This is a genomic window from Glycomyces sp. NPDC048151 (genome assembly GCF_043202775.1).
Classification (GTDB): Bacteria; Actinomycetota; Actinomycetes; order Mycobacteriales; family Micromonosporaceae; genus Glycomyces.
Map to the genome: position 1 here is coordinate 243082 of NZ_JBIDBB010000002.1, position 225825 is coordinate 468906.

General features: G+C 69.4%; 218 protein-coding genes, 3 tRNA genes, 1 pseudogene and 1 riboswitch (2 of these 223 cut by a window edge). Of the genes and pseudogenes, 81 read left to right on the top strand and 141 right to left on the bottom strand.

Translation table 11 applies throughout. The annotated features are described in order from the left end of the window. A protein-coding gene (locus ACGGCP_RS04540) for an SDR family oxidoreductase (RefSeq protein WP_392960974.1) crosses the window boundary here: on the top strand, positions 1 to 666 show its 3' portion. It extends 93 nt beyond the left edge of the window; 666 of the gene's 759 nt are visible here — the last part of the coding sequence; the start codon falls outside the window, past its left edge; it ends in the stop codon at positions 664 to 666. 51 nt (positions 667 to 717) lie between these two features. Here ACGGCP_RS04540 and ACGGCP_RS04545 read toward each other — a convergent pair whose 3' ends face one another. After that, positions 718 to 915, bottom strand: coding sequence for a DUF397 domain-containing protein (locus tag ACGGCP_RS04545; protein WP_392960976.1), 198 nt, complete (start codon positions 913 to 915; stop codon positions 718 to 720). After that, positions 912 to 1763: a helix-turn-helix domain-containing protein gene (locus ACGGCP_RS04550; RefSeq protein WP_392960979.1), complete on the bottom strand. Its 852-nt coding sequence runs from the start codon at positions 1761 to 1763 to the stop codon at positions 912 to 914. The genes ACGGCP_RS04545 and ACGGCP_RS04550 overlap by 4 nt, the downstream gene beginning before the upstream one ends. Before the next feature lie 114 nt (positions 1764 to 1877). Between ACGGCP_RS04550 and ACGGCP_RS04555 the strand changes: the two genes are divergently transcribed. Next, on the top strand, positions 1878 to 2207 hold the full coding sequence (locus ACGGCP_RS04555) for a hypothetical protein (RefSeq protein WP_392960982.1): 330 nt from the start codon (positions 1878 to 1880) through the stop codon (positions 2205 to 2207). A 66-nt stretch (positions 2208 to 2273) separates the two neighbouring features. Here ACGGCP_RS04555 and ACGGCP_RS04560 read toward each other — a convergent pair. Next, positions 2274 to 2347: transfer RNA gene (locus ACGGCP_RS04560), tRNA-Ile, on the bottom strand. A gap of 362 nt (positions 2348 to 2709) precedes the next feature. Here ACGGCP_RS04560 and ACGGCP_RS04565 point away from each other — a divergent pair. From ACGGCP_RS04565 to ACGGCP_RS04580, 4 genes are read left to right on the top strand one after another with little or no spacing between them, the layout of a single operon-like run. Beyond that, entirely contained in the window at positions 2710 to 4029 is a 1320-nt protein-coding gene (locus tag ACGGCP_RS04565) for a SpaA isopeptide-forming pilin-related protein (RefSeq protein WP_392960984.1), read from the top strand. Between the two features lie 9 nt (positions 4030 to 4038). After that, positions 4039 to 5082: a branched-chain amino acid ABC transporter permease gene (locus tag ACGGCP_RS04570; RefSeq protein ID WP_392960987.1), complete on the top strand. Its 1044-nt coding sequence runs from the start codon at positions 4039 to 4041 to the stop codon at positions 5080 to 5082. Beyond that, positions 5072 to 5953, top strand: coding sequence for an ABC transporter ATP-binding protein (locus ACGGCP_RS04575; protein WP_392960989.1), 882 nt, complete (start codon positions 5072 to 5074; stop codon positions 5951 to 5953). The genes ACGGCP_RS04570 and ACGGCP_RS04575 overlap by 11 nt, the downstream gene beginning before the upstream one ends. A gap of 8 nt (positions 5954 to 5961) precedes the next feature. Next, the gene (locus ACGGCP_RS04580; protein ID WP_392960991.1) at positions 5962 to 6798 is read left to right on the top strand and encodes an ABC transporter ATP-binding protein; all 837 of its coding nucleotides are present in this window, start codon (positions 5962 to 5964) and stop codon (positions 6796 to 6798) included. Between the two features lie 69 nt (positions 6799 to 6867). Here the strand turns inward: ACGGCP_RS04580 and ACGGCP_RS04585 are convergent, their stop codons facing one another. Further along, positions 6868 to 8109 (bottom strand): ABC transporter substrate-binding protein, encoded by a 1242-nt coding sequence (locus ACGGCP_RS04585; protein WP_392960994.1) that lies wholly within the window; start codon positions 8107 to 8109, stop codon positions 6868 to 6870. Positions 8110 to 8403: 294 nt separating this feature from the next. Here ACGGCP_RS04585 and ACGGCP_RS04590 point away from each other — a divergent pair, with 294 nt between their 5' ends. Both ACGGCP_RS04590 and ACGGCP_RS04595 read left to right on the top strand, forming a co-directional pair. Further along, the gene (locus tag ACGGCP_RS04590; RefSeq protein WP_392960997.1) at positions 8404 to 9513 is read left to right on the top strand and encodes a hypothetical protein; all 1110 of its coding nucleotides are present in this window, start codon (positions 8404 to 8406) and stop codon (positions 9511 to 9513) included. Between the two features lie 96 nt (positions 9514 to 9609). Then, the gene (locus tag ACGGCP_RS04595) at positions 9610 to 10542 is read left to right on the top strand and encodes a carbohydrate kinase family protein (RefSeq protein WP_392961000.1); all 933 of its coding nucleotides are present in this window, start codon (positions 9610 to 9612) and stop codon (positions 10540 to 10542) included. A gap of 35 nt (positions 10543 to 10577) precedes the next feature. Here ACGGCP_RS04595 and ACGGCP_RS04600 read toward each other — a convergent pair whose 3' ends face one another. From ACGGCP_RS04600 to ACGGCP_RS04620, 5 genes are all read right to left on the bottom strand, one after another. Continuing rightward, positions 10578 to 11741 (bottom strand): hypothetical protein, encoded by a 1164-nt coding sequence (locus tag ACGGCP_RS04600; RefSeq protein ID WP_392961003.1) that lies wholly within the window; start codon positions 11739 to 11741, stop codon positions 10578 to 10580. 87 nt (positions 11742 to 11828) lie between these two features. Then, complete coding sequence (locus ACGGCP_RS04605; protein ID WP_392961006.1) at positions 11829 to 12338, bottom strand: GNAT family N-acetyltransferase; 510 nt, start codon at positions 12336 to 12338, stop codon at positions 11829 to 11831. A gap of 42 nt (positions 12339 to 12380) precedes the next feature. Further along, on the bottom strand, positions 12381 to 13217 hold the full coding sequence (locus ACGGCP_RS04610) for a glutaminyl-peptide cyclotransferase (protein ID WP_392961008.1): 837 nt from the start codon (positions 13215 to 13217) through the stop codon (positions 12381 to 12383). Positions 13218 to 13350: 133 nt separating this feature from the next. Continuing rightward, on the bottom strand, positions 13351 to 14223 hold the full coding sequence (locus tag ACGGCP_RS04615; protein WP_392961011.1) for a putative RNA methyltransferase: 873 nt from the start codon (positions 14221 to 14223) through the stop codon (positions 13351 to 13353). Beyond that, positions 14220 to 14807, bottom strand: a complete 588-nt coding sequence (locus ACGGCP_RS04620) for a TetR/AcrR family transcriptional regulator (protein ID WP_392961014.1) — start codon at positions 14805 to 14807, stop codon at positions 14220 to 14222. The genes ACGGCP_RS04615 and ACGGCP_RS04620 overlap by 4 nt, the downstream gene beginning before the upstream one ends. A 126-nt stretch (positions 14808 to 14933) precedes the next feature. Here ACGGCP_RS04620 and ACGGCP_RS04625 point away from each other — a divergent pair, with 126 nt between their 5' ends. Both ACGGCP_RS04625 and ACGGCP_RS04630 read left to right on the top strand, forming a co-directional pair. Beyond that, positions 14934 to 16181, top strand: a complete 1248-nt coding sequence (locus ACGGCP_RS04625; RefSeq protein WP_392961017.1) for an MFS transporter — start codon at positions 14934 to 14936, stop codon at positions 16179 to 16181. A 51-nt stretch (positions 16182 to 16232) separates the two neighbouring features. After that, positions 16233 to 18704: a glycoside hydrolase family 3 protein gene (locus ACGGCP_RS04630; RefSeq protein ID WP_392961020.1), complete on the top strand. Its 2472-nt coding sequence runs from the start codon at positions 16233 to 16235 to the stop codon at positions 18702 to 18704. A gap of 57 nt (positions 18705 to 18761) precedes the next feature. Here the strand turns inward: ACGGCP_RS04630 and ACGGCP_RS04635 are convergent, their stop codons facing one another. After that, positions 18762 to 19094, bottom strand: a complete 333-nt coding sequence (locus ACGGCP_RS04635) for a hypothetical protein (protein WP_392961023.1) — start codon at positions 19092 to 19094, stop codon at positions 18762 to 18764. Positions 19095 to 19357: 263 nt separating this feature from the next. Here ACGGCP_RS04635 and ACGGCP_RS04640 point away from each other — a divergent pair. Together ACGGCP_RS04640 and ACGGCP_RS04645 are read left to right on the top strand one after the other, a co-directional pair. Further along, positions 19358 to 19433, top strand: a tRNA-Asn gene (locus ACGGCP_RS04640). A gap of 95 nt (positions 19434 to 19528) precedes the next feature. After that, on the top strand, positions 19529 to 20545 hold the full coding sequence (locus ACGGCP_RS04645) for a hypothetical protein (RefSeq protein ID WP_392961025.1): 1017 nt from the start codon (positions 19529 to 19531) through the stop codon (positions 20543 to 20545). Between the two features lie 460 nt (positions 20546 to 21005). Here the strand turns inward: ACGGCP_RS04645 and ACGGCP_RS04650 are convergent, their stop codons facing one another. The 3 genes from ACGGCP_RS04650 to ACGGCP_RS04660 form a co-directional block, all read right to left on the bottom strand. Then, positions 21006 to 22754: a LamG domain-containing protein gene (locus ACGGCP_RS04650; RefSeq protein WP_392961028.1), complete on the bottom strand. Its 1749-nt coding sequence runs from the start codon at positions 22752 to 22754 to the stop codon at positions 21006 to 21008. A 319-nt stretch (positions 22755 to 23073) separates the two neighbouring features. Further along, the gene (locus tag ACGGCP_RS04655; protein ID WP_392961031.1) at positions 23074 to 23916 is read right to left on the bottom strand and encodes an O-methyltransferase; all 843 of its coding nucleotides are present in this window, start codon (positions 23914 to 23916) and stop codon (positions 23074 to 23076) included. 107 nt (positions 23917 to 24023) lie between these two features. Beyond that, positions 24024 to 24590, bottom strand: coding sequence for an NADAR family protein (locus ACGGCP_RS04660; protein ID WP_392961034.1), 567 nt, complete (start codon positions 24588 to 24590; stop codon positions 24024 to 24026). Between the two features lie 68 nt (positions 24591 to 24658). On the opposite strand from ACGGCP_RS04660, the gene ACGGCP_RS04665 reads away from it, so the two are divergent. From ACGGCP_RS04665 to ACGGCP_RS04695, 7 genes are all read left to right on the top strand, one after another. After that, positions 24659 to 26335 (top strand): DUF885 domain-containing protein, encoded by a 1677-nt coding sequence (locus ACGGCP_RS04665; RefSeq protein WP_392961036.1) that lies wholly within the window; start codon positions 24659 to 24661, stop codon positions 26333 to 26335. A gap of 449 nt (positions 26336 to 26784) precedes the next feature. Beyond that, complete coding sequence (locus ACGGCP_RS04670) at positions 26785 to 28188, top strand: pyridoxal phosphate-dependent decarboxylase family protein (RefSeq protein WP_392962029.1); 1404 nt, start codon at positions 26785 to 26787, stop codon at positions 28186 to 28188. Beyond that, positions 28185 to 29483 carry a lysine N(6)-hydroxylase/L-ornithine N(5)-oxygenase family protein gene (locus ACGGCP_RS04675; protein ID WP_392961039.1) on the top strand — a complete coding sequence of 433 codons (1299 nt, stop codon included), beginning with the start codon at positions 28185 to 28187 and terminating at the stop codon, positions 29481 to 29483. The genes ACGGCP_RS04670 and ACGGCP_RS04675 overlap by 4 nt, the downstream gene beginning before the upstream one ends. Then, a complete protein-coding gene (locus tag ACGGCP_RS04680; RefSeq protein WP_392961042.1) occupies positions 29480 to 30064 on the top strand; it encodes a GNAT family N-acetyltransferase in 585 nt (194 codons plus the stop codon). The genes ACGGCP_RS04675 and ACGGCP_RS04680 overlap by 4 nt, the downstream gene beginning before the upstream one ends. Continuing rightward, complete coding sequence (locus ACGGCP_RS04685; RefSeq protein WP_392961044.1) at positions 30061 to 31812, top strand: IucA/IucC family protein; 1752 nt, start codon at positions 30061 to 30063, stop codon at positions 31810 to 31812. Before ACGGCP_RS04680 ends, ACGGCP_RS04685 begins: the two co-directional genes overlap by 4 nt. Before the next feature lie 89 nt (positions 31813 to 31901). Further along, complete coding sequence (locus ACGGCP_RS04690; protein WP_392961047.1) at positions 31902 to 32708, top strand: alpha/beta hydrolase family esterase; 807 nt, start codon at positions 31902 to 31904, stop codon at positions 32706 to 32708. 55 nt (positions 32709 to 32763) lie between these two features. Further along, positions 32764 to 33531 (top strand): SDR family NAD(P)-dependent oxidoreductase, encoded by a 768-nt coding sequence (locus tag ACGGCP_RS04695; protein ID WP_392961049.1) that lies wholly within the window; start codon positions 32764 to 32766, stop codon positions 33529 to 33531. Here ACGGCP_RS04695 and ACGGCP_RS04700 read toward each other — a convergent pair. Together ACGGCP_RS04700 and ACGGCP_RS04705 are read right to left on the bottom strand one after the other, a co-directional pair. Further along, positions 33528 to 34796, bottom strand: a complete 1269-nt coding sequence (locus ACGGCP_RS04700; RefSeq protein ID WP_392961051.1) for an MFS transporter — start codon at positions 34794 to 34796, stop codon at positions 33528 to 33530. The two genes, ACGGCP_RS04695 and ACGGCP_RS04700, sit on opposite strands and share 4 nt — an antisense overlap. A 76-nt stretch (positions 34797 to 34872) precedes the next feature. Further along, on the bottom strand, positions 34873 to 36183 hold the full coding sequence (locus ACGGCP_RS04705) for an aminotransferase class I/II-fold pyridoxal phosphate-dependent enzyme (RefSeq protein WP_392961054.1): 1311 nt from the start codon (positions 36181 to 36183) through the stop codon (positions 34873 to 34875). 49 nt (positions 36184 to 36232) lie between these two features. Here ACGGCP_RS04705 and ACGGCP_RS04710 point away from each other — a divergent pair, with 49 nt between their 5' ends. Then, the gene (locus tag ACGGCP_RS04710) at positions 36233 to 36850 is read left to right on the top strand and encodes a pyridoxamine 5'-phosphate oxidase family protein (RefSeq protein ID WP_392961056.1); all 618 of its coding nucleotides are present in this window, start codon (positions 36233 to 36235) and stop codon (positions 36848 to 36850) included. Positions 36851 to 37034: 184 nt separating this feature from the next. Here ACGGCP_RS04710 and ACGGCP_RS04715 read toward each other — a convergent pair whose 3' ends face one another. The 4 genes from ACGGCP_RS04715 to ACGGCP_RS04730 all read right to left on the bottom strand — a co-directional run bounded on the left by ACGGCP_RS04715 (position 37035) and on the right by ACGGCP_RS04730 (position 40540). Further along, the gene (locus ACGGCP_RS04715) at positions 37035 to 37883 is read right to left on the bottom strand and encodes a ThuA domain-containing protein (protein ID WP_392961059.1); all 849 of its coding nucleotides are present in this window, start codon (positions 37881 to 37883) and stop codon (positions 37035 to 37037) included. A gap of 91 nt (positions 37884 to 37974) precedes the next feature. Next, positions 37975 to 38772, bottom strand: a complete 798-nt coding sequence (locus tag ACGGCP_RS04720) for an ABC transporter permease (protein WP_392961062.1) — start codon at positions 38770 to 38772, stop codon at positions 37975 to 37977. A gap of 11 nt (positions 38773 to 38783) precedes the next feature. Continuing rightward, entirely contained in the window at positions 38784 to 39590 is an 807-nt protein-coding gene (locus tag ACGGCP_RS04725; RefSeq protein WP_392961064.1) for an ABC transporter permease, read from the bottom strand. Continuing rightward, entirely contained in the window at positions 39587 to 40540 is a 954-nt protein-coding gene (locus ACGGCP_RS04730; protein WP_392961067.1) for an ABC transporter ATP-binding protein, read from the bottom strand. Before ACGGCP_RS04730 ends, ACGGCP_RS04725 begins: the two co-directional genes overlap by 4 nt. Before the next feature lie 182 nt (positions 40541 to 40722). On the opposite strand from ACGGCP_RS04730, the gene ACGGCP_RS04735 reads away from it, so the two are divergent. Further along, positions 40723 to 41772 (top strand): fatty acid desaturase family protein, encoded by a 1050-nt coding sequence (locus tag ACGGCP_RS04735; protein ID WP_392961070.1) that lies wholly within the window; start codon positions 40723 to 40725, stop codon positions 41770 to 41772. Between the two features lie 52 nt (positions 41773 to 41824). Here ACGGCP_RS04735 and ACGGCP_RS04740 read toward each other — a convergent pair whose 3' ends face one another. The 3 genes from ACGGCP_RS04740 to dnaG form a co-directional block, all read right to left on the bottom strand. Next, entirely contained in the window at positions 41825 to 42658 is an 834-nt protein-coding gene (locus tag ACGGCP_RS04740; protein ID WP_392961073.1) for a hypothetical protein, read from the bottom strand. A gap of 190 nt (positions 42659 to 42848) precedes the next feature. Further along, positions 42849 to 43745: a hypothetical protein gene (locus ACGGCP_RS04745; RefSeq protein WP_392961076.1), complete on the bottom strand. Its 897-nt coding sequence runs from the start codon at positions 43743 to 43745 to the stop codon at positions 42849 to 42851. 100 nt (positions 43746 to 43845) lie between these two features. After that, positions 43846 to 45708 (bottom strand): DNA primase, encoded by a 1863-nt coding sequence (gene dnaG / locus ACGGCP_RS04750; protein ID WP_392961078.1) that lies wholly within the window; start codon positions 45706 to 45708, stop codon positions 43846 to 43848. A 407-nt stretch (positions 45709 to 46115) separates the two neighbouring features. On the opposite strand from dnaG, the gene ACGGCP_RS04755 reads away from it, so the two are divergent. From ACGGCP_RS04755 to dusB, 3 genes are all read left to right on the top strand, one after another. Further along, positions 46116 to 48776: a hypothetical protein gene (locus ACGGCP_RS04755; RefSeq protein ID WP_392961081.1), complete on the top strand. Its 2661-nt coding sequence runs from the start codon at positions 46116 to 46118 to the stop codon at positions 48774 to 48776. 97 nt (positions 48777 to 48873) lie between these two features. Further along, positions 48874 to 50148, top strand: a complete 1275-nt coding sequence (locus ACGGCP_RS04760; protein ID WP_392961084.1) for a hemolysin family protein — start codon at positions 48874 to 48876, stop codon at positions 50146 to 50148. A gap of 56 nt (positions 50149 to 50204) precedes the next feature. Continuing rightward, positions 50205 to 51362, top strand: a complete 1158-nt coding sequence (dusB, locus tag ACGGCP_RS04765) for a tRNA dihydrouridine synthase DusB (RefSeq protein ID WP_392961087.1) — start codon at positions 50205 to 50207, stop codon at positions 51360 to 51362. 59 nt (positions 51363 to 51421) lie between these two features. On the opposite strand, the gene ACGGCP_RS04770 is transcribed toward dusB, so the two are convergent. Both ACGGCP_RS04770 and ACGGCP_RS04775 read right to left on the bottom strand, forming a co-directional pair. Beyond that, positions 51422 to 51679: a type B 50S ribosomal protein L31 gene (locus tag ACGGCP_RS04770; protein WP_392961090.1), complete on the bottom strand. Its 258-nt coding sequence runs from the start codon at positions 51677 to 51679 to the stop codon at positions 51422 to 51424. Continuing rightward, complete coding sequence (locus tag ACGGCP_RS04775; protein WP_392961093.1) at positions 51676 to 52932, bottom strand: CobW family GTP-binding protein; 1257 nt, start codon at positions 52930 to 52932, stop codon at positions 51676 to 51678. Before ACGGCP_RS04775 ends, ACGGCP_RS04770 begins: the two co-directional genes overlap by 4 nt. 63 nt (positions 52933 to 52995) lie before the next feature. Between ACGGCP_RS04775 and rpmB the strand changes: the two genes are divergently transcribed. The 4 genes from rpmB to ACGGCP_RS04795 all read left to right on the top strand — a co-directional run bounded on the left by rpmB (position 52996) and on the right by ACGGCP_RS04795 (position 54133). Next, positions 52996 to 53232 (top strand): 50S ribosomal protein L28, encoded by a 237-nt coding sequence (gene rpmB / locus ACGGCP_RS04780; protein WP_392961095.1) that lies wholly within the window; start codon positions 52996 to 52998, stop codon positions 53230 to 53232. Beyond that, a complete protein-coding gene (gene rpmG / locus ACGGCP_RS04785; protein ID WP_392961098.1) occupies positions 53232 to 53402 on the top strand; it encodes a 50S ribosomal protein L33 in 171 nt (56 codons plus the stop codon). The genes rpmB and rpmG overlap by 1 nt, the downstream gene beginning before the upstream one ends. Next, entirely contained in the window at positions 53402 to 53707 is a 306-nt protein-coding gene (rpsN, locus tag ACGGCP_RS04790) for a 30S ribosomal protein S14 (RefSeq protein ID WP_392961101.1), read from the top strand. The genes rpmG and rpsN overlap by 1 nt, the downstream gene beginning before the upstream one ends. Before the next feature lie 195 nt (positions 53708 to 53902). Further along, positions 53903 to 54133 (top strand): hypothetical protein, encoded by a 231-nt coding sequence (locus ACGGCP_RS04795; RefSeq protein WP_392961103.1) that lies wholly within the window; start codon positions 53903 to 53905, stop codon positions 54131 to 54133. Between the two features lie 3 nt (positions 54134 to 54136). Here the strand turns inward: ACGGCP_RS04795 and ACGGCP_RS04800 are convergent, their stop codons facing one another. After that, positions 54137 to 55303, bottom strand: coding sequence for a hypothetical protein (locus ACGGCP_RS04800; RefSeq protein ID WP_392961106.1), 1167 nt, complete (start codon positions 55301 to 55303; stop codon positions 54137 to 54139). Positions 55304 to 55369: 66 nt separating this feature from the next. Here ACGGCP_RS04800 and ACGGCP_RS04805 point away from each other — a divergent pair, with 66 nt between their 5' ends. Beyond that, positions 55370 to 56251 carry a hypothetical protein gene (locus tag ACGGCP_RS04805; RefSeq protein ID WP_392961109.1) on the top strand — a complete coding sequence of 294 codons (882 nt, stop codon included), beginning with the start codon at positions 55370 to 55372 and terminating at the stop codon, positions 56249 to 56251. 14 nt (positions 56252 to 56265) lie between these two features. On the opposite strand, the gene ACGGCP_RS04810 is transcribed toward ACGGCP_RS04805, so the two are convergent. From ACGGCP_RS04810 to ACGGCP_RS04820, 3 genes are all read right to left on the bottom strand, one after another. Beyond that, positions 56266 to 57642: a glycine--tRNA ligase gene (locus ACGGCP_RS04810; RefSeq protein ID WP_392961111.1), complete on the bottom strand. Its 1377-nt coding sequence runs from the start codon at positions 57640 to 57642 to the stop codon at positions 56266 to 56268. Positions 57643 to 57852: 210 nt separating this feature from the next. Then, positions 57853 to 60756 carry a hypothetical protein gene (locus tag ACGGCP_RS04815; RefSeq protein WP_392961114.1) on the bottom strand — a complete coding sequence of 968 codons (2904 nt, stop codon included), beginning with the start codon at positions 60754 to 60756 and terminating at the stop codon, positions 57853 to 57855. Between the two features lie 52 nt (positions 60757 to 60808). Further along, positions 60809 to 62620, bottom strand: coding sequence for an HSP90 family protein (locus tag ACGGCP_RS04820; protein ID WP_392961117.1), 1812 nt, complete (start codon positions 62618 to 62620; stop codon positions 60809 to 60811). 239 nt (positions 62621 to 62859) lie between these two features. Here ACGGCP_RS04820 and ACGGCP_RS04825 point away from each other — a divergent pair, with 239 nt between their 5' ends. Both ACGGCP_RS04825 and ACGGCP_RS04830 read left to right on the top strand, forming a co-directional pair. Then, positions 62860 to 64119: a hypothetical protein gene (locus ACGGCP_RS04825; RefSeq protein ID WP_392961120.1), complete on the top strand. Its 1260-nt coding sequence runs from the start codon at positions 62860 to 62862 to the stop codon at positions 64117 to 64119. Positions 64120 to 64135: 16 nt separating this feature from the next. Continuing rightward, positions 64136 to 64990, top strand: a complete 855-nt coding sequence (locus tag ACGGCP_RS04830) for a hypothetical protein (RefSeq protein WP_392961122.1) — start codon at positions 64136 to 64138, stop codon at positions 64988 to 64990. Here ACGGCP_RS04830 and ACGGCP_RS04835 read toward each other — a convergent pair. The 9 genes from ACGGCP_RS04835 to ACGGCP_RS04875 form a co-directional block, all read right to left on the bottom strand. Further along, entirely contained in the window at positions 64987 to 65880 is an 894-nt protein-coding gene (locus ACGGCP_RS04835) for a hypothetical protein (RefSeq protein WP_392961125.1), read from the bottom strand. The two genes, ACGGCP_RS04830 and ACGGCP_RS04835, sit on opposite strands and share 4 nt — an antisense overlap. After that, positions 65877 to 66251, bottom strand: coding sequence for an antibiotic biosynthesis monooxygenase (locus tag ACGGCP_RS04840; RefSeq protein ID WP_392961127.1), 375 nt, complete (start codon positions 66249 to 66251; stop codon positions 65877 to 65879). Before ACGGCP_RS04840 ends, ACGGCP_RS04835 begins: the two co-directional genes overlap by 4 nt. A gap of 9 nt (positions 66252 to 66260) precedes the next feature. Then, the gene (locus ACGGCP_RS04845) at positions 66261 to 66659 is read right to left on the bottom strand and encodes a Fur family transcriptional regulator (protein ID WP_392962030.1); all 399 of its coding nucleotides are present in this window, start codon (positions 66657 to 66659) and stop codon (positions 66261 to 66263) included. Between the two features lie 26 nt (positions 66660 to 66685). After that, on the bottom strand, positions 66686 to 67000 hold the full coding sequence (locus tag ACGGCP_RS04850; protein ID WP_392961130.1) for an ArsR/SmtB family transcription factor: 315 nt from the start codon (positions 66998 to 67000) through the stop codon (positions 66686 to 66688). 62 nt (positions 67001 to 67062) lie between these two features. Beyond that, entirely contained in the window at positions 67063 to 67944 is an 882-nt protein-coding gene (locus ACGGCP_RS04855; RefSeq protein ID WP_392962033.1) for a metal ABC transporter permease, read from the bottom strand. 17 nt (positions 67945 to 67961) lie between these two features. Next, positions 67962 to 68726 (bottom strand): metal ABC transporter ATP-binding protein, encoded by a 765-nt coding sequence (locus tag ACGGCP_RS04860; protein ID WP_392961132.1) that lies wholly within the window; start codon positions 68724 to 68726, stop codon positions 67962 to 67964. A 15-nt stretch (positions 68727 to 68741) separates the two neighbouring features. Then, complete coding sequence (locus tag ACGGCP_RS04865; RefSeq protein ID WP_392961135.1) at positions 68742 to 69767, bottom strand: metal ABC transporter solute-binding protein, Zn/Mn family; 1026 nt, start codon at positions 69765 to 69767, stop codon at positions 68742 to 68744. Between the two features lie 131 nt (positions 69768 to 69898). After that, on the bottom strand, positions 69899 to 70606 hold the full coding sequence (locus ACGGCP_RS04870) for a TIGR03943 family putative permease subunit (protein WP_392961137.1): 708 nt from the start codon (positions 70604 to 70606) through the stop codon (positions 69899 to 69901). Continuing rightward, complete coding sequence (locus ACGGCP_RS04875; protein WP_392961140.1) at positions 70603 to 71634, bottom strand: permease; 1032 nt, start codon at positions 71632 to 71634, stop codon at positions 70603 to 70605. The genes ACGGCP_RS04870 and ACGGCP_RS04875 overlap by 4 nt, the downstream gene beginning before the upstream one ends. Positions 71635 to 71708: 74 nt before the next feature. Between ACGGCP_RS04875 and ACGGCP_RS04880 the strand changes: the two genes are divergently transcribed. Next, entirely contained in the window at positions 71709 to 72560 is an 852-nt protein-coding gene (locus tag ACGGCP_RS04880; RefSeq protein WP_392961143.1) for an ion transporter, read from the top strand. A 47-nt stretch (positions 72561 to 72607) separates the two neighbouring features. Here the strand turns inward: ACGGCP_RS04880 and ACGGCP_RS04885 are convergent, their stop codons facing one another. Next, positions 72608 to 73393 (bottom strand): isoprenyl transferase, encoded by a 786-nt coding sequence (locus ACGGCP_RS04885; RefSeq protein WP_392961145.1) that lies wholly within the window; start codon positions 73391 to 73393, stop codon positions 72608 to 72610. A gap of 219 nt (positions 73394 to 73612) precedes the next feature. On the opposite strand from ACGGCP_RS04885, the gene ACGGCP_RS04890 reads away from it, so the two are divergent. Then, positions 73613 to 74368 (top strand): alpha/beta hydrolase family protein, encoded by a 756-nt coding sequence (locus ACGGCP_RS04890; protein WP_392961147.1) that lies wholly within the window; start codon positions 73613 to 73615, stop codon positions 74366 to 74368. Positions 74369 to 74449: 81 nt separating this feature from the next. Here the strand turns inward: ACGGCP_RS04890 and recO are convergent. Continuing rightward, positions 74450 to 75118, bottom strand: a pseudogene (gene recO, locus ACGGCP_RS04895) (DNA repair protein RecO); the annotation flags it as partial. 92 nt (positions 75119 to 75210) lie between these two features. On the opposite strand from recO, the gene ACGGCP_RS04900 reads away from it, so the two are divergent. Continuing rightward, positions 75211 to 75858, top strand: coding sequence for an MOSC domain-containing protein (locus ACGGCP_RS04900; RefSeq protein WP_392961150.1), 648 nt, complete (start codon positions 75211 to 75213; stop codon positions 75856 to 75858). Positions 75859 to 75900: 42 nt separating this feature from the next. Here the strand turns inward: ACGGCP_RS04900 and ACGGCP_RS04905 are convergent, their stop codons facing one another. The 3 genes from ACGGCP_RS04905 to ACGGCP_RS04915 form a co-directional block, all read right to left on the bottom strand. Then, a complete protein-coding gene (locus ACGGCP_RS04905; RefSeq protein WP_392961153.1) occupies positions 75901 to 76350 on the bottom strand; it encodes a hypothetical protein in 450 nt (149 codons plus the stop codon). An 82-nt stretch (positions 76351 to 76432) separates the two neighbouring features. Further along, a complete protein-coding gene (locus tag ACGGCP_RS04910) occupies positions 76433 to 77122 on the bottom strand; it encodes an endonuclease V (RefSeq protein ID WP_392961156.1) in 690 nt (229 codons plus the stop codon). A 53-nt stretch (positions 77123 to 77175) separates the two neighbouring features. After that, entirely contained in the window at positions 77176 to 77487 is a 312-nt protein-coding gene (locus tag ACGGCP_RS04915; protein ID WP_392961158.1) for a hypothetical protein, read from the bottom strand. A 138-nt stretch (positions 77488 to 77625) separates the two neighbouring features. On the opposite strand from ACGGCP_RS04915, the gene ACGGCP_RS04920 reads away from it, so the two are divergent. Continuing rightward, positions 77626 to 78708 (top strand): NAD-dependent epimerase/dehydratase family protein, encoded by a 1083-nt coding sequence (locus tag ACGGCP_RS04920; RefSeq protein ID WP_392961161.1) that lies wholly within the window; start codon positions 77626 to 77628, stop codon positions 78706 to 78708. Between the two features lie 44 nt (positions 78709 to 78752). Here ACGGCP_RS04920 and ACGGCP_RS04925 read toward each other — a convergent pair whose 3' ends face one another. The 5 genes from ACGGCP_RS04925 to ACGGCP_RS04945 all read right to left on the bottom strand — a co-directional run bounded on the left by ACGGCP_RS04925 (position 78753) and on the right by ACGGCP_RS04945 (position 85031). After that, complete coding sequence (locus ACGGCP_RS04925) at positions 78753 to 79460, bottom strand: hypothetical protein (RefSeq protein ID WP_392961163.1); 708 nt, start codon at positions 79458 to 79460, stop codon at positions 78753 to 78755. Positions 79461 to 79634: 174 nt separating this feature from the next. Continuing rightward, the gene (locus tag ACGGCP_RS04930; RefSeq protein ID WP_392961166.1) at positions 79635 to 80789 is read right to left on the bottom strand and encodes a uroporphyrinogen-III synthase; all 1155 of its coding nucleotides are present in this window, start codon (positions 80787 to 80789) and stop codon (positions 79635 to 79637) included. Continuing rightward, a complete protein-coding gene (gene nirD / locus ACGGCP_RS04935; protein ID WP_392961169.1) occupies positions 80789 to 81130 on the bottom strand; it encodes a nitrite reductase small subunit NirD in 342 nt (113 codons plus the stop codon). The genes ACGGCP_RS04930 and nirD overlap by 1 nt, the downstream gene beginning before the upstream one ends. A gap of 5 nt (positions 81131 to 81135) precedes the next feature. Then, on the bottom strand, positions 81136 to 83613 hold the full coding sequence (nirB, locus tag ACGGCP_RS04940) for a nitrite reductase large subunit NirB (RefSeq protein ID WP_392961171.1): 2478 nt from the start codon (positions 83611 to 83613) through the stop codon (positions 81136 to 81138). Next, positions 83610 to 85031, bottom strand: coding sequence for an FAD-dependent oxidoreductase (locus tag ACGGCP_RS04945; RefSeq protein ID WP_392961174.1), 1422 nt, complete (start codon positions 85029 to 85031; stop codon positions 83610 to 83612). The genes nirB and ACGGCP_RS04945 overlap by 4 nt, the downstream gene beginning before the upstream one ends. Positions 85032 to 85414: 383 nt before the next feature. Between ACGGCP_RS04945 and ACGGCP_RS04950 the strand changes: the two genes are divergently transcribed. The 5 genes from ACGGCP_RS04950 to ACGGCP_RS04970 are packed head-to-tail and all read left to right on the top strand — an operon-like array spanning position 85415 to position 87704. Continuing rightward, entirely contained in the window at positions 85415 to 85795 is a 381-nt protein-coding gene (locus tag ACGGCP_RS04950; RefSeq protein WP_392961176.1) for a YbaB/EbfC family nucleoid-associated protein, read from the top strand. Continuing rightward, positions 85792 to 86106: a type VII secretion target gene (locus ACGGCP_RS04955; protein WP_392961179.1), complete on the top strand. Its 315-nt coding sequence runs from the start codon at positions 85792 to 85794 to the stop codon at positions 86104 to 86106. The genes ACGGCP_RS04950 and ACGGCP_RS04955 overlap by 4 nt, the downstream gene beginning before the upstream one ends. After that, positions 86107 to 86817 carry a WXG100 family type VII secretion target gene (locus tag ACGGCP_RS04960; protein WP_392961182.1) on the top strand — a complete coding sequence of 237 codons (711 nt, stop codon included), beginning with the start codon at positions 86107 to 86109 and terminating at the stop codon, positions 86815 to 86817. A gap of 8 nt (positions 86818 to 86825) precedes the next feature. Beyond that, complete coding sequence (locus ACGGCP_RS04965; protein ID WP_392961185.1) at positions 86826 to 87425, top strand: EndoU domain-containing protein; 600 nt, start codon at positions 86826 to 86828, stop codon at positions 87423 to 87425. 15 nt (positions 87426 to 87440) lie between these two features. Continuing rightward, a complete protein-coding gene (locus ACGGCP_RS04970) occupies positions 87441 to 87704 on the top strand; it encodes a hypothetical protein (RefSeq protein WP_392961187.1) in 264 nt (87 codons plus the stop codon). 75 nt (positions 87705 to 87779) lie between these two features. On the opposite strand, the gene ACGGCP_RS04975 is transcribed toward ACGGCP_RS04970, so the two are convergent. The 3 genes from ACGGCP_RS04975 to ACGGCP_RS04985 all read right to left on the bottom strand — a co-directional run bounded on the left by ACGGCP_RS04975 (position 87780) and on the right by ACGGCP_RS04985 (position 89427). Then, entirely contained in the window at positions 87780 to 87992 is a 213-nt protein-coding gene (locus ACGGCP_RS04975) for a DUF397 domain-containing protein (RefSeq protein WP_392961189.1), read from the bottom strand. Between the two features lie 149 nt (positions 87993 to 88141). Next, positions 88142 to 88375 carry a DUF397 domain-containing protein gene (locus ACGGCP_RS04980; protein ID WP_392961191.1) on the bottom strand — a complete coding sequence of 78 codons (234 nt, stop codon included), beginning with the start codon at positions 88373 to 88375 and terminating at the stop codon, positions 88142 to 88144. Then, entirely contained in the window at positions 88372 to 89427 is a 1056-nt protein-coding gene (locus tag ACGGCP_RS04985) for a helix-turn-helix domain-containing protein (RefSeq protein ID WP_392961194.1), read from the bottom strand. Before ACGGCP_RS04985 ends, ACGGCP_RS04980 begins: the two co-directional genes overlap by 4 nt. Positions 89428 to 89522: 95 nt before the next feature. Here ACGGCP_RS04985 and ACGGCP_RS04990 point away from each other — a divergent pair, with 95 nt between their 5' ends. The 4 genes from ACGGCP_RS04990 to ACGGCP_RS05005 all read left to right on the top strand — a co-directional run bounded on the left by ACGGCP_RS04990 (position 89523) and on the right by ACGGCP_RS05005 (position 91088). Continuing rightward, complete coding sequence (locus ACGGCP_RS04990; protein WP_392961195.1) at positions 89523 to 89933, top strand: hypothetical protein; 411 nt, start codon at positions 89523 to 89525, stop codon at positions 89931 to 89933. After that, positions 89930 to 90280 (top strand): hypothetical protein, encoded by a 351-nt coding sequence (locus tag ACGGCP_RS04995; protein ID WP_392961197.1) that lies wholly within the window; start codon positions 89930 to 89932, stop codon positions 90278 to 90280. Before ACGGCP_RS04990 ends, ACGGCP_RS04995 begins: the two co-directional genes overlap by 4 nt. Beyond that, the gene (locus ACGGCP_RS05000; protein ID WP_392961199.1) at positions 90280 to 90579 is read left to right on the top strand and encodes a hypothetical protein; all 300 of its coding nucleotides are present in this window, start codon (positions 90280 to 90282) and stop codon (positions 90577 to 90579) included. The genes ACGGCP_RS04995 and ACGGCP_RS05000 overlap by 1 nt, the downstream gene beginning before the upstream one ends. A 155-nt stretch (positions 90580 to 90734) precedes the next feature. After that, entirely contained in the window at positions 90735 to 91088 is a 354-nt protein-coding gene (locus ACGGCP_RS05005) for a DoxX family protein (protein WP_392961201.1), read from the top strand. Positions 91089 to 91093: 5 nt separating this feature from the next. On the opposite strand, the gene ACGGCP_RS05010 is transcribed toward ACGGCP_RS05005, so the two are convergent. Beyond that, positions 91094 to 91618, bottom strand: a complete 525-nt coding sequence (locus ACGGCP_RS05010) for a MarR family winged helix-turn-helix transcriptional regulator (RefSeq protein ID WP_392961203.1) — start codon at positions 91616 to 91618, stop codon at positions 91094 to 91096. A gap of 151 nt (positions 91619 to 91769) precedes the next feature. Here ACGGCP_RS05010 and ACGGCP_RS05015 point away from each other — a divergent pair, with 151 nt between their 5' ends. Beyond that, positions 91770 to 92702: an NADP-dependent oxidoreductase gene (locus tag ACGGCP_RS05015; protein WP_392961206.1), complete on the top strand. Its 933-nt coding sequence runs from the start codon at positions 91770 to 91772 to the stop codon at positions 92700 to 92702. A 92-nt stretch (positions 92703 to 92794) separates the two neighbouring features. Here ACGGCP_RS05015 and ACGGCP_RS05020 read toward each other — a convergent pair whose 3' ends face one another. Then, the gene (locus tag ACGGCP_RS05020) at positions 92795 to 94072 is read right to left on the bottom strand and encodes a SpoIIE family protein phosphatase (protein WP_392961209.1); all 1278 of its coding nucleotides are present in this window, start codon (positions 94070 to 94072) and stop codon (positions 92795 to 92797) included. 217 nt (positions 94073 to 94289) lie between these two features. Between ACGGCP_RS05020 and ACGGCP_RS05025 the strand changes: the two genes are divergently transcribed. Next, positions 94290 to 96623, top strand: a complete 2334-nt coding sequence (locus tag ACGGCP_RS05025) for a germacradienol/geosmin synthase (RefSeq protein WP_392961211.1) — start codon at positions 94290 to 94292, stop codon at positions 96621 to 96623. On the opposite strand, the gene ACGGCP_RS05030 is transcribed toward ACGGCP_RS05025, so the two are convergent. After that, positions 96545 to 97168 (bottom strand): hypothetical protein, encoded by a 624-nt coding sequence (locus ACGGCP_RS05030; protein ID WP_392961213.1) that lies wholly within the window; start codon positions 97166 to 97168, stop codon positions 96545 to 96547. The genes ACGGCP_RS05025 and ACGGCP_RS05030 overlap by 79 nt on opposite strands. Before the next feature lie 97 nt (positions 97169 to 97265). Between ACGGCP_RS05030 and ACGGCP_RS05035 the strand changes: the two genes are divergently transcribed. The 5 genes from ACGGCP_RS05035 to ACGGCP_RS05055 all read left to right on the top strand — a co-directional run bounded on the left by ACGGCP_RS05035 (position 97266) and on the right by ACGGCP_RS05055 (position 102391). Continuing rightward, positions 97266 to 98027: a hypothetical protein gene (locus ACGGCP_RS05035; RefSeq protein ID WP_392961216.1), complete on the top strand. Its 762-nt coding sequence runs from the start codon at positions 97266 to 97268 to the stop codon at positions 98025 to 98027. Positions 98028 to 98120: 93 nt separating this feature from the next. Next, positions 98121 to 99545 (top strand): family 2B encapsulin nanocompartment shell protein, encoded by a 1425-nt coding sequence (locus ACGGCP_RS05040; protein WP_392961218.1) that lies wholly within the window; start codon positions 98121 to 98123, stop codon positions 99543 to 99545. A gap of 109 nt (positions 99546 to 99654) precedes the next feature. Then, positions 99655 to 100671 carry a polyprenyl synthetase family protein gene (locus ACGGCP_RS05045; protein WP_392961221.1) on the top strand — a complete coding sequence of 339 codons (1017 nt, stop codon included), beginning with the start codon at positions 99655 to 99657 and terminating at the stop codon, positions 100669 to 100671. Between the two features lie 32 nt (positions 100672 to 100703). Further along, positions 100704 to 101681 carry a 4-hydroxy-3-methylbut-2-enyl diphosphate reductase gene (ispH, locus tag ACGGCP_RS05050; RefSeq protein WP_392961224.1) on the top strand — a complete coding sequence of 326 codons (978 nt, stop codon included), beginning with the start codon at positions 100704 to 100706 and terminating at the stop codon, positions 101679 to 101681. Between the two features lie 98 nt (positions 101682 to 101779). Further along, positions 101780 to 102391 carry a DUF1349 domain-containing protein gene (locus ACGGCP_RS05055; protein WP_392961227.1) on the top strand — a complete coding sequence of 204 codons (612 nt, stop codon included), beginning with the start codon at positions 101780 to 101782 and terminating at the stop codon, positions 102389 to 102391. Between the two features lie 142 nt (positions 102392 to 102533). On the opposite strand, the gene ACGGCP_RS05060 is transcribed toward ACGGCP_RS05055, so the two are convergent. The 3 genes from ACGGCP_RS05060 to ACGGCP_RS05070 form a co-directional block, all read right to left on the bottom strand. After that, complete coding sequence (locus tag ACGGCP_RS05060; protein ID WP_392961229.1) at positions 102534 to 103673, bottom strand: alpha/beta hydrolase family protein; 1140 nt, start codon at positions 103671 to 103673, stop codon at positions 102534 to 102536. Positions 103674 to 103845: 172 nt separating this feature from the next. Next, on the bottom strand, positions 103846 to 105909 hold the full coding sequence (locus tag ACGGCP_RS05065) for a molybdopterin oxidoreductase family protein (protein WP_392961231.1): 2064 nt from the start codon (positions 105907 to 105909) through the stop codon (positions 103846 to 103848). A gap of 135 nt (positions 105910 to 106044) precedes the next feature. Beyond that, positions 106045 to 107448 carry an MFS transporter gene (locus ACGGCP_RS05070; RefSeq protein WP_392961234.1) on the bottom strand — a complete coding sequence of 468 codons (1404 nt, stop codon included), beginning with the start codon at positions 107446 to 107448 and terminating at the stop codon, positions 106045 to 106047. A 180-nt stretch (positions 107449 to 107628) separates the two neighbouring features. Between ACGGCP_RS05070 and ACGGCP_RS05075 the strand changes: the two genes are divergently transcribed. After that, positions 107629 to 108546: an ABC transporter ATP-binding protein gene (locus ACGGCP_RS05075; protein WP_392961237.1), complete on the top strand. Its 918-nt coding sequence runs from the start codon at positions 107629 to 107631 to the stop codon at positions 108544 to 108546. Beyond that, positions 108543 to 109646 carry an ABC transporter permease gene (locus ACGGCP_RS05080; RefSeq protein WP_392961240.1) on the top strand — a complete coding sequence of 368 codons (1104 nt, stop codon included), beginning with the start codon at positions 108543 to 108545 and terminating at the stop codon, positions 109644 to 109646. Before ACGGCP_RS05075 ends, ACGGCP_RS05080 begins: the two co-directional genes overlap by 4 nt. Here the strand turns inward: ACGGCP_RS05080 and rsmI are convergent. After that, on the bottom strand, positions 109627 to 110484 hold the full coding sequence (gene rsmI / locus ACGGCP_RS05085) for a 16S rRNA (cytidine(1402)-2'-O)-methyltransferase (RefSeq protein ID WP_392961243.1): 858 nt from the start codon (positions 110482 to 110484) through the stop codon (positions 109627 to 109629). The genes ACGGCP_RS05080 and rsmI overlap by 20 nt on opposite strands. Positions 110485 to 110691: 207 nt before the next feature. Here rsmI and ACGGCP_RS05090 point away from each other — a divergent pair, with 207 nt between their 5' ends. Further along, a complete protein-coding gene (locus ACGGCP_RS05090) occupies positions 110692 to 111345 on the top strand; it encodes a restriction endonuclease (RefSeq protein ID WP_392962035.1) in 654 nt (217 codons plus the stop codon). 100 nt (positions 111346 to 111445) lie between these two features. Here ACGGCP_RS05090 and ACGGCP_RS05095 read toward each other — a convergent pair whose 3' ends face one another. The 3 genes from ACGGCP_RS05095 to ACGGCP_RS05105 form a co-directional block, all read right to left on the bottom strand. Next, positions 111446 to 112852, bottom strand: a complete 1407-nt coding sequence (locus ACGGCP_RS05095; RefSeq protein ID WP_392961246.1) for a trypsin-like peptidase domain-containing protein — start codon at positions 112850 to 112852, stop codon at positions 111446 to 111448. A 174-nt stretch (positions 112853 to 113026) separates the two neighbouring features. Next, complete coding sequence (locus ACGGCP_RS05100) at positions 113027 to 114529, bottom strand: sensor histidine kinase (protein WP_392961249.1); 1503 nt, start codon at positions 114527 to 114529, stop codon at positions 113027 to 113029. Continuing rightward, positions 114526 to 115245 carry a response regulator transcription factor gene (locus ACGGCP_RS05105; protein WP_289955040.1) on the bottom strand — a complete coding sequence of 240 codons (720 nt, stop codon included), beginning with the start codon at positions 115243 to 115245 and terminating at the stop codon, positions 114526 to 114528. Before ACGGCP_RS05105 ends, ACGGCP_RS05100 begins: the two co-directional genes overlap by 4 nt. Before the next feature lie 276 nt (positions 115246 to 115521). Between ACGGCP_RS05105 and ACGGCP_RS05110 the strand changes: the two genes are divergently transcribed. From ACGGCP_RS05110 to ACGGCP_RS05130, 5 genes are all read left to right on the top strand, one after another. Next, complete coding sequence (locus ACGGCP_RS05110) at positions 115522 to 115872, top strand: STAS domain-containing protein (RefSeq protein WP_392961252.1); 351 nt, start codon at positions 115522 to 115524, stop codon at positions 115870 to 115872. Between the two features lie 283 nt (positions 115873 to 116155). Further along, complete coding sequence (locus tag ACGGCP_RS05115; RefSeq protein ID WP_392961255.1) at positions 116156 to 119857, top strand: multifunctional oxoglutarate decarboxylase/oxoglutarate dehydrogenase thiamine pyrophosphate-binding subunit/dihydrolipoyllysine-residue succinyltransferase subunit; 3702 nt, start codon at positions 116156 to 116158, stop codon at positions 119855 to 119857. Between the two features lie 228 nt (positions 119858 to 120085). Beyond that, on the top strand, positions 120086 to 121426 hold the full coding sequence (locus ACGGCP_RS05120) for an extracellular solute-binding protein (RefSeq protein ID WP_392961258.1): 1341 nt from the start codon (positions 120086 to 120088) through the stop codon (positions 121424 to 121426). 20 nt (positions 121427 to 121446) lie between these two features. Continuing rightward, the gene (locus tag ACGGCP_RS05125; protein ID WP_392961261.1) at positions 121447 to 122391 is read left to right on the top strand and encodes a carbohydrate ABC transporter permease; all 945 of its coding nucleotides are present in this window, start codon (positions 121447 to 121449) and stop codon (positions 122389 to 122391) included. Between the two features lies 1 nt (position 122392). Then, entirely contained in the window at positions 122393 to 123283 is an 891-nt protein-coding gene (locus tag ACGGCP_RS05130; protein ID WP_392961264.1) for a carbohydrate ABC transporter permease, read from the top strand. Positions 123284 to 123359: 76 nt separating this feature from the next. On the opposite strand, the gene ACGGCP_RS05135 is transcribed toward ACGGCP_RS05130, so the two are convergent. Together ACGGCP_RS05135 and ACGGCP_RS05140 are read right to left on the bottom strand one after the other, a co-directional pair. Then, positions 123360 to 123857 (bottom strand): hypothetical protein, encoded by a 498-nt coding sequence (locus ACGGCP_RS05135; protein ID WP_392961267.1) that lies wholly within the window; start codon positions 123855 to 123857, stop codon positions 123360 to 123362. Between the two features lie 133 nt (positions 123858 to 123990). Continuing rightward, on the bottom strand, positions 123991 to 124953 hold the full coding sequence (locus tag ACGGCP_RS05140; RefSeq protein WP_392961270.1) for a zinc-binding dehydrogenase: 963 nt from the start codon (positions 124951 to 124953) through the stop codon (positions 123991 to 123993). A gap of 191 nt (positions 124954 to 125144) precedes the next feature. Between ACGGCP_RS05140 and sodN the strand changes: the two genes are divergently transcribed. Further along, positions 125145 to 125555 carry a superoxide dismutase, Ni gene (gene sodN, locus ACGGCP_RS05145; protein ID WP_270122265.1) on the top strand — a complete coding sequence of 137 codons (411 nt, stop codon included), beginning with the start codon at positions 125145 to 125147 and terminating at the stop codon, positions 125553 to 125555. Between the two features lie 226 nt (positions 125556 to 125781). Beyond that, a complete protein-coding gene (locus ACGGCP_RS05150) occupies positions 125782 to 126234 on the top strand; it encodes an anti-sigma regulatory factor (protein ID WP_392961274.1) in 453 nt (150 codons plus the stop codon). A 214-nt stretch (positions 126235 to 126448) separates the two neighbouring features. Here the strand turns inward: ACGGCP_RS05150 and ACGGCP_RS05155 are convergent, their stop codons facing one another. Together ACGGCP_RS05155 and ACGGCP_RS05160 are read right to left on the bottom strand one after the other, a co-directional pair. Next, a complete protein-coding gene (locus ACGGCP_RS05155) occupies positions 126449 to 126712 on the bottom strand; it encodes a WhiB family transcriptional regulator (protein ID WP_208496337.1) in 264 nt (87 codons plus the stop codon). 810 nt (positions 126713 to 127522) lie between these two features. Then, positions 127523 to 128476 (bottom strand): diacylglycerol/lipid kinase family protein, encoded by a 954-nt coding sequence (locus ACGGCP_RS05160; RefSeq protein WP_392961277.1) that lies wholly within the window; start codon positions 128474 to 128476, stop codon positions 127523 to 127525. Positions 128477 to 128508: 32 nt separating this feature from the next. Between ACGGCP_RS05160 and ACGGCP_RS05165 the strand changes: the two genes are divergently transcribed. After that, a complete protein-coding gene (locus tag ACGGCP_RS05165) occupies positions 128509 to 128958 on the top strand; it encodes a hypothetical protein (RefSeq protein WP_392961279.1) in 450 nt (149 codons plus the stop codon). A gap of 129 nt (positions 128959 to 129087) precedes the next feature. On the opposite strand, the gene ACGGCP_RS05170 is transcribed toward ACGGCP_RS05165, so the two are convergent. The 18 genes from ACGGCP_RS05170 to proS all read right to left on the bottom strand — a co-directional run bounded on the left by ACGGCP_RS05170 (position 129088) and on the right by proS (position 146012). Further along, a complete protein-coding gene (locus tag ACGGCP_RS05170) occupies positions 129088 to 129822 on the bottom strand; it encodes a sirohydrochlorin chelatase (protein ID WP_392961282.1) in 735 nt (244 codons plus the stop codon). Next, the gene (locus ACGGCP_RS05175; protein ID WP_392961285.1) at positions 129815 to 130525 is read right to left on the bottom strand and encodes a phosphoadenylyl-sulfate reductase; all 711 of its coding nucleotides are present in this window, start codon (positions 130523 to 130525) and stop codon (positions 129815 to 129817) included. The genes ACGGCP_RS05170 and ACGGCP_RS05175 overlap by 8 nt, the downstream gene beginning before the upstream one ends. Positions 130526 to 130552: 27 nt before the next feature. After that, positions 130553 to 130780, bottom strand: a complete 228-nt coding sequence (locus ACGGCP_RS05180; protein ID WP_392961287.1) for a hypothetical protein — start codon at positions 130778 to 130780, stop codon at positions 130553 to 130555. Continuing rightward, on the bottom strand, positions 130777 to 132453 hold the full coding sequence (locus ACGGCP_RS05185; RefSeq protein ID WP_392961290.1) for a nitrite/sulfite reductase: 1677 nt from the start codon (positions 132451 to 132453) through the stop codon (positions 130777 to 130779). Before ACGGCP_RS05185 ends, ACGGCP_RS05180 begins: the two co-directional genes overlap by 4 nt. Positions 132454 to 132764: 311 nt before the next feature. Further along, positions 132765 to 134066: an MFS transporter gene (locus ACGGCP_RS05190; protein ID WP_392961292.1), complete on the bottom strand. Its 1302-nt coding sequence runs from the start codon at positions 134064 to 134066 to the stop codon at positions 132765 to 132767. A 167-nt stretch (positions 134067 to 134233) separates the two neighbouring features. Next, entirely contained in the window at positions 134234 to 135769 is a 1536-nt protein-coding gene (locus ACGGCP_RS05195) for a PucR family transcriptional regulator (RefSeq protein ID WP_392961295.1), read from the bottom strand. A 65-nt stretch (positions 135770 to 135834) separates the two neighbouring features. Beyond that, complete coding sequence (locus tag ACGGCP_RS05200; protein ID WP_392961298.1) at positions 135835 to 137235, bottom strand: choice-of-anchor A family protein; 1401 nt, start codon at positions 137233 to 137235, stop codon at positions 135835 to 135837. A gap of 84 nt (positions 137236 to 137319) precedes the next feature. Beyond that, positions 137320 to 138798: a sensor histidine kinase gene (locus ACGGCP_RS05205; protein ID WP_392961300.1), complete on the bottom strand. Its 1479-nt coding sequence runs from the start codon at positions 138796 to 138798 to the stop codon at positions 137320 to 137322. Between the two features lie 117 nt (positions 138799 to 138915). Then, entirely contained in the window at positions 138916 to 139218 is a 303-nt protein-coding gene (locus tag ACGGCP_RS05210) for a DUF2469 domain-containing protein (RefSeq protein ID WP_106361934.1), read from the bottom strand. A gap of 110 nt (positions 139219 to 139328) precedes the next feature. Then, positions 139329 to 139979 carry a ribonuclease HII gene (locus tag ACGGCP_RS05215; RefSeq protein ID WP_392961304.1) on the bottom strand — a complete coding sequence of 217 codons (651 nt, stop codon included), beginning with the start codon at positions 139977 to 139979 and terminating at the stop codon, positions 139329 to 139331. 4 nt (positions 139980 to 139983) lie between these two features. Next, positions 139984 to 140679 (bottom strand): signal peptidase I, encoded by a 696-nt coding sequence (lepB, locus tag ACGGCP_RS05220; RefSeq protein WP_392961307.1) that lies wholly within the window; start codon positions 140677 to 140679, stop codon positions 139984 to 139986. Continuing rightward, positions 140676 to 141857, bottom strand: coding sequence for a signal peptidase I (gene lepB, locus ACGGCP_RS05225; protein ID WP_392961308.1), 1182 nt, complete (start codon positions 141855 to 141857; stop codon positions 140676 to 140678). Before lepB (ACGGCP_RS05225) ends, lepB (ACGGCP_RS05220) begins: the two co-directional genes overlap by 4 nt. A 79-nt stretch (positions 141858 to 141936) precedes the next feature. Continuing rightward, positions 141937 to 142284 carry a 50S ribosomal protein L19 gene (gene rplS, locus ACGGCP_RS05230; protein ID WP_392961311.1) on the bottom strand — a complete coding sequence of 116 codons (348 nt, stop codon included), beginning with the start codon at positions 142282 to 142284 and terminating at the stop codon, positions 141937 to 141939. Positions 142285 to 142386: 102 nt separating this feature from the next. Then, entirely contained in the window at positions 142387 to 143142 is a 756-nt protein-coding gene (gene trmD / locus ACGGCP_RS05235) for a tRNA (guanosine(37)-N1)-methyltransferase TrmD (protein WP_392961314.1), read from the bottom strand. Beyond that, positions 143142 to 143660, bottom strand: a complete 519-nt coding sequence (gene rimM / locus ACGGCP_RS05240) for a ribosome maturation factor RimM (RefSeq protein WP_392961316.1) — start codon at positions 143658 to 143660, stop codon at positions 143142 to 143144. The genes trmD and rimM overlap by 1 nt, the downstream gene beginning before the upstream one ends. A gap of 65 nt (positions 143661 to 143725) precedes the next feature. Continuing rightward, positions 143726 to 143959 carry an RNA-binding protein gene (locus ACGGCP_RS05245; RefSeq protein WP_344473217.1) on the bottom strand — a complete coding sequence of 78 codons (234 nt, stop codon included), beginning with the start codon at positions 143957 to 143959 and terminating at the stop codon, positions 143726 to 143728. Continuing rightward, a complete protein-coding gene (gene rpsP / locus ACGGCP_RS05250; protein ID WP_392961319.1) occupies positions 143959 to 144444 on the bottom strand; it encodes a 30S ribosomal protein S16 in 486 nt (161 codons plus the stop codon). The genes ACGGCP_RS05245 and rpsP overlap by 1 nt, the downstream gene beginning before the upstream one ends. Before the next feature lie 161 nt (positions 144445 to 144605). Further along, the gene (proS, locus tag ACGGCP_RS05255; RefSeq protein WP_392961322.1) at positions 144606 to 146012 is read right to left on the bottom strand and encodes a proline--tRNA ligase; all 1407 of its coding nucleotides are present in this window, start codon (positions 146010 to 146012) and stop codon (positions 144606 to 144608) included. A 198-nt stretch (positions 146013 to 146210) separates the two neighbouring features. Here proS and ACGGCP_RS05260 point away from each other — a divergent pair, with 198 nt between their 5' ends. The 3 genes from ACGGCP_RS05260 to ACGGCP_RS05270 all read left to right on the top strand — a co-directional run bounded on the left by ACGGCP_RS05260 (position 146211) and on the right by ACGGCP_RS05270 (position 150557). After that, positions 146211 to 148613: an HAD-IC family P-type ATPase gene (locus ACGGCP_RS05260; protein ID WP_392961325.1), complete on the top strand. Its 2403-nt coding sequence runs from the start codon at positions 146211 to 146213 to the stop codon at positions 148611 to 148613. A 97-nt stretch (positions 148614 to 148710) separates the two neighbouring features. After that, entirely contained in the window at positions 148711 to 149670 is a 960-nt protein-coding gene (locus tag ACGGCP_RS05265; RefSeq protein WP_392961328.1) for an ATP-binding cassette domain-containing protein, read from the top strand. 29 nt (positions 149671 to 149699) lie between these two features. Next, positions 149700 to 150557, top strand: a complete 858-nt coding sequence (locus ACGGCP_RS05270) for an ABC transporter permease (protein ID WP_392961330.1) — start codon at positions 149700 to 149702, stop codon at positions 150555 to 150557. A gap of 61 nt (positions 150558 to 150618) precedes the next feature. Here ACGGCP_RS05270 and ACGGCP_RS05275 read toward each other — a convergent pair whose 3' ends face one another. Then, a complete protein-coding gene (locus ACGGCP_RS05275) occupies positions 150619 to 153618 on the bottom strand; it encodes an ATP-binding protein (RefSeq protein ID WP_392961332.1) in 3000 nt (999 codons plus the stop codon). 308 nt (positions 153619 to 153926) lie between these two features. Here ACGGCP_RS05275 and ACGGCP_RS05280 point away from each other — a divergent pair, with 308 nt between their 5' ends. Next, a complete protein-coding gene (locus tag ACGGCP_RS05280; protein WP_392961335.1) occupies positions 153927 to 154337 on the top strand; it encodes a hypothetical protein in 411 nt (136 codons plus the stop codon). 83 nt (positions 154338 to 154420) lie between these two features. Here ACGGCP_RS05280 and dapC read toward each other — a convergent pair whose 3' ends face one another. Beyond that, complete coding sequence (gene dapC, locus ACGGCP_RS05285; RefSeq protein ID WP_392961337.1) at positions 154421 to 155536, bottom strand: succinyldiaminopimelate transaminase; 1116 nt, start codon at positions 155534 to 155536, stop codon at positions 154421 to 154423. 5 nt (positions 155537 to 155541) lie between these two features. After that, positions 155542 to 155862 carry a ferredoxin gene (gene fdxA / locus ACGGCP_RS05290; RefSeq protein WP_392961339.1) on the bottom strand — a complete coding sequence of 107 codons (321 nt, stop codon included), beginning with the start codon at positions 155860 to 155862 and terminating at the stop codon, positions 155542 to 155544. 145 nt (positions 155863 to 156007) lie between these two features. On the opposite strand from fdxA, the gene ACGGCP_RS05295 reads away from it, so the two are divergent. Further along, positions 156008 to 156886 carry a GNAT family N-acetyltransferase gene (locus ACGGCP_RS05295; protein ID WP_392961342.1) on the top strand — a complete coding sequence of 293 codons (879 nt, stop codon included), beginning with the start codon at positions 156008 to 156010 and terminating at the stop codon, positions 156884 to 156886. On the opposite strand, the gene ACGGCP_RS05300 is transcribed toward ACGGCP_RS05295, so the two are convergent. Both ACGGCP_RS05300 and ACGGCP_RS05305 read right to left on the bottom strand, forming a co-directional pair. After that, positions 156883 to 157356, bottom strand: a complete 474-nt coding sequence (locus ACGGCP_RS05300) for a hypothetical protein (protein WP_392961345.1) — start codon at positions 157354 to 157356, stop codon at positions 156883 to 156885. The genes ACGGCP_RS05295 and ACGGCP_RS05300 overlap by 4 nt on opposite strands. Further along, positions 157353 to 157805 carry a hypothetical protein gene (locus ACGGCP_RS05305; protein ID WP_392961347.1) on the bottom strand — a complete coding sequence of 151 codons (453 nt, stop codon included), beginning with the start codon at positions 157803 to 157805 and terminating at the stop codon, positions 157353 to 157355. Before ACGGCP_RS05305 ends, ACGGCP_RS05300 begins: the two co-directional genes overlap by 4 nt. Before the next feature lie 215 nt (positions 157806 to 158020). Between ACGGCP_RS05305 and ACGGCP_RS05310 the strand changes: the two genes are divergently transcribed. Beyond that, a complete protein-coding gene (locus ACGGCP_RS05310; RefSeq protein WP_392961350.1) occupies positions 158021 to 159745 on the top strand; it encodes a SulP family inorganic anion transporter in 1725 nt (574 codons plus the stop codon). On the opposite strand, the gene ACGGCP_RS05315 is transcribed toward ACGGCP_RS05310, so the two are convergent. Next, positions 159692 to 161233: a heparinase II/III family protein gene (locus ACGGCP_RS05315; RefSeq protein ID WP_392961353.1), complete on the bottom strand. Its 1542-nt coding sequence runs from the start codon at positions 161231 to 161233 to the stop codon at positions 159692 to 159694. The genes ACGGCP_RS05310 and ACGGCP_RS05315 overlap by 54 nt on opposite strands. Positions 161234 to 161452: 219 nt before the next feature. On the opposite strand from ACGGCP_RS05315, the gene ACGGCP_RS05320 reads away from it, so the two are divergent. From ACGGCP_RS05320 to ACGGCP_RS05330, 3 genes are all read left to right on the top strand, one after another. Next, positions 161453 to 162115: a MerR family transcriptional regulator gene (locus tag ACGGCP_RS05320; protein WP_392961355.1), complete on the top strand. Its 663-nt coding sequence runs from the start codon at positions 161453 to 161455 to the stop codon at positions 162113 to 162115. Continuing rightward, entirely contained in the window at positions 162112 to 162933 is an 822-nt protein-coding gene (locus tag ACGGCP_RS05325) for a spermidine synthase (RefSeq protein WP_392961358.1), read from the top strand. The genes ACGGCP_RS05320 and ACGGCP_RS05325 overlap by 4 nt, the downstream gene beginning before the upstream one ends. A gap of 426 nt (positions 162934 to 163359) precedes the next feature. Next, a riboswitch (cyclic di-AMP (ydaO/yuaA leader) is annotated at positions 163360 to 163525 on the top strand. A gap of 7 nt (positions 163526 to 163532) precedes the next feature. After that, the gene (locus tag ACGGCP_RS05330) at positions 163533 to 164525 is read left to right on the top strand and encodes a C40 family peptidase (protein ID WP_392961361.1); all 993 of its coding nucleotides are present in this window, start codon (positions 163533 to 163535) and stop codon (positions 164523 to 164525) included. Between the two features lie 338 nt (positions 164526 to 164863). On the opposite strand, the gene ACGGCP_RS05335 is transcribed toward ACGGCP_RS05330, so the two are convergent. Further along, positions 164864 to 165820, bottom strand: coding sequence for a sigma-70 family RNA polymerase sigma factor (locus tag ACGGCP_RS05335; protein WP_205328644.1), 957 nt, complete (start codon positions 165818 to 165820; stop codon positions 164864 to 164866). A gap of 624 nt (positions 165821 to 166444) precedes the next feature. Between ACGGCP_RS05335 and orn the strand changes: the two genes are divergently transcribed. Continuing rightward, positions 166445 to 167056: an oligoribonuclease gene (gene orn / locus ACGGCP_RS05340; protein WP_392961364.1), complete on the top strand. Its 612-nt coding sequence runs from the start codon at positions 166445 to 166447 to the stop codon at positions 167054 to 167056. 90 nt (positions 167057 to 167146) lie between these two features. Further along, a tRNA-His gene (locus ACGGCP_RS05345) sits at positions 167147 to 167222 on the top strand. Between the two features lie 68 nt (positions 167223 to 167290). Here ACGGCP_RS05345 and ACGGCP_RS05350 read toward each other — a convergent pair. The 9 genes from ACGGCP_RS05350 to ACGGCP_RS05390 all read right to left on the bottom strand — a co-directional run bounded on the left by ACGGCP_RS05350 (position 167291) and on the right by ACGGCP_RS05390 (position 174443). Then, the gene (locus ACGGCP_RS05350) at positions 167291 to 167779 is read right to left on the bottom strand and encodes a DUF1707 domain-containing protein (RefSeq protein ID WP_392961367.1); all 489 of its coding nucleotides are present in this window, start codon (positions 167777 to 167779) and stop codon (positions 167291 to 167293) included. Between the two features lie 34 nt (positions 167780 to 167813). Continuing rightward, positions 167814 to 168314 (bottom strand): DUF1707 domain-containing protein, encoded by a 501-nt coding sequence (locus tag ACGGCP_RS05355; protein WP_392961370.1) that lies wholly within the window; start codon positions 168312 to 168314, stop codon positions 167814 to 167816. 24 nt (positions 168315 to 168338) lie between these two features. Continuing rightward, positions 168339 to 169175 (bottom strand): type I methionyl aminopeptidase, encoded by an 837-nt coding sequence (gene map, locus ACGGCP_RS05360; protein WP_392961372.1) that lies wholly within the window; start codon positions 169173 to 169175, stop codon positions 168339 to 168341. 4 nt (positions 169176 to 169179) lie between these two features. After that, positions 169180 to 169815, bottom strand: coding sequence for an adenylate kinase (locus ACGGCP_RS05365; RefSeq protein WP_392961375.1), 636 nt, complete (start codon positions 169813 to 169815; stop codon positions 169180 to 169182). Positions 169816 to 169856: 41 nt separating this feature from the next. After that, a complete protein-coding gene (secY, locus tag ACGGCP_RS05370; RefSeq protein WP_392961378.1) occupies positions 169857 to 171194 on the bottom strand; it encodes a preprotein translocase subunit SecY in 1338 nt (445 codons plus the stop codon). 251 nt (positions 171195 to 171445) lie between these two features. Beyond that, positions 171446 to 171919, bottom strand: coding sequence for a 50S ribosomal protein L15 (gene rplO / locus ACGGCP_RS05375; protein ID WP_392961381.1), 474 nt, complete (start codon positions 171917 to 171919; stop codon positions 171446 to 171448). Between the two features lie 2 nt (positions 171920 to 171921). Continuing rightward, positions 171922 to 172104, bottom strand: coding sequence for a 50S ribosomal protein L30 (gene rpmD / locus ACGGCP_RS05380; protein ID WP_106361906.1), 183 nt, complete (start codon positions 172102 to 172104; stop codon positions 171922 to 171924). 12 nt (positions 172105 to 172116) lie between these two features. Beyond that, the gene (gene rpsE, locus ACGGCP_RS05385) at positions 172117 to 172758 is read right to left on the bottom strand and encodes a 30S ribosomal protein S5 (protein ID WP_392961384.1); all 642 of its coding nucleotides are present in this window, start codon (positions 172756 to 172758) and stop codon (positions 172117 to 172119) included. Between the two features lie 227 nt (positions 172759 to 172985). Then, positions 172986 to 174443 (bottom strand): RICIN domain-containing protein, encoded by a 1458-nt coding sequence (locus ACGGCP_RS05390; protein ID WP_392961387.1) that lies wholly within the window; start codon positions 174441 to 174443, stop codon positions 172986 to 172988. Between the two features lie 573 nt (positions 174444 to 175016). Between ACGGCP_RS05390 and ACGGCP_RS05395 the strand changes: the two genes are divergently transcribed. The 5 genes from ACGGCP_RS05395 (at position 175017) to ACGGCP_RS05415 (ending at position 184279) form a co-directional block, all read left to right on the top strand. Then, positions 175017 to 175469, top strand: a complete 453-nt coding sequence (locus tag ACGGCP_RS05395) for a GtrA family protein (protein WP_392961390.1) — start codon at positions 175017 to 175019, stop codon at positions 175467 to 175469. Then, positions 175405 to 177738 carry a glycosyltransferase gene (locus tag ACGGCP_RS05400; protein ID WP_392961392.1) on the top strand — a complete coding sequence of 778 codons (2334 nt, stop codon included), beginning with the start codon at positions 175405 to 175407 and terminating at the stop codon, positions 177736 to 177738. Before ACGGCP_RS05395 ends, ACGGCP_RS05400 begins: the two co-directional genes overlap by 65 nt. Next, on the top strand, positions 177735 to 179174 hold the full coding sequence (locus tag ACGGCP_RS05405; protein WP_392961394.1) for a glycosyltransferase family 2 protein: 1440 nt from the start codon (positions 177735 to 177737) through the stop codon (positions 179172 to 179174). Before ACGGCP_RS05400 ends, ACGGCP_RS05405 begins: the two co-directional genes overlap by 4 nt. Next, positions 179164 to 182691 (top strand): PQQ-dependent sugar dehydrogenase, encoded by a 3528-nt coding sequence (locus ACGGCP_RS05410; RefSeq protein ID WP_392961397.1) that lies wholly within the window; start codon positions 179164 to 179166, stop codon positions 182689 to 182691. The genes ACGGCP_RS05405 and ACGGCP_RS05410 overlap by 11 nt, the downstream gene beginning before the upstream one ends. 181 nt (positions 182692 to 182872) lie before the next feature. Further along, entirely contained in the window at positions 182873 to 184279 is a 1407-nt protein-coding gene (locus ACGGCP_RS05415) for an ATP-binding protein (RefSeq protein ID WP_392961400.1), read from the top strand. Positions 184280 to 184337: 58 nt separating this feature from the next. Here ACGGCP_RS05415 and ACGGCP_RS05420 read toward each other — a convergent pair whose 3' ends face one another. From ACGGCP_RS05420 to ACGGCP_RS05435, 4 genes are read right to left on the bottom strand one after another with little or no spacing between them, the layout of a single operon-like run. Beyond that, positions 184338 to 185234, bottom strand: a complete 897-nt coding sequence (locus ACGGCP_RS05420; protein ID WP_392961402.1) for a carbohydrate ABC transporter permease — start codon at positions 185232 to 185234, stop codon at positions 184338 to 184340. Between the two features lie 8 nt (positions 185235 to 185242). Next, a complete protein-coding gene (locus tag ACGGCP_RS05425) occupies positions 185243 to 186166 on the bottom strand; it encodes a carbohydrate ABC transporter permease (protein WP_392961404.1) in 924 nt (307 codons plus the stop codon). Positions 186167 to 186196: 30 nt separating this feature from the next. After that, positions 186197 to 187603 carry an N-acetylglucosamine/diacetylchitobiose ABC transporter substrate-binding protein gene (gene ngcE / locus ACGGCP_RS05430; protein ID WP_392961407.1) on the bottom strand — a complete coding sequence of 469 codons (1407 nt, stop codon included), beginning with the start codon at positions 187601 to 187603 and terminating at the stop codon, positions 186197 to 186199. A gap of 56 nt (positions 187604 to 187659) precedes the next feature. Beyond that, positions 187660 to 188595 (bottom strand): MurR/RpiR family transcriptional regulator, encoded by a 936-nt coding sequence (locus tag ACGGCP_RS05435; protein ID WP_392961410.1) that lies wholly within the window; start codon positions 188593 to 188595, stop codon positions 187660 to 187662. Positions 188596 to 188731: 136 nt separating this feature from the next. Here ACGGCP_RS05435 and ACGGCP_RS05440 point away from each other — a divergent pair, with 136 nt between their 5' ends. Continuing rightward, on the top strand, positions 188732 to 189685 hold the full coding sequence (locus ACGGCP_RS05440; RefSeq protein WP_392961413.1) for an N-acetylglucosamine kinase: 954 nt from the start codon (positions 188732 to 188734) through the stop codon (positions 189683 to 189685). Positions 189686 to 189780: 95 nt separating this feature from the next. On the opposite strand, the gene murQ is transcribed toward ACGGCP_RS05440, so the two are convergent. Beyond that, positions 189781 to 190710, bottom strand: coding sequence for an N-acetylmuramic acid 6-phosphate etherase (murQ, locus tag ACGGCP_RS05445; RefSeq protein WP_392961415.1), 930 nt, complete (start codon positions 190708 to 190710; stop codon positions 189781 to 189783). A 102-nt stretch (positions 190711 to 190812) separates the two neighbouring features. On the opposite strand from murQ, the gene ACGGCP_RS05450 reads away from it, so the two are divergent. Continuing rightward, positions 190813 to 191694, top strand: a complete 882-nt coding sequence (locus tag ACGGCP_RS05450; RefSeq protein ID WP_392961418.1) for a MurR/RpiR family transcriptional regulator — start codon at positions 190813 to 190815, stop codon at positions 191692 to 191694. Between the two features lie 56 nt (positions 191695 to 191750). Here the strand turns inward: ACGGCP_RS05450 and ACGGCP_RS05455 are convergent, their stop codons facing one another. The 38 genes from ACGGCP_RS05455 to ACGGCP_RS05640 all read right to left on the bottom strand — a co-directional run bounded on the left by ACGGCP_RS05455 (position 191751) and on the right by ACGGCP_RS05640 (position 225030). Beyond that, complete coding sequence (locus tag ACGGCP_RS05455; protein ID WP_392961421.1) at positions 191751 to 192509, bottom strand: lysozyme; 759 nt, start codon at positions 192507 to 192509, stop codon at positions 191751 to 191753. A 135-nt stretch (positions 192510 to 192644) separates the two neighbouring features. Then, a complete protein-coding gene (locus ACGGCP_RS05460) occupies positions 192645 to 194444 on the bottom strand; it encodes a glycoside hydrolase family 3 protein (RefSeq protein ID WP_392961424.1) in 1800 nt (599 codons plus the stop codon). A gap of 147 nt (positions 194445 to 194591) precedes the next feature. Beyond that, positions 194592 to 195011, bottom strand: coding sequence for a type II toxin-antitoxin system VapC family toxin (locus tag ACGGCP_RS05465; RefSeq protein WP_392961426.1), 420 nt, complete (start codon positions 195009 to 195011; stop codon positions 194592 to 194594). Beyond that, a complete protein-coding gene (locus ACGGCP_RS05470; RefSeq protein ID WP_392961429.1) occupies positions 195001 to 195234 on the bottom strand; it encodes an AbrB/MazE/SpoVT family DNA-binding domain-containing protein in 234 nt (77 codons plus the stop codon). The genes ACGGCP_RS05465 and ACGGCP_RS05470 overlap by 11 nt, the downstream gene beginning before the upstream one ends. A gap of 150 nt (positions 195235 to 195384) precedes the next feature. Then, positions 195385 to 195780, bottom strand: a complete 396-nt coding sequence (gene rplR, locus ACGGCP_RS05475; protein WP_392961431.1) for a 50S ribosomal protein L18 — start codon at positions 195778 to 195780, stop codon at positions 195385 to 195387. Continuing rightward, the gene (gene rplF, locus ACGGCP_RS05480) at positions 195780 to 196319 is read right to left on the bottom strand and encodes a 50S ribosomal protein L6 (RefSeq protein WP_270124209.1); all 540 of its coding nucleotides are present in this window, start codon (positions 196317 to 196319) and stop codon (positions 195780 to 195782) included. Before rplF ends, rplR begins: the two co-directional genes overlap by 1 nt. Before the next feature lie 15 nt (positions 196320 to 196334). After that, entirely contained in the window at positions 196335 to 196742 is a 408-nt protein-coding gene (gene rpsH, locus ACGGCP_RS05485) for a 30S ribosomal protein S8 (RefSeq protein ID WP_392961435.1), read from the bottom strand. Between the two features lie 84 nt (positions 196743 to 196826). Beyond that, a complete protein-coding gene (locus ACGGCP_RS05490; RefSeq protein WP_030155111.1) occupies positions 196827 to 197012 on the bottom strand; it encodes a type Z 30S ribosomal protein S14 in 186 nt (61 codons plus the stop codon). Beyond that, complete coding sequence (rplE, locus tag ACGGCP_RS05495; RefSeq protein ID WP_136528405.1) at positions 197012 to 197581, bottom strand: 50S ribosomal protein L5; 570 nt, start codon at positions 197579 to 197581, stop codon at positions 197012 to 197014. The genes ACGGCP_RS05490 and rplE overlap by 1 nt, the downstream gene beginning before the upstream one ends. After that, entirely contained in the window at positions 197581 to 197895 is a 315-nt protein-coding gene (rplX, locus tag ACGGCP_RS05500; protein WP_270124212.1) for a 50S ribosomal protein L24, read from the bottom strand. Before rplX ends, rplE begins: the two co-directional genes overlap by 1 nt. A 3-nt stretch (positions 197896 to 197898) precedes the next feature. Continuing rightward, a complete protein-coding gene (gene rplN, locus ACGGCP_RS05505) occupies positions 197899 to 198264 on the bottom strand; it encodes a 50S ribosomal protein L14 (protein WP_387971890.1) in 366 nt (121 codons plus the stop codon). A gap of 12 nt (positions 198265 to 198276) precedes the next feature. Then, complete coding sequence (rpsQ, locus tag ACGGCP_RS05510) at positions 198277 to 198546, bottom strand: 30S ribosomal protein S17 (protein WP_392961440.1); 270 nt, start codon at positions 198544 to 198546, stop codon at positions 198277 to 198279. Continuing rightward, positions 198543 to 198776, bottom strand: a complete 234-nt coding sequence (gene rpmC, locus ACGGCP_RS05515; RefSeq protein WP_392961443.1) for a 50S ribosomal protein L29 — start codon at positions 198774 to 198776, stop codon at positions 198543 to 198545. The genes rpsQ and rpmC overlap by 4 nt, the downstream gene beginning before the upstream one ends. A gap of 2 nt (positions 198777 to 198778) precedes the next feature. Then, entirely contained in the window at positions 198779 to 199204 is a 426-nt protein-coding gene (gene rplP / locus ACGGCP_RS05520; protein WP_136528409.1) for a 50S ribosomal protein L16, read from the bottom strand. A gap of 5 nt (positions 199205 to 199209) precedes the next feature. Next, a complete protein-coding gene (rpsC, locus tag ACGGCP_RS05525; RefSeq protein ID WP_205326517.1) occupies positions 199210 to 200016 on the bottom strand; it encodes a 30S ribosomal protein S3 in 807 nt (268 codons plus the stop codon). Beyond that, the gene (gene rplV / locus ACGGCP_RS05530) at positions 200016 to 200483 is read right to left on the bottom strand and encodes a 50S ribosomal protein L22 (RefSeq protein ID WP_392961447.1); all 468 of its coding nucleotides are present in this window, start codon (positions 200481 to 200483) and stop codon (positions 200016 to 200018) included. Before rplV ends, rpsC begins: the two co-directional genes overlap by 1 nt. A 38-nt stretch (positions 200484 to 200521) precedes the next feature. Continuing rightward, on the bottom strand, positions 200522 to 200803 hold the full coding sequence (gene rpsS, locus ACGGCP_RS05535; protein WP_208496280.1) for a 30S ribosomal protein S19: 282 nt from the start codon (positions 200801 to 200803) through the stop codon (positions 200522 to 200524). Between the two features lie 3 nt (positions 200804 to 200806). After that, a complete protein-coding gene (rplB, locus tag ACGGCP_RS05540) occupies positions 200807 to 201649 on the bottom strand; it encodes a 50S ribosomal protein L2 (RefSeq protein ID WP_228094838.1) in 843 nt (280 codons plus the stop codon). Between the two features lie 12 nt (positions 201650 to 201661). Next, positions 201662 to 201976, bottom strand: a complete 315-nt coding sequence (rplW, locus tag ACGGCP_RS05545; protein WP_208496278.1) for a 50S ribosomal protein L23 — start codon at positions 201974 to 201976, stop codon at positions 201662 to 201664. Then, on the bottom strand, positions 201973 to 202623 hold the full coding sequence (gene rplD, locus ACGGCP_RS05550; protein WP_392961452.1) for a 50S ribosomal protein L4: 651 nt from the start codon (positions 202621 to 202623) through the stop codon (positions 201973 to 201975). Before rplD ends, rplW begins: the two co-directional genes overlap by 4 nt. A 2-nt stretch (positions 202624 to 202625) precedes the next feature. Next, complete coding sequence (rplC, locus tag ACGGCP_RS05555; RefSeq protein ID WP_392961455.1) at positions 202626 to 203273, bottom strand: 50S ribosomal protein L3; 648 nt, start codon at positions 203271 to 203273, stop codon at positions 202626 to 202628. A gap of 7 nt (positions 203274 to 203280) precedes the next feature. Next, a complete protein-coding gene (gene rpsJ, locus ACGGCP_RS05560; protein WP_026922761.1) occupies positions 203281 to 203589 on the bottom strand; it encodes a 30S ribosomal protein S10 in 309 nt (102 codons plus the stop codon). 428 nt (positions 203590 to 204017) lie between these two features. After that, entirely contained in the window at positions 204018 to 205211 is a 1194-nt protein-coding gene (tuf, locus tag ACGGCP_RS05565; protein WP_392961458.1) for an elongation factor Tu, read from the bottom strand. A 132-nt stretch (positions 205212 to 205343) separates the two neighbouring features. Continuing rightward, the gene (fusA, locus tag ACGGCP_RS05570) at positions 205344 to 207449 is read right to left on the bottom strand and encodes an elongation factor G (protein WP_392961461.1); all 2106 of its coding nucleotides are present in this window, start codon (positions 207447 to 207449) and stop codon (positions 205344 to 205346) included. Positions 207450 to 207470: 21 nt separating this feature from the next. Next, the gene (rpsG, locus tag ACGGCP_RS05575) at positions 207471 to 207941 is read right to left on the bottom strand and encodes a 30S ribosomal protein S7 (protein WP_030155149.1); all 471 of its coding nucleotides are present in this window, start codon (positions 207939 to 207941) and stop codon (positions 207471 to 207473) included. Positions 207942 to 207943: 2 nt separating this feature from the next. Continuing rightward, the gene (gene rpsL / locus ACGGCP_RS05580) at positions 207944 to 208315 is read right to left on the bottom strand and encodes a 30S ribosomal protein S12 (RefSeq protein WP_270114993.1); all 372 of its coding nucleotides are present in this window, start codon (positions 208313 to 208315) and stop codon (positions 207944 to 207946) included. 621 nt (positions 208316 to 208936) lie between these two features. Continuing rightward, positions 208937 to 209299, bottom strand: a complete 363-nt coding sequence (locus ACGGCP_RS05585) for a hypothetical protein (protein WP_392961466.1) — start codon at positions 209297 to 209299, stop codon at positions 208937 to 208939. Positions 209300 to 209503: 204 nt separating this feature from the next. Further along, positions 209504 to 213391, bottom strand: coding sequence for a DNA-directed RNA polymerase subunit beta' (locus ACGGCP_RS05590; RefSeq protein ID WP_392961469.1), 3888 nt, complete (start codon positions 213389 to 213391; stop codon positions 209504 to 209506). 83 nt (positions 213392 to 213474) lie between these two features. Then, on the bottom strand, positions 213475 to 216906 hold the full coding sequence (locus ACGGCP_RS05595; protein ID WP_392961472.1) for a DNA-directed RNA polymerase subunit beta: 3432 nt from the start codon (positions 216904 to 216906) through the stop codon (positions 213475 to 213477). Between the two features lie 838 nt (positions 216907 to 217744). Then, positions 217745 to 218920, bottom strand: coding sequence for a hypothetical protein (locus ACGGCP_RS05600; RefSeq protein ID WP_392961474.1), 1176 nt, complete (start codon positions 218918 to 218920; stop codon positions 217745 to 217747). Positions 218921 to 219029: 109 nt separating this feature from the next. Further along, positions 219030 to 220328, bottom strand: coding sequence for a hypothetical protein (locus ACGGCP_RS05605; RefSeq protein ID WP_392961476.1), 1299 nt, complete (start codon positions 220326 to 220328; stop codon positions 219030 to 219032). A gap of 199 nt (positions 220329 to 220527) precedes the next feature. After that, positions 220528 to 220911, bottom strand: a complete 384-nt coding sequence (gene rplL, locus ACGGCP_RS05610; protein ID WP_392961479.1) for a 50S ribosomal protein L7/L12 — start codon at positions 220909 to 220911, stop codon at positions 220528 to 220530. Between the two features lie 38 nt (positions 220912 to 220949). After that, positions 220950 to 221486: a 50S ribosomal protein L10 gene (gene rplJ, locus ACGGCP_RS05615; RefSeq protein WP_392961482.1), complete on the bottom strand. Its 537-nt coding sequence runs from the start codon at positions 221484 to 221486 to the stop codon at positions 220950 to 220952. 274 nt (positions 221487 to 221760) lie between these two features. Beyond that, entirely contained in the window at positions 221761 to 222456 is a 696-nt protein-coding gene (rplA, locus tag ACGGCP_RS05620; protein WP_392961484.1) for a 50S ribosomal protein L1, read from the bottom strand. An 84-nt stretch (positions 222457 to 222540) separates the two neighbouring features. Next, positions 222541 to 222972 carry a 50S ribosomal protein L11 gene (gene rplK, locus ACGGCP_RS05625; RefSeq protein WP_112138175.1) on the bottom strand — a complete coding sequence of 144 codons (432 nt, stop codon included), beginning with the start codon at positions 222970 to 222972 and terminating at the stop codon, positions 222541 to 222543. 179 nt (positions 222973 to 223151) lie between these two features. Next, positions 223152 to 223880, bottom strand: a complete 729-nt coding sequence (nusG, locus tag ACGGCP_RS05630; RefSeq protein WP_392961489.1) for a transcription termination/antitermination protein NusG — start codon at positions 223878 to 223880, stop codon at positions 223152 to 223154. 271 nt (positions 223881 to 224151) lie between these two features. Further along, positions 224152 to 224439: a preprotein translocase subunit SecE gene (gene secE, locus ACGGCP_RS05635; protein ID WP_392961492.1), complete on the bottom strand. Its 288-nt coding sequence runs from the start codon at positions 224437 to 224439 to the stop codon at positions 224152 to 224154. 72 nt (positions 224440 to 224511) lie between these two features. Then, positions 224512 to 225030 carry a GbsR/MarR family transcriptional regulator gene (locus tag ACGGCP_RS05640; protein WP_392961495.1) on the bottom strand — a complete coding sequence of 173 codons (519 nt, stop codon included), beginning with the start codon at positions 225028 to 225030 and terminating at the stop codon, positions 224512 to 224514. A gap of 92 nt (positions 225031 to 225122) precedes the next feature. Here ACGGCP_RS05640 and ACGGCP_RS05645 point away from each other — a divergent pair, with 92 nt between their 5' ends. Beyond that, positions 225123 to 225825, top strand: partial view of an ATP-binding cassette domain-containing protein gene (locus ACGGCP_RS05645; RefSeq protein ID WP_392961497.1) — the 5' portion only. 218 nt of this gene lie beyond the right edge of the window; the window shows 703 of its 921 coding nt (coding positions 1–703); its start codon is at positions 225123 to 225125; its stop codon lies off the right edge, out of view.

Below are 225825 nucleotides of genomic sequence, written 5' to 3' on the forward strand. Positions count from 1 at the left end.
TACACCGTCTTCGTGGGCGCCCGCTCCGAGGAGCGCGGCGAGCAGGCCGCCACCCAGCTCCGCGAAGAAGGCCTCGACGCCCGCTTCCTCCACCTCGACGTCACCGACCCGGCCGTGGTCAACGCGGCCGCCAAGCACGTCAAGGACGAGTTCGGCAGCCTCGACGCCCTCGTGAACAACGCGGGCATCGCCCTCGCGGACGGCGGCTGGAACACCAGCGAACTGACCGTCGAGACCACCCGAAAGGTCTTCGAGACCAACGTGATCGGCGTCGTCTCAGTGACGAACGCGTTCCTCCCGCTGATCCGCGAGTCGGCGGCGGGCCGGATCGTGAACGTCTCCAGCGAGGTCGGCTCCTTCGGCTTCACCACCGACCCGAACCAGCCGTTCGCAGGCATGCAGGTCGGCGCTTACGGAGCTTCGAAGGCCGCGCTGAACATGCTCACGACCTCGTACGCGATCGAGCTGAAGGAGACGCCGATCAAGATCAACGCGATGACCCCCGGTTTCACCAAGACCGACCTGAACGAGAACAAGGGCTGGCGAGCCCCCGAGATCTCCGCCAAGGTCGCAGTCGACCTCGCCACCCTCAACGAAGACGGCCCGCACGGCGGCTTCTTCCAAGAAGGCCTCGACTACCACGCGGACACCACAGTCCCCTGGTAGCCACAAAAAACGGGCGGCCCGAAACGGGCCGCCCTTTCGCATTTCGGGCGATCAGCGTGTCAGGTAGGCGCTGAGCGCCGCCCAGTCGGCGGTGTCGATCCAGATCGCGGGGCCGGTCGGGCCTTCCTTGGAGTCGCGGATACCTGCCTGGTCGCCATCGGCGGCCACGCAGACGCAGTCGCCACCTTGGTTCGCCGAGCGATCGGCCTTTCGCCAAGTGCGCTGGTCCCCGAACTCCACGACCGTCATGAATACAGCTCCCGCGATAGCTTGTTGATGAACGCCAAGCTGGCCTTTTCCGACAAGGCCATCTTGATCAGGTGCAGATAGGCGTCATCATACTGCGCGACCTCCTCGGGTTCATCGAGGTAAAGCGCCCCGGTCAGGTAGTCGTGGTAGACGAGCCCGTACTCCGGCGCGATTGTGAACCGCAGGATTGTGAACGACCCGGCCACCGCCGGATGTTCACCCGCACTGTCGGGGAGAACCTGCACAGTCACATTGCGGCGCTTGGCCATCTCGCAGAGGTGGTCGAGCTGGGCTTGCATGACCGCTTTGCCGCCGACCGCGCATCGAAGCGCGGCCTCATGCACCACGACCCAGTACCGAAGGTCCTCGCGATCGAAGATCGTCGCTCGGCCGAGGCGTGCCTGAACATGGTCTTCGACGACATCAGCGCCGAGCGCTCCGTGACTGAGCATGGCGCGGGCATAAGCCTCGGTTTGCAGAACCCCCGGTACCGCCTGGAGGACTACGGCCTGAATCGTCGCCGCGTCACGCTCTAGGGAGATCAGATCCTCGACCGGTTCCCAGACAACAGTCCGCTCATACCCTCGGGGCCGTCGCTTGCGAGACCGCTTTACCAGATCCAGAAGCTCGGCCTGGCGTTCCGCATCGACGCCGTAGATGGTGAGCAGCTTCTCCGCCACCGGATTCGACATCGAGGAGATGCCGCCTTCATATCGCGGCAAGGAAGTCTGTTCGATGCCGGCCTGATCGGCGACCTCCCGCTGGGTCAGTCCGCGTGCGGTTCGGAGGCGTCGCATCTCGGCTCCGATGATGCGGCGCAATGCAGTCGGTCCACCAAGTGCGGTCATTGAGAGCTCCGTCCGGAAAAATTCTCTGTAGCCTAATTTACATTACCTAAGTTATGAGCTATCGTCTAGGTCACGTGAAACTCAGTCTACGTCCGGCGAACAAAGGGGACCGCGATGGACACGACCGAACCGACCGGGGACTTCTACGAGACCGATCTCGAATTCAGTGCGCAGCAACTGGGTGAGATCTGGGAGCACGAGAGCTACATGCTCCGCTTCAATCTCCCTGCGGGCCTAAGCCACCGCGAGGCGGATACCCTCGCCCACCAGATCGTCTCGGAGATCGCCGATCGGCACTGCGGCGCGGCCTCCTACGCCAATCTCGGGCGGGCGTTCGACAGCTCCGCCTTCGCGCTCCTCAGCCGGAAGCCCGGTTCGACCGTCAGTGGCGCGACCAGCTTTGCCGAGCTTGAGGCCGTTCGGGCCCGGATTGGGCGCGGGTAGCGCATTTCCGCTGCGGGACAAGGGAAAAGGGGAAGGCCCCGCCTGCGGCGGGGCCTTCTGGCCCTGTAGGGCAGGCAGGACTTGAACCCGCGACCCAGGGATTATGAGTCCCCTGCTCTAACCAGCTGAGCTACTGCCCCGAGCGGGCAATATCCTCTCACACCTTGTGGCCGGGTGGTGTCCGGAGGGGATGGCGGCGGGGCGGGAGATCTTCCCGGGAACGTCATCGTTCGCGAATGCGGCCGCAACGGACGTAGGGAACAACCGGTTGGTACGAAGCTGCCCGCCGGTAACATCTGGGCCACAATTGCAACGGTTCGATAACGACCGATGCGGTTGTTGCGCAGGTCTCCATACGATCTGACTCACTCCTGTCGCGTCGTGTTTCTCGAACAATCCACGACGCGCGGGTTCCGACGCCCAAACCTCCCGAGGGGGCCCATTGAGACGTGCAGTGTTGTTGCTGTCGGCTGCGTTCGCCGGCCTGTTGCTGGGGTTGGGGGTGAACAGCAGCGCCACCGCCCAGGACGCCTTCGGCGTCCACGGCACGCTGGAGAACCAGCAAGACGAACCGGTCGCCGGGGTCTCGATCACCGTGACCGACGCGGCCGGGACCGAGATCGCCACGGTCCAGAGCGCCGAGGACGGCACCTGGGCCGTCCCGGTCGAAGCGGCCGGGGACTACGTCGTCACCCTCGACGAGTCCACCCTCCCCGACGGGCTGGTCGTGCGCAACGGCAAGCCCGAGCTGGAAGTCACCATCAACTCCGACAGGACCGTCCTGTTCCCGCTCGACGTGCAGGTCGTCGGCGGCGACCCCGGCGGGGACGAGCCGTCCTCCGGCGGCGACGCGAGTGAGGAGCCCGAAGGCGACGAGTCGAGCACCGGCGCCGATACGGCCGAGAACGGCGAGAACCTCGGCGAGATCGAGGACGAGGGCGGCGCGACCCGCGCGGTCAGCCTCCTCGTCTCAGGCCTCCACTTCGGACTCATGATCGCCCTCGCGGCCGTCGGCCTCTCGATGGTGTTCGGCACGACCGGACTCACCAACTTCGCCCACGGCGACCTCGTCACCTTCGGCGGGGTCATGGCCCTCCTGTTCAACATCACCTTCGGCCTGCCAGTGTGGATCGCGGCCATCGCCGCCGTCATCCTCGGCGCCGCCTTCGGCTGGGTCCAGGACTGGGGCCTGTGGTCGCGGCTGCGCAAGCGCGGCACCGGCCTCGTCTCGATGATGATCATCTCCATCGGCGTGGCCCTGCTCATCCGCAACGCGATCCTCTTCTTCGTCGGCGGCGAACGCCAGCGCTACAACGAGTACGTGGGCCAGCAGCCCTGGGACTTCGGCTGGCTCGTGGTCACCCCCAAGGAGGTCATCACCGGCTCGATCGCGCTCGTCGTCTGCATCGCGGTGGGCATCGGCCTGGTGTACACGCGGCTCGGCAAGGCCACCAGGGCCGTCGCCGACAACCCCTCGCTGGCCTCTTCCACTGGCATCGACGTGAACCAGGTCGTGCGCCTGGTGTGGACGATCGGCGGCGGGCTCGCGGCCATGTCGGGCGTGTTCCTGTCGATCAGCGACGGCGTCAAGTTCGACATGGGCCAGCACCTGCTGCTCCTGGTGTTCGCCGCGGTGGTCCTCGGCGGGCTCGGCACGGCGTTCGGCGCGTTCGTCGGCGCGATGCTCATCGGCGTGTTCGTGCAGATGTCGACCCTCGTGGTCGCGCCCGAGCTGAAGTACGTCGGCGCGCTGGCGGTCCTCATCATCATCATGCTCACCCGGCCCCAGGGCATCCTGGGCCGCCGCGAGCGAATCGGCTAGGAGAGCGAAATGGATTGGCACTTCGTCTTCAGCCAGGCGCTCACGCAGGCCATCGGCCCGACCATGGTCGTGTACGCGCTCGGCGCGATCGGCCTCAACCTGCAGTTCGGGTACACGGGCCTGCTCAACTTCGGTCAGGCGGCGTTCGCGGCGGTCGGGGCGTACGGCCTCGCGCTGTCGGTGGCGTCGTTCGGCCTGCCGTTCTGGTGGGGCATCGTCATCGGCCTCGGTGCGGCTGTGGTGTTGGCGCTCTTGATGGGTATTCCGACGCTGCGCCTCAGGGCGGACTATCTGGCGATCGTCACGATCGCGGCGGCCGAGATCGTGCGGCGGCTGTTCCGGGCCACGGTGTGGTCGGACACGACGGGCGGCTCGGACGGTCTGCGGGAGTTCTCGGACCCGTTCTTCGCGATGAGCCCGTTCCCGCCCGATGCGACGTGGACGTTCGGCTTCGTCTCGATGGAGAGCGGCCGCCTGTACGTCGACTTCGGACTGTTCGACCTCCAGTACTCGAGCCGCGACCTGTGGGTCATGACGGTGGGCTGGGCGCTCATCGCGGTGTTCCTGGTGATCCTCGGCCTGCTCGTGCACAGCCCGTGGGGGCGTGTGCTCAAGGGCATCCGCGAGGACGAGGAAGCGGTGCGGAGCCTGGGCAAGAACGTGTTCTCGTACAAGATGCAGGCGCTGGTCATCGGCGGTCTCATCGGTGCGGTGGCGGGTTTCGTGTTCGCGTTCAGCCGCGCGAACGTCCAGCCGGACACGTTCTCGACGGACTTCACGTTCTACTTCTACGTGGTCCTCATCCTCGGCGGCGCGGCCCGGCTGTTCGGGCCCGTGCTCGGCGCGGCGCTGTTCTGGTTCCTGTACAACGTCTTGGCGCAGGGCCTGAGCCAGGCGATCACGTCCGGGGCGATCTCGGCCGAGACGCTCAGCCAGACGCAGGTGGGGCCGCTCGTGTTCTTCCTGCTGGGCCTCGGCATGGTCCTGCTGCTGATCTTCCGGCCGCAGGGCATCCTCGGCAACCGAAGGGAGCTGATGCTCGATGTCCGATAACGACAACGGCGAGCAGCCGGAGCAGACCAGGGCCGGGATCGCGGCGGCGCGCGCGTCACTCGCGGACGTGCCGCCCGAGCCGGGTGCGCCGAAGCAGGACGCGATCCTGAACGCGACGGGCGTACGCCGGGCGTTCGGCGGCCTCGTGGCCGTGGATGTGGCGCACCTGGAGGTCCAGCGGGGCACGATCACGGCGCTCATCGGGCCGAACGGCGCGGGCAAGACGACGTTCTTCAACCTGCTCACCGGTTTCGACCGGCCGAGCAAGGGCGAGTGGGTGTTCGACGGCCGCCGCGCGGACCGGATGCGCTCGTACCAGGTGGCGCGGGCGGGCATGGTCCGCACGTTCCAGCTGACGAAGGCGCTCACCCGCATGACCGTCATGGACAACATGCTCATCGGCGCGGGCGAGCAGCTCGGCGAGAAGTTCTGGGCCGGTCTCATTCCGCCGCTGTGGAAGTCGCAGGAGGCGGCGAACCGCGCCAAGGCCATGGAGCTGCTGGAGCGGTTCAAGCTCGTCGACAAGCGCGACGACTACGCCGGGGAGCTCTCGGGCGGCCAGCGCAAGCTGCTGGAGATGGCGCGGGCGCTCATGCTGGATCCGAAGATGGTGATGCTCGACGAGCCGATGGCCGGTGTGAACCCGGCGTTGAAGCAGTCGCTGCTGGAGCACATCAAGGACCTGCGCGAGGACGGGATGACGGTCCTGTTCGTGGAGCACGACATGGACATGGTGCACGAGATCGCGGACTGGGTGGCGGTGATGGCGGCCGGTCAGCTGATCACGGAGGGCACGCCGGACCAGATCTCGGCGGACCGGCGGGTCATCGACGCGTACCTGGGCGCCCACCACGACGCGGCTCAGCGTTAGGAGACGACATGAGCGACAACGAGACCGGGGCCGGTATCGGCCCGACCGGCGTGCCGCTTGAGGACACGCCGGAGTCGGACACGGAGGTGTGCTCCCGGGAGGGGCACCTGGCGGCTTCGGGGGACGCGCTGCTGCGCGTCGACGAGGTCCAGGCCGGGTACCTGCCGGGCGTGTCGATCCTGAACGGCACCGACCTGTACGCGAAGGAAGGCGAGCTGGTCGGCATCATCGGTCCGAACGGGGCCGGGAAGTCGACGCTGCTGAAGGCGATGTTCGGGCTCGTGGGGATCACCTCGGGCACGGTGACGCTGCGGGGGAAGGAGATCACGAACCGGAAGGCGCACCAGCTGGTGCCGCTGGGCGTGGGCTTCGTGCCGCAGACGAACAACGTCTTCCCGACCCTCACCGTGGAGGAGAACCTCGAGATGGGGGTATTCTTGCGGCCCAGGGCCTTCAGGGAGCGGTTCGCGTTCGTGACGGACCTGTTCCCGATCCTCGGGGAGCGGCGCTCGCAGCGAGCGGGTTCGCTCTCGGGCGGGGAGCGGCAGATGGTGGCGATGGGCCGGGCGCTCATGATGGAGCCGTCGGTGCTGCTGCTCGACGAGCCGTCGGCGGGGCTGTCCCCGGCGATGCAGGACGAGGTGTTCTTCAATACCAAGCAGATCAACCAGACGGGTGTCACGGTGGTCATGGTCGAGCAGAACGCTCGGCGGTGCCTCCAGATCTGCGACCGGGGTTACGTCCTGGACCAGGGCCGCAGTGCCTACACGGGTCCGGGTGCGAGCCTCATCGACGATCCGAAGGTGGTCGAGCTGTACCTGGGCACGCTGGGGAAGGCTCGCTAGAACACGGATAAGGCGATGCCCCTCGGGTCCTGTGGTCCCGAGGGGCATCGCCGTTTCTACTGGTGGTGCTTATTCTTCGAGGTCGCCGAAGGTGTAGGTGAGGTTCTCGAAGGTGTTGTCGGCCTTGTACTGGAAGACGCCGATGGTCGCGGCGGACACGTCGCCTTCAGGGGAGAACTCGATGGGCCCGGAGTAGCCCTCGTAGTCGATGTCCTCGCCGTCTTCGAGGAGCGCGGCGCACTCGGTGAAGCCGCTGCACTTGGTGCCCTCGCGGCTGACGTCGATCAGGTTGTCCTTGATGGTCTCGGAGTCGACCTTGCCGCCCTGGACGGCGGCGAGGGCCGCGAGCACGGTGGCGTCGTAGGACTCGGGGCCGTAGGTGAAGTCGGTCAGCTCGGGGTCGACCTCGAGGAGGCGCTCCTGGATGCCGGCGGTGTCGGCGCCCGGGTAGGTGCCCTTGGCGCCCTCCAGGAAGCCGGCGGGGAACTGGTCGCCGTAGTTGGAGAGGTTGCCGTCGACGAAGTACCAGCCGAGGTCCTGCGCGCCCATGCCTTCTTCGGCGAGGGCCGGGGCGAGGTTCACGATCTCGTTGAAGGTGATGAGGACGACGGCGTCGGCGCCGGAGTCGGCGACCTGGCCGGCTTCGGCGGAGAACTCGGTCGCGGCCGGGTCGTAGATGATCGTGTCGATCACTTCGCCGCCGAACTCGGTGAAGTTCTCCTCGACGGCGGTGGCGAGGCCGGTGCCGTAGGAGTCCTGGAGCGCCAGGATGACGATCTTCTCGTGGCCGTCCTGGATGATCGTGTCGGCGAGGACGCGGCCCTGCAGGACGTCCGAGGGCGCGGTGCGGAAGTAGTAGTCGCCGTTGGCGTAGGTGGTGAACTCGGGCGAGGTGTTCGCCGGGGAGATCTGGACGATCCCCTCCTGGTAGAGCTTGTCGATGAAGCTGAGCGACACGCTGGAGGAGGCGGCGCCGATGACGGTGTGGACGCCCTGGCGGATGAGCGCGTCGGCCGATTCGCTGGCGATCGGCGAGGTGGTGTCGCCGGAGTCCTGGTGGATGACCGAGGCGTCGCAGCCGAGGACGCCGCCCGCCTCGTTGATCTCCTTGATGGCCAGGTCGACGCCGGCGAACTCGGGCGGGCCGAGGAACGCGAGCGAGCCGGTCTGCGGCAGGATCGTGCCGATCTTCAACGCGTCGCTTTCGCAGTCGGTGCTGCCGGATCCGGAATCGTCGCCGCAAGCGGTGAGCGAGAGCGCTGTGATACCCGCTGTGGCGGCTGCCAGCAGTGCTCGGGGAAAGCGAGACATGGTTGCTCCTAGGTTTTGTTCGAGAGGACACGCGGCAAAGACTTGGAGGTTTGCGTGATCCGAGTTACACACTATGGCAGTCAGAGTGGCGATGGCAGAGGTCGTGACCACACCCCATCCTGTTTGTGATGAGTCCGTGACCTTCTCGTACAGGTATTGCAATCGCAGGTCTGCGGTGTTGCGGCCAGACGACATCCGCTCCCCCGCCCGGGGGAGCGCGAACGCCCCCGCCAGGGGAGCCCGCTCGCCCGCTCGCGGGAGGGATTCGGCCCGCGAAACCGCGAATCTGTAAGCATGACAACGACAACGCCGCAGATGCGGCCCACCCGACTCGTCAGGGCGACCGTGCTCGCCGCCTTCCTCTGGTCGCTCATGGCCCTCCCGATCGGGCTGTGGCAGCTGCTGGACCCTGAAGGGGGTCCGTACTCGCACGACCTGCACGACCCGACGATCCCGCTCCCCGCTTCGGTTCCCGACTGGATCGCGCCCGCCGCGCTCCTCGCGGCCGGGCTCGGCGGGCTCCTCATCGCCCGCGCCAAGCCGCGGCTGTGGCCGCTGACGGCGCTCTACGCCGTGGTCTTCGGGATGCTGCTGACGACCATCTCGCCGATCTCGTTCGCCGGGTACCTGGCGGCGTTCCTGATCCCGATCGGGGCCGTCACCGTGCCGGTCCTGCTCGCGCGCGGCGCGGCCGCCAGGATCGCCACCGCATTCGTGATCGCGGCGGTCCTCATCGGACTCGGCGTCACCGGCACCGTCGACTACGCGGCAGTCGGCGGGTTCGCGAAAGAGCTGGGCGGCACCATGGCCGGGCTCAGCGGCTACCTCTTCACGCAGGTCTGGACGTTCGCCGGCGGCGCGATCTGGGCGGCGCTGACCCTACAGCTGGTCCTGACACGCCGCGAGGGCGAGCCCGCGCCCGCCTGCCTCGCACCGGAGAACGCCGCCAAGTGGGGCCGGGCCGCCGCCTGGACCGCGTTCGCGTGCGCGCTCCCCTACGGCCTGGTCCGGATGACCTGGCTGACCCCGTGGCCGTGGGTGGGCGGCCCGATCGACGACGACGCGGCGTTCCCGCTCGAGATCCGGGTCTGGGGCCTGCTGCTCGGCTTCGCCGCGCTCGGCGGCGGCGTGCTGTGCCTGGGCCTGACCCAGAAGTGGGGCGAGCGCTGGCCGTTCTGGATGTTCGCGGTCAAGGGCCGCCCGGTGCCGCCGATGGTCGCGATCGTCCCCGCCTCGATCATGGCCGCGATGTTCACGTTCATGGCGGTGCCCACAGTGGCGCTGGGCATCCGGCAGGACGCGCTCGACATCGTCTGGGGCTTCCCGTTCTACATCTGGGGCCCGGCGCTCGGCGCGGCGACCCTCGCCTACGCGATCCGGCGCGGGAAGGTCGCGATCCGGTAGAGGATCGGACTTGACCGATTGCGGGACCCGGCCTAAGGTCGAGTCCTGCAATCATTTCCGTTCCATTCTGCAATTTCTTGCAAAGGAAGCAAACATATGCTCGACATCCTGGTCGTCGGCGGCGTCGGCGTCGACACCATCGTGCGCGTCCCCGAGATCGCGATCGGCGAAGGCGACTCCCTCGGCGTGGAACCGATCTACGACTACGTGGCGCACACCGGGAACGGCGTCGCGCTCGGCTGCCTCCACCTCGGGCTCGCCACCCGCTTCATCGACTACATCGGCGACGACGAGCAGGGCCGCCTCGTCCTGCGCCACTACGAGGAGCACGGCCTCGACTTCCGGCACCTCGTCTCCCCCAACGGCACCTCGCGGTCGGTGAACCTCGTCGACGCGGGCGGGCGCCGCTACTCCTTCTACGACTACCGACACGACGGCGACCTGCGGATGCCCGCCGAGTTCTTCGGACCCCATGTGGCCGAGGCGAAGCACGTCCACGTCTCGATCCCCAACCACACCCGCGACGTGCTCACCGCCATCCCCGAAGGCGTCACCGTCTCGACCGACCTGCACGCCTGGGACGGCGAGGCCGAGCACCAGAAGGAGTTCGCCCTTCGCGCCGACCTCGTGACCCTGTCCGCCACGAAGCTCGGCGGGGACCCCGAAAAGGCCATGCGCTGGATCCTCGACAACGGCCGCGCCTCGGTCGTCATCGCCACCGACGGCGAGCACGGCGGGTACGTCCTCGAACGCGGCGGCTCCCTCGAGCGCTACGACGCGATCGACCCGGTCGCCGAGCTCGCCCCGACAGTCCCGGCCTGGGCCGACTGGGCGCCGGTCGACTCCAACGGCGCGGGCGACGCGTTCGTCTCGGGCCTCCTGTGGGCGCGGGCCAAGGGCGGCGACCTCGCCGCCGCGATCGACGCGGGCCGCGTCTCGGGCGCGTACGCGTGCCGCACGAAGGGCACGAGCACCGCGCTCATCGACGAGGCGCTGATGACCGCCAGCCTCGCGGCGCTGCAGCAGTAGAACGATCGGCCCCGGCTCCGCGCCGGGGCCGTCCGCTATTCGGCGGGCTTGTTGGCGGTCATGGCCTTCGCGCGGGCGATCACGTCGTCGAACGGCGACGGCTCGACCGGGACCGGCGGCACGTAGTCACGCCGCTCGGGCTGGACCACGAGCATGAACAGCCCGCCGACCACGGCCGCGACGACAGGCGCGCCCAGCCCGATCTCGGCGGCGGGCCAGACCCCGGTCGCCGCTCCAGTACTGATGAGGAACGCGGCCCAGATCGGCACCGCCCAGGCCCCGGCGAGCACGAGCAGGTCGCGGCGGCGGCGCAGTTCGGGCCGTACCAGCCAGATCAGGAAGTCCAGCCACGCGCCCGAGAGCAGGAAGATCCAGACGTACCCGCCGTACTCGAAGCCCGTGTAGGCCCCGGCCATGACCGCCGGGTACGCGAACGCGACGGTGAAGAACCCCAGCGGGAGCCGGAACCGGCCGGTCATGAGCACCGCCAGCGCGAGCACGAGCACCGTCGTGAACACGATGCCCGCCACCGGGAAGCCCTCGAAGACGTTCGGGCCCTGCAGGGCGGCGGCGACCGCGGCGGGCGGGTTCGTGTGGGGCACGAGGTAGGCGAGGAAGAGCACGAGCGCGGTCGTGATGTAGCCGAGGGAGAGCGCGGGCGCGGCCATGCGGGCTTCCAGCGGGATCGGCTCGGGTTCGGCGTTGAGCGCGGCCCGCCGCCAGGCCGAGAGCAGGGGCGCGGCGACGATGAGCACGCCGCCCGCCGCGAGCGTCAGATGCGAAGGGCTGAAGAGGATCGCGAGGCTGGTCTCGACGCCGAGCACCTCGTGCCAGATCATGTCGGCGATGCCGGAGACGAGGAAGAGCGGCACGCCGACGACGGCGGGGCCGTAGCCGTGCGGGACGGCGGCCATGCCGGTGCGGCCGTCGGCTCGGTGGGCGCGGAGGAACATCCAGGCGATCCAGGCGGCGGTGGCGAAGAAGCCGGTGTAGAACGCCAGGTGCCACCAGGTGAAGAACGACTCGGCCCAGCCGCGGGCGTGGGCGTTGACGTCGAGGATGAGGCCGCCGAAGAACCACGCGGAGAAGGCCGCGGTGGTGAGGTCCTGCCACCAGGTGGCGTAGGCGCGGGGCTGCCGGGAGTCGGTCAAGAGGTGCATCTTGTACTCCAGCAATCGGTCCAGGGGTGTGATGGCCATGACCTCATCATGGCCTACCCGAACCCTCCGCGCAATTCCCGCATTCGCCCCGGATCTGTTCACTCAGGACGGTGCGTGCGCGGTCCCCTACGCGCCGGGGCGCTTCAGCACCATGTGTTTGGTGGTGCTGCCGTCTGCTTCGGGAATGTCGCGGAGGTGCGCGAATCCGAGTTTCTCCATGACCGCGATCGAGGCGGTGTTCGGTTCGGCGATGGTGGCGTGGACTTCGGCGAGTCCGAGCGCGTCGAAGCCGTAGTCGATGATCCCTTGGGCGAGTTCGGTGCCGAGGCCGCGGCCCCAGGCGTCCGCGGCGAGGGCGTAGATGAGCTCGTGGCCGCCGGCGTCCTCGGTGTGCTTGATCTCGGCGTGGCCGACGTAGAGGCCGTTCTCGCGCACGGCCCACACGTCGAAGGCGTTCGTGGCGTAGACCTTGGTGAAGACGCGGCCGAACAGGGCGCGGTCGTTCTCCTCGGTGTCGGGGCCCTCGCCCATCCACTGCGAGACGCGGGTGTCCTGGAAGAGGGCGACGAAGTCCGCTTCGTCCTCGCGGACATAGGGTTCGAGGACGAGTCGTTCGGTGCGGAGTACGGGAGTCACGGCCGGGACGCTACCGCAGTCCCGGCCGGTCGCGAAACTGTTTTATGCGGGTGTGAAGCGCACCAGGAAGAGCTTGGGCCAGTGCTTGCCGGTGAGGTAGAAGGCGCCTTCCTCCTCGGCGGCGGCGATGCCGTTGAGGACGTCGGCTCCGGCCGAGTCCTCTTCGGGGAGGAGCCCCGCGGCGTCGACGACCGCGACGACCTCGCCCGTGGCGGGGTCGATGCGGACGATCTGGTCGGTCTGCCAGAGGTTCGCCCAGACCTGGCCGTCGACGCATTCGAGCTCGTTGATCTGGGCGACCGGCTCGCCGTCGAGGGTGACGTCGACGGTGCCGGTGGGCGCGAAGGTCTTCGGGTCGCGGAAGGTCAGGGTCGAGGAGCCGTCGCTCATGACGAGCTGGGCGCCGTCGTAGCAGATCCCCCAGCCTTCGCCTTCGTACGAGACGGATTCGACGATGTCGAGCGTGACGGGGTCGCGCCGGTGGGCCGTGTGCTCCTGCCAGGTGATCTGCCACAGGTCGGTGTCGGTGAGGGTGAGGCCTTCGGCGAACTGCTCGGCCGGGAGGTCCTGGGTCGCGAGCACGTCGCCGGTGCCGGGGTCGGTGATGCGCACGTCGGATTCGCCGTAGAGGCCGGCGCTCTCGTAGAGGACGCTGCCGTAGGTCGGGTGCTCGGCGAGCTGGAGGCCCTGCGTGAAGGAGCCCGCGTCGTGGTCGTAGGTCTCGACGACCTCGACCTTCAGCGACTCGACGCCCGCGGCGTCGGTCGCGTCGACCTCGTCCACCGCTTCGGCCTCGCCGGTGCCGCACCCGGCGAGGGCCAGGAGCCCGGCCGCGCCGAGCGCCAGGCCGCGCCGCGTCGCGCGTTTCTCATCGAACACTGATCTCATCTCCAGCCGGTTCAGGGGTGACAGTTCGTACCGTACTGGTCAACACAAACGAGGACAAGTGCTCGCATCGGGCACGGGTTCAGCCGGGGGGCTCCCGGTGGCGCACAGGGGAGATCGAATTCCGTCAGTGCTTCCTGCGCCACCGGGTCACTTCGGCCGAGACGGTGACCTCGACCTTCTCGGGCAGCGCGGCGACGGCCGCGGCGAGCCCGGCGGCGTCGAGGTGGCGGGCGCTCGGGCCCATCCCGACGAGCCGCAGGACCTCGTTGTGTCCCAGACCGATCGCATACGTGATCTCGTCGGTCCGCTCGGCCTCGAAGAGGGTCCCGAGCTGGTCGGCGGTCCGCTGCGGTTTCGCGGGGTCGACGCTCAGCATGTCCAAGGCGTCGACGAGTTCGCGCAGGTGGTCCTGCCGGGGGGTGAGGACCACGAGTGCTCCTCGTGGGTGGAGTACGCGCGCGATCTCGTCGGCGTTGCGGGGGGCGAAGACGTTGAGGACCGCGGCGGCCGCGCCGTCGCGAATCGGCAGCCGCTGCCACGCGTCGGCGAGCACCGCGGCGAGACGCCCTTGAGTTCCGGCGTCTCGCCGCGGTTCGTCTCCCGCGATGACGCGCTTGGCGCAGCGGCGCAGCGCATACTTCGAGGTGTCGAGCCCGATGCCGTCCCGGGACGGGTCGGCCGCGAGCGCGGCGGCGAGGTAATGGCCCGTGCCGCAGCCGGGTTCGATGACCACGCCGGGGGCGTCGGTCACCGAGGCGCTGGCGACGGCGGCCATGAGCCGGTCGTAGACGCCGGAGTCGAGGAAGTCCTCGCGGTTGGCGATCTGCTCGGCCGTGTCGCCGGTCGTGGTGTTCGACCCGGGGGCGAGGAGCGGCGCGTAGCCCTGCTTGGCGAGGTCGAACGAGTGGCCTTCGGGGCAGGAGAGCCGCCGGTCGGCCTGGGCGAGCGGCTGCGCGCAGTTCGGGCAGGCCAGCGCGTCGAGGGCAGGGAGAGTCATTCGGCCGCTTTCGGATCGAGTAGCCGGACGAAGGCCCTGAACGCTGCGGGCATGTCGAACGACTCGGGCTCGTGGAGCCACTGGAACTGGAGACCGTCCATGATCGCGATGAGGAGCGGCGCGGCTTCCTCCGGGGTGAGTCCGGACGGGAGCCGGTCACCCCATTCCTGGCGCAGGCTCGCGGTGTAGGCCTCGCGGACGCGCCGGTAGCGGTGCTTGAAGAACTCGGCGGCGGGGTGGTCCTCGGTGACGGACTCGCCGAGGAGCGCCGAGAAGGTGCGCACGATCGCCTCGCGGTGGGCGTTGGCCTCGACGACGCCCTGGTGGGCAGCCATGGTCATGGGCTCGGCGATGACGTCCCGGCCGCCGGAGTCCCAGCGTTCGCGCATGAGGAGCACGCCGATGAGCAGCGCTTCCTTGCTCGGGAAGTAGTGGAGGAGGCCCTGCTGGGTGAGGCCGACCTTCTCGGCGACGGCGGCGAGGCTCGCGCCCCGGTAGCCGCGTTCGGCGATGACCTCGATCGCGGCCCGCACGATCTCGTCGCGGCGGGCCTGGCCGCGGGTGCTGTGCTGCGTGCTCGGCATCGGGTGCTTCCTGGGTCGGGTGCTCCAGCATAGAGTGTCACAGTTCGGTAACCAAATCTACCGATCACTCGGTAGTTGTGGCAGACTCCGAAGCGTGAACACCCCTCAGCGCAGAGGAGCGGCCCGATGGCGCTCGACGTGACCCCAACGCCCGCAAGGCCTTTGGCCGCCCCGCGCGGGTTCGTCGTGCGCGCCGCCCTGTCGAACTGGGGGCTGTGGACCGCGCTCATGACGCCCTCGATCGTCACGCTCGCCATCCGCGTCGAAGCGGTCGCCGGGGACGATTACGAGGCCGTCTACGCGATGGTCCTCAGCGTCGGCGCCGCCGTCGGGATGTTCGGCGGGCCGCTGTGGGGGCGGCTCTCGGACCTGACGCGCTCGCGCTTCGGCCGCCGCAGGCCCTGGATCGCCGGGGGCATCGCCGTCGGCACGGCCGGGATCGCGGTCGTCGCGCTCGTCCCCGAGGTGTGGGCGCTGGTCTTCGGGTGGGCACTCGCGCAGGCCGGATTCAACGCGGCCCTCGCCGGGACGATGGCGTCGATCCCGGACCAGGTGCCCGCGAAGGACCAGGGCCGCGTCTCGGGCGCGTTCGGCGCGGCCGTCACCGGCGGCATCCTCGCCGGATCCGGGCTGGCGGCGGTCACCCAGGACACGCTGCTCATGTTCATGGTCCCGTGCGCGCTCGCGATCGCGCTGGCCGCGCAGTTCGTGCTCGCGTTCAAGGACCCGCGAGTCGAGGCACCGCGAGAGCGCTTCTCGCTCAAGGCGATCGGGTCGACATTCTGGTTCAACCCGCGCCGCCACCCGGACTTCGGGTGGGTCTGGCTGGCGAAGTTCCTGCTCGTCTTCGGCGGGTCCGCGCCGATGATCTACATGGTGTACTTCACCGCCGCGCGGCTCGACCTGAGCGCGGCCGAGGCGGGCGGCGTCGTGGGCGTGCTCTTCCTCGTGAGCTACGCGCTGCAGACCGCGGTGGCCCTGTTCGGCGGCTGGCTCTCGGACCGGATCGGGCGGCGCAGGCCCCTCTTCATCGCCTCCGGGCTCATCACCGCGACCGGGCTGGTGCTGCTCGCGTCCGCGCCGAGCCTGCCGATGATCTGGGCCGCGCAGCTCGTGCTCGCCGTCTCGGGCGGGCTGTTCGCCGCCGTCGACGCCGTGCTCGTCTTCCAGACCCTCCCGAACCCGGCCGAACCCGCGAAGGACCTCGGCGTCGCGAACCTCGCGAACGGGTTCCCGCAGGTCATCCTGCCCGTCGTCGCGACCGCCGTCCTCGCCGTGGGCGGCGGCGCGAACTACACGCTGCTGTTCGCGGCCGCCGCATGCGTCGCCGTGTGCGGGTCGCTGAGCGTGCTCCGCGTCAAGCGGGTGCGGTGACCGATGAATCCTGATACGAACCGATATGACACACCACAGAAAGGCGAAGGCATGAGCGACTGGACCATCCCGGCCGACCGACCCGAGTACGCCGAGGCCGTCGAGGCGGCCCTGGCGAAGATGGACCTGGAGACGAAGGCCGACCTGCTGGCCGGGCTCGACATGTGGCGCACCATCCCCGTGCCCGAAGCGGGGCTGCGGTCGATGACCGTCTCCGACGGGCCGATCGGCGTGCGCGGCCGCTTCTGGACCGTCGCGGACCCGTCCCTGGCACTGCCGAGCCCGACCGCGCAGGCGGCCTCGTGGGACCCGGAGCTGGTGCGCCGCATCGGGAACCTCCTCGCGGCCGAGTCCCGCCGCAAGGACGTGGACGTCCTGCTCGCGCCGACCATCAACCTGCACCGCTCCCCGCTGGGCGGCCGCCACTTCGAGGCGTTCAGCGAGGACCCGTACCTGACCGGACGCATCGCCCAGGCCTACGTGGCCGGGGTCCAGGAGTGCGGCGTCGGCACCACCATGAAGCACTACGTGGGCAACGACGCCGAGACCGACCGGTTCACCGTGGACAACGTCATCGGCGAGCGGGCGCTGCGCGAACTGTACTTGCGTCCCTTCGAGATGATCACCGCCGCCGTGCGCCCGTGGGGCGTCATGACCGCCTACAACTCCGTCAACGGCCACACCATGACCGCGCACAAGGAGCTCATGGCGGTCCTGCGCGACGAGTTCGGGTTCGACGGCTTCAACGTCTCCGACTGGGGCGCGGCCCGCCACACCGTCGAGGGCATCGAAGCCGGGCTCGACCTCGCCATGCCCGGACCGTTCACCGTGTACGGCGCCGAACTCGTCGCGGCCGTCCGCGACGGCCGCACCAGCGAGCGCCACGTCGACGACGCGGTGCGCCGCATGCTCACCCTCGCCGCCCGCGTCGGCGCCCTCGAAGGCGTCCGCGCGGCGGTCGACGAGCGGCTCGACGCGATCGCCGATCCCGAAGCGCTGCTTCGCGAGATCGCCCAGCGCTCCTTCGTGCTCGCGCAGAACGACGCGCCCGAGGGCGGCGAAGCGCCGGTCCTCCCCCTGAGCGCCGACGCGATCGGGCGGCTCGCCCTCATCGGCCCCGCTGCCGAGGAGGCCCGCGTCCTCGGCGGCGGCTCCGCCACCGTCTTCCCGACCCGCGTCGTCTCCCCGCTCGAAGGCCTGCGCGAGGCCCTCGGCGACCGCGTCCAGTACGCGCAGGGCGTCGACCTCTTCGAGCAGATCCAGGCCGCGAGCAAGGGCTTCGACCTCGACGTGCGGCCCGTGCGGAAGGACGGCACCGCGCTCGCGCCGGACCCGCTCGCCAACGGCGACGTCAAGTGGATGGGGTACCTGCCCGGCGACCTCCCGCAGGACGAGTTCAGCCACGCCGTCCTCGAAGGCGTCTTCACCGTGACCGAGACCGGCGCGCACGTCTTCGGCACGCGCGGCCTCGGGCACCACAAGCTCGTCATCGGCGGCGACACGGTCTTCGACGGCGACCAGGACTACGCGACCGACGACCCGTTCGAGGCGTTCTTCGGGCCCGGCATCGAGCGCGCGACCCTCGAACTCGAAGCGGGCCAGGAGATCCCGGTCCGGCTCGAGTTCACGCCGTTCGCGTTCCCGCCCGGCTTCCCGCCCTCGGTCCTGTTCGGGCTCATGCACACCGGGCCCCGCCCCGACGAGGACCGGCTCATCGCCGAGGCCGTCGAAGCCGCCCGCGCCGCCGAAGTCGCCGTCGTCGTGGTCTCCACGACCGCGCTCACCGAATCCGAGGGCTTCGACCGGCGCTCCCTGCGCCTGCCGGGCCGCCAGGACGAACTCGTCGCGGCCGTCGCCGAAGCCAACCCGAACACGGTCGTCGTCGTCAACACCGGCTCCCCCGTCGAGATGCCCTGGTCCGACGACGTCGCCGCAATCCTCCTGACCTGGTTCCCCGGGCAGGAGGGCGGCCACGCGCTCGCCGACGTCCTCCTCGGCGCCGAACCGGGCGGCCGCCTCACCACGACCTGGCCGCGGCGGCTCGAGGACGCGCCGGTCGTCCAGGTCGTGCCCACTGACGGCGAACTCCACTACGACGAGGGGATCTTCATCGGCTACCGCGCCTGGGAGCAGCGCGACGGCTACGAGCCCGCGTACTGGTTCGGGCACGGGCTCTCCTACACCTCGTGGGAGTACGAGGCGATCGAGACCGACGCGAACCAGGTCAAGGTCCGGGTCCGCAACAGCGGCGGCGTCAAGGGACGCGAAGTCGTCCAGGTCTACCTGACCCCCGAGACGGGCGTCGCGATCGAAGGCGGCGTGGAGACCCACCGCCTGGCGGGCTTCCAGGCCGTCGAAGCCGAGCCGGGCGAGACCGTCGAAGTGGTGATCGAGCTCGAAGAGCGCTCGTTCCAGTACTGGGACGAGACGAAGGGCTCCTGGAGGACGATCCCGGGCACGTGGGGCGTGGCCGCGGGCCGGAACGTCGCCGACCTGCGGGTGAAGACCGAGGTCAAGGCCTAGAAACAGCGCGGCGGGCGGGACCGGAGTCCCGCCCGCCGCGCTATGCGCTCAAGGAATTCAGAATCCGGGAGCGTCCTCGCGCAGTGCCCTGTCGCTGCGGGCCGGCGTGGTCACCCCGGCGGAGTCCCAGGGCTCAGCTTTTGGGGGCTCGTCCGCGTTCGTGGTGAAGTTCTCGACGATCTCGCCGAACTTGGTGCCCTTGATCTTGTCCTGCGCCGCGTCCACGGCCTTGTTCGCCTGCGTGCGCACCGTCGACGCGACCTGCTGGACCTTGTCGTTCCCGGTCACGCGCCTGGTGTAGTCGACGATCTGGTCGTAGCGTTCCCGCCCGGCCTTCGCCCCCAGGATGTAGCCGACCGCGAACCCTGCTACGAGATACCACTTCCGCATATTTGCCTCCTCGGCCGACCCGCGGGCCGAACGCCGCTCTGGTTTCACTGTGTTCCGGAGTTCACTGTGCGTCGCCGCATATAGCGGCCATTCTGCCCCATCTCGGGGTGCCCAGGCGGCCCATGACGGAAACGCGTCGCCCCGATCCGGCCCGTTCCCCGCCCGGATCGGACCCACACCACACCCACCCCGGTGGCACCCGCCCGCGCCGGTCCTGTACTGTCATATCCGGTTCGCACGGCGAAAGCCAAGCCAGAACCCCTTCCCCAATAGCTCAATTGGCAGAGCAGCCGACTGTTAATCGGCAGGTTCTTGGTTCGAGTCCAAGTTGGGGAGCCAAACGCAAAGGCCGGTCTTCTGACCGGCCTTTCGTCGTCTTGTCGTATGGCGTTGATAGTTTCCAGCGGTACACGCCTCTAACCCTTGGATTCTCGATGCCCTTCACCACGCCTGACCGCTCCTACGATCTCGCCGCCATGTGGCCCGAGCTCGCCACGCTGGCCCGCACCGCTGTGCGACTGCATCCGAGGTGTGGCAAACCGACCGCAGAGCAGTCCTCGATCGGCGGACCCTTGCTCTGGCCGATCGTGGACCCGTGGCCCACCTGCTCAGGCCCTCACGAGTGGGTCTCGTTGGCGAGGATCGACGAGGTCGTCGAATACCGGCGAATCATGGAGCTGGCGTGGAGCAGAACCGGTGTGGGATCAGCCGATCGGTTCACAGCAGAGGAACGAGCCTTCCTGGACCGGCTCGATGAGCACGAGCGGAGTAATCCGTGGCGGGTTGAATTCCGCACCAAGGAGGCGTCGCTCATCCCTGTGGCGCAGTTGTTCACGAGGGACGTGCCCGGCTTGCCCTTCAGCAACCGATTCGACCTTCTCCAAGTCCTTTGGTGCCCCTATAACCATCCTGAGACCGAGGCATATTGGCCCGCTACACAGCTACGGTGGCGAGACACCAACCAGTCCACGCTCAGACCCTTCTACCCGCCGAAGGATACGCTGATCGGCTGTGCCGACTATGTACCGAACCCGTGCGTGCTGGCCCCTGAGGAGGTCACCGAGTACCCAGACATGGATCTGCTTTCCCCCGATCTCAGAGAGAACATCAAGGCGACCGCCAACCGGATGGAATCCTTCTACTACAGCGACCACGCGCTGGCACCGGGTTGGAAAGCGAACGGGCACGGGACCTCGTGGTCGCTCTTCAACGCCTTCGCAGTCCGCTGCGAATGCGGCGCGGAAGCGAAACCGCTGTTGAACGCCGCCACCGGCGAATGGGATCCCTCGACTTCTCACTGGATGCCGATCGAGGATCTCGACCATGCGGATGCCGAGAAGCTCAAGAACGGATTCGATCCGGTCGAGATCGTCATCGGCCGTGGCTACGACCTCCAGATCTTCCATTGCGGTCTCGATCCGGAGCATCCGCCAGTCTCGGTGATGGTCTGACCCGATCCGAGCCTCGAACTTCGGCTATCGCGGAGTCGGGTTCGGGGGCTTATGGGGCCGTTAGGCGGGTTCTCAGGGTTGCTACCTGCGGGGCCGCTTCCCGCCCCCGCCGCCCTGCCGGCCCGGGTCGAGACGCAGACGGTCCCTGCGGGGGGCCACTTCAGGAAAGGCCGGTCCGCGGACCGCCCTTTTCTGCTTCCCCTGCCCTGTGGGTCCCCGCCGAGGAGTTGGCGGAATTCGACGGGCACATCGTCGGCCTGATCGAAGTCGTCGCCGAGTTCCGCGCGGAGCCCGCCTATGGAGCAGAGCCTAGCGGTGCCAAGGCAATCACTCGACTTGATCCGCGCGGGTCAGACCGCGGTAGCCGAGACGCTGCGAAGCGATGCGATGCGATGCGACGACAGTGCTCGTCATCGGGCGACCGGCGTGGCCCTTGGCGCTCGCCAAGGGCCACAAGTGGTCAGATGTTCGGAAGTTCGATGGACGTCGTCGAACCGAGGAACGTGATGGTTCTCGCGTCAAGGGCGCCGGAGTACACGCGGACATCGTCGATGGCTCCTGCGAAGTAAGAGCCGTACTCGCCGTCAGAGAGCGACCTTCCGATCTGGATTCCGCCCGTCGCGGTCCATGCTTCGACGGTGGTGTCGTCGATCGAGGCGCTCTCTACGCCATTGACGTACAGCGTCCACTCACCGAGTGCCCCGTTGAAGACCACCGTGAGCGACTGCCCGGCGGTGTCGCCTTCCCAGGGGGCGAACCGGGATGCGGCCACCTTCTCAGCGCCCTCGGCATCGGCCGTGGCGAGGACGAGCTCCCACAGCTTCGTGGTCGCGTTGAACCGGACTTCGACCAGGGACTGGTGCTGTCCCGAAATCGAGAGCACGACCATGTCGTTTGCGACTGTCGTGGAGTCCAGTCGCGCCCGCACCGACAGTGAGAACGAGCCCGAGGTGTCGACGACGGGCGTCGCCACGGTCGCGCAGTCGCCGTCGCCGTCGAGGAACAGGTCGCCGTCGCCAACCAGCGGGAACGGTGCGTCACCGACGGGGAGGCCGTCTTCATCGTATTCGGGGCCAGTGTTGATCCGCGCGTCGCCGAGCAACTGCGCGGCCTCGCCCCCGGTGTACTCAGGGCTGAGGCCGTCGGATGCGGTGGTGAAGGTCCAGTAGCCTTCACGCCCGAAGGTCTTGTAGACGCCAAGGCCTGCGACCTCGTCAGGGGACACGACGCGGTCGAAGACCTGGACTTCCGCGATGTCACCGTTCCACTGGTACGCCCACGCGTTCGCGGCACGGGCCCGTCCGATCTGGACGTCTCCGGCGGCGTTCCAGGTCGTCCCGCGGGTGGTGGACGCGGCTTCGACTCCGTTGACGTACAGCTTCATCGAACGGCCGATGGAGTTGTACACGCCGGTGAGGTGAACCCATTCGTCCGCGGTGCCAGTCCTGACCGAACCGCCAGAGGCCTTCCATTCGCTGGTCGGGGAGAGTTTCGCATCTGGGATCCAGAATGCCCACTCGCCCGAGGTCGCTGAGAGCGAGTCGTATCCGAGCACGAATCCGGATTCCTCCGCGCTCTTCACGCTGACGGCGGCCTGGTCGCGGGAGAGGTCGTCGACCCGGACCCAGGCGGACACGGCGAATCCCTCGTTGGTCCGGAGGAGGCCCGCGTCGGTGGTGTTGACGAATGCTCCCGCGCGGCCGTTGAAGGAGGCCGCCGTGGCGGCACCCGGGCCGTCGACCCCGAGATCGACTCCGCCCCCCACCGTGCCGAGGTTGGCGCCGTTCGCGTCGGCGACCTGGAGCGATCCAGCGGGTTCGGCGAGCGTCCAGCTGCCAACCGGGTCCTTCGCGGTGACGCTGAAGATGTAGTCAGTCTCGACGGAGTATCCCGCGGTGTTGTGGGCGCGGACGGTGAGGACTTTGGAGCCGGTGTTCGTCGGCATGTACTTGAAGGAGACGGTCTCGCTGATCGGGTCGAGGGTGATCTCCCGGTACAGGGATCCGGGGATCTCAAGCGTGTACTTCTCGATGTCGGGATCGGCGGCGGTGATCGTGAAGGTGCCGATTTCGCCGACCATCGGAACATCGGCGTCGATGCCTTCGGGGAAATCGGTGCTGGTGATGACCGGGGCGTTGGGGGTGTTCGCGAGCACGGGCGAGGCGATCCCGGCCGCAGTTAGGGCTCCCGCCAGCACGGCGAGAGCCATTCTTCGAATGAGGGGTTTCGAGGCTATGGACATCCTGTTGTCTTTCCAGTTGGCGCCCATGGGGATCGTGGACGTGAGTTGAACAGGTTCAATTTTTTTGAGCCTAGCTCATGTGGATCTTCGCACGGAACGCGGTCCAATAGGGGTACTTGCGGTTCGTCTTCGCAGTCTCCCAGAGCCCCGGAATCCCCTCCTGCGATACGAGGGGCACCAGCCCCGCTAGACGGTCGCGCGGGCCGTGACCTAGGGGATAGTCCCGCATAGGCCCTGAGGGGGAGCAGACACAGAAAGGCCGGTCGTTTTCGACCGGCCTTTTTCGTTATGCGCGGTTCGGCGTGTCGCGGCGGAGGAGGAGGGTGCCGTGGTCGTGGTCGAGCCATTCGAGGGTGAAGCCGGTGAACTCGGCGGCCCAGCGTTCGCCGATCGCGCGTTCGTCGGTGCGGCGGGCGTCGTCGAGGACGACGAGGGCGTCCGGGGCGAGGCGGTCGATGAGGAGCGGGACGGCCGGGTAGCGGGCCGCCGGGCCGGTGGCGCCGGGAGGGCCGTCGACGAGGGCGAGGTCGAAGGGGCCGTCCGTCAGGGCCGCGGGGTCGTACCAGCGCCAGGTCGACTCGCCTACGGGCACTTCGGTAAGCGGGGCGTCGCGGACTTCGGCCCACTTCGCGAGGCCGCGCTCGTCGAGCATCCTCCTGGTGGCGGCGGCGAACTTGGCGTCGTGTTCGAGCGCGACGACTCGGCCTGTGCCGATCGCGCGGCACGCGTACGCGAGGATCACCGTGGTGCTGCCCGAACCGCATTCCAGCACTGAGGAACGGCCGTGCTCGACGACCTGCCGGTAGAGGAACCGGGCGAGGTCCGGACCGGCCGCCCACCCGTGCATGGGCGGCAGTGCCTGCTCCGGGCCGATGTCCTTGTACAGGGCCATGAGGTCTTCCACTTCGCCGTAGACGACGCGGCCCCACTCGCGCACGAGGCGTCTGGTCGACCGGGGCATCGTCTCGAGTTCCTCACGGGCCGCCTCCTGGGCCGCCTGGAACCGCGCGAAACGCTCGGTCAGCTCGGAGACCTCGGCCCCCCGCCGCCGCTGCGCCCGCCACAGTGCGCCGATCGCGATGGTCGCGGCGCCGACGACGATGGTGCGGTACGGGACTCTCATGCTCATCGGCTGCCTCCGGAAGAGGGAACGACCTGCGGTCGCGGGCGACTGCCGAAGCTATCAGCCGTCGACGGTCGGAGGGTGAACGTCGATGGTCCTGGCGCTGAACCCTGCTAGCCCAGGAGTTCGGCGCGAGCCCGCATGAGGGCGAAGCCGAGGAGGTTGAGGCCCTTCCAGGTCGCGGGGGACGCGGCGAGGGGGTCGGTCGCGCCCAGGCCGATGCCCCAGATGCGGTCCCGGGGGCTCGCCTCGACCAGGACGCGGTCCCTCGTGCCGACGAGGTAGGCGAGCAGATCCGGGTGCTGGCCGAACTTGGCGAGGCTGCCGCGCACGACGATCCCGAAACGCTCGGCCTCCCAGGTCGCCTGGTCGAAGCCGCGGACCTTGCGGCCCAAGGCCTGCGCCTCGCCCGGGTGGCCCGCGGCGAGGATCTTCTTGGCCGCCGCGGCGTCGCCGAAGAGCCAGGCCTTGTGCGCCATCATGTAGTGCTCGGCCGAGGCGAAGCGGTGCGAGTCCTCGGTGAACGCCGCCGGCCACCACTGGCTCAGGCAGCCGCGCCCGGCGCTGCCGTCCGCCTCGGGCGAGTGCCCCCAGAAGTGGATGAACTTGAGGACGCGGCCGGACGACGCCAGCGCGACCGCCTCGTCGACGTCAAGCGGCAGGACGAGTGCATCGGACATGCGCCCCACCTTGCCATACCGACGCTCACCTCACCCGGCGGTAACGGCGTCCCAGTAGGGTCGGGTCCATGGGCGATCCTCAGCTCGCTGCGCTGGCGCAGCGGTACTTCGATTTTCATCTGGCCGACAACCCCACGGCGGCAAGCTTCTACGGCATCCCCGGTCACGACGACCGGCTGCCCGACCCGAGCAGGGAGGGGGACGCCGTCCGGCGCGCCCACCACGCCGAGATCGGCGAGGGTCTGCAAGGGATCGACGCGGACGCCCTCGAGGGGCAGGACCGCATCACGTACTCCATGCTCGCGCGGCTCGTCGCCGACCAGACCGCGAGCATCGACGCGGCCCTCGGCGAGGTCGGACTCTCCAACACGATCACCGGGCCGGTCTCCACGATGCTCTCCTCGCTGCCGCGCATGAGCCTGAACACCGAGCAGCGCAGCCGGGACTACCTGGTGCGGCTCGGCGCGCTCGGCGGCTACTTCGACGCGGTCCTGGAGCGGTACCGGCAGGCCGCCTCGGAGGGGCGGAACCAGACCAAGCGCGGCGTGCGCGCCGTCATCGAGCAGATCGACGACTATCTGGGGACGGACGTGGCGGCCGATCCGCTGGTCTCGCCTACACCTTCCGAAGTAGACGTCGAGGAGTGGAAGGCCGCTGCGACAGTGCTGGTGGCGGAGCGGGTCCGGCCTTCGCTCGCCCGCTGGCGCACCGCGCTCGAGGAGGAGTTCCTGCCGAACTCGCGTCTCGACGACTACGTCGGGGTCTGCTACACCCCCGGCGGGTCGGACGGGTACGCGGCGTCGTTGCGGCAGTTCACCACCACCGACCTGACGCCCGAGGAGATCCACCGGATCGGGCTCGAGGAGGTCGAGCGGGTGCGCGGCGAGTTCGCCGAGATCGGGGCCAGGGCGCTGGGGACCTCGGACGTCGCGGAGGTCGTCGAGCGGCTCCGCGGCGACCTCTCGCTGCGGTACGAGTCGGCGGAGGAGATCCTCGCCGACGTGACGGAGGCGCTGCGCAGGGCCGAGGAGGCGCTGCCGAAGGCGTTCCTGGACTACGACATCGCGCCGTGCTCGATCGAGGTGATCCCCGAGGCGGCCGCCAAGGGCGCGACCCTCGCCTACTACACGGTGCCCGCCTCGGACGGGACCCGGCCGGGCACGCACTGGGTGAACACGTACGAGCCCGCGAGCCGGGCCCGGTTCGAGTACGAGGCGCTCGCGTTCCACGAGTCCGTCCCGGGGCACCACCTGCAGTTCGCGCTGGGCCAGACCCTGGACGGGCTGCCGCAGTTCCGGCGGTTCGCGTACGTGACGGCGTTCGGCGAGGGCTGGGGCCTGTACACCGAGCGGCTGTGCGACGAGATCGGGCTCTACAGCGGGGACCTGCAGCGGCTCGGCATGGTCTCGTTCGACGCGTGGCGGGCGTGCCGCCTGGTGGTGGACACCGGGATGCACATCCTCGGGTGGTCGCGGGAGCGCGCGGTCGCGTACATGCGTGAGAACACCGCGCTCTCGCTGGTGAACATCGACAACGAGATCGACCGGTACATCGCGTGGCCGGGCCAGGCGCTGGCGTACATGATCGGGCGCAGGCACATCGGGGCGCTGCGGGACCGGGCGCGGGAGGCGCTGGGCGAGGCGTTCGACCTGCGGCACTTCCACGACCGGATCCTCTCGAACGGGTCGATCCCGCTGGAGACGATGACGGGGGTCGTGGAGGACTGGATCGCGGAGGCGCGCTAGGGATTCCGGGGCTTGACGGGCTGTTGTCGGATTGGTGACAGACAGTTCGGGCCGCGTATTGCACGATATGAGTCGCGGCGGTGGCTCCCCCCGGGCGCCGCCGCAACTCAGTCTTTCACCTGCTGTGGACGTGCGGATTCGTTGCGGCGCAGTAGGTTTCTATAGTCCACATAGGACTTATCGGCGCCGGACTGTCGCGCGCAAATGCCTTACGGATGATCATTCCGCAAGAATTCGTGGAGAACGTCACCATTCGGGATGAGCCCTTCTGCGCACTCATGATTTAGGTTAGCCTAACCTACACGTTCCCCGGCATCCCGAGAGACCGTCCCTCACTGAAAGGACCCTCCGTGCTGACAAGCGCCGACCTCCGTCCGGCTCCCGCGCCGCTCGCCAGTTCCGAGCCGCCGGCCCTCCTGGGCCGCGACTCGGCCGCCGCCTACCGCGGCATGATCAACGATGTCGCTGGCCGCCTTGCCGAACGGTTCGCCGAAGTCGAGCGGCCGTGGACCGGCGCCGCCCCAGCCGACCTCGGCCCGGCCATCGCCGCGGTCGACCTCGACCGGCCCCTGGAGTCCTTCGAGGACGCGTTCGACGAGATCGGCGAGCTCTACCTCAAGGACGCGGTCTGGTTCCACCACCCGCGCTACCTCGCCCACCTGAACTGCCCCGTCGCGCTCCCGGCCGTGGCCGCCGAGACCGTGCTCGCCGCCGTCAACACCTCGGTCGACACCTGGGACCAGAGCGCGGGCGGCACCTTCATCGAGCAGCGCCTCATCGACTGGACCGCGCGGCGCATCGGGCTCGGCCCCGACGCCGACGGCGTCTTCACCTCCGGCGGCACGCAGTCGAACCTGCAGGCGCTCCTGCTCGCCCGCGACGAGGCCGTCGAGAACGTGCTGCTCAAGCACCGGGTCGAGGTCGGCACTCCGCTGCGCGGCGTCGAAGTGCTCCCCCGCCTGCGGCTCTTCGCCTCGCCGCACTCGCACTTCTCGGTCGTCAAGGCCGCCCGGCTGCTCGGCCTCGGGGAGGAGGCCGTGATCACGGTGCCCGCCGACGACTGGTTCCGCATGAACCCCGCCGCCCTGGACGCGGCTATCGAGACCTGCCGGGAGCAGGGCCTCGTCCCCGCGGCGGTCGTGGCGACCGCCGGGACCACCGACTTCGGGTCCGTCGACCCGCTCGGGCCGATCGCCGAGATCACTGCGGCGCACCGGGTCTGGTTCCACGTCGACGCCGCCTACGGGTGCGGCATCCTCGTCTCGCAGAAGCACCGCGGTCTGCTCGGCGGCATCGAGTACGCCGACTCGGTCACTGTGGACTACCACAAGTCGTTCTTCCAGCCGGTCAGCTCCTCGGCGCTCATCGTGCGCGACCGGGCCTCGCTGCGGCACGTCACGCACCACGCCGACTACCTCAACCCGGCCGAGGCCGTGTTCCCCAACCAGGTCGACAAGAGCCTCCAGACGACGCGCCGGTTCGACGCGCTCAAGCTGTGGATGACCCTGCGCACGCTCGGCCCGGACGCCTTGGGCGCCATGTTCGACCAGGTCTGCGCGCTCGCCGACCAGACCTGGGACTGGCTCGCGAACGACCCGCGCTTCGAGGTCGCCGCGCCGCCCTCGCAGCTCTCGACGGTGCTGTTCCGGCTCGCCGGGGCCGACGACGACACGCACCGCAAGGCCCGCGAGGCGCTCGCGGCCTCCGGCGAGGGCATGGTCGCGGCCACGAAGGTCGAAGGCCGGACCGCCCTGAAGCTGACGCTCCTGAACCCGGAGACCTCGCTCGCCGACATCGTCCCCGTCCTCGAAGCGCTCGCGCGCCACGGCAAGAAGGCGCAGGAGGCGGCATGAGCGCCAGCGAGACAGGCGGCACAGTGGTGCACGACTTCATCGGGATCGGCCTCGGGCCGTTCAACCTCGGGCTCGCGGCGCTCACCGCGCCCATCGACGACCTCGACGGGATCTTCCTGGAGCGCAAGCCGAACGTGGACTGGCACCCCGGGATGCTCATCGAGGGCACCACGATGCAGGTGCCGTTCATGGCCGACCTCGTGACCCTCGCCGACCCGACCTCCGAGTACTCGTTCCTGAACTACCTCAAGGAGAGCGGGCGGATCTACCCGTTCTACATCCGCGAGTCGTTCTTCCAGCTCCGCACCGAGTTCCAGGACTACCTGCGCTGGGCCGCCGAGAAGCTCGACAACCTCCGGTTCGAGCGCACGGTCACCGAGGTGACCTGGGAGGACGGCGTGTACGCGGTCCGGTCCGAGGGCCCGGCCGGGACCGCCACGGACTACGCGCGGCGGCTCGTGCTCGGCACCGGCACGCCCCCGTGGATCCCGCCGTCGTGCCGGGAGCTGGAGAGCCCCACGGTCTGCCACGCGTCGTCCTATCTGGAGCACCGGGACCGGCTTCGCGAGTGCGGCTCGATCACCGTGGTCGGCAGCGGCCAGAGCGCCGCCGAGATCTACCGGGACCTCTTGGGCGACATCGAAAGCGGCGGGTACGAGCTGAACTGGGTGACGCGCTCGCCCCGGTTCTTCCCGCTCGAGTACACCAAGCTCACGCTGGAGATGACCAGCCCGGAGTACGTGGACTACTTCCACGGGCTGCCGTCCGCGAAGCGGGACGAGCTCAACGCGGCGCACAAGAACCTCTACAAGGGCATCAACGCCGAGCTCATCAACGAGATCTTCGACCTCTTGTACCAGAAGCGGTTCGAGCGCGGCTCCGTGCCGACGCGGCTGTTCACGAACTGCACCGTGGAGAAGGCCGCCGGGTGCGGCAGCGTCAGGCTCTCGGTGCGCCAGCACGAGCAGGACCGCTCGTTCGAGCTCCAGACCGAGGGGCTCGTCCTGGCGACCGGCTACAGTTACCGCGTTCCCGAGTTCATGAACGAGGTTCGCGACCGGCTGCGCTTCGACGCCACCGGACGCCTGGAGGCCCGCCGCGACTACAGCGTCGACGCCGCCGGTGCAGGCGAGATCTTCGTGCAGAACGCCGAACTCGCCACCCACGGCTTCGTCTCCCCCGACCTCGGCATGGCCGCCTACCGCAACTCCTGGATCATCCGGTCGCTGACCGGCCGGGAGGTCTACCCGATCGAGCGCCGCATCGGCTTCCAGGATTTCGGAGCACCAGAGTGACCTTGAAGGCCCCCAACAGCTTCTACCACCTGCACGAGTCCCTCGGCGACTTCGGCCTGCGCCCGGTCGACCCGCCCACCGACTCGCCGCTCTTGCACGAGTGGGTGACGCACCCGAAGGCGAAGTACTGGATGATGCAGGACGCCTCCGTGGCCGACGTGCTCGCCGAGCACGAGGACATCGAGGCGAACCCGCACCACTTCGCGTTCATGGGGCTGTACCACTACCGGGCCCGGTTCCTCGTCGAGGTCTACGACCCGGCGCACTCCGAGCTCGCGGGCGTCTACGACCCCGCCCCCGGCGACATCGGCATGCACGTCCTCACCGCGCCGACCGACACGCCGATCCCCGGGTTCACCAAGGGCGTCATGGCCACCGTGATGCATCTGCTCTTCGACGGCTTCGCCGCGAAGCGGGTCGTCGTGGAGCCGGACGCGGGAAACGAGGCCATCCACCGCCTCAACGAGTTCGTCGGGTTCAAACCCGAACGGGCCGTTCAGCTCAAGGACAAGCAGGCGCTGCTGAGCTTCTGCACCCGAATCGATTTCGAGCGGTCCGCCGCGAGAGGAGTGCACGCGTGAGCGCCATCGACCACCTCACCCCGGAGCTGTGGCAGCGGGCCACGAGAAACCTGCTGGCCAAGGCCATCGGCGAGTTCGCCCACGAGCGGCTGCTCGTCCCCGTGAAGGACGGCGAGGCCTACACGCTCGCCGCCGGGCCCGAGAAGTACCGGTTCGCCGCGCGCCGCTTCAAGCTCGACCACTGGGTCGTCGACCCCGCCACGATCGAGCGCAGCGGCGAAGGCGGCGCGCTGGAGCTGGACGCGGCCGCGTTCTTCCTGGCGTTCAAGGGCGAACTGGGCCTGAGCGACGCGGTCCTGCCGGTGTACCTCGAAGAGGTCGCGGCCACCGTGAACCGGGGCGCGTACCAGCTCGCCGAGGGCGTGCCGGGCAACGCGGACCTCATCGACGCGGGGTTCCAGGCGATCGAGGCCGGGATGACCGGCGGGCACCCGTGCTTCGTGGCCGGGTCCGGCCGCCTCGGCTTCACCTCCGAGGACTACCGGGCCTACGCCCCCGAAGCCGGTGCGGGCGTGCGGCTCATGTGGCTGGCCGCGCGGCGCGAGCACGCGATGTTCGCGGCCTCGCCCGAACTCGACCACCGGTGGCTGCTCGACTCGCAGCTCGACGCGGACTCGCGGGAGTACTTCGCGTCGCTGCTCACCGACCGGGGACTGACCTATGAGGATGTCTTCCTGATCCCGGTGCACCCGTGGCAGTGGCGCAACAAGATCTCCGTGACGTTCGCGCCCGAGATCGCCGCCGGGCGGCTCATCCCCCTGGGCGAGAGCCACGACGAGTACCAGGCACAGCAGTCGATCCGCACGTTCTTCAACCGCTCCAGGCCCGAGGCCGACTACGTCAAGACCGCGCTCTCGGTGCTCAACATGGGCTTCATGCGCGGACTGTCCACTGAGTACATGGAGGTCACGCCCGCGATCAGCGACTACGTGGCCGACCTCGTGCACGGCGACCCGACCCTGAAGCGGCACGGCGTCACGATCCTCCGCGAGCGCGCGGCCGTGGGCTACCGGCACCCGGCCTACACCGAGGGCGCGCCGAAGGGCTCGCCGTACCGCAAGATGCTCGCCGCCCTGTGGCGTGAGAGCCCGGTCCCCAAGCTCGCCAAGGGCGAACAGGTCGCGACCATGGCCTCACTGCTGCATGTGGACGGTGACGGGACCTCGCTCGCGGCCGACCTGATCCGCCGCTCCGGGCTCCCCCCGGCCGAGTGGCTGCGCCAGTACCTCGACGCGTACCTCGTGCCCGTCACGCACTGCCTCTACCGGTACGGCCTGGTGTTCATGCCCCACGGCGAGAACGTGATCCTCGTGCTCAAGGACGGCGCGGTCGAGCGCGTGTTCTTCAAGGACATCGGCGAGGAGTGCGCGGTCATCGAGCCCGCGACGCCCGTGCCCGACGCCATCGGCCGCATCCGCGCCGACGTGCCCGACGAGGTGCGGACCCTGTCGATCCTCACCGACGTCCTCGACTGCTTCCTGCGGTTCCTCGCCGGGTACCTGCACCTCGACGGCGTGCTCGACGAGGACGAGTTCTGGCGCGTCGCGGCCGAGTCCCTGCGCGACTACCAGGCCGCGCACCCCGAGCTGGCGGAGGCGTTCGCGCGCTTCCCGCTGTTCGAGGAGAGCTTCACGCTCTCGTGCCTGAACCGCCTGCAGCTCAAGAACAACCAGCAGATGGTCAACATCGAGAACCAGGAGGAGAGCCTGATCTACGTCGGCAGGCTCGACAACCCCCTGGCGGGCTGACGCGAGCGCGGCGGGGTCCGGCCCCGCCGCGCGCTTCTCCGCCCCGCGGAGGATGGCTCTCCAGAATGGAATGGCATACGCTCCCACTCATGAAGCGCCTTCTCGGTGCGGCGGCATTCCTCTTCGCCATGACCGCCTGCACCGCCGACGAGACCGAACCCGCCAGCCTCGACTGCGAGCCCGGCGAGTTCACCCACGCCCCCGAAGCCGCCGTAGGCGACTACACCTACACGCGGTCCTTCACGTGCCCCGAGGACGACGCGCTCCTGCCCGCGGTGATCGTCCTCCACGGCATGCCCGGCAGCGGCGTGCTCGTCCAGACCAACTCCAATATGGACGCCATGGCCGAGGAGGCCGGGTTCATGGCCGTGTACCCGTCGAACCCCGACCGCGAATGGGACGCGCAGGCCGAGGGCGAGGACGCCGCGTTCCTCGGCGAGCTCGTCGACCGGCTCGTCGACGACCACCGGGCGGACCCCGACCGGATCTACCTGAGCGGCTTCTCCAACGGCGGCGACATGACGCTGGCCGCCGCCGTCGGGCTCGGCGAGCGACTGGCGGGCGCCGCGGCGGTCGTCCCGTCCGGAACCTTCGACACCCTCGGGCAGGTAGAGACCCTCGAGACGCCGATCCCGTTGGCGGCCTTCGTCGGCGTCAACGACCCGCGCGTCCAGGGGCAGCCGGTCCTGGACACGTGGCGGACGCGCGGCGAGTGCACCGAGACCGAGTCGTCCTCCGGCGCCGACTTCGAGCGCACCGCATGGACGTGCGCGGGCGGGGTGCCCATGGTCGAGTACCGGGTGCACGGCGGCCACGAGTGGTTCGGCCTGCCCGGCCGCGAGGACTCGCTGTGGGCGAGCCGCGAGATCTGGGACTTCTTCACCGCGCTCGAGTGAACTCCCGCCGACCGGCGGGTGCGGGGGATGGACAAGGCACGCCATTATGGTCACCATGCAACTGAACAGCCCTGTCCTCATCACCGGCGCCAGCCACGGTCTGGGTATGGCCACGGCCTCGGTGCTCGCCGCCGACGGCGTCCCGCTCGCGCTCTGCGCCCGCAACGCCGCCCCCCTGAACGAGTTCGCCGAGAAGCTGCGCGCCGAGTACGACGTCCCGGTCGCCACCAGGGCGCTCGACGTCAACGACACCGAGCTGATGGTCGAGTTCGTGCACGAGGCCCAGCGGCGGCTCGGCGACCTCAAGGGCCTGGTCGCGAACGTCGGCGGCTCGCGGGGCCGGAGCCTCGTCGACACCGAGCCCGACGACTGGGAGTACTCGCTGAGCGTCAACGTGACCAGCGCGATGACCGCGTTGAAGGCCGCGCTGTCGCAGCTGCGGCGCACGGGCGGCTCGGCGGTCCTGGTCTCCTCGATCTCCGGCACCAAGCCCTCCCCCGGGCTCGCGTACGGCTCGACGAAGGCCGCGCTCAACCACGCCGCCACGGTGCTCGGCCGCGAGCTCGGGCCCAGCGGCGTGCGCGTCAACGCCGTCGCGCCCGGCTCGATGCTCATCCCCGACCGCAACTGGGACCGGCTGCGCGTGGCCGATCCCGGCCGCTACGAGGCGTTCCTGGAGGAGTTCCCGAACCGGGAGCTGCTCGACCCGCACGACGTGGCCGAGGTGATCGCCTTCCTCCTGTCGGACAAGGCGAAGGCGATCAACGGCGCGGTGATCCCGGTCGACGGCGGGCAGAACGCCCCCAGCGCGTACGGCTATTAGGCGGCTTCCTCGACCGGCGTCGGACCGGTGAGCTTCCCCATGAGGAAGGGGAAGACCAGGAGCGCGACGACGGCGCAGCACACGCACAGGATGCCGTAGCTGGCGTACTCGACGATCGGGCCGGACGCGAGCCCGGCGGCCATGGCGGCCAGGCCCATCACGAGGTCGGAGAAGCCCTGCGTGGACGGGCGCTCGGCCGGGGTGATCGCGCCCGTGACGAGCGCGGCCGAGCCGACGGTCATCGCCGACCAGCCGATGCCGAGCAGGACGAGGCCGACAGAGAGCCGCACGTGGTCGTCGGCGGGAGAGGACCCGGAGACGACGCACGCGGCGACGAGGACCGCCGTGCCCGCCACCAGGATCGGGCGCGTCCCGTACTTGTCGACGAGGCGGCCGATGACGGGCGCGAACGCGTACATGCCGCCGATGTGCAGGCCGAGGATGACGCCGACGACGCTGAGCGCCTGCTCGGGGTCGTCCATGCCGTGCTTGATGTGCACGGCCGTCATCGCCATGACGCCGACCATCACGAAGTGGCCCAAGGCGGCGGCGATGACGCCGGTCCGCACCGCCGGGTTGGCCTTCGCCGTGCGGAAGCCGTCGGCGATCGAGCGCTTCGGCGCGTCCGTCTCGCCGCTGATCTCGCGGGCGGTCAGCAGCGGGTCGGGGCGCAGGAACACCAGGATGACGGCGGCCGTGAGCACGCAGAGCACGCCGATGGCGACCATCGAGCCGATGTAGGCGGGGCCGCCGAACCAGCCGGTCCAGACCCGCTCGGCGAGGCCGGCGAGCGACGGCCCCGCCACGGAGCCGATCGTGGTGGCCCAGACGATGAGCGAGAGGTGCGAGCCGCGCCGGGCGGGCGGGGCGAGGTCCGCTGCGGCGTAACGGGACTGGAGCCCGGCGAAGGAGGCCGCGCCGAGCAGGAAGTAGCCGATGACCGCGACGACGGCGTTCTCGAGGTTGATCGCGGTGACGACGACGACGGTGCCGAGCACCGCGCACCCGTAGCCGAAGGCGAGGCCGCCCCGGCGGCCGAAGCGCTCGGTGATGCGCACGGCCGGGACGACGACGAGCGCCGAGCCGCCCACGAAGAGGCTCTGGGCGAGGCCGGTGAACGTGGCCGAGCCGGTCATCTCCTCGACGAGGAGGGCGCCCACGGCGATGCCGATCCCGACGGCGAGGCCGCCGAGGATCTGGGTCATGAAGAGGGTGCGCAGGACGCGCTTCTGGATCGGCGTTGTGTCAGGGAGGGTGGCGGTCACGGGTGGTCCTTTCTGGAGTTGTCGGCCCGGTCGGGGGAACGGGCCGGTCGTCCGCCGGGTGGGGCCCGGCGGACGGTCAGATCGGCGGCGCCGCCGGACCCGAGGCCAGGGCGACGGCCTCGGCCACCGCCTCGGCGAGTCCCGGGTCGAGCTTGGCGGTGCTCACGCGGATGGCCTGCTGGCCGTGGAAGGAGTACGCGCGGCCGGGCGCGACGGCGAACCCGGCGTCGCGGAGCGATACGACCGCGGCCGTCTCGTCGGCGACCGGGACCCACACGTTGAGGCCCGAGCGGCCCCACACCTCGATGCCGCGGGCGGCGAGCGCGTCCCGAAGGGCGCCTTGGCGTTCGGCGTAGACGCGGCCCGCGGCGGCGACGCGCTCCTCGACCGCGTCGTCCGTCCAGGCGGCGATCACGAAGTGCTGCAGGATGCACGAGACCCAGCCGTGGCCGATCGCCATGCGGCCCTGGACGCGGGCCTTCGTGTCGGGGTCGGCGGCGACGAGCGCGGTGCGCAGGTCTGGGCCGTAGGGCTTCGAGGCGGAGCGCACGAACATCCAGCGGTCGGCGGCGTCCGCGACGAAGTGCAGCGGGACCTGCGAGAGCTCGGCCCAGTGGTCGTCCTCGATGACGAACACGTGCGGGTGGCGGGCGACCACCTTCCGGAGCGCGGCGGCGCGTTCCGCTGAAACCGCTGCGCCCGTGGGGTTCTGGCCGCGCGAGGTGAGGATGAACGCCTTCGCTCCGGTGGCGAGGACCGCTTCGAGCTCGTCGGGCAGCGGGCCTTCGCCGTCGATCGCGACGGGCGAGACCTGGTATCCGCCCGAGAGCAGCAGGTCTCGGCCGTTCGACCAGGTGGGCTCCTCGACGGCCACCGTGTCGCCGGGCTCGAGCCGGGCCGCGAGGCCGCGCTCGAAGGCGTCCAGGGCGCCGGAGGTGACGGTGAGCTCTCCGTGCACGCCGTCGGCGGCGAAGCGGTCGCGCGCGAGGTCGAGCAGGTCGGGGCACGGCCCGCCGTCGCGGTAGTTGCCGTGCACGATGTCGACCCGGTCCTTGAGGACGGTGAGGTCGGGCAGGAGGTCCGCGTCGGGCTCGCCGGAGACGAGGTCGAGCACTCCCGAAGGGACCGTGAGGGTTCCGGTGGGGGTGAAGGCCGAGCGCTGGCGGATGAAGGTGCCCGCGCGGCCGCCGGTCTCGACGACGCCGCGCTCGCGCAGGCGCCGGTACGCGGAGGCGACGGTGCCCGGGGCGACGCCGAGGTCGGCGGCGAGCTTGCGGACGGGAGGCAGGGTGCGGCCGGGCGCGAGCTGCCCGGAGCGCACGCCGGACTCGACGCTGGCGGCGATCTCTGTTGCCGCCGAACCGGTGATCTGATACTGTACCGACATAACTCAAGCATTGTATCAGTACAAATATCGGCGATAGGAGTCACCCCCGATGACCGCCCTCGAATGCCCCCACAGCGGCCAGTTCGCACAGACCGAGCGCACCACCCCCAAGCGCTCGCGCGAGCGGGTCACCTACGAGCGCGAGGCCGCGTACCAGGTGCTCGACGAGGCCCTCTTCGTCGACCTCGCCTTCGTCGGCCCGGACGGCGCGCCGCGGGTCCTGCCGACGTTCCATGTGCGCGTTGGGGACACGCTGTTCGTCCACGGTTCGACCGGTTCGAGCATGGGCCTGGGCGGGCGCGAGGCGTTCGCGGTCAGCGCCACCGCGACGATCGTCGACGGGCTCGTCTACTCCAAGAGCTGGTTCCACCACTCGATGAACTACCGGTCGGTCGTGGTGCACGCGAACGCGCGGCTCGTATCGGACCCGGACGAGCGCTGGTCGGTGTTCAAGGCCCTGATCAACCGGATGTCCGAGGGGCGGGCGGAGCGCTCGCGGGAGGCCAGCGAGAAGGAGAACGCGATGTCGGCGCTCCTGGCGATCCCGCTCGAGGAGGTCTCGATCAAGCAGCGCTCAGGCCCGCCGGTCGAGGAGCCCGAGGACGAGGACCTGCCGTTCGACAACGGCGTGGCCCCCGTGCAAACACTTGTCACAGGGCGGCTTTAGACTGCGATCCGCGCGGTGCCGGACCGGGCTCGGCCTCTCGACGACATGACCGTCCAGAGCGTGGGTCGTGGGAACTTCCCTTCGGGCCCGTCCGGCGCCGTCTCAGGCGCAGGAGGTGCACCGCGCGGATCGCTTTTTCAAAGGGGTGGGCCGAAGTTCGAGACGGCCCGCCCCTTCGGCGTTCCTACGCTTCGGCCGTCTCCTTCTCGGTCTCGGCCTTGTCCAGGCGCCACACGGCGATCGAGCCGCCGCCCGCGACGGCGACCACGAAGAGGACGAACGTCAGCGTGTACGGCCAGGACGGCGCGGCGTCGTCCGAGTTCTGCACCATCGCCGCGTCGTTGCCCGCACCCCACCAGATCGCCTGGCGGATCAGCTGCAGGAAGTCCCGGTCGCCCCAGGTCTTGCCCTCGCCGCCGGGCGAGGCGTAGAAGACCGGCAGGCTCTCGTTCACCCAGGAGACCGCGCCGCCGCCCGCCGTCAGGGTCGCCAGGACCGTCGAACCGGGCTGCGCGGGAGCGGGTTCGAAGTAGTACCAGCGCTCGGTGAGCTTCAGTTCGTCGTCGAGGCCCTCGGTGATCTGCGAGCCGGAGTTGAACTCGACGGGCTCCTCGGTCGCGGCCTCGGCGCGCGGGAGCGCGGTGGCGCCGAGCGTCTCGTGGTACCAGGCCCAGTCCGGCTCGGCCTCGATCGCGGTGTTGGTGGTGATGAGGCCGCCGCCCTGCTCGACGAACGTCTCGACCGCGTCCTGCTGGTCGTCGTCGAGGAAGTCGCCGCCGGTGTTGAGGAACATGATCACGTCGTACTCGCCGAGCTGCTTCACGTCCTCGGCGGTGCCCTCGATCAGCGTGAAGTTCCAGCGGCGCGCCTCCATCTGCAGGCGCTCCAGGGCGTAGTCGGCGACGTCCTGCGCCTCGTTCCCGGTGGTGACGGCCAGGACGCGCGGCCCTCCGGCGGCGGAGGCGGCCGAGGGGGCGAAGGCGGGCGCGCAGGCCAACGCGACGACCATGCACAGTCGCAGGAGGGTTCTCACGAAGCCAGACTAGCGTTTCCGCGCCCGCAGAACGAGGTCGGCCGCGCTGCCCGCTGGGCGGGCGGCGCGGCCTCGCTGCTTGACCTGCCTTCTATTTGTACAAGGCCTTCGCCAGCCGTTTCTGCGCGATCCACATGCCCGTCACGCACAGCGCCATGAGGTAGGCGACGTGCACGAGCATCATCGGGCCGACCTGGCCGAGGCTGAGCCCGCGGACGAGCTCGATGCCGTGGTAGAGCGGCATGACGTAGACGATGGGCTGGGCGAACGCCGGGTAGGCCTCGACGGGGGTGAAGGTGCCGCCGAACAGGAACATGGCGAAGACGACGGCGTTCATCCAGTCGAAGTCGACCCAGTCGCGGAAGAGCGTGGCGAGGGTGAGGCCGATCCCGGCGAAGGCGAGCGCGATGAACACGCACGCGGGCACGGCCAGGAGGGACCACCAGGAGTCGAGGAGGCCGAAGAGGCCCATGACGACGACGAACGCGCCGATGTAGGTGCCGCCGCGGATGAGGGCCCACCAGACCTCGCCGAGGGCGACGTCCCAGGGCCGCAAGGGGGTCGCGAGGATGCCGTCGTAGACCTTCATCCACTTGAACTTGGCGAAGACGTTGATGGAGGTCTCGGCGAGGACGCCCATCATGGCGGCGTTGGCGAGGATCGCGGGGGCGACGTAGGCGGTGTAGGAGACGGTGGTGCCGTCGGGGAGCGTGATGTCGCCGACGAGGGCGCCGACCCCGAAGCCGAAGGCGAACAGGAAGAGCAGGGATTCGACGGCACCGGAGATGATGAGGATCCAGGCGCGGCGCATGGCGACCCAGTTGCGGTTGAGCAGGGCGCCGGAGGACTTCAGGGAGGCGCGTGCGGCGCCGTAGGCGATGACCGACATGGCTTGGGCTCCTAGAAGTTCAGGCGGCGCTGGATGCGGTACCGGGCGGCGAGCCACCCGGTCGCGGCCAGGAGCGCGAGGTAGGCGATGTGGAGGACCGGCGGCAGTGCGGGGGCGGTGCCGGCGGTCGCGGCGCGGGCGAGCTCGGTGCCGTGCCACAGGGGCGAGAGCCACACGAGCGGCTGCAGGAACCCGGGCATCTCGCCGGCGGGGAAGAAGACGCCGGAGAACAGGGAGATCGGCATGACGGCGAACCGGAAGATCATGTTGAGGTTCGCGTCGTTCTTCAGGCTGGAGGACCAGAAGTGGAGCCAGGGCGCGAGGGAGGCCGAGACGAGCGCGGCGGCGATGACGGCGAAGGCCGCCCACCAGGAGGTGTAGGCGCCGAAGAACGCGAGGACCACCGCGACGAGGGTGCAGTTGGTGAAGGGCCGGAAGACGGCCGCGTAGATGAGGTGGCCGTTGAGCATGTCGACGGGGCGCAGCGGGGTGGCGCGCTGGGCGAGGTAGTGGCCGCCCCAGTCGGCGTAGCCGCCGAAGACGGGGAAGACCATGTCGTTGCCGAGCATCATGACGGCGACGGAGCAGACGAGGCCGGGGGCGATGAACTCGGCGTATTCGAGTCCGCCGAGGGAGGCGGGGTCGATGTAGGCGCCGACGCCGATGCCGATCGAGACCATGTAGAGGATCGGCAGGAGCACGGAGGTGAAGACGGTGCCGTGCCAGACGTGCTTGTACAGGGCCAGTTGGAGGTTGAAGGCGCGCCAGGCGGCCTGGGCCGGGGTGGGCGCGGAGCGGTCGAGGGTCAGCGCGGTCACGCTTCGTCCTCCACGAGGGCGCGGCCGGTGAGGCGCAGGAAGACGTCTTCGAGGGTGGCGCGGCGGGCCAGCACGGAGGTGGGGCGGATGTCGCGGGCCTCGAGGGCGGCGTTCGTGTCGTCGGCGTCGTCGGTGTAGACGAGGATCTTGTCGGGCAGGGCCTCGATCTGGGCGCCGATCCCGTTGAGCGTCAAGGCGAGTTCGGCGAGCTCGCTGGTGTGGGCGGTGCCGAAGCGCAGTTCGACGACCTCTTTGGTGACGTGGGTGTCGATGAGCTCGCGGGGGGAGCCGGAGGCGATGATGCGGCCTTCGTCCATGACGACGAGGCGGTCGCAGAGCTGCTCGGCCTCGTCCATGTAGTGGGTGGTGAGGAGGATGGAGACGCCGCGGTGCTTGAGCTGGAAGAGGCGTTCCCAGACGAGGTGGCGGGCCTGGGGGTCGAGGCCGGTGGTGGGTTCGTCGAGGATGACGAGCTCGGGTTCGTTGATGAGCGAGCGGGCGATGGCCAGGCGGCGCTGCATGCCGCCGGAGAGTTCGCTGACCTGGTCCTTGGCGCGGGAGGAGAGCTGCACGAACTCGAGGAGTTCGGCGGCCTTGACCTTGGCGGCCTTCTTCTTGATGCCGAAGTACCCGGCGTAGACGACGAGGTTCTCGAAGACGGTGAGCATGCCGTCGAGGGTGTTGTCCTGGGGGACGACGCCGAGGCGGGCGCGGATCTCGGCGCCGCTGGTGTGGGGGTCGCGGCCGAAGACCTGGAGTTCGCCGCCGGTGGGCTGGGAGACGCAGCCGATCATCCGCATCGTGGTGGACTTTCCCGCGCCGTTCGCGCCGAGGAAGCCGAAGGCCTCGCCGCGGCGGATCTCGAAGTCGACGCCGCGCACCGCCTCGTGCTCGCCGTAGCTTTTGCGCAGGTCCTCGGCGCGCACCAGGATCTCATCGTCATGTGGCATGGGGCAACCCTAAGCCCGGGCACCGACAGAGTCCAACGGTTTTCGAAGCGATTCCTTCATAAATACCGGCCGGTAAAGGTAGTGCTTGCCCTACCCCCATTGACGGGTCAGCGGTAGCGACAAAAAACCGCTTGACCGGAAGACTTACGAGGTCGAACATTCCCGACCGATCGGACGCATCCATGACGCTCATCGCCGATGAGGTAGCCCCCGCCGCAGTGCGGCCGCGCACCGGCAGCGACTTCGCCGAGCTCGGCAAGCGGATCAACGAGGCCGGGCTGATGGCCCGCCGCCCCGCGTACTACGTCATCCGCTTCGCGCTCACCGCTGCCGTCTTCATCGGCGGATGGACGGCCTTCGCCCTCATCGGCGACACCTGGCTGCAGATGTTCACGGCCGTGTTCATGGCCCTCGTCAGCACCCAGGTCGCGTTCCTCGGCCACGACCTCGCGCACCGCCAGGTCATCCGCAGCCGCGCCACCTCCGAGCGCCTCGGCTGGTTCACCGGCAACCTCGCCAACGGCATGGGCTACGGCTGGTGGAACGACAAGCACAACCGCCACCACGCCAACCCCAACCACGAGGAGCTGGACCCCGACGTCGCGCCGGGCCTGTTCGTCTGGTCGAAGCGCCAGGCGGGCTTCGCGCAGGGCATCGCCACCTGGTTCGGCAAGTACCAGGCGCAGCTGTTCTTCCCGATCCTCACCCTCGAGGGCCTCAACCTCAACTGGTCGGGCATCAAGTCGGTCCTCAAGCCGGGCCTGAAGAACCGCGGCCTCGAGGCCCTGTTCCTCGCCGTCCACTGGGCCGCCTACCTCGCCGCCCTGTTCATCGTCCTCTCCCCCGGCAAGGCGATCGTGTTCCTCCTGGTGCACAAGGCCGTCTGGGGCCTGTACATGGGCTCGGTCTTCGCGCCGAACCACAAGGGCATGCCGACCTTCGTCGGCGAGACCGAGCTGGACTTCCTCCGCAAGCAGGTGCTGACCTCGCGGAACGTCAAGGGCGGCTGGTTCACCAACTTCGCCCTCGGCGGCCTGAACTACCAGATCGAGCACCACCTCTTCCCGGCTATGCCCTCCGCGAACCTCGCCAAGGCGCAGCCGATCGTCGAGCAGTTCTGCAACGAGAAGGGCATCCCCTACCACGCGACCGGGCTCATCCAGTCCTGGAAGGAAGCCCTCGGCGAACTCCACGCCCACGGCGAACCCCTCCGCAACGCCGCGAAGGCGTAACAGCGACAACGTAGAACGGCCGCCCGCGCGATGCGGGCGGCCGTTTCCCTGCCTACGCCGCCGCGACGAAGAAGCGCTCGCCCGAGCCCCAGTAGTCCTCGACACCGATCGCGGCGGTCTCGACGCCGGCGGTCGGCACGGTGATGCAGAAGTTCCCCGTCGCCGTCCCGCCCGGGAACACCTCCGGTGCGTACGAGAGGTGGTCGGGGATGAACCCGCAGGCCTCCGTGTACACCGAGTCGACGACGAAGACGCCGAACAGCAGGTCCGCCCAGGCGGTGCTCGACGTCTCGCCCTGGTAGGTCGCGTCGACCTTGAACATCATGAACTGGTGCCCCGCGGGCGGGGCGATGTTGAACTCGTCGGCGGCCATGACCTCCGCGGTCGCGTCCGGCACCACGTCGCTGATGACCACGAGCCAGTTCCCGGTGGAGATCTCGCTGCCCGCCGGGAGCGGCGCGGCCGGGTCGGTGCCGTCGACGACCTGGTCCTCCTTCGGCACGTCGCCGTAGCCGGGCCCGTCGGTGTCGTCCTCGCCGGTCTCGTAGTCCGTCGGCCAGTCCTCCACGATCTCCTCGACCGACCGGCCCACCGCGACAGTAACGACGGTGGCGACGATCAGCCCCACGACCGCCAGCGCGATGCCGATGATCGCGAACAGGCGGTGCGACTTGAAGATCCCGATGATGCCGAGGACGATCGCGGCGACGCCGAACAGCCCGCCGAGAAGGATCCCGGCGATCGGTATCAGGGCGAACAGCACCGCGACCCCGCCGAAGACCAGGGCGAGGATCGAGATCGTCTTGGGTCTGCCCTCGGGCGGCGACGGCTCGTAGTACGACGCGAGCGGCGGGACGGGCGGCGGCGAGGCAGGCGGTTGGGACATGACACCCCCAAGGACAGCGCAACTGTTACCTGCATCACAGCACGCAGACGCGAACCTGTCTCAGATACCGTCCGGTTCCAGCCTGCGGATCAGAGGCTCCCGCGCGGCGCGACCCATTCGGTCAGGAGAAAGCCGCCTGCCACATGGCAGGCGGCCGCTCACAGAGCCGATACGGCTTCGTTCAGCCCTTCTAGGCGTCGAAGACGTCCGCTGCGGTTTCGGCGGTGATGGCCCGATCGATCCAGATTTCGAGCTGCCGCACATCGGTGCAGGACTCGATCTGCTCGACCTGTTCCGTCGAGAGCGCCACCTTGCGACCGATGAGGATCCGCAACAGCGACTCCGCGCGGCCTTCCGCGCGTCCTTCCGCAAGGCCCTTCTCCAGGCCTCGTGCCTCCAGCTCTTTCTGAAGATCGGAGGAGAATTGGTAGGTCATGCTCATGATTATGCCTTTCCAGTGATCGTGGGCGCCACCCTTGCCGAGACCAGCCTCGACATACTGGGCGAAGAACTTGGAGGACTCGCCGTCGGTCTTTTCGAGCGCTTCGGCGAGTGCGTCGAGTGCCGTGCTGATCTCAGGGTCGTACCGGTTGGCGAGCGCGGACAGGACCGCATACATCACGTCCTCGACCGCGGCGGCCGGATCGGTGATGAGCGGTGTGTTGTCCGGGCCGATCACCAGCGGATGCACGGTGGCCGAAGGCCTCCGATCGGGTCCGAGCGTCATCGGCTTCCGGCAGTTCACCGCCGTAGCCTTCGACGCGGTGAGGATGACCAGCGCCGCAGGGCAGTCGTAGTACGCCTCGAGATAGGAGAGGTACCAGTGCCAGGCCCGCTTCTTCGCTTGCGTGGGCGGCTTCGACTGCGGCTCGATGATCAGGATCTCCGGGCCTTGGTCGGTCTCGATCTTCAGCGCGGTGTCGACCTCGCGATTGATCGCCTTGATCTCGGAGACGTCGGAGTTGATGACGCTGACACTGCGGAACACCGGAAAATCCTCGCCCAAGCATCGCTTGAGGCCTCGGCGGGCCAGGTCTGGGTCGTCACGGAACAGGTGATGGAACACCTCATGAGGTGGTTTCGGCATGGCATGAAGCTAAGTGACAGAAAGTGCGAGTCCTCGGATCTTCGATGTGCGTGTCGCCACATGCCTTGCAGCCCAGGCGGTGTCGGATAGACCGGCTTCGCTATTCGAAGGCGTTGGCGGCCTGGTCGCGGAGGGAGCGGATGTGCTGTTCGAGGCCCATGAGCTGGCCGAAGAGCTTCATGTACTCGTCTTTGTCGGTGCTGGGGTTGATGCGCTGGAGGCGGCGCTTGAGGTCGGCGACCTCGGCTTCGACGACGGGCCGCTGGATGCGGGCGAGGATCGTGCGGACGTAGAGGCCGTCCGGCTCGCCCGCGAGGCGCAGTTCCTCGACGGCGAGCTCGCTCACCAGGGCCCCGGCGGCGATCTCGGTGCAGGCGCTCTGAACGGCGGCGATCCAGTTCGGGCCCGCGGCGGCCCGGGCCGCGCCGCCCGCGGCCGCGACGGCCTCGCGGACCGCGCGGTAGTTCGGGTCGGTGTACGGCGTGGCGTCGACCGCGTCGAAGTAGGGCCCGGCGACCTGCGGCTGTTGGAGGGCGACCTTCAAGACCTCGCGCTGGGCGCGCAGCTGGGTCGAGTCGGCGCGCGGCTCGCGCTTGGGCCCGGCCGGGGCCTCGGGCTGCTGGCCGGAGGCCGCGCCCTGCACCGCGCGGCGCAGCTCGGCCTTCTCCTTGCCGAGCCGCCCGGCGTAGACCCCGATGTACTCCTCGACCAGGCCGCGGTCCTTGACCCGGGCCAGGAGCGGCGCGATGGCGCGCGTGGCGTGCAGGCGGCCCTCGGCGGTGTCGAGGTCGTGCTTGGCGATCGCGCGTTCCAGCGCGAACTGGACGAGCGGCGTGTGCCGCTCGATGAGCTCCCGCACGGCCGCGTCCCCGGCGCTCTGGCGCAGCTCGCACGGGTCCTGCCCGCCGGGCGTGACGGCGATGTAGGTCTGGGAGACGAACCGCTGCTCCTCGTCGAAGGCCTTCAGCGCGGCCCGCTGGCCCGCCTCGTCGCCGTCGAACGTGAAGATGATGCGCCCGTCTGCGGACTCGGAGTCGAACAGGAAGCGCCGCAGGATGCGGATGTGCTCGGGCCCGAACGCGGTGCCGCAGGTGGCGACGGCCATCGGGACGCCCGCGAGGTGGCAGGCCATGACGTCCGTGTAGCCCTCGACGATGACGACCCGGCCGGTCCTGGCGATCTCCTTGCGGGCCAGGTCGATCCCGTAGAGGACCTGGGACTTCTTGTAGAGCGGGGTCTCGGGGGTGTTGAGGTACTTGGGGCCCTGGTCGTCGTCGAAGAGCTTGCGCGCGCCGAAGCCGATGACCGCGCCGGACGAGTCGCGGATGGGCCACACGAGGCGGCGGCGGAAGCGGTCGATGAGGTTGCCGGTGCGCGAGGGCTTGGCGAGCCCGGCCGTGTTCAGCTCCTCGGCGGTGAAGCCCTTGGCGCGCAAGTGCTTCGCGAGGGCGTCCCACGAGTCGGGGGCGTACCCGCAGCCGAAGGTGGCCGCGGCCTCGCGGTCGAAGCCGCGCGCGGTGAGGAACTGCCGGGCCGTGAGGGCCTCGGGCGAGAGCAGCTTGGCGGTGTAGAACTCGGCGGCAGCGGCGTGGGCGTCGAGGAGGCGCTGCTTCAGGCCGGGCGCGCCGGAGGGGCCGCGCTGGACGCGGCCGTCGACGTCCTCGTACGTGAGCTTGAGCCCGGCCTTCGCCGCGAGGCGCTCGACCGCCTCGACGAAGGTGAGGCCGTCGAGCTCGGTGAGGAAGGTGATGGCGTCGCCGCCGACGCCGCAGCCGAAGCAGTGGTAGACGCCGCGCGCGGGCGTGACGTTGAAGCTCGGGGAGCGCTCGTCGTGGAACGGGCACAGGCCCTTGAGATTGCCGCCACCGGCGTTGCGCAGGGTGACGCGCTCGCCGATGACATCGGCGATGTCCACGCGCTCGCGCACCAACTGGATATCGGCGTCCCGGATCCGCCCCGCCACTGTTCACCTCTTTTCGCTGCTCTCCCATTCTGCCCGGTCCCCCCGACACTCCGCTCGCGGACGCCGCCCGGTGTGAGGCCGGAAGTCAGGGCGGGCCGACTCCGCGTAACGCGTTGACCTCGTAGCGCAGCCGCAGGTGAGTGATCGGCCACCATGGACGGGTCGCGGAAGTCACGTCGCGAGCCGCGCTCACGGAAACCGTTGGCGCAGATCAGGACCGGTGCGACGGCCCGCTGTACCATGGTTCCGGTTAGCAACTTTCCCGACCACGCCTCACGCGAGCGCGGTCCGATCCGCTAGAGTCGCCTATCATGCCGGACCCATCGCCCGAGCAGCCGCCCTCCTGGCCTCCCACCAGTGAACCGGCGGCCACACCCACCAATCCGCCCCGAATCACCGCGCGCGGAGTGGGCCACCTGCCTTCCAAAACCCCCGACAGCGAGCCTTCGGCGGCCGACCGCTTCATGCGCCCGCCGCAGAGCCACGGCGAGCCGCCGCAGCAGCAGGCCGGGGGGTACGACGAGCTCGACCCGGAGGCCCGCCGCAGCGAATGGGGCGCGTTCGACGACGCGACCCCGTCGGTGCCGCAGCAGCCGGGCCCGCAGGACCCCCAGTACGGGAACGCGCCGTACGGCGACGCCCAGTACGGGCGGGCCCCGCAGCAGCAGCACGCCGCGGAACCGGCCGCGCCACAGGAACCGCCTGCGCCGCAAGGCGAATGGGGCGAGGCTCCGGACTGGCCGCCGAAATCGAGCCAGGACTGGATGCACCAGCAGTCCCAGACCGGCTGGGGCCTGACCGGCGGCGCCGCCTGGACCGGCGAGGCCCCGCCTCCCGCTGCGGCCCCCGCCCCCGAGGCACCCGCCGAGCAGGCGTTCGGCAACGCGCCGCAGGCCCCCGGGTACGACCCGCCGACCTACGACGCGCCGCGCCAGCCCGCCGCCGAGCAGGGCGGCCTCGAATTCCCCGAGCTGCGCTCCGACCCGTACGAGCAGGACGTCTACGGCCACAACCAGTACCGCGCCGACGGCGGCCAGGACCTCTACCAGGGCGACCCGTACCAGGCCGAGCGCCTGCAGGCCGAGGCCCAGCAGGCCCGCGAGGAGTACCAGGCGCAGCAGTCCGGGGCCTACCCGGTCGTGCCGCAGCAGGGCGGCGAGCAGGCCGCCCCGTACGGCTCCGGCGCCGACGCGTTCGGCGGGTTCGCCGAACCCCAGCAGCCGCAAGCGGACCCGTACGCGGCCCAGCCGGACCCGTTCGCCGCGCCGCAGCCCGACCCGTACGCCCAGCAGGACGCGTACCCGGCCGCCCCGCAGTCCGCGTACGGCAGCCCCGCCCAGCCCGATCCCTACGCCGAGCAGCAGGCGGCCGAGGCCGTCCCCGCGCAGCGCACCGCCGAACCCGAGCCCGAGGCCCCGGCGGCCGCGCCGGAACCGGCCCCGAGCACCGCCCGCGTCGCGCCGCCGACGCACCGCGGCGTCCGCTACGCCATCTACGGCATCGGCGGGCTCATCACCCTCGGCCTCATCATCGGCATCGTCCTCATGCTCGGCGCGGCTCCCCCCGAGGAGCCCAGCGAACCGGGCGAAGAAGGCGGCAACGCCAGCGAGGACACCGGCGCCGACGACGCCCTCACCCCCGAGCGCTACACCGAACTCGCCGCCGCCGCGGGCACCGCCGAATGGTTCTCCTGGCGCTACGGCGAGGCCGGGCAGAACGGCGCCGAGGAGCTCGCGGCCGCCAGCGGGGACGCGCTCGCCGCCGAACCGCTCTTCGACCAGGCCGACCGCAGCATCCAGGGCCAGCTCGGGTACGTCACCGACGAGTCCGGGCTCAGCGGGATCGACCACGTCACCGTCCTCGAGTCGACCGACGAGGCGCTGGGCCTCACGCCCCGCGCGGGCGGGCGCTTCACCGACCAGGGCCGCCCCGAACTCGAACTGCAGGAGGGCCCGACCGCCGACTGCGTGAACGCGCTCGGCGCCGAACTCGGCGAGCCCGTGGCCCTCGCGCGGCCCGAGCAGAGCGCCGAGGTCAACGCCCACTCCGTGATCGCGTTCTCCTCCGGCGTCATCGCCACCGCTGGCATCAGCGGCGCGCAGGGCGGCACGTGCCTCCAGCTCCCGGACGGGCAGGTCCCCACGGACGTCGCGCTCACCGACGGCAACGAGCTCGCGCTCGTCACCACCTGGACCCCTGAGTCGCAGACCGGCTCGCTCGTCGTGATCGCCTTGGGCGACAAGAAGGGCTCGTACCAGTCAAGCTGGTCGCAGTCCTACCCCGGCCTGCCGAACCCGGGCCACTTCGGGGCCGCCGAGATCGTCGGCACCGTCGTCCTGCCGTTCAGCGCGCCGACCTCGGTCGACGCGTGGTCTGACTCGAACGGCTCGGTCTCGGCCGAGCGCGCCACCGTCGAAGGCGGCGCCGGACGCGACCAGGTCGCGACCACCGGGTACGCGATCGTCGGCGACCTGAGCGCCAGCCAGGTGGCCTCGGTCGACCTGACCTCGACGCTCCAGGGCCTCGCCGCGAAGCACTACGACGGCGCTGAGTTCACGTTCGACGCGAACGCGGGCGAGGCGACCGGCTTCGACGGCGGCGTCGCCGACGTGGCCGCGACCGAGGGCTCCTCGGCCGTCGCGACCGCCGACGGCACCGTCCGCGAACTCGACGGCTCGCTCAAGGAGACGGCCGCGACCGAGGTCGGCGCTAACCCGACCTGCCTGGTCGTGGGCGCCCAGAGCGGCTCGTTCATCGCCACCAGCCGCGGCACGGCCACCGTCAGCTGGGTCTCGGGCGGCGAGGTCCAGAAGTCGCTCGCCGACTCGCGCATGGCCGACCCGCTGTGCGCGTCCGAGACGCCCGCGCTCGGCGTCGAGGACTACGCAGGCACCGCCGCGGTCGTCCTCGTCGCGGACTACACCGGGCAGAAGCTCCACTCCTACCTCGACGGCCAGGCCTCGATCCCCGGCGGCGCTTCCGTCGGCGGCGACGGGTTCTCCTACGCCGGGGCCTACGAGGTCGCGGGCAGCCCCTGGGCCGCCTCGGTCACGGTCGACCTCGAATAGAAGACCGCTCGATCGAGGGCCGCCCGGCGCACCGCCGGGCGGCCCTCGTCATATCGGGTACCTTGTGCGGACCCGGAACTCAGAGAAAAGGCAGGTCATGGATTACGGATGGAACCTCGCGCTCGTGGGCGTGCTGGTGCTGCTGAACGCGCTCTTCGCGGGCAGCGAGATGGCGCTGGTGTCGCTGCGCGAAGGCCAGCTGCGCACGCTGGAGCGCCAGTCGGGCAAGGGCGCGCGCACGCTCGTGCGCCTGGCCCGCGACCCGAACCGGTTCCTCGCGACGATCCAGATCGGCATCACCCTCGCCGGGTTCCTGGCCTCGGCGACGGCGGCCGTGTCGCTGGCCGAGCCGATCGTGCCGATGCTGAGTTTCCTCGGCGGCGCGGCCGACGCGGTCGCGGTCGGCCTGGTCACCGTGGTCCTCACGTTCTTCACGCTCGTGTTCGGCGAGCTCGCGCCCAAGCGCCTCGCGATGCAGTACTCGCTGGGCTGGGCGCTCATGGCGGCCAAGCCGCTCGACTTCCTGTCCACGGTCGCGCGCCCGGCCGTGTGGGCGCTGAGCAAGTCGACGAACCTGGTCGTGCGGGTCTTCGGCGGCGGCACCGAGACCGACGGCGAGCAGATGAGCCCTTCGGAGCTGCGCGAGCTCGTCTCGGGGCAGCGGGCGCTCAACCCCGAGCAGCGCGAGATCATCGTGGGCGCGTTGGAGATCCACGCGCGGCGGCTGCGCGAGGTGCTGGTGCCACGGCGCGCCGTGTTCCTTCTTCCGTCAGATATGGACACGGCGGAGGCGCGGGCGGCGCTCGCGGCCTCGGGCCACTCGCGGGCCCCGGTCACCGGCGAGAACGGCCTGGACGACGTGCTCGGGGTGGTCCACCTGCGCGACCTCCTCGACGACACCGTGGGCCTGACCGACGCGATGCGCCCGGCCGTGGTCTTCCCCGAGTCCCTGCGCGTCTCGGACGCCCTGCGGCGCTTCAAGGCCGACCACGAGCAGTTCGCGGTCGTCGTGGACGAGCACGGCGGGATCGACGGCATCGTCACGCTTGAGGACCTCCTCGAGGAGTTCGTGGGCGAGATCTACGACGAGACCGACCGCGACGTGCTGGCCGTACAGCACCGCCCCGACGGGGTGATGACCGTGCCGGGAACGTTCCCGATCCACGACCTCGAAGACCTCGACATCGAGCTGGTCGGCAGGCCCGACGGGAGCTTCACCACGGTCGCGGGCCTGCTCCTGGCCCGCCTCGGGCGGCTCCCGGAGGCCCCGGGCGACAAGGTGCGCCTCTCGGGCTGGGAGTTCGAGGTCGCCGAGGTCGAGCAGCACGCGATCACCACGGTGCGCATCCGCCGCCTGGCGGCCGAGGACTGAGGTGGAGCGCGTCACCGGGGAGGGCCGGGCCGCGAGTCCGCTGGAATAATGGACCGGTGACAAAGCAGCTCTCGCTCGCAGGCGCCCCGGTCGACCCGCCGGTGGTGCTGGCACCCATGGCCGGGATCACGAACCTGCCGTTCCGCAAGCTCTGCCGCGAGCAGGGCGCGGGCATCTACGTGTGCGAGATGATCACGACGGTGGCGCTCACCGAGCGCAACCCGAAGACGATGCGACTGATCGAGTTCGACCCGGAGGAGACGACCCGCAGCCTGCAGCTGTACGGCGTCGACCCGGCCGGGATGCGCAAGGCCGTGCAGATGGTCGCCGACGAGAACCTGGCCGACCACATCGACCTCAACTTCGGCTGCCCGGTCCCCAAGGTCACGCGCCGCGGCGGCGGCTCGGCGCTGCCGTGGAAGCGGCGGCTGTTCCGCGAGATCGTCACGGCGGCCGTCGACGCGGCCGGGAGCATCCCCGTCACCGTGAAGATGCGCAAGGGCATCGACGACGACCATCTCACGTACCTCGAAGCGGGGAAGATCGCCCAAGACGCGGGCGTCGCGTGGGTCGCGCTGCACGGGCGCACCGCCGCCGAGCGGTACTCGGGCACCGCCGACTGGGACGCCATCGCGACCCTGAAGGAGCACCTGGACCTGCCGGTGCTCGGCAACGGCGACATCTGGGAGGCCTACGACGCGCTGCGCATGGTCGAGCAGACCGGCTGCGACGGCGTCGTCGTCGGGCGCGGGTGCCTGGGCAGGCCGTGGCTCTTCGGCGACCTCGAAGCCGCGTTCAACGGCAAGGTCAGCCGCATCATGCCGAGCCTCGGCGAGGTCGCGAAGGTCATGTACCGTCACGCGGAACTGCTGGTCGAGTGGATCGCGGGCGCCGAATCGTACGAGGCGCGGCGCAACATCGACGCCGAAGAGCACGGCTGCCGCGAGTTCCGCAAGCACGTCGCCTGGTACCTCAAGGGCTTCCCGGTCGGCGGCGACATGCGCCGGGCGCTCTCGATGGTCTCGCACCTGAACGAGCTCGAAGACCTGCTCGGCAAGCTCGAGGCGGACGCGCCGTTCCCGGAGTCGACCATCGGCAAGCCGCGCGGCCGCACCAACAGCCCCGGCAAGGTCACGCTGCCCGACGGCTGGCTGGACGACCGGGACGACCTCACGGTGCCCGAAGGCGCCGAGATCGACTCCTCAGGCGGTTAAAGGCATGAGAAAAGGGGAGGCCTCCGGTGCCGGGAGGCCTCCCCTTTCGTCTGCGTCCCCTACTCGGAGGGGGCTGTCTTGCCGTACTTCTTGTAGAACTTGGCGACCCGGCCTTCGTCGTCGAGGACGCGGCTCTTGCCCGTCCAGAACGGGTGCGAAGCCGAGGAGATCTGGACGTCGATCACCGGATAGGTCTTGCCGTCCTCCCACTCGACGGTCTCGGCCGAGCTGACCGTTGACCGGGTGAGGAAGGAAAAGTCTGCCGCGCGGTCGCGGAAGACCACGTAGTCGTACTTCGGGTGAATACCTTGCTTCATTCCTGATTCCTCTCCTTGCTCTCGAAACAACCGCCGAAGGGGTCGGGGTATTCCCGCCACGCGGCGAAGCCTTCGGCGAGCTCCGCGTCGGTCAGCAGGCAGGCGTCGAGGACGCCCGCGAGCTCGTCGGCCGCGAAGTGCAGGCCGACGAACGCCAGCTGCACCTCCCGGTCCCCGAACTCGGCGTCCCAGTGCAGGTCGGCGTTGACGCGCCGCTCGGGGCTCGACTCGTCCCACTCCTCGTCGGGCGTGGCCGCGAGCCAGCGCCCCATGTCGCCCATCGAGACGCCGCCGCCGCTGGACTCCCAGGCCACGATGTGGTCGGGCTGCCCGGCGAGCCACAGGTGGCCGCGGCCGCGCAGGGTCCGCCCGGCGAGGGTGGGGAGGGCCTGGTGGAAGCGCTCGGGGTGGAGGGGCCGGCGGGCCCGGTAGAGGGTGGCGACGACGCCGCAGTCCGGTTCGGGCTCATGGCATCCGACGGTGTAGCCCTCGATGCCGCGGCCGTACGGTTCGGGCGCGTCGGGGTCGAAGCGGCCGCTGCGGCGGATGCGAGTCGACAGCCAGACCGGTTCGAGGATGTCGAGCACGAGGTGGCGGGCCCAGGGGTTGAGGCGCTGGAGGAGCACGGACAGGCGCGTGTGCTCGTAGTCGAACTCGGAGTCGGGGGCCCACAGGAGCACGGTGTCTGCGAACTCGATCTGGCGGGCGGCGACCTCGGAGACGGACCGGGTGTCGTCGTCGGCGGCCTGGAGGCGGTGGTCGGCGAGGTCGCGGTCGGAGTCGAGGGTGTCGAGGAGGGTGGCGGGGTCGCAGACGGCGACGACGGAGTCGATGCGGAGGGCGTCGGTGACGGGCGCGCCGTCGACGTGGGACCAGCAGCAGGCGGTGGTGACGGCCTCGGGCTCCATGGAGGGCGGGAGGACGAGGGCGAGGTCGCTGGCGGGCCGGGCGCGGGCGAGGCGCACGAGGGCCGGGAGGAGGTCTTCGCGGATGGTGCAGTTGATGCAGCCGTGCTCGAGGGTCACGCGTTCGTCTTCGATGAGGCCCCGGCCGTCTCGGACGATGCGGCGGACGGTGCCGGTGTCGAGGAGTTCGGCGAGGTCGTAGGTGACGGTGAGGAGGCTCTTGTCGGCGCGCGTGAGGAGTTCGGCGGCCTCGCGGGTCGCCTTGGGGGCGAAGCCGGTCAGGAGTGTCAGGGCGGGCCGCAAGTCGGCTGGTGACACGTCCGATCCGGGTTGGGCGAGCTGGCTCATGAGGCCTCCGATCTATTTGAAAACGATTGTCATTATACTGGCTCTCACGAGAGGAGGACGACCGTGTCCAGAACATGCGAGGTGACCGGGGCCGGGCCCGGCTTCGGCAACAACGTGCCGTGGTCCAAGAAGAAGACCCGGCGCAAATGGAACGTGAACCTGCAGCACAAGCGGTACTACCTGCCCAGCGAGGGCCGGCATGTGCGGCTGCGGGTGTCGGCCAAGGGCATCAAGGTGATCGACCGCGACGGCATCGAGTCCGTCGTGGCGCGGCTGCGAGCGGAAGGGAGGAAGATCTGATGGCGAGCAGGAGCACCGACATCCGGCCGGTGGTCAAGCTGCGGTCGACGGCGGGGACCGGCTACACGTACGTGACCCGCAAGAACCGTCGCAACGACCCGGACCGCCTGGTCCTCAAGAAGTACGACCCCGTCGTGCGCAGGCACGTGGAATTCAGAGAGGACCGGTAGTGGCGAAGAAGAGCATGATCGCCAAGCAGCGCAAGCGCGAGGTGCTCGTCGAGCGCTACCGCGAGCAGCGGGCTGAGCTCAAGCGGCTCGTCGCCCATCCGGGGACCGACCCGGAGGCCCGGGCGGCGGCCGTGGTGAAGCTCCAGAAGCTGCCGAGGGACTCATCGGCGACGCGGCTGCGGAACCGGGACGTCGTCGACGGGCGCCCGCGCGGGTTCAACCGCAGGTTCGGACTGTCGCGTGTCCGACTCAGGGCGATGGCGCACCGCGGCGAATTGCCCGGCTTGCGTAAAGCGTCCTGGTAGTAATTCACCACACACCGGGCAAATGACTCAGCTGGTGAGCACCCTCTTGCGACTCCATGGAATGAAAGCGTTATACGACCGTCGCAAGAGGGCGCTATGGTGGGCGTTGCGAGTGCGCTGTGAGACTGCTCTCAAGCCCGGAACCATGTGAGCTCCTCCTGCGTTTGACTCGGTGAACGAAGGAGTATGACAGCGATGGCCCAGCAATTGGAGACCGCCCCGGCAACGTCGCCCGCGCAGTCTGCAGCACCACAGACAGCACTGCAGCGCGAGACCGGCCCGCTCGCCGCGACGACCGCCGACGTCCCCGCCAGCCCCGCCGCCCTCTGGGCGTCGGAGAGCCGGGCGAACTACTCCATCACGCACACCGCCGACCAGGTCGAACACGCCTGGATCGACTGCGGCTGCGTCATCCACGGCGAATAGCGCCTACTCCTCGAACTCGACCACGGCCTGGCAGTTCTCCTCGTACTCGCCGAAACCCGGGTCGATCGAGAACCCGGCGTCCACGTCGAACGCCGCGTAAAGCCCGCCCACCCAGACGGCGCAGCTGACCTCCGCGGTGCGCGTTTGACCGTCCTCGGTGATCTCGACCAGCGCGCGCGCCTCACCCGGCAGCGACGACTCCAGGGCGAAGCCCGTGCCGTGCTCGTACCAGAGGCGTTCGGCGCGCACTTCGGGGTAGGCCACGACCCGCCACTGCTCGCCCGGCGCGAGCGCCAGTTCGCGGTCGGGGTCGGCGGGGAAGCGGAACGGGCAGCCCGGCCCCTCGGGAGCGGCGACGCAGCCGTCGTAGTGCTCCCGCAGGGCCGCGTTCACGGCGTCCTCGCCCTCCTGGGAGACCACGAGCCACGGCGAGGGCATCCACTCGTCCACGAGGCCCGACTCCGGCGAGTAGTACTTGTTCCCGAGCACGAGCATCGACCTGCCGCTGCCGTCTTCGAACGCCATCGTGGACGGCAGGTCGGGGTAGAACTCGTAATACCCGGGCAGGAGCATGACGTAGACCGGCTCCGCCTGCAGGTCGATGGGGACCTCGACGCCGTTCAGGTCGAGGAACTCCAGGGCGCCCCAGACCTCCGACTCGGCCAGCGCGCCGATGATCGTCGCGTCCCCGCGGTCGACGACGACGTGGTAGCGGTGGCCGATGCGCCCGCCCCCGGTCCCCTCGATCTCCACGTAGACCTGGGCGCTGGCCTTGCCATGGCCGGAGTCCTCGTAGGCCACCTGGGCGACTTCGGTGATCTGCCAGCGGGAGTCGAGGGCGTCGGGCACCAGGAAGGGGCCTTCCATGCCCTTCTGGTCGGTGAAGGCGAGCGCGGCCTCCACGTCGCCGTCGCGGACCGCTTCGAGGAAGCCCGCGACCGTCGCCTCGGCGAGGGGCCGGTGCAGCGGGGACCACTTCACGACCATGATGGCGGCGGCGGCCAGCGCGATGGCGATGGCCGTATATGCCAAGGCGGCGTTGGGGATGCGGAGGAAACGGCGGGTCGGCGAGGGGGCGGGGTCGGGAGCTGCGGGAACGGTGTCGCCCACAGCGCCCAGGTCGATCATGTGCTCCTCGCCCCACCGCTGCGGGGAGGCGGATTCGGACACCCTCGCTCCTGTGGCTCGACTGCTACCGTTGTCAAGCAAAGTGTAGCGGTCTCAGCTAGGAACCCCATGCCCTCGAACCGGTGGCTCAAGCGCCCCGCATCCGCGCTGCGGGACTTGGTGATCCACGCCCATATGCGGGCTGACATGCTGCCGCGCCTGCCGTTCGTGATCGCGCTCGTCGTCTCGGCGGTGGCGCTGGTGGTCGCGGTCGAACACCGCTCCGCGGCGGACGCGCGGCTCGCGTCGGTCGAGGAGCTGCCTTCGGGCCGGCCCGAGGAGTACACCGACGACGTCGCGTTCGTCGAGGAGGAGGTCGAGCTCGAGATCGTCGAGACCGGCTTCAGCAAGGTCGTCGACCGGGACGGCGACGAGTCGATCATCGTCGCGGTCGTGGTCCGCAATCCGCACGACGGGGAGCTGATCCCCGGTTCGCTGGCGATCCAGACCGAGACCGAGCGCGGCTACCCGGTCGACCTGGACACCATGTACATCGGCTCGCTGCCGCCGTTCGCGACGGCCATGGTCGGGTACGTGATGACGGGCAACGTCGACGCCGTGGACCCCGCGGACCTGACGCTGCGCCCCACCGACCCGTCGATGCTGTACCCCTCGGAGTACTGGGACGACCTGGAGTCGGGCCTGCAGTACGAGATCGACCCGCTGCCGACCTTCACGTACACCGGGATCCAGCCGCTGGTGAGCCCCGACGGGTACCGGCTGCACTTCACGGCCGAGACCGTGGACGAGACGGACTCGCAGATCGCGGTGCTGTTCCGCGACGGCGAGGGGACGCTGCTCGGCGGCGTCCCGGCCGACGCCGACCTCGCCTCGGGCGGGTTCCGGACGCTCCCGGCGGGCGAGTCGCGGCAGTTCGTCGACGTCACCGCCGAGTGGATACCCGAAGGGGCCGACCTCGATCGGATCGAGATCGGCCCCAGCAGGTACTGACTGCAGGCGACTGGCTAGAGGCGCTCGAGCAGGAAGCGCTCGACCTGGTCGATGGCGACGCGCTCCTGCTTCATCGAGTCGCGGTCGCGGATCGTCACGGCCTGGTCCTCGAGGGTGTCGAAGTCCACGGTGATGCAGTAGGGCGTGCCGATCTCGTCGGCGCGGCGGTAGCGGCGGCCGATCGCGCCCGCGTCGTCGAAGTCGACGTTCCAGCGCTTGCGCAGGGTCGCGGCCAGGTCCTTCGCCTTCGGCGACAGGTCCTCGTTGCGGCTCAGCGGGAGCACCGCGGCCTTGACCGGGGCCAGGCGCGGGTCGAAGCGGAGCACGGTGCGCTTGTCGACGCCGCCCTTGGTGTTCGGGGCCTCGTCGACGTCGTACGCCTCGATGAGGAACGCCAGGACCGAGCGGGTGAGGCCCGCGGCGGGCTCGATCACGTACGGGGTCCAGCGCTCGCCCTTGGCCTGGTCGAAGTACGACAGGTCGGCGCCCGAGTGCTTCGAGTGGGTCGACAGGTCGAAGTCGGTGCGGTTGGCGATGCCCTCGAGCTCGCCGAACTCGCTGCCCGCGAAGTTGAACTTGTACTCGATGTCGACGGTGCGCTTCGAGTAGTGGGAGAGCTTGTCCTTCGGGTGCTCGTAGCGCCGCAGGTTCTCTTCCTTCAGGCCGAGGTCGACGTACCAGTCCCAGCGGGTCTGCAGCCAGTACTCGTGCCATTCCTCGTCCGTGCCCGGCTCGACGAAGAACTCCATCTCCATCTGCTCGAACTCGCGGGTGCGGAAGATGAAGTTGCCCGGCGTGATCTCGTTGCGGAAGGACTTGCCGGTCTGCGCGATGCCGAACGGGGGCTTGCGGCGGGACGCGGTCATGACGTTCGTGAAGTTCACGAAGATGCCCTGGGCGGTCTCGGGGCGCAGGTAGTGCGTGTTCTCGGTGTCCTCGGTGGCGCCGAGGAAGGTCTTCATCATGCCGTTGAACATGCGGGGCTCGGTGAACGAGCCGCGCGCGCCGCAGTGCGGACAGGTGAGGTCGGCCAGGCCGTTCTCGGGCTCGCGGCCGTCGTGCTTCTCCTGGTACGCCTCGATGAGGTGGTCGGCGCGGTAGCGCTTGTGGCAGGACTGGCACTCGGTGAGCGGGTCCGTGAACTCCTCGAGGTGGCCGGAGGCGACCCACACCTGCGGGTTGAGGACGACCGCGGAGTCGAGGCCGACCACGTCGTCGCGCTCGCGCACCATCGCGTTCCACCACTCGCGGCGGATGTTCTCCTTCAGCTCCACACCGAGCGGGCCGTAGTCCCAAGCGGAGCGGGTGCCGCCGTAGATCTCCGAGCTGGGGAAGACGAAGCCGCGGCGTTTGGACAGGCTGATGAGCGCTTCGGTGCGGTCTTGGGACACGATGATTTCCTCTCGATCCGGCTGGCGGTCGGTGAGACTGCGGATGGTTTTCTCTCGAACCAGACTGTTCGAGCGGCGGCCCGTTGTCGACTCGGTTTTCACTCCCGATTCGATCCTCGGAGCACACGGCATACGTGGGCCCGCCAGTGGGCAAGCGTACCTCGCAGGGGTGCCGCGACTCGCCTCGCCCCGCTCAGCGAGTCGTCCCGGTCAACTCTCGGCGGACTCCTGCCGCAGGTCCGCCAAGTGCCCCTCGAAACCCTCCCTGGCCTCGGCGGACTCAGGGGCGGTGAGCCAGGTCAGGGCGTCCTCCCCCACCTCGATCGCGCCCTGCTTGTCGCCGAGCTCGGCGAGCAGCCACATCGTCTGGTGCGCGGTCAGGCTCGCCCGCTCCAGCAGCAGCGGGCCCTCCCGGAACACGGCCAGCGCGCGGCGCTGCAGGTCGAGCACCGGTTCGGCCTCGTCACGGTGCAGGCCCTGCTCGCCCGCCTGGCTCTCCAGGAACTGGAAGGTCAGCTGCGCGTGCTGGCGGTAGGTCTCGCCGAGTTCGAAGCGGGCGGCCTCGCGGAGCGTGCCCGAGGCCTCGGGGTCGGCGCGCACGGAGTGGAGGCGGGCGGCGATCTGCGCCATCGTCTGCAGGCCCTCGCCGAACGCGGTGTCGCCCATGATGGTGCGCAGCAGCCAGGCGCGGGCGCGGGAGACGCGGGTCCAGGACGCGAGGTCGCCGACCTGGTCGGCGGCTTCGATCGCGCGCGTGTAGACCTCCAGGGCGTGGTCGTGCTCGCCGAGCTTCTCCAGCAGCTCCCCGGTGAGGAACAGCGTGTCGGCGTACAGGTTGACGAGGTAGTCCTCCTCGGCGGACTCCATGAGCGCGAGGGCCGCGAGCCCGTGTTCGACGCCCTGGCGGGTGTCGCCCTGCCGGTCGTAGGACTCGGCGAGGTTGAAGCGCACGTTGCAGATCCGCCACAGCTCCTGTGGGGGGAGGTCGTCGAGCGCGGCTTCGAGGAGCGGCACGGCCTCGGCGCGGCGGTCGAGCTCGACGAGGGCCACGCCCATGAGGTGGCGGGCGACGGCGGCCGGGACGGTCATCCCGGCGGCGTCGCAGTGGACGGAGGCCTCCAGCGCGTGCTCGTACGTCGCCTGGTGGTCGGCCGCGCGCATCGTGAACTCGGCGGCCTGGAGGTGGAGCTTCGCGGCGACGGTGTGGGACGGCTCGTCGCCGAGCGCGGCCAGGCCTTCGCGGCAGATGGCAAGGGCCGCTTCGAAATCGCCGGTGAGCCCGATCTGGTCGGCGAGGTCGGCGCTGGCGCGGGCGACGGCCCAGCCGGCCTCGGCGGAGCGGGCCAGCTCGATCTGGGCGGTGAGCAGCGCGGTCTTCGCGGCCGGGTCGGGTTCGAGGCGCGCGCGGAGGTCGATGAGGTCGCAGCGGCGGATGAGCGCGTACCGCCGGTCGGGGAACGCGGCGAGTTCGGCTTCGAGGGCGCGGGCGCGCTCGTCGAGGTCGGCCGGGCGCGGCTCCGGGATCGCGGTGGAGGCGAGGTACTCGGCGCGCATGGCGAGGACCTGGCTGGTGTGGAAGCTGCGGTCGTCGATGCGCTGCTCGGCGCGGAGGGCGTGCGCGGTCCGGGCGATGCGCTCGGCCCCGTCCTGGACCGCGGCGGGCTCGGTCTCGGAGCGGTGGATGAGGAGGAACGACTCGGCGACCAGGGCGCGGCCCGGCTGGCCCGCGACGCCGAACAGCTCGATGGCGCGGGCGAGGCCGTCGGCGACCGCGTCGGGGTCGTCGGCCTGCGCGGACTCGGCGTGGGCGATCTCGGCCCGGTGCTCGGCGATGAGCTCGATGCCGAGCGCGTCGGCGAGCGCGCCAACACGGAGCCAGGCCTTCCACGTGTCCGGGGAGCAGTCGTCGTACGCGGCGTAGGCGGCGTCGATCGCGGCGTCGAGGTCGGGGCCCTGGACCTGCTCGGGCGCGGGAGGCGCTACGGCCGCTTTGGGTTTGGGCTCCTTGAGGCCCAGGTGCACGGGCTTCTCGTAAGGGGTGGAGTCGGTGACGCACGCGGACATCGTGGAGTGGTGGTCGTTGCCGTTGCGGGCGTCGAAGCGGGCGCAGATCGCGGCCCGCTCGGCCTCGGCCCAGTCGTGCAGTGCCGTCGCGGTCCACTCGGTGCCGGTCGGTCCGGGCATCGCGGTGTCGGCGAAGCCGAGCGCGATGAGGCGGCGGCAGGTGAGGACGGTGACCTCGAGGAGGCGCTGGCGGTCGCGCACGCCGAGGTCGAGGTCGTAGAAGCGGGCGTGGTCGGAGAGGATCTCGACGGCGCGGTGCTCGTTGCCGGTGAGGGCGCAGAACTCGACGTGCAGGGCCACCATGGGCACCATGTCCTCCTTGCCCTTGCACATCTGGTATCCGCGCAGGTGGTTGGCGCGGGCCTCGTCGATGCGGCCGAGCTCGACCAGGGGCAGGAGGGACAGCGCGAGCCCGTAGTGCGGTTCGTGGGCGCAGGTCTGCTCGCCGGAGAGGACCGGTTCGAGCATCTCCATGGCGGCGTCGGCCGAGTCCTCCTCGGCGTAGAACACGATGGTGGCCAGGCCGGTGTACTGACAGGCGGTGCAGTCGGACATCTCGTCCTCCTCGGCCTCGCCGAGTGCCTCGATCGCGGCGGCGACGCGCTCGTAGTCGCCGACGTGGTAGGCCAGCTGCATCTCGTAGGCCGCCGGGGCGTGCATCGAGTACCCGGCCTCGGCGTAGCGGCGGCGCATCTCCTGGAGCCAGTGCTCGATGGACTCGAGCGGCACGTCGGGCTGCTCGATCATCTTGTCGACGATCCACTTGAACGTCCAGTACAGGGAGCGCGTCAGGTAGGCGTCGAAGTGCGCGGGCTGGGAGTCGAAGTTGCGCAGGAGCCTCGCGAAGGGGACGAGGATGCGGGTGGAGTCGCGGGAGAACTCGTAGGCGTCGACCAGGCCGTTGAGGGCGTAGTTCTGGAGCTCGGGGTCGCCGACGGCGTCGGCGGCCTCGACCGCCCGCTCGAGGGCCGCGACCTTCGCCTCGCTGGCCTCTTCGAAGCGGGCCTCGTTGAGCAGTCGCCAGATCTCGTCGGGGTCGGGAGTGGCCATACCAGTCCTTAACTGTCCTATGTGAGGAGTGCGCCGGGTGATGGGGAGCGGCTCAGTCCTGGGTGATGTGCTCCAGCAGGTTCATGAAGGAGCGGTTGAGGAGCGCGGTGTCGGCGCTGCGCAGCGGCCGGTGGCTCATCAGCAGCGCCTGCCCGTACAGGGACTCGACCGCCGTCCCCGCCAGCTGGGGGTCGCCGATCCCGCTGATGCGGCGGACGGTGGGGTTGCGGTGGTTGAGGACGAGCTGCGCGCGCGGCGCGTGCTGCTTGATGGAGGCGAGGATGCCGCCCCACAGGTCGTCCGCCTGCGCTTCCGCTTCGGCCCGTTGGCGTTCGCGGCGCGACTCGCGGTCGTCCAGGAGCAGCGCGGGCACCGAGACGGGGTTGAACTCGCGCACGACGACGTCCACGTCGACGGCGTCGAGCCGGGCCCGCGCGGCGTTCAGGAACGACTGGAGCGCCAGTTCCGTCGCGGTGTCGACCGGGTCGAGGCTCGCCGAGATCACGCCGGGCTGCAGGTTCTCGACCTTGACCTGCGGGTCGAGGCGCGGCAGCGCCTGCACGAGCTCGGTGTCGTAGGTGTAGCCGCCGTTGACGACGCCGATGCCCTGGGCGGCGGCGATCGGGGCGACCTGCCGGTACTCGTCCACGCTGGCGGCCAGGTAGACCGGCTGGTAGGCGCGGGCGAAGTCGGGCAGGTTGGTGTGCCCGGCGGTGGTCTCGAACCGCAGCCACGGCAGCATCGCCGCGAGCAGTTCGGCGTCGTGGCGGGCGAGGGCCTTGACGCCGAGCTCGTGCACGGCGAGGAAGGCTTCGAGGCGGTCGGGGTCCTCGGCGGCGAGGCGGGAGATCCACTCGCGGATCTGCGCGCCAATCGCGTCCCGGGCGACCGCGAGCGCCTCGTCGTCGTAGAGGGATTCGCGGGAGGCGGTGGGGCGCAGGGAATCGGTGTCGATCACGCAGCGCACGAAGAACGCCCACTCGGGGACCAGGTTGTCAGCGGTGTCGGTCAGGAGCATCCGCTTGAGGTGCACGCGGTGCGCCGGGCGGGTCGAGGGCGAGGTCGCGTGCGGGAGGACGAACGCGACGCCTTTGAGGCCCGAGAGCGGGACGTCGAGGTCGATCACGTCGAGCGGCGGGAAGCCGAGCACCTGCTCGCAGTAGGCGTTCAGCGCGAGGCGGCGGGCTGTGGGGGTCGGGTGTTCCCGTTCCCACAGCGGCGGCGTGTCCGAGATGTCGACCGGGGTGCCGCCGTCGGAGACGGTGATGCGCACCGGCAGCAGCGAGCCGTACTCGCGGGCGAGGTCGACGACCCGCTTGGGCTGCAGCCAGTCCTCGCCGCGGCGGGCTTCGAGCTCCACGGTGGTGCCGGGTTCGAGGTGCTCGCCCAGCGGGACCTCGGTGACGGTGTACGAGCCGTCGTCGCGGGCGGTCCAGCGGACCACGGGGGCCAGCGGGTCCTTCGCCGAACGCGAGGTCACCGTGATGACGGAGGCGACGGTGAAGCAGGCGAGCAGGCCGATGCCGAACTGCCCCAGGAAGTCCCTGCGCGCGCCCTCGATCTCCTCGTCGCGTTTGGAGGAGCCGCCGATCGTCGCGAGCAGCTTGTGGACCTCCTCGAGCGTCAGGCCCACACCGGGATCGGTGATCCGCAGGCGCCTGCCGTCCGAGACGATGACGACCTGCTGGTCCTCGGGCCGGAAGGCCGGGTCGGCCTGGGCGCGGGCGGTGACGGCGTCCACGGCGTTCTGGAGCAGCTCGCGCACGTAGACCTTCGGCGAGGAGTACAGGTGGTGGGACAAGAGGTCCACCAGGCCGCGCAGATCCACTTGGAAGGTATGGGAAGTGGGCGTCGTCTCAGCCACAGCGCGTCCTGCTTCACTCGGAGGTCGTTCGGCGTCAGTCAGACTAGCAAACCGCCGCATCACGGGAACGCGTGAAATGGACTCCCAGGGCGAACAGGGACGCGGAAGTCCTGAGCCCCTTCGCACAAGCACGAATCCCCGTGAACCGGCGCGGACCACCCGATTGGGCCCCATCGGATTGGGCGCGGCACGGTAAGGTGGCCGCTACTGAAGCCCCGAATAATGAGGATCGCGCCCCCATGACCATGCCGCCCCCGCCGCCGGACCGGATGCACCTGCAGTACCAGCCCGCCCCTCCCCCGCAGCCCGCTCCGCAGACGGGACCCGGCGGCGCGTACGGCCCGGCGCAGTACTCGCCCGACCAGCCGCTCCCGGGGCAGCTGCCGCCCGCGGGGTTGTCGATGGGCAAGCCGGGCACGGTCACCGGCATCCAGGTCATCCTGTACATCTTCCTGGCCGTCAGCACGATCGGGAACGTCTTCTCGATCTTCAGCATGGTCGAGTTCTTCAACCCGTTCAGCCTCATCGGCCTCGCGTTCGCGGTGTACTCGGCGATCCAGTCGCTCGCCAGCGGCGTGCAGATCGCGCGGGGCAAGCGGTGGGCGTGGATCTGGTCGCTCGTCAGCGCGATCCTCGGCCTGGTCCTGTCGGCGGTCGCGATCGTCTTCGGCATCATCTACATCGAGCTCGCGTACTGGTCGCTCATCATCGGCGTCGTGCTCGCGGGCCTGTACGGGACGCTGCTGGGCCTGCTGTGCTCGAAGTCCGCTCGGCAGTGGATCCTCATGCACCGCATCCAGAGAGGCGAGGTGCAGGTGCCCGGGACGGCGATGGGCGGCATGGCCCCGATGGGCGGCATGGCCGCCCCGCAGGGCCCGGCCGAACGGCCCGCGACGCGGCCCGGCGCGGCCACGTTCCTGGTGGTCCTGCTCTGGCTCGCCGTCGCCCTCAGCATCTGGGGCATCGTCAACCTCCTCCGGATCGCCCAGTCGTTCGCCGCGAACTTCGACTCCTACTCGGTCTTCGACGGGTTCTTCCTCGCCGGCAGCATCCCGCCCGTGATCGAACTCGGCGTCCAGATGGTCACGCTGATCGGCGCCCTCATCTGCGCGCCGCTCATCATGAAGGGCAAGGCGGGCGGCCGGATCTTCGGCGTCATCTGGTCGATCGTGTGCGTGCTGGGCACCGGCTTCCTGCTCGCCTTCGTATTCGTCGACTACGCCAACGGCTACTACGACTTCCCGCCCCTGCCGGGCCAGATGAACCCGGCGGTCCCCGCGTTCGGCTGGGGCATCGGCGATTTCGTCCTGGCGCTCACGATCTTCGTGCTCCTGCTCGTCCCCGGTGTGCGGGAGTGGACCCCCGCAAAGCCCGCCACGGCGCTGATCATGATGGTGCCCATGGGAGGCCAGCAGGCCCCGCAGCAGCCCGGCCCGTACGGGCAGCAGCCCGGATACCCGCCGCAGCAGCAACAGCCCCCGTATCCGCCGCAGTACTGAACGTCCGAGGCGCGCGATGACCTACACGATTCCGGCGAACACCGCCGTGGCCGCGCCCGGCGCGGTGCAGCTCGACCCCGACATGGCCATGCCCCGCACCGTCACCGCGACGCAGGTGGTGCTGTGGGTCTTCGCGGTCGTCGCCACGATCGCCGACGTCGTCTCTGCCGTCAACATGGCCGAGCTCGTGAGCCCGTTCAGCATCGTGAGCCTCGCCTACGTCCTGTACTCCACGGTCCAGACGGTCGTCACCTCGCTGGGCATCAGGCTCGGCAAGCGCTGGGCCTGGGTCTGGGCGCTCGTGAGCGCGGTGCTCGGCCTCGTCGTCGCAGTCGGCTCGACCATGCGAATGGTCGCCGTCGACGTGCCGCTGGCGCCGATCCTCATCGGCGGCGCGCTCGTGGGGCTCTACGGCACGCTCATCATCCTGCTCGGGTCGAAGTCGGTCCGCATGTGGATCATGGTGCAGCGCCTCAAGCGGAACAAGGTCCAGACGCAGGGCGCCCCCGGTCCCGGCCTGGTTCCGGTCGCCGTGCGGGTGCTGCCGACGCAGGCGCCCGGTCCCGTGGCGCAGATCCCCGGCCCGGTCGTCCCGGCACCGGAGTTCAACGCCCCCATGGAACCTGCGGCCGCTCCGATGGCGCCCGCTCCCGCGCCGATGACGCCGCGGCAGCGGCCCGCCGCGCCTCGCCCCTGGCGTCCCGCCCCGCAGCCGTGGTCGCCGATGGCGCGGACGATGGTCTTCTACCAGCCGCCGTGCAGCTGCCCCGTGACGCACATCGGACCGCACCGATGCGCGGTTCCTGCGCCGCAGACGCAAGCCTCATCGCAGACCGTTCGGCTGCCGCAGCAGCGCTCGGGCCGGTCCTAGGCCGAGGCGTCCCGCCAGCCGCAGACGCTCGTCGAGAGGGTCTCGCTGGTCTGCTCGATGGGGATGAGCAGTTCGACGGCGGTGCCGTCCTGGAACTCGACCGTGACGTTCCCGGTGGCCGGGTCCATGGGCCCGATCTCGGCGCCTTCGGCGTCCCAGGCGTCCCACTCGGGGATGTACTCGTTCGCGGGGCGGTCGCGGAGGGTGTCGCAGAGCATCGCGTACGCGGTGTCCCAGTCGTCGACGGCGACCGCGCCGATGAAGTCCGAGGCGGTGTCCTCGACCTTGTCGGTGATCGAGTTCGTGAACACGACCATCGCGACGACGATGGCGACGACGACGCCGATGACCGCGAAGGCGGCGGCGGGGATGCCGAGTCCGAGTTTCAGGCCGAAGAACCGCGAGTGCCCGGTCGGCGGGGCCGCGAACGGGACCGGCACGCCGGTGGGCGGCGGCGGGGAGGACGGGACCGGCGGGGGCTCGACCTCTTTCGTGGTGGGCGGCAGCGCGAGCGTCTCGTCCGTCTCGACGGCGAACGCGACGGGCGCGACCGGTTCGGCCGACACCGGGTCGGGCACGGAAGGCTCGGGTTCCATCGGGATCGGGGGCCTGCCCGGCTCCGGGGCGATCTGCGCCGGGGCGGCGGGTTCGGCGACCGCCTCGACGGTGGTGTGCGGCTCGGCTCGGACCGGCTCCTGCGGCTGCGACGCTTCGGGTTCGGGGGCCGGTGCTGCGGTCGATGTCGGCAGCGGCGGGGTCGGCTCCAAGGGGACGGGTTCGACCGGGACCGCCATCGGTACGGGCGCAGCCGAGACGTCGGCGGCGGCTGGCGTGGCCTCCGGAGCGGCTTGGTCCTGTTGGGGCGCTTCGGGGTTGGGCCGGTCGGTCATCGGGCGGCCTCCCGGCGGGCCTGGTCGGGGTCGACCGTGCGGTCCGATCCGGAGCGCTGCGGCTCGCCGCCGGGCGCGCACTCGGCGAGCACTTCGAAGCCGGAGGCCTCAGGCAGGGCGCGCGAGAGCAGCGGGGTGGACATCTTCACCTGGAAGTTGGAGAGCGCCCGGCGGTAGGAGCCGACGTCGTTCCATTCGGTCCAGAGCATCCAGGTCGCGTCCTCGCCGTCGGTGAACGAGTCGAGCGCGCGGGCGAGGCCGCCGCGTTCGTAGCCAGCGCACGAGGCCAACGCCGCAAGGGCGTCCTCGGCGTCGCGAGCGAAGGCGTCCGTCTCGCCTTCCGTTACGGCGAAACGATATACAACCAGCACGGCGCCACCCTACTGTGCGTCGATGGAGCGCGAGCAGTCGGCGCACAGGCCGTGGAGTTCGAGCGTGTGCCCGACCTCGGTGAAGCCGTGGTCGGCCGCGACCTTGTTCGCCCAGCGCTCGACCGTGGGGCCTGCGACCTCGACGGTCTTGCCGCACGAGCGGCACACCAGGTGGTGGTGGTGCTCTTCGGCCGAGCAGAGGCGGTAGAGGTGGTCGCCGCCGGGCAGGCGCATGACGTCGACGATGTCGGCCTCGGCGAAGGCCTGGAGGGTCCGGTAGACGGTGGTGAGGCCGATCTTGGACCCGGCGTCGCGGAGGATCGCGTGGAGGTCCTGGGCGGAGCGGAAGGCGTCGTCGTGCTCGAGCAGTTCGAGGATCGCGGTCCGCTGCTTGGTGGAGCGGGCCATGTTCTCGGCCGGAGGCTTGGTGGCCACTAGCGTTCCTCTCGGGCGTGGTGGACGGCGTCGGTGACGATGTGCGCGATGTGGTCGTCGATGAGCGAGTAGGAGATCTCACGGCCCGACCTGGTGCCGCGCACGATACCCGCTCCCCTGAGCACCCGCAAATGCTGGGAGACGAGCGGCTGGGTCACGCCCAGGGTCTCGACGATCTGGTGCACGTACTTCGGCCCTTCGGCCAGTTCCATGACGATGGCGATGCGCAGCGGCGCGGCGAGCGCGCGAAGCAGCTCCCCCGCCGCTTCGTAGTCGGCTGGGGTCGCTTCGGTTGGCTCGGTCTCGGTCCGCACCCCGCAAAAATATCGCGTCCCGGGCGCGTTCGCTGGCTCAGGTGCCGCGGGTCCCGCTCCGGTCATGCCTTCGCGGCGGGGAGTTCGACCTCCAGCGGCTCGCCTTCGGGCGGGAGGTGGCCGCGCCGGACCCGGCGGACGCGGTGCACGATCGCGGACAGGACGGCGGTGACGATGAAGAGCGCGACCCCGAGGAGCACGATCGTGGAGCCGGGCGGGACGTCCTTCACGGCCGAGGCGACGACGCCGGTCCCGGCGATGAGGAATCCGGCGCCCATGGCGGCGAACATGGTGGCCTTGAAGGACCGGGTGAACTGCTGGACGGTGACGACCGGGATGACGAGGAGGGCGCTCACCAGGAGCAGCCCGACCGCGCGCATCGAGACGGAGACGGTGACGGCGGTGGTGACGAGCAGCAGCAGGTTGAGCGCGCCGACCGGGAGGCCGGAGACGCGCGCGTACTGCTCGTCGGCGCAGATCGCGGTGAGCCAGGGCCGGAGCACGAGCATGAGGACCGCGACGACGGCGCCGCCGATGGCGATCGTCCACACCTCGTTCCATCCGGCGGTCAGGAGCGAGCCGAACAGGTACTGCTGGAGGTTCGCGACGCCCTTGTCGGAGGCGATGCCGGTGAGGTAGACGCCGCCCGCGATGCCGCCGTAGAACATGATGGAGAGCGCGACGTCGCCGGAGGTCTTGGAGTGGCTTCGCAGGAGCTCCATGACGACCGAGGCCGCGACGGTGACGGCGAGGGTGGTCCACATGGGCGAGGCGCCGGTGAGGAAGCCGATGGCGACGCCGGTGAGCGCGATGTGGCCGAGGCCGTCCCCGATGAGCGCGAGGCGCTTCTGGACGAGGAACACGCCGACGGCGGGCGCGCAGAGGCCGACGACGAGCGCGCTGATGAGGGCGCGCTGCATGAACTCGTACTGGAAGTAGTCCAGGAACGACAGGTCGAGGTTCATTTGCCGCCCCAGATCGCTTCGTCGGTGGAGTCGCCGTTGGCGTGCGGGTGGGCGTGCTCGTGGTGGGGGTCGGCGTGCTCGCCGACCGGGCGCGGCGGTGCGCCGTCGTGCACGACCTTGCCGTCGGCGAGGACCACGGCGCGGTCGAGCCGGTCGGTGAGCGGGCCGAGCTCGTGGGTGACGAGGAGGACCGCGCATCCGGCGTCGATCCGGTCGGCGACCACCTTCGCGAGGGCGGCCTGGGTCTCGGCGTCGACGCCTACGGTGGGCTCGTCCATGATGAGCAGTTCGGGGTCGGTGGTGAGCGCGCGGGCGATGAGGACGCGCTGCTGCTGGCCGCCCGAGAGGGTGTCGACGGAGCAGTGGGCGTGGTCGGCGAGGCCGACTTCGGCGAGGCTGCGGGTGACGGCTTCGCGGTCGGTCTTCTTGGGCGGCATGCCGAGGAGCCGGTGGGCGAGGCGGCCCTGCGAGACGACCTCGGCCGCCGTGGAGGGGACGCCGGAGGCCGCGCCCGTGCGCTGCGGGACGTAGCCGATGCGCTTCCAGTTGCGGAAGCGCTTCTGCGGCGTGCCGAACAGCTCGATCGCGCCGCCCGCGAGCGGGACGAGCCCGGCGACGGCCTTGATGAGCGTGGACTTCCCGGAGCCGTTGGCGCCCATGAGGGCGACGGCCTCTCCGGGTTCGACGGCGAGGTCGACGCCGCGCACGACGGCGCGACCGCCGTAGGAGACGGTCGCGCCGCTGACGTTGAGGACGGGCATCTGGCTAATGCTGCCTTATGCCGCGCCCAGGGCCGTCTGCAACGTGGCCAGGTTCTCGCGCATCACACTGAAGTAGTCCGCTCCGGCGTCCTCCTGCTCGGCGGTGAGGCCTTCGAGCGGGTTGAGGACGGCGGTCTGCGCGCCGGTCTCGGCCGCGAGCGTGTCGGCGATGTCGGGCGACACGAGGGTCTCGAAGAAGATCGTGGTGATGCCGTTGGCCTCGACGTACTCGGCGACCTCGGCCATGTGCTGGGAGTCGGGCTCCTGGTCCGGGCTCAGGCCGGAGATGGCGATCTGGGTGAGGCCGTAGCGGTCGGCGAGGTAGCCGAAGGCGGCGTGGGAGGTGACGATCGCGTCCGAGGTGCGGCTCGCGAGGGCGTCGGTGAACTCGGCGTCGAGCGAGGTGAGGTCGGCGTTGAAGGCTTCGGCGTTGGCGGTGTAGTCGGCCTTGTTGGCGTCGTCGACGCCCGCGAGGCCCTCGCCGATGGCGGTGCCGATCTGGCCGTAGCGGATCGGGTCGAGCCAGACGTGCAGGTCGACGCCTTCGAGCTCCTCGTGCTCGTGGCCCTCTTCCTCGGCGTGCTCGTCCTCGGTGGCGGTGGCCTCCTCGGAGTGCTCCTCTTCGGCGTGCTCGTCCTCGGCGTGCGCCTCTTCCTCGATGGCCTGCGTGTAGTCGTACTCGCTGGTCTCGACGGCGGTGAGCACGTCGAGGGACTTGTCGGCGGCGTACTGCTCGACGGCCGAGTCGAGCTCGGGGATGAAGCCCTTGAGGTAGACGACGTAGTCGGCCTCCTCGATCGCGGCGATGTCGGAGGGCGAGAGCTCCAGGTCGTGGGGTTCCTGCCCGGCGGGGGTGAGGTTGGTGACGGCGACGTGGTCGCCGCCGACCTGCTCGGTGGCGAACGTGAGCGGGTAGAACGCGGTGAGGACGTTGATCTCGCCGTCGGCGGCGGGGTCGTCGGAACCGGATCCGCAGGCGGCGAGGGCGGCGGCCGCGGCGAGTCCGATGGCGGGCACGAGGATGAGTCGGGAACGGCGCATGAGAGAACCTTGCCCAGTCATGACAATCATTGTCAACATCTAATATGTGCGGCCCGGAAGGGAGCAACGCTCGCGAGCAGCGTAAACGCTTCAGGCCTCACCCGAAAGGCGACACGCGCGGATGACGGGCATCACTGGTACTCGTTCTCCGGGGTCGGGATCGGGGTGATCGACTCGACCGCGATGTACGGCACGAGCTCGCCGTTGATCTCGTCGCGCCCCTGGCGGTCGGTGTAGGTGCCGACGACCTCGACCCACTGGTCAGGCTCCAGGTCCGCCGGGAGGTCGCCGTCGAAGCCGATCTTCACGGGCCGGGCGTCGGCCGCGCAGCAGGAGACGACCATGCGCGCCAGCTGCGGCTCGTCCCCTTCGTAGAGGATGAAGCCGCGCAGCTGGATGTTGTGGCCCTCCAGGGTCTGGCCTTCGTCGAAGATCGCCCGCGCCGCGTAGTCGAGCAGGGTGAGCGGCACGGGGTCGACGTCGTCGGGCAGCTCGGGGTAGCTCGAGCGGTCCTCCTCGGCGCCGACCACGGTGCCGGTGCGCTCGGCCTCGTAGGAGCCGAGCGCGTCGGGGGCGACGAGCAGCATCCCGACCACGGGCGCGAGGAGCAGCCACGCCACTTTCGGCTCGCCGTGGCCGTGGCCGTCGTCGGCCTCTCTCCTCGCGAGCCAGGCGTTCACGCCGGTGATCGCGGCGACCAGGACGAGGATGATCCCGGCCGGGACGATCAGCCAGAACGCGTACGGCTTCACGTAGTTGAGGTAGTCGCCCGTCCAGGCCAGGCGCAGCATCCCGCCGCCGACCAGGAGCAGGATGACCGCCTGCGCGTCGCGTCTCACAGCAGCACAGCTCCCATCACCACGGCCGCGAGCACGGCCGCCACGAACGCCGTCGGCGCGAAGCGCAGCGCGAACCGGCGGCCGAACGTCCCGGCCTGCATCGCTGCGAGCTTCACGTCGATGAACGGGCCCACGACCATGAACGCGAGCTTCGCGGTGGGCGAGAACTGGGTCAGCGAGGCCGCGACGAACGCGTCCGACTCCGAGCAGATCGACACGAGCACCGCCAGGACCGCCAGCGCGAGCACCCCGAGCACCGGGTTGTCGGCGATCGGCTGGAGCCAGGTCTCGGGCACGAGCGTGTTCAGGCTCGCGGCGATCGCGGCGCCGATGACGAGGTAGCCGCCCGCGTGGAGGAAGTCGTGGCGGATCGAGGACCAGAACGCGGCCCATTTGCCGTCGTCGTGGTGGTGGTGCTTGGGCAGGTTGAGCCATTCGGTCTTGCCGAGCTTCGCCCAGAGCCAGCCGATCGTGATCGCGGCGGCGAGGGACGCGGCGACGCGGGCGACGACCATCTGCGGGTTGCCGGGGAAGGCCACGATCGTCGAGACGACCACGATCGGGTTGATCGCGGGCGAGGCGAGCATGAAGGTGAACGCGGCGGCGGGCGCGACCCCGCGTCGCACGAGGGCCCCGGCGACGGGCACGGACGCGCACTCGCAGGCGGGCAGCGCGGCCCCGGCGATCCCGGCGACGGGGACGGCGAGGGCGGTGCGCTTGGGGACGACCTTGTGGAAGAACCCGGCGGGCACGAAGGCGCTGATCGCGGCGGAGAGGACCACGCCGAGGACGAGGAACGGGAACGCCTGCACGCATACCGCCACGAACCGGGCGGACCAGGCCTGGGCGGCGGGGGCGGCGAAGATCTCGGTGAGGCCGGGCCTGGCGGTGAGGCCGAAGATGAGCAGGAGCGCGAGGGCCTCGACGGAGGTGAGTCCGCGGCGTCGCGCGGGTACGGGCGTGGCCGAGGTCTCGGCTGGGGGCTCGGTCTTCGCGAGTTCGGCGCTCACGCAGTCATTGTGCGGCATGGCCGCAGGTGAACGAACGCCCGCCTCTCCGTACCCACCAGTACGCGAGTGTTCTGCTTTATTACTCTTGTGCGGTGCGCGTTCCCACCCTAGGTACCGATCCCAGCCGCATCCCGGCCGCCTGCCGGTGGCTGCTGGCCAACCCTCGGTTCCAGATGGTGTCGATGGTGGTGATCCTCGTCAACGCGGCCGCGCTGGGGGCGATGACGTTCCCGCACTCGGAGGCGATGGCGGTGTTCCTGCACCGGGTCGACTACTTCTGCCTGGGGTTCTTCACGTTCGAGGTGATCGCCGGGCTCGTGTCGTTCGGGCGGCGGCCGCTGAAGTTCTTCAAGGACGGCTGGAACGTCTTCGACTTCGTCATCGTCGTCGCGTCGTTCATGCCTGGCCTGCGCGAGAACGTGACGATCCTGCGGATGCTGCGGCTGGCGCGGATCGTGCGGATCTTCCGGTCGCTGCCGTCGCTGCGGATCATCCTGGTCGCGGCCGGGAAGGCCCTGCCGAAGTCGGCGGGCGTGTTCGCGCTGACGGGCGTCGTCATGTACCTGTGGGCGATGGTCGGGTGGATCGCGTTCAGCGCGAGCGACCCCGAGCACTTCGGGACCGTGGGGAAGGCGCTGCTGAACCTGTTCCAGCTGGTGGCGTTCGACGACATGGGGAACGTCATGCGCAACAGCATGGAACACAACATGTGGACGCTGCCGTACTACCTGGTGTTCATCCTGTTCGGCGCGTTCGTGCTGGTGAACCTGCTGCTCGGCGTGGTGCTCGCGTCGATGGAGGAGGCGCAGCGCCTCGACGACATCGACGAGCAGATCTCGGCGGACACCGCGATCATCCTCGACCGGATCGACAAGCTGCAGAACACGGTCGACAAGATGCAGGCCGAGCAGGAGCGCGGGCGGGGCTTCACGCCGTTCAAGTGAGCCCCGGCTCCGCCGCAGACCTGGACAGGGCTAGCTTCGGCCTCGCGCTATACCTGCACAGGGTTCGGCTCGGCTCCGCCGAAGCGGCGGTCGCGGCTCGCGTAGACCTCGCAGGCGTGCCACAGGTGGCGGCGGTCGAAGTCGGGCCAGAGGACGTCGAGGTACACCATCTCGGCGTACGCGGACTGCCACGGCAGGAAGTTCGAGGTGCGCTGCTCGCCGGAGGGGCGCAGGAACAGGTCGACGTCGGGCAGGTCCGGGTTGTACAGGTACTTCGCGAAGGTCTTCTCGGTGACGCGGTCAGGGTTGAGCTTTCCGGCCTTCACGTCGCGGGCGAGCGCGGCGGCGGCGTCGGCGATCTCGGCGCGGCCGCCGTAGTTCACGCAGAACTGGAGCGTGATCTTGTCGTTCCGCTTCGACATCTCCTCGGCCACTTCGAGTTCGGAGATGACGCTCTTCCACAGCTTCGGCTTGCGGCCGGCCCAGCGGATGCGCACGCCCATGGCGTGCAGCTCGTCGCGGCGGCGGTGGATGACGTCGCGGTTGAAGCCCATGAGCCAGCGGACCTCGTCGGGGCTGCGCCGCCAGTTCTCGGTCGAGAACGCGTAGGCCGAGAGGGTCGAGATGCCCATCTCGATGGCGCCCTCGATGGTGTCGAAGAGCGAGGCCTCGCCCATGGTGTGGCCCTCGGTGCGCTTGAGGCCGCGCTCCTTGGCCCAGCGGCCGTTGCCGTCCATCACGAGCGCCACGTGCTTGGGGACCAGCTCGCGCGGCAGCGCGGGCGGGACCGCACCGGACGGGTGCGGCTTCGGCGGCTCGTAGGTGCGGCTCACATGACCTCCAAGGCGGGGCGGGACTCAGGCGGGCCTCGATCCTAATCCGGCCGAAGACGCCCCGCCTCCCCACCGCCCGTCGCAGCGTTGCTCCGCCACCGGTCCCACCCCTCTGTCGGACCCTCCGGGCACCATGGAAAACGGGGGCGACCACGAACCCGTGCACTGCTCGCATTCTTCGCGATGGCGCATCCGTGTGCCCTCTGTTACGTTCAGCGCGTGGAACCTCTCAACGTCGAGCACGCCGGCCGCACGCTCCGCGGCGTCCTCCACCTCCCCCACCCGAACCCTTCCCCGGCGCCCGCGGTCGTCCTCTGCCACGGTTTCGGCTCCAACCGCTTCGAGTTCGGCAACATCTTCATGCCCCTCGCCCGCCGCCTCGCCGAGCAGGGCCTGGCCGCGTACCGCTTCGACTTCGCGGCCTGCGGCGAATCCGACGGCGACTTCGCCGACCTCACCGTCTCCGACCAGGTCGCGCAGGTCGCCGCCGTCCTGGAGACCCTCGCCTCCCACCGCGCGCTCGACCCCGACCGCCTGTCGCTCATGGGCATGAGCCTCGGCGGCCTCACCGCCTCACTCGCCGCCGCGAAGCACCCCGTCCGCACGCTCGCCCTCTGGGCCCCCGCCGCGCTCGCCGTCGACGCGAACGAGCCCGCCGAGGACGCCTACTGGGACGAGATCGCCGAACAGGGCTACTACGACTTGTGGGGGAAGCCGGTGACCCTGCGGTTCACCGAGGACGGCTTCGGCATCGACCCGTGGGGCGACGCCGCCGCGCACGCCGGGCCGGTCTTCCTCGCGGGCGGCACCGAAGACGAGATCCTCCCCGAAGACGTCCTCGAAAAGTACCGCGAGATCTACGGCGACCGGCTCGAACTGCACTCCTTCGAAGGGCTCGACCACACCTTCGAGACCGTGCCCGCGCGCGAGAAACTCGTCGACCTCACGGTCGAGTTCCTGCGGCGCACCATGTAAGGCCTGGTGCGGCACGTACTTCAGGGTCTTCAGGGGCCGCTCGGAGTGCCACTGGAAGTGCGCGGCGATGAGCCCGGCCGCCTCGGAGCGCTGCCGCGCGTCCGCGCCCCTGGCGCTCGCCCAGTCGCCTTTCTCCAAGGCGCGCATGAGTTCCAGCGAGGCGGGCTTGGGGACGGTCGCGCCGCCGGGCCGGCAGTCGCCGCACACCGCGCCGCCCGCCGCGACGGCGAACGCCCGGTGCTCGCCGTCCCTGCCGCAGCTCGCGCACTCGTTCAGCGACGGCGCCCAGCCCGCGGACTTCATGCCGCGCAGCAGGTACGAGTCCATGACGAGCACCGCCGGGATGTCGGTCTCGGCGAGGGCCCGGAACGCGCCGAGCGTCAGCTGGAAGACGTCGAGGTCGGGCTGGTGGTCCTCGGGGACGAGCCGTTCGGCGGCCTCGGCGATGACGCACGCGGCGGTGTACGCGGGCCAGTCGGAGGCGATCGCGCCGCCGGAGAGGTGCAGGCCGACGGCCTGGGTGACGGTGTGCAGCTCCGCGCGGCCCTCGATGAGCTGGAGGTCGACGTGGCTGAAGGGCGCGAGGCGCGCCCCGAACTTGGAGGAGGTGCGGCGCAGGCCCTTGGCCATGGCCCGGTAGCGGCCCCGCTGGCGTCCGAGCAGGGACACGATCGCGTCGGCCTCGCCGAGTTTGAAGGTGCGCAGAACGACCGCGTCGTCGCGGAACAGCTTCCTGGTGCTCACCCCCACGCGGCAAGCCTATCCGGCGGGTCCGACAGCGCCCATCACGACGACGCAAATGCGGTTGAGCCGCGACAGCGAGGTGGCTAGGCTCTCGTGCCGTGAAGATCATCAGCGTGAACGTGGGCAAGCCGCGGGAGAACCCGTGGAAGGGCCTCGCGGCCACCTATATCGACAAGCAGCCGGTCGAGGGCCCCGTGCGCGTGACCTCGCCGGGCCCGAAGGGCGACGGCTCGGTCGGCCTCGCGGGCGACAAGGTCGGCGACGTGCAGCACCACGGCGGCACGAACCAGGCCGTGTACGTCTACGGCACGGAGGACTACGCGCACTTCAACGCGCTCACCGGCCGCGATTTCGGGGCCGGGGCGTTCGGGGAGAACCTGACGACGACCGGGTACGACGTGAACGCGGCGCTCATCGGCGAGCGGTGGGCCGGGCCCGGCGGCCTGGTGCTCCAGGTGACCGGCGCGCGCATCCCGTGCGGCACGTTCCGGGGCTGGATCGCCGAGCGCGGCTGGCTCAAGACGTTCACCCGCGAGGCCCGTCCGGGCCCGTACATGCGGGTGGTCGAACCGGGCTTCGTGGAGGCGGGCGCGGAGCTCGAAGTGGTCCACCGGCCCGACCACGGCGTCACCGCCGCGATGTTCTTCCGGGCCGCGATGGGCGAGAAGGACCTGGTCCCGGTGGTCTTGGAGGCGCCCGAGCTCGCGGAGTCCGAGCGGAAATGGCTGCGGGGCATCTTCGACTGACAGCGTGCTGCCCCGGCCGGATCGGCCGGGGCAGCGCTGTCGTTACGCGGTGACGGGCTGCGGCTTGCGGAAGTAGGCGTTCGCGCCGGAGCTGAACATGAGGCCCGTGGCGAGCAGGACGGCGGTGATGTGGAGGAGCCTGACGACGAAGAAGGCGACGGCGGCGTCGCCGTTCCCGCCGACGGCCGCGATCAGGCTCTCGCCGTCGGCCAGCTGCATCGCGGAGGGCACGACCATCGCGGCCAAGCCGACCACGGACAGCAGCACGGCGAGGCCGACGCGGGCCCAGCGGCGCCCGCGCGCGAAGAAGCCCACGAGCACGAACGCGCCGACGTAGACGACCGAGCGGACGCCGATGTTCATCCAGACTCCGGCGTCGATCCCAGACTCCCGCGCGATCTCGCTGACGGCGAGGACGGTCTCGACGATCCCGGCCACGATCGCGGTGGCCCACAAGAGGACGGCGTTCTTGACGGTTTCGGGTGTATCCATGCCCGGAACGCTATTGGGAAACAGGACTCCGAACCATCCTGCGAGCGCCCCCGACCGGGGTAAGGACGGCCCTACCCCGTGGTCACTCGGTCGCGGCGAGTCGCCTGCGGCCCAACTGGTCCGCCGCGCGGATCGGCTCGGGGAGCCGGTACGCGGGGGCGAGTTCGAGCACGAGGTCCCGGGCTGTCGGCAGGGTGCAGCGGTGGCCGACGGAGACGTACACGGGCTTCACGCCATCCTGGGTGCGCAGCGCGCAGCCGACGGTCTCGCCGCTCGCGGTGATCGCGGTCCACGCCCCGCGTTCGCTCCCGGGCGCCTCCCAGGGCAGATGCGGCGGGTTCTTGGCGACGCCGATCGCGGGCGCGTCGAGGACGACGCCGAGGTGGCAGGCGAGCCCGAACCGGCGCGGGTGGGTGAGCCCGTAGCCGTCGCACACGTACAGGTCGGGGGTCACCGAGAGCGCTTCGATGGCTTTGAGCAGCAACGGAAGTTCGCGGAACGCGAGCAGGCCCGGGACGTACGGGAAGTCGGAGGAGCCGCGCACGACCGACCGGTCCAGCTCGACGAGGTCGCCGCGCCGCAGCACGACCGCCGTGGCGATCGCGGTGTCGCTGTCCTTGTCATAGGCGATGTCGAGACCGGCGACTGTCTCTATTGGAGTTTCGTCGTCGGCGACGACCACGCATCCGGCCAGTTCGGTCTGCATCGCGACCGCTTCGGCCTCGTCTCGGGGCAGGCGGGCATAGGCGGCTCGGGGCTGGTGGTCGCTCACGCCGAAAGCCTAACGAAAGGGGCGGATCGAAGCGGAGGGCCTCTGAGGCCCGCTCAGAATCCGCGTTCGAACTCCGCGTCGCCCTCATGGTGGAGGTCGTGATCGGCGTCGAAGTCGGGTTCGGGGTCGACCTCCGCGTCGTAGTCGTCGCCGTAGTCGAAGTCCTCGTAGCCGATGTCCTCGGCGTCGGTCTCGAAGCTGCCGTCGCCCTCGGACTCGTAGAGGAAGTCGTAGTCGCCGTCCTCTGCTCCGTCGGGTTCTGCGGCGGGCTCGTACGCCGACTCCGGGTCGTCCGGGTTCGCCGCCAGCGACGAGAAGAAGCCGTCGTCGAACGTCCCGTCCTCGTCAAACAGGTCGTCCGCCATGGCCCGCTCCTCACTGTGCATCCGCCTGCCTCCCAGCATATTCGGTCGCCGCGACACCGGGGCCCGGTCGCGCCGCGCCCGATCCGCTCAGGGCGAACCGCACTTGCCAGCCGCCCGGTCGGGGTCCATGCTCGGGTGATGAGCAACGAGAAGAACGTCCTCGTCCTCGGCGGGACCGTGTTCCTGTCTCAGACCATCGCCGAACACGCCGTCAAGCGCGGCCACCGTGTCACCGTCGCCTCGCGCGGCGCCAGCGGCGAGCCGCCGGAAGGCGCCGAGTTCGTCAAGATCGACCGTTCCACCGGGGAGGGCCTCGATGCGCTGCGCGGCAGGCGGTTCGACGCGGTCTTCGACGTCGCGCGCATCCCGGCGCTCGTCGGCCCCGTCCTCGACGCACTCGCGGAGGCGACCGCGCACTGGTCGTTCATCTCCACGATCTCCGTCTACAAGCACTTCGACAAGATGAGCGACGAGCTCCACGACCCGACCGCGCCCGACTCCGCCGACCCGGCCCTGGAGGCGTACGGCGCCAGCAAGGTCGCGTGCGAGAACCTGGTGCGCGAACGCCTGGGCGACAAGGCGTTCATCACCCGCCCCGGCCTCATCGTCGGCCCCGGGGACCGCAACGACCGCCTCGGCTACTGGCCGCTGCGCTTCGCCGAGGGCGGCGAAGTGCTCGCGCCCGGCCCGCGCGAGCGGCCCGTCCAGTGGATCGACGTCGACGACTACGCCGCGTTCCTGCTCGACGCCGCCGACACGGGCGAAAGCGGCACGGTCGACGCCATCGGCCAGCAGAAGGCGTTCGGCGCGTTCGTCGACGAGGTCGGCGACGCCCTCGTCGAGCACGGCGTCATCAAGGAGACTCCAGAAGTCACCTGGGTGCCGCAGGAGTTCCTCCTCGAACAGGGCGTCAACCCGTGGTCCGGGCCCGACTCGCTCGGCATGTGGGTACCCACCCCCGACTACGACGGCTTCCAGACCCGGCCCACCGACCCGGCCGTCGCCGCCGGGTTCAAGGCCTCGCCCCTCAGCGACACCGTCAAGCGCTGGTGGGACGCCAACGCCGAAGCGCCCCAGCTCAAAGCGGGACTCACACGCCAGAAGGAGGGCGAAGTCCTCGCCGCCTGGCACGGCAGGCCCGTCGGCGAAGGCCTCGCCGACCTCGACGCGCAGCGCCCGTTCGCGGTGCCGCAGGCCGAGACCCCGGCCTACGACGGGTAGCGGAACGGCCCCGACGCCGGGCGTCGGGGCCGTTCGAGTCTCGCTTACGGAGCGGGCGGGCCCTGCCCGTAGGGCGGCTGGCCCGTTCCCGGCTGCGGCGGCTGCGGGGGCTGCTGGCCGTACGGCGGCTGGCCCATGTACGGGCCCATCGGCGGCTCCTCCTTGCGGAAGAACTCGTTCGAGGCCGGGACCGCGAGCAGGATGATGATGACCAGCGAGCCGACGATGAGCACGATGAGCGTGGCCCAGTCGATCGCGGTGACCCAGCCCGGCGTGGCGTCCTCGACCGCCTGCGTCGCCTCGTCCTGGTACGCCTCGCCGTTGACGTTCGCGGTCATCGACCCGAGCTGGCCGACGATCCCGCCGATGCCGCAGCACAGCAGGCCGATGCCCGAGAGGATCCAGCTGAGGATCCGCGCGGGGCGCTTGCCCGCGTTGACCAGCAGCGCGAGGATCACGTAGAAGACGGCCATGACCACGTACACGCCCGCGATCATCGCGAACGTGAACGTCATGAGCTGGCTGACGTTGTCGGCCGTCAGGCCCGACTCCGCCAGTTCAGGGTCGCTGAGCAGCTGGCTGGTGACCTCGTCCTCGACCGACTGCATGACCGAGAACATCGCGATGCCGCTGGCGACCAGCAGCACGGCCGTGAGGATCTGCGTCCACACCACGGCGGTGACCGAACCGGGCCTGGTCTTCGGCCCCGGCGGGGGCGACTGCGGATACTGCGGCGCCGGCGGGTATGCCATGGCGGCCTCCGATTCTCGAGCAACGGGCGTGAACGGTCTCAGGAACCTCATCGTACGGAGTCCCGGAGCGTCCCGCCACCCATCCTCAATGGCCGGTCAACGGCCGTGCGGTGGCCGGAGAACGCGAAGTGCCGCCCCACCGGGGGGACGGTGGGGCGGCGCGAGCAGCGGAATTCAGACTTCGAGGTTCAAGCGGTAACCGCGCTTGATGACGGTCTCCACACAGGACCTGAGGTGCACGGCGTCGCGCAGTCGCGTGACCGCCATCTCGACGGCGTGGCCGTCCGCGCCCCGGGGCAGGTGCCCGAGGAGCTCGGCGCGCGAGAGGACCTTGCCGTTCGCGGACGCCAGCGCCCGGATCACGGCCATCGGGGCGGGCGGGAGTTGGAACGGCTGGTCGTCGAGGAGGACCATGTGGCCGCGCAGTTCGATGCTGTGCCCGGTCGCGAGCTGGAGCTTGCGCGAGCGCTTCGGCAGGGCCGAGGCCACGGTGCGCACGAGCGCGCCCAGGCGGGCCCGCTGCGGCTGCACCGATTCGACGCCGAGCCGCGTCAGGGGCGCGGCCGTGATCGGGCCGACCGAGACCGGGAGGACGCCGTTGTCCTCCGCGGAAGCGCGGAACGCCTCGAGCATGTCGGCGGCCTGGTCGCCCGCGATCCGCAAGAGCGCGTTGGCGGCCGGGGCCGACGTGAACGTCACGGCGTCGATGCGGCGGGCGCAGATGGCGTCCACGAGGCGCTGCACGGGCGTGATGTCGGTGGGCAGGGTCCAGCGGTAGACCGGGACGGCGACGGCCGCGCCGCCGCCGTCGCGCACCGTCTGGATGAAGTCCTCGGCGGGGTCGCCGTGGAGCTGGATCGCGACGCGCTGGCCGTTGACGCCGCGCTCGCGCAGGTATTCGACGACTTCGTCGCCGGTCTCGCTCGGAGCGGTCCACTCCTCGGTGAGGCCGGCCGCGCGCACCGCGCCGAGGGCTTTCGGGCCGCGGCACAGGATGCGCGCGCGGCCCAGCACGGTGAGCAGGTCGTCGCCCATGCCCCAGCCCTCGGCGGCTTCGAGCCAGCCGCGGAAGCCGATGCCGGTGGTCGCCACCACGAGGTCGGGGGCCTCGCGGATGAGCTCCACAGTGGCCGCTCGCAGCGCCTCGTCGTCCGGGAGGGGGACGATGCGCAGCGTCGGGGCGACCACCGTGCGGGCGCCGCGGCGCTCGAGGAGGGTCGCCAGCTCGTCGGCGCGCCGCTGCGCGGTGACGGCCACGGTGTAGCCGGTCAGCGGAGCGAGCGACGAGTCGGCCAGGGCCTGGCGGGAAGGGGCTTGGGCTGCGACCATCAGGCGCTCGCTTTCACTTCCGAGTTGACGCCGACGCGGACCTCGCCGTCGAGGACTTCGACGGCGAAGACCTCCAGCGCGACCGTCTCGTCGTCGAGGCAGACGCCGGTCTTGAGCGAGAACGCCTGCTTGAGCAGGGGGCTGGTGACGACCGGTTCGCCGCCGCGGTCGCCCACGAGGCCCCGGCTCATGACGTTCGCGTCCATGAACGGGTCCAGGTTGGACACCGCGTAGAGGCTGTCGTCGTGGAGTCGGAACACGGCGACCTGGGTGCCGTCCTCCAGGAGGGCGGCCACACCGCGGCCGGGAATGATGCGGTCGAAATCGCAGATCGTTTGCATACGAATCACTTCCTGATCGGCGTGCCGAGGGCGACGGGCGTGCTGTGCGAGCGCTCGGTGGTCCCGGCCGGGAACTTCTGGCCGCGGACCTCCTCGAACTCGATCTTCGGGTCTGGGGCGTCCGGCGCGTTGACGAAGGACACGAACCGCTGGAGCTTCTCGGGGTCGTCGATGACGCCCTTCCACTCGTCGGCGTAGTTCGCGACGTGCTTCTCCATGAGGGCGTCGAGCTCGTCGCAGATGCCGAGCTTGTCGTCGACGATGACCTCGCGGAGGTAGTCGATGCCGCCTTCGAGGCCCTCGACCCACTTCGAGGTGCGCTGCAGGCGGTCGGCGGTCGAGATGTAGAACATCAGGAACCGGTCGATGGTCCGCACCAGCGTCTCGGAGTCCACGTCGGACAGGAGCAGGTCGGCGTGGCGGGGCGTGAAGCCGCCGTTGCCGCCGACGTACAGGTTCCAGCCGTGCTCGGTCGCGATGATCCCGAAGTCCTTGCCGCGGGCCTCGGCGCACTCGCGCGCGCAGCCCGACACGGCCGACTTCAGTTTGTGCGGCGAGCGCAGGCCGCGGTAGCGCAGCTCCAGGTCGATGGCCATCTTCACCGAGTCCTGGACGCCGTAGCGGCACCAGTCGGTGCCGACGCAGGACTTCACCGTCCGCAGGGACTTGCCGTAGGCGTGTCCCGACTCGAAGCCCGCGTCCACGAGCTTGCGCCAGATCTTCGGCAGGTCCTCGACGCGCGCGCCGAACATGTCGATGCGCTGGCCGCCGGTGATCTTCGTGTAGAGGTCGAACTCCTTGGCGACCTGGCCGATGACGATGAGCTTGTCCGGCGTGATCTCGCCGCCGGGGATGCGCGGGACGACCGAGTAGGTGCCGTTGCGCTGCATGTTCGCCAGGAAGTGGTCGTTGGTGTCCTGGAGGGACGCCTGCTCGCCTTCGAGGATGTGCCCGTTGGAGAGGCTCGCGAGGATCGAGGCCACGGTGGGCTTGCACAGGTCGCAGCCGGTGCCGACGCCGTAGCGGGCGACGAGCTCGGAGAACGTCGTGATGCCGGTGACCTTGACGATGTCGAACAGCTCGGCGCGCGACTGCGTGAAGTGCTCGCAGACCGCGTTCGAGACCTCGACGCCGCCTTCCTTCAAGAGCTGCTTCAGCATCGGGATGCACGAGCCGCACGAGGTGCCGGCCTTGGTGCAGGCCTTCAGCTCGCCGACGTCCTGGCAGCCCTGCTCGTGGATGGCGCCCATGATGTCGCCCTTGGTGACCGCGTTGCAGGAGCACACCTGCGCCGCGTCCGGGAGCGACCCCTCGATCTCGCCGCCGCCCAGCAGGTCGGCGAGCTTGCCGGGGACCTTGCCGCCGACCGAGGCCCGCAGCAGCGGGTACGGCTCGGCGTCGCCGACGAGCATGCCGCCCAACAGGGTCTGCGCGTCGTCCGAGAGGATCAGCTTGGCGTAGGTGCCGTTCGCCGGGTCCAGATAAGTGGTCGACAGCGGGCCTTCCATGGCGCCGAACTGCGCCACGTCCACGCCGAGGAGCTTCAGCTTCGTCGACATGTCGGCGCCCGGGAAGGTCGCCTCCCCGCCCGCGATGCGGTCGGCGACGACCTCGGCCATCGAATAACCGGGCGCGACGAGGCCGTAGCACATGCCTTCCATCGCCGCGACCTCGCCGATCGCGTACACGTCGGGGTCCGAAGTGACACAGGACAGGTCGGTGATGATGCCGCCGCGCTCGCCCACCTCGATGCCGCACTCGCGGGCGAGCTGGTCGCGCGGGCGCACGCCCGCCGCGAAGATGATCAGGTCGGTGTCGTACGCGACGCCCTCGCGGTTCGTCTCCATCCGCAGGCGGCCGTCGACCGCTTCGATCTTCGTGCCGCCGGTGCCGCAGTCGACGCCGATGCCCAGCTTCTCGATGTGCTGCTTGAGGATGCCGCCGCCGGCCTCGTCGAGCTGGCGGGCCATGAGCCAAGGGGCGAACTCGACGATCTGCGTCTCAAGACCAAGGAGCTTCAAAGCGTTCGCGGCTTCGAGACCCAGGAGCCCGCCGCCGATGACGACGCCGTGACGGCGCCCCTCGGAGTGGGTCTTGATCGCCTCGAGGTCCTCGATGGTCCGGTAGACGAACACGCCCTCCAGGTCCGCGCCCTCCATCGGCGGCACGAACGCGTAAGAGCCCGTAGCAAAAACAAGCTTGTCGTAGGGGTACTCGCCCTTGTCGGAGTACACGACCTTGCTGGTCCTGGCGATCGAGACGGCCGCCTCGCCGAGCTTCACCTCCACGTTCGGCAGGTCCGAGGCGAGCGAGAGCTCCTCGGCGCTGACGCCGTCGAAGAACGCCGACAGGCGGACCCGGTCGTACGCGGGACGCGGCTCCTCGCAGAGGACCGTGACCTCCCAGGAAGGGTCGCGCTGGGTGATCGCTTCCAGGAACCGGCGGCCGACCATGCCGTCGCCGATGACTACCAACTTGCTCATGCTGACACCTCATTCAATTGCTCGGCAGCCTGACCGATTCCAGCGACGGTGCTGTTCAGCCACTTGCACAGACCCGCGACGTCCTCGGCACACGTGCCGCATCCCGTCGAGGCCTGCGTAGCCTCCGACAGGGCCTCGGGCGTGCGCGCTCCTTCGAGGAACGCCTTGCCGAGGACCCCTTTCGTGACGTTGTTGCAGCGGCAGACCACGGCCTCGTCGGACATGGATGCCGGAGTATCGGGGGCCACCGACACGGACTCGCCGGGGCGGCCCATCAGGAGGGTGCGGCGGTCGTGCGGCACCGGGTCGCCGGTGTCGAACAACTGGACCACCTGGCCCACCATGGGGTTGTCGCCGAGCATGACCGCGCCTGCGAGGCGGCCTTCGGCGTCGATGACCAAGCGGGCGTACGTGCCGCGCGTCGGGTCCGCGAACGAGACGACCTCGTCGCCGTCCACGTCGCCCATCGCGGCGAGCTCGATGCCCGAAGCCTTCAGTCGCGTGACCAGGCGCGAGCCCTCGTAGGCCGCGTCCGGGTTCGAGTCGGTGAGGAGGTCGACCACGACATCGGCCTGCTCCCAGGCGGGACCGACCAGCCCGTAGGGGATCCCGCGGTGCTCGGCGCAGTCGCCGACCGCGAACACGTCCGGGTGGGAGGTGCGGCACTGGTCGTCGATCTTCACGGCCCGACCGCATTCCAGACCCATCTCCAGGGCCAGCGCCGTGTTCGGCTTGATGCCGCAGGAGACGACCATGAGCTGGCCGGTGACCGTGCGGCCGTCGGCGAGCACGAGCGTGAGGCCGTCGTCGCCGTGGATGACCTTCGTGGTCTGCGCGTCGACGATCGAGTTGACGCCGACTTCCGCGTAGGAATCGGCGAGGACCTTGGCGCCCAGGGGATCGAGCTGCCGGTCCATCAGGTGCCCGGCCGCGTGCACCACGGTGACGTCCATGCCGCGTTTGGCCAGGCCGCGCGCGGCCTCGAGGCCGAGGAGCCCGCCGCCGAGGACCACGGCCGAGGCCCGGTTGTCGGCCTCGGAGAGGATCGAGCGCGCGTCGTCGATGGTCCGGAGCACGTAAGCGCCCGTAGGAAGAGGAAGCAGGCCGGGGATGGGAGGCACGAAAGCGCCCGCGCCAGTGGCCAAGACCAGCTTGTCGAAGGAGACTCCGTTGACGACCTTGTTCTCAAGGTCCACGGACTCGACCGCCTCACCCAGGCGCAGCTCGACATGCTCGGGCGGGACCGGGAGGGCGATCTCGTCCTCGGTCTGCTTGCCCGCGATCATGCTGGAGAGCAGGATGCGGTTGTAGGCGGCTTGCGGCTCGTCACCGAACACGGTGACGTCGACGCCGCGCCGCCCGAGCTCGCGGGCGATGCGGGCCCCGGCCATGCCGTAACCGACGATCGCGACCTTCACGCGCTGGACCTCCCGGTGCTGGACTGACTGCGTAAACGGCGGTGGGCTCGCAAACTCGCGTTTCCCGCAAGCCCGCCCGCCGCGCGCTGTCTGGGCGACGACGCTGTCAGTCCCCGACTGGGCTCTAGAGTCGCCTGGACCTGTTACGCGATCGAGCGGTGAATGTTTCGCGTGTGCTAAGTAGTCCGCACTCTCCCGATTCCAGCGGTCGACAGCTCGTGCGGGATACCGGACCGCCTGTGAGCACCGGCAACGCGGATACAGGGGATCAATCGGACGAACATGAGGCGTCCGTGACACGAGGGGAGATTGAACACTTGGACTATTCTCGCGAACAGATGGACGCCGGCGCCCGGATCCGGTGTCACGAGGAGTGATCGATCATGGACAGACGGGTTCTGAGCGGCGAAGACGCCGTCGCCCGCCTTCAAGAACGCCAGGCAGCCTTCCAAAAGACGGTGGCGGCGACCCAGGAGATGGCGACGCGGATGCGGACCCTCACGGCGACCGCGAGCGACGCGAACGGGCTCGCCACGGTCACCGTCGACTCCAGCGGCGTCCTGCTCAAGGCCGACTTCTCCGCGCGCATCCAGCGCACCGCGCCCGAAGCGGTCTCCCGCGCGCTCATGGAGGCCCTGACCGCCGCCAAGCTGAACGTCGCCGCCCAGACCCAGGAGGTCATCGCCGACACCGTCGGCGCCGACTCCGAGACCGGCCGCGCCGTCTCCCAGGACCTCCAGAACCGCCTCGGCGGCGGCCAGTGAGCAGCGGCATCGAAGTTGATCCCGAAGAGCTGCGCACCCACGCCGGGCACATCGACGGCCTCATGCAGCGCTTCGCGACCGTCAAGGACGCCTCCGCGCAGATCACGGCCGCGCCGGACGCGTTCGGGCCGCTGTGCGAGTGGATGGCCGGGATCCTGGAGGACAAGCACCAGATGATCGAGCCCCTGTTCGACAAGGGCAAGGACAACCTCGGCACCCACGTCGAAGCCCTCCGGACCTGCGCCGACCTCTACGACGAGTCCGACGCCAGCGCCGGAAGCGAATTCGACAAGCTCGGCGGGGAGTTCTAGATGGCAGAGAACCCCCTGGTCGCCGACGTCAAGGACTCGCACCACTTCTGGAAGGGCGCGGGCATCGGCGAGGACATCGCCGACATCGTCTCCGCCATCAAGTCCGAGGAGTGGGTCGACGCCTCCCTCGCCGGGGTCGGCGCAGGGCTCAGCGCCGTGGGCTTCCTCGACCCGCTGGGCGCGATCGTCTCCACCGGCGTCTCGTGGCTCATCGAACTCATCGGGCCGCTGCGCGAACTGCTCGACGACCTCACGGGCGACGCGGACATCCTCACGGCGCACGCCCAGACGTGGACCAACATGGCCGAGGAGCTCCAGGCCATCAAGGACGAGCTCACCGGGTTCATGGAAAGCGACATCACCGGCTGGAAGGACGATGCGTCCGAGGCGTACAAGGCCAACATGGCCCACAACGTCGAAGGCACCTCCGGGCTCGCGCAGCTGTGCGCGGCCATGAGCGCGGCGACCACCGGCGCCGGAACCCTCGTCACCGTGACCCGGGAACTCGTGCGCGACCTCATCGCGCAGCTCGTCGCCACGCTGCTCATCCGCCTCCCGGTGTGGCTGGGGCTGTGCGCGACGGGTGTCGGCATCCCTGCCGTCGCGGCGCAGGCGGCGGGCATGATCGCGCAGGTCCTCGCGACGGTGATCGGCATCGTCATCGCGCTCGTCCAGAGCCTCACGGCTCTCCAGCAGCTCCTCGACAGTTAGGCCACGAGATGCGCGCTTTCGCCAAGCTTCTTGTTGTCGCCGCAATCGCCCTGGCGCTCAACACTCCCAAGCCTGGGCCGAGACCCGGTCCCAAGCCGGGCGTCCCCAAGGTCAAACCCCCGGTCAGCGGCGTTTCTTCGGCCGCGAAGGCGGCCTGGGACGAATACGACCAGGGTGCGGCCGGAGGCGGGTCCACCCCGACGACCCCGAACCAGCCGGGTACGAGCGGCTGGAGCCCTGAACAGCTGAAGAACATGCCGAACCTCGGCGACACGTCCAAGCGCCGGAACCACATCCTCTACGGTGAATACGGTCCCGGCAACGAGCTGATCAGCGGCGGCCATGCGCCCGGCTCGGGCGGCGGCACCGAGTTCCCGGACGCCTGGGACGACCCGGACATCATCACGGGCATCGAGAACGTGGCCCGCAACCCGACCTCGATGACACCACGCGACGGCGGCGGCTACACCGCACGAGGGGTTCACAACGGCGTCGAGATCGAGGTGGTCCTCAACAAGGACGGGACCGTGTGGACCGGCTATCCGCTTCCGACACCGGGCAATATCAGCAACGGCGTCGTGGTCAACGACAAAGGCCTCTTGTTCTAGAAATCGAGGAAGACAGTGCAGAACGATTACAGGACCACGCTGGTGGAGCAGGTGCGCAAGTACGCGCCGTCGCTCGCCGCGCAAGTGGTGGACTCGCTGCGCACGAAGGTCCTCGTGGGTGAATTGTCCCTCGCCGCAGTCGACTTCGTGAGCGCCCTCGTCCGCGCCAAGACGCCCGTTGATCCTCAGGACATCCCGACCCTGAGGTGGCTCCTAGAGAGCGTGACCCTCCCCCCGGACACCCCGGATGACCTGGCCGACCGACTGACAGTCGCCTGACCTGCAGCACAAAGGCGCGCTTCCCTTTTGGGAAGCGCGCCTTGTTCGTTGGCGTGGCGGGCTGGGTCGGATCGCCTAAGCGATCTCGCCGGACTTGATCGAGGAGATCAGGCCGCCAAGGTCAGCGGCGGAAACGCGGAGGTGGGCGTAGGTGTCGGCAACAGGAGACTTGGTGTCTCCCACCGCGACATCACCGCCGTGAACAGCCACCGCAACACAGTTCCCGCTGCTACCTCCGTTGCTGCGGCTGCTCTTCCGCCAACCTGTACGAACCTGATCTGCTTTCATTCCAGGACCTCCTTGATCACACGAATTCCAGCGAACGCAATCCACGCTACAGAGGTCAACCTCCACAGACATCCTCCAATTCGCGGACAAAGCAGCGGCGCGCTTCCCGTTCAAGGGAAGCGCGCCTGACTTCTCGCGGACGGGCCGGTCTACGCTGAGGTTTCAGCCTTGATCGTGGCAAGAAGCCCGGCGAGGTCGGAGGAGCTCACGCGGAGGTGGGCGAAGCTGTCGGCAACAGGAGACTTGGTGTCTCCCACTGCAACCTCGATGCCCCAAACCGCAACTGCTACACACTGACCGTTGCTGGTGCTGTCGCTGCGAGCGCTCTTGCGAAAGCGGCTACGGGCCCACGGGTTCAGCTCGCGGTCGGACATCTCACTCATTTCAGTTCCTCTGCGATGGTCTTGATCTTCGCAACGGAGTCGCCCGGAGACAGGGCGGAATCATCCCAGAGCTTGGCGAACGCCGTCAAGAATGAGTCTATGTCAGGCTCTTCTAGCACCACCGAGCCCGCTGGACCCGTCTCGATCTGAACCAGTGTCGGCCAGTCATCGGGCATCTCCAAGATGCGGAACCCGGTCGCGATTGCCGCCTCGGTGTGGCCCCGGGACTCCAAAGGCAGTACTCGAAGCTCAACGTTTGGGAGCTCCACGATCTTGAGCAGGTGCTCAAACTGCTCTGCCAATACCTCGAACGCCGCACCTCGCTGCCAAAGGATGGCTTCGGAAACGAGGAACTGAACCTCGGGAGCGCTGTCTCGCTTGAGAACCCGGCTCCGCATCTGTCGCTGTTCAAGATCCCGGCGAACCTGCAGTTCATCATCTCCGTTCGGTCCCGCCTTAATGAGCGACTCTGCAAACGCGCGAGTCTGGAGTAGGCCGGGCACGGTGTCGAGCTGGAAGATCTTGATGCTGCTCGCGCGATTCTCGGCCCACAGGAAGTCGGCGAAGGCCTTGTCGGTTACGTACCCCTCCCACCAGCCGCGCTTCGCGACCTCGACCGAGTCGCGGAGCAGCCGTTCGCGTTGGTCCATATCGGAGATGTGGTACAGGTCCATCAGCTGCACCAGCTCGCGATCGCCGACCGGGTAGCGCCCGTTCTCGAAGCGCACGACATACGCCTGGCCGCGCCCCAGGATCTCGCCGACCTCGTGGGAGGTCATGCCGCAGTCCTTGCGAAGTTCGCGCAGTTGGTCGCCGAACTTCCGCGCGCGCCAGGAGGGATTCCGCTGTGCCATTCGTTCCTCACTGCCTTCCGGGAGATGCGGGGTGCCGAACATCGTACGGGCTTCGCGACCCGGACACCAGATCCGAAATCGTCCGTACACCGTTTGAATTAAATCACGGCGTGTCTCTTGACTCCAGACATCCAGCATGCCACCATCGAAAGGTGATGAACACCGCCGCAACCGGTCATTAGCGGCGGCGCATCGCATCGGCCAACCGCACACAGACTGCGGCCCGCGCTGGGACAGATTCTTGGCGGAGTCACCCGGCGCGGGCCGCTCACCTCAGAGAAACGAGCGTTTCCATGGGTCTCATCAGCGTACCCGTCGACCCGGTACCCGCCTGGACCAAGATCAGCCTGCAACTCCACCAGCCCTACCGGACCTGGCTCGGGCTTGGCCGCCTGCGCTGCGACTGGTGCGGCGACCTCTGGAAGGCCCACGGCTGTGCGGCCCGCGAATCAGCTGCGCGCCTCTTCCTCTACACCGCAACGGAACCCCAGCGAACCGCCGCGCTCGACTCGGGCGACATCACCGAGTCCGACCTCAGCCTCCGCCGCCACAACCGGTCCGGCACCCACGCGGGCCCCCGAACCTCCGCCCGGCTCCACTCCCGTCCCCCCGCCCGCCACCGACGCCGCAAGCCAAGCCCGTACCCGACCCCGCCGAACCCGCTCACGGCCCTCCGCCGAGAACTCGAGGCGGCGGCCCGATGACTGACCACTCCACCACCGCGCCACCCACTCCCGCGCAGACCAAGATCGGCACCGAAGTCATCGGCGTCAAGGTCATCTCCGGCTCCGTGACCGAGGCCGAGCCGGGAACCGTCGTCCTCCACCAGCTCTACCCAGGCACCCCGACGACCATCGGCGTGGTCGACTCGATCACCGACGGCACCGGCCAGACCACCATCTACCCAGCCCACCGCCGCGACTGGACCGCTGTCGACCGACTCCGCCTCGCCGAATTCTTCGCCACCCGCTACTGCGAACGCCTCGCCACCAACGCAACCGCCGCCGCTCCCACCAACGCCTCCCTTACCACCCCCGGCGGTGACCGCTGATGATCCCGATCGAACTCCGCGACGAAACCGCGAACTCGCCCGACTGGACCAAACTCGGCGAGTTCTACATCGGCATCGGCAGAGGAGACCGAGTCCGCTTCACCGTCTTCCGCTCCCGCACCGACCCCGCCCTCCACCGCCTCACCGCAGACGAAATGACCACAGCCGGACCCCGACTCATAGCCATCCTGACCGAACCGCCCTCCCCCGACGCCGAAGAATGGCACCCAGCCTGGCAAAAGGACCCGATGCGCGAGACCGTCGAGACCCGATCCCGAGCGATCTCCCGCAGAAACTAGCCAAGCCGACACCGCTGCCCGGACCGTCCAGCGCAGCGTTCGAGCAGATCAGCGACCTCGGCGCTGGCGTTCCGCGATACGCGCCGCGCCACCCGGCCACAGCCATACGCTGGGCGAAATCGAGCGTTCTCGGAAGCCTCGGCTGGAGGTCCGTCATGTTCATCGCAACAGTCATCGTCTGCTGCGTCCTCGCAGTCGCCATGCTGGGCAGCGGGGCGGCCAAACTGACCGGCAACCGCGGGCAGGCCGACCTCATGACCGAAGTCGGCTTCCCCGTCGAACGGATGTGGGTCCTCGGCGCGCTCACCATCGCGGGAGCGGTCGGCTTGATCATCGGCCTGTGGTGGTGGCCGATCGGCGCCGCCGCGGCCGCTGGCGCGACCCTCTACTTCGCCGGAGCGGTCGGCTTCCACCTCAAGTCAGGCCGCCCGAACCAGTCGATGGGCGCCGCAGTAGGCCTGACCGTCCTCTCGCTCGCCGCGCTGATCCTCCGAGTCGCCTCTGCCTGAGGGCGTTATGGATTCGTGCGGCCGGGACGGCGTTTGCGCGGGGCTGCGGATCGGGGTGGTTCGGTGCGGATGTTGTCGCGGACGCGGGTCATGATGTCGCGCAGGCGATCCAGGTCCTCGTCGGAGACGGCCTCGTAGAGGAGGCGGCGGGTGACCTCGATGTGGCCGGGGAGGACCTTCGCGACGGTCTCGCGGCCCTTGTCGGTGATCGCGAGCAGCGTGGCGCGCTCGTCCTCGGGGTTCGACCTGCGGGTGACCAAGCCTGCCTTCTCCAGGAGTCCGGCCTGATAGGTGAGGCCACTCCTGCTGTAGACGACGCCGTCGGCCAGCTGCGTCATCGAGAGGGACTCGGTCTTGACGAGGGCCATGAGCAGTTCGAACTGCACCGCGGAAATCTCCCCCTGGGCGCGGAGCTGCTGTTCGACCTGGTGGTTGAGGAGCGCCACAGCCTCGGTGAGCGCGAAGTACGCCTGCAACTGCCGCAGTTCAGGAGGTTGGACGTCGCCGAGGTCGATGCCTTTGATGCTCACCCTCGCATCCTATCCGCTTCGAATTCGAAGCAATGTGGCCATCGCCACTCCGCCCAGCCCTTGTGCTTCGAATTCAAAGCATCCTAAGCTCGAGAGAAGCTACGAATTCGAAGCAACCGGCTTCGGATCCTGATCTCTCAAGGAGCCCTTCATGCAAGCTGTGCGCTTCCACTCCTACGGCGGCAACGAAGTCCTGACCCTCGAAACGATCAAGGAGCCGACTCCCGGCCCCCTGGAAGTCGTCGTCAAGGTCGCCGGAACCTCGTTCAACCCGCTCGACGCCGCCATCCGCACCGGGATCCTGCGCGAGTTCATGCCCGTCGAACTCCCGTTCACGCCCGGAGTCGACGTCGCCGGAACCGTCACCGCCCTCGGCGAGCACGTCACCGGCTGGAACATCGGCGACGCGGTCATCGCGTACCTCTCGCCGCCCGCCAACGGCGCCGCCGCCGAGTACGCCGCGGTCCCTGCCGCCCTCCTCGCCTCCGCACCCAAGACCGTGCCGCTGGCCGACGCCGCAGCGCTGCCCGCCGTCGGGCTCACCGCGCACCAGGCCCTGTTCGAACACCTCGACCTGCAAGCGGGAGAGCGCATCCTGATCAACGGCGCGGGCGGCGGGGTCGGCGGCTACGCGGTCCAGCTCGCGAATCGCGCTGGGGCGTCCGTCACCGCGACCGCGAGCCCCCGCAGCACTGAACGGGTCCGGTCATACGGCCCCGACCGGATCATCGACCACACCGAGCGGGCCGTGACGGAGGCGCTCGCGGGCGAGCGGTTCGACAAGGTGCTCCAGCTCGTGCGCAGCACTCCAGAAGAGACGGCCGCACTGGCGGCGCTCACCGCAGACGGCGGCGTCTTCGCCAGCGCCACCACTCCCGGTCCGCAGGATCTCGGCCGCGGGGTGCGCATGGAGCAGGTCTACGTGCGCAGCGACGCCAAGCGGCTTACGGATCTGGTGACGCTGGTCGATGCCGGGGAGCTCCGGATCGATGTCGCCGAACGCCTGCCGCTCGATGCTCTCGCAGCGGTGCACGATCGGGCGTTCGCGGGCGGACTGCTCGGCAAGACGGTGCTCATCCCCTGACGCCGGGGTGCCGGGGCTCGGCTGAGCGGGACGGGTTCGCGAACTCCCCCGCGTGGGCCGCCCCGGCGAGTCCTACGTCGGCGGTGGCCCGCTCAGAGCCGGAGGATGATCAGGGCGATGTCGTCGCGCGCGCTGCCCTTGTCCACGTCCAGTTCGGACATCAATGCGTCGGCCATGAGCTCCGGGCTGTCGGTGCTGTGGCGGCCGAGCGCCGCGGTGAGGCGGGCGAGTCCCACGTCGATGTCCTCGCCGCGACGCTCGATCAGCCCGTCGGTGTAGAGCACGAGCGTGTCGTCGGATCGGTAGGGATGACCCGCCTGCGAGGCGGGGACATGCTGGGGACGGGCACCGAGCGGCGGGTCGATGACCTGGTTCAGCAACTCGCACTCGCCGTCCGCGTGCACCAGCACCGGAGGCGGATGCCCCGCGTTGCTGTAGATGATCAGTCGGCTCTCGGGATCCACCATCGCGTTGATGGCCGAGGTGTTCAGGGCGCCTTCCATCGAACGGGAATAGAGCCCCAAGGCCTCCAGCGCGTGCGCGGGCCGCTCCAGGGAGCGGATGGCGGCGTTGAGCGCGCTTCGCAGCATGCCCATGACTGCGGCGGCCTCCAGGCCGTGCCCGACGACGTCCCCGATCGTCAGCGCGAAGCGGCCGCGGGGCAGGTCGATGACGTCGTACCAGTCGCCGGAGACGGTCAGCGAGTCGTCCGCGGGCAGGTAGCGGATCGCGACGTCGTCGTGGTGCTCGAAGTCCGGCGTCATAAGCATGGTCCGCTGCAAGGTGACCGTCGTCTCGTGCTCGCGCATGTGGGCCAGCCGCAGTTCCTGGTTGAGGTGCAGCAGCTCGAGGGTCCGCACGAACAGCTCGGTCTCCGCCTTGCCGGGCCCGAGCGACGACATGGCCGCCGCCCAGTCCTCGGAGGCGATGGCCTTGATGAACGGGGTCATGTCCTCGACCCGGACGACGATCCACTTGACCGCCCGGTCCGGAGCCAGGATCGGCGTGCTCACCGGCGACCACCAGCGCTCTTCGAACCCGCCGGGCCGATCCGTGGCGGGAATGACGTACTTCTGCAGTGCCATCGTGTCGGGTCCCCGCAGTTGGAGGACCCTGTCCAGCGAGGCGCTCAGGTTCTCCATCCCGGCCGCCTCGGGGTCGGCCGGGTTCGCAGGAAAGGAGTCGAGGATAGAACGCCCGAGGAGGTCCTTGCGGGAGCGGCCGGTGGTCTTGAGATAGGCCTCGTTGACCTCCACGATCACCAGGTCCGGCCCGAGCACCGCACACGGGCTCGGGATCGCCTCGAACAGCGCCGCGTAATCCATGTCCGTCATCGCCGTCCGGCTCTGCGCCCCATGCGTCCTATCCATGAACTCAGACCTCCATGGTTACGCTACCCCCGCTGACCTGCGAACAAACCCTTGATCGCACGCGAAGCCCGCCGCCGTGCCACGCCGGAATCCAGGTCGACCGCCGCGAGGGTGGCGGCAGGGCGGGCTTGCACCCGAACTGGGGGTAGCGGGTTCGCTCCTGAGGGCTTACAGTGGTGCGCGTTGCGATCATCCTGTTTCTCCCCGAAGGAGTGATATGGCAGAAAATCACCCGTTCGTGTTGCCCGTGTTCTATCAGCCGTACCCGGCGCGGCTGAATCCCAATGTCGAGGGGGCTCGCGTGCACGCGCGGGTGTGGGCCAAGGAGATGGGGATGCTCGACGCCCCGGCGGAGGGCGGCGGCGTCATCTGGGACGAGGCCGAGCTCGACCGGCACGACTACGGGCTGCTGTGCGCGTACACGCACCCGGACTGCGACGCGCCCGCGCTCGACCTCGTCACCGACTGGTACGTGTGGGTGTTCTTCTTCGACGACCACTTCCTCGACGCGTTCAAGCGGACGCGGGACATGAAGGGCGCCAAGGCGTACCTCGACCGCATCCCGCTGTTCATGCCCTTGGACCTGGGGCCGGTGCCCGAGGCGGAGAACCCGGTCGAGCTCGGGCTCATCGACCTGTGGCAGCGGACCGCGCCCGGCATGTCGACGGGCTGGCGCAAGCGGTTCCTCGAGAGCACGGTCAACCTGCTCTTCGAGTCCCTGTGGGAGCTCACGAACATCACCACCGACCGGGTCGCGAACCCGATCGAGTACATCGAGATGCGCCGCAAGGTCGGCGGCGCGCCGTGGTCGGCGGGGATCGTCGAGTACGCGGTCGGCGCGGAGGTGCCCGACGCGGTCGCGTACGAACGGCCGCTCGAAGTCCTGCGCGACACCTTCAGCGACGCGGTGCACCTGCGCAACGACCTGTTCTCCTACGAGCGGGAAGTGACCGACGAGGGCGAGAACGCCAACGCCGTGCTCGTCTTCGAGCGGTTCCTCGGCATGGGGACCCAGGAGGCCGCGAACCTGGTGAACGACATCCTCACCTCGCGGCTCCACCAGTTCGAGAACACGGCCCTCACCGAAGTGCCGATCCTCGCCGCCGACAAGCGGCTCTCCCCGCCCGAGCAGGCCGCGATCGCCTTGTACGCCAAGGGGCTCCAGGACTGGCAGGCCGGCGGGCACGAGTGGCACATGCGGTCGAGCCGGTACATGAACGACGCGGCGCAGCGGGTCCTGGGCGGCCCCAACGGGATCGGGACCGGCGCGGCCCGGATCTCGATGTCGGGGCTGAAGCAGCATTCCCGCGAGCCGTTCCGCAAGGTCGGGCCGATCGCCCTGCCGGAGATCCACCTGCCCTACGAGCTGCGGCTCAATCCGCTGCTCGACCAGGCCCGTCGCCACGGGGAGGAGTGGGCGGCGGCGATGGGGTTCCTCGCGCCCGATCCGGCGCTGCCTGGCTCGGGCCTGTGGGACCGGGAGCAGTTCCTCGGCTTCGACTTCGCGCTCTGCTCCGCGGGCATCGCTCCTGAAGCGGCGCAGGCGGAGCTGGACACTTCCGCGGACTGGCTCGCCTGGGGCACCTACGGGGACGACTATTACCCGGCGGTGTTCGGACGCGGGCGCAACCTCGCCCCGGCGATCGCGCAGCACCAGCGGCTCCTGGAATTCCTGCCGCTGGACCTCGGCCCGACCCCGGTCCCGGCCAACCCGATCGAGATGGGCCTGGCCGACCTGTGGCAGCGCACCGCCGCCCAGTTCAATGAGCGGGCGCGCGCCGAGTTCAAGGCCACGGTCACCGTGATGCTCGAGTCCTGGCTCTGGGAGCTGCACTCGGAGAACCAGAACCGCGTGCCCGACCCGGTCGACTATGTCGAGATGCGCCGCAGGACGTTCGGTTCCGACATGACCATGGCGCTCGCCAGGCTGAAGGCCGGCCGCGAGATTCCGGACGCGGTGTTCCAGTCCCGGCCGATCCGCGCCATGGAGACGGCCGCGATGGACCAGTCGTGCCTGGTCAACGACCTCTTCTCGTATCGCAAGGAGACCGAGTTCGAGGGCCAGATCGCCAACGCCGTCACGGTCGTCGAGGAGTACCTCGACTGCGGGCCGGTCCAGGCGATGGACGTCGTCAACGCGCTCATGTCGGCACGTGTCGAGCAGTTCCAGTTCATCGCCGAGAACGACCTGCCGCCGGTCGTCGCGGAGCTCGACCTCGACGCGGACGAGCAGCGGGCGCTCGACGCCTATGTGCTGAGCCTGCGGGACTGGAACGCGGCGATCCTCAACTGGCACCGCTTCACCGCCCGCTACCAGGACGACAAGCTGCGGCCGCTCATGATGGCGGGCCCGGGTGCGGCGGGCGGACCGAGGGCGTTCCCGAAGAGCGCCACTGTGGAACCGGAGGCGCCCAAGGAGTTCAAGCTGCCCGCGACGGCGACCGCCGGACTGCGGCCGCCGTCGTGGAAGGACTACCTGCGGCGGGCCAGCGATGCGCCCGCGCCTGTGGCGACGGCGAATCCGACGACCGCGGCGACCATGCGGCGCTGAGGCGTCGCCCCGCCGTCGTCCTCGGCGACGACTTCGGGGGCCTCCTCCTCTTCGACCGCGAGGGCCTCGGGCAGCGGCCCGGGGTCGCGCGGCGGGGCGGGGGACTCGGCGGGCGGGTCGGCGGCGGGAGTCGACGGCTCAGGCGAGGCCGGGGCGGGCGGGACCTCGGGTTCCGGCTGCTCCGGCTCGGGTTCCGGTTCGGGTTGGGGCTCAGGCGGGTTCGGCGCGGGCGGTTCGGGAGCGGGCGGGCTCGGGGGTTCCGGGCTCGGCGGCTCGGGGGAAGGGGGTTCCGGTGAAGGCGGTTCGGGCGAGGGCTCCGGCGGCTCCGGGCAGTTGTGGTGCCGCCCTTCGGCATGCTCCGGATAGGTCGGGTACTCCGGGTAGGTCGGGTACTCGGGGTAGGTGATGCAGAAGGTCGGATAGTCCGGCCGGGTCGGGTAGTCGGGGCGGCCCTCGGGCCTTCCGCGGCCGTCGAAGGCCAGCGCGAGCGCCGGAAGCGCCATGAGCGCGACGGCGGCGATGACGAGCGCTATGAGCCGTCGCATGTCAGTCTCCGACCTTGATTCCGGAATTCACTAATATCCACGTGAATATTCTGCTTCATGAAGTTTGGTGGGTTCAATGGCCATTTGGCTGCAAGGTTTGCTGTTCTTTCTCGTCGTGGTGGCGGCGGCCAGCGTCGTCGTCGCGCTGCTGCAGAAGCTGACGCCGCCGACCGAGCGCGGGCACAACAACGAACTGGGCACGACGCTCTTCGAGCTGTTGACGGTCCTGTACGCGATCGTGCTGGCGTTCGTGCTGATCACGGCCTGGGAGGACAAGAACGAAGCGGGCCACGTGACCTATCAGGAGGCGAACCAGCTGGTCGACGTGTACTGGTCGGCCTCGGCGCTCGCACCGGCCGAGCGCGATGAGGTGCGGGCGGCGTTGCGCGCCTACACGAACGAGGTGATCGAGGTCGAGTGGCCCGCGATGCGCGACCAGGACCCGGTGTCCTCGGAGGGGCTGCTGCTGCTCGACGAGGTGCGGGCCCCGGTGTCGGGCGCGCAGACCGACGACGACGTGATGCAGGCGCGGCTCGACAGCGTCAGCTCCGGCGTCATGGCGGTCGAGCAGTACCGCACGGACCGGCTGTTCACGGCCCAGCGCGGCCTGGGCCCGGTGATGTGGACGGTGCTCGTTCCCGGTGCGCTGCTGGTGTTCGCGGTGATGCTGACCCTCGGCACGCCGACCCGCAAGTACCAGTTCGTGCTGGTGGGCCTGATCTCGGGCATGGTGGCGCTCATGCTGTTCGCGGCCTACCAGCTGGAGTACCCGTTCAGCCGCGGCGGAGCCTCGGACCCGGTGGCGTACCAGACGGCGATCGAGCGGTTCGACGTCATTGACGCGGAGTACTCGCAATAATGACTCTTATGGGTGAATTATTGGCTTTCATGACCTAATGATAGATAAGATCCTGCACGAGCCAAGTCAGCCCCAAAGTGAGGAAGTGACTGCATGACCGACTCTGTCGTCGACAGCACGCCGGCCGTTCCCCAGCAGACCTCGAACGGTCAGCATCCCCAGACCAGCCTCAGTACCGCCGCCGCGCGCAATCTCGCCACGACCACCAAGTCCGCCCCGCAGATGCAGGAGATCACCTCCCGGTGGCTCCTCAAGGTCCTCCCGTGGGTCCAGACCCAGGGCGGCGCGTACCGCGTCAACCGGCGCCTGACGCACACGGTCGGCGACGGCCGCGTCGAGTTCTCCACCGAAGGCGACGCCGTCCGCGTCATCCCGACCGAGCTCGGCGAGATCGCGCACCTGCGCGGCCTCCAGGACGAGGACGCCCTGGCCGCGCTGGCCGACCGCTTCGAGCAGCGCGAGGTCCGCGCCGGAGAGCAGCTGGCGCAGCAGGGCGCGCCGATCGACGGCCTGCACCTCATCGCGCACGGCCGCGTCGAGGGCTTCGGCGAGGGCAAGTTCGGCGACCGGTTCTCCGTGGGCGTCCTGGTCGACGGCGACCACTTCGGCGACGAGGTCCTCACCGAGTCCGCCCCGGTCTGGGACAACGACATCATCGCGGCCACGCCGGTCACGGTGCTGACGCTGCCCGCCGCGGCCGTCCGCGAGCTCGTCGAGCGCATCCCGGAGCTCGCGGCGCACCTGGAGCAGTTCCGCGCCGGGCGTTCGGCGAAGACGAACAAGCACGGCGAGTCCGCGATCGACATCGCGGTGGGCCACACCGGCGAGCCGGACCTGCCGACGACGTTCGTGGACTACGAGCTCAAGCCGCGCGAGTACGAATTGTCGGTGGCGCAGACGGTCCTGCGCGTCCACACCCGCGTCGCCGACCTGTACAACCAACCGATGAACCAGATGGAGCAGCAGCTCCGGCTCACCGTCCAGGCCCTCCGCGAGCAGCAGGAGGACCAGATGATCAACAACAAGGAGTTCGGGCTCCTGCACAACGCCGCGCTGAACCAGCGCATCCCGACCCGTTCGGGTCCGCCCACGCCGGACGACCTCGACGAGCTCATCTCGCGCCGCCGCGACACCCGCGTGATCCTGGCGCACCCCAAGGCGATCGCCGCGTTCGGGCGCGAGCTGAACAAGCGCGGCCTGTACCCGCCGCTCGGGTCGTTCGAGGGCGGCGAGTGCGTGGCGTGGCGGGGCGTGCCGGTCCTGCCGTGCAACAAGATCCCGATCACCTCGGCCGGTACGACGTCGATGCTGGCGATGCGCCTCGGCGAGGACAACCAGGGCGTCGTCGGCCTGCACCAGACCGGCCTGCCCGACGAGTACGAGCCGGGCCTCTCGGTGCGGTTCATGGGCATCGACGAGAAGGCCGTCATGTCCTACCTCGTGAGCGCCTACTACTCCGTCGCGGTCCTGGTCCCGGACGCGCTCGGCATCCTCGAGCACGTCGAGATCGGGCGCTGAGATCCCCGAGCGGCCGCCTCCGCACTAAGGCGGCCGCCCGGGCCCCGCGACACCACAGCGATCCCACCGCGAATCCCCGCAGACCCCGTGCCGCCCAGGGAGGCCCCGCTTGACCGTCCTGACCGACCACACCGCCGCCCGCGAGGCCGTCGACGCCGGACTCCGCGCCGCCGCCGCGCGGCTCCCCGCGCCCGCCGCGCGCATCGCGGCCTACCACTTCGGCTGGACCGACGCCTCCGGCTCGCCCGTCCAGGCCAACTCCGGCAAGGCCCTGCGGCCGCTCCTGACCCTCCTGGCCGCCAAGGCGGTCGGCGGCGAGGACGCGTGGCGGCAGGCCGTCCCGGCGGCCGTCGCCGTCGAGATGGTCCACAACTTCTCCCTCATCCACGACGACATCATCGACCGCGACAGCCTCCGGCGGCACCGCCCGACGGCGTGGAAGGTCTACGGCGTCAACGACGCGATCCTCGTCGGCGATGCGCTGCACGCCTTGGCGTTCGAGGTCATCGCCGAGTCCGGCTGCGACAAGGTCCCGGCGGGCACGGGCCTGCTCGCGCAGACCGTGCGGGCCCTCATCGAGGGGCAGCTCGAGGACACGAGGTTCGAGACCCGCGACCGGGTCGACCTGGCCGAGTGCGTGGCGATGTCCGAGGCGAAGACGGCCTCGCTCATGGGCTGCGCGACCGCGCTCGGGGCGCTCTTCGGCGGCGGCACGCCGCAGCAGGTGGAGGCGTTGCGGGACTTCGGGTTCCGGCTCGGGCTGGCGTTCCAGCACGTCGACGACCTGCTCGGGATCTGGGGCGACCCGGCCGTCACGGGCAAGGCCGTCTACTCGGACCTGCGCAACCGCAAGAAGTCGCTGCCGGTGACGGCGGCGCTCGGCTCCGGGCACCCCGACGCGCCGGAGCTGGCCGCGATCTACAGCGCCACCGGGCAGCTCACCGAGGCCGAACTGCGCAGGGCCGCCGACCTGGTCGAGGCCTGCGGAGGACGCCAGGCCAGCCGCCGGTCCGCGGAGACGCTCACTGCGGCGGCGACCGGAAGCCTTGCGGTGGAAGGACTCCGATCTGAGGCCGTGGAAGAGCTGACGGACCTCGCAGCGAGCACGGTCCACAGAGCGAACTGATGGCTCGCGAGCTTCGCCGGGAAGGCTGAACCATGACGCAGGAGCCTCTGGCGGCCGCACCCCGCCGCCGTGTGCTGCTCCCCGCTCCGCGGTCGTTCTGCGCCGGGGTCGAGCGGGCGATCGAGATCGTGGAGCGGCTGCTCCAACAGCACGGACCACCTGTGTACGTGCGCAACCAGATCGTCCACAACGCGCACGTCGTGGCCGACCTGGAGTCGCGCGGCGCGGTGTTCGTGGGCGAGCTCGACGAGGTCCCCGACGACGCGCTCGTGGTCTTCAGCGCCCACGGTGTGGCCCCGGCCGTCGAACGCGAGGCGGCCGGGCGCGGGCTCGACACGATCGACGCGACCTGCCCGCTGGTCGCGAAGGTCCACGCCGAGGCGAAGCGCGCGGCCGACGGCGGCGACACGGTGATCCTCATCGGACACGAGGGCCACGAGGAGGTCGTCGGCACGATCGGCGTCGCGCCGGACCGGACCCTCCTCGTCGAGAGCGTCGGGGAAGTCGCGAACCTGCGGGTCCCCGACGCCGAGCGGCTCACCTACCTGAGCCAGACGACGCTGGCGGTGACCGAGGTCGAGGCCATCGCCGAAGCCCTCAAGGTGCGCTTCCCCGCGATCAAAGGCCAAGGCGCCGACGACATCTGCTACGCCACGACAAACCGCCAGGCGGCGGTCGCCGCAGTCGTGGACGAGGCGGACCTCGTCCTCGTGGTCGGCTCGGCGAACTCCTCGAACTCGAACCGCCTGGTGGAACTGGCGAACAGCGCCGGGGTCGCGGCTCACCTCATCGAGGACGCCGCTGCCATCGACCCCGCTTGGTTGATCGGGGCCGAAACGGTGGCGGTGACCGCTGGCGCGTCGGCTCCGCCGCGGCTCGTCGACGACGTGGTGCGCGCCCTCGCGGCACTGGGCCCGATCGAGGTCGTCGAGCGTGTTCACACCCGCGAGACCCAGGAGTTCCTGCTCCCCCAAAGGCTCCGCCCCGCAGCGACGAACCGGCCCCGCTGACGGCCCGGCCCGAGAGGATGGGCCGAACCGCGCCGATGCACTTTTCCCAACGGCTGGAAAAACATGGCTGCGCTCCCGCGCGCCGCTAAGCTGACCGGATGACAGTCACCATCCCTGGACTCCCCTTCCCGCTCGACTGGGAAGACGCCGTCGAACCTCCTTCCTGGCAGGTCACCGGTACCGGCCTCGAAGCGACCGCCGCCGCCGACACCGACTGGTACGTCTACGCACCCGCCCCGGCCACGCACGCCCCGACCACCGGCGCCCGCCTGCTCGGCCTGCCGCCCGAAGGCGACTGGCAGTTCAGCGCCCGGATCACCGTGGACTTCAACGGCAAGTACGACGCCGGAACCCTCTTCCTCCTCGCCGACGACCAGCACTGGTCGAAACTGTGCTTCGAGTACTCCCCCGACGAGCAGGGCATGGTCGTCTCGGTCGTCACCCGCGGCACCTCCGACGACGCGAACGCCTGGGTCGTCGAAGGCGACACGGTCTGGATGCGAGTCAGCCGCCTCGGCGAGGGCTTCGCCTTCCACGCCTCGAACGACGGCAAGCGCTGGGAGTTCGTGCGCTGCTTCGGTTTCGGCGTCGACGGCCCGGTCAAGGCCGGATTCGGCGTCCAAGCCCCCGAGGGCCAGGGCTGCAAGGTCCGGTTCGACGACATCGCCTTCAAGCAGGAGACCCTCTCCGACCTCCGCAACGGCTCCTGAACTCCGAACCCCTCGCGATCCCGGCCGCGCGCGTCGCAGCCGGAATCGCGAGGACTCGGCGTTTCCGAGCTTGCTGGAGAGCGTCGTTTCTAGGTCGGTGGCCCGGCCGCGCGATTGCGCGGCCGGGCTTTTGGGTTGGTGCTTACGGGTTGTGGAAGACCAGCTCGGGCCAGTCCGGGTTGGCGTCGAGGACCGGTGCGTCCTCGCCGCGGAGGTGGGTGTCGGCGAAGCCGGTGACGAGGGCCCGGGCGATCTCGTTGCTGCGGTTGCCGTCGAGGTCGTCCTGGTTGAGCCCGGCCTGCTCGCCGAGCGGGCCGAAGTCGGTCATGGAGCTGTGGGTGGTGCCGGTGACGGAGATCCAGCGCTTCCAGCCGTCGAGCTTCTTCCAGGCCTCGTCCCAGGTGTCGTCCTGGCCGGGCGAGCCGTGGTCGTCGCCGCCGCCGACCATCATGAAGGGCCGGTCGAGCTTGTGCGGGTCGAGGGCGAAGAAGGTGCCGTCGAGGTTGAACCCGGCGTCGAAGCGGTCGTCGGCGTGCATCGCGCGGTGGCTGCTCGCGCCGCCGATCGAGTGGCCGCCCACGACGATCCGCTCGGCGTCGATGACGCCCGAGTCCTCCCAGACGGCGTCGTCTCCGGTGAGTTCGTCGAGGACGAAGGAGAGGTCCTCGGCCCGGTTGGGCACGAGGGTCTGGTCGGGGATGTCGTCGAACTCGCAGGTCAGGCACTCGGTGGTGCGGCCGTCCGGGAAGCTGATCGGCGCTTCATAGGTGTGGCCGACCGCGGCGACCGCATAGCCCTGGCTCGCAAGCTCTTCGGCCATGCCGGTGAGGGTGGCGCGGGGGAACGAGAACCCGGGCGAGAGGACGACGAGCGGCAGGGTGCCGTCGTCGGCGAGCGGTTCGGCGTCGAGCACCGAGTTCGTCGCGACCGAGGCGAGGAGTTCGCCGGGCAGGTTGAGCTGCGCGCCGAAGAGGTTCCCTTCTTCAAGCGTCATGTAAGGCGCGGTCGCGCCTTCGGTCTCGGCGATCGGGTACCACATCGAGACCATGAGTTCACGGTCCTGTTCGGGCACCCAGACATCGGCTCGGCCTTCGTCGACGAGGTGGAGCTGCGTGGTGCCGGTGGCGAACTCGCCGCCGGGATCGGGGATCGCCAGCGCGGGTGCGGCGGCGGGCGGGTCGGCGGGTTCGGCATGGGCGGTGGTGACGGCGGCCGCGGTCGCTCCGGCGGCGACCGCGAGGGCGGTGGCGCCGATGAGGGCGCGTTTCGCTTGGCGTCGCAAGTGGGGTTCCAATCGGTCGGTGGTGCGGGCCCGGTTTGGCCCGCTCCATCAACTTTGGCGGTCGGAGTCCTTGCTGCCATGGGTATTTCGACCGAAGTCGTATAGGTCTTTGGACCGGTTTTCAGCGCCCGCACCCCTGACGAAAGTCAGGGGTGCGGAGTGAACACAGTGGTCAGGGTGTGGTCGTCAGCGGCGGGGCGGCCGGGGCGATCTTGACGGCGCAGACCTTGAACTCGGGCATGCGGCTGATCGGGTCGAGCACGTCGGAGACGGCGGCGTTGGCGTTCGCGGCGCCGGGGAAGTGGAACGGGCTGAAGACCGTGTCGGGCCGGATGTCGGCGGTCAGGCGCGCGGGCGCGGTGTAGGAGCCGCGCCGGGAGGTGACGCGGACCCAGTCGCCTTCGCCGATGCCGTGGCGCACTGCGGTGTCGGGGTGGATCTGGAGGAACTGCTCGCTGTCGGGCCCGTCGAGGGAGCCGATGAGGCGGGTCTGCGCGCCGGACTGGTACTGGGTGAGGACGCGGCCGGTGGTCAGGTACAGCGGGTAGGAGCGGTCGCGGCGCTCGGCCGGGTGGCGGTGGTCGACGGCGATGAACTTCGCGCGCCCGTCCGGGGTCGGGAACTTGAAGTCGGCGAACATGCGCGGCGTGCCCTCGTGGTCGGGGCTCGGAACCGGCCACTGGAAGGTCTGCTCTTCAAGGCGCTCATAGGAGACGCCGGAGTAGTCGGCCTTGCCGCCCGCGGAGGCGCGGCCGAGCTCCTCGAAGATCGACTCGGGGTCGGTGGAGTAGGTCCCGGGGGCGTCCAGGCGCGCGGCGAGCTCCTTCATGATCCACAGGTCGGAGTGGACGCCGTCGGGGGCGCCGCGCAGGGACTTGCGGCGGATGATGCGGCCTTCGAGGTTGGTCATGGTGCCGTCCTCTTCGGCCCACTGCGTGACGGGGAGGACGACTTCGGCGAGGCGCGCGGTCTCGGACATGACGAAGTCGAACGAGACGAGGCAGTCGAGGTCCTTGAGGCGGTCGGCGACGCGCGCGGCGCGGGGGGCCGAGACGACCGGGTTGGAGCCGAGGACGAACAGCATCTTCACCTCGTCGCCGCACTTGCGCAGCAGCTCGACGGCGGAGACGCCCGCGCCGGGGAGGATCTCGGGGTCGACGCCCCACACGGCGGCGACGTGCTCGCGCGCGGCGGGGTCGGTGATCATCCGGTAGCCGGGGAGCTGGTCGGCCTTCTGGCCGTGCTCGCGCCCGCCCTGGCCGTTGCCCTGGCCGGTGATGCAGCCGTAGCCGGAGCTGGGCTTGCCGGGCAGGCCGAGCGCGAGGGCGAGGTTGATCCAGGCGGTGACGGTGTCGACGCCCTTCGCGTGCTGCTCGGAGCCGCGCGCGGTGAGGATCGCGGTCTTCTTGCCCGCCATGAGGCGAGCGGCGGCGTACAGGTCGGGGACGGAGACGCCGGTGATGCGCTCGACGAACGCGGGCCAGTACCCGGCGACGGTCTGGCGGACCTCGTCGAAGCCGTTGGTGTGGGCCTTGATGTAGTCGTGGTCGAGGTAGCCCTGCTCGATCGCGATGTGCAGCAGCCCGTTCGCCAGCGCGAGGTCGGTGCCGGGAGCGGGCTGGAGGTGCAGCTGGGCCTGCTCGGCGGTGGCGGTGCGGCGCGGGTCGACGACGATGAGCTCGGCGCCGGTGAGGAACCGCATGAGCGGCGGCATGGTCTCGGCGGGGTTGGCGCCGACGAGGACGATCACGTCCGCGTCCTGCAGGTCCTCCTTCGGGAAGGGGAGGCCGCGGTCGACGCCGAAGGAGCGGTTGAGGGCGCCGGCGGCCGAGGACATGCAGAACCGGCCGTTGTAGTCGATGTGCTTGCTGCCCAAGGCGAGGCGGGTCCACTTTCCGAGCTGGTAGACCTTCTCGTTGGTGAGGCCGCCGCCGCCGAAGACGCCCACGGCGTCCTTCCCGTGCTCGGCCTGCACCGCGCGGATCTTCGCGGCGACGTGGTCGAGCGCGGTCTCCCACGAGACGGGCTCGCCGTGCAGGAGCGGCGTGGTGAGCCGCTCGGGGTGGTCGAGGAGCTCGGGGGAGGTCCAGCCCTTCTTGCACATGCCGCCGCCGCGCGGCGCGGCCGTGACCTTGCCTTCGGCGTCCTCCTCCAGCCGCATGCCGCACTGCAGCGCGCAGTACGGGCAGTGGGTGTCGGCGGTGCGGACGACGGGGAGGGCGGCGCGAACGGTCATGCGCCGAGTGTGACCGGGCGTCGTTTCGGCGTCACGTGAGCAATGTTTCCGGAATGCTAAGTGGCCCGCAATCGTCTGTGGGAGACGATTGCGGGCCGGGGGCTCGACGGCGACGCTGCCGCGGTTGCTTGCGGGTCAGACCTTGGCGTAGGCCAGGCTCGGGGCCTTCTCGACGAGGACCGTGCGCTGGTAGCACCACCAGTTGATCACCAGGAAGACGCCGTACGCGGCGACGAAGGCCCACATGGCGGGGACGACCGAGCCGGTCTGCTCGTTGGCGATGCGGAAGCCCTGGTTGATGAGGAACCCGCCGAACGCGCCGATCGCGGAGATCCAGCCGAGCGCGGCGGCCGTGATCTTCTTGGCCTGCACGACCTCGGTCTCGCTGGCCTTGCCTCCGGCGGCGGCGGCCGCCTCGGCCTGGAAGATCGCCGGGATCGAGCGGTACGTGGAGCCGTTGGCGATGCCGCTCATGGCGAACAGCAGCATGAACGAGGCGAAGAACAGCGGGAACACGTTCGTGTTGATGCCCCAGATCGCGCCCATCGCGCCGACGCCCATGAGGACGAACGCGGCCGAGGTGATCGGCGCCCCGGCGAGGCGGTCGGCGAACCAGCCGCCGATGGGCCGGACGAGCGAGCCGACGAGCGGGCCGAGCGCGGCGATCCACAGGGACTGGAACTCAGGGAAGGAGAGCTTGATGACCAGCGGGAACGCGAACGAGTAGCCGATGAACGAGCCGAACGTGCCGATGTAGAGGACGCTCATGATCCAGGTGTGCTTGCGCGTCAGCGCCGGGACCTGCTCGCGCAGCGGGGTGCGCGAGACGGCGAGGTTGTCCATGGCCCGCCAGGCCATGATCGCGGCGAACACGCCGAGGACGAGCCACAGCAGCGGCACGTTGTGCAGGTAGAAGGCCTTCCCGGCCTCGTTGGTGCCCTGCGAGGTGCCGAAGATGGCGAGGCCGATCACGAGCGGGCCGATGAACTGCACGGCCGAGACGCCGATGTTGCCGCCCGCGGCGTTGATGCCGAGGGCCGCGCCGCGGTGGCGCTCCGGGTAGAAGTACGAGATGTTCGCCATCGAGGAGGCGAAGTTCCCGCCGCCGAATCCGGCGAGGACGCCCGAGAGGATGAACATCCAGTACGGCGTGCCCGGCGTCATCACGCAGTACGCGAGGAGCGCGGTGGGCAGGACCAGGAGGGCCGCGGAGATGATGGTCCAGTTCCGGCCGCCGAAGATCGCCACGGCCGCCGTGTAGGGGATGCGCAGGAACGCGCCGACGAGGTTGGGCACGGCGGTGAGCCAGAACAGCTGGCTGGTGGTGAACTCGTAGCCCGCCGCCGCCAGGAACGGCGTGATGATGCTGAACATCGTCCACACCGAGAAGCCCAGGTGCTCGGCCAGCACGGACCAGATCAGGTTGCGTCGGGCGACCTTGCGGCCGGTCGACTGCCAGAAGGCTTCGTCGTCCGGTCGCCAGTCGGTGATCCATCCCTTGCGGGCGGGGGGTGCGGATTGCGTCAAGGTCGCTGTCATGCCGCTACCTTCCGCGAGCGGCGTTGCTGCGATGTGCGGCAGCTGTACCGGCGCGATGAAGTTCGGCTCACGGTTCTGTTACGGAGGGTGTGAACGGAATGCCCCCGGCGGCGTACGCCCCTCGTACACCCGTAAGGCGAGAACCCGGTCACAGCGGCCGATGGCATAGCGTTAGCGGCTATGGACGCCGCCATCGAGGTCGCCGACCTCCGCAAGACCTACCGCGGCCGCAGGACCGGCGAGGTCAAAGCGGTCGACGGCGTGAGCTTCCGCGTCGAGCGCGGCGAGTTCTTCGGCATCCTCGGCCCCAACGGCGCCGGGAAGACCACCACTCTTGAGATCGTCGAGGGCCTGCGCAAACCCGACTCCGGGACGGTGCGCCTGCTGGGCCGCTCGCCGTGGCCGCACTCCCCCGAGCTGACCGGCCGCCTCGGCGTGCAGCTCCAGGCGTCCGCGTTCTTCGAGTTCCTCACGGCGCGGGAGCAGATCGAGACGTTCGCCGAGCTGTACGGGGCCACGAAGGCCCGCGCGGCCGAGATGCTGGAGACCGTCGGCCTCGCCGAGCACGCGGAGGTCCGCTGCGAGAAGCTCTCCGGCGGGCAGCAGCAGCGCCTCTCCATCGCGTGCGCGCTCGTCGGCGACCCCGAGCTGGTGTTCCTCGACGAGCCGACCGCCGCCCTCGACCCGCAGGCCAGGCGCAACCTGTGGGACCTCATGCGCTCCATCAACGCCGAGGGCCGCACCGTGGTGCTCACGACGCACTACATGGAGGAGGCCGAGGCGCTCTGCGACCGGGTCGCCATCATGGACGCCGGGAAGATCCGCGCGATCGACTCCCCCGCCGGGTTCGTGCGGGACCTCGACGCGCCCACGAAGATCACCGTCGCGGCCGGGCAGCTCAGCACTGAGCGCGTCGACGAGCTCGCGGCGGGCGAGGCCGTCACGGCCGACGAGGCGAACGTGGTCTTCGAGACCCGCGACCCGCGCAAGCTCCTGACGGCCCTGGCCTCGGACGGGGCCCTGGAAGGCCTGTCGGTGCGCACCGCGAACCTGGAGGACGTCTTCTTGCACGTGACCGGACGGGAGTGGCGCGCATGAGCATCGAAACGGCCGAAGCGGACACCGAACGCGCCGAGCGTTCAGGCGGCCGCGCGTACCTGAGCCTGGTCAAGGCGCTGGGACGCGGCTGGCTGCGCGACCGCAGCCAGGTGTTCTTCACGATCCTCCTGCCGCTCATGTTCATGGTGCTGCTGGCGAGCGTGTTCGGCTCGGGAGACGATGCAGCCTCGCGGATCGTCGCGGTCGGCGACGTGGCGGTGCTCGAAGGCGCCGACCCGGACGAGTTCGCCGTGACCGAGGCGGCCGACCTGGGCGCGGCGCTGGCGATGCTGCGCGACGGCGACGCCGACGCGGCGGTCGTCCAGGACGGCGACACGGTGCGCATCTACCCGTCCGCTACGAACTCGACCTCGGGGGCGATCGCCGAAGGGAAGCTCACGGCGCTCGTCGACGACGTGAACGTCGAGGTCCTCTCGGCCGCCGCCCCGGACGCGCCGGTCCTGGCGACCGAGGTCGAGGAGGCCGACGGCGGCGCGCTCAAGCCGATCCAGTACCTCGCGCCGGGCATCCTCGCGTGGGGCATCGCGATCACGGGCGTGTTCGGCGCGGCCGGGACGATCGTGGACTGGAAGCGCGACAAGCTGCTGCGCCGCCTGCGCCTGACGCCCGCGTCGGTGGGCACGTTCCTGGGCGCGAAGGTCTCAGTGATGCTCATGGTCGCGCTCGGGCAGACCGCCGTGTTCCTCGCGGTGGCGGCCCTCGGGTTCGGCCTCCAGCTCTCGGCGTGGACGTGGTTCGCCGCGCCGCTCGTGTTGCTGGGGACGCTCGCGTTCATCGCGATTGGCGTGGTCGTCGGCGGGATCGCGCAGACGAGCCCCGCCGCGGCGGGGCTGAGCAACCTCGTGACGATGCCGATGGCGTTCGTCTCCGGCGCGTTCTACCCGCTCGCGCTCTCGCCGCAGTGGGTGCAGACGATCTCGTACGTCTCGCCGATGCGGTACCTCAACGAGGCCCTGCAGTCGGTCGTGGTCTACGGCGAGCCGCCGACTGCGGTGCTGCCGCAGATCGGGTTCCTCGCCGCGTTCGCGGCCGTCGTGGGCCTGATCTCCTGGAAGACCTTCAAATTCGACGAGCTGTGAGGACCGCGTCGTAGACGTCCCTGCGGCTGACGCCGTAGCGGACGGCGACCTCCTTCATGGCGGCCTTGTGGTCGGTCCCGGCCGCTTCCAGGGCGGCGACGGCGGCGGCCATGGCCTCCGGGGTGGCCTCGCTCGCGTCGGGCCCGGTCCAGCCGGAGACGACGAGGGTGATCTCGCCGCGCGGCGGGTCGGCCTCCGCGCCCGCGGCGAGTTCGGCGAGGCCGCCGCGGCGGACCTCCTCGTGGGTCTTGGTCAGCTCGCGGCACAGCGCCGCCGGGCGGTCGTCGCCGAACGCGGACGCCATGGCGCGCAAGGTGTCCTCGACGCGCCGGGGCGACTCGAAGAACACCATGGTGCGCTTCTCCTCGGCGAGCTCGGCGAAGAGGCGGCGGCGCTCGCCGTCCTTGCGGGGCGCGAAGCCCTCGAAGCAGAACCGGTCGCAGGGCATGCCCGACAGCGCGAGCGCGGTCGTGACGGCGCTCGCGCCGGGCGCGCAGGTCACCGCGATACCGGCGTCGATCGCGGCCTTGACCAGGCGGAACCCCGGGTCGGAGACCGAAGGCATGCCGCCGTCGGTGATGACGGCGACCCGCTTTCCGTCGTACAATTGTTCGATAAGGCCTGACGTTTTCCCCGCCTCGTTCGCCTCGAAATACGACGTGATCTGCGCGGTGGGAACGACATCCAGTTCGCTGAGAAGCCGCCTGAGCCGCCGGGTATCCTCTGCGGCGATGACGTCGGCGCGGGCCAGCTCGGTCCGGAGCCGAGACGAGGCGTCCTCCGGATTTCCCAGGGGCGCACCGAGAAGCACCAAAACGCCAGTTGAAGATGTCGACATCGGGCCAGTATCCCCCATCGCCGCAGCTGGGGTCCGGGCTCGGTGAGCGTGTCGCGACGGGCCGCACATGCAGGATGCCGAACCAAGCTGTCGGGTACCGGACATTGGCCTTACGCGTGAGCGAACGGTAACGGATACTGGCAGTTACAACACACAGGCGACATAACGCTAGCCGCACCCTCTAACCCAGTGGAGGCCGCCTTGTCCGTGATCCTCAGAGCCGCAGCGGCGATCGCCGCTCTCATCCTCGGCTATTTCGTTCTCGGTTTCATAGCGGACCACTGGGCCTGGTTCGCCTCCATCGCGATCCTGTTGGGCGGCACCGCCCTCGCCGGGTGGATCCTGTTCCGCAGCCGCGGGCACGAGCACCGCGACCGGGCCGTCGCCCACGAGCGCCAGACCCTCATGCGCAGCGTCGACAAGATGAACATCCCGGCCTTCGACGCCATGGCGGGCCAGCTCCTGGTCGGCCTCGACGCCAAGCGCGTCAAGAAGTTCGGCCACCGCAAGAACGACCTCGGCTGCAACTTCGTCGTCACCTTCAACAGCGGCCAGCGCATCATCGTGCGCGCCAAGAAGGACGACAAGACGATGCGGCGGCGCAACGGCAACCGCCACGTCCAGATCCTCGGCGGCGAGATCAAGGCCCGCTGGGACTGCGACGCGGGCGTCCTCATCACCAACGCGAACCTGCACTGGATGCACCACGCCGCGCGGAACGAGGCCGTCGCCGCGCAGCTGGGCGTCCTCATCGTCGACCGCGAGCGCCTCGCGGAGTGGATCGACACCGGCATCGCGCCGCCGCAGCTGCGCCCGGCCCAGGCCGCGCTCGAGCCGAGCGCGAGCACCGCGTCGAAGTGAGCCGTCGTGGCGCTGTGATCGCGACACGGCGCCATGGCACCCGCTGACGAGACGGCAGCGGCCCCGAGCATCGAGCTCGGGGCCGCTGCCGCGTGGTTCCCTAGGACGTCGCGAGGGTGGCCGTGGTCTCGGCCTCCTGCTGGTCGCGGGTGTAGGTGATGGCGACCTCGGTGCCCGAGGAGGTGCCCTGCACGGCGGCGACCACTTCGGACGCGGTCGTGACGGGCGCGCCGTCGATCGCGGTGATCACGTCGCCCTCCTGGAGCCCGGCCTGCGCGGCCGGGGAGTCGGGTTCGACGCTGAGGACCATGGCCCCGTTGCCGTCGGTGTCGGCCACCGAGACGCCGAGGTAGCCCTGCTCGACCGAGCCGTTCTGGATGAGCTGCTCGACGGTGTCCTTGACGGTGTTGGACGGGATCGAGAAGCCCAGGCCGATCGAGCCGGAGTCGGTGGTGGCGATGGCGGTGTTGATGCCGATGAGCTCGCCGTCGCCGTTGACGAGCGCGCCGCCGGAGTTGCCGGAGTTGATGGCCGCGTCGGTCTGGATGAGGCCGCTCAGGGTCGAGCTGGACTGCTGCCCGAAGCCCTGGGACTCCTCGCTGGAGACGGTCATGGACCGGTCGAGGGCCGAGACGATGCCGGTGGTCACGGTGCCTTCGAGGCCCAGCGGCGAGCCGATGGCGACGGCCACGTCGCCGACCTGGACGCCGGCGGAGTCGGCGAAGGTCACGGGCGTGAGGTCGTCGACGCCGTCGACCTGGATGACGGCGAGGTCCTGCGTGGAGTCGGTGGCCACGATGGACGCGTCGGCGGTGGTGCCGTCCGAGAAGCGGACCTCGACCGACTGCGCGCCGTCGACGACGTGGTTGTTGGTGACGATGTAGCCGTCCTTGGAGTACACGACGCCCGAGCCTTCGGCGGCGTCGGTGACGATGGTGACCACCGAGGGGCTGACCTTGTCGACGATCTCGGTGTAGGTCATGCCCGAGCCGGCGTCCATCGAGACGGACTGGACGGTGGTGGTGCCGCCGTCGCCGTCGTTGAGGAACCAGCCCGCGACGCCGCCCGCGCCGCCCGCGATCAATGCGAGGGCGAGTGCGCCGGCGACGAGCTTGCCGCGGCCGCGCGGCTTGTACGGCGCGGCGACCGGTGCGCCGGGCTGCTGGTACATCGGCGGGACGGGCGCGCCGGGCTGCCAAGCCGGGGCGGACATGTTCGGGGCCCCGGCGGGCGCCGGAGCGGGGGCGCCCGCGAGGACCTGCGTGTGGTCGCTCGGCGGCGGCGCGGCGGCGGCCTGCTGCGCGGCGTACGGCTGGAACTCCGGGTTCGGGGCGGGCGCGCCGACGACGGCGGTGTCGCCCGCGGGCGCGGTGCTCGGCGGCAGGCTCGCGGCCTGCTCGGCGAGCGGGGATTCAGGCGCGGCGGGCGCGGCGTCGGGGGTGCGAGGCCCGTCGGGGCCCTGCGGTTCGGTCCCCTCGGGGCCCTTGGTGCTCTCAGTGCTGCTCATGTACGGAAGCATGCCGGGCCCAGCTCTCGGCCCGCTGGTAAAACGCCTTAAAACCCTTTAATGATCCGCGACCGGCCCAGACGCGGGCGCACTGGTCAGCGGGGTCGGGCCCGCTCGGACGGGCGTTCAGGACATCGACGTGCTTTAAAGCTTTCCAAGCTTCACCCGTCGGAGCTACTCATCGGTGCTCGGCGGTTCGGCCGTGAGGATCACGGTGAACGCCGTGCCCTCGCCGGGCTCCGACGCGACCTGGACGGTCCCGCCGTGGGCCTTGACGATCGCGGCCACGATCGCGAGGCCGAGCCCCGAGCCGGGGTGGGCGACCGAGCCGGAGCGGAAGAACCGCTCGAAGACCCGCTCGGCGGTCTCGGGGGTCATGCCGGGGCCGTCGTCGGCGACCGTGAGGCGCACCGACCCGTCCTCGGCGGCGACCTCGACGCTGATGTGCGTGCCCGCCGGGGTGTGCCGGACCGCGTTCGACAGGAGGTTGTCGAGCACCTGCCGCATCCGGGCCCGGTCGGCGGCAACCACAGTGGAGGGACCGGGGACGCTGGTGAAGCGGAACTCGTGGTCCTCGGCGGTCACCGCGTGCGCCGCGACGGCCTCGTGGCCGAGCACGGCCAGGTCCACCGGCTCGGTCTCGACCGGCCGCTCCTGCCCGAGCCGGGCCAGGTGCAACAGGTCGCCCACGAGCAGGCCCATGCGCTTGGCGGCCTCCTCGATCTGCCCGATGTACTGCTGCCGGTCGGCCTCGGGCATCTGCGGGTTCGTGCGCACCAGCTCCGCGTACCCGCGCACGCTCGTCAGCGGCGTGCGCAGCTCGTGCGAGGCGTCCGCGATGAACTCGCGCATCCGCTCCTCGGAGTCGTGCGCGCGCTGCTCGGACCATTCCCGGGCGCGGATCGCGCCCTCTACTTTGGTCAGCATCGAGTTGATGGCCCGGCCGACCCGGCCCACCTCGGTGTTCGGGTCGTGGTCGGGCACGCGCCGCGAGTAGTTCCCGGCCGCGATCATCGCCGCCGTGTTCTCGATCTGCCGCAGCGGCGACAGGCTCGCCCGCACCAGGCCCACGCCGATCGCCGCGAGCCCCGCGAGGACCCCCGCGCCGATGAGCAGGTCGACCCACACCAGCCCGGCCACGGTCTTGTCGAAGTGCGAGAGCTTGTAGGACAGGACGTAGTACGTGTCCGGGTCGAGGTTGTGCTCCTCGGGCTCGTAGTCGGGGTCCTTGCTGCCCACCGCGGAGCCCGGCAGGCCCAGCACCCGCCAGCGCGTCGCGCCGTCGCTGCTCAGCGCCGTGAACGCCTCGCCGTTCGCCGCGACCAGCTTCTCGTAGTCGAACAGCGGGTAGTCGTCGCGGTCGTTGGGGTGGTCGAGCCTGTTACCGGAGGCGGACACCATGCTGAACAGGTACTGCTGGGGGCGCAGGCCCGGGATCTCGTCGGCGTCCTCGGCGAAGTCGGGGTCGAACAGGTCCGGGCTGAAGCTGATCAGCTGGGTCTTCAGCTCGTCGTCGACCGTGCCGAGGAAGTACGAGTGCAGCGCCAGGATCGTGGAGACGCTGATGAGGCTGAGGGAGCCCGCCACGAGGACGAGCACGGCCGCGGTGAGCCGGACCCTCAGCGGCGTCCGGTCCCACTTGTCGCGGACGCCCTCGAAGACGCGGGGAGCGCTCAACGATGCTGCTCCCGCAGGACGTAGCCGATACCCCGGAGGGTCTGGATGAGCTTGGGCTCCCCGGTGTCGACCTTGCGCCGCAGATACGACACATAGGACTCGACGATGCCGTCGTCGCCGCGGAAGTCGTAGCGCCACACGTGGTCGAGGATCTGGGCCTTGGAGAGCACGCGCCCGGCGTTGATCATGAAGTAGCGCAGCAGCTTGAACTCGGTCGGCGAGAGCTGCACGGCCTTGCCCGAGCGCCACACCTCGTGCGTCTCCTCGTCGAGCTCGAGGTCGGCGTACTGCAGGCGCGAGGGCCGGGGCAGCTCCCCGGAGGAGCGGCGCAGCACCGCGCGGATGCGGGCCACGACCTCTTCGAGCGCGAACGGCTTGGTGATGTAGTCGTCCCCGCCCACCGAGAGGCCCGTGACGGTGTCGGCCGTGTCGTCGCGGGCCGTGAGGAACAGCACCGGGGTGTGGTCCGAGCCCGAGCGCATGCGGCGCACGACCTCGAAGCCGTCGAAGTCGGGGAGGTTCACGTCGAGGACGACCAGGTCGGGGCGGTGCCGGGCGATCGAGCGGAGCGCCTCGTCGCCGGTGCCGACGCCGTGGACGGCGAAGCCCGCGTACCGCAGCGACGTGGACAGGAGCTCGCAGATGTTCTCGTCGTCCTCGACGACGAGCAGGGTGGCCTCGGTCTCGGCGTTCGGCTGGCTGGTCGAAAGCGGCATGGGCCTCTCACAGGTTCGGCGGTCGAGCGCAGGTCACGGGTGGTTAGGAAGCATACGCCCGCGACCGGGACGTGCCAAGCGGTCCGCTCGCGGACCGGTTCGGCCGTGACACTGCGCACTCGATCGGAACACGTTCGAGTGACCTTTATCGGAGGAGTGTGTTGCTATGCGGGAAACTGGCGCGCGCGAACTGTTTTCCGTCGTACCGGTCGGATAGACTTTGTGTCGCAGCCGAGCGCATTGCGTGCTCGGGACCCTACCGAATCAGGTGAGTTCATGACGCTGTCAATCGAGACCGCCACGACCGACGCCGGGGTCGTCACCGTCGAGCTTGCAGGCGAAGTCGACTACGCGACCGCGCCGCAGATCCGCGAGACGATCACCAACGCCCTCGAGGCCGGCGGGGCCACCGCCATCCGGGTCGACGTCGCCAAGGTGACGGTCCTCGACTCCACGGGTATCGGCACCATCGTGGTGGCCTACCGCATCGCCCGCGAGATGGGCGTCGCGCTGGCCGTCGTCAACCCCAACCGCTTCATCACCCGCCTGTTCACCGTCGTCGGCGCCGAGGAGCTCCTCGAGGAGCCCACCGAGACCTTCTCCAGCAAGGAGCGCGCGGCCAGCTAGGCCCGCCCGCGAACAGCGCCAGACTTGATCGCGCCCCGGCTCCGGCCGGGGCGCGATCGCACGCTCCGCCGCACAACACGGCCCTTCCGGAAGTGCGAAACGCCGGTGTGGCGAACGAGACTTCCACATGTATCTGCCTGCTGCGCAGCACATTCGCAGGGACCTGAGTGACCAGCCCCGCAACGGCGTTACCGGTACTACACTTTTTCCTCCCCCCGGTTACCCTTGAGTCCGGGGACTGCCGTCCCCGTCCACGCAGCGTCAAAGAAGAGGCGATTCAGTCGTGTCGAGTGCGACTCCGGGCAGTCAGTTGACCGATTTCGGTGCCAATGAATGGCTGGTCAACGAGATGTATGAGCGTTTCCGCGAAAACCCCGACAGCGTCAGCGCCGGTTGGCGCGAGTTCTTCGGCGGCGATCCGACGGGCGCGACGTCCGCCGACGACGGCGAGCGCAAGGCCGAGGCGGCCGCACCCGCCCCTGCCGTCGAGGCGGCCCCGGCGAAGCCCGCCGCGACTGAGCCGGTCGTGCAGCCCGCTCCGGTCGCCGAGGCGAAGCCCGAGGCTCCTGTCGCTGCGTCGGCCCCCGTTGCAGAACCCGCGAAGAAGGCGACTCCGATCGTGAACGAACCAGGCACCAAGCCGCTCAAAGGCGTCGCGGCCAAGGTGGCCCAGAACATGGACGCGTCCCTGGAGATCCCCACGGCCACCTCGGTGCGTGCGGTCCCCGCGAAGCTCCTGTTCGACAACCGGATCGTCATCAACAACCACCTCAAGCGCGGCCAGGGCGGGAAGGTCTCCTTCACCCACCTGATCGGCTACGCGCTGGTGCAGGCCGTCAAGGCCCACCCGGGCATGAACGCCTCGTACAAGGTCGTCGACGGCAAGCCGCAGCTCGTCACCCCCGAGGCGATCAACCTCGGCCTCGCGATCGACCTCGCCAAGCCCGACGGCACCCGCACGCTCGTCGTGCCGTCGATCAAGAACTGCGAGTCGATGGACTTCCGCGAGTTCTGGCAGGCCTACGAGGACCTGGTCCGCAAGGCCCGCAACAACAAGCTCACGATGGAGGACCACGCCGGGGCGACGCTCACGCTCACCAACCCCGGCGGGATCGGCACCGTCCACTCCGTCCCGCGCCTGATGAAGGGCCAGGGCCTCATTGTCGGCGTCGGCGCCATGGAGGTGCCCGCCGAGTTCGCCGGAGCCTCCGACGAGACCCTCTCCGACCTGGGCGTCTCCCGGATCATGACGGTCACGTCGACCTACGACCACCGCATCATCCAGGGCGCCGAGTCCGGCCAGTTCCTGGCGACGCTGCACAAGCTGCTGCTCGGCGACGGCTTCTTCGACGAGGTCTTCCGCTCGCTGCTCATCCCCTACGAGCCGGTCCGCTGGGTCCGCGACGTGTCGAAGACCCACGAGGGCCAGATCGACAAGAACGCCCGCGTCATCGAGCTCATCCACGCCTACCGCGTGCGCGGCCACCTCATGGCCGACACCAACCCGCTGCACTACGAGATCCGCCGCCACCCCGACCTGGACATCCTGTCGCACGGCCTCACCCTGTGGGACCTCGACCGGACCTTCCCCGTCGGCGGCTTCGCGGGCCAGCAGCGCATGAAGCTCCGCGACATCCTCGGCGTGCTCCGCGACTCCTACTGCCGCCGCGTCGGCGTGGAGTACATGCACATCCAGGACCCCGAGGAGCGCGCGTGGATCCAGCGCCGCATCGAGGTCCCCTTCGAGAAGCCGAAGGTCGAGGAGCAGAAGCACATCCTCGGCCGCCTCAACGCCGCCGAGGCGTTCGAGACGTTCCTGCAGACGAAGTTCGTGGGCCAGAAGCGCTTCAGCCTCGAAGGCGGCGAGTCGCTCATCCCGCTGCTCGACCGCGTCCTCAACGAGGCCGCGGGCGCGGCCATCGACGAGGTCGTCATCGGCATGCCGCACCGCGGCCGCCTCAACGTGCTCGCCAACATCGTCGGCAAGAAGCTCTCCAAGATCTTCACCGAGTTCGAGGGGCACATCGACCCCAAGAGCATCGGCGGCTCCGGCGACGTCAAGTACCACCTGGGCCTCACCGGCAAGTTCACCTCCCCCGACGGGCGCAACGAGACGGTCGTCTCCGTCGCGGCCAACCCGTCGCACCTGGAGGCCGTGAACCCGGTCCTCGAAGGCATCGTCCGCGCCAAGCAGGACCGCCTCAACCTGGGCGAGGACGGCTTCACCGTCATGCCCGTGGCGATCCACGGCGACGCGGCCTTCGCGGGCCAGGGCGTCGTCGCCGAGACCCTGAACCTGTCGCAGCTGCGCGGCTACCGCACCGGCGGCACCGTCCACGTGGTCGTGAACAACCAGGTCGGCTTCACCACCGCCCCGGCGCACTCGCGCTCCTCGCTGTACTGCACCGACGTCGCCCGCATGATCCAGGCGCCGATCTTCCACGTCAACGGGGACGACCCCGAGGCCGTGTGCGAGGTCGCGAAGCTCGCCTTCGCGTACCGCCAGCAGTTCAACAAGGACGTCGTCATCGACATGGTCTGCTACCGCCGCCGCGGCCACAACGAGGGCGACGACCCCAAGATGACCAACCCGCAGATGTACCAGGTCATCGACGGCAAGCAGTCCGTGCGCAAGCTCTACACCCGCGCGCTCATCGGCCGCGGCGACATCACGATGGAAGACGCCGAGGAGGCGCTCGCGGACTACCAGGCCCAGCTCGAACGGGTCTTCCGCGAGACCAAGGAGGCCCTGGCCGGGCAGACCGGCCCGCTCCCGTGGCGCCACCAGCCCGAGCCGGTCGCCGACATCGACACGTCGGTGGACGCCGAGACGATCGCGATGATCGGCAAGGCCCACACCACGCTGCCGGAGGGCTTCGGCCCGCACAAGGCCGTCCGCAAGGTCCTCGAGAAGCGCAGCGAGATGTCCACTTCGGGCACCGTCGACTGGGCCTACGCCGAGACCCTCGCGTTCGGCTCGCTCCTCATGCAGGGCAAGCCGATCCGCCTCGCCGGCCAGGACTCGCGCCGCGGCACCTTCGTGCAGCGTCACGCCGTCGTCGTCGACCAGGCCACCGGCGCCGAGTACACGCCGCTGGCGCACCTGGGCGAGCAGGCCGCGAAGTTCTTCGTCTACGACTCGCTGCTCTCCGAGTTCGCCGCCCTCGGCTTCGAGTACGGCTACTCCGTCGAGAACCCCGAGATGCTCGTCCTGTGGGAGGCCCAGTTCGGCGACTTCGTCGACGGCGCCCAGACCATCACCGACGAGTTCATCTCCTCCGGCGAGGCCAAGTGGGGCCAGCACTCGGGCGTGACCCTGCTGCTCCCGCACGGCCACGAGGGCGCGGGCCCCGACCACACCTCGGGCCGCATCGAGCGGTTCCTGCAGCTGTGCGCCGACGAGAACATGCGCGTCGTCAACTCCACGAGCCCGGCGAACTACTTCCACCTGCTGCGCCGCCAGGCCCTCGACCCGGTCAAGAAGCCCCTCGTGGTCTTCACGCCGAAGTCGCTCCTGCGCCACAAGGCCGCCGTCAGCCAGCTCGAGGAGTTCACCACCGGCCGCTTCCAGCCGGTCCTGCGGGACACCGCGGTCGCCAGCGGCCAGATCAAGGCCGAGGACGTCAAGCGCGTGCTCCTGTGCTCGGGCAAGGTCTACTACGACCTCGAGGCCGCCCGCCAGAACCGCGGCGTCACCGACACCGCGATCCTGCGCGTCGAGCAGCTCTACCCGCTCCCGGCCGACGAGCTCAAGAGCGCCCTCGAGGCGTTCCCGAACGCGACCGACACCGCGTGGGTCCAGGAGGAGCCGGCGAACCAGGGCGCCTGGTCGCACATCGCGCTCAACCTGCTCGAGCAGCTCGGCGGGGTCCACCTGCGCCGCATCTCCCGCCCGGCCGCCGCCGCGCCGTCCACCGGCTCGCCGAAGGTCCACGAGGTCGAGCAGCAGGCGCTGGTCGACGTGGCGGTCCCGCAGCCGCAGTAGTACCGAAAGCACCGAACGACGCAGGGGAGGCCTCCGGGCCTCCCCTGTTTCGCATCTCACGTAACTTTACCGGTAACGTTTCGGCCGCAGCTTACTTTACGGAAGTTGCGATTTCGTTTTCTTCCGATGTCCGCCCTTGACCATGCCTATGAGAGCGATAACAATGGCTCCACGGCCCCACCCCCGACCGGCCCTCACCACAAAGAATCACATTGGAGTGATGCATTGATGCCGAATCATCCCTCGCCCCCTGGCTCTGGCGCTGAGCCAGGTCTCTCCAGGCGGGTACTCCTCACCGGCACGGCGGCGGCCGCCGGCCTCGGCCTGGCCGGGTGCGGCTCGGTCGCCGGAGGCCTGAGCGACCGGACCCGCGTGAAGCAGTGGAACCTGCTGGCAGGCGCCGACGGCGCGATCATGACCGAGATGCACGGCAACTTCTCGGCCGAGCACCCGGACGTCGAACTCGAGGCCACCACCTTCGGCTGGGGCACCCCGTTCTACACCCGCCTCGTCATGGGCGCCTCCAGCGGCAACGCCGCCGACATCGCCACCATCCACCTCTCCCGGCTCAAGAGCGTCTCGCCCGACACGCTCCTGGACGCCATCACCACCGACGAGCTCGCCGCGGTCGGCATCGACGCGGCCGACTTCCCCGAGAAGATCTGGGAGAAGTGCTTCGTCGACGACAAGCTCTACGCGCTCCCGCTGGACACGCACGCCCTCGTCAACTACTACAACGTTGACATCTGCCAGCAGATCGGCGCGCTCAACGCCGACGGCACGCTCGTCGACACGACCAGCCGCGAGGCCTACTTCGACGTGCTCCGCGAGGCCAAGGCCCTGACCGGCCAGTTCGGCACCTCGCTCGACACGTTCGGCGGCTGGCGGCAATTCTGGGCCTGGTACCGCCAGGCCGACGGCGAGATGTCCTTCGGCGAGGACGACTTCGAGATGGACGACGACAAGGCGCTGCAGGCCATCGAGACCATGTACCTCATGGCCGAGGAGGGCCTCTGCCCGACCTTCGCCGACGGCGCCCAGTGCGCGGCGAACTTCGAGAACGGCGCCGCCGCGTTCGTGCAGGTCGGCAACTGGGAGATCAACCGCTTCAAGCTCTTCGGCGGCGACAACCCGAACTGGTTCTCCATGACCGAGATGCCGAACTTCTTCGGCAACCGCCGCACCCAGGGCGACTGCCACTCGTTCGTGCTCCCCCGCCACAACGCCTGGGGCGAGGGCGTCCGCGAGGCCACCATCGAGTACGCGGCCTACATGCTCAAGAACAGCTTCCGCTGGGGCGAGGGCGGCGGGCACACCCCGTCCTACCTGCCCGTCACCGAGAGCGCCGAGTACCAGGCGCTGCAGCCCAACGCGGAGTACTCCGGCGTCGTCGAGAACGTGCAGTTCGACCCCGACGTGTGGTTCTCCGGCTCCGCCGCCCGCCTGTTCGACGAGACCGGCTCGATCTTCCTGCAGGTCTACGGCCTGGCGATGAAGCCCGAAGAGGCGCTGGAGCTCATGAAGGAGCGCATCTACTCGCTGCTGGCCCTCCCCAACCCGGTCGACTGAACCGCCCCTAGGACTTCCCGATGACTGTGAAAACCGCGACGCCCGCTGAGGCGTCGGCCGCGATGACGCGGCCCCCGAGCGCTCCGCGCAAGAAGAAGTCGCTGGCCGGACTCTGGTTCGTGCTCCCCTTCGTGGCCTTCTACGCGCTGTTCCTGATCTGGCCGACCTTCCTCGGCCTCTACTACTCCTTCACCGACAAGAGCCTCACCGGCCGCCCGGCCTCGTGGGTCGGGCTCGACAACTGGGTCGAGGCCTTCGGCGACGAGCGCGCCTGGAACGCCCTGGTCAACACCGCCGAGTTCACCCTGTACTCGACGCCGCCGCTGGTGGTCCTCGCGATCGTCTTCGCGCTGCTGGTGAACCGGGCCCGCAAGCTCGGCTGGTTCCTGCGGATGGCGTTCTTCGCGCCGTTCGTGGTCCCCGTCTCCGTGGTCACCATGATCTGGATCTGGATCTACCAGCCCGAAGGCGGCCTGCTCAACCACTACCTGCAGCTGCTGGGCCTCCAGGACGCCTCGGCGCCCACGATCTGGTACCAGGGCGAGAACGGCATGGCCATGTGGTCGGTCGTCATCACCACGGTGTGGTGGACGGTCGGCTTCAACTTCCTGCTGTACCTGGCGGCGCTTCAGACGATCGACCCGAGCGTCTACGAGGCCTCGAGCATCGACGGCGCGAGCTGGTGGCGCCAGCTGTGGCACATCACCCTGCCGCTGCTCAACCGCACCACCGCGATGGTGGTCGTGCTGCAGCTCATCGCGAGCTTGCGCATCTTCGACCAGATGTACATCATGACCGGCGGCGGCCCGAACCGCGAGTCCGAGGTCGCGATCCACTACATCTACATCGCGGGCTTCGAGGGCTACCGCATCGGCTACGCCTCGGCGCTGTCCTACGTGCTGTTCATCCTCATCCTGATCATCTCCATCTTCCAGTTCCGGCTGTTCTCCCGGAAGGAGTCCTGACATGACCGCAGCGCAGGCGACTTCCGTCGCAGCCGCCCCCTCCGAGCCCCGCACGGTGCGGCGCCGGTTCAAGCGCCCCACCGTCGGCGCCGTCATCGTGTACGTCGCGGCGACCGTCCTGGCCGTGTTCTGGCTGCTCCCGCTCCTGTGGGCGCTGTCGACCTCGTTCAAGACCGAGGCCGACGCGAGCCTGGGGCAGGAGATCCGCTGGATCCCCGAGACCTGGTCGCTCGACGGCTACAAGGTCCTGTTCGAGCGCGGCGACCACTTCACGTGGATGCTGAACTCGACGATCGTCTCGGTCATCGTCACCGTCCTGACGCTGGTGCTGTGCACGACCGCGGCCTACGGGTTCTCGCGGTTCGACTTCCCCGGCAAGAACTTCCTGTTCGGCGCGATCATCGCCGGTCTGATGGTGCCCGGCCAGGCGCTCATCATCCCGCTGTTCGACCTGGTCAACGCCCTGCACATGGGCGGCACCTACTGGGGCCTGGCGCTCCCGCAGGTGGTCGCCCCGGTCATGGTGTTCATCCTCAAGCGGTTCTTCGACGCGATCCCGAAGGACTACGAGGAGGCCGCGAAGCTCGACGGCGCCGGGCACTTCCGGGTGCTGTGGAACGTCATCCTCCCGATGTCGGGCCCGATCATCGCGGCCGTCGCGATCTTCACGTTCATCGGCTCGTGGAACAACTACCTGTGGCCGCTGCTCGTGGCCAGCGACCCGTCGATGATGACCCTGCCGGTGGGCCTGCAGGTCGTCGCGGGCGGCTACGGCCTGTTCTACGCCCAGAACATGGCCGCCGCGGTCCTCGGCGCGGCTCCGCTGCTCATCGTCTTCCTGATCTTCCAGAAGCGGATCGTCGAAGGCGTCGCGGGCGTCGGCCTGAAGTAGCACTGCACGCACAGCGAGCGGGGTCCGGCTGGTGCCGGACCCCGCTTCGCGTTCCCCCTCCCCCGGATATCGCTTCCTAGAAGATCCCGTCACTGACGAGGCAGGAGGCCGGCGTGTACCCGACCGTGTCGCCGTGGCGGACGTGAATCCACTCGGTCTCCCATTCCAGGCCGTTGCAGCCCAAGGACTTCTCACCCTTGGTCGACGTGCAGGACCCTTCGATCTCGGTGCCGTTCATCACCCGTGCGAGGCGGCGCGAACTCCAGTCGGTCTCGGTGAAGATCGAGACCCCGAACGTGGCGTCCACGGTGTAGTCGCACAGGAAGAGCTGCTCGTCGGTCCAGCCCTCCGAGAGGATCGCCCGCTGCGCGGCGATCGGATGCGCCTCGGTCCCCGAGGTCTCCGCGCCTCCGGTGGTCTCGGACGCGGCGCTCTCCCCGCTTCTGGCCAGGGCGATGGCGACGACCATGATGGCGGCCGCGATCGCAACTCTGATCAGGAGCTTCTTGGTGACGACCCACGTGCTCCCGGCGGCGGCCTTGACTCCGCCCTTGACCCGACCCATTACTGACATGGCCGCTCTCCCCCTTGTGCAACCCCGAACCTGTTCGGTGGTGACATCCATTACAGGGTGAACGCAGGCGGGCCCGCCCGTAGTGCGAACCCGCCAGAAAGCGGCTCCAGTGTCGTACTTACGACGCTGGGCTTCACTCGTTGGTGATCACGACCTTGCCGAAGGCCTCGCCTGAGTGCAGGCGGCGCAGCGCCCGCTCGGCTTCGGCGAGCGTGAACGTCGAGTCGATGACGGGCTTGACCTCCCGTTCGGCGCAGAAGCGGATGACTTCGACCAGTTCGTCCCGGGTGCCCATGGTCGAGCCGAGGATCTCCAGCTGCTTGAAGAAGACGTGCCGCATGTCGACGTCGGCGACCGGACCGCCCGTGACGCCGCAGCTGACGAGCCGCCCGCCGGGCTTGAGGGACTTGACCGAGTGCGCCATGACCGGCGCGCCGACCGAGTCGATGACGACGTCCGCCCGCTCGGGCAGGCGGCCTCCGGCCTCGACCGGGACGGCGCCGATCGCCTCGGCCTGCTCGCGGCGCTCGGGACTGCGGCCGGTGGCGTAGACGCGCGCGCCGAGGGCCTTGGCGAGCAGGATCGCGGCCGTGGCGACGCCGCCGCCGGTGCCCTGCACGAGGACGACGCCTTCGGCGGGCAGACGCCCGCGGGTGGTGAGCATCCGCCACGCGGTGAGGAAGGTGGTGGGCAGGCAGGCGGCCTCCGCCGCGCTCCACCCCTTGGGGGCGGGAACGAGGTTCCGGTGCGGCACCGCGACGCTCTCAGCCAGCGTCCCCGGGTAGTACTCGGAGAGCAGGGTCCGCTTGGGGTCCAACGTCTCGTCGGCGAGCGAGTCGTCGGCGATCACCGGGTAGACGACGACATGGTCGCCGTTCTCGGTGCGCCCCACGGCATCGGTGCCGAGGATCATCGGGCACTGGTCGGCACGGAGGCCGACGCCCGCGAGCGACCACAGGTCGTGGTGGTTGAGGGAGGCCGCGGCGAGGGGGACGCGCGTCCAGTCCTCGGGAACGGCCGGGGGCTCGATCTCACCCACCGAGAGGGCGGCGAAGGGGTCGTCGGGGTTCACTGCACTGGCGTAGGCGGCGAGCATCTGGATTGACCTCCATCTTTGCGGCGCTTGCGGGTCCGGTCCTTGTGGAACCGGTGTTCGCACTGTCCAGCATGGTGTTCCGTGAGGGACTGTGCTGCGTCTCTAACTCTAGGGGCCGGACGGAAATCGGCATTCGGAGAGGTAGGGTCGGCGGTGGAATCACACCCACTGGAAAGAAGCTGGAGGGGCACATGTTCAAGCCTCTGTTCAAGCGGCTCATGCCGCAGATCTCGGCTTCGGCTCACTGCGACCTGCCGTGCGGGGTCTACGACCCGGCGCAGGCCCGCATTGAAGCGGAGTCCGTCAAGGCCATCTGCGAGAAGTACCAGGCCAACGAGGACCCTGAGTTCCGCACGCGCGCCCTCATCATCAAGGAGCAGCGTTCGAACCTGGTCAAGGAGCACCTGTGGGTGCTGTGGACCGACTACTTCAAGCCGCCGCACTTCGAGAAGTACCCGCAGCTGCACGGCCTGGTGAACGAGGCGACGAAGCTGGCCGGGGCCTCGGGCTCCAAGGGCTCCGCCGACCCGAAGGTCGCCGAGGAGCTCCTCGCCAAGATCGACGAGATCGCCAAGATCTTCTGGGAGACCAAGCAGGCCTAGCGCCCGCCCGACGCTCCATGGAGCGCCCGCCACCGCCACCAGCGGTGCCGGGCGCTTCGCCGTTCCCGGGCGCCGTCCCGGCCCGCCGGGAGCGGCTGCGATCGCCCGCCAGGAGGCCTCGGGAGTGGGATTTGAGGCGGGGTGTGCAGCACCGCGGAGCCGACCCGATTATCCTTTGCAGCGAGAGGGCGGAAGTCCTTCGGCCCCTCAGTCACAGGAAGCGGCGATGCCGGTGAGCGATGAGCGCGAGGACGTGCTGCTGCTCGACGTGCCCTCGACGGGCGACTACCTGTCGGTCCTGCCGACCGCGACCGCGGCGGTGGCGACCCGGCTCGGGTTCTCGCTGGACGAGATCGAGGACCTCCGGGCGGCGGTCAACGCCGCCGTCGCGCTCCTGATCCCCGCCGAGCCCGGCCGCCCGCGCCCCTTCCGGCGCAAGACCGGCGACCAGCCCCTCCACTGCAGTCTCGCGGTCGGCGAGGAGACCCTCAAGATCACGCTGAGCCGCCCCAAGGGCGAACCCCTCCCCGACTCCGGGTCGTACCAGTGGCAGGTCCTCAGGGCCCTCACAGACGAGGTCCACGCCCACGTCGAGGACGCCACGACCACCATCACGATCTCCCAGCGCCGCCCGGCCACCGAAGCCGACGCCGACACCCAGCGCCACCAGATCTACTGATCCGCCACCCGCAGGTCGTCACCGCCTGTCGAACCGGCCGAGCGGGAATGTCGTACCCCTCCGATAGCTTGGTTGGAAAGGGGAGCTCCGGAATCGCGAGTCGGCCTCACCTCCGGCGGGCAAGCCTGAAGGCCCGGCGGAACCGCCGGGCCTTCCAAGCTTCTGTTGTCGCAAATTCGAGGGATGGACTAAATCAAGGGATTGCGCGGTACTGCTAGCCGACGACCTGGGTCGCCAGGGTGCGCAGCGCACCCGAGCGGCGCTTCAGCTCGCGGCGCTCGATCTCGCTCATGCCACCCCACACGCCCGCGTCCTGACCGGTCTCGAGCGCCCACCGCAGGCACTCCTCGGTCACGGGGCAGCGCCGGCAGACGTTCTTCGCCTGCTCGATCTGCGTCAGTGCCGGTCCGGTGTCCCCGATCGGGAAGAACAGCTCGGGGTCCTCGTCACGGCAGATGGCCTCGTGGCGCCAATCCATCAAAACATCTCCTTGCTCATCATCATGTCTTTGGTCTTTCACGGTGTTATGAACTGCTCTTGCGGTTCGGGCGTCGCAGAGCCTCAAGGGCCGCGGCGGCGTTCAGTCCGCGCTTCGCGTGAGTGCCGCGCCGCGTCCGTCACGGAAGAACCGCTGTGACGGTCGCACCTTCGCGGGCGACACAGGTGAGTGCTCGGCACGGAACCCGTTCCCGGCAAGGGGAATCGTTGTCACCGCGAGTTCGGAGCACTCTCGCATCAGCGTCATTGCTGAACGCCAGGGCATCGGGGAACACCCGCCTACGGCGTCGGTCGCCCAAGTGGCGACTGATGAGTCCGCATCTCTGACCCGACCCATCTTGTGAATGCTTTCACAAGCTCGGGATTTGTCAAGGGTTCGACTCCGGAAATCAGCCCGAAGTGAGTGAACTCACCGCGCTGTACCTCGAAGAAGACTCGTGGAACTCGTTCCACAGTACCGCCGGAATCCCTACCGCGGACCCTCGTGGCGGCCTCCGCCACACTCCCCCGAACGGAAAACACCGGGGTCGGTGACAGCGAGTCGAACCGGTTTGACACACTGGTACTCAAAGTTGGCTTGCTTACCACGCTAGGAAGTTCGCCAGGGCTTTGGACACTATTGGCTCGCAAGCTTCGCCAAAGGCTGAGTACCCACCGAATGCCCGGTTATACGCACCGAAAATACGATATTCGGTTGTAAGTCTCATGCCGTCCCGGTAGGGATGGCGAAATCAACCTTGCCTGCTCACGGGCGACTTGTCAACACCCACCTTGAGGTTTTCCCAAGTTGTTAACAGGCCACCCGCAGCGCCTCGGGGACCGAACTGAGTTCGAGTTCCGTACGCTCACCGAGATAGTCCCCGTCGAGCTGGAAGGCCTGCGGCAGCGAAGCACGCAGTCTGATCCTGGAGAGATCGTGATGCGTCACCGCGTGTTTGCCGTCGGGCCCGTCCCGACCGACCAGCAGTGAAGCGGCGGTCTTCGCGGCGTCCGACAGGCCAAGTTTACGCAGAACCAGGACGTCAAGTCCAGCATTAAAGGATGCCCGCGCGTTGAGATTCACCGGAAGGGTACCGAGGTATGTCCACGGTGCGCAGTTCTGCACCACGACCATCCCCTCCGAGAGGTCCTGCTCCCCCGAGGACAACTCGAGTTCGATCGTGTCCCCTTCCACCCCATGCTCATTCAGCTCCGCCATCACCGCGCGGGCGTAGTGCGCGCCGAGGTTCCGCTTCTTCCGGTACGACTCGACCTTCTTGATGATCGACGCGTCCCAGCCCAGACCCGCGCAGAACGTGAACAGCCGGTCGACGTCGTCGCCGGTCGCCCGTCCCAGGCTCACCGTGCGCACCCGGCGCTCCTCGATCGCCGAAACGATCGCCAGCGACGCCCTGCGGCGGTCCCAGGGCAGCCCGAGGGCCCGCGCGAACACGTTCGTGGAACCGGCCGGGATCGGCGCGAAGATCGGCGCCTCCTCGGCCGGGCGGCCCCCGCCGACCAGTCCGTTGACGACCTCGTTCACGGTGCCGTCGCCGCCGAGGCTGAGGACCACGTCGTAACCCTTGTCCGCCCCGCGCTTCGCGAGGATCTCGGCGTGGTCCCGCCTGCGGGTCACCTCGACGTCGAGTTCCAGCACTTCGTCGAGCTTCTTCCTCACCCAGCGCGTGCGGCGGCGCGAGCCGGTGGAGGCCTTCGGGTTCACGATGAGCAGACCACGCTGTGGCGCTGCTTTCAGGTCGCGCATAGGCGCAGCGTAGCCCGGGATACGGTTGGCGTGTGAACGAAACCGATGCCGACATGGGCGCGGTCACCGAAACCCCCGGTTCCGGTGACCGTCCTTGGACCCTGACCGCCGCGGCGATCCTGTTCTGGCTCCTCGCAACGGGACTCGCCGCCGCGGGGGTGTGGGGACTGGCACAGATCGCGACGGGCCAGGTCGACACCGTCAGCGGCGCCGTCGGCGTCGCGCTGATCGCGTTCCTCGGGGCGCTCTACTACTGGTTCATCGGCCGCAAGCTGCTCCGCGCGGAGGACATCGTCGCGCAGGCGGTCTTCCAAGGGCTCCTTTGGCTCCCGGTCGGGTACTACCTCCGGGAGGCGGCCCACCCGGTCATCGGGATCGGGGCCTGGGCGCTGGCGGCGGCGATCATCGGGCTGGTCCTCAGCGGGCCGACGCGGCGCGCGGTCGGCTTCGGCGACCGGCGGCCTTTCGCCGGAGGCGAATAGGAAAGCAGAGCGCCGGAGGCGAATGAAGCGGTAGAGCGCCGGAGGCGAATAGGAAAGCAGGGCGCCGGAGGCGAATGAGCAAGCCGCAGCGCCGGAGGCGAATAGGACCAGCGCAGTTCGGAGTAGCGGTCAGGCCGCGGCGGCGCGGTTCGCGATGATCTCGATGAGTTCCGGTGCCGTGCCGAGCGGTTCGCCCACGTGGACGGCCCCGGCTTCGCGCGCGGACTCGATCGCCTTGTCGCACAGCAGACCCGGTGCGATGAAGTAGCAGACGGCGGCGACGCGCCGGGCTCCTCCGGCCCGTAGCGCCTCGACCGTGGCGCCCGCCGTCGGCCCTGGACCGGAGGCGAACCCGGGTCCGGCCGGGACGCCGAGCAGGCGTCCGGCCTCGGCCGCGACCGCCGCGACATGCGCGCGGCCCTCGTCGACGCGGGTGCCCGCGGCGCAGACCACCAGGCCGTCGATGTCGCCCGGCAGACCGCGGACCAGGGCGCGGGCGAGGGACAGGTCCCCCACCGGGCGGCCCACATGCACCGAGAGTCCGGGACGGTCCTCCTGCGCGCGCTTCGTGACCTCCGGGAGGTCGGTCCGCGAGTGGTAGGCGTCAGTGAGCAAGAGCGGCAACGCGACCGCGTCCGTGACACCGGAGTCGGCGAGGCCGGTCAGGACCTCGACCGGGTGCGGCTCGTTGAACTCCAGGAAGCCCACGTGCGCTCCGGCCGTGCGGGCGATGGCCCGCACGGCCTCCGGGGAGCGCGGGTCCGGACTGCCGTGCGCGACGAGCACGACGGGCCGGATGGAGGGGGAGACGCCGGAACCCGACACGGCGGCCGCGTCGGGTTCCGGGACGAGCTCGCTAGACATGCAGTCCGCACTCGGTCTTGTCGAACGCGGCCCAGCGGCCGGCGCGCGGGTCCTCGCCCGGCGCGGTGCGCCGGGTGCAGGGCCAGCAGCCGATCGAGCGGAAGCCGTCCTTGAGCAGCGGGTTGACCGGGATGTTGTGGCGCTCGATGTACGCCTCCTGGTCGGCCTCGGTCCACTTCGCGATCGGCGAGACCTTGACCTTGCGGCGGGAGATGTCGAAGTCCACGACGCGCGTGTTCGCGCGGCTCGGGCCCTCGTCCCGGCGCAGGCCCGTGGCCCAGCCGTCGTAGTCGGCCAGGGCCGCGTTGAGCGGCAGCACCTTGCGCAGCGCGCAGCACTCGTCGGGGGAGCGGGCGAAGAGCCGCGGCCCGAACTCGGCGTCCTGCGACAGCACCGACTGGTCGGGCTGGATCGAGCGGACGTTGACGTTCATCGTCGCGGCGACGAAGTCGCGGACTTCGAGCGTCTCGGGGAAGTGCAGACCGGTGTCGAGGAAGACGACGTCGATGCCGGGGGCGACCTCGCTGGCGAGGTGGACCACGGCGGCGTCGGCCATCGAGGAGGTCACACAGAAGCGCTCACCGAACTCGCCGACCGCCCACTCGAGGATCTGGTGGGCCGTGGCGTCTTCCAGGCGCTTCCCCGCGGCCATCGCGAGGTCACGGAGTTCGAAGGGGTCTCTCTCTTTCCCTGTGCTGCTCATGCTGCTTCACTCCGATCGGGGGTACTTCTATTCGGGCCGAGGGCCCGTGGGCGGGGCCGCGTAGGTGGTCGCGGCCTCCATCCCGTGGTATTTGACGGCGAAGACGCGGGTGCAGTCCGCGCAGTGCCAGGCGCCTCGGATCCCGACGTCGCTGTCGGACCGCGCTCCTGGCTCGCTGTCGCTCGGTGGCTCGTACGGCGTGAGGTCTTCCTCGCCGCAGTAGGGGCAGTAGTAGGGAACGACGCGGCCGCTCACTGCAATTCCGATTCCTCGGCGCGGTGGACCCACTGCGCGAAGGTCTCCCCTTCCGACCTGGCGACCAGGTAGCGCCGCGTGAGGCGTTCCACATAGTCGCCGAGGTCGGCCGAGGCGACCTTGAGGCCGCGGGACTTGCGTCCCAGGCTCGCCGCGGCGGCGTGCCCGCCGCCGAGGTGGACCTGGAAGCCCTCGACCTGCTCGCCGTCCTCGTTCGTGACGAGCTGGCCCTTGAGGCCGATGTCGCCGGTCTGGGTGCGGGCGCAGGCGTTGGGGCAGCCGTTGACGTGGATGGAGATCGGCACGTCGAGCTCGGGGACGCGCTTCTCGAGCTCGGCGACGAGGTCGCGGGCGCGGTCCTTGGTGTCGACGATGGCGAGCTTGCAGAACTGGATGCCGGTGCAGGCCATGGTGTTGCGCCGCCACTGGGACGGTTCGGCCTCGAGGCCGATCGCGCGCAGGTCCTCCACGGCGTCGCTGATCTTGTCCTCGGGGATGTCGAGGACGAGCAGCTTCTGCAGCGGGGTGGCGCGGACGCGGTCGGAGCCGTACTTCTCGGCGATGTCCGCGAGCTGGTCGAGGATCGTGCCGGAGACGCGGCCGGCGACCGGGGCGACGCCGATGTAGTAGTTGCCGTCGTTCTGCTTGTGGACGCCGATGTGGTCGAGGAGCTTCTCCGGGACCGGCGGCTGCTCCAGGTCGGGGAGCTTGCGGCCGAGGTACGCGTCGGACTCGAGGACTTCGCGGAACTTCTCGGCGCCCCAGTCCTTGACGAGGAACTTCAGGCGAGCGCGGGTGCGCAGGCGGCGGTAGCCCCAGTCGCGGAAGATGCGGACCACGTTGACCCACACGTCGACGATGTCGTCCTGGGAGACCCAGACGCCCAGGCGCGGGGCGAACATCGGGTTGGTCGAGAGGCCGCCGCCGACGTACAGGTCGAAGCCGGGGCCGTGCTCGGGGTGGTGCGCGCCGATGAGCGAGATGTCGTTGGTCTCGTACGGGCTGTCGGGCAGCCAGCCGATCGTCGACTTGAACTTGCGCGGCAGGTTGGAGAGGCTGCGGTCGCCGATGAAGCGGTCGTAGATCTCCTGGATCTGCGGGGTGGCGTCGATGACCTCTTCGGTCGAGACGCCCGCGACCGGGGAGCCGAGGATGACGCGCGGGCAGTCGCCGCAGGCCTCCTGGGTGTCGAGGCCGACGGCCTCGAGGCGGCGCCAGATCTCCGGGACGTCCTCGACGCGGATCCAGTGGTACTGGACGTTCTCGCGGTCGGTGACGTCGGCGGTGTCGCGCCCGAACTCCTTGGAGATCCCGGCGATGGTGCGCAGCTGCGCCAGGTCGAGCTGGCCGCCGTCCATGCGCACGCGCATCATGAAGTACTTGTCGTCCAGCTCCTCCTCTTCGAGGACGCCGGTCTTGCCGCCCGCGATGCCGGGCTTGCGCTGGGTGTACAGGCCCCACCAGCGGAAGCGTCCGCGCAGGTCGGCCGGGTCGATCGAGTCGAAGCCGCGGTGGGCGTAGACACCCTCGATGCGCTGCCGCACGTTGAGCGGGTTGTCGTCCTTCTTGGACTGCTCGTTCTTGTTGAGCGGCTCCCGGTGGCCCATGGCCCACTGGCCTTGGCCCTTCGGGCGGGACGGTTTGCGCGTTGGCGTTGGCACAGTTCTCCTCATGCGGACACAGGTGTGGCGTGGTTCTACGGCGGACAGCCGGAAAGAATTAAGCGCGCATCAGACAGGCGGCGCTGAACACACGGCAGAAGTCGACATGGCGGCGTGCCACCAGTCGGAGCCCATGTGCGCGAGACATGCCTGCAAGCATGCCACACATCTCAGCGGACGGCATCTGTCGTCCCGCTGCATGGACGCCCCGCTCACATCGGGGTGAGCGGGGCGTCGGTTCGCCGAGCAGCGGCGCGGATGGAGTTGCGGGGAGGCGGTCGCGGCACAGGGACGCGGCCGCGACCGCCTCGCAGAGGGGCGGGCTAGACCTGCTCGAGATCGCGGTGTCGGGTCTCGGGGAGGGCGAGGATGCACAGGAGGTTCACGACGGAGATCCCGCCGAGCAGCCAGCCGACGCCGGCGGTGCCGGAGGTCTCGGCGATCTGGGCGACGACGAGCGGCGTGATGCCGCCGCCGAGGAGGCCGCCGAGGTTGTAGGCCAGGCCCGCGCCCGAATAGCGGACCTTCGTGGGGAACAGCTCGGGGAGGAACGCACCGATGGGGCCGTAGATGATGCCCATCGCCAGGAGCGCGCCGGAGAGGGCGAGCGCGATGAGCGCCAGGTTCTTCGTCTCCAGGAGCGGGAAGAGCGCGAAGCTCCAGATGATGCCCCAGACGGCGCCCGCGATGATGAGCTTCTTGCGGCCGTGCCTGTCGGACATGCGGGCGACGAGGAACGTGCTCACGCCGAGGACGACGACGGCGATGAGGGTCAGGCCGAGCATGGTGTTGCGCGGGATGCCGAGGGTCGTCGTGGTGTACGTCAGGCAGTAGGTCGCGGCCGTGTAGAACATGATGTAGACGACGAGGATCGAACCAGCGCCGAGCAGCAGTTCCTTGGGGTGCCGGCGGATCACGGTCCACAGCGGCACCTGGTTGGACTCGGCCTTGGCCATGTGCGCGGCGAACGCGGGCGTCTCGGCGACCTTGAGGCGGATGAGGAGGCCTACGACGACGAGGGCGAACGAGAGCAGGAACGGCACGCGCCAGCCCCATGACGCGAAGGCCTCCTCGGGGAGCCAGGCCGAAAGGGCCCAGAACACACAGGTGGCGACGAAGTAGCCGACCGGGGAGCCCATCTGCGGGGCGGCGGCGTAGAGGCCGCGGCGGTTCGCGGGGGCGTGCTCGGTCGAGAGCAGCGCCGCGCCGCCCCATTCGCCGCCGAGGCCGATGCCCTGGCAGACGCGCAGGATGACGAGGATTACCGGCGCGGCGACGCCGATCGTGTCGTAGGTCGGCAGGAGGCCGATGAACGCGGTCGACAGGCCCATGAGCAGCAGTGAGACGATGAGGGTGGCCTTGCGTCCGATGCGGTCGCCGAAGTGGCCGAAGAGGATCGCGCCGAGCGGGCGGGCGACGAAGCCGACCGCGAAGGTGCTCAAGGCGGCGAGGGTCCCGGCGAGCGGGGAGAGGGACGGAAAGAACAGCTCGTTGAGGACGAGCGCGGCGGCGGTCCCGTAGATGTAGTAGTCGTAGAACTCGATCGCGGTGCCGATGAAGCTGGCGGTGGCGATCCTGCGCATGTCCTGGGGCGGTGCCGCTGCGGCGGCGTTCATCGTGCTCATTGCTGGTCCTGTCGCGGTTCCGAGGGGTCGGGCGGGCGCCTCGTCCGGCGGAGGGCGCCGCCCGGGCCGGTCGAGGTAGGGCGAGCTTATGAGCGCGATCACGGGGTGGCGGTTGTCGAGAAGGCAAAATCGCGGCGGACGGGATTGTCCGCGGCGACAAACGGCGATCAGCCGTGGTCGGCGAGACGCAGCTGGAGGGTCGCGAGGAGCCGTTCGTCGGGGTCGTCGAGGTCGATCCCGGCGAGTTCACGGATGCGCTTGAGCCGGTAGCGGAGCGTGTTGGGGTGGACGTGGAGCGCGGCGGCGGCGACGGCGACGTCGCCGAACGCGTCGAGGTAGGCCCGCAGCGACTTCGCGAGCTCAGGGCTGAGGGCCGCGACGGCCGACCCGCGGAGCTCCGGCACGGCGGCGACCGCGTCGAGGGCCTTGCGCAGCTGGAGTTTCGAGCGGACGTCGCCGATCGAGACGACCGGGGCGCCCAAGCCGAGCAGCAGGATCTGGTAGGCCTGCTCCTTCGCGGCGGGGATCTCGGCGATCTTGGCGACACGGTCGGCGACGGCGGCTTTCGCGGGGGTGCCGAGGCTGGCGCGCAGGGTCGCGACAAGGCCGCCGAGCCAGTCCTCGACGCCGTCGCCCGGGCCCGGGACCATGAGGTAGACGAGGCCGCACGCTTCGGTGAGGTACACGTCGTGGCGGTAGGCGGCGGCGTAGACCGCGGCGACGTCGAGGGCCTGCGTGCGGCGCAGCTCCTTCGCGGCGGCGTCGGTCCCGGGGTCGTGGAGGTCGACGGCGGCAACGGTCATCGCCGTGTCGGCGTCGAGGCCGAGGTGGCGGGCGAGCAGCGCGGAGTCGACGCGGCCGGTGAGCAGGCCGTACGTGAAGTCCTGCGGGACGGCCGCGAGCCGCTGCGGGGCCGCGGCGGGCCGGGCCTGACCGCCCGGGCCGGCCATGCGGAGCGCCGCGAGGCGGCTCGCTCCTCGGAGCACTTCGGCGGCGTCGGCGCTGAAGGGCCGGTCGGTGCGCTGGACCCAGATGGAGCCGAGCGGGCGGTTCCCGGCCTGGATGCCGATCGCGAGGCGCTCGTTGGCGCCGATCGCGGGATCGGCCGGGATCGCGACGGCTTCCTCTGGGGGCCAGAGCTTCCGGTACACGCCCCAGGTGCGCAGGTGGTCGCGGTAGGGCTCGGGGCAGCGGCGGCCCATGATCGTCTGGCGGCGCACCGCGTCGGCGTCGTCGCCCGTGTGCGAGTAGGCGACGACCTGGTGCGCGGCATCCTCAATCGACACGAGGCCGCCGACGAGGGTCGCGACGGTCTCGGCGAGGGCCGGGAGGCCCGTCACGGAGGCGTCGTCGGTCCAGGCCCCTTCGATCGCGGTGCGGGCGAGCATCTCGACCTGGTCCCAGCGGGCGCGGGCATCGATATGGACGATCGCGAGCGGGACCTCGCCCTGCTCAGGGACCGGTCCGCCCTTGACGACGAGCGCGGCCGCTCCGGCGCGGGCGGCGTCCTCGGCCATCGTGAGGGCCTTGCCGCCGCGGGCGCCGACGACCAGCACGAGCTGGCCGGGCTCGGGCGTGTCGCCGGGTTCGAGCAGCGCCACCCCGGTGATCGCGGCCGGGCCGCCCGCGGGCAACACGACGGTGCGAACGAGCTGGTCGCCGAAGGCGGCGAGCACGTCGTCGAGGCGGATCGGTCGGGACATGCCTCCGATGTTATTGCAGGCCCCGGCCCCGTACAAGCGGCCCTCGCGTTCCGGCGGGCGCCGGGTCACTCCTCGGCGGTCCGGCGGGACGCCGCCAAGGCGGCGATGGACCCGAGTGCGGCGAGCGCGGCGCCGACGCCGATCGGGAGCGCGTAGCGGGCGCCAGTGACGGCGAGGCCGCCGACGCCCGCATGCGCCGCGGGCGTGCTCGCGGCAGCGGAGCCGCTCGGTCCGCCGGTGGTCGGGCCGTCCGCGGTGGGGCCGTCCGTCGTGGGACCGTCGGTGGTCTCGCCATCGGTGGTCGGGCCGTCCGTCGTGGGACCGTCGGTCGTGGGACCGTCCGTCGTCGGCGCGTCAGTGGTGATGTCGTCCGGGTCCGGGGGCCGGAAGCTGCTGGTCGGGTCGTCCGATTCGCACTCGGGGAGGTCGCCGTCGAACGGGTAGGAGTGGAGCTCCTGCCCGGACCCGTCCTGGCTGCTGGAGCCGTGGACGAGGTTCCCCGTGAGGAACATGCGGCCGTCGACGCCGGACATCGTGACCTCGGTGGTGCCCGACTGCTCCCCCGCGAGGACCGAGCCCTGGAACTGCGTGGTACCGCGCAGGTTCACCTCGGCGGCGTCCGGGAAGTTCCACAGTGTGCGTTGGCGGTACTCGGACTGGGGTCCGGAGTTGAGGTTCAGGGTGCGGGTGTCCCCATAGAGGTTGACGAGGACCGTGGCGCCGTCGGGGATGCCCGCGAAGCGGACCGTCTGCATGCCGCCGGTGGCGTTGACGAGGTCGGCGTCGACGGCGAAGACCTGGAGCGCGGAGGTCCCGTCTCCGGTGAGGACGGACTCGTACCCGAGGTCCTCGACGGTGCCGGTGGTAGTGCGGCGGACGCCGTCCTCGGGGTAGGCGTAGCAGTGGCTGGCTTCGGAGAGCTGGTCGCGAAGGCCCGCATAGGAGTCCACGGCCGCGGTGTCGGTGACCGCTGCGGGGTCGACCGTGCCGGTCGCGGTCCCGGCGACGCGGACGACGCCGGAGTGGGTGCCCTCCGCTGCGAGGAGGCGCTGGCCGGACGCGACCGTGAGGTCGCCGCCGACCTCGAGGTAGTCGGAGCCGTCGGGCGGCGGGACTCGGGAGCCGACCCCGGCGATGCCGACGTTGTAGACCTCGCTGCCGCCGGTCTTGGCCTGGGTGAAGTCGCCGAGGACGACGTTGCGGCCCTCGGATTCGGCGGCGGTCCCGGTGACGGTGAAGTCGCCGCCGACGAAGACGTTGATGCCGTCGTCGTACCCGAGGACGTCGCTGTTGTGGTTGTCGTCGGGGTACTCGTCAGGGCAGTCGGGTCCGGCGCACGGGCCGAGCCCGTCGGGGAGCGGCGCCGCGACGGCCCCGGGGAGCCAGATGGCGCAGGCGACACCCGCGACGAGGGCCGCCGCGGCGGCCACGGCCGCTCGCAGGGCGACGGGTCGGGTCGCGGACATGTCGTCCTCCGGTCCACAGCAGACAGTATTGGGACCGTTGTAGCAGGTTCCGGGGCCGGACCTGCGCAGAAACGAGGCAGGCGCCTACTGGAGTGCGAAATCGACGACGGCTTCGGTGCCGCCTTCGGGGCGGGGGCGCATGTCGATCGTGCCGCGCAGCTCGCCGGTGACGAGGGTGTGCACGATCTGCAGGCCCAGGCGGGTCGAGTCGGCGATGCGGAAGCCCTCGGGGAGGCCCTTGCCGTGGTCGGAGACGGTGACGCGGAGGTGGTCGCCGTCGCGTTCGACGCCGATGACGACCTCGCCGTCCTGGCCGGGCGGGTAGGCGTGCTCGACCGCGTTCTGGATGAGCTCGTTGACGACCATGACCAGCGGCGTCGCGTACTCGCTGGGCAGGACCCCGAAGGTGCCCTCGCGGCGGAGCGTCACCTTCGACTCGGCGACGGAGACCTCGACGGCCATGGAGGCCACGCGGTCGACGATCTGGTCGAAGCCGACCGACTCGTCGCCGGACTGCGACAGGGTCTCGTGGACGAGCGCGATCGAGGAGACGCGGCGCACGGACTCCTCGAGGGACTGGCGGGCCTGCGGGGAGCCGACGCGGCGGGCCTGGAGGCGCAGCAGCGCGGCCACGGTCTGGAGGTTGTTCTTGACGCGGTGGTGGATCTCGCGGATCGTCGCGTCCTTGGTCACGAGCTCGCGGTCGAGGCGGCGGACCTCGGTGATGTCGCGGACGAGCACGAGCGCGCCGGCGGCCTTGCCGCCTGGGCGCAGCGGCAGCGCGCGCATGAGCACGATCGCGCCCTTCGACTCGATCTCCTTGCGGCGCGGGGTGCCTCCGGCGAGGGCGTCGGCGATGCGGCGGGCCGCGTCGGCGCCGACGTCGGAGCTCGACGGCAGGCTGCGGGTGAGCTCGGCGAGGTCGCGGTCGCGCAGGTGCCCCGTGACGCCCATGCGGCGGTACGCGGAGAGCGCGTTTGGCGAGGCGTAGCGGACGAGCCCGTCGGAGCCGATGCGGACCAGGCCGTCGCCGATGCGCGGCGCGGTCGTCGGCTCGCCGGGCAGGAGCGGCGGCGGGAAGCCGCCGTCGGTGAGCATCTGCACCAGGTAGTCGGCGGTCTTGAGGTAGTTCAGCTCCAGGTGGGAGGGGCTGCGCGTGTCCGAGAGGTTGGTGTCGCGGGCGGCCACGGCGATGACTTCGCGGCGGTCGCGGCGGCGCACCGGGATGGCCTCGTGGCGGGCGGCGACGTCGCCGCGCCAGACCGGGTCGCCCTCGCGGAAGATGCGGCCCTCGGTGAACGCGACGTGCAGGTGCTGGGCGTCCTCGCCTTCGAGGATGCGGCCGACCTGGTCCTCCTCGTAGGCGGTCGGGCCGGTGGTCGGCCGGACCTGCGCGAGGCAGACGTACCGGCCCGGGTGGTCCTTGACGGCGCCCCAGAGGAGGAAGTCGGCGAAGGAGAGGTCGGCGAGGAGCTGCCATTCGGCCACGAGCCGCTGCAGGTGCGCCGCGGAGTTCGAGGTCAGGTCGGTGTGGGCGCTGATGACGTCGCGGAGTGTGGACACGTGGCCAATACTAGCGGCGGCAGGTGCCCGCGACCTCGTCCTCGAACGCGTACCGGCGCAGGTCACGGCAGGAAGCAAAAAGCCCCGCCGTGGAAGGCGGGGCCGAGGATCAGGGCGTTACGGCAGCGTCATGTCGGGCTTGTCGAGCTCTTCGACGTTGACGTCCTTGAAGGTCAGGACCCGCACGTGCTTGACGAAGCGGGCCGGGCGGTACATGTCCCAGACCCACGCGTCGCTCATCTCGACCTCGAAGTAGGTCTCCGCGTCGGCTCCCCGCACGTTGACTTCGACGGCGTTGGCCAGGTAGAACCGCCGCTCGGTCTCGACGACGTAGGTGAACTGCCGCACGATGTCCCGGTACTCCCGGTACAGCTGCAGCTCCATGTCGGTCTCGTACTTCTCGAGGTCCTCGGCGCTCAACGCTCCTCCTTCTCAACGACGGTTCCCACGATAGTGCGCGGGTGCCCCGGCTCGTCAGTGGCTTGCCCTTGGTGTCCGGGTTTCACCCTGGGCGGGGTCGCCAAACCCGCTCAAACCCGGGCGGCGGCGGCGCGCGCGGCGACGTTCGCGTACGACTTGCGATGAATCTCGCACGGACCGAACCGCTCCAGGGCGGCTTCGTGCGAGGCCGTGCTGTAGCCCTTGTGGACGGCGAAGCCGTATTCGGGATGCTCGCGGTCGAGGTCGGTCATGATCCGGTCCCGCGTGACCTTGGCGACCACCCCGGCGGCCGCGACGCACGCGGCCGTGCGGTCGCCTTTGACCACGCCGAGGCTGCCGGGCAGGCCCGGCACCGGGAAGCCGTCGGTGAGCACGTAGCCGGGCCGCTCGGGCAGGCGCGCCACGGCGACGCGCATGCCTTCGAGGTTGCAGACGGCGATGCCGCGCCGGTCGATCTCGTCGGGCCCGTACGCGACCACGCTGATGGCGGCCTGCGAGCGGCGCAGCCGCTCGAAGACCCGCTCGCGGGCGGCCTCGGTGAGGAGCTTCGAGTCGTTCAGCTCCTCGAGCCTGGCGCTCGGCGGCAACTGCACCGCCGCTACGACCAGCGGGCCCGCGCAGGCCCCGCGCCCCGCCTCGTCCGCCCCGGCCACCGGGCCGAGGCCCCGCCGGTACAGCGCGGCCTCCAGCGCGTACAGGTCGCTGTCGCGCCTGATGCGGGAAGGGACGGGACGGAGCATGGGCTCAGGACGGCGCCGGGACGTCGTCGTAGGTCTCGGGGATCTTGAACCAGTTGAAGTCGTCGACCGGCCAGAACAGCACGAAGGCCTTGCCGATGACCGCGTCGACCGGGATCGTCGAGGACTCGACGTCGCCGCCGGTGCGCACGTAGCGCTCCCGCGAGTCGCCCGAGGCCGAGCGGTGGTCGCCCATGACCCACAGGCGGCCCTCCGGCACGACTACGTCGAACGGGTCCTGCGAGGACTTGTCCTGCTCCCCGGTCAGCGGGTTCGTGTACAGGTACGACTCTTCGTCGAGCGGTTCGCCGTTGACGGTGATGTTGCCTTCCTCGTCGGCGACGATGTGGTCGCCGCCCACGGCGATCACGCGCTTGATGAACTCATCCTCCTCCATGACCGACCGCCAGGACTCGGGCGCGGTGAAGACGATGATCTCGCCGCGCTCGGGTTCGGAGAAGTCGTAGACGAGCTTGTTGACGAGCACCCGGTCGTTGATCAGGAGGGTGTTCTCCATCGAGCCTGAGGGGATGTAATAGGTCTGGACGACCCAGGTCCGCACCACGATCGCCACGAGGATGGCGACGCCGAGCAGGATCGGCAGTTCCTTCCAGAACGATCCCTTCTTCTTCGGCTGCGTTTCTTTGGAGGTCTCCTCGACGCTCTCACCGTCAGCGCCGGGCGCTTGCCCTTCATCGATCACGGTCCGAGTCTACGCGCTCGCGCTCCGGACCCAGGTGTCAGCATCACCGTGCCGGGCAAGGAAGGCGGCTGCTGCCAGGCGGTATTCCAGGCTGCGGGGACGCCGTCCGCCACGGTGCCCGAGGCGGACTGGTCGCCTTCGGGGGCGGTGGTCCCTCCGGTGCCGTCGAGGGCGTCGAAGGCGGCGGGGATCTCCAGTTCGCGCGCCCTGTCGGTGGGCCAGACGAGGGCGATCGCGCGGCCGATGATGTTCTCCACGGGCACGGTGCCGGAGCACCGGGAGTCGGAGGAGTCGCCGCGGTGGTCGCCCATGACCCACACCTCGCCTTCGGGCACGGTGAGCTCCTCGAAGCGCCGCGCGCCGCACACGCCGGGTTCGATCTCGAGCGGGGAGTTCTCGTAGACGTACGCCTCCTCGTGGAGGGACACGCCGTTGACCACGACGTTGCCGTCCGCGTCGCAGCAGGAGACGGTGTCGCCGCCGACGGCGATCACCCGTTTGATGAAGTCCTTCTCGTCGGGTTTCGCGAGGCCGATGAGGTCGAGGACGCCGGTGGTGAAGGCCGAGAACGCGCCGTCGTCGCCGTCGGCGGGCCGGTACTCGGGGTCCCAGGAGTCGGTGCCGCGGAAGACCACGACCTCGCCGCGCTGCGGGGTGCGCAGCGTGTTGGTGAGCTTGAGGACGAGGACCTTGTCGCCCTCCTGGAGGGTCTGCTCCATCGACCCGGAGGGGATGTAGAAGGGCTGCACGGCGAAGGTGCGCAGCAGCACGGCCGCGGAGAACGCGATGACGAGCAGCAGCGGCAGCTCGACCCACAGCGACAGGTACTGGCGTTTGTGCGGCTGCGAGAGGCGGCTCTCGGTTCCCTTGGCGCCCTTGCGCTTCGGGGGATCGACGGCGACCTGGTCGTGGTCGGCCGTCGACCGCTCGACGCGGTCGCGTTCGGCCGCGACGCGGTCCTGGCCGCCCGTGGGGCCCTCGGGGCGGCGGAAGGTGCGGGTCGCGTCGGGGTCGCGGAGGCGGTGGGTGGCGTCGGTGCCGCCGGCACCGGTGCCGGCGACGGGGCCGGGACGGCGCGCGGGGGCGGGTGGCGGAGCGTCCGGCCCTTCGGGACCGGGGAGGCGGTCCCAGCCGATGCGGCGGGGGCCCTTCGCCCCGCCGGGGGTACCAGGACTCATGTGCTGAGGGTATCCGAAATCGGTGGACAGCGAAAAACCCCGGGCGAGGCCCGGGGTTCTCCGAAACTTGTGACGCGACTTAGAGTTCGCGCTTCTCCTTGATCTTGGCGGCCTTGCCCTTGCGGTCGCGCAGGTAGTACAGCTTCGCGCGGCGGACCTTGCCTCGCATGGCGATCTCGATGGAGTCGACCATGGGGCCGTGCACCGGGAAGGTGCGCTCGACGCCGATGCCGTAGCTCAGCTTGCGGACCGTGAAGGTCTCGCCGAGGCCCGCGCCGTGGCGGCGGATGACGACGCCCTGGAACACCTGGACACGGGACCGGGCGCCTTCCTGGACTCGGACGTTCACCTTGACGGTGTCGCCGGGACGGAAGTCCGGCACGTCGGCGCGCATGGAGGCGGCGTTCAGCTCATCCAGAATGTTCATTGGTTTCGACCTCATCGGTTTGATATTGCTCAGAAGTTCTACCGGGAGAGGTACCGCTTGAACGAACGGCACGTCACGGGAACCTGCTTACTCTGCCACACCTCACGAGGGCGGCTGGAACCCGGCCCCTTCGAGGAGGAGCCGGTCACGTTTGTCGAGGCTACCCGGGTCGAGCCGCTCCAGCAAATCGGGGCGGGCCCGAAGCGTGCGCAGGAGTGCCTGGTCACGCCGCCAGCGGTCGACCTTGGCGTGGTCCCCCGAGAGGAGCACGGGCGGGATCTCGTGGCCGCGCCATTCGGCGGGCCTGGTGTACGCGGGGGCCTCGAGGACCCCGTCGTTGTGGGACTCGTCGTCGAGCGACGCGGCGTTGCCGAGGACGCCGGGCACGAGCCGCGTGACGGCCTCGATGATCGCGAGCACCGCGACCTCGCCGCCGAAGAGCACGTAGTCGCCGATGGAGACCTCGGTGACCTCCATGCGGTCGGCCGCGTAGTCGACGACGCGCTGGTCGATGCCCTCGTAACGGCCGCAGGCGAACATGAGCCACGGCTCGGCGGCCAGCTCGTGCGCCATGGCCTGGGTGAAGGGGCGACCGGCCGGGCTCGTGACGAGCAGGCGCGGCGTCGCCTCCCCCGGGATGAGCTCGTCGAAGCACTCGCCCCACGGCTGCGGCTTCATGACCATCCCGGCCCCGCCCCCGGCAGGGGCGCCGTCCACCGAGTGGTGCACGTCGTGGGTCCAGCGGCGCAGGTCGTGGACGTTGAGGTCGAGCATCCCGCGCTCGCGGGCGCGCCCGATGAGCGAGAGGTCGAGCGGCTGGAGGTACTCGGGGAAGACGGTGACGACGTCGATCTTCACTACAGCTCCAGGAGGCCCGGCGGCAGGTCGACGTCGATCCGGCCGGCTTCGAGGTCGACTTCGAGGACCATGTCGGCGACGAACGGGATGAGCGCGGGGGTCTGGCCCTTGCGCTTGACGACGAGGGTCTCGTAGGCGGCGCCGTGGTCGACGCGGCTAACGGTGCCGACCTCCCCTGCCTCCTTGTCGACCACGGTGAGGCCGATGAGCAGGGTGTCGTGGACCTCGTCCTCTTCGGCGACGAGCTCTTCCTCTTCGACCTCGACGCTGAGCACGACGCCGCGCAGCAGCTCGGAGGCGTTGCGGTCGGCGTGGCCCTCGAAGCCGATCATCGGGCGGCCCTGGTGCCAGCGCACGGTGGCGGCCTTCAGCGGCGCGCCCTTGAGCTGGCCGCCTTTGGTCTGGTATTCGACGCCGGGCTGGAAGCGCAGTTCGGGATCGTCGGTGCGGACCTCGACGACGACTTCGCCGCGAAGCCCGTGCGGGCGCACGATCCGGCCGACCACCACTTGTGACACGAGAGAAACCCCTTTAAAAACAGCCGAACGGCCCCGAGGGAAACCCCGGGGCCGTTCGATAAGACTCAGTAGGAATCGACGACCTCGACACGGATGCCTTTGCCGCCGATCGAGCCGATGACCTGGCGCAGTGCGTTCACGGTGCGTCCCCCGCGGCCGATCACGGTCCCGAGGTCTTCCGGGTTGACCCGGACCTCGAGCCGCTTGCCGCGACGGGAGTCGACCAGACGGACGCGGACGTCGTCAGGATTGTCGACGATGCCTTTGACAAGGTGTTCAAGCGCCGGTCGCAGCACGATTACTCCCCTTTGGTCTCAGAGGCCTCGTCGGCAGCGGCCTCGACCTCTTCAGTCTTAGCCGATTCGTCGGCCTTGGCGGCGGACTTCTTGGACTTCGGCGCGGCCTTGGCGGCCTCCTCCGAGACGTAGGCCTTCGAGGGGTCGATGCCCGACTCCTTGAGGGCGGCCACGTACAGGGATTCCTTCTCCTGCTTCGGCTCGGCGGTCTTCAGCGGCGCCGGGGCCGGGAGGCCCTTGAACTGCTGCCAGTCGCCGGTCTTGCGGAGGATGGCCTTGACGGTGTCGGACGGCTGGGCGCCCACCGAGAGCCAGTGCTGGATGCGGTCGGACTTGACCTCGATCCGGGACGGGTTCTCCTTCGGGTGGTAGATCCCGACGTTCTCGATCACCTTGCCGTCGCGCTTGACGCGCGAGTCGGCGATGACGATACGGTACTGGGGAGTACGGATCTTCCCCATTCGCGTGAGGCGAATCTTAACTGCCACGTTTTGTTACTCCTGTAGTAAGGATCACGTTAGCGCGCACGACGTCCAGGGGAATTACTCCGGATTTCGTTAGCGCTGAAACTTGGCCTTGCGTCACGGTAGTTGAGAGGGCTTCCGTCCCAAAGCTCATGTACAGCGACCGAGTCTAGCGCACCAGGTGCCTAGTACTGCCGGGCGAGGTAGGCGATGAGACCGGGTTCATCCAGGGAGTCCGGCACCGAGCCGTCCTCGCGCTGGAGCACGCGCACGAACACCGCGGACTCGGCGGCCTTCGCCTCGCCCTCGACGCCGCACGCGTCCCACGGGATGCGGGCGTAACCGGCCTGGGCGGCCTCGACCGCGGCCTCGACCGTGGTCACGTCGACGGTGTGCGACTCGCGGAAGGCCACGGCCTCGTCCCACAGCTGGTCCTGGGCGCCCTGGAGGGCGGCGGCGACGGCCTCGGCGAGCATCCCGAGCGGGACGGTCTGCTTCGTGCCCTCGACGCGGCTGGCGATGGTCGCCTCGCCGTTCTTGAGGTCGCGGGGGCCGATCTCGATGCGCACGGGGTAGCCCTTGAGCTCGGCGTCCACGGCGCGGCGGCCGAAGGCCACGTCCCCGCGGTCGTCGAGCTTGACGCGCACGCCGTCGGCCTTGAGCTCCTCGTAGACCTTGCGCGCGGCGGTCTGGACCTCGTCGGTGTCCTTGACGACCATGACGAGGGCCTGGACGGGGGCGAGCTTCGGCGGCACGCGCAGGCCCGCGTCGTCGCCGTGGCCCATGATGAGGCCGCCGATCATGCGGGTCGAAACGCCCCAGGAGGTCGTCCAGCCGTGGGCCTGCTTGCCGTCCTTGCCCTGGAACTGGATGTCGAAGGCCTTCGCGAACTTCTGGCCCAGCTCGTGCGAGGTGCCCATCTGCAGGGCCTTGCCGTCGCGCATGAGGGACTCGACCGCGAAGGTGTTCAGGGCCCCGGCGAAACGCTGGGTCTCGGTCTTGATGCCGCGCAGCACCGGCAGCGCCAGCACATTCTCCATGAAGTCGGCGTAGACCTCGTGGAGGATGCGCAGCGTGAACGCGTGCGCGTCCTCATAGGACTCGTGGACGGTGTGCCCCTCCTGCCACAGGAACTCCGAGGAGCGCAGGAACAGACGGGTGCGCAGCTCGTAGCGCATGACGTTGCACCACTGGTTGAGCAGCAGGGGCAGGTCGCGGTACGAGTTGACCCACTTCGCCATGTACTCGCCGATGACGGTCTCGGAGGTGGGCCGGATCGCCAGCTTCTCCTCGAGCTCCTTGCCGCCGCCGTGCGTGACCATCCACAGCTCGGGGGCGAAGCCCTCGACGTGGTCGGCCTCGCGCGTGAAGTACGACTCGGGGATCAGCAGGGGGAACGACGCGTTCTCCGTGCCGGTCTCCTTGATGCGGTCGTCGAGCTCGGCGACCATGCGCTCCCACAGGGCGAAACCGGTCGGTCGGATCACCTGCGACCCCTTCGCCGGGCCGTTCTCGGCCAGCTGGGCCTTGGTGATGACGTCCTGGTACCAGCGAGGGAAGTCCTCGCCCTGCGGTGTGAGTACATTGGCCATAATCAGCGATTCTAGTGGTCGCGCCCGTAGGAGCCGCAATCGGATAAGGCCGCATGGGGGCCGCGTCTCCTCGGCTGGATGACCGATAGGCAAAACGGCGACCTCGGTCCTTCGGCACGCCTTCGGCGGGTACTGAGCTCATGCTCGGCTCGCAAGCGTCGCCGAGGCAGGACGGCACCTGTCGCATAAGCTGTCGTCGTGACAACACCCATGCTGGCAGGTGACCGCGGCCTGACGGCCGCCGAGGTGGCCGAACGCGTCGAGGCCGGAGCCGTCAACGAGGCCAAGCGCCACACCAGTCGACCGCTCTCCGCGATCCTCCGCGCCAACTTCTTCACACCGCTCAACGCCGTCATCGGCGTGCTCGCGGCGATCGCGATCGGCTTCACCGCCGTAGAGGAAGGCTTCTTCGAAGGCCTCAAGCAGGGCCTCTTCGCGGGCGTCATCATCGCCAACATCGCCATCGGCACGATCCAGGAGCTGCGCGCCAAGCGCACCCTCGACAAGCTCTCGCTGATGAACCGCTCCAACGCGAAGGTCCTGCGCGACGGCGAGGTCCAGGAGATCGACCCCGCCAGGATCGTCCGCGACGACCTCGTCTACGTCGAACCGGGCGACCGCATCGTCGTGGACGGCCCCGTCGTCGAGTCCCGCAACCTCGAGATCGACGAGTCGCTGCTCACCGGCGAGGCCGACCCCGTCGCCAAGGCCCCCGGCGACGAAGTGCGCTCCGGGTCCTTCGCCGTCGCCGGGACCGGGCTCTTCCGGGCCGAGCAGATCGGCGCGGACTCCTACGCCGCCAAGCTCGTCGAGGAGGCCAGCAAGTTCACGCTGGCCCGCTCCGAACTGCGCGAGGGCATCAACCGCTTCATCAAGCTCATCAACTGGCTCATCGTCCCGATCGCGATCCTGCTCATCATCAGCCAGCTCGCCGACGCCGCCAACTGGCGCGAGATCATCGTGCGCACCGTCGCCGGGATCGTGCCGATGATCCCCGAGGGCCTCGTGCTCCTCACCTCCGTCGCGTTCGCCGTCGGCGTCATCCGCCTCGGCACCCGCCACGTCCTCGTCCAGGAACTGCCCGCCATCGAAGGCCTCGCCCGCACCGACGTGCTCTGCCTCGACAAGACCGGCACCCTCACCGAGGGCGGCATGGACGTCGACGAGATCCGGCCCATCGACGGCACCGACGGCGACGGCGTCCACGCCGCGCTCGCCGCCCTCGCCGCCGCCGACGACAGCCCCAACCCGACCATGCAGGCCGTCGCCGAACACCTCAAGGAGCAGGGGACCGCCGACCCGAACTGGCGCGTCATCGACGTCATGCCGTTCTCCTCGGCCCGCAAGTGGTCCGGCACCCGCTTCACCGACAACGGCACCTGGCTCCTCGGCGCGCCCGACATCCTCCTCGAGCACGGCGACCCCGTCGCCCTCGAAGCGGACATGCTCGCCGCCCAGGGCATGCGCGTGCTCGCGCTCGTCACCGCCGAGTCCGCCTCGACCACCGGCGGCGTCTCGGGCGTGAAGGCCCAGGCCCTCGTGGTCCTGCGCCAGCGCCTGCGCGAGACCGCCGCCGCGACCCTCGCCTACTTCAAGGAGCAGGGCGTCAAGGTCAAGATCATCTCCGGCGACTCCCCCGCCGCCGTCGGCGCGGTCGCGGCCCAGCTCGGCGTCGAGGGCGCGGCGGACACCGTCGACGCGCGCCGCCTCCCCGAGGACCCCGAGGAGCTCGCGGACCTGCTCGAGCGGGCCACGATCTTCGGCCGCGTCAAGCCGCACCAGAAGCAGGCGTTCGTGAAAGCCCTCCAGTCGCGCGGGCACACCGTCGCGATGACCGGCGACGGCGTCAACGACGTGCTCGCGCTCAAGGACGCCGACCTCGGCATCGCCATGGGCTCGGGTTCGGCCGCCGCGCGGTCGGTCGCGCAGGTCGTGCTCCTCGACGACGAGTTCGCGACCCTCCCGCACGTCGTCGACGAGGGCCGCCGCGTGCTCGGCAACATCGGCCGCGTCTCGAACCTGTTCCTCACCAAGACCGTCTACGCGATCTCGCTCGCGCTGTTCATCGCGATCGGCGCGATCTCGGCGTGGATGCTCGGCAACGACCCGCTGCCGTACCCGTTCCTGCCGATCCACCAGTCGCTCATCAACCTGTTCACGATCGGGCTCCCGGCGTTCTTCCTGGCGCTCGCGCCCACGTTCGAGCGGGCCAAGCCGAACTTCGTGAAGCGCGTGCTCAAGTTCGCGATCCCGGCCGGGATCTGCTGCGCCGTGCCGACCTTCATCGTCTACCTGATGTCGCTGGCGCACGACGGCACCGATTCGCAGCTGCCGCAGACGACGGCGGCGATCACGCTGTTCTGCCTGGCGCTGGCGGCGCTGGCGATCGTGGCGCGCCCGTACGTGTGGTGGAAGGCGGTCCTGGTGGGCGGCTGCGCGCTGGCGTTCGTGACGGTGCTCGCGGTCCCGCCGTTCGCCGAGTTCTACGAGCTGGAGCTGCCGGGCGTGTGGAACACCACGGCGGCGGCGATCGGCGTCGGCTCGGGTGTCGCGGCGCTGCTGTTCTGGCTGGTCGTGCGCCCCAAGCACCTCAAGGACTAGCAATCGCCCGGCCCCCGCTACACCGGATGTAGCGGGGGCCGTGGCGTGTCCGTAGCGCCTCCTGGTTGAGAGCAACTAGCGAAACCAGGAGGCGGAAATGTCGCAGCGCGAACTCGCGATCCGGGCCGAAGGGCTCGTCAAGCACTTCAAGGACGTCAAGGCCGTCGACGGCGTGGACCTGGAGGTCCCGGCGGGCACGGTGTACGGCGTGCTCGGCCCGAACGGGGCCGGGAAGACCACCACTGTCCGGATGCTGGCCACCCTGCTGCGTCCTGACGCGGGGAACGCCACGGTATTCGGCCGCGACCTCATCACTGACGCCGCCTCGGTGCGGTCGCAGGTGAGCCTGACGGGCCAGTACGCGTCGCTGGACGAGGACCTGACCGGGATCGAGAACCTGATCCTGCTGTCGCGGCTGTACGGGTACACCAAGCCCGCCTCGCGGGAGCGCGCGGCGGACCTCTTGGAGGCGTTCGGCCTGACCGCTGCCGGTTCCAAGCAGGTGAAGGCCTACTCCGGCGGCATGCGGCGGCGGCTCGACATCGCCGCGTCGATCATCGTGACCCCGAAGCTCCTCTTCCTGGACGAGCCGACGACGGGCCTGGACCCGCGCAGCCGCAACCAGGTGTGGGACGTGGTCCGCACGATCGTCGGCGAGGGCACCACGGTGCTCCTGACGACCCAGTACCTGGAGGAGGCGGACCAGCTGGCGAGCCGCATCGCGGTCATCGACACCGGCAAGGTCATCGCCGAGGGCACGCCCGGCCAGCTCAAGTCCTCGGTGGGCGCGGGCTCGATCCGGGTGCGGCTGCACCACGCCGACCAGCGCGAGCACGCCCAGAAGGTGCTCACCGAGGCGCTGCGCGGGGAGGTCGCGCTGGACGACGACCCGGTCGCGCTCACCGCGCGCCTGGCTCCCGGCGAGGACACCGCCGAGCAGGGCTCGCACGCCCTCGGGGAGCTGGCGCGCGCCGGGATCCTCGTGGACGACTTCTCGCTCGGGCAGCCGAGCCTGGACGAGGTGTTCCTCGCCCTCACCGACAAAGTCGGCGCTTAGCCCCTACGGACTTTAGGAAGGAAACCGCAATGACCGTCACTCACTCCACTACGAAGTCCGATGTCGACGCTCCGGCGCCGGTCGAGAGGGAGCACCTGCGCCGCCTGCTGGCGACCGGGGAGCGCCCGGCGGCGCCGAGCGCGTTCACCTCGGCGCGGGCGTTCGCCTGGCGCTCGATGCTGAAGATCAAGCACGTGCCGGAGCAGCTGTTCGACGTGCTGCTCTTCCCGATCATGATGCTGCTGATGTTCACGTACCTGTTCGGCGGCGCGATCGCGGGCGGCACCGGCGACTACCTGCAGTTCCTGCTGCCGGGCATCATGGTGATGAGCATCGTGATGACCACGATGTACACGGGCATGAGCGTGAACATCGACATCAACAAGGGCGTGTCGGACCGGTTCCGGACGCTGCCGATCTGGCGGGCCGCGCCGATGGTCGGGTACCTGCTGGCGGACGTGTTCCGTTACGCCGCAGCGGGTGCGGTCATGCTCGGCACCGGTCTGGTCATGGGCTACCGGCCCGAGGGCGGCGCGGTGGGCGTGCTCCTCGGCGTGGGCCTGCTGCTGCTGTTCAGCTTCGCGTTCTCGTGGCTGTGGACGTGGCTGGGCCTGATCACGCGGTCGGAGAAGACCGTCATGTCGATCTCGATGTCGATCATGTTCCCGCTGACGTTCCTGTCCAACATCATGGTCGACCCGTCGACGATGCCGGGCTGGCTGCAGCCGGTCGTGAAGAACACGCCGATCTCGCAGCTGGTCGACGGCGTGCGGGGCCTGTTCGACGGGAACGTCGACTCGACCTCGATCATGACGACCTTCATCTGGTCGGCAGGTTTCATCGCGGTCTTCGGGTTCCTGACGATCAGGGCCTACAACCGCAAGTAGGGCTTCAACTGGAAACACCCGGCAGGGGCCGGGCGGGGTCTCCCGCCCGGCCCTTCGCCGTTCACAGCTCCCATTGGGGCGCTTCGGATCCGGGGCGGTAGACGCAGGCGGAGCCGGTGGCGACCGAGCCGTGCAGGTGGGCGGCCAGCGCGGGGTGGGCGGCCTCGATCTTCTTGAGGGTGTTGCGGATGCGGTTGGTGACGCTCTTGCGGGCGCGTTCGGCGTTGTCGCCGAGGCGGCGGGAGCGTCCGCCGAGCCCGGTGGCGGCCTTGAGCTGCTCGATGAGGGCCTGGCGTTCGGCGTCGAGGCGGGCGGCGCGGGCGTCGTCGCCGAGTGCGGCGGCGGTGTCGATCTGCTCGTCGAGGGTTTCGAGGTGGTCGCGGAAGCGGGCGCGGGCCTCGGCGTCGAGGACGTCGTCGCCGCCGAGCCGGGCGTCGGCCGCGACCGCTTCGCCGCCTTCGGGGTCGAGGAGGTCGACTGCGGCGACGTCGACGCCGGGCTGGCGCAGGAGCCGGTGGAGGTCGGCGAGGCCCTTGGTGTGCGGGAGGTGGACGCCGCGGCCGTCGTAGCGGAGGGTCCAGGTGGAGCCGTCGCGGCGGAACACGGATCCGGCGGTTTCGGTTGCGGGCGTGGGCGTCTCGAGTGCGGCGGCGGCTTCGCGGGCGGCGTCGGCCCAGGGGCGGGCGCCGAGGCGCTCGGACTGCTCGACGGCGAGTGCGAGGTGGGCGCGGGCGGCGTCCTCGTCACCGGCCGCTGAGGCTAGGAGCCCGAGCCAGTGGGAGACGGGGCCGTGGACGCTGGTGCCCCACAGGGCGACGAGCCATTCGCCTTCGACCGGGGTGAGGCGTTCACGAAGGCGCGCAATGGTGTCGGTGTCGTCTTCGGCGATGGCGAGTTCGGTCTGGAAGCGGATCCACAGGTACTCCCAGGGGCTGCGGAGGGCGGGCCCGTCGCCGAGGCGCGCCTTGACCGCCCGCGCGCCCGCGACGTCGCCGCGGCGCAGGGCGCTGAGCCCGGCGAGCAGGTCGGGGTGCCAGGCGCCGAAGGCCTCGCCCCAGCCGCGCGAGACCGTCGTGGGCACGTCCCCGCGCGCGATGCTCAGCTCCCAGCGGAGGTGCTCGATCATGTGGAGGTACATGGGGTCGCCCCCGGCGGCGTCGGCGGCTGCGGCGATGTGCGCCTCGGCGCTCGCGAAGCGGCCCTGGACCATGTCGATCACGGACCGGTCGACGTCGATGCCGGAGCGCCAGCGTTCGGAGTCGCTGGCCTCGGCGAGCGCGCAGAAGCGTTCGAGCTGGTCGAGGAAGGCGGGGTCGCCGCGTTCGAGGAGCACGACCCAGCCGAGCGAGGCCGCATACAGGCGCATCTCCATGTCGCCGGTGCGGCGGCTGAGCTCGCCGAGCTCCTCGACGATGGCCTGGCGTTCGGCGGCGGTGCCGGGGCCCCAGTTGACGGCGTGGGTGGCCCACAGGCCGAACGAGAGGTCCTCGTCGGAGCCGCCCGCGCGGGCGGCGAGCATGTACGCGTAGAGCAGCCGCCTTGTCAGCTCGTCGTGCGGGAGGCCGGGTTCGGGGGCCTCCCCGGCGAGTTTCGTGTACGCGAGGGTCTTGACGCGCACGAGCTCGGGGATGCGGGCGTCTTGGGGGACCTCGACGGCGGCGCGGGCGAGGAGCATCGGGTCGCCGGAGTCCTCGGCCTCGTAGAGGGCCTGGTCGTAGAGGGCGCGGCCTTCGTCGCGCTTGTTCGCGTCGGCGCGGCTGCGCCAGAGCACGGCCCCGGCGAGTTCGAGGCGCAGGAGGACCTTCTCGCGGACCATGTCGGGGGTGCAGCGTTCGAGCGCGCGGCGGCAGTGGCGTTCGGCGCCTTCGACGCTGAGGCAGCTCTGGGACTCCTTGGCGGCGCGGGTGAGGAACTCGACGGCGGTCTTGGGGTCGAGGTCGTCTCCGGCGAGCCACGCGTGGTGGGCGATCTCGGTGGAGAGCATGAGCTTCTGCAGGGACTCGTCGGCGACGAGGGCGCGCACGACGCACCCGTGGTGGTGGGCGGCCTCCTCGTTCGACATCGTGTCGTAGAGGGTCTCGCGCACGAGGTCGTGGACGAACACGTACCGGTCGGCCTCGCGGCGCACGAGCCGGGTCTGGCAGGCGGCGTCGAGCGCGCCTTCGATGCGGTGCAGGTCGAGCCCGGAGGCCTGGGCCATGACCCCGGCGTGGAACTCGCGGCCGCCGACCGAGGCGAGGGTGAGCATCCTGACGAGCGGTTCGGGGAGCTGCTCGATGCGGCGCTGGAGCGCGTCGCGCATCCCGGCGGTGGTGGCGTCGACGCGCTGCCCGGAGGCCCACAGCTGCGCGGTCTGCTCGACGAAGAACGGGTTGCCGCCGGTGCGGCGGGTGATCTCGGCGACCGTGGCCGCGTCGGGCGCGTCGCCGACGGTGGTGCGGATGAGCGCGGCGACGCCGGTCTCGTCGAGCCCGTCGAGACTGATCATGGTGGCTTTGGCGACGAGCGGGAGCATGCGGGCGCGCAGGCGGTGGCCGGGGTCGATCTCGGAGTCGCGGTAGGTGCCGACGAACAGGAGGCGTTCGAACCAGGTGTGCTGCGAGGCGAACTTGAGCAGTTCGAGGCTGCCGGGGTCGGCGAAGTGGAGGTCGTCGAGGACGGCGAGGACGGGGCCGCGCTGGGACGCGGCGATGAGCAGCTGGGTGACGGCGTCGTACAGCTCGAACTGGTCGGGCGCGGAGCCGTCGCCCTGGCCGAGGAGGGCGTCGACGGCCGGGGCGGGGCGCAGCTCCTGCCAGGCCTCGGGGCCGAGCTGGGCGCGCAGGGACCTGAGGACCTGGACCCAGAGCCAGTGGTCGGGGACGGCCTCGGACTCCCACGAGGTCGCGAACGCGACCGTGAGGTCGTCGCGGTAGCGGGCGGCGACGTCGGTGACGAGCGTGGACTTGCCGATGCCCGCCTCGCCGGTGACGAGGGCGAGCCCGCCGTGGCTGGACACGGTGCGTTCGACTGCCGAGCGGAGGGCCGCCGCCGGATGGTCGCGGCCGATCAGGAAGGTCACCCGACCAGTGTGGCCGAAGGGTGCGACAGCCGCCATCGGGTTCTGGTCCTAGGACCGATGGCGCCGGCGCTCGGTGGATTGTCGACTATCGGACGAAAGACCTCATGTTCTGGAGTTCGCACTGGTGGCGTCTGTTGGACGGCGTACTTGTGGAGGGTCGACATGAGGCGATTTCCATGAAACGACCACACGATCACTGTGAGTACCTAAAGTGCTACGGAAAGTAGACATCCCGGTGTCGTACGAACAGTCGAGACGTAAGGGCTCACGTCGCACCGGGGTAGCCGAAGATCCACGGGAGGATCCACATGGCACAGTCCACCACCACCGAGAAGAAATCCACGAAGATCTGGAAGGCGGTCGTCGTCGGTGCGGCCGTCCCGGTCATGTTGATGACCGGCGCGACGGCCGCGACCGCAGCCGAGACCGAGACGGTCCAGGCCGAGTCGGAGCAGCTGCCGGTGCCGCTGCCCGACGTGCCGGTTCCGGGTGTGCCCGGGGCCGAGCCGCCCGCGACGGACGACCTGGTCACGCAGCTCGGCGAGTGCGTCGCCGCGCTCGTGTCGGCGGTCATCGGCGCCGCCGGGGACGCGCCGGTCCCGCTGCCCGCCGAGCAGGTGCCCGCGGTGCCGGACCTGACGCCGTGCACGGAGCTGCTGACCTCGCTCGGCCTGCCGATCGACCTGCCCGTGGACCTGCCGCTGCCCAAGGAGCAGTAGCCGGATCCTCCTGCGAACAAGTCAAAGGGCCCGCGGACTCCAGCCGCGGGCCCTTCGCCGTGTCTGCGTTGCTGCGACCGCTGCTACTTGAGCCGCTGCGCCGCGTCGGCGATCGCCTCGTCCGTCGCGGTCAGCGACAGCCGGACGTGCCGGTTCCCCTTGGTGCCGTAGAACTCCCCCGCCGCGGCGAGGATGCCGCGGTCGGCGAGCCACCGCACGGTGTCCCAGCAGTCCTCGTCGCGCGTGGCCCACAGGTACAGGCCCGCCGTCGAGTGGTCGATGCGGAACCCGGCCGCCTCGACCGCGCTGCGCAGGACCTCGCGGCGTGCGGCGTAGCGGGCGCGCTGCTCGATCGCGTGCGACTCGTCGTGCAGGGCCGCGATCGTGGCCTGCTGGACCGCCCACGGGACCATGAAGCCCGAGTGGCGGCGGATCTCCAGCAGGTCGGCGATGAGCTCCGGGTCACCGGCGAGGAACGCCGAACGGTACCCCGCGAGGTTCGAGCGCTTCGAGAGCGAATGCGCCGCAAGGAGACCGGTGAGGTCCCCGTCGTTGACGCGCGGGTCCAGGACCGAGACGGGCGGGCGCTCGTCGTCCCAGCCGAGCGTCAGGTAGCACTCGTCGCTGGCGAGGACCACGCCGCTGTCGCGCGCCCAGCGGACCAGGCCGCGCAGGTGCTCGACCGAGGCGACCTCGCCGGTCGGGTTGGTCGGGTAGTTGATCCAGGCCAGGCGCAGCCGCGAGCCCGCGGCGTCGCGGGGGTCGGCCACCGGCAGCGCGTCGGCCTTCGCCAGGATCGCGCCGATCTCGTACGTCGGGTAGGCGATCTCCGGGTAGGCCACGGCCTCGCCCGGGCCGATGCCCAGCTGGAGCGGCAGGTTCGCGACGAGCTCCTTGGACCCCACGGTCGGGAGGACCGCGACGTCCTCGGCCACGCCCGTGTGCCGGTGCAGCCACGACCGCATGGCCTCGCCGAGCGCCTTCGGACCGGCCACGGTCGGGTAACCGGGCCGCGCAGAAGCGTCGACGAGCGCCTGCCGGATCGATGCGGGCACCTCGTCCACGGGGGCGCCGACCGTGAGGTCGACGAGCCCGCCGGGGTGGGCCGCCGCGCGCTCCTGGTAGGGGGCCATGCGGTCCCACGGGAAGCGCGGCAGCCGCCTGGCCGGAGAGGCGCTGTGCAGGCGTCGCAGCGCCATCGCGGCTACTCCTCTTTCGCGGGCTGCGCCGCCACGAACGGGTCGTCCTTCTCGACCTTGCCGACCTTGGAGGCCCCGCCGGGGCTGCCGAGGTCGTCGAAGAAGTCGACGTTGGCCTTGGTGTACCCGGCCCACTCGTCGGGGACGTCGTCCTCGTAGAAGATCGCCTCCACCGGGCACACCGGCTCGCATGCACCGCAGTCGACGCACTCGTCGGGGTGGATGTAGAGCATCCGGTTGCCTTCGTAGATGCAGTCGACCGGGCACTCTTCGATGCAGGCCTTGTCGAGAACGTCCACGCACGGCTCGGCGATTACATAAGTCACGAGTCGTCCTTCCTACAGCGCGCAGCCGGGCGGGCTGCGCTGAGATGAGACTAAAGCTTATTGCTAAAAGTAGCCGCAACGGTTTGGGGTGGGCCAGATGCTGGGACCGGAACATGTCGGCAGTCGCGTTGCGGTGCGGATCAGGTTGGACGACCCCGGACACGGCGGCCGGTACAGGGACGTCACGGGCGAGCTTATCGAGCTCGGCGCCGAGCGCTGGCGCGTGCTGCCCGCCTCCGGGACAGCCGTCACCATCGAAGCGGCCGCGGTCGTCGCGGCCCGCGCGATCCCGCCGAAGCCGACCCCGTTCTCCGAGGTCGTCGAGCTCGAACGGAGCCTCGCCGCGACCTGGCCCGCGCCCGACAGCGAGGAGGTCGGCGGCTGGCTCGCGCGGTACGCCGAGGGCGTCTCGCGCCGCGCGAACTCGGTCCTGGCGCTCACCGCGCCCGAAGGCGGCACGGATGCCGCCGTCGCGGCCGTCGAGGCCTGGTACGCGTCCCGCGGGGCGCGGCCGCTCATCGCCTTGGCCGGGCCGGTGACGAAGCGGCTCGAGGACGAGCTGGCCGCGCGCGGCTGGGAGCCCGAGGGCCGCACCGCGGTGATGACCAAGCCGCTCGACGACTCTGCCTACGAAGGCGAAGCGGTCGTCGTGGACGCGCCGAGCGCGGCGCTGCTGGAGCAGACCGGCCGCGGCAACCCGGGCGTGGTCGCCGCGATCTTCGGGTCCGGGCCCGACCGGGGGTACGCGGAGATCTGGCGCGGCGGCGAGCTCGCCGCCCGGGGCCGGGGCGCGATCGCGGGCGGCATCGTGGCGATCAGCAACATCGGGACGCTCCCGGCGTACCGCCGCCAGGGGCTCGGCACCGAGATCCTGCACGCCCTCGAAGCGTGGGGGTACGCCAACGGAGCGCGGCGCGCCGCGCTCCAGGTCGAGACCGACAACGGGGCCGCGATCGCGATGTACGCGCGGCTCGGCTACGCCGAGCGGTACCGGTACTGCTACCGCGGCCCGTCGGAAGGCTAGGCGGCCTTCGGGTTCGCCTTGCGCTCGAAGGCGATCCGGGTGGCCTTGAGCTCGCGGCCGTACACGTCCACGCCGAGGGCCATCACGATGAGGAACCCGACCCAGCCCGACAGGGCCAGCAGCGCGAAGTAGATGAGGGTCTGCGAGAAGACGCCGTCCAGGGTCGGGTAGTCGACCCGGGCGATCAGCGGGTTCACCAGGACCGTGAACAGCGTGACGACCACGAAGATCGAGAGCAGCTCGCCGGTGATCTCCTGGCGGCGGCGGCGCACGCCCCACCAGATCCCGGCGGCGATCGCGACGGCGGCCATCGCGCCGAACGTGTAGACGCCGACGAGGTCGCCGACCGCGGTGCCCTCGCCCCACTTGGTGGAGGCGAGCCGGCCCGCCAGGTTGGCGGCGATCAGGCCCAGCGCGAAGCCGTAGATCGAGGGCCAGTGCGAGATGAGGAGGCGGCTGAGGAGGGTCACGGTCGGGACTCCTTCGTAGCGGTAGGGGCGGGCCGCGCCGCGGCCCGGGGGGCGTCGGAGGTCCGGGCCTCGTCGTGCGGTCTGGGACGAAAATACTGCCACAGCGCGAGGGCGATCCCGGCGGTCCCCGCCAGGAGCAGCACGTAGCCGTTGAAGCCGCTGGTGATCACCAGCGAGCCCGCGCCGGTCGGCATCGTCGCGAAGACGATCACCGCGAACCACGCGGCGGAGGTGAGCACGACGGACCAGCGCCCGCCCGTCCAGTACACGGCCAGCGCCGCGAGGCGCCAGTTCGCGACGAACGCGATCAGCCCGGCGATCGGGACCGCGATCCCGCCGATGTAGTACGGCACGAGGAAGGATTCGAGGACGGCCGCGAGCAGGGCCGCGGCGGTGACGACCACCGCGCCGCCGATGCGGATCGCCGTTTCCAGGCCTCGCTCATGCACGCAGGCGATCCTACGGCAGGAGCGGCGGCGACCGCCGTCCACAGCCCCCACCCACCACGAGAGGGGAAGATACCGCCCAGCGTCGCTCGGGGGTCCGACAAAAACCGGGCCCGGCGGCCCCCGTGTCACCCGAAAGAGTGGCGCGGTCGCTGTCCGCGACTCGCCCGGGCCTGCGGGAAATCCTTGCGGATCAACCATTCCGGGACAATCGGTTCATGACCGCGATACGAGAGACAACTGCCACGAAACGACGACGCTTCCGACAGCTGTTCCCCGAACGGTCCGACTACCTCCACCTCGGCCGCCACTGGCACACCGACCTCCTCGCGGGCCTCACGGTCGCGGTCGTCGCCCTGCCGCTGGCGCTCGGCTTCGGGATCGCCTCCGGGCTCGGCGCGTTCGCCGGGCTCATCACCTCGATCATCGCCGGCGTGCTCGCCGCGCTCCTGGGCGGCTCGAACCTCCAGGTCACGGGCCCGACCGGGACGATGGCGGTGGTGCTCGTGCCACTCGCGGCGACACACAGCCACGCAGGCGTGATGCTCGTGGGCATCATGGCCGGGCTGATGCTCGTCGTCCTCGCGCTCACGGGCGCGGGCCGGTACGCGCGCTTCGTGCCCGTGCCGGTCGTCGAGGGCTTCACCGCCGGGGTCGCGATCGTCATCGCGATCCAGCAACTGCCGCCCGCGCTCGGGCTGCCCGCGCAGAACGCGCACATCCTCAGCGGCGCATGGGAGTCGGTGAGCGACTTCGCCGCCGACCCGAACTGGGCCCCGCCCGCCGTCGCGTTCGGGGTGGTCGTCGCGATCCTCCTCGGCTCGCGCCTGCACTCGCAGATCCCGACCCCGCTGCTCGCGGTCGTCGCCGCCACGCTCGCTACCTGGTGGGCCGCGGCCGACGTGGCGATCATCGGGGCGCTGCCGCGCACGATCCCGGCCCCGGAGGCCGACTTCCTCGACTTCGCGGAGATGCCGGAGCTGGTGGCGGCGGCCGTCGCGATCTGCGCCCTGTGCGCGCTCGAGTCCCTGCTGTCGGCCACCGTGGCGGACAACATGACCGTCGACCAGCACCACAACCCGGACCGGGAGCTGTTCGGGCAGGGCGTGGCGAACCTGGTGACGCCGTTCTTCGGCGGCATGCCGTCCTCGGGCGCGCTGGCGCGCACGGCGGTGAACGTCCGGTCGGGCGCGGCCGGGCGGCTCGCGTCGCTCACGCACGCGATCGTGCTGGCGCTCATGATGCTCGCGCTCGCGCCGCTGGTCGCGCACGTGCCGCTCGCGGCGCTCGCGGGCGTGCTCATCGCGACCTCGATCCGGATGATCGAGGTCGGCTCGATGCTGGCGCTGGCGCGCTCGACGCGGGCGGACGCGGCCGTCATGTGGCTGACGCTGGCGGCGACCGTGGCGCTCAACCTGGTGTGGGCGGTGGCCGTGGGGATCGCGCTCGCGGGGCTCCTGGCCCTGGGGCGGATCTCGCGGTCGGTGTCGGTGGAGGAGGAGCCGATCGAGCCGGCCGACCACCACGACGAGGAGGCGGCGCTGCTGCACGAGCACATCGTGGCGTACCGGCTGGAGGGCCCGCTGTTCTTCGCGGCCGCGCACCGGTTCCTGCTGCAGCTCTTGGACGTGGCGGACGTACGGGTGGTCGTGCTCCGCATGAGCCGGGTGTCCACGATGGACGCTTCAGGGGCGACGGTGCTCGCCGACGCGATCAAGCGCCTGGAGCACCGCGGCATCGCCGTCTACCTCTCCGGGCTCGAACCGGTGCACGCCAAACCGCTTGCGGCCCTTGGCATCCTGGAGCCGCTGTGGCAGCAGGGCCGCCTGTTCGAGCACACCAGCGAGGCGATCGCGGCCGCCCGCCAGCGCCTCAAGGCCGACGGGCTCCTAGAGCAGCTCGAAGCGGAGGCCGCCGCAGAAGTCGAAGCGGAGCGCCCATAGCCGCTCGGGCTGCCCGAGGTGGGTCGTGGTCTCGACGTCCTCGACGCGGGCCGTCTCGGGGTCGATGCCGTGGAGGACGAGGGTGCCGCGTTCGCCGGTCCAGGTGGCGCGGTCGCCCTCGACCTCGGGGCGGAGGCGGCTGATGAAGGACTCGGTGAGCTCGGGCCCGGCGTCGAAGAGCTCGAGCCCGGCGTCGGTCCAGGTGAACTTGCGCAGGAGCGCGCCGTCCCCGTAGGCGTCGATGTAGGCGTCGACGCCGTCGTCGGTGTAGACGAGCTCGGCGCGGGAGTCCTCGCCGGGGGCCTGGGCCGCGCCTTCGACGGTGGGGACGGAGTGCCAGGCCGCGGACGGGTGGACCTGCTCGTAGCGTTCGTCGCCGAAGTACGCGGCGGTGTACTCGCCTGCGCCCGGGTCGCACAGGAGCTGCTCGCCGTCGGCGGCGATGATGAACGACCCGAGGTCGAGGTGGTTGTGGGGCTCCTCGTTGTAGCCGCCCTTGACCGCGAGCGCCCACATGCGGCGGCCGATGAGGCGTCGTTCGACGTACCAGCCGACGTCGGCCAGGAGGGTGCGGCCGGGGGCGATCTCGCCGCCGAGCTCGCGGCCCCATTCGAGGGTGCGGGTGAGGTGGGCCCAGCGGGCGCAGTAGTCGTCGGCGAACGTGGGGGTGTGCTCGATGGCGGGGAGCGGGACGCCGAGCCGGTCGTGGAGGCGGGCGAGGAGGCCGTTCGGCAGCGAGGGGCTGTGGTGGGCGTCGCCGAAGGTCGCGAAGGAGCGCGGGTAGAGCTGCACGTTCGCGGGGAACGACGCGATGGCCTCGGTCCCGGCCAGGAGGTCCTCGCCGGTGGCGTCGCGCCAGGCCTCGGCGAAGTAGGTGAAGTACCCGAAGCCGTAGACCCAGTAGTCGATGCCTTCGACGCAGCCGCCGTCGGGGCCGAAGGAGAACAGGTAGGCCTGGAGGGCGGGCAGGACGCGGCCGCGGACGACGTCGGTGTCGTAGCCGAGGGCGAGGGCGGCCATCCCGGCGGCCCCGGCGCACACGGCGGTCCAGTTGGAGAACCGCTCCTCCCACCAGAACGGCTCCTCGGCGCCGAAGAACGGGTCGAGGACGCGGGCGCGGATCTCGGCTTCGACGCGTTCGCGGTCCTTGACGTCCTCGCGCAGGCGCAGGATCTCGGCGAGGGCCTGCGCGGTCTCGCACGCGAAGAGGTCGACGCAGGTGCGCGGGTCGCCGTCGTCCCAGTGGGCCGGGAGCGCCCAGGAGCGCTCGTCGCAGATGTCGGCGACGAGTGTGGAGAGGACGGCGCCGTCGCCGGTGAGCGCGAGCGCGGCGAGGTGCCTTCGCCTTGCGAAGTACTGGTTCTCGAACGGCAGGCGGCGGCCGGTCTCGGCGTAGTCGTCGGCCAGGGCCGGGTCGAAGTCGGGCACGGGGAGCGCGGCGATCGCGCGCAGCTCTTCGAGGAGTGCGGTACGGAGAGGATCAGTCATGGCGCAGCCATTCCGGTTCGGGGAGGCGAGCGTAGCGAGCCGCCTGGGCGCAGTCGCCGCGCAGCGGCGTCGATGTCGGGTGGAGGCGGGCGACGGGTGGGCGGGTCGGGTGCGGCGCTGACATTGACCGTCGCCTTTCCAAACGGGGTGATCGAAGGCGGGGGTTCCTGCCCGGCTCAACGGTAACGCGGGCGCGCATTCCGTCATAGACTCCCTCGTATGCGCATCGGGGAGCTGTCGGAGCGGACGGGAGTTCCGGCCGCCACCATCAAGTACTACCTGCGGGAGCAGTTGCTGCAGACCGGGGAGCACGGCGAGGGCAACACCGTCGACTACGGCCCGGAGCACGTGCACCGGCTGACGCTCATCCGCGCCCTCTCCGAGACCGCCGGGCTCTCCGTGGCGCAGATCGGCGAGGTCCTGACTGTGCTTGGGCGCCATCCGGAGTCGGCGTTCCAGGCGCTCGGCGCGACTCTCGCGGCGACGCACCGGGACCCGAAGTTCTCGCTCGCGAGCGAGGGCACGACCGAGGCTGCCGAGCGCACCGTCGACCAGCTGCTGAACGAGTACGGCTGGGCCGAGGTCGCGCCGCCGAACTACCGGGACGCGCTGGTCACCGCGCTCTCCGCGTTCTACCGCTTGGGGAACCCGGACCCGCAGGAGGTGCTGGGCCACTACGCGGACGCGGCGGCGGCGCTGGCGTCGGCGGACATGGAGGCGATCGCGGAGGCGACCCGGATCGAGGGCGTGAACGTGGAGCAGGCGGTCGTGGCGACGGTGCTGGGCGAGACGGTGTTCGCGGCGCTGCGGCGCATCGCGCACGTCGCGGCCTCGGCCAGGACCCAGGCCGGGCAGGGGCCCTCGGGCACAATGGGTCCGTGAACCCGTCCGAGAAGCCCGCCCTGCGCATCGACCGCGACCCGTCACGCCCGAACCTGCTGCACCTCGTCGCTGACGAGGTCGTGCAGGCCACGGTCGACCTTGACGACCCGTCCTATCTGGATGCGGAGTACATGCAGCGGATCGCGTACCTCATCGACGCGATGGACGAGCCGAAGCGGCCGCTGCGGGCCCTGCACCTGGGCGCGGGCGGTCTCGCGATGGCCCGGTACGTGGCGGCGACCCGGCCCGGCTCCTACCAGCAGGCGGTCGAGACGAACCAGGAGCTCGTGGCGCTCGTGCGCGCCGAGGCGCCGCTGCCGCGCGGGGTGAAGGTGAAGATCCGGCACACCGACGCGCGCGAGGCCGTCGAGTCGGCGCCGGACGCGAGCTACGAGCTGATCGTCACCGACGTGTACGCGGGCGCGCGGGTGCCCGCGCACGTCACGAGCACCGAGTTCCTGCACGAGGCGCGGCGGGTGCTGCGCGCGGGCGGGCACTACGCGGTGAACCTGTGCGACGGCGGCAAGATGCAGTTCCTCAAGCCCGCGCTCGCGGCGATGGGCGCGGTGTGGGAGCACGTGGCGGTCATGGCCGAGCCCGCGGTCCTGCGCGGGCGGCGGTTCGGGAACGTGGTCGCGGTGGCCGCCGACGTCGAGCTGCCGATCGCGGCCCTGCGTCGCCGCTGCGCGGGCGCGGCCTTCCCGTGCCGGGTCTTGGAGGGCACCGAGCTGAAGGAGTACATCGGCGGCGCTCCCCCGGCGACGGACGCGACCGCGATCCAGTCCCCGCCGCCCCCGCGCTCCCTCCGCAGCTTCTGACCGCCGCCCGCGATCGCATCGCAGTCGCCCTCTCGCCGCCGTTACCGACCGCCCCCGCTGCCGCCGCCGCGATCGTGGCCCGGCCCGATGTCGCACCCTCCGGGCATCATCGAAACCGGGGGCGGTTTCGAACCCGAGCCCTCCGCGCTTCCGCGCGGCCAGTGCCGCCCGCTCGTCCCGACCGCCGCCCGGCCCACCTCCACGTGGGCCGTTCGGACAATAAACCCGCTGGATAGTGGCCCTGTCTCCCCTCGCGTCCTCACTGTCCGTTACTGGACTGTGGAGCGACTCACAGAGGACTTGGCGATGCCGGTCACCATGGGTTAGCGTCGGCGCCTGTTCCGTTCGGGTCAGCAGGGTTCCCCCAGAGACCCACCCGTCCGGACCTGCCGAGCCGCGCTCGCATGACGTCCGTTCCTCCCGGTTCCGGGCGATACACCGATGCGCGGGCCGGGGACCCAGCCGTGCCGCACCCCCCAGTTCGAACCGTGGCACACGGGGTGAATCCCGCTGCAGCGCAGCCGCAGCGGGTAGGGCGCTCTTCCCTGCCCGAACCCGACAGCTAACCCGGTAGGCGGCCGAGGAAGAAAGGCCACCTAGTGGCTCACGCCTGCTCCGCAACCGCATACCGTTCCCGAACCAGCGCCATCATCCGGCGCGTCGCCGCCTACACCGGCGTCACCGTCGCCACCGTCGGGCTCGTGACCGCCTTCGCCGGCTCACACGCCGACGCGGCCGACATCGACTACAGCACCGCGTCCGCGGCCGAGATCGAGGACTACCTCACCGATCTCGAGACCCAGCGCGACGCCTCCGCCGACAACCTCACGGACCTCCAGGCCCGCCTCGACGCGGCCCAGGCCGTCATCGACGCGGCAGCCGCCGAGTACGGCACCTCGAACGCGCAGCTCACCGTCGTCACCGCCGCGGTCGAATCCGCCGAGGACGACCTCGACGCGAAGGTCTCCACCCTCGTGGCCTACGCGCAGGAGCAGTCCGACAAGTTCGACGAGGCGCAGGACGCCGCCGAGACCGCCGAAGCGCTCACGACCGACATCACGACCGTCGAGAAGGAGATCGCGGGCCTCGACAAGCAGATCGACGAGGCCGAGAAGGCCCACGACGAAGCCGAGGCCGCCGAGGCCGAAGCCGCCGCCGCTGAGGCCGAGGCCTCCAGCGAGTCGGCTTCCTCTTCCTCTTCCTCGTCCTCCTCCGATTCCGGCTCGACCGCGGCCTACAGCGCCGACGCCGCCACGGCCGCCGTCCAGTTCGCGAAGGACCAGCTCGGCGAGTCCTACGTGTTCGGCGCCGCCGGTCCCGACACCTGGGACTGCTCCGGCCTCATCTCCGGCGCGTACGGCGTCTCCGGCATCTCGCTGACCCACTCCACGTGGGCGATGTGGGACGAGACCAGCGCGATCGACAGCAGCGACCTGCAGCCGGGCGACCTGATCTTCTACAACGGCCAGAACCACGTCGCCATGTACATCGGCGGCGGCGAGGTCATCCACGCCCCCAAGCCCGGCGACGTCGTGAAGATCACGAAGCTGGAGTACATGGGCATGTCGGTCGACGGCTACCGCCGCGTCTGACGCACCGAAGCACGACAACGACGACGACGAGCGCGGCTCGCCAGCGATGCTGGCGAGCCGCGCTCGCGTTCGTATCCGCCCCCGGTTTCGATGATGCCCGGCGGGTACGACACGGCTCGCGACCGCGCGCTCGGCGCTCGGCGCTCGGCGCTCGGCGCTCGGCGCTCGGCGAGTGAGCCTGCCCCGTCTCCGCCGCATTCGCGCAGGCACGACGGAAGGGCCGGGTACGACCGAAGGGCCGGGTACGACGGAAGGGCCGGGTACGACGGAAGGGCCGGGTACGACGGAAGGGCCGGGGCGTTCGCCCCGGCCCTTCCGCCTATGTGGTCTAGTGCTGCTTAGGCCGCTTCGGCCATGACCTGGTCGTTGGCCAGCTCCTTGAGGCGGGCCAGCGCCTGGATCTCGAGCTGGCGGATGCGCTCGCGCGACAGGTGGAACCGGTGCGCGACCTCCGTGAGCGAGTGCTCGCGGCCGTCCTCGAGTCCGTAGCGGGCCTTGACGATCCCGGCGGAGCGCTCGTCGAGGTGGTTGAGCATCATCTCGATCCGCTGGCGCTCCATCCCGGCGAGGACGACGTCCTCGGGGCTGGGCTCGTCGGAGTCGGCGACGAGGTCGCCGAGGTTGGTGTCGCCGTCGTCGCCGATCGGCGTGTCGAGCGAGACGGTGTCCTGGCTCCAGCGGATGAGCTCGTTGACCCGCTCGACCGTGACGCCGAGTGCCTTGGCGACCTGGTCGGGTTCGGGGTCGCCGCCGAGCTCGCGGGTGAGCTGGCGGGTGACGTTGCGCATCCGGTTGACGTCCTCGACCAGGTGCACCGGCAGGCGCACGGTGCGCTCCTGCTGGGCGATCGCCCGGCTGATGGCCTGGCGGATCCACCACGTGGCGTAGGTCGAGAACTTGAAGCCGCGCTGGTAGTCGAATTTCTCGACGGCGCGGACCAGGCCCGTGTTGCCCTCCTGGATCAGGTCGAGCATCGGCATCCCGGAGCGGACGTAGCGGCGGGCGATCGAGACGACCAGCCGCAGGTTCGCCTTGATGAACTGCTCTTTCGCCTTCGCACCGTCTTCGACCAGGCGCTTCAGGTCCTTCTCGGTGGCGTCGCCGAAGGTCTCCCCCTCGCCGAGCAGGTGCTTCGCGAACAGGCCGGCCTCGACAGCCTTGGCCAAGTCGACCTCGGCGGCGGCGTCAAGCAGCGGCGTCTTCGAGATCTCATGCAGGTAGACACCCACAAGGTCCCGTTCCTCAGCGACCTCTTCGGTGGTGAGGGTGGGTGTTGTCGTTTGCTCCACGCTCAAGGTCTCCTCCAGCTTCCTCGTCCCCCGACACCGCGTGAGCGGTGTACCAGTTACAACGACCGCTTCGTTGCGTGGAATTCCGTGCCCCGGTGTTCGATACGCCACGGTTACGGAATCGATGCGATTCGGTGGCCGCTGGGTTTTCCAACGGCTCATGGCCTTCGCACCGTTTCGGGTACCCGATTTCTTCGGCTAAGCTCGGTTCACGGCTTCCGTCTCTGAGACGGGGCCGCGTCGGCCCCATGATGCCTCTGAGACGGAGATCACCTCACCTCAGCTGAGGCGTGATGACCCGAGCCCTGGTCACGGTATCGTCTCCGGTCTGCTTCATCGCAAACCTTCAATCTCTAGGGGTACACGCGCCTTACCTTGAAAAAGTTGAGAGATCATCTTTTTGCGGCCCTAATCACTGCGATCCGGGCCGCTAAGGCGGCGACGCTCTGATATCCGCACCATAGCGGACGGTAGCGGTGACAAGCAACACCTTTCCCAGGCGTTGATGTCCGATTCCGAACACCCCTCGTTCTCCTTCAAGTCTGCGCCCAACCCGCCCCCCGAGGGGCCGCTTCCGGCAGCGTGCCTCGTAGATCACCTTCCGTACCGCTTGCGCGTAGAGTTGTCCCGGTGACTGAAGAACGCCTAGTGTGGGTCGACTGCGAAATGACCGGCCTCGACCCGGAGACCGAAGCCCTCATCGAGATCGCCGTACTCGTCACCGAGCCCGACCTCACCCCCCTGGACGAAGGCGTCGACATCGTGATCGCCTGCGACGGCGCCACCCTCGACAAGATGGGCGCGTTCGTCGCCGACATGCACGCCAAGTCCGGGCTCACCGACGAGGTCCGCGCCTCGCAGGTCTCCTTGCAGCAGGCCGAGGACGCGGTCCTGGAGTACATCAAGCAGCACGTGCCCGAAGCGCGCACGGCCCCCTTGTGCGGCAACTCGATCGCCACCGACCGCACCTTCATCACGAAGTACATGCCGCGCCTGGACGACCACCTGCACTACCGGATGATCGACGTCTCCTCCATCAAGGAGCTCGCCCGGCGCTGGTACCCGCGCGTCTACTACAACCAGCCGCCCAAGGGACTCGCCCACCGCGCGCTCGCCGACATCAAGGAGAGCGTGCAGGAGCTCGAGTACTACCGCCGCACCCTGTTCGTGGAGCTGCCCGGGCCGACCAGCGACGAGGCCAAGGCCGCCGCCGCGAGCGTCGCCGGAACCGTCCAGGACTGAGACGGCCGACACCGAACCCCGTTGACAGGAACGCCCGAAGCTTGGCTATGATTGTCGCCGGTCCCAGGTTTTCCTGGGGAACCGATCTTGGTGACCGTAGTTCAGTTGGTAGAGCACCTCGTTGTGGTCGAGGATGTCGCGGGTTCGAGCCCCGTCGGTCACCCCAATGCAGAAGCCTCGCGGCATCGCCGCGAGGCTTCTTGTTTTGTGCGGCAGCACTCGCCCGGCGAACGACTAGTCCATCCGCCTGCGGCGCATGCGCTCACGGCGCTTGCGCTCCTCCCCCGGGCGGATGATGTTCTTCTCCGCGACGGTGAGCACCGACGCGACGACACCCAGCGGGATGACCACCCAGACCGGCCAGAAGTACTGGTGGCTGCCGCTCAGGAAGAACACGAACGCCCACACGCCGGTCGCGATGCCGATCGGGATCGATACGCCCGCCCACAGCCACTTGATCCACTCGGGCGTCGGCAGCCGGTCGGGCGTGAACGCGTCCTCCTGGGCCTTCAGGACCCGCTGGTAGGCCGGGAGGTCCGCCAGGACCACCTCGGTCTCGCCGACGGTCTTGGCGGCCATGAGGACGTCGACGCGCTTCTCGTACTCGTCGAGGTCGATGTAGCCCTGGTCCACGGCGGAGCGCAGGATCTCGGTCAGGGACGCGCGCTCGGCGTTGCCGACTCGCGTCTCGCGGTCGCCGCCGAAACGTTCGAGGGAGGACATTCGTTGGGCTCCTTGGGGATGCGGGGGCTTCAGGTCAGTGCATGCCGTGGCGGCGGTCGCGGCGGTCCTCGTCGTCGTCATCATCGTCGTCGTTGTCGTCGAAGCCGAGGTTCACCAGCTGCAGCACCGTCGCGATGCCGAGGCCGAGGATCGGCCAGACCGGCCAGAAGTAGCCCCACTCGCCCGAGGCGACCCCGGAAGCGGCCCACACGCCGGTGGTGATGACGCCGACCGTGACGAGGCCGCGCAGGGCCGGAAGGCGGCTCAGGCGCCGCCCCAGGCCGCCGGAACGCGGCGTCTCGGGGACGGCGGCGGGCTCCGCCGGGACGACCTCGCCCTCCTTCGGGCGGCCGCCGGGCAGGTCTTCGAAGATGAGGTCGAGTTCCGCGTTGGTCTTGGCCTCGTAGGCGGTCTTGGCCCGCTCGTCGAACTCTGAAAGGTCGATACGGCCTTCGTCGAGGGCGGCCTGCAGCTGCGCGATCGCCTTGTCGCGGTCGGCGTTGGAGATGCGCAGCTTGCCTTGGTCTTCGGTCACGATGCCAATTATGGCATCGGAGTCCTATTCCGCGCGAGCCGCGCTCGCGACCGCGTCGCCCAGCTGTTCGACGCCGCCGTCAGGGGCCGTGAGGACCCAGACGCCGTCCTCGCACAGCGCGATGGTGTGCTCCACGTGGGCCGCGATCGAGCGGTCGTCGGTGACGATCGTCCAGCCGTCGTCCAGCTCGGCGGTCTCCTCCGAGCCGAGCGTGAGCATCGGCTCGATCGCCAGGGCCATGCCCGGGCGCAGCTTCGGGCCCTCGCTGGGGCGGCCGTAGTTGAGGATGTGCGGGTCCTGGTGCATCTCGGTGCCGATGCCGTGCCCGCCGAAGCCCGTCACGATCCCGTACTCACCGGAGGCGTCCACGGACTGCTCGATGGCGTGCGAGATCCCGCCGAGGCGCTTCGCGGTCCCAGCGGCCTTGATGCCGGCCCACATGGCGGCCTCGGTAGCCTCGCGCAGGGCCGTCAGCTCGGAGGCGACCTCGCCGATCTCGATGGTGATCGCCGCGTCCCCGTGCCAGCCGTCGACGATCGCGCCGACGTCGACCGACAGGAGGTCCCCTTCCTTGAGGACCGCGTCCTCGGAGGGGATGGCGTGGACGACCTGCTCGTTCACCGACGAGCAGATCGAGCCCGGGTAGGGGCCGTTGCCGATGTCGTAGCCCTTGAAGGACGGCACCGCGCCGCAGTCGCGGATGACGTGCTCGGCGATGCGGTCGAGTTCCGCCGTCGTCACGCCCGGGCCCGCCGACTCGCGCATGGCCTGGTGCACCTCGGCCACGACGAGACCGGCCTTCCGCATCTTGCGGATCTGCTCGGGCGTCTTGTACTGGATCTGCTGGCGACGGCGGAACACGGTGCTATTCCGCGGCGCCGATGGCGTTCAGGGCGCGCTCGGTGACCTCGGCGACCTCGCCGATCGCGTCGATGCGCACGAGCTTGCCCTGCTCCTCGTAGTAGCCCACGAGCGGCGCGGTCTGCTCGGCGTAGACCTTGAGGCGGTTCTTGATCGTCTCAGGCTGGTCGTCCGTGCGCTGGTACAGGTCTGGGGAGTCCGGGTCCGCAGGCGGGTCGAACTCGAGGTGGTAGACCTTGCCGGTCGACTTCGAGACGCGGCGCCCGGACAGGCGGCGCACGACCTCGTCGTCGCTGGCGACCAGTTCGAGCGCCTGGTCGAGGGTCGTGCCCGCCGCGGCGAGGACCTGGTCGAGGACCTTGGCCTGCTCGGTGTTGCGGGGGTAGCCGTCGAGCAGGAATCCTTCCTTGGCGTCGTCCTGGGCCAGGCGGTCGGCCACCATGTCGTTGGTGACCTCGTCGGGGACCAGGTTCCCGGCGTCCATGTACTCCTTGGCCTTGAGGCCCAGCGGGGTGCCGCCGGAGACGTTCGCGCGGAAGATGTCCCCGGTGGAGATCTTGGGGACGCCGAGCCGCTCGGCGATGATCTCCGCCTGGGTGCCCTTGCCGGCCCCGGGCGGGCCTACGAGTACCAGTCGCACAGTTGTTCCTCCCGTATCGAACCTATGAAGATGTTCCTGCGTCAGCGGAGGAAGCCTTCGTAGTGGCGCTGCATCAGCTGGGACTCGATCTGCTTGACCGACTCCAGGCCGACGCCCACCATGATCAGCACCGAGGTGCCGCCGAACGCGAACTGAGCGAACAGCTGCTGGTTACCGAACGCGATGATGGCCAGATTGGGAAGGATAGCGATCGCGGCCAGGTAGAGCGAGCCCGGGAAGGTCAGGCGTGACAGGACTCGCTGCAAGTAGGTCGCGGTGGGCTTGCCGGGGCGCACGCCGGGGATGAACCCGCCGGCCTTCTTCATGTTCTCGGCGACGTCGTCGACCTTGAAGGTGATCGAGACGTAGAAGTAGGTGAAGAAGATGATCAGGAAGGCGTACAGCGTGATGTACACCCACGAGCCCTGGTTCAGCAGGTAGCGGTCGATGAAGCCGACCCACTCGGAGTCGCTGTTCTGGTTGAGCTGGCGGAACAGCGTCGGGATGTACAGCAGCGACGAGCCGAAGATGACGGGCACGACGCCGGCCTGGTTCACCTTGAGCGGGATGTAGGTCGAGGTGCCGCCGTACATGCGGCGTCCGACCATCTTCTTGGCGTACTGCACCGGGATGCGGCGCTGCGACTGCTCGATGAAGATGACCGCGACCATGATCGCGATGCACAGCCCGATGATGACGCTGAACATGAACCAGCCCTCGGACTTCTGCAGGGACCAGAACTGGCCCGGCATCTGCGCCGCGATGGACGCGAAGATGAGGAGGCTCATGCCGTTGCCGACGCCGCGCTCGGTGATCTGCTCGCCGAACCACATGATGATCGCGGTGCCAGCGACCATGACCGCCACGACGACGATGATCGTCATCCAGAACGGGATGTTGGCGTCGGTCTCGGAGAGGTCCGGGAGGATCGGCTGCGGGCACTCGGCCTGGAACAGGATGCCCGAGCGCGCCAGCGCGATGTAGCCGGAGGCCTGGAGCAGGGCGAGGCCCAGCGTCAGGTACCGCGTGTACTGGGTGATCTTGACCTGGCCCGGCTGGCCCTCCTTGCGGAGCTGCTCGAGCCTGGGGATCACCACGGTCAACAGCTGCATGATGATCGACGCGGTGATGTACGGCATGACGCCGAGCGCGAAGACCGAGAGCTGGAGGAGCGCTCCACCGGTGAACAGGTTCAGGAGCCCGAAGACGCCGGCCTCATCGGTCGGCTGCATGTTGAGGCAGGTCTGCACTGCAGCGTAGTCCACGCCGGGACTCGGCATCTGCGCACCAAGACGATACAGACCGATGATCATCAAGGTGAACAGGATCTTCTTGCGCAGATCGGGGGTCCGAAACGCGCTGATGAAGGCGGAGAGCAATGCGGTTCCTCCTGAACAAGACCCCCTGGCGGGGCCCATGGTGCTGCGGGGCAACACCTTTCGATACCAGTGGGCGTGTGAAGTTCGTAGCGGGAGCGTCACACGCCCGAGGAAGACGGTGGCGCTCGCCATGGGAGCCTAGCAGGCGCATCCGGACGCAGAGTATTCGGCATTAGTCACGACGAAACGGGCCGGAGTTTCCTCCGACCCGTTCCGTCTGACGCGTGTTCGATCCGGCTGGATCAGTGCCCTCAGGCGCTGAGGGCCTCGCCGGTCTTCTTGTCCACCACGGTGGTCGAGCCACCGGCGGCCGCGATCTTGCTGACGGCGGAAGCCGAGAAGGCGTGGGCCTTCACGTCCAGCTTGACGCCTTCGAGCTCGCCCGAGCCGAGGACCTTGATGAGCTCCTTCTTGTTGAGGACGCCCACCTCGATCAGCTGCTCGGGGCCGACCTGGCCGCCCTCGGGGAAGAGCTCCGCGAGGCGGTCGAGGTTGACCACGGTGTAGACGAGCTTGTTGTGCGGCTTGAAGCCCTTGAGCTTCGGCAGGCGGATCTGGAGCGGCTGCTGGCCGCCCTCGAACCCTGCCGGCACGGTCTTGCGGGCCTTGGTGCCCTTGGTGCCGCGGCCGGCGGTCTTGCCCTTCGAGCCCTCACCGCGACCGACGCGGGTCTTGGCCTTCTTGGCGCCGGGGGCGGGCTGCAGGTCATGAATGCGGATAGCCATGACTACTCGACCTCCTCGACGTCGACCAGGTGACGGACACGGTGGACCATGCCGCGGTACTGCGGGAGGTCCTCTTTGTAGACGGTCTGGCCGATCTTGCGGAGGCCGAGCGTCTGGATGGTCGCACGGGCCTTCGGCTTCTCACCGATGACCGACTTGTGCTGGGTGATCTTCAAACGTGCCATGTCGCGTTACCCCTAAGCCTTCGCGGCCGCGGCGGCCTCGGCGCGGGCGCGCAGCAGGCCCTGAGGAGCGATGTCCTCGAGCGCCATGCCACGGCGGGCCGCGACGGCCTCCGGGGACTCGAGACCCTTGAGCGCGGCCACCGTCGCGTGGACGATGTTGATCGCGTTCGAGGAGCCCAGGGACTTCGACAGGACGTCGTGGACGCCGGCGCATTCGAGCACGGCGCGCACGGGACCGCCCGCGATGACACCGGTACCCGCGGAGGCGGGCTTCAGCAGCACGCGGCCGGCCGCGTCCTCGCCGAAGACCTCGTGCGGGATGGTGCCGCCGATGCGGGGGACCTTGAAGAAGTTCTTCTTCGCCTCTTCAACGCCCTTGGCGATGGCGGCGGGAACTTCCTTGGCCTTGCCGTAACCGACACCGACGTTGCCGTCACCGTCGCCGACCACCACGAGGGCGGTGAAGGCGAAGCGGCGGCCGCCCTTGACGACCTTGGCGACGCGGTTGATGGTGACTACGCGCTCGACGTGCGGGGACTTCTCGGCGCGGTCGCGACCGCGACCGCCCTCGCGTCCACCGCGCCCGCCGCGACCGCCGCGGCGGTCGCCGCCGCCGTCCCGGCCGCCGGCGGCAGCTTGTGCTTGATCAGCCACGAGACTGATTCCTTTCGTTCGCTCAACGCCAGCCCGGAATAGAGCTGACTCGCATTGAATGTCCGGCTTCAGGAGCCGGAGAGTGCCGCGCCGAGGCGCAACCTCTCGATTATGCCTGGTCAGGGGTTGTTCGGCGAACGGCGGGGTCGGGCTGAGGCCGGGGACACAGCAGGACCGCCGCCGGCACTGCGAAGTCTGCCGGCGGCGGTCCTGGTATCGGGGAGGGGCTAGAGCGCGGTCACGTCCCACTGCTGGCTGGTGGAGCCGTTGCAGGTGGCCTGGACGATCGCGGCGTTGTTGGCGGTGGAGGCGGCCTGGAGGCAGAGCCCGGAGTGCTGGGCGACGATGGCGTAGTTGCCGTTCGCGGACGCGCGGAGGGAGAAGCGCTGGTTGCCTCCGGCCCAGCAGCCCCACTGGCCGACGGGGGCACCGCTGGCCGTGGCCTGGTCGAGGACGTCCCAGCACTTGCCGGTGGCGGTGTTGGAGACGGCGCCGACCTTGGAGCCGGGGTAGACGGGGTCGAAGGTGAAGGCCTGCGGCGCGCCGTTCCAGCAGTCGTACTGGATGAGCTTGGTGCCGTCGGTGCCGGAGCCGCTGGGGACGTCGATGCAGCGGCCGGAGGCGGCGTTGACGAACTTGGTCGAGTACGGGCTGCCGTCCTCGGAGCCGACGACGCCTTGGACCGTGCCCGCTGCGGCGTCGATGTTGAGGGTCGAGTACCAGGTCAGGGTCATGCTCGTGTTGCTCGGGAACGCGATGGGCAGCCAGACGTACTCGCTGTCCATGGGCTTGCCGCCCCATTGGGGTCCCCAGCGGTCGCCCATGTAGAGGTAGCTCGTCCCCGCCGTGCCCTGGACGGTGGTGACGAAGGTGGGCTGGGAGCCGTAGGTCGTGGAGTTCCCGGCGTTGGTCCAGCCGGACCAGGCGCCTTCGGGGAAGTTGGTGGTGGTGGCGTACTGGGTCTGGTTGGCGTTCCAGCCGGTCGCGCCCGAGGTGACGAGGAAGTAGACGCCGTTGCGCTGGAAGACGGCGGGGGCCTCGCGGTGGTAGCCGTCGAAGACGTAGACGAGCTCGTCGATGGCGAGGTAGTCGGGGGTCAGGCGGTAGACGTTGAGGTCGTAGTTGACGTCGGCGGCGGAGATGAGGTAGCCGGTGCCGTCGGTGTCGACGAAGAGGGTCATGTCGCGGGAGTCGTATCCGGCGGGGCGGAAGGAGCCCTGGTACTCGTAGTCGCCGTCGACGGTGTCCGAGACCGCCACGGCCACTTCGGCGTCGCCGTAGTCGACGCCGTTCTCCTTGTGGGCCCAGAGGACGTACTTGCCGGTGGCGGCGTTGTAGACGACCTTGGGCCGTTCGATGTTGGCCGGGGAGAGGTCGGGGTCGGATTCGGCGCTGAGGATGTCGTTCTCGAACGTCCAGTTCACGAGGTCGGTGGAGCTGTACATCGAGACTTGATCGAAGAGGTAGTCGTTGCGCTGTTCGCCGACGAGGTAGTAGGTGCTGCCGACCTTGAGCATGCCGCCGCCGTGGGCGTGCATGAGGTTGCCGGAGGTGTCGGTGATGGTCTGGCCGTTGTCGAACGCCACGGGGGCGGCCGTGGCGGGGGCCGGGGCGGCGAGACCGAGGGCCGTGGTCACGAGGGCCGTCGCGGCGGCGAGGGCGCCCAGCCGCTTGCTTGCTGACATCGTCGTCTCCTTCACGAGCGCCCCCGGGACGCGGGGGCGTGATCGAATCATTTCGATATTTGCACAGATTTGGCCCCTTGTAAAGACCCTTCGTATAACCGGTATAAGAACAAATATCTTCACCTTTTCGGAGAACCCGATAAAGTTACTCCGGCGTCGTCCCCCGATCGGGTAGGTCTTTCTGTCGGCTACTCGACTGTCGCCGAACCCAACGTCATCGCGACTTGTCCGATTCAATCGGAAACGCACGGCGTGCGGCGAATTCCTTATCGCGCAAAAAGGACATTTGACAGCGGGCGATGACTGAACGTAACAGGGACTTAAGACGGCGGGACCCCATCACCTGCCGATACTCCGCTAGCGTGGTCACTACAACCCGTTCGGTGACACCAGGGACCGTGGGCGTCGGCGCCCCCGCGGCCCCTTTCTTTCAGCAATTCGGAACCCATAATCCGTGCGCATTCAATTCCTCCATTAGGGATGAATAGATGCGTTTATCCGTCGTGCCCTTTGGAGGCTTATTCAATGCGTCGGCTCCGGCCGCACATCCAGCGGCTCGCCCGATTCTCAATCGTGGGGGCCACCTGTTTCGCGATACAGGCGGGGATCCTTCTCGTCCTCAGCGGGGCCGGGGTGCCGGACACGGCCGCGAACGCGGCCGGATTCCTGGCCTCGGCGCAGGTCAACTTCCTGCTCAGCTCCGCCTTCACCTGGGCCGACCGCCGCCTCCCCGAACCGGGGGCGCGGCCGTGGGCGGCGCGCTGGGTCTCGTTCCAGCTCACCGTCGCGATCAGCCTGGCCTGCAACACGGGCGTGTTCGCCCTCGTCTCGCCCTACCTGCCGCCCGTCGCGGCCTCGGCCGTCGCCGTCTGCGCCGGCGCGCTCCTCACCTACCTCGCCAGCGACCACCTCGTCTTCCGCCGCCGCAAGGCGCCCCAGACCGACCACTTTGGAGATACCCATGACGATCATCGCCGACCAGCCGCGGCATTCCCAGGTCCGAACGGCCGCACCGCCGCCGACTGACGGTGTGGCCGTGGTGATGCCCGCCTACCGCGAGGAGGCGAACGTCGCCTCCACCGTGCAGGACTTCCTGTCCACCCTTGTCCGCGAAGGCATCCCGCACGCCGTCATCGTGGTCGACGACGGCAGCGACGACGACACCGGCGCGATCATCGACCGGCTCGCGGCGGCCCACCCGGGCCGTGTCATCGCCGTCCACCACGCACAGAACCAGGGCTACGGCGCGGCCGTGCGCACCGGACTCGAGACGGCCCTGCGCCGCACCGGGTTCCGCGAGATCCTGCTGACCGACGCCGACTGCCAGTTCCACGCCGACGACCTGGTCCGCCTGCGCGAGTTCAAGAAGGAGGAGCGCGCCGACGCGGTCATCGGCTACCGCCGCCGCCGCGCCGACCCGTGGCGCCGCCGCCTCAACGCCAAGGTGTGGACCCTGCTGTGCAAGACGCTGCTGCGCGTCCCCGGCCGCGACGTCGACTGCGCCTACAAGCTCATCGACCGCTCGCTCCTGCAGGACCTGCGCCTCAGCGGCGAGGCCGCCGCGATCTCCCCGGAACTGCTGTGCCGCATCAGCGGCGACGGCGCCCGCATCGTCGAGCACCCCGTCGAGCACTACCCGAGGGAGCACGGCGAGCAGACCGGCGCGCGCCTCTCCGTCGTCCTCAAGTCCCTCATCAGCCTCGCGGTCGTCTACGGCCATATGGTCAGGGACGCCCGCCGCCTCGGCTGGATCCGCCGCCTCGCCTCCCCCAAGGACCCCGGCGCGGCCCTCGTCGCCCTCGCCGCGTGCCTCATCGCCGTGGGCGCGTACCTCTACTTCGCCGACCACGGCTACCTCCTGGCGTACAAGGACGCCAACTCGCACCTGCTCATCGCCAGACGCGTCGTCGACAGCCCCACGGCCGGGCTCGCCCAGCTCGGCGGCGTCTGGCTCCCGCTCCCCCACCTCCTCGCCGCACCACTGGCGGTGTGGGAAGGGCTGTACCTCAACGGGTTCGCCGGGGCGGCGGTCTCCATGGCGTCCTATGTGGTAGCCGTGCGGTTCCTGTTCACGCACGCCCGCTCGCTCTCGGGCCACTGGGCCGGGGGCCTGACCGCCGCCGGGCTCTTCGCGCTCAACCCGAACGTGCTGTACCTCCAGGCCACGGCCATGACCGAGCTGCTGCTCTTCGCGTGCGCCATCGTCGCCCTGCACTACCTGCACGAATGGTGCCTCGAAGGGCGCCTGCGGGACCTGTCGCTCGCCTCGGGCGCGGTCCTAGCCGCGACGCTCACCCGCTACGAGGGCTGGATCCTCTGCGCCGTCGCCGGGGCGCTCGTGGCGTACACCGCGCTGCGCCGCCACCGCCGCTACTCGCACACCGAGGGCTCGGTCGTCGTGTTCGGCTTCGTCGCGGGCGCGGGCGTCCTGGGCTGGATGGCCTGGAACCTCGCGATCTTCGGCGACCCGATGAACTGGAAGTCCGGCGAGTACGCCGACGCGTCCCTGTGGGTCTCCGAGGGCGAGAAGAACGTCGGCTCGCTGCCGACCGCCGCCGAGACGTACGGCCTCGCCTCGCTCCACAACCTCGGGATCGCCACGGCCGCACTGGGTGTCGCCGGGCTCGTGCTCTACGCGGTCCGCCATCGGCTCCGCTCGAACCGGCTCGTGCCCTACGCGATGCTCGCGTTCGCGCCGTTCTTCGTGTGGGCCCTGTACACCGGCGAGCGGCCCCTCCACGTCAAGGAGGTCATGGGCGCGCTCTACAACGTGCGGTTCGGGCTCATCATGCTCATCCCCGCCGCCGTCTTCGCCGGGTACCTCATCGGGACCCTCGCCAAGCGCCTGCCGGGCCGCCGCCTCGCCGCCGGGACCCTCGCGGCCGCCGCGGTCGCGGGAGCCACGGTCGCGGTCGACGGGGCCGTCACGCTCGACGAGGCCGTCGAGTACCGCGCGAGCGGCTGGGAGGTCGACAACGCCGCCGTCTCCGAGTGGCTGCGCGAGCACCACGACGGCGGAACCACGCTCATGATGTCGTTCGAGAACGAGTCCGTGACGTTCGAGTCCCAGGTCCCGACCGGCTCCCTCGTCTACGAAGGCTCGTACCTGATCTGGGAGCAGGCTCTCGAAGACCCGCACGAAGCGGGGATCGAGTGGATCTACATGCGGGCCACGCCGGGCAGCGAGGACGACGTGTTCGATGCCTTGTGGGGCACCGAAGTCCTCGACGAGCACTACGAACTCGTCTACGACGAAGGCGACCGCCTCGTCTACCGCGCCGGAGGTGCCGAGTGAACCCCGACGCCCCGCCGACCGGGCTCAGCGCCCAGAAGCTCCTCTCCCGAGGCCAGACCGCCCTCGCCGCGTCCGTCGTCGGCTTCATCGCCGCGGCGATCGGCCTCGACCTGCTCACCGGGTTCGGGCCCAGCCCGCTCCAGTGGGCGCAGGGCGGCATGTTCGCCCTCATCGTCCTGTACCTCGCGGTGATCGGGTTCAAGCTCGCGATGGTCCTCGGCTCCGGCCGGTCCACCGCGATGCGCTTCGAACCCGGTGCGCTGCAGACGTTCCCGGACGCCGAACTCCCCCGCTACACCGTGCTCGTGCCGCTCTACCGCGAGGCCGCCGTGGTCCCCGGGCTGGTCCGGCGGCTCAGCGCCCTCGACTACCCCGAGGACAAGCTCGAGATCCTCCTCCTCGTCGAAGCCGACGACGGCGAGACCCGGACCGCGCTCGCGGCCCAGGGGCTCGGGCCCGCGTTCAAGACCGTCGTCATCCCCGACACGGCTCCGAAGACGAAGCCCAAGGCGTGCAACGTGGGCCTGGCCCGCGCCACCGGCGAGCTCTGCGTCATCTTCGACGCCGAGGACCGGCCCGACCCCGATCAGCTGCGCAAGGCCGCGCTCGCGTTCCGGGTCCTGCCCGACCGCGTCGTGTGCGTGCAGGCCGAGCTCCAGTACTGGAACCCCTGGACGAACTGGCTCACCCGGTGCTTCTCGGCCGAGTACGCCACGAACTTCAGCCTCACCCTGCACGGCATGGACCGGCACCGCCTCGCGATCCCGTTGGGCGGCACGTCGAACCACTTCCGCATCGACGCACTCCGCGACCTCGGCGGTTGGGACCCGTACAACGTCACCGAAGACGCCGACCTCGGCATCCGCATCGCCCGGCGCGGCTGGGACGTGCGCATGTTCGTCTCCGTCACCGAGGAGGAGGCGAACTCGCGCCTGGGCAACTGGATCCGCCAGCGCAGCCGCTGGATCAAGGGGTACCTGCAGACGTGGCTGGTGCACTCGCGCGAGCCGCTCAAGCTGTGGCGGGAGCTCGGCACGCGCAAGACCCTGGCGATCCACCTGACCCTCGGGTTCTCCACGGTCACGACCCTCATCAACCCGCTCATGTGGGCGTTGACGCTGTCGTACTTCGTGTTCGGGCCGCAGTGGATGGAGCCGCTGTTCCCGCCTGCCGTCCTTTATGGAGGCATGTTCGCGATGATCGCGGGCAACGCGCTCATGTGCTACGCGCTGATGCTCGGCTGCCTCAAGCGGGGGCTGTACGCGGCGGTGCGGGCGATGCTCACGGTGCCCCTGTACTGGGGGCTGATGAGCGTGGCGGCGTACAAGGCGCTCGGGCAGTTGCTGCGGCCCAGCAAGCGGCACTTCTGGGAGCTGACGGAACACGGACTGGACACATCGGACGAGGTCGAGGAGGAGGTCGTTCATGCTCGGTGAACGCTTGGGCCGCTTGGCGGCCGGAGCGCTGGTGGGGGCCGCGCTACTGGTGGCGCCGGGAGCGCAGGCCGCGCCTCCGGCGGAGTTCGAGAGGCTGCTCGTGGTGGGCGGGCTCGAGGAGCCGACGTCGTTCCGGTTCACGCCGGACGGCGACGTCCTCATCGCGGAGAAGAACGGAGCGATCCAGCTCCTGCACGACGGCGTGCTGCACGACCACCCGCTGATCGAGCTGGCGACGGCGGGCTCCGACGAACGCGGGCTGCTCGGCCTCGAGCTCGACCCGGACTTCGCTTCGAACGGGTACGTGTACGTCGGCTACACGGCCGCTGACAACCTGGACCGGTTGAGCCGCTTCACGATGGCAGGCCACGCGATCGACCCCGGCTCGGAGCTGGTGCTCATCCAGTCGCAGCAGGACGCGAACGTGTTCCACCACTCCGGGAGCGTCAAGTTCGGCCCCGACGGGAAGCTGTACTGGACCCTCGGGATGAACACGAACAACCAGAACCCGCCCAACCTGGGCAACGTGCACGGCAAGATGCACCGCATCAACGCCGACGGCTCGATCCCGCCCGACAACCCGTTCGTGGACACGCCCGGGGCCGAGCCCTCGGTCTGGGCTTATGGACTGCGGAACTCGTTCCGCTGGGACTTCGTCCCCAGTGGACCGAACGCGGGGAGCGTTCTCGCCGGTGACGTCGGCGGCTCCGAGTGGGAGGAGCTGAACCTCATCGAGCGCGGCGCGAACTACGGCTGGCCGCACGTCGAGGGGGTGTGCGCGGACTGCCCTTACGCGCAGCCGGTGTACGCCTACCCGCATACCGCGCCGCCTGCCAGCGCGGGCTCGATCTCCTCGGTCGAGGTGTACGAGGGCGGGCTGCTCGGCGAGCAGTACGAGAACGCGGTGTTCTTCGCGGACTACACGCTCGGCTTCGTGAAGTACCTGGTGATGGACGAGGCCTTCGAGACCGTCGTGTCGGAGCACGACTTCGACACCGAGGCCGGGACGCCCGTGGAGCTCCAGACCGGGCCTGACGGGGCGCTGTACCAGCTGAACATCTACCCCGGTGAGCTGTACCGGATCGCGCCTTCGGGCGGGAACCGGACGCCGGTCGCCGCCGCTTCTGCTACTCCGGACAACGGTTACGCGCCTTTGGAAGTCGAGTTCTCCTCGGCGGGCTCCGCCGATGCGGACGGCGACGCCCTGACCTACGCGTGGGACTTCGGGGACGGCGAGGCCTCGACCGAGGCGAACCCCGTGCACACCTACACCGAGGACGGCGTCTACCAGGCCGTCCTAACGGTCTCGGACGGCGAGAAGTCAGCCGAGTCGACGGTCGAGATCCAGGTGGGCAACACCCGGCCCGAGGCCGTGGTGCTCACGCCCGAGGCGGGCCTGACCTACGACGGTGGCGACCTCGTCTCCTTCACCGGCTCGGCGACGGATCCCGAGGACGGCGCGCTCGACGCCGACTCCCTGTCCTGGACCGTGCAGTTCCACCACGCCGACCACGTGCACCCGTTCTACGGACCGGCCGAAGGCGCTTCTGGCCAGATCGAGATCCCTCGGGCCCCGCACGGCGGCGACAACACGTTCTACCGGATCACCTTGACCGCCACCGATTCCGGCGGCCTCACCGACACCGCCTCCGTCGACGTGCACCCCAACACCGTCGAAGTCGCGATCGCGACCGACCCGCCGGGCCTGGAGTTCACACTCGACGGGCGGCCGTTCGAGACGGCGACGAAGCGGATGGTCGTGGGCACCGAGTACGTGCTGGGCGCGGAGTCGCCGCAGTACGCGGGCGGTTCGCGGTTCCAATTCGCGGGATGGTCGACCGGTGCCGAGCAGCAGCACACGTTCACCGTCCCGGGCGAGGACACGGCCGTGACGGCCCAGTTCGAGGAGCTGCCGTACCCGCCCGCGCCTTGGGAGTCCACGGACATCGGCGAGCGGACCCAGCTGGGGCTCAGCAGCTTCGACGACGGCGAGTTCACCGTGACCGGCGCGGGCTGGGACATCTGGGGCGAGACCGACGAGTTCCATTTCGTCCACCGTCCCCTCGCCGGGGACGGTTCGATCACCGCCCGCCTGACCTCCCAGGAGAACACGAATCCATGGGCGAAGGCCGGAGTGATGATCAAGGAGTCGACCACCGAAGGCTCGACCTACGCGGCGATCGCGGTGACACCCGAACACGGGGCGCATTTCCAGGCGGACTTCGGCACTGACGGCGGCGGCTTCGCATACACCGAGGGCGCGGCCTGGCTGCGGCTCACGAGGGCAGGTGACGAGTTCACCGCCGAACTCTCGGCGGACGGCGTCGAGTGGACCGAGATCGGTTCAGCCGTGGTTGCGATGTCGGCCAGCGCCGAAGTGGGGCTCTTCGCGACCGCGCACGACAACACGCAGTTCTCGACGGCGGTCTTCGACTCGGTCGAGGTCGCGGCGGCCGACCCGGGGCTGACGTGCGCGGATGTCGGCGACCCGGCGCTGGCGGGTTCGGCGGAGTTCGGCCAGGACGGCACGCTCGCCATGACCGGTGCCGGTGACGACATCTGGGGCGACGCCGACCAGTTCCACTACTGCCATAAGGCTCTTGCGGGCGACGGCGAGATCGTCGCCCGGGTGGTGTCGCTGGAGGACACGAACGACTGGGCCAAGGCCGGCGTGATGATCAAGGCCGCGCCGGAGGAGGGCGCGGACTATGTGGCGGCCATGGCGACTGCGGCGGAAGGCGTGCATTTCCAGACCGGTTTCGACCGGGACGTGGACGGCCCGGCGTCTGCTGCCCCGGTGTGGCTGCGGCTCGTCCGCGAAGGCACTACGGTGACGGCCTACCACTCACCGGACGGCCAGGCCTGGGAGCCGTTCGCCAGCGCGACCCTGGAAGGCCCCGCATCGATCGGCCTGTTCGTGACCTCCCATGACGGGAGCGAGTTGAGCACGGCCGTGTTCGACTCGATCATGTTCAAGGACAGCGCACCCGAGATCCCCGAGCCATGGTCCTGTGCCGATGTGGGCGATCCGCAGAAGCCAGGCGATGCCGTCCTAGACGGCGGCACTTGGACGATCGTCGGCGCCGGTGACGACATCTGGGGCGACGCGGACCAGTTCCACTTCTGCCACCAGTCGCTCGCTGCGGACGGCTCGATCACGGCCCGCGTCGTCTCGCAGGAGGACACGAACGACTGGGCGAAGGCCGGGGTGATGCTCAAGGCGGGCACGGGGGCCGGGGCCGAGTACGCGGCGCTGATGGTGACACCGGAGAACGGCGTCCACCTCCAGACGGGCTTCGACACCGACGTGGACGGCCCGGACACGGGTGCGCCGATGTGGCTCCGGCTGACCCGCGCTGGCGACACGGTCACCGCGGCTTGGTCGGCGGACGGCGAGACCTGGACCGACTTCGGAACAGCGACCCTGGCGGGCCCGGTCGAGATCGGCCTCTTCGTGACCTCCCACGACGGCTCCAACCCGGGAACGGCGGTGTTCGACTCGGTCGCCGCCTCATGAGCCGGCGTCCCGAGGAGTAGCGGGGCCTCGGGGCGCTTGACCGCCGCCCGGGACACGAAGGGGGTGTTCCGGGCGGCGCTTTTCGCACTCAAGCAAAAGAGTATAGGTTCTGGTACTCTCTTGACTGAGAGTACCAAAACTGTGAGTACCACGAACTATACTCTTCTCGAGGTGCGGCTTCATGGACTTCTACGGACGCAAGCGCGAGCTCGCCCAGCTCGGCAAGTGGTACAGCGCCGCTGAGCGGGGACCGGGGCAGTGCCTCATCGTGCGCGGCCGTCGCCGGGTCGGGAAGTCGCGGCTCATCGAGGAGTTCGTGCGGGGCCTGGACGCCCCGTCGATGTTCTTCACCGCCTCGAACCTCTCCGCCGTCCAGGAGCTGGAGAACTTCACGCAGGCGGTGCTCGCCTCCGACCTGCCCGAGGCCGACTCGTTCGGAGAGGCGCCCTCCTCCTGGGACAACGCCCTGCGGTTGCTCGCACAGCTGCTCCCCGCAGACCGGCCGAGCGTGGTCGTGCTCGACGAACTCCCCTACCTGACCCGGCATGTCGAGGGGTTCGAGGGGAGCCTGCAGACGGTCTGGGACCGGATCATGTCCCGCAAGCCCGTGCTGCTGCTGCTCGTCGGGTCGGACCTGTCGATCATGGAGGCGCTCAACACCTATGACCGGCCGTTCTACCAGCGCGGGAACCCGGTGCTCATCGAACCGCTGACCGTGTCCGACGTCCAGGAGATGACCGGGCTGCCGCCCGCGCAGGCGATCGACGCCCGCCTGGTCACCGGCGGGATGCCGCGCCTGTGCGTGCAGTGGCCGCGCGGAGCGAACCTGGAGCAGTTCCTGGGGCAGGCGCTCGCCGACCCGGCCGACCCGTTCATCACCTCGGGCGAACTGGCGATCGGCGGCGAGTACCCGCCCGACACGCATGCACCGCAAGTACTTTCGGCGATCGCCTCCGGGGAGCGCACGTTCAGTTCGATCCTCGCCGACCTCGACATCAGCCGCATGACGCTCTCGCGATCGCTCGACAAGCTGGCGGAGAAGGGCGCGGTGGCCGCGGAGCTGCCGCTCTCGACGAAGCCGTCGAAGGAAACCCGCTACCGGATCACCGATCCGTACCTGCGGTTCTGGCTGCACCTGCTGCAGCCGGTGCTCGGCATGGTGCAGCGCGGGCGGGGCGACCGGGCGGTCAAGCGGATCTTGACCGGTTGGCCCGCCTGGCGCGGAAGGGCGGTCGAGCCGCTGGTGCGCGAGTCCTTGGCGCGACTGGTCTCCGATGCGGAGTGGGCGGACCCGGAGAGCACCCTCGAAGCGGGCGGCTTCTGGACCCGCTCGAACGACGTCGAGATCGACCTCGTCGGGGCCGACCGGACCCCGATCGCCAAGCGGATCGGGTATCTCGGGTCGGTGAAGTGGCACGAGACGGCCCCCATCGCCCGCAAGGACTTCACCGCACTCGCGGCCGTCGCGGCCCGCGTTCCCGGGGCGTCCGACGAGACGCCGCTGATCGGCGTCTCGCGTGCGCGCAGCGAACTCGGTCCCTGGACGGCGGTGTACTCGGCCGAAGACCTCGTCGAGGCCTGGCGGTAACCGCTTCCACGTTTTATAGGACTACGGTTTATAAAACCGTAGTCCTATAAACCTCGCCCTACTTGATGGCGCCTGCCGTCAGGCCTGCCTGGATCTGGCGTTGGAAGAGGACGTAGGCGATGAAGATGGGGATCATGGCGAGGACGGTCCCGGCGAAGAGCGCGCCCGAGTCGCCTTCGTAGCCTTGGCGCAGCGCCAGGTTGGCGAGGCCCTGGGAGATCATGGCGTCCTCTGGGTTGCGGCCCAGGAGCACGAGCGGCAGCAGGAACTGGTTCCACTGGCCGATGACGTTGAAGATCGTGATCGCGACGAGCCCGGGCTTGGCCATCGGCAGCATGACCTGGAAGAACAGCCGGTAGTGCCCGGCGCCGTCCACGACCGCCGCCTCCGCGACCCCCGTTGGCAGCGTTCGGAAGAACGCGGTCAGGAAGAACACCGTGAACGGCAGCGAATAGGCGATGTAGACGATCACGAGCCCGGTGTAGGTGTTCAGCAGCGCCACGTTCTGCAGGGTCTTGAACAGCGGGAACAGTGCCAGGAAGACAGGGAACATCATCCCGGCGGCGAAACCGAAGTAGATGATCCGGTTGCCGGGGAACTCGTAGCGCGCCAGCACGTAGGCGGCCATCGCGCCCAGCAGCATCGTGCCGGTGACGCTGAAGACCAGCACCTGCACGGTGTTGAGGAAGTAGCCGCCGATGTTGCCGTTCGTCCAGGCGTTCACATAGTTCGCCCAGTGCAGCGCCTCGGGCAGGCCCAAAGGATCGGAGGCGATCTCCCTCGTGGTCTTGAACGAGGACACCACGATCCACGCCACGGGGACGATGACCATGAGCGCCCACAGCCACAGGAATCCCTGCGAGAAGACGTTGAGCACGTTGCCTTCGGGGCGCGGGGCGCGCTGCGGGGTCCGCGACGCGGGGGCGTCCTGGGCGGTCTCGGTGTCGGTTGCCATGTCGCTCCTCAGAACTCGATCCGCTCGCGGCGGCCGAACCGCAGCGACACGACCGCCAAGGACAGGGCGGCGAAGAACAGGACCACGCCGAGCGCCGACGCGAACGCCTGCTCGCCGTGGTTGAACGCGTACTTCCAGATGACGCCGCCGACCACTTCGCTCGCCGCGTTCGGGCCGCCGCGCTCGGGCGTCATCATGTAGATGAGGACGAAGACGTCGAGGGCGACGATGGAGAGGTAGATCCACGCCGTCTGCACCGAGTCCCACAGGAGCGGCAGCGTGATCTTGAAGAACATCTGCGCGCGCCCGGCGCCGTCGATGATCGCCGCCTCGTACAGGTCGCGCGGGATCGACGCCATCGCCGACGAGAAGAACACCAGGTAGAACCCGACCGCGCTCCACACCAGGACGCCGATCACCGACGCCAGCACGAGCCGCGTGTCCGCGAGGAACCCGTTGACCGGGGCCGGAAGCCCCACAGCCGTCAGGGCTCCCGTGATGAGCCCGCCGAAGTTCTCGGGCGCGTACACCTGCTTCCACAGGATGCCGATGATCGCCACCGACAGCACCTGCGGGAAGAAGTACACGACCTTGTGGAACCGCGCCCCGCGCACGCCCTCGATGCGGCCCTGGCGGACCTTCCCGCCGAGGTTGAGCATGAACGCGAAGAACAGGCCCAGCGCGATCGTCACGACCGGCAGCACCACCAGGATGATCCCGGTGTGCCGCAAGGCGGGCAGCACCAGCCGCTCGTCCTTGAACAGGTTCGCGTAGTTGTCGAACCCGATGTAGTCGAACGAGTTCGACGAACCCGACCAGTCGGTCAGGGAGATCTGGAAGGCCTGGGCGAACGGCAGGATCACCAGCCAGGCGTACAGCCCCACCGGCAATGCCAGGAAGCTCAGGATGAACGGGTACCTGCCGTGCTTCACAGCCCAGGCCCTCCTCTCGAATAGCCGGGGCTAGTCCTCGTGGGTGAACTTCTCGATGGTGTCGTCGGCGGCGGTCTCGTCCGCGATCGTCTGCATCCGCTCGATGAACGCCTCGGGCGTCGTCTCGGCGTTGATGAGCTGGCCGAGCGCGGGGCGCACCTCCTCGTTCATCTTCGTGTACCAGAAGCGGAACTTCGGCTGGAACATGTCGTCCGGATTGGACACCAGCGCGTCCGTCATCTTCGCGGCCTCGTTGTCGAGCTGCACGCCCTTGACCACCGTCGCGGCCTGCACCGTGTCCGCGAAGACCTGCGAGCCCTCGCTCGAGAGCATGATCCGCAGGTACTCGTAGGCGCCCGCGAGGTTCGTCGCGTTCTTCGGCACCACGAACGGCTCCTCGCCGCCAGCGCTGATCAGCCCCGGCTGCGCGCTGCCCGCCAGCGCCGGGACGCCCATCGGCGCGTACTCGAAGCCCTCAGGGGCGATCGAGCGCTGCTCGTTGGGAAGCCACGACCCGCACGGCAGGAACGCGGCCTCGTTGTTGTTGAACGCCGTCTGCGACTGGATGTGGTCGATGCCCGCGCTGCCCTCCAGGAGGTGCCCGTCCTTGCCGAGGCTGTGCATCGCCTGGGCCGCAAGCAGCACCGACTCGTGGCCCCAGGCGCCTTCCTTGAGGTTGTCGATGTCCTTGAGGACCTGGACACCGCCATGGCGACCGGCGAGCATGAGGAACATGTCGTACAGGTACACCGGGTGCTGCCCGGCGTACGTCCACGGCGCGATCCCGGCGGCCTTGATGGTCGGGCAGAGCGCGATCATCTCGTCCCACGTGGTCGGCGGGGTCCAGCCCTGGTCGCGGAAGAGCTTGGCGTCGTACCAGATCGTCCACGCACTGAACACGTAGTTGAGCGCGTAGACCTTGCCGTTGAACGTGCCCGATTCGAGCACGCCGTCGCGCAGGGTGTCGCGGACGGTGACCGCCGGGTCGTCGTACGAGGGCGCGTCGAGCAGCGGCGTGAGCTCGGCGAGCTCCCCGTCGCTGACGAGCGCGTCCATCGGGATCTGCTGCGCGCCCGAGTTGTCGAGGACGTCGGCGGGCTTGCCTTCGGCGAAGCGCGGCTGCTGGGTCTCGGCGATCGCCTGCGTGGCGAGGTGCTCGACCTCGGCGTCGGGGAAGGCCCGGTTGTAGATCTCCTGGTGGGCGATGGCGTAGTCCTGGCCGAAGCCGCCGTCGAAGATGACGACGTTCAACGGCGCCTTGGGGTCGACGCCGAAGGGGTTCTCGGCGTCCTCCCCAACGGTGACCTCGTCGCCTTCGTCGTCCCCGCCGCTGGTGGCGCACGCCCCCAGCGAGGAGGCCGCGAGTCCGGCCGCAGTGGCGCCGAACAGGTTGCGGCGGTTGAACATCGGGTGCTTGTCGGCTGGCGTGTTCCTCATGGTCGCTCCTTCAAGGGGTAGCAGGTTGGGCATGACCGCAGTGGACGGCGGGAGGGTCAGCTCGCTCCGTTCCGGGAGTTGTTGCGGGTCGGCCGGTGGCCGACCACGGCCCGGGCCCGTGACTCGAGTGCTTCGAGGGCCGCGGGGAAGCGCCGCTGCGCGACCGCGATGTGGACGAGGTCGGCGACGAGCAGCGCGGAGTGCCGGGACGCGAGCAGGTCGGCGCGGTGGCCGGTGCGGGTGGTGGCCGAGACGAGGCAGATGTCGGCGATCTCGCCGAGCGCCGACTCTCCGTCGCCGGTGAGGGCCACGGTGAGGGCGCCGCGGCTGTCGGCCTCCGAGAGCATCTCGATGACCTCGGCCGTGGAGCCGGAGAGGGAGACGGCGAAGGCGACGTCGCCTTCGCCGAGGAGGGCGGCGCTGGCGAGGGCGTCGTGGACTTCCGTCCAGACCCAGGCGGCGACGCCGGTGCGGTAGAAGCCCATCTGGAGTTCGCGGGCGACGGTGGCGCTGGTGCCGACGCCGTAGACGTCGACGCGGCGGGCGTCGCAGACTCTGGCGGCGACGCGTTCGACGGCGTCGAGGTCGAGGGTGTCCACAGTGTCGCGGAGCATCGCGGCGTCGATGGTGATGAGCTGCTTCAACACCCGGTCGAGGGGGTCGGAGGGTGCGATCTCCTGGCCGATGTTGACGTCCCAGCCGGTCTCGCGGCGGGCGGAGGCGCGTCCCGTTTCGGTTGCGATTGCAACCCTGAGGGCTGCGTAACCGTCATATCCGAGATGGCGGCAGAATCGAGTGATGGTTCCTGGGGAGGTGCCGGAGATTTCAGCGAGGTCCATGATCGTCGCCCGAGCCGCGGCTTCGGGGTCGGCGAGCACTTGTTCGGCCACTTTCGACATGGCTTCGGACAGTTCACTGGCGCCGTGGCGGATCCGTTCGAGGACTCCGGCCGCGGCGGGGGTGCTGGGTGCATCTGGGCTGGTTCGCTCCATTGGCATCCCCTTCGGGAGGTGGATGCAAGAAAAACTATTACCTGTGCCACACTCGTGTCAAGTTCGTGAGAATTATTTTTACTGGTTTGCACCGAAGGCGGATACTGCTGGTATCGCAAGGAGCGGGGACCCCAACATGCACGCAAGACTCGCCGTCGGCCTCGACGCCGGCGGGACCAGCAGCCGCGCCGTCCTCATCGACGAGACCGGCGCGGTGCTCGGCACCGGCGCGTCAGGACCGGCGAATCCGGTCGGCGGCGACCGGGAGATCGCGCTGTCCAACATGGCCCTCGCGTTCCAGCGGGCCCTCGGCGGCATCGACCCGGCCGAGGTCGGCTCGGTCTGCGTCGGCACGGCCGGAGCGCTCTCGCTCACCGAAGAGGTGCGCGAGCTCTCCGCGGACCTCAAGCGGCGCTTCTCCACGGACTGCGACGTCCAGGTCGTCTCGGACGCGGTGATCGCGTTCGCGGCCGGATCGTCCGCGCCCGACGGCACGGTCGTCGTCTCCGGCACCGGCGCGGTGGCGTTCGCGATCCGCGACCGCGCACCGGACACGCGCTCGGACGGCTACGGCTGGCTCTTCGGCGATGCCGGATCGGGCTTCTGGCTCGGCCGCGAAGCCGTGCGCGCCGCACTGCGGCATATCGACGGCAACGGCCCCGGCGGGCGACTCGTCGAGGCGATCATCGCCGCGATCGCGCCCGACAAGCGGCGCTCAGGCGCGTTGGTGGCCAAGTGCATGGCGGACCCGCCCGTGCGGCTCTCGCGCTTCTCCGCGCTCGTGTGCGAGGCGGCGGACGGCGGCGACCCGGTCGCCGAGTCGATCGTGGCCAGGGCCGTGGGGCACCTCGCCGAATCGGTCTCGTACGTCGTCGACCGCGAACTGCCGATCGTCATGGCGGGCAGCCTCCTCACGCGCCCGACCCCGATCGCCGCGCTCCTCCAGGAGCGGTTCCGCCTCGTCTACCCGAAGGCTGGCATCAGCAAGGCCACCGACCCCGCCATCGGAGCGGCCTGGATGGCCGCCAGCGCCTTCGTCACCGACCCCGAGGCAAGGGTCCGGCTACACCGCCAGCTGGCCTGGCGGTAGGCGGCGAACGCGCCCGCGTCCCACTGTCGTACCCCGATGGGACCATCGATTCGGGGGCGGCCGCACATCGCCGCCCTTATCGACCACTCGCGCGCTCAATCTGTCGCGAGCGCCCCCGACAGCCGTCCCTCCGCAGCCTCCAGCCGCGCCTTCGCCTCTGCCGCTTCGATGCCGAGTTCGAGCATGACCACCGCGGTCTTGACGTGCTCGCCGGAGGCGGCCAGGGCGGCTTCCGCGGCCTCGGCGTCGGCTCCGGTGATCTCGCGGATCATCCGCACCGCGCGGGCGGCGAGCTTCGAGTTCGCGACCTTCATGTCCACCATGTAGTTCCGGTAGACCTTCCCCAAGCGCACCATGCTGATCGTCGAGATCATGTTGAGCACGAACTTCTGCGCCGTGCCCGACTTCAGCCGCGTCGAACCGGCCACGACCTCCGGCCCGACCTCCACCTCGATGCGGTGCTCGGCCGCCGCCGACAGCAGCGTCCCCGTGTTGCACGAGAGTCCCACGGTGAGCGCGCCGCGCCGCCGGGCCTCCTCGACCGCCGCGACCACGAACGGGGTCCGGCCGCTTGCGGCCAGGCCCACCACCGCGTCGTCGGGGCCGATGTCCTCGGCGGCCATCGCCGCGACTCCGGCGGCCGCATCGTCCTCGGTGCCTTCGACCGCGCCGCCCTCGGCGGCCTTGCCGCCCGCGATGACCGCCTTCACCAGCTCGGGGTCGGTCGAGAACGTGGGCGGGCACTCGGCGGCGTCCATGACCGCCATCCTCCCGGCCGTCCCGGCCCCCACGTACCGCAGCCGCCCGCCCTTCGCGAGCCGCTCGGCCACGGCGTCGATCGCGGCGGCCACCTCGGGGAGCACCGCGGCGACGGCGGCGGGGACGCTCGCGTCGGCCTCGTTCATCGTGCGCGCCAGGTCAAGCGTCGAGAGCCCCTCGATCCCGGCATAGCGGGGATCGGCCTGCTCGGTTGCCAGCGCGGCCAGCTGGGTGCGCGCCTGCAGGCGCTCGGTCGTCTCACTCACAGTTGCGAGCCTAGCGCAATGAAATGAATTTTCATCCCACCGGTTAGGAATGAAGAATCCCGCCGCACCATGCACGGGCGCCCGCAGGTGTACGGTGTCGTCATGCCTGCCAGCCGCGCCGACACGCCCAACCTCCTGGTGCTCATCAAATCCGTCCTGCCCTCGCTCTCGAAGGCGGAGACCAAGGTCGCCCAGGAGATCATCCGCGAGCCCGAGGCCGCCTCCACCCGGACGATCACCGAACTCGCCCGCGCCGCAGGCACCTCCGAGGCCACCGTCGTGCGCTTCTGCCGGTCCCTCGGCCTCGCCGGACACCGAGAGCTTCGCATGCGCGCCGCCCAGGCCGTCATCGGCACCGGCGACGGCCCGGACCGCGAGATCGCCGGCGGCGACATCCCCACGGGCGCCGACATGTCCCGCATCATCGCCACCGTCTCCTACGCCGACGTCGGCGCGATCACCGACACCGCCAACGCCCTCGACACGGCCGCCTGCGAAGCCGCCGTCGCGGCCCTCGCCGCCGCCGGGCGCATCGACGTCTTCGGCGTCGAGGCCTCCGGGATCGTCGCCGCCGACCTCGTCAAGAAGCTGCACCGCATCGGATCCACCGCGTTCTCCTGGCCCGACGTGCACGCCGCGCTCGTCGCCACCGCGCTCGCGGGCCCCAAGGACGTCGCCGTCGCGATCTCCCACTCCGGGGCCACGACCGAGACCGTCGAGTTCCTCGAGTCGGCCCGCGACCGGGAGGCGACGACGATCGCCATCACCAACCACGCGCGGTCGCCGCTCGCGAAAGCAGCCGACCTCGTCCTCACCACCGCCGCCCGGGAGACCACGTTCCGGTCGGGCGCGACGGTGAGCCGGATCGCCCAGCTCATGGTCGTCGACTGCCTCTTCGTGGGCGTCGCCGCCAAGCAGCGCAAGCGGTCCGCGAAAGCCCTCGCCGCCACAGCGGCAGCGGTATCAGGCCGCCAACGCGCCTGAACGCGCCGGACGGCGGGGGCCCACCAGGCCCCCGCCGTCCGGTGTGGACTGCCGTCCTACGTGTTGTTGGCGAGGGCCAGGAGGCGGTCCCTCGTGCCGTTGAAGTGGTCGCGGTCGACGTTGCCGGAGATGCCGGAGACCGAGCCGGTGGCGGTGTACTGCCAGAACGTCCAGGTCGTCGAGCTCCAGCCCGCCGGGAGCGTCGGGGACGAGGCGCCCCAGTGCGCGATCCACAAGGGGCTCTTGGACGCCATGCCCGTCCACGAGCCGGTGCACGAGTTCCACCATGAGGCGGTCGTGTAGATGACCACGTCGCGGCCGGTGCGCGCCTTGTAGCGGTTGTAGAAGTCGGTGATCCACGTGCGCATCTGCGTGGTGGTCAGGCCGTAGCAGGCCGCGCCCGAGGGCGGGGCCTCCAGGTCGACCGCGCCCGGCAGCGTCAGGTTGTCCGCCGACCAGGCGCCGCCGTTGCTGGCGAAGTAGTCCGCCTGCGCGGTGCCGCTCGAGGAGTTCGGGCGGGCGAAGTGGTACGCGCCGCGGATGACCCCGGCCGCGTGCGCCGCCGGGTAGTTCGTGTTGAACCGGGGGTCCTTGTAGGTCGTGCCCTCGGTGGCCTTGATGTAGGCCCACTGGACGCCGGAGTTGCGCACCGAGGTCCAGTTGATCGAGCCCTGGTAGTTCGAGACGTCGATGCCGGCGATGCGCGTCTGCGCCTGCGCGGGGCTCGCGACGGCGAGCCCGGCGACGGTGAGGACGGTGGCCGCGATGAGGACCACGGCGGCGCGGAGTCGGTTGAGGGTAGGGGAAGGCTTCACTTTTACTCCCTGCTTGTGAGGAGATCAGTGGATTGGGAGGAGTGCACGGTTTTGCACCCGGAACCCAGTATGAAGAGAAGTTCCACAGGGAGTCAAGCGTGTGAAAATAACTTTCTACTACGTGCGAGTGAACGACTACGTGTAGTTCAGGCCGTGCCCGAAGGCGAACGCCGTCCCGCCGTCCGCACCGGGCACGTCGACCGGCAGGGTCCCCGTCGGATTGACCGCCCCGGTGATCACCTTGGCCAGGGACGCAAGGGAAGCCAACGTGTACGAATAGGACGCCAAGCTCGCGTTCACGGCGCTGTGCCGGGCCGCGTCGTAGGGCGTGCCCACCGCGGCGGTGACGACCGGGACGCCGGTCTTCAGCAGCTCGGCGACCAGCTTCGCCTGCGCGCCATCGGCTTCCACGCTGAACGTCGAGACGACGACGAGCCCGCGGCCCTTCGCGGCCTCGACGGCGGCCTTGACCTGGTCCGCGCTGGGCTCCTCGCCGGTGACGAGCGCTTCCGCCTGCAGCCCTTCGGCGTTGAGCGACTCCGTGAGCCGGGCGGTGGTGTTCTCACCCCAGCCGGTGACGAGCACCTTCCCGGTCTTGAACGGCAGCGTCCCGTCGTTGGCGAGCAGCGTGATCGAGCGGTCGGCGATGTCGGCGGCGACCTCGCGGTGCGCGTCCGAGCCGACCACGTCAGTGCCTGAAGGATCGGTGCCGGGCTCCGCGGCGATGCCGCGCGCGAACTTGAGCGCCAAGAGCCGCCGCACGGAAGCGTCGATGCGCTCCTCGGTCAGCTCCCCCGAGGCGACCGCGGCGAGCACCGACTCGTACGCGAGCGGGAAGTCCGGCGGCATGAGCAGCATGTCGACCCCGGCCTGCAGCGCCATCACCGGCACCCGCTCGTCGCCGTACTCGGAGCGGACCCCTTCCATCTCGAGGGAGTCGGTGACGACGACGCCGTCGAACCCGAGCTGCTCGCGCAGCAGGCCCGTGATGATCGGCCCCGACAGCGTGGCGGGCTTCAGCGAGTCGTCGAGCGCCGGGAACTGGAGGTGCCCGGACATGACCATGTCGGTCCCGGCCCCGATCGCGGCCGTGAACGGCGGGGCGTCGATCCGCTCCCACTCCTCGGCGGTGTGCGTGATGACCGGCAGGCCCAGGTGGCTGTCCGTGCCCGTGTCGCCGTGGCCCGGGAAGTGCTTGGCGGACACCGCGACTCCCCCGGCCTGGTAGCCGCCGGTCTGCGCGGTCGTGAACTCGGCGACGAGCGCCGGGTCGGAGCTGAAGGACCGCACCCCGATGACCGGGTTCGCCGGGTCGACGTTCACGTCGGCGTCCGGTGCGAAGTTGAGGTTCAGGCCCATCGCGCGCAGCTCGGCGCCCGCCGCTTCGGCCGCCCGGGTCGCGGCCTCGACGTCCCGGGTCGCTCCCAGCGGCATCGCCCCGGGGAACTGCGTGGCGGGCTCCCCGATCCGCACGACCGTGCCGTACTCCTGGTCGGTCGCGATGAACAGCGGCACCGCAGAGGCCTCCTGGAGGCCGTTCGAGAGCGCCACGACCTGGTTAGGATCAGTCAGGCCGTTCGCCCAGTCGAAGTAGATGATCCCGCCGGGCCTGAACTCGGCCACGAACGCTGCACCGTTGTCGGCCCCGAGCCGCTCCCGGTTCGAGTCGACCGCGTCGGCCTGGTCGGTATCGGCCGTCTCGCCGTGCACGTAGACCATGAACAGCTGACCGACCTTGTCCTTCAGCGACATGGCCGCGAGCGTCTCGTGGACCCACTTCTCCGCAGAGTCCGGGTCCGGCAGCTCGAAGCGGTCGGGCTCGTCCTCATCGCGCCGCGACACCTCGGCGATCACGGCACCGCCGCCGATGACCGCGAAGGCCCCGGCGACACTCGACACGAGCACGGTCTTGCGGGAGAGCTTCGGCGAACGCACCCGCCCATCCTGACCCAGACCCGCCGACCCCGCAAATCCGACCCTCGCCCCAACCCGCCCGAATCACACCCGCCCGCGCCCTTTCCAGACACAGAGAAAGCCGGGAGGGAGCGGATGCTCCCTCCCGGCGAAGACCAAGCCTGCGGCCTACTCCGGTCCGATGACGTCCAGCTTCGGGAAGTACGTCTTGTACCTCGACGTATCCCGTGTCAAGAGCCGATACCCCCGCACCATCGCGTGCCCCCCGATATAGAAATCGGGCAGCGGTGAGCGCTTCGAGCCTCCGCGTTGCTTGTACAGCTTGAAAGCTTTGCCCGCCAGGAAAGCCGCCGAGTATGGCAGCGGCTCCCGCACCACGGTGTGCGGCGGAATCAAGGCTTCGAGATCCTCGGCCCGATCGAACCGCACCGAGAGCTCCGCGTAGATCAGCGGGTTGGTACAGAGCGGGCCCTCGTTGAACGCCTCACTGAGTGCCGCCTCGGACCAGGACTTCCACTCCGAGTCGGGGCCGAAGGAATCGAGCCAGATGTTGCTGTCGACGAGCGTCCACACCAGCTCATTCGCCACGCAGCATCTCCATGAGCTCGTCCGTCGTCTTGTCCATGTTCGCTGTCCCGCGCCCGGAGATGCTGCGCACGAAGCGCTGGCCGCGCGTTTCCGTGCTCGGCACCGGCCTCAGTACGACCTCGCCGTCAACCTCGACCATCTCGAACTCGTCTCCGGGGAGCCACCCGAGGCGGCTACGGATCTCGGCAGGCACAGTGACCTGCCCCTTCGTGTTCATCAGCATGTTCACTGTCACCTTTCCAAGATACGTATCAGGAGGTAATACCTACTGCATTTTAACTCCGTTCACGTGTCGCGCGTACCTTTCGCGGAGACGACGAAAGCCGGGAGGGAGCGGATGCTCCCTCCCGGCTTCACAAGCCGTTCTAACTGCTTAGAACTTGAGGCCGTTCTCGCGGGCGGCGTCGGCCAGGGCCGCGACGCGACCGTGGTACTTGACACCACCGCGGTCGAACACGACCGCTTCGACACCGGCGGCCTTGGCGCGCTCGGCGACGAGCTTGCCGACCTCGGTCGCCTTCGCGGTCTTGTCGCCCTCGAACGCGCGCAGACCGGGCTCCACCGTCGACGCGGCGGCCAGCGTGTGGCCCGTCACGTCGTCGATGACCTGAGCCACGATGTGCTTCGAGGAGCGGAAGACCGCCAGGCGCGGCTGAGCGGCCGTGCCGGTGATCTTCTTGCGACCACGGAAGTGACGCCGGTTCTTGCCGATCCGGCGACGCTCGGAGACCGAGCCGGACGGGCGGCGGTTTTCGAGTTTGCTCGCCATTACTTACCTGCCTTCCCGGCCTTGCGGCGGATGCGCTCGTCGACGTACTTGACGCCCTTGCCCTTGTAGGGCTCCGGCGGACGCAGGCGACGGATGTTCGACGCGACCTGGCCGACGAGCTGCTTGTCGATGCCCTCGACGTGCAGCAGGGTCGGCTTCTCGACCGTGAACGAGATCCCCTCAGGGGCGTCGACCTGGATGGTGTGGGAGAAGCCGAGGCTCATCTCCACGCCCTTGCCCTTGGCGACGGCCCGGTAACCGGTGCCGTTGATCTCGAGGGACTTCTTGTAGCCCTCCGAGACGCCGACGACCAGGTTGTTGACGAGGCTGCGCGCGAGGCCGTGCAGGGCCCGCGACTTGCGCTCGTCGTTGGGGCGGGTGACGTTGAGCGACCCGTCCTCGTTCTTCTCGATGGCGATCGGCTCGGGCAGCTCGATGCTGAGCTGGCCCTTGGGGCCCTTCACGGTCACCGTCGCACCGTCGATCTTGACGTCGACGCCGGAGGGCACCAGAATCGGCTGCTTCCCAATGCGGGACATGCTTATACCCTCCTGCTACCAGACGTAGGCGATGACTTCGCCGCCCACGCCGCGCTTGCGAGCCTGACGGTCCGTCAGCAGGCCCTGGGACGTGGACACGATGGCCACACCCAGGCCGCCGAGGACGCGCGGCAGCTCAGTGGACTTGGCGTAGACCCGCAGGCCCGGCTTGGAGACGCGGCGCAGGCCCGCAAGGGACCGCTCGCGGCGCTCGCCGAACTTCAGGTCGATGACCAAGGTCTTGCCGACTTTGCCCTCTTCAGGGTCCACGACGCGCCACTCGGCGATGTAGCCCTCCTGCTTGAGGACCTCCGCGATGGAGGCCTTCATCTTGGAGTGCGGCATCGCGAGCTGGTCGTGGTACGCCTGGTTGGCGTTCCGCAGACGGGTCAGCATGTCTGCGATCGGGTCGGTCATTGTCATTAGCGTTGTTTACCTTTCTCACCCCGGTTCCCCGCCTTATGGAGCACGGCAGGGCCTGTGGCGATCGGAGCTATAGGCCTGGAGTTACCAGGAAGCCTTGTGGACGCCCGGGAGTTCACCCGCGTGGGCCATGTCGCGCACGCAGACGCGGCACAGGCCGAACTTGCGGTAGACGGCCTTCGGCCGGCCGCACTTCTGGCAGCGGGTGTAGGCGCGCACGGCGAACTTCGGCTTCCGCTTGGCCTTCGCGATGAGGGCTTTCTTCGCCATTAGTCGTTCTCCTTGAACGGGAAGCCGAGCAGCTTCAGGAACGCCCGGCCTTCGTCGTCGGTCTTCGCGGTGGTCACCAGCGTGATGTCCATACCGCGAACCCGGTCGATCTTGTCCTGGTCGATCTCGGGGAACACGCTCTGCTCGGTGAGACCGAAGGTGTAGTTCCCGTTGCCGTCGAACTGCTGGTCCGAGAGACCGCGGAAGTCGCGGATGCGCGGCAGCGCGATCGCCAGGAGGCGGTCGAGGAACTCCCACATGCGGTCGCCGCGAAGGGTGACCTTCGCGCCGATCGCCTGGCCCTCGCGCAGCTTGAACTGCGCGATCGACTTCTTCGCCCGGCGGACGAGGGGCTTCTGACCGGTGATGGTCGTCAGGTCCTCGAGCGCGCCGTTGATGAGCTTGGAGTCGCGAGCGGCCTCGCCGACACCCATGTTGACCACGATCTTCGTCAGACCGGGGATCTGGTGGATGTTGACGTACTTGAACTGTTCCTGCAGCGCGGGACGAATGTCGGAGCGGTAGGTCTCCTTCAGACGCGGCTGGATCTTCTCTGCAACGTCAGTCATTACAGGTCCTTACCCGTCCGCTTCGAAACGCGGACCTTGCGGCCGTCGTCGCCGAACCGGTAACCCACGCGGGTGGGCTGGTTGTCGGCGTCCAGGACCTGCACGTTCGAGATGTGGATCGCGGCTTCCTGCACCACGATGCCACCGGTCTTCGAACCGCGCGCGGTCTGCCCGGCCTTGGTGTGCTTGGTGATGCGGTTGACGCCCTCGACGAGCACGCGCTCGCGGTCGGGGTACGCCTCCAGCACCAGTCCCTCGGCACCCTTGTCCTTGCCGGCGATGACGCGGACTCGGTCGCCCTTCTTGATCTTCATCTCTTACAGCACCTCCGGTGCGAGGGAGATGATCTTCATGAACTGCTTGTCGCGCAGTTCGCGGGCGACCGGCCCGAAGATACGGGTCCCTCGCGGTTCGCCGTCCTTGACGAGGACGGCGGCGTTCTCGTCGAACTTGATGTACGTGCCGTCGGGACGGCGCGTCTCCTTGACCGTGCGAACGATGACCGCCTTGACGACGTCACCCTTCTTCACCCCGGCGCCGGGAGTGGCGTCCTTGACGGTGGCCACGATCGTGTCGCCGATACCGGCGTAGCGTCGGCCGGAGCCGCCGAGGACACGGATGCACAGGATCTCCCGCGCACCGGTGTTGTCGGCGACCTTGAGCCGCGACTCTTGCTGAATCACGTCCCGATCCCCCTACTTCGCCTTCTCGAGGATCTCGACGATGCGCCAACGCTTGGACTTGGACAGCGGACGGGTCTCCATGATGGAGACGCGGTCGCCGATCCCGGCCTCGTTGTTCTCGTCGTGAGCCTTGTACTTCTTGTTGGACCGGATGACCTTGCCGTAGAGCGGGTGCTTCTTGCGGTCCTCGACCTCGACGACAGCGGTCTTGTCCATCTTGTCGCCGACGACCATGCCTTCAAGCACCTTGCGTCGGCCGCGAGTCTGAGTTTCCTCGCTCACTTCTCAACCTCCTCGGGCGCGGAGCTGAGACCCAGCCGGCGCTCGTTCATGACGGTGTAGATCCGCGCGATCTCCTTGCGGACCAGACCGAGCTCGTGGTTGTTCTCCAGCTGGCCCGTAGCGTTACGGACCCGCAGGTTGAACAGCTCTTCCTTCTTCTCCACGAGCTTCGCCTGGAGTTCCTTGTCGTTGAGCTCGCGCAGCTCACCGGTGTCGATACCAGTAGCCATGACTACTCACCTGCCCCTTCGCGAGAGACGATGCGGCACTTCATCGGCAGCTTGTGGATCGCACGCTGCAGCGCCTCGTGGGCGATCTCCTCGGTCGGGTAGGAGAGCTCGAACATGACGCGGCCCGGCTTGACGTTGGCCACCCAGAACTCGGGCGAACCCTTACCGGAACCCTGACGGGTCTCGGCGGGCTTCTTCGTGATCGCGCGGTCCGGGAAGATCGTGATCCAGACCTTGCCGCCACGCTTGATGTGGCGGGTCATCGCGATACGAGCCGACTCGATCTGGCGGTTCGTCACGTAGCTGTGCTCCAGCGCCTGGATGCCGTACTCGCCGAAGGAGACCTTCGTGCCGCGAGTGGCCTTGCCCTTGCGCTTCGGAGCGTGAGGCTTCCGGTAACCGCGCGGCGGTTTCCGTGGCATGAGCATGTCGCTTAGCCCTCCTGCTTCTCAGACTCGGCGGGCGCGGCGGCAGCGGCCTCGGCAGGCTGAGCGGCGCCACGGCCACCACGGCCGCGTCCGCCACGGGCAGCGCCGGCTCCGCCGCGGCCACCACGGCCGCCGCGGTCGGGACCGGAGTCACGACGACGCTGCACCTGCTCGGCCTGCTCCTTGAGCGTGGCCTCACCCTTGTAGATCCACACCTTCACGCCGATGCGGCCGAAGGTCGTGGCGGCCTCGAACAGGCCGTAGTCGATGTTCGCGCGCAGCGTGTGCAGCGGGACCTGGCCCTCGCGGTACTGCTCCGAACGGCTCATCTCGGCGCCGCCGAGGCGGCCCGAGCACTGCACCTTGATGCCCTTCACGGTCGGGTTGCGCATGGCCGACTGAATGGCCTTGCGCATCGCGCGACGGAAGTTGACACGGCTGGACAGCTGCTCGGCCACACCCTGGGCGACGAGCTGAGCGTCGATGTCGGGGTTCTTGACCTCGATGATGTTCAGCTGGACCTGCTTGCCGGTCAGCTTCTCCAGGTTGCCGCGCAGACGATCGGCCTCGGCGCCCTTGCGGCCGATGACGATGCCCGGGCGGGCGGTGTGGATGTCGACGCGGACCCGCTCGCGGGTGCGCTCGATGTCGACCTTGCTGATGCCGGCGCGCTCGAGACCCTTGGTCATGAGCTGGCGGATCTTGACGTCCTCACCGACGTAGTCGGCGTACTCCTTGTCGGCGTACCAACGCGAGGTCCAGTCTGCGCTGATGCCGAGGCGGTACCCGTGCGGGTGGATCTTCTGCCCCATTAGGCGTTCTCCTCCTTCTCAGCGTTTTCGTTGGACTGCACATCGGCTTCGACCGGCTTCGGGGCGGCGGCCTTGGGCCGGCGAACCGAGGGAGAAGCGGACTGCTTGGCCTGGACCGACTCGACCACCACGGTGATGTGGCTGGTGCGCTTGTTGATCCGGTAGGCGCGGCCGTGGGCGCGCGGACGGTACCGGCGCATGGTCGGGCCCTCGTCGACCTTGATCTCGGACACCAGGAGCGATTCCGGGTCGAGACCGAGGTTGTTCTCGGCGTTCGCCTGAGCCGACGCGATGACCTTGTAGACCACCTCGGCCGCGCTGAAGGGCGCGAACTCGAGGGTCGTCAAGGCCTCGTCCACAGGCAGGCCACGCACGAGGTCGACGACGCGGCGCGCCTTGCGAGGTGCTACGCGGACGTACCGCGCCACCGCGCGCGCCTTCGGAGCCTCCTGCTCCACTGTTGCCATCGTTCTAAATCCTTCGTTCGTTTCTCAAAGCCCGTGGCCTAGCGGCGACGGCTCTTCCGGTCGTCCTTCTCGTGCCCGCGGAAGGTGCGGGTGGGAGCGAACTCGCCGAGCTTGTGCCCGACCATGTTCTCCGTGACGTAGACCGGAACGTGCTTGCGACCGTCGTGCACGCCGAAGGTCAGCCCGATGAAGTCCGGGGTGATCGTCGAGCGGCGCGACCAGGTCTTGATGACGTTCTTGCTCTTGGTCTCGATCGCGACGTCCACCTTCTTCTGCAGGTGGTCGTCGATGAACGGGCCCTTTTTGAGGCTGCGAGCCATGGACTACTTCCCCCGCTTCCGGTTGACGTTGCGACGACGGACGATGAGCCGGTCGTTCGGGTGGTTCCGCTTGCGGGTGCGGCCCTCGGGCTTACCCTGCGGGTTCACCGGGTGACGACCACCGGACGTCCGGCCCTCGCCACCACCGTGCGGGTGGTCGACGGGGTTCATGACGACACCGCGGACGGTCGGGCGCCAGCCCTTCCAGCGCATGCGGCCGGCCTTGCCCCAGTTGATGTTGCCCTGCTCGGCGTTGCCGACTTCACCGACGGTGCCGCGGCAGGTGACCTGGACCAGGCGGATCTCACCGGAAGGCATGCGCAGGTGCGCGTACTTGCCTTCGCGGGCGAGCAGCTGGATCGAGGCGCCCGCGGAGCGGCCGAGGGCGGCGCCGCCGCCCGGCTTGAGCTCCACCGCGTGGATCGTGGTACCGACCGGGATGTGACGCAGCTCCAGCGAGTTGCCGGGCTTGATGTCGGCCTCCGGGCCGTTCTCGATCACGTCACCCTGCTTGATGCCCTTGGGGGCCAGGATGTAGCGCTTCTCGCCGTCCGCGTAGTGCAGCAGCGCGATGTTGGCGGTGCGGTTCGGGTCGTACTCGATGTGAGCGACCTTCGCCGGGACGCCGTCCTTGTCGTGCCGACGGAAGTCGATCACGCGGTAACGGCGCTTGTGGCCGCCGCCGCGGTGACGGGTCGAGATCTTGCCCGAGTTGTTGCGGCCGCCGGTCTTGGAGATCGGGCGCAGCAGCGACTTCTCAGGGGTCGAGCGGGTGATCTCGGCGAAGTCGGAGACGCTCGAACCGCGACGACCCGGGGTCGTCGGCTTGTACTTGCGAATAGCCATTGCTTCTTGCTCCTACGAGATCTGTCCGCCGAAGATCTCACCCAGGCGACCGGGGTCGCCCTCGACGGTGATGATCGCGTGCTTGACACTCTTGCGCTGACCCCAGCCGGTACGGGTGCGCTTGCGCTTGCCCGAGCGGTTCAGGGTGTTGACGCTCTTGACGTCCACGTTGAAGATCTGCTTGACGGCGATCTTGATGTGGCTCTTGTTGGCGCGCGGGTCGACCTCGAAGGTGTACTTGCCCTCACCCAGCAGGGTGTAGGTCTTCTCCGAGATGACCGGCTTGATGATGATGTCGCGCGGGTCGGCGACGGTCACTTCGCTCACGCCGCGACCTCCTGCTCAGTCCGGTCAGCGATGAACGCCTCGAGGGCGGCCTCGCTGAACACGATGTCCTCGTTGTTGAGCACGTCGTAGGTGTTGACCTGGCCCCAGTCGAGCAGGTGCACCTCGGGCAGGTTCCGCAGGCTCAGGGCCGCGGTCTGCTCGTCGCGCGTGAGGACCACGAGGACCTTGCCGGCCTCGGTGATCGCCGCGAGCGCAGCCTGGACGGTCTTCGTCTTGGGCGTGTCGCCCTCGATGAAGGCGTCGATGACGTGCACGTTCTCGCCGCGCACCCGGTCGGTGAGGGCGCCCGCGAGAGCGGCGGCCTTCATCTTCTTGGGCGTGCGCTCGGCGTACGAACGCGGCTGCGGGCCGTGGACGACGCCGCCGCCGGCGAACTGCGGGGCGCGGATCGAGCCCTGACGGGCGCGGCCGGTGCCCTTCTGGCGGTACGGCTTCTTGCCGCCGCCGCGGACTTCCCCGCGGGTCTTGGTCTTGGCCGAGCCCGTGCGGGCGGCGGCCAGCTGCGCCGTGACGACCTGGTGCATGAGCGGGATGTTCGGCTCGACGTCGAAGATCGACGCGGGGAGCTCGATGGTCTTACCCGTCTCCTTGCCAGAGGCGTTCTTGACGTTGATTTCGAGGCTCATGGTTATGCCACCTGCTTGACTGCCGTGCGGACGAGCACCAGGCCGTTCTTCGGCCCGGGGATGGCGCCCACGATGAGCAGCAGACCGCGCTCGGCGTCGACCGCCTGGATGCGCAGGTTCTGCGTGGTGTGACGGGCGTGGCCCATCCGGCCGGCCATGCGCATGCCCTTGAAGACGCGGCCCGGGGTGGCGCAGCCACCGATCGAACCGGGGGCGCGGTGGACCTTGTGCGCACCGTGGCTGGCGGGGAGACCGCCGAAGCCGTGGCGCTTCATGACGCCGGCGAAGCCCTTGCCCTTGGTGGTGCCGGTGACGTCCACGAGCTGACCGGATTCGAAGATGGTGGCTTCGACGGTCTGGCCGAGGTCGTAGTCGGCGGCGTCCGAGGTGCGCAGTTCGACGAGGTGGCGACGCGGAGCGACACCGGCCTTCTCGAAGTGGCCCTGGAGCGGCTTCGTCACGTTCTTGAGTTTGATGTCTCCGAAGCCCAGCTGGACGGCCGCGTAGCCGTCGACATCGGGCTTGCGAACCTGGGTGACCACGTTCGGGCCGGCCTGCACCACAGTGACCGGAACGGCGCGGCCGTTCTCGTCCCAAACCTGGGTCATGCCGAGCTTGGTGCCCAGGATTCCCTTGATCTGCCTGTCCATTGGTCCCCTACAGCTTGATCTCGATGTCGACGCCGGCCGGGAGGTCAAGGCGCATCAACGAGTCGACCGTCTTCGGGGTCGGGTCGAGAATGTCGATGAGGCGCTTGTGCGTGCGCATCTCGAAGTGCTCGCGCGAGTCCTTGTACTTGTGCGGCGACCGGATCACGCAGAAGCGGTTGATCTCAGTCGGCAGCGGCACCGGCCCGGAGATGGCAGCACCGGTACGGGTGACCGTCTCCACGATCTTGCGGGCCGAGGAGTCCACGACCTCGTGGTCGTAGGCCTTCAGCCTGATGCGGATCTTCTGTCCCGCCATGTGTCCTAACCTTACGTAAATTGGCTGTTCAGACCGCTCCACGCGGTCGGGCGTGTCGCGAGTTCGAGACTGGCTTGGGCACAGCAGTGCCTCTCGCTGGTCTCTTTGGCTCGCCCGCCTGCCCGTCGTGAAACGGTCCCTCTCAGCACCTACGAGTGCCTACTCGGGCCCGCGGGCCGGGCGTGAGCACCGGCGTCCGTCGCAGTGCACAGCACTGGGAACGCCGGAGCGTACGCAACCTGAATATTATGCCTGCTCCCCCATTCGCCCAGCAAGCTGGGGTCGGGCAACAGTGGGACAGGTTACGCGTATGCGTGGTGTCCGCGTCTCGGACGCCGGACCGGAGGGTATCGCCGGTCACCGGGCGTTCGAAATGAGACGCAAGTAAACCGGGGCGGCTCACGAATGAGCCGCCCCGGCACTAGGTCTTACTTGAGGACCTTGGTGACGCGGCCGGAGCCGACCGTGCGGCCACCCTCGCGGATCGCGAAGAGCAGACCCTCGTCCATGGCGATGGGCTGGATGAGCTCCACCTTCATGTCGGTGTTGTCACCCGGCATGACCATCTCGGTGCCCTCGGGGAGGGTCACGACGCCGGTCACGTCGGTGGTCCGGAAGTAGAACTGCGGACGGTAGTTGTTGAAGAACGGCGTGTGACGGCCGCCCTCGTCCTTGGACAGGATGTAGACCGCGGCCTCGAAGTCGGTGTGCGGGGTGGTCGTGCCAGGCTTGACGGCGACCATGCCGCGCTCGACCTCTTCGCGCTTGGTGCCGCGGAGCAGGAGGCCCACGTTCTCACCGGCGCGCGCGTCGTCGAGGGTCTTGCGGAACATCTCGATGGCGGTGACCTTGGTCTTGATCGCGCCCTCGCGGATGCCGACGATCTCGACTTCCTCGTTGGGGAGGAGCACACCGCGCTCCACACGACCGGTGACCACGGTGCCGCGGCCCGTGATGGTGAAGACGTCCTCGATCGGCATGAGGAACGGCTGGTCCGTGGCGCGCTCCGGCTCCGGGACCGAGTCGTCGACGGCCTGCATGAGGTCGGCGACGGCGTCGACCCACTTGGCCTCGCCCTCGAGGGCGCCGAGCGCCGAGACCTGCACGACCGGGGCGTCGTCGCCCGGGAAGCCCTGGTCGGACAGCAGCTCGCGGACCTCCATCTCGACGAGCTCGAGGATCTCCTCGTCGTCGACCATGTCGGACTTGTTGAGCGCCACGACGACGTAGGGGACGCCGACCTGGCGGGCCAGGAGGACGTGCTCACGGGTCTGCGGCATGGGGCCGTCAGCGGCGGACACGACCAGGATCGCGCCGTCCATCTGAGCGGCACCGGTGATCATGTTCTTGATGTAGTCGGCGTGCCCGGGGCAGTCGACGTGCGCGTAGTGACGCGCCTCGGTCTGGTACTCGACGTGCGAGATCGAGATGGTGATACCGCGCTGGCGCTCCTCGGGAGCGTTGTCGATCTCGTCGAACGGCGTGTACGGGTTCAGGTCCGGGAACTTGTCGTGCAGGACCTTGGTGATCGCCGCGGTGAGCGTGGTCTTGCCGTGGTCGACGTGACCGAGCGTGCCGATGTTCACGTGCGGCTTAGTGCGCTCGAACTTTTCCTTTGCCACTTCGTCCTCCTGTGGACTGGGTAAATCTGGTTTGACTTATCTAGGACCCATTGCGTCGCTTTGGAATAGCAACACCGCTGCTGGCAACAGGTGGTCGGCGGGCGGGCGCCCAGGCTTGGGCGCCCAGTCCGCCTACTCGCCTGTCGCCTTGGCGATGATCTCCTTGGCGACGTTCGCCGGGACTTCGGCGTAGGTGTCGAACTGCATCGAGTAGTTCGCACGCCCGGCAGTCTTCGACCGGAGGTCGCCGACGTAGCCGAACATCTCCGAGAGCGGCACGCGGGCGGTGACCGTGCGGTCGTTGCCCCGCTCGCCCATCTCCTGGATCATGCCGCGACGGGAGTTGATGTCGCCGATGACATCGCCCATGTTGTCCTCAGGGCAGATGACCTCGACGGCCATGACGGGCTCGAGGATCACCGGACGAGCCCGCTTCGCGGCCTCCTTCAGCGCCATGCGACCCGCGATCTTGAAGGCCATTTCCGAAGAGTCGACCTCGTGGTACTGACCGTCGATGAGCTCCATCTTGACGCCGACCAGCGGGTAGCCCGCCAGCACGCCGTCCCCGAGCGCGGACTCCGCGCCGGCCTTGACCGACGGGATGTACTCGCGCGGGATGCGGCCACCGGTGATCTTGTCGTCGAAGGCGAAGATCTCGTCCTCGTTCGACTTCATCTCCAGCGGCTCGAGGTTGACGAGCACGCGCGCGAACTGACCGGAACCACCGGTCTGCTTCTTGTGCAGGTACTCGACCTTCTCCACCCGCTGGGTGATGGTCTCGCGGTAGGCCACCTGGGGCTTGCCGATGTTCGCCTCGACGCCGAACTCCCGCTTGATGCGGTCGACCATGATGTCGAGGTGCAGCTCGCCCATGCCCGAGAGCACGGTCTGGCCGGTCTCCTCGTCGGTCTGGACCCGGAAGGTCGGGTCCTCTTCGGCGAGGCGCTGGATGGCGGTGCCCAGCTTGTCCTGGTCGGCCTTCGACTTCGGCTCGATGGCCACGTCGATCACCGGCTCCGGGAAGATCATCGACTCCAGGATCACCTGGTCGTTCGAGTCGCTGAGCGTGTCACCGGTGGTGGTGCCCTTGAGGCCCTGCACCGCGATGATGTCGCCCGCCTGCGCCGACGAGCGCTCTTCGCGCTTGTTGGCGTGCATCTGGTAGATCTTGCCGATGCGCTCCTTGCGGCTCTTGGTCGAGTTGATGACCTGAGTGCCGGACTCAACGGTGCCCGAGTAGATGCGGACGTAGGTGAGTCGACCGAGGTGCTTGTCGGTCTGGATCTTGAACGCGAGGCCCGAGAAGGGCTCCTCGACGTCCGGGTGACGCTCGGCCGGGGTCTCGTTGTCGGTGAGGGTCCCCTGGATGGCCGGGATGTCGAGCGGGCTCGGCAGGTAGTCCACGACCGCGTCGAGCAGGGGCTGGACGCCCTTGTTCTTGAACGCGGTGCCGCAGAGCACCGGGTTGATCGCGTTGGCGATCGTGGCCTTGCGGATCGCGGCCTTCACATCGGCAACCGAGATCTCCTCGCCCTCCAGGAAGCGCTCGGCGAACTCGTCGTCGGCGTCCGAGAGGGTCTCCATGAGCTTCTCGCGGTACTCCTCGGCCTGGTCGGCCAGGTCCGCGGGGATCTCCTCGACGGTGTACTCCTCGCCGAGACCGGTCTCGCCGCGCCACACCTTGGCGTGCATCTCGACCAGGTCGACGACGCCGATGAAGTCGGCCTCGTTCCCGATCGGGAGCTGAATCACCGCGGTGTTGGAGTTGAGGCGGTCCTGCATCATCTCGACGCAGCGGAAGAAGTTCGCACCGGTGCGGTCGAGCTTGTTGACGAAGCACATACGCGGGACGTTGTACTTGTTCGCCTGACGCCAGACGTTCTCGGTCTGCGGCTCCACGCCCGCGACACCGTCGTAGACGGCGATGGCGGAGTCGAGCACGCGGAGCGAACGCTCCACCTCGACGGTGAAGTCGACGTGGCCGGGCGTGTCGATGATCTGGATGATGTTCTCGCCCCAAGAACACTTGGTGGCGGCGGAGGTGATGGTGATACCACGCTCCTGCTCCTGCTCCATCCAGTCCATGGTCGCGGCGCCGTCGTGGACCTCACCGATCTTGTGCGACACACCGGTGTAGTACAGGATGCGCTCGGTGGTGGTCGTCTTGCCGGCGTCGATGTGGGCCATGATGCCGATGTTGCGGAGCAGGGCGAGTTCCGCGTTAGCTTTGTTAGCCACGATCTCTCAGTCTCTCTGCGACTACCAGCGGTAGTGCGCGAATGCCTTGTTGGAATCGGCCATCTTGTGCGTGTCCTCGCGCTTCTTGACCGCGGCGCCGAGGCCGTTCGAAGCGTCCAGGATCTCGTTCGTCAGACGCTCGACCATGCTCTTCTCGCGGCGGTCGCGGGAGTACCCGACCAGCCAGCGGAGGCCGAGGGTCGTGGCGCGCTGCGGGCGCACGTCGACCGGCACCTGGTAGGTGGCGCCACCGACACGGCGGGAGCGGACCTCGAGGGTGGGCTTGACGTTGTCGAGCGCACGCTTGAGGATCACCACGGGGTCCGAGTCGGCCTTCTTGCGGCAGTTCTCGAGGGCTTCGTAGACGATGCGCTCGGCGAGGCGGCGCTTGCCGTCCTTGAGGACCTTGTTGATGAGCTGGGTGACGAGCACCGAGTTGTAGACCGGGTCGGCGGTAAGCGGCCGGCGCGGCGCGGGACCTTTACGCGGCATGCTTACTTCTCCTTCTTCGCGCCGTAGCGGCTGCGGGCCTGCTTGCGGTCGCGGACACCCTGGGTGTCGAGCGCGCCGCGGATGATCTTGTAACGGACACCGGGCAGGTCGCGGACACGACCGCCGCGCACGAGCACGATCGAGTGCTCCTGCAGGTTGTGGCCCACACCCGGGATGTAGGCGGTGACCTCGGTGCCGTTCATGAGGCGCACGCGGGCGACCTTGCGCATAGCCGAGTTCGGCTTCTTGGGCGTGGTGGTGTACACGCGCGTGCACACGCCGCGGGCCTGCGGGCTGCCCTTCAGCGCGGGCGTCTTGGTTTTGCTGGTCTTGGCCTTGCGGCCGTTGCGGACCAGCTGCTGGATGGTTGGCACTGAGGCGAACCCCTCTCAACAGTCGACGGTTGCGTATTCCTGGCTGTGCGGCGTCACCTGTCCCCCAGATCACTCTTTCCGGGCCCGCAAAGGGCCAGGTCAGTGACGTGGGTTTCCGTCCCCCGCGTTCGGGCGTGTCGCGTCTCTCCGGACCCATACCGGCATGCCGGGCAGACGAAGTCCGCCGTCGTGCAGGTTCAGACGCGTTCGCGAACGGACCCTGTCAGGGCCGGCCATCAAGACCGTGTCCGCGAAGCCCCCAGTGCGAGGGATGCGTGCCGATGACGCCAGCTGACGGGATCAGATCCTGTCTTCTTGCAGGCACGCAACCTGGCCTGGCTCTCACGGGGACCAAGCTGCCGGAGTTGACAGGGCCACCATGCCGCTCAAAGCGGTGTCCAGGCGCAAGGGAAAAGCCTACCTAGCCTAACGGGCGAGGTCAAAGCGGTTTTCGCCCCGCAAGGTATCCGTGTTCAGTGTCACGGATGCTTGAGGAGGAGTGCTCTGGCCTGCTCGTTCGGTGCGGTAGACACACCGTGGCCTATATTAGCTCGCGATGCGGGACGCGCCCGCGCGGGATGCCTCATCAGAGGCGCTGTTCACCAGCAGTTCCCTCAGGCGTCAGCCTGAAACCGCGACGCCCCCGTCATAGGTCGCTCCCCCGGCCTCACGGGCGAGCGAGACCACCCAGACGAGCAGTGCCGCGACCACGACGGCCGAGGCGATCCCGATGGCGGTCCAGGCCTGCCGCCGGATCGACGCCAGCCGCGAGCCCCCGAGCAGGAACCCTTCGGAGGCACGGATGTCGGCCTCGGCCTGGCGGGCGAGCATGAGCGCGATGACCGCGGGAACGGCCCCGCCGACAAAGAGCGACAAGGCGACGCCGACACCGGCGAGCAGCCTGGCCGCCACCACCTTCGTCGACTCCACCGGCTCCGGATCGTCCGGATGCCGAACCCCGAAAACCCCGCGCACCTCAACCACCCGCCCATCCTATGGGCCGGTTCGCTCCGTCGCGTCCGCGGTGGTTCCACCGAACGATTCGAGGTCGGCCGAAAACTCCGCAGCGCTGAAGAAAATCCTGCCCTGCCCGGCCGCGATCTCCTGAAACGCCGGTGGGCCGGTGGCGCTTTCGCGCCACCGGCCCACCGGTTTCTTGCATGCCGTCGGGAATCGGCAGGTGTTCGCTTAGAAGGAACCCAGGTCGTAGGAGTCCTCGAGGCTGACCGCCGGGCCGCCGCCGTAGGCGAAGGCGCTGGCAGTGGTGTCCTCGTAGCCGCCGAGGGAGTAGACCGCGGCCTTGGCTTCCTCGGTGGGCTCGACCGACACGTTGCGGTACTTGGCGATGCCGGTACCGGCCGGGATCAGCTTGCCCAGGATCACGTTCTCCTTCAGGCCGACCAGCGAGTCGGACTTGCCGGAGATCGCGGCCTCGGTGAGGACGCGGGTGGTCTCCTGGAACGAGGCCGCGGACAGCCACGACTCCGTCGCCAGCGAGGCCTTGGTGATGCCCATCAGCTGCGGACGGCCGGAGGCCGGCTCGCCGCCGTCGGCCAGCACCTTGCGGTTCTGCTCCTCGAACTCCAGCCGGTCCACCAGGGAACCCGGCAGGAACTCGAGCGTGCCCGAGTCGATGATCGTCACGCGCTTGAGCATCTGGCGCACGATGATCTCGATGTGCTTGTCGTGGATCATCACGCCCTGCGAGCGGTACACGTCCTGGACCTGCTCCACCAGGTGGCGCTGGACCTTCCGCGGACCGAGCACGCGCAGCAGCTCGTGCGGGTCGATGGTGCCCTCGACGAGCTTCTCGCCGACCTCGACGCGCTCGCCGTCGCCCACGCGCAAGCGCAGACGGCGCGGCACCTTGTCGACCACGATCTCCTCGGAACCGTCGTCCGGGGTGATGATGATCTTCCGGCTCTTCTCGGCGTCCTCGATGCGCACGGTGCCGCTCGCCTCCGCGATCGGCGCCTTGCCCTTGGGGACGCGCGCCTCGAAGACCTCCTGGACACGCGGCAGACCCTGCGTGATGTCCTGCGAGGTCGCCGCACCACCGGTGTGGAAGGTACGCATCGTCAGCTGGGTACCGGGCTCACCGATCGACTGCGCCGCGATGATGCCCACGGCCTCGCCGAGGTCGACCTTCTCGCCGGTCGGCATCGAACGGCCGTAGCAGGCCGCGCAGACGCCCTGGCGGGACTCGCAGGTGAGCACCGAGCGGATCTTCACCGTGGTGACGCCCGCGGCGACCAGCGTCGCGATGTGGTCGGAGTTCAGCGGCGTGTTGCGCTCGAGGATGACCTTGCCGTCGACCTCGACGTCGTCCGCGAGGTTGCGGGCGTCGACCGAGGAGTCGACCGTGTCGGCCTCCACGAAGCGGCCGTCGATCTCGACGGCGACCTGGAACTCCAGGGCGCGGTCGGTGCCGCAGTCGTCCTCGCGGATGATGACGTCCTGCGAGACGTCCACCAGACGACGGGTCAGGTAACCCGAGTCGGCGGTACGCAGCGCGGTGTCGGCCAGACCCTTGCGCGAACCGTGGGTGGAGATGAAGTACTCCAGCACCGTCAGGCCCTCGCGCAGCGAGGACTTGATCGGACGCGGGATGATCTCGCCCTTCGGGTTCGCCACCAGGCCGCGCATACCGGCGATCTGCCGCAGCTGCAGCATGTTGCCTCGCGCGCCCGAGTTGATCATCTGCCACAGCGGGTTCTCCGGCTGCAGCGTCTCGTTCAGGTCCTCCAGCACCTCGGCCGTGGCCTTGGTCCAGATCTCCGTCAGCTCGCCGCGGCGCTCCTCCGCGGTCATGAGACCGCGGACGTACTGCTTGTCGATCTTGGCGGAGTCCGCCTCGTACTTCTCCAGGATCTCGGCCTTGTGGGCCGGCTCCACGACGTCCTCGATGCCGATGGTCACACCGGACCAGCCGGCCCAGCGGAAGCCCGCGGACTTCAGCGCGTCCAGGCAGGCGCCCAGCTGCACCTTCGAGTAGTGCTCGGACAGGTCGTGGATGATCTCCGAGAGCTGGCCCTTGCGGACCTCGTAGTTCACGTACTCGAAGTCCGGCGGCAGGCACTCGTTGAAGAACACGCGGCCCAGCGTCGTCTCGACCAGCAGCGGCTCGCCCGGGGTCCAGCCCTCAGGGGCCGTCCACGGCTCGCCCTTGCCGTTGTTGATGGTCTCGATGCCGTCCAGACGGATCCGGATCGGCGACTGGAGGTCCAGCTCGCCGCGGTCCTTCGCCATCTGCGCCTCGCCGACGTCCGAGAACGCCCGGCCCTCGCCGACGCGGCCCGGAGACTCGTGCGTCAGGTAGTACAGGCCGATGATCTGGTCCTGCGTGGGCAGGGCCACCGGCTTGCCGTCCGAGGGCTTGAGGATGTTGTTCGACGCCAGCATCAGGATGCGGGCCTCGGCCTGGGCCTCAGCCGACAGCGGGACGTGCACGGCCATCTGGTCGCCGTCGAAGTCGGCGTTGAAGGCGGTGCACACCAGCGGGTGCAGCTGGATGGCCTTGCCCTCGACCAGCTGGGGCTCGAAGGCCTGGATGCCGAGGCGGTGCAGCGTGGGCGCGCGGTTGAGCAGGACCGGGTGCTCGGAGATGACCTCTTCGAGCACGTCCCACACGACCGGACGCGCGCGCTCGACCATGCGCTTGGCCGACTTGATGTTCTGCGCGTGGTTCAGGTCCACCAGGCGCTTCATCACGAACGGCTTGAACAGCTCCAGCGCCATCTGCTTCGGCAGACCGCACTGGTGCAGCTTCAGGCGCGGGCCGACCACGATGACCGAACGGCCCGAGTAGTCGACGCGCTTGCCGAGCAGGTTCTGGCGGAACCGGCCCTGCTTGCCCTTGAGCATGTCGGACAGCGACTTGAGCGGACGGTTGCCGGGGCCCGTCACCGGGCGGCCGCGGCGGCCGTTGTCGAACAGCGCGTCCACCGACTCCTGCAGCATCCGCTTCTCGTTCGCCACGATGATCTCGGGCGCACCGAGGTCCATCAGCCGCTTCAGGCGGTTGTTGCGGTTGATGACGCGGCGGTACAGGTCGTTCAGGTCCGAGGTCGCGAACCGGCCGCCGTCGAGCTGCACCATCGGGCGCAGCTCCGGCGGGATCACCGGCACGCAGTCGAGGACCATGCCCAGCGGCGAGTTGCCGGTGGCCTGGAACGCGGCCACGACCTTCAGGCGCTTGAGCGCGCGGAGCTTCTTCTGGCCCTTGCCGGTCGCGATGGTCTCGCGCAGGCTGATCGCCTCGGCGTCCAGGTCCAGGTTCTCCAGCAGGTTCTTGATGGACTCCGCGCCCATGCCGCCGGTGAAGTACTCGCCGAAGCGCTGCTGCAGCTCGCGGTAGAGCATCTCGTCGCCGATGAGCTGGCGGACCTCGAGCTTGCGGAACGTGTCCATGACCTCGTCGAGACGGTCGATCTCACGCTGCGCCTTGTCGCGGATCTGGCGCATCTCGCGCTCGCCGCCGTCCTTGACCTTGCGGCGGACGTCGGCGCGAGCGCCTTCGGCCTCCAGCTCGGCCAGGTCGGCCTCGAGCTTCGAGGCGCGCTCCTCGATCGCGGCGTCGCGCTGCTGCTCCAGGTGGCGCTTCTCGGCGACGATCTCGTTCTCCAGGGTCGGGACGTCCCGCTGGCGGGCCTCCTCGTCGACCGCGGTGATCACGTACGCCGCGAAGTAGATGACCTTCTCCAGGTCCTTCGGCGCCAGGTCCAGCAGGTAGCCCAAGCGCGAGGGAACGCCCTTGAAGTACCAGATGTGCGTCACGGGAGCGGCGAGCTCGATGTGGCCCATGCGCTCGCGGCGGACCTTCGAACGGGTCACCTCGACGCCGCAGCGCTCACAGATGATGCCCTTGAAGCGGATCCGCTTGTACTTGCCGCAGTAGCACTCCCAGTCCCGGGTCGGACCGAAGATCTTCTCGCAGAAAAGACCGTCCTTCTCAGGCTTCAGCGTGCGGTAGTTGATGGTCTCGGGCTTCTTCACCTCGCCGTGCGACCACTGGCGGATGTCCTCCGCGGTGGCGAGGCCGATCTTCAACTTGTCGAAGAAGTTGACGTCGAGCACTGAACTCTTCCCCTTGATGGTTCTTAAGGATTGGATGAGACGTTGGCGAGGGCGGCTGTCTCTCAAGCCGCCCTCACTCGACGTCAGGCGCTTTCGAAGTCCACGGACGAGGGCTCTTCGTGGGACAGGTCGATCCCCAGCTCCTCGGCCGCGCGGAAGACCTCGTCATCGCTCTCGGTCATCTGGATGGCCTGCCCGTCGGCGGACAGCACCTCCACGTTCAGACACAGCGACTGGAGCTCCTTGAGCAGCACCTTGAACGATTCCGGAATGCCCGGCTCGGGCACGTTCTCGCCCTTGACGATGGCCTCGTAGACCTTCACGCGGCCCACCACGTCGTCGGACTTGATCGTCAGCAGCTCCTGCAGCGCGTAAGCGGCGCCGTAGGCCTGCATGGCCCAGCACTCCATCTCACCGAAGCGCTGGCCGCCGAACTGGGCCTTACCGCCGAGCGGCTGCTGGGTGATCATCGAGTACGGACCGGTCGAACGCGCGTGGATCTTGTCGTCGACCATGTGGTTCAGCTTCAGGATGTACATGTAGCCGACCGAGATCGGGTCCGGGAACGGCTCGCCGGAGCGGCCGTCGAACAGCTGCGCCTTGCCCGTCGGGGCGACCATGCGCTGGCCGTCGCGGTTGGGCAGCGTGTTCGCCAGGACGCCGGTGACCTCCTCGGGGTGCGCACCGTCGAACACGGGCGTACCGACCTTGGAGTTCGCCGGGGCCTCGTCGGCGCCGATGGACTTGAGGGCCTGCTGCCAGGCCTCGTCGAAGCCCTCGAGCTTCCAGCCCGTCTTCGCCGCCCAGCCCAAGTGGACCTCGAGCACCTGGCCGATGTTCATACGGCCCGGCACACCCAGCGGGTTGAGCAGGATGTCGATCGGCGTGCCGTCCGGCAGGAACGGCATGTCCTCCTGCGGCACCACCTTGGAGATGACGCCCTTGTTGCCGTGGCGGCCGGCGAGCTTGTCGCCGACGCCGATCTTGCGCTTCTGGGCGATGTACACGCGGACCATCTCGTTGACGCCCGGGGACAGCTCGTCGCCGTCCTCGCGCGAGAAGGTGCGGACGCCGATGACCGTGCCGGCCTCGCCGTGCGGGACCTTCAGGGAGGTGTCGCGGACCTCGCGGGCCTTCTCGCCGAAGATCGCGCGGAGCAGGCGCTCCTCCGGGGTCAGCTCGGTCTCGCCCTTGGGCGTGACCTTGCCGACGAGGATGTCGCCGTCCTCGACCTCGGCGCCGATCCGGATGATGCCGCGGTCGTCGAGGTCGGAGAGCATCTCCTCGCCGACGTTCGGGATGTCGCGGGTGATCTCCTCCGGGCCCAGCTTGGTGTCGCGGGCGTCGACCTCGTGCTCGTCGATGTGGATCGAGGTGAGCACGTCCTCTTCGACCAGGCGCGAGGAGAGCACGATGGCGTCCTCGAAGTTCTGGCCCTCCCAGGTGGTGAACGCGACCAGCAGGTTCTTGCCCAGGGCCATCTCGCCCTTGTCCGTGGACGGACCGTCGGCGATCGGCTGCCCGGCCTCGACGCGCTCGCCCTCGGTCACGAGCGGCACCTGGTTGATGCACGAGCCCGCGTTCGAACGGCGGAACTTGTGCAGCAGGTAGGTGCGGCGCATGCCGTTGTCCTGCGCGATGGTGATGTAGTCGGCGGAGGCGTCCTCGACGAGGCCGTCGGCCTCGGCGACGACGACGTCGCCGGCGTCGACCGCGGCGCGGTACTCCATGCCGGTGCCCACCAGCGGCGAGTCCGTCTTGATGAGCGGCACGGCCTGGCGCTGCATGTTCGCGCCCATGAGGGCGCGGTTGGCGTCGTCGTGCTCCAGGAAGGGCACGAGCGCGGTCGCGACCGAGGTCATCTGGCGCGGCGAGACGTCCATGAAGTCGATCTCGTCGGCGGTGAGGAGCTCGGCCTCGCCGCCGCGGCCGCGGGCCAGGACCTGCGCGTCGACGAACGAGCCGTCTTCGTTCAGGAGCTGGTTCGCCTGCGCGATGGTGAAGCGGTCCTCTTCGTCGGCCGTCAGGTACTGGACGTCGTCGGTGACCTTGCCGTCGACGACCTTCCGGTACGGCGTCTCGATGAAGCCGAACGGGTTGACGCGCGCGAAGGTCGACATGGCGCCGATGAGGCCGATGTTCGGGCCTTCAGGCGTCTCGATCGGGCACATGCGGCCGTAGTGCGACGGGTGCACGTCGCGGACGTCCATGGCCGCGCGGTCACGCGAGAGACCGCCCGGGCCGAGCGCCGAGAGGCGGCGGCGGTGGGTCAGACCCGTGATCGGGTTGACCTGGTCCATGAACTGCGACAGCTGCGAGGTGCCGAAGAACTCCTTGATCGCCGCCACGACGGGGCGGATGTTGATCAGGGTCTGCGGCGTGATCGCCTCGACGTCCTGGGTCGTCATGCGCTCGCGCACGACGCGCTCCATGCGGGAGAGGCCCACCCGGATCTGGTTCTGGATGAGCTCGCCGACGGTGCGCAGGCGGCGGTTGCCGAAGTGGTCGATGTCGTCGGGGCCGTAGCCCGGCTCGGCCGAGTGCAGGCGCAGCATGAACTCGATCGTCGCGGCCAGGTCGTCCTCGGTGAGGACGCCCGTGGAGATCGGCGAGTCCAGGCCGAACTTCTTGTTGACCTTGTAGCGGCCGACCTTCGCGAGGTCGTAGCGCTTCTTGTTGAAGAACAGGTTCTCCAGCAGCGACTGTGCGTTGTCCTTCGTCGGCGGCTCGCCCGGACGGAGCTTGCGGTAGATGTCGAGCAGCGCCTCGTCCTGCGAGTTGATGGTGTCCTTTTCCAAGGTCGTCATCATGAGCTCGGACCAGCCGAAGCGCTCGCGGATGCGGTCGTTGTCCCAGCCGATGGCCTTCAGCAGCACGGTGACGGCCTGGCGGCGCTTGCGGTCCACGCGCACGCCGACGGTCTCGCGCTTGTCGATGTCGAACTCGAGCCACGCACCGCGGCCCGGGATGACCTTGGCGCTGGTGAGGTCGCGGTCGGAGGTCTTGTCGGGCTGCTTGTCGAAGTACACGCCCGGCGAACGGACCAGCTGCGAGACGACGACGCGCTCGGTGCCGTTGATGATGAAGGTGCCCTTCGGGGTCATCATGGGGAAGTCGCCCATGAAGACCGTCTGGCTCTTGATCTCGCCGGTGGTGTGGTTGATGAACTCCGCCGTGACGAACAGCGGGGCGCAGTAGGTGAGGTCCTTCTCGCGGCACTCCTCGATGGGGGCCTTGACCTCGTCGAAGCGAGGGTTGGAGAAGGACAGGCTCATGGTGCCCGAGAAGTCCTCGATCGGGCTGATCTCCTCGAGGATCTCGTCGAGGCCGCTCACCGCGTCATCGCCCACGCGGGCGCGGTACGCCTCGTTGCCTACGAGCCAGTCGAACGAGTCGGTCTGGAGCGCCAGAAGGTTCGGGACTTCGAGTTTCTCTTCGATCCTGCCGAACGAGATACGGCGAGGTGCGTGCTTGCTCTTGCTGGAGCTGGTCTTGCCAGTGCGGGAAGCTGCCAAGATTCGTCCTTCCGAGGACCTGATTGTTACGACGGCCGGCGCATGCCGCAGTCTCCGCACCGATGCGGGATCGACGAGGACAGCCGGAGACGGGCACAGACCGCGCGGACATGCCAGATATGGCGTCCATCGTCGGTCGATTGCCTGGAATCCCCACCGTCCACGTCCCTCACCGCGTCAAGAAGGCGTGAAGGAGGCAGCGCAAATTAATAGCTTAATGTACGCTCCGGCAAGTGTCAACTTCCCCACCGGGTGGTGGGGTAAGGGGTGACGACAATCTCTCCCGCTGCCGAAGTTCCTTCCGTACATCGCTCCGTTTCCGGTTCGCACGCTCACCGGGACCGTCCTGCGGGCCGCCCCGCGGCGGCCCTCTGCGCTTCGTCCGCGGCGCCGGGGGCGGCCCGGTGGGGGCGGACGTTGCGCGCGCCACGCAGTGGCGCTTGAGGAACTAGTTTGCAGGATCAAGTCACAGTTCGTCAAGTCAGGCGTCTAATTCGCCCGGATGCGCCCCTTCGGCCCCAGCGCCTGAACCGGTGCTCCGCGGGGCCGGGCGGGGAGGGCGAACCCCAGCGCAGCGGGCCCGCGGGCACGGGGCGGGGGCCGCGCGCGCGGGCGTTCTGAAAGGGACGCACAAGATTCGGGGCCCGGGCGTGTCGCGCCGGGCGGGGAGGGCGGGGTCCGGGACGCCTCTGCGTCGCCTGCCGCCAGCCGCGGGGCGCGAGCGCCCCGATGCCGGCCGCAATGCGGCGTCCCGGCCTCGCTCCTGCGGCGGCGGGCCCGGTAGGAGCCGACCGCCTCGTGGTGTTCAACGAGTCCGCGCGGAAAAGGTGACGCGGATTCAGCCGCCGATGGCCTCCTGGGCGGCTTCGACCGCCGTCCGCAGGTCGTCCTGGTAGGCGTACAGCTCCTCGTCCATGGTGAGGAACAGGTCGAGCTGGACCTGGCGGTAGGCGGCCTCGGCGTCCTCCCGGTAGCCGGTGGTCTCGGCGCAGTCGTCGAAGGCGACGGCCATCGCGATCTCGTGGGCCTTCTGGGCCTCGAAGTCGGTCCCGAGGTCGTCCGGCGGCTCGGGGGCGGCCTGGGGGTCGACGAGGAGGCCGTCGTCGTCGTAGACGATGAAGTCCTGGCCCGGGTAGTAGATCTTGTTGAAGTAGGCGTTGACGGGGAGGCTCCCGGTGCGGTCGAACTCCCAGTCGCCCCAGCCGCCCGCTTCGACGCAGTCGAGGAACGCCGTCTCCGGTTCGACGACGGCGGCGCGGTAGGCCTCGCGCAGGGCGTCCCAGTCGGCGGCCTCCTGCGGGGATCGTGGGCCCCAGGACCAGACGGTGCCTGCGGTGGCGCCGTTGGCGGCGACGGCTTCCGGTGCGCCGTAAAGGGATTCGATCATGTCGAGGAGGCAGCCGCCGGGCCGGGCGGCCTCCTGGAGTTCGGGGGCGATCGCGATCTCGCCGTCGTCGGAGGCGTCGGCGGTCGCGTCGCCCGCGGTGAGGCCGTCGCCCATGGAGGCGTACTCCTCGCCGGCGTAGGCCGCTCTCCACGCGCGTATGTCGTCGTAGGAGAGCTCGTAGAAGGCGGCGTTGTCGACGGTGGTGATCGGGCTGTCGGCGGCGAAGGCCTCGTTGTGCTCCTCGTCCGCGCCGCTCTCGTAGCCCTCGTCGGAGTAGGCCCACTGCCCGAAGCCCCATTCGGCGGCGTACCCGGGTTCGTGCAGGAAGCCCTCGAAGGGGTAGGTCTCGACGAGCGCGTCCTGCTCGGCGACCTGCCAGCGGAGCGCGAGCTCCATCTCGTCGTGGACGGCGAAGCCCTGGGCTTCGAGGCAGTCGACGACGAGGCGGCGTTCGGCGTCGGCGAGTTCGGCTTCGAGGCGCAGGTTCTCGTTGACGACGGCCAGGAGCCCGGCCTCGTCGTCGACGGCGCCGGGATCGTCGTCCTTCTCGCCGGTGCAGGCGGCGGCCGCGGCCGCCGCCGCGAGGGCGAGGAGGAGGAAGGGGAGTCGGCCGAGGGGTGTCGGCATGGGGTGCTCCGTTCAGTTGTGTCGTCTTGCAACGGGATAGGGGGCGGCCCGGGCTGCGCCCCATCTGCGCGGCCCGGGCCTTTCTTCCCCGATAGAGAGGTGGCTTGTGTTACTTGTCGAGCAGCTCCTGCGCCTTCGCGATGGCGTCGCGCATGTCGTCCTGCCAGGCGTAGACGTCCTGCTCGATCTCGAGGTAGACGTCGATGTTGGCCTTGTCGTAGGCCTTCTCGGACGGGTCGGCGAAGCCGACCTCGTCGCCGCACTCGGCGAAGTCGACGGCCATCTGGATCTCGTAGGCCTTCCACTCCTCGTAGGAGTCGCCGGCGTCCTCGGGCATCGGCGGGACCACGGTCTCCGAGTCTGTGTCCATCCACATGTCGCGCTCGTCGTCGCTCACGTTCTGGTAGTACAGCTCGTAGAAGAACTCCCAGGTGGGCAGCGTGTTGTACTCGTTGAACTCCCAGCCCTCGTAACCGCGGCCGGTGATGCAGTCGATGTACTCGGCCTGCTTGTCGCCCATCTCGGCCGCGTACTCGGCCTCGATGTTCGCCCACATGTCCTCGCCGTCTTCCTCGCCGCCGTAGGTGGGGTTCTCGGGGCGGTACTCCCAGTACTTGTCGGTGTAGGTCTCGCCGTCCATCTCGTAGGTGGACTCGACCTGGCGGGGCTCGCCGTAGAGCGCCTCGATCATCTCGAGCTGGCAGCCGCCGGGCTTGGGCTCCTCGTAGGCCTCCGGCGCCTCGACGTCGATCTCGCCCTCCTCCTCGGCGGCGGCCTCCTCCTCGAGTGCGGCGGCCTCCTCCTCGGTGAGCTCCTCGACCATCTCCTCCTCGGAGTACATGGAGGCGTACTCGGCTTCGGTGCCGTAGTTCTGCTCGACGTACTCCTCGCCCTGGTAGGCGACGTACCAGGCGTACTGCTCCTCAGGAGTCAGCGCTTCCCATTCGGTGTAGTCGGGCTCGACGTACTCCTCGCCGCCGCCTTCCTCCTCTTCCCACTTGGCCTCCTGGGCCTCGTAGTACTCCTCGGTGGCCGGGTCCTCCATGCCCTCTTCGGAGTTGGTCCAGCCGCCGAAGCCGAACTCCGCGGCCTCTTCGGCCGGGAGGATGAAGCTCTCGTGGGGGTAGCTGTAGGTGAGGGACTTGACTTCCTCGGGCTCGTAGTTCTCGAAGTACCCGGGTTCGTGGACCGTGTGCCCCGCTTCCTCCAGGCAGTTCTGGACGATGCGGTTCTCGGCCGCGGCGATCTCGCTCTCGAGGCGGGCGCTCTCGTTGAGCATCTCGACGAGGCGCTCCTCGTCGGACTTGTCGTCGTCGCCTCCGCCGCCGATACCGAGCATCCCGCAGCCGGCGGTCAGCGCGAGCACTGTCGCCCCGCCGAGTCCGGCCGCCCATCTCCTTGCGGACATCGTCCATCTCCTTGAGTGCGTGGGTGTGTCTACTCGCAAAGACGTGGCGGTGGTTCGGTTTCGTTGCTCGCGGCCCCGATTCTTCTGAGAATTCTTTCCAGCAACGAAAAGACCGGGTCCGCGCCGCCGTGAGGCGGTGCGGACCCGGTCTGCGTACAAGGGCTGGGAGGCCCCTTATGCAGTAATCAGGAGTGCGCGATTACTTGAGGGAGACGGTGGCGCCGGCGCCTTCGAGGGCTTCCTTGGCCTTCTCGGCGTCTTCCTTCTTCGCGCCTTCGAGGACGGCCTTGGGGGCGCTCTCGACGAGCTCCTTGGCTTCCTTGAGGCCGAGGCCGGTCAGGCCGCGAACTTCCTTGATGACCTTGATCTTGGACTCGCCAGCGGACTCGAGGACGACGTCGAAGGTGTCCTTCTCGGCCGCGGCCTCGGCACCACCGGCGGCGGGGCCGGCGGCGGCCACGGCGACGGGGGCGGCGGCGGTGACGTCGAACTTCTCCTCGAACGCCTTGACGAACTCGGAGACCTCGAGCAGGGTCATGCCCTCGAAGGTTTCGAGCAGCTCTTCAGTGGACAGCTTAGCCATGGTGTGGTTCCTTCCTTAAAGTCTTGGGCCTGCTGGGGTTACTCCCCGGCGGCCGCTTTCTTGTCCTGCAGCGCCGCGCCGAGTCGTGCGACCTGCCCGGCGGGGGCGGCGAGCACGGCGGCGGTCTTCTGCGCGGTGGCCTTGAGCGCGCCGGCCAGCTTGGCCAGCAGCACCTCGCGGGACTCGAGGTCGGCGAGCTTGTTGATCTCATCGACGGAGAGGGCTTTGCCCTCCATGTACCCGCCCTTGATGACCAAGGCGTCGTGCGACTTCGCGAACGCGCGGAGTCCCTTCGCGGCCTCGACCGGGTCACCCTTGATGAAGGTGATCGCGGTGGGGCCGACGAACAGCTCGTCCAGGCCGGTGACACCGACCTGGTTGGCGGCGCGCTTGGCGAGGGTGTTCTTGGCGACGCGGTACTGCGTCCCCTCGCCGAGGGAACGCCGGAGCTCGCGCAGCTCTGCAACGGAGAGGCCGCGGTACTCGGTGAGCACCGTGGCGGTCGCGCTGGAGAACTCGTCGGCGAGTTCGGCGATGGCGGTCGTCTTACCCGCCGGGTATTCCCTGTCAGCCATATTTCCCTCCTCTCTCGGCTGGTCAATCCAAAACCGTGCGGAGGCGACAAAAAAGGCGCCCTCGCGGGACGCCATATCACTGGGACCTTCGGGCCCGGGGGCCCGCACCATGGTCGCTTCGAATAGTCGCCCTACGTCGGTCCCGGGTGGTTTACAACCGCGCAAGGCGGTGACCGAACGGTCTTTGGGTTGTTGAAGTCCAGACTAGCAGGCGAGATGAGCGAAGCCCCAGCGCAGTCGCCTGCGCCGGGGCTACATCACACCTCGCGGTGCACTACTTGATCTTGACCGCCTGCGGGTCGACCGGGATGCCCGGGCCCATGGTGGTGGAGATCGTCGCCTTCTTGAGGTAGACGCCCTTGGAGCTCGACGGCTTCAGGCGCTGCACCTCTTCGAGGGCGGCGGCGTAGTTCTCGGCCAGCTGCTCGGCGGAGAAGCTGGTCTTGCCGATCGGCAGGTGCAGGTTCGCGTGCTTGTCCACACGGAACGAGATCTTGCCGGCCTTGATCTCCGTGACGGCCTTGGCGACGTCGGGAGTGACGGTGCCCGTCTTCGGGTTCGGCATGAGACCGCGCGGGCCCAGGATGCGCGCGATCCGGCCGATCTTGGCCATCTGGTCGGGCGTGGCGACGGCGGCGTCGAAGTCGAGCCAGCCTTCGGAGATGCGCTTGACGAGCTCGTCGGAGCCGACCTCGTCGGCGCCGGCGGCGACGGCGGCCTCGGCCTTGTCGCCCTCGGCGAAGACGATGACGCGGACGGTCTTGCCCGTGCCGTGGGGCAGGGAGACGGTGCCGCGGACGAGCTGGTCGGCCTGACGCGGGTCGACGCCGAGTCGCAGGGCGACTTCAACGGTGGCGTCGAACGTGGTCGGCGAGGTCTCCTTCGCCAGCCCGGTCGCCTCGGCGGGCGAGTAGAGCTGGGAGCGGTCGACCTTCTTGGCGATGTCGGTGTACTTCTTGCTGCGCTTCATGTTCCATCCTTCGGATGTCGTGGTGAGGGCGGGCGCGCGCCCTTCCACTGGGTTGGTGTCGGCGGGGAGCCGACGGCGACCGGTCTAGCCTTCGACGGTGATGCCCATGGAGCGGGCGGTGCCCGCGACGATGAGCGACGCGGCGTCGAGGTCGTTGGCGTTGAGGTCGGGGAGCTTCTTCTCCGCGATCTCGCGCACCTGGGCCGAGGTCACCTTGCCGACCTTGACGCGGTGGGGCTCGCCAGAGCCCTTCGCGACACCGGCGGCCTTGAGCAGGAGCTTCGCGGCCGGCGGGGTCTTGAGGACGAACGTGAACGAACGGTCCTCGTACACCGTGATCTCAGCGGGGAGGACTTCGCCGCGCTGGGATTCGGTGGCCGCGTTGTAGGCCTTGCAGAACTCCATGATGTTGACGCCGTGCTGGCCGAGGGCGGGACCCACCGGCGGGGCCGGGGTGGCCTGGCCACCCGCGAGCTCCAGCTTGAACGTCACAACGGCCTTCTTGTTGGGAGCCATCGTGTCCTTCTCTTGATCCTGGGCTTTGCGGAGGCTCGCGCCTCCGCCTTACATGTGAGCGGGACGACGCCCGGTCACGATTACTCGCGTGCGCAGGGCAGAGCTCCGCGCACAACTTCTCCAGGGTACTCGCCCAGGTGGCGGGCACTCTGCAGGAGGTATGTGAGCTGTAGCTCGTGCTACAGCTTCGAGACCTGGTTGAAGTTGAGCTCGACCGGGGTCTCGCGGCCGAAGATCGAGACGAGCACCTTGAGCTTCTGCTGCTCGGCGTTGATCTCGGCGATGGTGGCCGGCATGGACGCGAACGCGCCGTCGACGACGGTGACGGACTCGCCCTCGCTGAAGTCGACCTTGATCTCGACGTCGCCGCCGGAGGACTCGGCCTGGGCCTCGTCCTTGGGCTTCTGCTCCGGCGGGAGCAGCCACTGGATGACCTCGTCGAGCGGGAGCGGGCTGGGCCGGTCGGTGCGGTCGACCACGCCGACGAAGCCGGTCACGCCGGGCGTGTTGCGCACGACGGAGTAGGACTCGGGGGTCATCTCCATGCGGACGAGCACGTAGGACGGGAAGACCTTGGCCTCGACCTTGGAGCGCTTGCCGTTCTTGATCTCCACCTCGGTGTGGGTGGGGACCTCGATCTGGTAGATGTAGTCCTCCATGTCGAAGGACTGGATCCGGTTCTCCAGGTTGGAGCGCACCCGGTTCTCGAAGCCCGCGTAGGAGTGGAGCACGTACCACTCGCCGGGCGCGAAGCGCAGCTTGGCGCGCAGCGCCTCCGCCGGGTCGACCTCGGGCTCGCCGGGTACGGCGTCCTCGTCGATCTCGGGCTCCGCGTCGACGTCCGCGACCTGCGCCGCGGCAGCCTGGGCCGCGACCTCGTTCTTCAGGGCCTCGTCGAACTCAGACACGCTCAACTCTCATTCCGGCTCGACCCCGCCGACGGCGGGGTACTGCGACTGGTCATTTCTACGACGGTGCACACTCGGCCGCACCGGTTTTCTCGGATGCGGGGAGCCCGTCTGTGAAGTCGCGCGCCGGCGGTGCCGGCGCGCGTCATACCCACTAGGGTAGCCGCTCCGGACGGCGGTGCGCCTCAGGCACCGGCGAACCGGCGCAGGTCACGCAAACCGCCCGCTGCCGGGAGGGGCGGGAGGCCGCGCCGCGGGCGGCCGGCGGGGTCTAGGAGTCGGCGCCGAAGGCCCGGCGGACGAGGTCGCCGAAGAGCAGGTCGAGGCCGCCGATGTAGGCCATCATGATGCCGACGAAGACCAGGACCACGACGGAGTAGGTGATGAGCTGGCGGCGGGTCGGGTAGACGACCTTGCGCAGCTGCTCGACGACCTCTTTGAGGAAGCGGCTCAGCTTCTTGAAGACGTTGCGCTCAGCGGTCTTCTCGCCCTGCTTGCGCGTGGGACGACCCTTTTCAGCGGTCGCGTCCGCGTCGGAGCTGCTGGTGTCGTCGGCCACGTCGGCTTCCTCCAGGGTTGGTCTGATCGGGGCGGTCAGGGTTGCAGCATACCGGAGCCGCGAGGGGCGTCACTATCGCGGCGGGGCGCTTCGGGTGCGCTCGGCGTAGGCGGCGACGAGCTTGTCCCGCTCGGTGTTCCAGCGCTCGCGCATGAGGCCCATCTCGTGCTCGACGAACTCCATGAACGCGGCGGTCTGGACGAGGTGGTCGCGGCCGGGGCCGTCGGGCAGGACCTCCATGCCGACGAGGGCGAGGTCGCGGTAGCGGCGGATGATCGGGGCGCGGTCGAGCATGATCGAGCCCCACAGGTCCTCGTCCTTGAGGCGGTAGACGTCGGCGCGGGTCGAGGCGCGGCGGGTCTTGAAGAGGAGCCCGGCCGTGACCAGCTCGCGCACGGCCCCGGAGACGGCGGCGAGGCTGATGCTGAGGCCCTCGGCGATCTCGGCGGCGGTGTAGGTCTCCGCGTCGTCGACGAGGACGTAGGAGAACACCCGGGCCGACATGCGCTGGAGCCCGCTCTCGATGAGGATCGCGGCGAACTGCTCCACGTACTCCAGCAGGGCCCTACGCTCGGCGGTGTGCTCTTCCATCGTTCCCCTTCGGCGCCCTGTCGGATTTCTTGATGTTATCTTGACACGCCATAATTTTCATGAATTCATGAAAACTATGATAGCTTCAAATCATGAACGCAGTCATCCGAACTGAGGGACTGGTCAAGCGCTTCGGCCACGTGACCGCCCTCGACCGCCTCGACCTCGAAGTAGCCCAAGGGGAGACCCACGGCTTCCTCGGCCCCAACGGTGCCGGGAAGTCCACCACCATCCGCGTCCTCCTCGGGATGCTCCGCTCCGACGAAGGCCGCGCCGAACTCTTCGGCGCCGACCCCTGGAAGGACGCGGCCGAGCTCCACAAGCGCCTCGCCTACGTCCCCGGCGACGTCGCCCTCTGGCCCGGCCTCTCCGGCGGCGAGACCATCGACCTGCTCGGGCGCCTGCGCGGCGGCATCGACAAGGCCAAGCGCGACGAACTCCTCGAACGCTTCGACCTCGACCCCCGCAAGAAGGGCCGCTCCTACTCCAAGGGCAACCGGCAGAAGGTCGCCCTCGTCGCCGCGTTCGCCGCCGACGTCGACCTGCTCCTGCTCGACGAGCCCACCTCCGGGCTCGACCCGCTCATGGGCGCGGTCTTCAACGAGTGCGTCAAGGAGGCGTCGGCGCAGGGCCGCACCGTGCTCCTCTCCAGCCACATCATGAGCGAGGTCGAGGCGCTGTGCGAGCGGGTGAGCATCATCCGCAAGGGCGTCATCGTCGAGACCGGCACCCTCGCCGAGATGCGCCACTTCTCGCGCTCGCGCCTGCGCGCCACCCTCAAGAACCCCGTGCGGG

Coding starts and splice junctions, on each gene's coding strand:
- ACGGCP_RS04545 (WP_392960976.1), bottom strand. CDS start 915: ATGACGGTCGTGGAGTTCGGGGACCAGCGCACTTGGCGAAAGGCCGAT.
- ACGGCP_RS04550 (WP_392960979.1), bottom strand. CDS start 1,763: ATGACCGCACTTGGTGGACCGACTGCATTGCGCCGCATCATCGGAGCC.
- ACGGCP_RS04555 (WP_392960982.1), top strand. CDS start 1,878: ATGGACACGACCGAACCGACCGGGGACTTCTACGAGACCGATCTCGAA.
- ACGGCP_RS04570 (WP_392960987.1), top strand. CDS start 4,039: ATGGATTGGCACTTCGTCTTCAGCCAGGCGCTCACGCAGGCCATCGGC.
- ACGGCP_RS04575 (WP_392960989.1), top strand. CDS start 5,072: ATGTCCGATAACGACAACGGCGAGCAGCCGGAGCAGACCAGGGCCGGG.
- ACGGCP_RS04580 (WP_392960991.1), top strand. CDS start 5,962: ATGAGCGACAACGAGACCGGGGCCGGTATCGGCCCGACCGGCGTGCCG.
- ACGGCP_RS04585 (WP_392960994.1), bottom strand. CDS start 8,109: ATGTCTCGCTTTCCCCGAGCACTGCTGGCAGCCGCCACAGCGGGTATC.
- ACGGCP_RS04590 (WP_392960997.1), top strand. CDS start 8,404: ATGACAACGACAACGCCGCAGATGCGGCCCACCCGACTCGTCAGGGCG.
- ACGGCP_RS04595 (WP_392961000.1), top strand. CDS start 9,610: ATGCTCGACATCCTGGTCGTCGGCGGCGTCGGCGTCGACACCATCGTG.
- ACGGCP_RS04600 (WP_392961003.1), bottom strand. CDS start 11,741: ATGGCCATCACACCCCTGGACCGATTGCTGGAGTACAAGATGCACCTC.
- ACGGCP_RS04615 (WP_392961011.1), bottom strand. CDS start 14,223: ATGACTCTCCCTGCCCTCGACGCGCTGGCCTGCCCGAACTGCGCGCAG.
- ACGGCP_RS04620 (WP_392961014.1), bottom strand. CDS start 14,807: ATGCCGAGCACGCAGCACAGCACCCGCGGCCAGGCCCGCCGCGACGAG.
- ACGGCP_RS04625 (WP_392961017.1), top strand. CDS start 14,934: ATGGCGCTCGACGTGACCCCAACGCCCGCAAGGCCTTTGGCCGCCCCG.
- ACGGCP_RS04630 (WP_392961020.1), top strand. CDS start 16,233: ATGAGCGACTGGACCATCCCGGCCGACCGACCCGAGTACGCCGAGGCC.
- ACGGCP_RS04635 (WP_392961023.1), bottom strand. CDS start 19,094: ATGCGGAAGTGGTATCTCGTAGCAGGGTTCGCGGTCGGCTACATCCTG.
- ACGGCP_RS04645 (WP_392961025.1), top strand. CDS start 19,529: ATGCCCTTCACCACGCCTGACCGCTCCTACGATCTCGCCGCCATGTGG.
- ACGGCP_RS04650 (WP_392961028.1), bottom strand. CDS start 22,754: ATGGCTCTCGCCGTGCTGGCGGGAGCCCTAACTGCGGCCGGGATCGCC.
- ACGGCP_RS04655 (WP_392961031.1), bottom strand. CDS start 23,916: ATGAGCATGAGAGTCCCGTACCGCACCATCGTCGTCGGCGCCGCGACC.
- ACGGCP_RS04660 (WP_392961034.1), bottom strand. CDS start 24,590: ATGTCCGATGCACTCGTCCTGCCGCTTGACGTCGACGAGGCGGTCGCG.
- ACGGCP_RS04665 (WP_392961036.1), top strand. CDS start 24,659: ATGGGCGATCCTCAGCTCGCTGCGCTGGCGCAGCGGTACTTCGATTTT.
- ACGGCP_RS04670 (WP_392962029.1), top strand. CDS start 26,785: ATGATCAACGATGTCGCTGGCCGCCTTGCCGAACGGTTCGCCGAAGTC.
- ACGGCP_RS04675 (WP_392961039.1), top strand. CDS start 28,185: ATGAGCGCCAGCGAGACAGGCGGCACAGTGGTGCACGACTTCATCGGG.
- ACGGCP_RS04690 (WP_392961047.1), top strand. CDS start 31,902: ATGAAGCGCCTTCTCGGTGCGGCGGCATTCCTCTTCGCCATGACCGCC.
- ACGGCP_RS04695 (WP_392961049.1), top strand. CDS start 32,764: ATGCAACTGAACAGCCCTGTCCTCATCACCGGCGCCAGCCACGGTCTG.
- ACGGCP_RS04705 (WP_392961054.1), bottom strand. CDS start 36,183: ATGTCGGTACAGTATCAGATCACCGGTTCGGCGGCAACAGAGATCGCC.
- ACGGCP_RS04710 (WP_392961056.1), top strand. CDS start 36,233: ATGACCGCCCTCGAATGCCCCCACAGCGGCCAGTTCGCACAGACCGAG.
- ACGGCP_RS04720 (WP_392961062.1), bottom strand. CDS start 38,772: ATGTCGGTCATCGCCTACGGCGCCGCACGCGCCTCCCTGAAGTCCTCC.
- ACGGCP_RS04730 (WP_392961067.1), bottom strand. CDS start 40,540: ATGCCACATGACGATGAGATCCTGGTGCGCGCCGAGGACCTGCGCAAA.
- ACGGCP_RS04735 (WP_392961070.1), top strand. CDS start 40,723: ATGACGCTCATCGCCGATGAGGTAGCCCCCGCCGCAGTGCGGCCGCGC.
- ACGGCP_RS04740 (WP_392961073.1), bottom strand. CDS start 42,658: ATGTCCCAACCGCCTGCCTCGCCGCCGCCCGTCCCGCCGCTCGCGTCG.
- ACGGCP_RS04745 (WP_392961076.1), bottom strand. CDS start 43,745: ATGCCGAAACCACCTCATGAGGTGTTCCATCACCTGTTCCGTGACGAC.
- ACGGCP_RS04760 (WP_392961084.1), top strand. CDS start 48,874: ATGGATTACGGATGGAACCTCGCGCTCGTGGGCGTGCTGGTGCTGCTG.
- ACGGCP_RS04770 (WP_392961090.1), bottom strand. CDS start 51,679: ATGAAGCAAGGTATTCACCCGAAGTACGACTACGTGGTCTTCCGCGAC.
- ACGGCP_RS04775 (WP_392961093.1), bottom strand. CDS start 52,932: ATGAGCCAGCTCGCCCAACCCGGATCGGACGTGTCACCAGCCGACTTG.
- rpmG (WP_392961098.1), top strand. CDS start 53,232: ATGGCGAGCAGGAGCACCGACATCCGGCCGGTGGTCAAGCTGCGGTCG.
- ACGGCP_RS04795 (WP_392961103.1), top strand. CDS start 53,903: ATGGCCCAGCAATTGGAGACCGCCCCGGCAACGTCGCCCGCGCAGTCT.
- ACGGCP_RS04805 (WP_392961109.1), top strand. CDS start 55,370: ATGCCCTCGAACCGGTGGCTCAAGCGCCCCGCATCCGCGCTGCGGGAC.
- ACGGCP_RS04815 (WP_392961114.1), bottom strand. CDS start 60,756: ATGGCCACTCCCGACCCCGACGAGATCTGGCGACTGCTCAACGAGGCC.
- ACGGCP_RS04825 (WP_392961120.1), top strand. CDS start 62,860: ATGACCATGCCGCCCCCGCCGCCGGACCGGATGCACCTGCAGTACCAG.
- ACGGCP_RS04830 (WP_392961122.1), top strand. CDS start 64,136: ATGACCTACACGATTCCGGCGAACACCGCCGTGGCCGCGCCCGGCGCG.
- ACGGCP_RS04835 (WP_392961125.1), bottom strand. CDS start 65,880: ATGACCGACCGGCCCAACCCCGAAGCGCCCCAACAGGACCAAGCCGCT.
- ACGGCP_RS04845 (WP_392962030.1), bottom strand. CDS start 66,659: ATGGCCCGCTCCACCAAGCAGCGGACCGCGATCCTCGAACTGCTCGAG.
- ACGGCP_RS04860 (WP_392961132.1), bottom strand. CDS start 68,726: ATGCCCGTCCTCAACGTCAGCGGCGCGACCGTCTCCTACGGCGGTCGC.
- ACGGCP_RS04865 (WP_392961135.1), bottom strand. CDS start 69,767: ATGCGCCGTTCCCGACTCATCCTCGTGCCCGCCATCGGACTCGCCGCG.
- ACGGCP_RS04875 (WP_392961140.1), bottom strand. CDS start 71,634: ATGCCGCACAATGACTGCGTGAGCGCCGAACTCGCGAAGACCGAGCCC.
- ACGGCP_RS04905 (WP_392961153.1), bottom strand. CDS start 76,350: ATGGATACACCCGAAACCGTCAAGAACGCCGTCCTCTTGTGGGCCACC.
- ACGGCP_RS04915 (WP_392961158.1), bottom strand. CDS start 77,487: ATGGCGGACGACCTGTTTGACGAGGACGGGACGTTCGACGACGGCTTC.
- ACGGCP_RS04920 (WP_392961161.1), top strand. CDS start 77,626: ATGAGCAACGAGAAGAACGTCCTCGTCCTCGGCGGGACCGTGTTCCTG.
- ACGGCP_RS04925 (WP_392961163.1), bottom strand. CDS start 79,460: ATGGCATACCCGCCGGCGCCGCAGTATCCGCAGTCGCCCCCGCCGGGG.
- ACGGCP_RS04930 (WP_392961166.1), bottom strand. CDS start 80,789: ATGGTCGCAGCCCAAGCCCCTTCCCGCCAGGCCCTGGCCGACTCGTCG.
- nirD (WP_392961169.1), bottom strand. CDS start 81,130: ATGCAAACGATCTGCGATTTCGACCGCATCATTCCCGGCCGCGGTGTG.
- nirB (WP_392961171.1), bottom strand. CDS start 83,613: ATGAGCAAGTTGGTAGTCATCGGCGACGGCATGGTCGGCCGCCGGTTC.
- ACGGCP_RS04950 (WP_392961176.1), top strand. CDS start 85,415: ATGGACAGACGGGTTCTGAGCGGCGAAGACGCCGTCGCCCGCCTTCAA.
- ACGGCP_RS04960 (WP_392961182.1), top strand. CDS start 86,107: ATGGCAGAGAACCCCCTGGTCGCCGACGTCAAGGACTCGCACCACTTC.
- ACGGCP_RS04965 (WP_392961185.1), top strand. CDS start 86,826: ATGCGCGCTTTCGCCAAGCTTCTTGTTGTCGCCGCAATCGCCCTGGCG.
- ACGGCP_RS04975 (WP_392961189.1), bottom strand. CDS start 87,992: ATGAAAGCAGATCAGGTTCGTACAGGTTGGCGGAAGAGCAGCCGCAGC.
- ACGGCP_RS04980 (WP_392961191.1), bottom strand. CDS start 88,375: ATGAGTGAGATGTCCGACCGCGAGCTGAACCCGTGGGCCCGTAGCCGC.
- ACGGCP_RS04985 (WP_392961194.1), bottom strand. CDS start 89,427: ATGCGATGCGCCGCCGCTAATGACCGGTTGCGGCGGTGTTCATCACCT.
- ACGGCP_RS04990 (WP_392961195.1), top strand. CDS start 89,523: ATGGGTCTCATCAGCGTACCCGTCGACCCGGTACCCGCCTGGACCAAG.
- ACGGCP_RS04995 (WP_392961197.1), top strand. CDS start 89,930: ATGACTGACCACTCCACCACCGCGCCACCCACTCCCGCGCAGACCAAG.
- ACGGCP_RS05000 (WP_392961199.1), top strand. CDS start 90,280: ATGATCCCGATCGAACTCCGCGACGAAACCGCGAACTCGCCCGACTGG.
- ACGGCP_RS05005 (WP_392961201.1), top strand. CDS start 90,735: ATGTTCATCGCAACAGTCATCGTCTGCTGCGTCCTCGCAGTCGCCATG.
- ACGGCP_RS05015 (WP_392961206.1), top strand. CDS start 91,770: ATGCAAGCTGTGCGCTTCCACTCCTACGGCGGCAACGAAGTCCTGACC.
- ACGGCP_RS05020 (WP_392961209.1), bottom strand. CDS start 94,072: ATGGATAGGACGCATGGGGCGCAGAGCCGGACGGCGATGACGGACATG.
- ACGGCP_RS05025 (WP_392961211.1), top strand. CDS start 94,290: ATGGCAGAAAATCACCCGTTCGTGTTGCCCGTGTTCTATCAGCCGTAC.
- ACGGCP_RS05030 (WP_392961213.1), bottom strand. CDS start 97,168: ATGCGACGGCTCATAGCGCTCGTCATCGCCGCCGTCGCGCTCATGGCG.
- ACGGCP_RS05040 (WP_392961218.1), top strand. CDS start 98,121: ATGACCGACTCTGTCGTCGACAGCACGCCGGCCGTTCCCCAGCAGACC.
- ispH (WP_392961224.1), top strand. CDS start 100,704: ATGACGCAGGAGCCTCTGGCGGCCGCACCCCGCCGCCGTGTGCTGCTC.
- ACGGCP_RS05055 (WP_392961227.1), top strand. CDS start 101,780: ATGACAGTCACCATCCCTGGACTCCCCTTCCCGCTCGACTGGGAAGAC.
- ACGGCP_RS05065 (WP_392961231.1), bottom strand. CDS start 105,909: ATGACCGTTCGCGCCGCCCTCCCCGTCGTCCGCACCGCCGACACCCAC.
- ACGGCP_RS05070 (WP_392961234.1), bottom strand. CDS start 107,448: ATGACAGCGACCTTGACGCAATCCGCACCCCCCGCCCGCAAGGGATGG.
- ACGGCP_RS05075 (WP_392961237.1), top strand. CDS start 107,629: ATGGACGCCGCCATCGAGGTCGCCGACCTCCGCAAGACCTACCGCGGC.
- ACGGCP_RS05080 (WP_392961240.1), top strand. CDS start 108,543: ATGAGCATCGAAACGGCCGAAGCGGACACCGAACGCGCCGAGCGTTCA.
- rsmI (WP_392961243.1), bottom strand. CDS start 110,484: ATGTCGACATCTTCAACTGGCGTTTTGGTGCTTCTCGGTGCGCCCCTG.
- ACGGCP_RS05095 (WP_392961246.1), bottom strand. CDS start 112,852: ATGAGCAGCACTGAGAGCACCAAGGGCCCCGAGGGGACCGAACCGCAG.
- ACGGCP_RS05105 (WP_289955040.1), bottom strand. CDS start 115,245: ATGCCGCTTTCGACCAGCCAGCCGAACGCCGAGACCGAGGCCACCCTG.
- ACGGCP_RS05110 (WP_392961252.1), top strand. CDS start 115,522: ATGACGCTGTCAATCGAGACCGCCACGACCGACGCCGGGGTCGTCACC.
- ACGGCP_RS05120 (WP_392961258.1), top strand. CDS start 120,086: ATGCCGAATCATCCCTCGCCCCCTGGCTCTGGCGCTGAGCCAGGTCTC.
- ACGGCP_RS05125 (WP_392961261.1), top strand. CDS start 121,447: ATGACTGTGAAAACCGCGACGCCCGCTGAGGCGTCGGCCGCGATGACG.
- ACGGCP_RS05130 (WP_392961264.1), top strand. CDS start 122,393: ATGACCGCAGCGCAGGCGACTTCCGTCGCAGCCGCCCCCTCCGAGCCC.
- ACGGCP_RS05135 (WP_392961267.1), bottom strand. CDS start 123,857: ATGTCAGTAATGGGTCGGGTCAAGGGCGGAGTCAAGGCCGCCGCCGGG.
- ACGGCP_RS05140 (WP_392961270.1), bottom strand. CDS start 124,953: ATGCTCGCCGCCTACGCCAGTGCAGTGAACCCCGACGACCCCTTCGCC.
- sodN (WP_270122265.1), top strand. CDS start 125,145: ATGTTCAAGCCTCTGTTCAAGCGGCTCATGCCGCAGATCTCGGCTTCG.
- ACGGCP_RS05150 (WP_392961274.1), top strand. CDS start 125,782: ATGCCGGTGAGCGATGAGCGCGAGGACGTGCTGCTGCTCGACGTGCCC.
- ACGGCP_RS05155 (WP_208496337.1), bottom strand. CDS start 126,712: ATGGATTGGCGCCACGAGGCCATCTGCCGTGACGAGGACCCCGAGCTG.
- ACGGCP_RS05160 (WP_392961277.1), bottom strand. CDS start 128,476: ATGCGCGACCTGAAAGCAGCGCCACAGCGTGGTCTGCTCATCGTGAAC.
- ACGGCP_RS05170 (WP_392961282.1), bottom strand. CDS start 129,822: ATGTCTAGCGAGCTCGTCCCGGAACCCGACGCGGCCGCCGTGTCGGGT.
- ACGGCP_RS05175 (WP_392961285.1), bottom strand. CDS start 130,525: ATGAGCAGCACAGGGAAAGAGAGAGACCCCTTCGAACTCCGTGACCTC.
- ACGGCP_RS05185 (WP_392961290.1), bottom strand. CDS start 132,453: ATGAGGAGAACTGTGCCAACGCCAACGCGCAAACCGTCCCGCCCGAAG.
- ACGGCP_RS05190 (WP_392961292.1), bottom strand. CDS start 134,066: ATGAGCACGATGAACGCCGCCGCAGCGGCACCGCCCCAGGACATGCGC.
- ACGGCP_RS05195 (WP_392961295.1), bottom strand. CDS start 135,769: ATGTCCCGACCGATCCGCCTCGACGACGTGCTCGCCGCCTTCGGCGAC.
- ACGGCP_RS05200 (WP_392961298.1), bottom strand. CDS start 137,235: ATGTCCGCGACCCGACCCGTCGCCCTGCGAGCGGCCGTGGCCGCCGCG.
- ACGGCP_RS05215 (WP_392961304.1), bottom strand. CDS start 139,979: ATGCTCCGTCCCGTCCCTTCCCGCATCAGGCGCGACAGCGACCTGTAC.
- lepB (WP_392961308.1), bottom strand. CDS start 141,857: ATGAGTCCTGGTACCCCCGGCGGGGCGAAGGGCCCCCGCCGCATCGGC.
- rplS (WP_392961311.1), bottom strand. CDS start 142,284: ATGAACATTCTGGATGAGCTGAACGCCGCCTCCATGCGCGCCGACGTG.
- proS (WP_392961322.1), bottom strand. CDS start 146,012: ATGGCCAATGTACTCACACCGCAGGGCGAGGACTTCCCTCGCTGGTAC.
- ACGGCP_RS05265 (WP_392961328.1), top strand. CDS start 148,711: ATGTCGCAGCGCGAACTCGCGATCCGGGCCGAAGGGCTCGTCAAGCAC.
- ACGGCP_RS05270 (WP_392961330.1), top strand. CDS start 149,700: ATGACCGTCACTCACTCCACTACGAAGTCCGATGTCGACGCTCCGGCG.
- ACGGCP_RS05280 (WP_392961335.1), top strand. CDS start 153,927: ATGGCACAGTCCACCACCACCGAGAAGAAATCCACGAAGATCTGGAAG.
- dapC (WP_392961337.1), bottom strand. CDS start 155,536: ATGGCGCTGCGACGCCTGCACAGCGCCTCTCCGGCCAGGCGGCTGCCG.
- ACGGCP_RS05310 (WP_392961350.1), top strand. CDS start 158,021: ATGACCGCGATACGAGAGACAACTGCCACGAAACGACGACGCTTCCGA.
- ACGGCP_RS05315 (WP_392961353.1), bottom strand. CDS start 161,233: ATGACTGATCCTCTCCGTACCGCACTCCTCGAAGAGCTGCGCGCGATC.
- ACGGCP_RS05320 (WP_392961355.1), top strand. CDS start 161,453: ATGCGCATCGGGGAGCTGTCGGAGCGGACGGGAGTTCCGGCCGCCACC.
- ACGGCP_RS05350 (WP_392961367.1), bottom strand. CDS start 167,779: ATGTCCTCCCTCGAACGTTTCGGCGGCGACCGCGAGACGCGAGTCGGC.
- rplO (WP_392961381.1), bottom strand. CDS start 171,919: ATGGCTATCCGCATTCATGACCTGCAGCCCGCCCCCGGCGCCAAGAAG.
- rpmD (WP_106361906.1), bottom strand. CDS start 172,104: ATGGCACGTTTGAAGATCACCCAGCACAAGTCGGTCATCGGTGAGAAG.
- ACGGCP_RS05390 (WP_392961387.1), bottom strand. CDS start 174,443: ATGTCAGCAAGCAAGCGGCTGGGCGCCCTCGCCGCCGCGACGGCCCTC.
- ACGGCP_RS05400 (WP_392961392.1), top strand. CDS start 175,405: ATGACGATCATCGCCGACCAGCCGCGGCATTCCCAGGTCCGAACGGCC.
- ACGGCP_RS05410 (WP_392961397.1), top strand. CDS start 179,164: ATGCTCGGTGAACGCTTGGGCCGCTTGGCGGCCGGAGCGCTGGTGGGG.
- ACGGCP_RS05415 (WP_392961400.1), top strand. CDS start 182,873: ATGGACTTCTACGGACGCAAGCGCGAGCTCGCCCAGCTCGGCAAGTGG.
- ACGGCP_RS05420 (WP_392961402.1), bottom strand. CDS start 185,234: ATGGCAACCGACACCGAGACCGCCCAGGACGCCCCCGCGTCGCGGACC.
- ngcE (WP_392961407.1), bottom strand. CDS start 187,603: ATGAGGAACACGCCAGCCGACAAGCACCCGATGTTCAACCGCCGCAAC.
- ACGGCP_RS05435 (WP_392961410.1), bottom strand. CDS start 188,595: ATGGAGCGAACCAGCCCAGATGCACCCAGCACCCCCGCCGCGGCCGGA.
- ACGGCP_RS05440 (WP_392961413.1), top strand. CDS start 188,732: ATGCACGCAAGACTCGCCGTCGGCCTCGACGCCGGCGGGACCAGCAGC.
- ACGGCP_RS05450 (WP_392961418.1), top strand. CDS start 190,813: ATGCCTGCCAGCCGCGCCGACACGCCCAACCTCCTGGTGCTCATCAAA.
- ACGGCP_RS05470 (WP_392961429.1), bottom strand. CDS start 195,234: ATGCTGATGAACACGAAGGGGCAGGTCACTGTGCCTGCCGAGATCCGT.
- rplR (WP_392961431.1), bottom strand. CDS start 195,780: ATGGCGAGCAAACTCGAAAACCGCCGCCCGTCCGGCTCGGTCTCCGAG.
- rplF (WP_270124209.1), bottom strand. CDS start 196,319: ATGTCCCGCATTGGGAAGCAGCCGATTCTGGTGCCCTCCGGCGTCGAC.
- rpsH (WP_392961435.1), bottom strand. CDS start 196,742: ATGACAATGACCGACCCGATCGCAGACATGCTGACCCGTCTGCGGAAC.
- ACGGCP_RS05490 (WP_030155111.1), bottom strand. CDS start 197,012: ATGGCGAAGAAAGCCCTCATCGCGAAGGCCAAGCGGAAGCCGAAGTTC.
- rplE (WP_136528405.1), bottom strand. CDS start 197,581: ATGACTGACGTTGCAGAGAAGATCCAGCCGCGTCTGAAGGAGACCTAC.
- rplX (WP_270124212.1), bottom strand. CDS start 197,895: ATGAAGATCAAGAAGGGCGACCGAGTCCGCGTCATCGCCGGCAAGGAC.
- rpmC (WP_392961443.1), bottom strand. CDS start 198,776: ATGGCTACTGGTATCGACACCGGTGAGCTGCGCGAGCTCAACGACAAG.
- rplP (WP_136528409.1), bottom strand. CDS start 199,204: ATGCTCATGCCACGGAAACCGCCGCGCGGTTACCGGAAGCCTCACGCT.
- rpsC (WP_205326517.1), bottom strand. CDS start 200,016: ATGGGGCAGAAGATCCACCCGCACGGGTACCGCCTCGGCATCAGCGCA.
- rplV (WP_392961447.1), bottom strand. CDS start 200,483: ATGGCAACAGTGGAGCAGGAGGCTCCGAAGGCGCGCGCGGTGGCGCGG.
- rpsS (WP_208496280.1), bottom strand. CDS start 200,803: ATGGCTCGCAGCCTCAAAAAGGGCCCGTTCATCGACGACCACCTGCAG.
- rplB (WP_228094838.1), bottom strand. CDS start 201,649: ATGGCTATTCGCAAGTACAAGCCGACGACCCCGGGTCGTCGCGGTTCG.
- rplD (WP_392961452.1), bottom strand. CDS start 202,623: ATGAGCCTCGAAATCAACGTCAAGAACGCCTCTGGCAAGGAGACGGGT.
- rplC (WP_392961455.1), bottom strand. CDS start 203,273: ATGGACAGGCAGATCAAGGGAATCCTGGGCACCAAGCTCGGCATGACC.
- rpsJ (WP_026922761.1), bottom strand. CDS start 203,589: ATGGCGGGACAGAAGATCCGCATCAGGCTGAAGGCCTACGACCACGAG.
- rpsG (WP_030155149.1), bottom strand. CDS start 207,941: ATGCCGCGTAAAGGTCCCGCGCCGCGCCGGCCGCTTACCGCCGACCCG.
- ACGGCP_RS05600 (WP_392961474.1), bottom strand. CDS start 218,920: ATGCCGACACCCCTCGGCCGACTCCCCTTCCTCCTCCTCGCCCTCGCG.
- ACGGCP_RS05605 (WP_392961476.1), bottom strand. CDS start 220,328: ATGTCCGCAAGGAGATGGGCGGCCGGACTCGGCGGGGCGACAGTGCTC.
- rplL (WP_392961479.1), bottom strand. CDS start 220,911: ATGGCTAAGCTGTCCACTGAAGAGCTGCTCGAAACCTTCGAGGGCATG.
- rplJ (WP_392961482.1), bottom strand. CDS start 221,486: ATGGCTGACAGGGAATACCCGGCGGGTAAGACGACCGCCATCGCCGAA.
- rplA (WP_392961484.1), bottom strand. CDS start 222,456: ATGAAGCGCAGCAAGAAGTACACCGACATCGCCAAGAAGGTCGACCGC.
- rplK (WP_112138175.1), bottom strand. CDS start 222,972: ATGGCTCCCAACAAGAAGGCCGTTGTGACGTTCAAGCTGGAGCTCGCG.
- ACGGCP_RS05640 (WP_392961495.1), bottom strand. CDS start 225,030: ATGGAAGAGCACACCGCCGAGCGTAGGGCCCTGCTGGAGTACGTGGAG.